This window comes from Vibrio sp. FE10, from assembly GCF_030297155.1.
GTDB classification, from domain to species: Bacteria; Pseudomonadota; Gammaproteobacteria; order Enterobacterales; family Vibrionaceae; genus Vibrio; species Vibrio apostichopi.
Map to the genome: position 1 here is coordinate 3,517,958 of NZ_AP028067.1, position 230,686 is coordinate 3,748,643.

A 230,686-nucleotide genomic window follows, 5' to 3' on the forward strand; every position below is an offset into this window, starting at 1 on the left:
TTAGAACAACTCTTCTGCAACGCGGAACAGCTCAGAACGGTCTGGGTTCTGCATATTCTCGATACAGTCGATGATGTCGTGGTGAACAAGCTCTTCTTTCTCGATACCAACACAACGACCACCGTGGCCTTCTTGAAGAAGGTGAACAGCGTAGTTACCCATGCGAGAAGCCAGTACACGGTCAAATGCAGTAGGACGACCACCACGTTGGATGTGACCAAGAACCGTTGCACGAGTTTCACGACCTGTTGAAGATTCGATCTCTTTAGCCAGTTCGTTCGCGTCCATCATTAGCTCAGTTAGAGCGATGATTGCGTGCTTCTTACCCTTCGCAATTCCATCTTGGATATTGCTGATTAACTGCTCTTTATCTAGACCAGTTTCAGGAGTAATGATGTACTCACAACCGCCTGCGATTGCTGACATAAGCGTAAGGTCACCACAGTGACGGCCCATGATTTCAACAATAGAAATACGTTGGTGAGAAGAAGACGTGTCACGTAGACGGTCGATTGAATCAATAACTGTGTTAAGCGCAGTTAGGTAACCGATTGTGTAGTCAGTACCTGCGATATCGTTATCGATAGTACCTGGAAGACCGATACATGGGTAACCCATTTCTGTCAGTTTCTTAGCGCCCATGTAAGAACCGTCGCCACCGATAACAACAAGTGCTTCGATACCGTGTTTCTTAAGGTTCTCAATGCCTTTCTCGCGAACTTTAACATCTTTGAATTCAGGGAAACGTGCAGAACCTAAAAAAGTACCGCCGCGGTTGATGACGTCAGATACGCTTGAACGGTCAAGCTTTTCAATACGGTCTTCAACAAGGCCTTGGTAGCCATCGTAAATGCCGTAAACTTCAATGCCAACTGATAGTGCGGTACGAACTACGCCGCGTACTGCTGCGTTCATGCCTGGAGCGTCACCACCACTGGTCAAAACACCGATCTTCTTAATCATGCTCACCCTCGATTTTTGGGAATCTATTATTCAATTCTTTTGCTTGCCGATTGTATATCAACAAGATTTTAAATCTATATATGTGCTTTATGTTACATTTCCTCAATAGGAATAGCACTTAAATCGCGTAAATTTATGTAACATTTCTACTTCTGTAAGAGTATTACAGTTTTACTCAGTAACTTTGTTGATTCACATCAGAATCAACATTAATTGTTATGCGGTGGTTTTTGTATCACCAAAGAATTAGCAATTTTTACTCACTTTAGTTCAAAAGCTACCCACTTACCATTTGCGGGCTGCTTTTCCTGCTCATTACCAAGAATGAAATTTCTGCTGCTTCTCGGGGCCGAATACCACCGAATACGGGTCTTGATGAATTAATACATCAGCATCAGGGAACACGGAGATAAGCTTGGCCTCTACTTCGTCAGAAATGCGATGCGCTTCAATAAGTGGGATATTATCTTCCAATTCTAAATGCAGTTGGATAAAGCGAATCGGCCCCGAACGACGCGTTCGTAACTGATGCACACCCAACACGCCTTCAATGCTTAATGATGTCTCTTTAATCTGTTTCAGCTCTTCATCTGGCAGCTTATGATCAAGTAGAGATTGCACCGCTTCCATCGCCATTTGGTAGGCGCTGTACAGAATGTAGATACCAATACCAACCGCAAACACTGAATCTGCCTGACCAATACCAAACCAACTCAACGCCAATGCCAGCATGATCGCGGCATTCATATAGAGATCGGTTTGGTAGTGCAGTGAATCAGCCGCAATGGCTTGGCTACCGGTTTTGTTTACGACATGCTTTTGGAAGCGAACTAGACCAAAGGTCATCACCATTGCGAATAAGCTGACGTAGATACCAATTTCTGGGGAGTTCAGTTCGTGGGGTCTAAAGAAGCGCTCAATACCGTTAAGAATGAGGAAACAAGCCGAGCCGGAGATAAACATCGCCTGCGCTAATGCGGCAAGGGATTCAGCCTTACCATGACCAAAGGTATGTTCTTTGTCGGCAGGCTGGAGAGAATAGCGAACCACGATAAGATTGACGACAGAGGCCGCGATATCCAACATTGAATCCACTACGGAAGCCAACAGACTCACAGAACCTGTCACCCACCACGCTGCGACTTTCACTATCAATAAGATAGTGGCGATGGTGGTGGCTGCCCAAGCGGCGAGCGTAACTAAACGTGCGTATTCTTGTTTCATAATTTGGCTATAAAGTGACTGATAGCACAAAGTATAACCTGCAAACAATCAATTGAATATGACAGCTAGGATGTAAAACATTCATTTCTAGGGGTCAAAAAAAGCGGCACGCGGCCGCTTATTTCTAAACACGTTCATTCAATCCGGCTTTCTCAAGCCATGAATTACTTGTCTTTGTTCATGCGTTTTTCCATTTTGTCAGCACACTTAGTCATGCGCTCTTGCTGGATTTCTTTCAGTTGAGTCTTTTGCTCAGCCGTTAGTACGCTCATCATTTGGTGTTGTTTCTTAAGCATTGCTACGCGACGCTCAGTTTGCTTCTCAACCATTTGGCTTGCTAGGTCATTTGCTGCTGCTTCATCGAAGTTGTCAGCCAATACCAATGCTTGAACTTTCTCTTGGTGCGCTTTCATTTTTGCCATTTTGTCGGCTTTGTTGCCAGCGTGTTTTTCTTTCATCTCTGCACGATTCGCTTCGCGCATCTCTTTCAATTCTGTTTTTTGTGCGTCAGTTAGGTCTAGTTGACGCATCACTTTCTTATCGAAGCCGCCACATTTACCGTGCATGCCTTTGTGGTCGCCTTTATCGCCGCCGCCATATGCGAACGCGCTTGCTGTACCAAACATTAGTGGAAGTGCCGCAGCTGCTAGTACAAGTTTCTTAGTCATTTTCATAATTGTTGCCTCAATTCGGTATAATAAGTCATGTGTTGCGTCTGTTTCTCAGCGCTTGAATATAGATTAGTCTTTCCCTCGTAAAGTGACGTTTAGAAAGCGTAAAGAATCGTAAAGAGTGAAAGCTGACGAATAATTAGCAGTATTATTAACGTGTAAATAACCAATTAAGGCTTCCCAATGGCGAACATTCTTCTTATTGATGACGACACCGAGTTAACCGGCTTACTTAAAGACATTCTGAGCTTTGAGGGGTTTACTGTTTCCGAAGCCAATGACGGCTATGCGGGGCTTGAGGCCATCAATGATGAGATAGATTTGATCCTATTGGATGTGATGATGCCACGCCTTAATGGCATGGAAACCCTTAAGAAGCTGAGAGAAAATTGGGAAACACCGGTATTAATGCTGACCGCTAAAGGTGAAGAGATCGACCGTGTGATTGGCCTTGAACTTGGCGCGGATGATTACTTACCAAAACCGTTTAGTGACCGAGAATTGCTTGCGCGTATCCGAGCGATTCTGCGTCGTACACAAACCGCTGATGCACCTAAAGCAGCCAGTGACACCATTCAATACCAAGACATCGAAGTCTTCCCTGGCAAGCAAGAAGCTTACTGCAATGGCCAACAAATCGACCTCACCACTACCGAGTTCGCACTGCTTAGCCATCTGATTCAGAATCCAGGTCAAGTGATCACCAAAGAAGCATTGAGCTTAGATGTGTTGGGTAAAAGGCTGGCGGCATTTGACCGTGCAATTGACATGCATATCTCTAATCTGCGTAAGAAGATTCCAGAACGTACTGACGGTAAGTCTCGCATCAAAACCTTACGTGGCCGTGGCTATTTACTGGTAGAGGAAGGTTAATGCGTATACCTAAAATCACTAGCTTATATGGACGTATCTTTGCCATCTTTTGGTTCACCATGTTACTGGTGCTTTTATCCGTATTATCTCTGCCGCACCTCGATCCTCGAGTGGCGCGAGATGTGCCCGCCGATCATCTTAATAAATTAGAGCGTATCGCTAAAATCACCGAAAAGCGCTACGCCAAAGAACCGAATCTAGGCAAAATTGTCTTCCAACTTGAGGCACCACGTAGCCGCAAGGATTCTCGTGCTCGTATCTATTTAACCGATCTTGAGGGTGCAGTCCTTACTTCGAAAAGACATTCAGACTATAAACTTAAGGCGATTCGTAACTTTGTTACCTCGATTGATAACCCTGAGATGCCGAAGCAAAAGCTCTACGGGCACTACATGGTCGCAGGGCCCGTGCCGATTACACTCGCTGGTGAAGAACTGTTGATGTATGCCGGAGTGAAGTGGAACCAACCACCGCCATTTTTGCTGCGACTGTTTGATAAACCTTTACAGCTATTACTTGCCGTCATGTTAGCGAGTACCCCGCTCTTGCTTTGGTTAGCTTGGGCATTGAGTCAACCGGCTCGCAGGCTTGAACGCGCAGCGCAGCGTGTAGCAAAAGGGCAGTTTGAGGTCGATCCTCAGCTCGAGAAAGGCACATCAGAATTCAGACAAGCGGGTGAAAGCTTTAACCAAATGGTCGAAGCGGTAAACCAGATGATCTCAGGGCAACAACGCCTACTCTCTGATATTTCACACGAACTGCGCTCACCACTGACTCGTCTGCGCATGGCCAATGCTCTTGCGATTCGTAAACAAGGTGAAAGCCAAGAGTTAGAACGTATCGACATGGAAGCACAGCGATTAGAGCAGATGATCAGTGAACTGCTGACACTCTCTCGCATGCAGGTCGACAGTCACATAACTCGTGAAGTTCAACCACTCTCAAGTCTATGGGAAGAGATACTAAAAGACGCACAGTTTGAAGCCGAGCAGATGGGCAAACAGCTAACGTTCTGCGATATCCCAGATCGTTCTATTTCTGGTAATCCAAAACTCTTAATGAGTGCATTCGACAATATTACGCGTAATGCTATCTATTACGGCAAAGACCAAGTCGATGTGCAATTCAGCGTTTTAAACGATCAACTGACTATTCGCGTGAATGACAATGGCGATGGTGTGCCTGATGACGAACTCGATTCGATCTTCAGACCCTTCTATCGTGTTTCGACTGCGCGAGATCGTAACTCAGGCGGCACTGGACTTGGGTTGACCATTACAGAGAGTGCGATTCGTCAACACAGCGGAACCATCACAGCCAGCCGCAGCACATTAGGCGGATTACAACTGGAAATTACCTTACCTATCCTACCGGTGTAATACCCCCACAAAGATCACAGTTGATAATGATTGTTATTATCATTATGGTAAATCCTCTAATTAAGGAGGATTTACCATGTCACACACTTTCCCTGCTCTACCCTACGCTTACGATGCTCTAGAGCCTTACATTGATGCGAAAACGATGGAAGTGCATTACAGCAAGCACCATAGAACCTACTACGATAAGTTTGTTGCAGCTGTCTCTGGCAGTGAACTTGAACAGCAATCTCTAACTGAGATCTTCGCAAACATCTCCCAGCACAGTCCTGCGGTTCGTAATAATGGTGGCGGTTACTACAACCACATTCTGTATTGGAATTGCATGTCTCAAGATGGCGGTGGTGAACCGACAGGCGAACTTGGCGAGGCTATCAAAAATACATTTGGGGATTTCAAAGCGTTCCAAGAGCTGTTCGCGCAAGCGGCGATCAATACCTTTGGTTCCGGCTTTGCTTGGCTAGTGGTAGAAGAAGAACAACTGAAAATCATCTCGACTTCAAACCAAGACAATCCGTGGATGGATACGGTTGCCAGTAATGGTGAGCCGATTCTTGCACTCGACGTTTGGGAGCACGCCTACTACATCAGCTACCAAAACCGTCGCCCTGATTACATCAATGCATGGTGGAATGTGGTGAATTGGGAAGCAGTTTCTGAGAACTACGCGCAAGCTCTCGCTAAATAAGTTCAGCGGCTACATAAGCCTAACGACAGTAGAGAATCTTGATACCGTGACTCGCATAACCAGAGGTGGTGAACTGTACTCACTCAGCTTGCCACCGTATACTCTGGCTATCTTTGATTATTCTTGTGAACCAACATGTTTGATATCGCTCTATACGAACCAGAAATTGCGCCCAATACGGGTAAAATACCCACCCGTTAAAATCGGCAACTTTTTTTACAGAAAATTTGGCTAACTCAAAATTCTTTTACTACGCTATTCATACTGCTAACAACTGTATGGATGATCATGAAAAGAATACTGAGTCGCGACGTTGAGTTTGAAGATCGCAAGATAGAAACTCTCCATTCATTCTATGATGATAATTTAGATCCAATATTGTTGCCTAATCTATGGCTATTGCATCTGTCCCTTAATCAAGCGGTATACGGGTGGCGTAAAACAGGTACCAAGAGAAGATCTCAACGGACGCCAAAGAACGTAGAAATAGCGTTTACGCAAAATGATATTTCAGAGAATACTGCCCACAACTACGTCGGACACGTATTCAAGCTACTAAACCACATTAACGATAAGCCACAGATTAACGTTCACTATACAGAGCAACTGACCTCCCGTTTCATCAACGACTATCTCAACAATGTTTTACCTGAGCGCTTAGACTCTATCGCCTCTGTCAAAGCGCACCAAGCGGGTATTGCTGCGTATTGTAACTTTCTTTGCGCGCTTGGCATTTGGCCGCTAGAGCAAAACCGTCCTACTACGATTTACCGCAAAACAAGACAATACATGGCGGACAAAGATACCAGGCCGCGGAAAATCAATTATATTACGAGTGATGAATACAGTGATCTCTTGCGCACATGCACCTCGAAGCGCGATAAACTCATCCTTGCAATGGGCTACGAAGTTGGCCTGAGAGCCTCTGAAAATATTGGCTTAGAGCTCAATGACAACGGAAAGCACAAAGGCTTACGCCCACTGTTCGAAGAGCTCGAATCGACGCCAAGCAAAATGCAGTTTGAATACATTCTTCGCGCAAAATACACCAAGGGGAGCAAAACGGGCGCTATCTATTTTGATCGTGAGTTACTTCAGCAAATGAAGGATTACCATGATGGCGAGCGCGCTGCTGTGGTGGAAAAGTCCGGCGTTGATGCACCAACGCTGTTCATTCGATACGATCACGATGGCAGGGGGCAAAGTATTAGCGTTGAACATGCCTCAAATATGTTCAAAAACATCAAGGAGAAATTGTCTTACCTCAATCAATCACTGAGTTACCACGACCTTCGCCACTCCTTTGCCACCATTCTATACCATGAAGAACTTCTCGATTCTAACGGTCAAGAGACTCGCTCTGAGAGCGCAGCGCTTGAGACAGTGCGTAAGCGACTTCGTCATGCCGAAGGCAGTAAAACCGTTCATCGCTATATTCGCCTGCGCACAGTTATGTTATCACGCGAAACCGGAGCGGCAGCATGAGTGAGAAAACGCCTAGTAACTTCGATATCGCATTACCCGAGCAGCCACAAAGTCTATTGTCTTCACCAACTCGCTTGGTCCTCGACGATAAAGTCTACCCCTTGGACAATCCACACCAAGATGCAAAATCGATTTACCATACGATTCATACCGCGCTGCTGTCAGATTGGTGGAGTGAGAGCCTTAGAGAGGCGACGCAAGCCAATCACAAATGCACCTTGGGCACCTTTCTTAACTGGTTGTCTGACCATCAATTAACTGAGGGGAACCGCTTTGACGTACTCAACGACTACCAAGCCTTTCGAGTGAACGAAGCGAATGTGAAACCACAAAGCACTGGCGCTGGGAATCTGCTCATTCTATTGCAAACTGGCTGCGACCATGGCGAATTAGAAGGACAATATCGTTACATCGAGACTTTGATTGACAGCACTAAGGTTCTAGAGCCTGAGGACCGGATACCAGATACACTCACTGGCTGGTTTTCACAGATGGACTGGTTACGCACAATCGTTGGCGATGATGACTGGCTCGCGATGGAAAGCCCCAAACGGCTGATGGAAAGCTTTAGTGTGACCATCGCCAGCACACTGTTGTGGGTGCAAAAAATCAGGTCGGCTATCAGAGCGTTAGTAAAGAAAAATCCTAACCTTGCCACCATCGGTGAGAATTTACACAACAAAAGTGGCCGTAATGCCCACTACTGCCGAGAATTGTTGATATTGGCCTCACGAGACCCAGCGCTACCCGCTGGAACCCTTGATTTGTTGCTCGCTGATTTTGCCCCGCCCACGGAGCACGAGTATTGTCGGAGCACTCTACAGGCAGGTAAGAGTGTTTCATTAAAACTTAGGATTGACGGTCTATACAAACCGGTCTTTTTTCAATCAACTCTCTTTGCACTTGAAAACATAGACAGTCCGAGCGAAATCGAGTCACATCTGGCAGCTTGGCTGTGTGCATGGCAGACCGTGCAGGCCGCAGATATCCAAAAACTCAAACCCCATCACTTTACTGTCCACACCAACAAGCAAGGCCGCCCTATCTCTCTGCAATGTAATTACTACAAAGGCAGAAGCGGTCGCTCCCAAGAGCCACCGGTACTGGATGCACAACAAATCGAATTTAAGGCGCTCATAAAGTTTCTCAACACATGGTCATGTGACAATAAACGTTTGTTATCTAATTTCCAAACGAGAACTCACTATTCTCCCAACAGTGAATACATCTCCTTGTCTCGCAGTTTAGTTCGCATCTGGACAATAACCACGATCTCTCGTGAGATTCAAACAGAGCTGAATACTCGAAAAGCAAGCGACCGTTTCCGGCGTTTGTTCATGGCAATTGCACGCCATGGTGGTAAGGCCTTTGATCCCTGGGGAAAGAGACAAAAAAAACTAAAACAACCCAATAGTGTGAAAGCCTATCACGCATCCGCCGCTCGACCTTTACCACCATTATTGTTTGGAGCCTCGGCCATTAAGACCAGTGCAGTCCAAGCGCGCAGCGACCAGTATCGTGATGGCGATTTTGTAAATGTTAACTCACACTCCGCTGCAACTGAAAAAATGCACTATATGACCGACCAGAATAAAGAGTGGGTGAATCAAAATGGCCGGATAACGCGCATCGTGCTCAATGATATTGAGAATCATGCCTACAAACCGAACCTCGACCTGGCGGTAATTTCGGCACGAGAACGTCGCCTGCAAACCAAGGTTATGCAGTTAGCACCGGGACAATCAGTACGCATTAACCCGCTGGGAGAGCCTCTCACACCAAGTCCGTCCGATGCAGGGATGGTGGGGGAAGCAGATGAATACATTGTCTGGGATACGCCTGAAACGGTGGTGTGTTTTCTGCATTACCTAGCAGAAGCCGAGCGTCAATCAAATCCGCTTATTGCTCACGCCTTGCCTTTCTTTGAACGTACGGTGTTGCCGACGGCAGAATGGATGTCCTCATTATTGAATAATGACCTGAGCCCGCAGACAGTCAGAGATGGGCGTCAGCAATATGACCAACTGCGTGGCGTGTTGCCAGCACTGTTTAATAATCAATTGCACGGAGGTGTTGGCACATGAAAATACCGCTACCCAAGCATGCCAGTCATGACCAGTTTTCGCCCGAGCTGCTGCAACAACAGCTCAAAAACCTCGGAAGCTCTAGTGACATAACCGCAAGCCAATGGGCCTTCGACGGTCTCACGGTCAATTTTTCAGCGCTAATGCACTTAGAGCAAGACAACCCGCACTGGTGTGCTCAGATAGGTATGAGCCCAGCTTGGCTGGCTCGGCTCCTCCTGCTTGAACAGTGCCGTGGTTTAAGAGGTTCAACTTCCATTCACTATGCTTTTTCTGCAATAACCAAGTGGTTGTTCTGGCTGTTTGAACGATACCATACCGGACAACACATTGGGCGTGAGCAAAGCTCGCTCGTCATTACTCAAAATGACCTCCAAGAGTTATTTGAATACCTTGTCATGCATGCGATGTCCGAGGAAGGGGTACCAGAGCGCCGCTTGACACCTTGCTCGTTTGGAATAATCGACAAGGGTATTGCAATTAGGGACTGGCGACGGACGCTTGCTCAGCTTGGCCTAAATTCTATAGGTTTTACCAGCGCTTTCTCTAAAAACGTACAAACCAAACATTGGAAGGAAGTCATTGAACGTGCCTCGAGGGGAGAACTATCGTATGCAGACTGGAAGTCAGGAGGCAGTTTTAACTACCTCACACTCGATTACGGCCGCCACTACATTGAGCACTGCACAACGTTTTTCTCACAGCACATTGCGATGGCAACGGCGCTCAAACTGACCTTAGAGAGCGTCGATACCATTATGAACCTTAGTGGAGCTCACCGCTTGGCCTGTACTCAGTCAATCCATCACTTTCTGCAAGGCAAAGAGGTTAACCAACTCCCACGAGGCATCACCCAAAATAACAATGGGTATCGCAAAGTGAGCGACAGCAACTTACTCAAGATTCAACAGGCCACACAAACGGTTTACGACCGTCATCTTCGCCCTCTGAGAGCCAGTGAAGCCATGCTGAGTGACTCGGAAATCGCAGCAATGGCAAAGGAGTTCAATCTTGACGACACATCGCTCAATGAGCAGGGCTGGCTACGCCAAATTGTGATGGTTTTCCTGTGCAAATTTGACCCGGTGCATAACGTTTGCTCGGATGTGACTATCGCTTTGCACGACAAATGGCTGGCAGGAATCGTTGGGCCTCGACTTGGAGGCTTGAAAAAATTAAGGGGCTGGCTGAGCTCTCGCTGGCAAACTCTGCACGACGAAGTTGATACTGCCTTGCCCACAGAAGAGTGGTTTAGAGACCTTGGCTTAGTGATACGCGAGGGGGGGGGGAGATCCACCTACTTGCATGAATTTATCGCAAGGGTTATCGACGCCGGGCTAGCCCAAGTGGTTGCTCTCAACGGCTGGCGTGAATCAGAATACGGTTGGTCACTTCAAGATATCCACATCACACGCAATCGTGATGCGTTAGACCAGCACACCATGCCTTTTCGTTATAGCGTAAAATGGGTGGTACCCAAGACGTCCGGTGAGGCTAAGCTCAACCGCGAAATCACTCAAAGTACCTATCTGGCTGCGCAGCAATTGGCCCAGTTGGTCATGGCTTCCCCCGGTTGTCCCGCCCTCTACCCAAGTCGCAACCTAAAAGCAGCTGAGAAATCTGCTGAACCGGTCAGTAACCGTTTTGCAAACCTGTGGCGCCATTTTGTTGATTACTACCCGCCCTTTGTTCAATTAGACAAAGCACAAGCTCTAGACAAACTGCGCGTGCAAGCGAAGGCTCAAGTATTAACGTGTGAGGAGCAACAGCAACTCTCCCAACTGTCTGAGGAAAGTAAAAGAGAAGATTGGACTCGCCTGCTGGATGACCGATTGCTTATCGAGGCGCATCGCAGAGCGCGTGACGAGCGCGAGCGAGTGATTTTCTTTTTAGAAACAGCTGCTCGGAGAAAACTGCTTGAGCGCTATTGCTGCAGCGAATTGCCAGACTCAATGCAAAAATTGCTCGATAAGCACCTTTGCGATGCCACAAAACAAGATATCCAATCTCGCGCAGCATCTTTAGATTTCCCTGTAAGCTACACAAAGGCAGTGGTACACGAGATGATGGAGGGGTGCCTCTATCCTACCCCACATGCATTTCGCCACATCTGGGCAGAGGCGGTATACCGACGCTTCGACGGCGATGTTGGCTGGATGATACGTTCACAATTTAAGCATATCAGTCAAAGCATGTGGCTTGCTTACATTCGAAATAAAGACAACCGCCGCCAGCATGATACCGTCAAGCGGCGCGCCATCAATAGTCTGCTGAGTAATTACATGAAGAAAAAAGGCAAGGGCTTCGCCGGCAAGCTCAACACCTTGCTTCGCAGGACCTTTGCTAAAACTCAAGTTGTTAATACCGAGAAGATTGATGGCCTAGTCGCTCAGTTTGCAGAGCAGGAAATCAAAGACATTAAATCCAATCCGTGGGGTTTCTGCATTCTACTCAAGCGTAACCAACACCGCGCCAAATGTGCCGTTGGAGGTACCCCTCAGAGACAAAATGCCTGCGCTGGACTGTGCCTTGGTTGTGTAAACAACCTCTCTCAAGAGGGCAATGTGCAAGGTATTTTACTTGCGATTGGCAATGACATCAAACTGTTAGAGACTCCCGGTGTTCCAACCGCATGGCGTGAGCCTGCACTCACAACAGTAAAAAACGCTCTCAAGCACCTAAAAAAACTATCCGTGAACGAGCAGATTATTAACGCCCTGCAGGCCTCCCTAAACACGAAGGAAAACGCAGCATGAGCCTAGACCTAATGCATTTGCAAGCTGAGCTCGAGCGACAGCCTGATGAGCACCCAAGTTGGGTATCAGCAAACAATAAATCACTCGAAGCCTGGCAGGCACTAAAGACGTTCGAAAAAGAGCGCCAAGCATACATCAAGAGCCACCGAAAACCGGAGGATTTCAAGAAAACCAGTTTTTGGCAAGTTAGGGTTAGTGAGGTTGCTAATGCAATTGGAGTGCGGCCTTCCTACTTGGATCCAAAGCGCGGCGTGAAGTGGTCGTCTGACTTTCGTGCGGCGCTGGATAAGTGCAACAAAGAACTAGCAAAAAAAAAAGTGAGCCGTCTCGAGACATACAGAAAAAATAAGGCCAATGGTCTCGCTGCAAAAAAAAGAGACGAGGTTGATGCACTTGTTCGCTTACTCAGAAAAGAGAATGAGGCACTGAACAACAAACTGAGCGAAGTAAATCTTGAGGGTATGCGCGTTATTCTATCGCTGCCCGTCAAAAAAGCGCTGAATTTGGATATCTAATCAAGAGTGACCTGCTCCAGCCAAACTGGACACTTCACTAAGTGACTTTTCCATATTGAATCTGTTTAGTTTGATTGAATACTCTAAGAAGGTTTTGCCCCAAAGTGAGCCAGAGATGGATTGAACTCAGTTTCAAACCCTGCAACTTGCCTTACTTTTCCTCATGTCTAGAGTTCCAACAATGTAGCTAAATTTTCTAATCCACAACAGACTGACCTTCAATCACAGTTACACACGAATATGTTGTTCTACTATTTCTAGGCTGTTGAATAGTTGAGAACTAAAGGGAAGTTTATGATTGATAACGAGCCTTGAATCGGAAGCAATGTGTGCTTACACTGTTTTCAACTAGAAATTATATTCGAAATAAAACATATATTTCAGTTAGTTATATGAGATGATTGAGATATGCTGAATACATCAATTCGTGCTGGCACGATATCAAAATGTTATGCAATCACTTGATTTTCAGTGATTGGTCTCCATATAAATTAAAAGGTTTTTTGGAGGATAGAATGTATGAAAGTAGACTGGGTAATTGTTGCAACAATAGTTGCGCCATTGCTAGCGGCTTTGTTAGGAGCATGGTTAAGTCGGTGGTTTGAAAGCAGGCCTAAAATTTTAGTTTGGTATAGTCATCGTTCCGAGTTTGACATTAAGAATGAACCGCAAGAAGGTGAGCCAATTCGAGTTCATACACATGCGGTCAATTTAAAAAACACTGGTAAAAAATCTGCAAAAGATATCGTAGTTACTCATAATTACCTTCCTACAAATTTTCGCATTATCCCTCCAACTCCACATCGAGTTGAGGAGCTACCAGGGGGCGGAAAGAATATTGTTATTCCTAATTTGGTTCCGGACAAAGAGATAAGTATCTCTTATTTGTATTACCCCCCAGTTACGTGGGCTCAGATAAATACAGCAGTAGAGTTTGATGAGGGGATGGCAAAAGTTATTGATGTTATCCCAACACCAAGTTTACCCAAAGCTTTTCAGCGTGTAGCTTTCACAATGATGTTTATTGGAACAGTTACAACTTTATATCTTATTGCAGAGCTGTTCCGTGTACTAATTGCATAACAAAGCAATCAAGGTGATGCGTTATACTCGGCGGTTTTGGTTCGGTGGGGCACACCTTATTGCGGGCGTTAGCTTGTTTATCAATATTGAGGAAAAAAATGACAAACAGTTTTATGCATCAGCTCGTAGACTGGAAAGGCTTCGAGCTGTTTGTTCGTGATTTATATAGCTCATTTGATGATTTAGTCGTAGAGCATGATGTTACAGAGCTAGGCAAGTCTGGTGCCACAAGGCAAATAGATGTAAAGGTAACTCAGCGTTCTGCGTTTCATGAGATTGTTACTCTCATTGAGTGTAAATACTGGAAGAAACCGATTGAGAGAACAACTATTGATATAGTTGCAGCATCATTGGATGATCTAAATGCTTCCAAAGCGGTTGTATTTACAACCGTGGGCTATCAGCAAGGTGCTGAAGCGTATGCTAAGTCGAAAAATATCGATATCTTTGTCGTGCGTGATTTACTTGAAGAGGAGTGGGGGAAGCCTGGGCGCAACATTGAAATGTACCTAAATATTGTTTCGGGAGAATTTGGTACATTAGGTTTCCCAGAGGCTAATGCTCTACTTATAGTAGAGGAGCAGCCTGAAGAAATGGATCTATCTCTTGAACTAAACAAAGATAATGTTGGTGATCCTAAGTTCCAACTTTTTTCGGTTAAAAATGGTGAAGCAGGACCTAACTTTATAGAAATTTTGTCAAGGTTACATCAGTACCTGAATATGAGTGCAAACGATGTTTTAGGGAAAAATAATGAATACCTTGATAAGTATGTGACGTTTGAAATGAGTGTTGTTCTAGACCTTCGTGCGTATGAGTTTAGACAGGTGAGAAATCAGTATGCTGCCGTTAACTTGAGTAAAATGGTATTTTCATTTTCATCTCAAATTAACAGAAGTTTATTAGAAATCGATCGAGCTAAAAACCTAGATTATGCGTTGGTTGTGCAGGATTACCTAACTTCGCAAAGTCATATAGTTACAAAAGATAAAAATGGCTTGGTTCGTTTGGTGCCTCAAACAAACTCAAACCCACAAGGCAATGAACATCTAGTAAATGGCTCTACATATCAAATCTACTGTCAGCCTTGGGTAGGTGTTGATGATAGTAAGACTAATGTAAAAGCTAAGCTAAACGTTCCCTTGAACTTACAACTGGTACAAGACGAAGAATCAAAATTTAATTTCATCCAAACGACAAATTAATAATTTAATAGTGATTCTCAACACTTGGTATTTTTGGTTTGGGTTAAGTTTAGTGTTGTATCCAATTTGAGTGTCATGGTAGCGTGGCTCACACGTTAATTGGGTTGTTTTTCCATACTTCAGCTAATCCGCTATATCCGAATTTAGCAATATAACTGACAAGCTTTTGTCCAAAAGTGAGTTATAGCTGAAGCTAGAGCAACTTTTAAATGATAGGGAGGTGAGGCCTCCCTACCTATCTAGTGACTTACTCAGATATATCTGAGAATTTAACCCTCTACATTGGTCATTTTGTGTATTTCTGGCTCTTGAGCTAATGCAGTTTTATAAAACTCAAATATCGGTGTGATATATGGCTGGGCATAGTGTTCTTCTAGGGCAGCTTGGTCCACCCAGTTTTCAACCAAGATCAGCTGATCTTTCGCTTGGTTTTCATATAGCTCAAAACGCAAGCAACCAGCTTCTTCTCGAGTAGCAGTTAAAATGCCTTCAGCTTTTTGTTTGCACTCTGCATAAAATTCACTTTTTGGGGTAATAAAAGCCACAACACTAAGCATTGTTTTTCTCCTTTTGGGGTGTAAATTGACGCATCAATTTTTGGGTCAATACCATGATTGGTTTATTCAACAAGTAGGCCGCTGCAAACGAAGCAGGCCAAGCATTAATAAAGGCAAAGCCCCATCGGTTGATGAAATCTTCTGGTAAACCGAGATTGATGTAAGTGACCCACGCGGACACCATACTTGACATCGCGCATGAGAACAGAGCAGTGAAAAAAAGTTTTGTCATAGCGCTTCCTCCTGTCTGTATACTGTATGGATATATCGTATCGTCGGCCATACGAGCTTTAGAACACTAAGATTGCGGAAAACCTTATGCTGGATGATTTTTTATTATTTGTTGAAGTAGCCCGTCGAGGCAGTTATTCAAAAGCGGCACGAGACTTAACAACTACCGCGCCTACCTTGTCCAAACGCATCTTATTGTTAGAAGAGAGATTAGGTGAGTCACTATTTATTCGCTCCTCTAGGGGAGTCAAACTCACTAGCTTTGGCAAAGGGTTATTTGAGCAGCTTGGCGAGACCACCCTAAATCTTCATCAGGCCGTGACTGAAAGCTCGAAAAGTGAAGCGGTTTCCTTCGTCTTACATTGCCCGCAAAACTTAATCATTGGCCAACTATACCCAGCGCTTGAAGCCTTTCTGCTAGAAAAAAGTCATGTGGATGTCGTTATTGAGCCTGCCAACACAAATGTGCTGCTTAGCCAAACTTCTTTTGATTTAGCCATACGTAGTGGAGAGCAAAGAGACTCGTCTTTTTATCAGAAAAAGTTAGCCAGCATTGCCGTCTGCCTTGTCTCAAGACGAGACTGCAAAAGCCGAGATCGACTCATTATGCCGTACTCTAAGACGCAAATTTCAGGGCAAGACTTGCTAAGTATCGAGCGGCAATACTCTAAGGTTTCTCGGGTTAACGACATTACCTTGGTACGCAAACTGGTCGCGTCAGGCATGGGTGTAGGCCTATTGCCTATGACAGAGATCGCCGATTTGTATAGTGAGATGTCCGGGCACGTTCAATACGACTCTGAGATACTTTTTACTCGGCCTATGTATGCCTTGTGGGCGAATAAACCCAAGCCTTCGTCACTGTCCCAAGATCTGATCACATGTATCGAGAGTTGTGTTCAAAACACTCCTGCTTTACAAGGGCGCATGGTTGATTTGACGTGATTGGGTTGGCTGCTACGGGAAGGTAATTTCTCCATATATCAACGATTGTTGGTGAGATGATAATAAACCGACCTAGCCAAGGTTATTTGTCTTTATAGACCGCATCATACTGTTTTCCCTACAAAACTTAATATCAAGTTCATGGATAATTTACTTACCATCTTTAATCGAAGTAGATGGTGTCAAGGTTGTTGCAATAGACGAATTTGGGGGCGATAGATATTAAGCTGGAGAAAATATCGATATCCGTTTATCAGTCGGCCTCCACTATGAAGACGAAGAATGGGAGTCAATGTTTTCAGGTAACCCCGAAGCCAAGAAAGAGCTAGAACATCATTGGGGCTGGCGCTATCGGGCATCGTGACAGGCATAAAACCTGAGGTAATAGTTGATGTGGGTATTGCACATCTATCAGCACCTATCAAGACTAGTGATCCAAGAGTGGTAGGAGAAAGCATTGCATTTACCATCGATAGACTTGATGCGCACAGCAGCTAGCAAGGCGCTGCTGTTGGACAACTTTTCCATACTCCAATTAATCCGTTACATTCTAATTTAGTAATGTAGCTAACAAACTTTTGTCCAAAGACGTGCTGGGACTGCCAAGGGTACCCTCAATCACACATTGATAAGCCCACGCATAGGCTAATATACAAAAATTCTATTTATGTAATGCTTCACACCTATCAACTACCGCCAGGAAAACCTAGTTGGCGCCAAGCTTCATAGGTAACAACTGCAACAGAATTAGAGAGGTTCATACTCCTTGCATCGGGTAGCATCGGGATACGTATGCGCTGCTCTTCTGGAATAGCATTACGTACATCATCTGGAAGGCCTGAGGTCTCAGCACCAAATAAAAGAACATCACCTTCTTGATAACGCGGCTCATCATGAGGTCGTGACCCCTTGGTCGTTAAAGCAAAAATCCTACGCTCCCCCATCGCAGAAATAAATGAATCGTAGTCTGGGTGAACAGTTACTCTTGCAAGATCTCGATAGTCTAATGCCGCACGTCGCAACTTTTTCTCCTCTAAATCAAAACCCAGCGGCTCTATGAGGTGTAAATGACAACCATTGTTAGATGCCAATCTAATGATGTTGCCGGCGTTTGCCGCAATCTTGGGTGTGAACAGTGCGATATGGAACATTATGCTAAGATCTTTTTTTGTAATGATGTGTCGGAAATATACCGAGATTTAGCGATTATTTCACAAATTTTTTTATATTAGTTTTTTTATACACTCGCCAGTAGGCTAGGCTCATTGAAACGTAATGAAATAGCACATTCACTCACTCACTTGTAAAAAAATCACTCACTTTTTGGTGCTTATAATAAAAGACATCATCCGCCTATGTGCTAACTGCGGCGCAAACCTGCACCTGATTGAGCCACTTGGCTTTGATTTTGAAGAGAAGAAAGTTCGTCGTGCTGGCTTGGATTACCACGACCTAGCGCGAGTAAAGCGTCACAAGAACCTAGAAGCCTTCCTTGAGTATCTAGAAAATGAACGTGAAGGTGATTTCCGTATCTTCGCTTGCACCACTAAAACTACGGGTCACCACGTTGATGCAAAATTCCAACAAGGTGATGTGTTGATGTTTGGCCCTGAAACACGCGGCCTACCTGCTGAGTTCATCGAAAGCATGCCAATGGAGCAACGCATTCGTATTCCAATGATGCCAGACGCACGTAGCCTAAACTTATCTAACGCGGTTGCTATTATCGCATTCGAAGCGTGGAGACAAATGGGCTTTGAAGGCGCGGTATAACCCAATCTCAGTAAATAACTGTTCACGCGGCCTGTTACCTGCTCCTGCGAGCAATCGTAAATAGCAGGCGACACGCAATAAAAAAGGCTCTTACCATTATCACTTTCTTGCGAAGGATAAAGGTAAGAGCCTTTTCTGTTTCTGTTCTTGTTGTCTTTATCTTTCTATAAAGACAAACAATAAAGCAGCAAATTAGTTTAAGCGATTACGATCATTGTCATCGTCTTTCTTCTCAAACTCACCTTCAAAGGTGTTGCCGTCTTTTGATTGGTCAGCTGGATCGCGATTGAATGGGTCTTGTCCAAATGGACTCTGGCCAAAACCAGCTTGTCCACCAGCATGGAAGCCGCCAGACATATTGCTAACCACCATTTTTTCCATCATTTTCTTAGCAATCATCGCTCTTGGTGCTGGTAGCAATACCAACATACCGAGTGCGTCCGTCATAAAGCCCGGAGTCAGCAGCAATACACCTGCAACCGCAAGCATCACGCCTTCAAGAATCTGTTGTGCTGGCATTTCACCTTGTTGTAGTCGCCCTTGGACAGACATAAGTGTCTGAATACCTTGGCTACGAACAAGAGATGCACCAACAAATGCAGTAATCAAAACTAACGCAATAGTTGGCCACAATCCTAAGAAGCCACCAACTTGAATAAATAGACCAATCTCAATGATAGGTACGAAGATAAATAGTAATAATAAGATAGGAAACACACGCCCTCCTTTGTTACGTCCAGTTTACGCTGAAAGCCCTACCAATCTCAAATTTATCCTGTAAATAAGCGTGTTTATTGACCGAGAATAACTTTGCAAAATATTGACGAAACAAAACCGAAAAAGGTGATCAACTTAATATTTTTATGCGCTAAGTACAGTATCATGTGCCACATAAGTCAGGACGGATTTATCAGCCCAATATTCTAGCGAACGGAGTATTTGCACACAGAATAGGCTAATAACTAACTATATAATCAGAATAATTCTCTAAGGATCCTGTTATGGCTAATCTATCAGAAGCTCAAGTTGAAGCTCCTCAAGCTACTCGTCTCGAAGAAGATCTACTAGGTCAACGTCATGTTCCGGCTGATGCTTACTACGGCATCCACACTCTACGCGCAGTTGAAAACTTCAACATCTCAAATGTAACGATCTCAGATGTACCTGAATTCGTTCGCGGCATGGTGATGACAAAGAAAGCAGCGGCTTTAGCAAACAAAGAGTTAGGTGTAATCCCAAGCGAAGTGGCTAAGTACATCATTGAAGCTTGTGACCTCATTCTAGACACTGGCAAGTGCATGGATCAGTTCCCATCGGATGTATTCCAAGGTGGTGCTGGTACTTCTGTAAACATGAATGCTAACGAAGTAGTGGCAAACGTGGCGCTTGAACTTATGGGCAAAGAAAAAGGCCAATATGAGTTCATCAACCCAAATGACCATGTAAACCGCAGCCAATCAACAAACTGTGCTTACCCAACTGGTTTCCGTATCTCTGTGTACAACAGCGTTCGTAAACTGATTGATGCTATCGAGTACCTAAAAGGTGCATTCGAGCTTAAGAGCCAAGAATTCAACACAATCCTGAAGATGGGTCGTACTCAACTTCAAGATGCAGTACCTATGACGGTTGGCCAAGAGTTCCACGCTTGGGCTGTAACCATCAATGAAGAAATCAAAAACCTAGAATACACTTCAAAGCTTCTGCTTGAAGTAAACCTAGGCGCAACGGCTATCGGTACCGGTCTGAACGCAGCACCGGGCTACCAAGGCCTAGCAGTGAAACACCTAGCTGAAGTAACTGGCCTAGAGTGTGTAGCCGCTGAAGATCTTATCGAAGCAACGTCTGACTGTGGCGCATACGTAATGACGCACGGTGCACTTAAACGTCTAGCGGTTAAACTGTCTAAGATCTGTAACGACTTACGTCTTCTTTCTTCAGGTCCACGTACTGGCTTCAACGAGCTAAACCTACCTGAACTGCAAGCGGGTTCTTCAATCATGCCTGCTAAAGTAAACCCTGTTGTACCAGAAGTAGTAAACCAAGTTTGCTTTAAAGTTCTAGGTAACGACAACACGGTTTCTTTCGCAGCAGAAGGCGGTCAGCTTCAATTGAACGTAATGGAACCTGTTATCGCACAAAGCATGTTTGAGTCTTTAGACATCCTAACAAACGCATGTGTGAACCTACGCGACAAGTGTGTAGACGGCATTACTGTGAACAAAGAAGTGTGTGAATCTCACGTATTTAACTCTATCGGTATCGTAACTTACCTAAACCCATACATTGGCCACCACGAAGGTGACATCGTTGGTAAGATTTGTGCAGAAACAGGTAAGAGTGTTCGTGATGTGGTTCTAGAGCGCGGTTTATTGAGCGAAGAAGAACTTGATGACATTTTCTCTGTTGAAAATCTGATGCATCCTCAGTATAAAGCTAAGCGCTACGAGTAAAGTTAGCGAGAAAGGGCTCCAAACGGAGCCCTTTTTTAGGCTCCAATACGGTTAACCCTGCTTATTTTGTGGATTTCCGTTGGTTGCGTTTTTACTTAATTGAACCTAAACCATAGAACTATTATGTGAACATTCCAGCGGCGAATGTTCACATAATAAAATCTAAATGAGGTGTTACTTATGATTGCAGTAGAACTATTTGTCGTCCTGCTCTTTATCTTTTTGGGGGCCAGAATTGGCGGTATTGGCATCGGTTTTGCCGGTGGTGCTGGTGTTATTGCCCTTTCACTTATTCTTGGTGTTCCAACAAGCCAATCTTTTATCCCGATCGATGTAATCTTGATCATCATGTCGGTTATCACCGCAATTGCAGCTATGCAGGTTGCTGGCGGTATGGACTGGTTGGTACAAATTGCAGAAAACTTTTTGCGTAAGCACCCTGAACGCATCACCTTTTACGCGCCAATCGTGACCTTTGTAATGACATTGATGGCGGGTACTGGCCACACAGCATTCTCAACGCTTCCTGTAATCGCAGAAGTAGCAAAAGGCCAAGGCGTGCGTCCTTCTCGTCCACTGTCTATCGCAGTTGTAGCCTCTCAGATTGCTATCACAGCTTCGCCAATCTCGGCAGCAGTTGTGGCTTTCGCAGCAATGCTGGCACCGTTTGGTGTTGATTACCTAACGCTACTGATGGTTTGTATCCCAACAACCTTCATCGCTTGTATGGTTGGTGCGGTTGTCGCGAACTACATGGGCAGCGAACTGAAAGACGATCCTGTTTACCAAGAGCGTCTAGAAAAAGGTCTAATCAAACTGGCAACAGAAGAGAAGCGCGAAATTCTACCAACAGCGAAGAGAGCAACGTACATCTTCCTAGCGGCGATTGGTTTCGTGGTTTGTTACGCAGCGGCTATCTCTAGCTCTGTAGGCCTAATTGAAAACCCTGCTCTGGGCCGTAACGAAGCAATCATGTCTGTGATGCTAGCAGCAGCGGCTGCAATCGTTATGTTCACTAAGATCGATGCAGCTAAGATTTCTTCAGCGCCAACATTCCGCTCTGGTATGACAGCGTGTGTATGTGTACTTGGTGTGGCTTGGTTAGGTTCAACGTTTGTAAACGCACACGTTGCTGAAATCAAAGACGTAGCAGGCGCTCTACTGGCTGACTACCCATGGATGCTGGCTCTTGTTCTGTTCTTCGCTTCTATGCTGCTTTACTCTCAAGGCGCAACAACGGTTGCACTGATGCCTGCTGCTCTAGCGATTGGCGTAGCACCACTTACAGCCGTGGCTTCTTTTGCTGCAGTAAGTGCGCTGTTCGTACTTCCAACTTACCCTACGCTACTGGCAGCGGTTGAGATGGATGACACAGGCTCAACGCGTATCGGTAACTATGTATTCAACCACCCATTCTTCATTCCAGGTGTGGTAACAATCAGTACTTCGGTTGCACTAGGCTTCGCATTCGGCGGTCTGTTCATCTAACATTCGCTGATGATTAAAACTATAAAAGGAAGCTTCGGCTTCCTTTTTTGTTTTCTACTCAATGTGTTATTTGATACACGTCAAATAACCATTATAAACTTTAAAAACCACTCAAAAATAAAGTTTGAATAAAATTCCAAGATTATCCACGCGATTAATTAGGAATGCCTACCCAATCAATCTCCTTTTGCTTTTCCCTCTTCCACACCGAATATTAATCCAAGCTAACTAACAAAAAAACCTTGCTGTTTTTATGCCATTTTTAAGCCCTCTCATTGGCCACTATTTTTGTGAACAGCAACAAACTTAAATAACTAAGTAAGGAATAAAATAACCGCAGCTAAATTAAATCTATTCATTCGGATTGGTAAATATAAAAATAACTTTAATTTAAAGTCAGCAACTTTATATCGTTGGGTACTTTATAAATGTAAGTGTATTTACAATCTATAAATCATTAGTCGCTAATTCACATCACTTTTATTTAAGATGATGTAAGGAGATAGCCATGACAACTCAAACGATACCAAGCGAGAAAAAAAAGGGCGGCTTCTTTGCCAATTTTAAATTCCCTTCTGCCTACACCATTTTATTTATTCTTATTGCGTTCGTAGCGCTCCTTACCTGGGTTGTTCCAGCAGGCCAATACGACCGAGCCATGAATGAAGAACTCGGTCGAGAAGTACCCGTAACCGGAACCTATCAAGCCGTAGAAGGTAACCCTCAAGGAGTGATTGATGTACTGCTCGCGCCTATTGACGGTTTCTACGACCACAATAGCTATGAAGCTGCGGCCATCGACGTTTCACTGTTCATCTTAATCATTGGTGGCTTCTTAGGGCTAGTAACCAAAACTGGCGCTATTGATGCTGGTATCGAACGTGTCACCGCGCGCCTAGAAGGGCGAGAAGAGTTGATGATACCGATACTGATGGCCTTGTTTGCTGCGGGCGGTACCGTCTACGGCATGGCGGAAGAATCACTGCCATTCTATACGCTGCTAGTACCTGTAATGATGGCTGCTCGCTTTGACCCTCTGGTTGCCGCTGCGACGGTACTGCTTGGCGCAGGGATTGGGGTGCTAGGTTCTACCATTAACCCATTCGCGACTGTTATCGCTGCCAACGCCTCCGGTATTCCATTTACCGATGGTATCGCGCTGCGTGTTGGTATGCTTATTATTGGCTGGGGTATTTGTGTCGCTTACGTTATGCGTTACGCAAGAATGGTTCAAGCCGACCCAACAACATCGATTGTCTACGACAAATACGAAGAAAACAAAGCGCACTTCCTTGGTAACGCGAGTGGTGAAAAACTTGAATTCACCGCGACACGTAAACTGATTCTGACCATTTTCGGTGGCTCTTTCGCGGTAATGATTTACGGCGTATCCGTTGCTGGATGGTGGATGGCTGAGATCTCCGCGATGTTCTTAGCGGCGACAATCATCGTCGGTATTGTGTCTCGCATGAGCGAAGAAGAATTTACCACTAGCTTCATTGATGGTGCTCGAGATCTACTGGGCGTTGCGCTTATCATAGGTATCGCACGTGGTATCGTTGTCGTAATGGACCGCGGTATGATCACCGACACCATTCTCTTCTCTGCAGAACAAATGGTGACTGGGCTATCTTCGGTTATCTTTATTAACGTGATGTTCTTCCTAGAGATTCTATTGTCATTCTTAGTACCTTCGACGTCTGGATTAGCGGTTCTGACTATGCCAATCATGGCACCATTGGCCGATTTTGCTGGCGTAGGTCGTGACCTTGTTATCACCGCTTACCAATCTGCATCAGGCTTGGTCAACTTAATTACTCCAACCTCTGCGGTAGTAATGGGTGGCTTGGCGATAGCTCGTGTCCCTTACGTACGCTGGGTTAAATGGGTAATGCCATTAATCGGTATCTTGATGGTGTTCTGCATCATTGTTCTGAGTATTGGTGCGCTTATCTAGACAGCCCTAACCAACAATCTTCAGCTAACAAGCTTCATCTTCTCGTTCAAAGCCGCTTTCTAGCGGCTTTTTTTATCGCTATTGAATCTAACTCCAACTCCGGTCACCGAAACAGCCTCACGAGCTGCGCACGCCTCATCTAAAGCTTCTCTATTACCTACTCAGTAGCAAAGCTTAAACGAGCAAAAACCACTTGCGACAAAGAGTAAGCCAACGTTTAAACATCAAGGTTAAGGCTAATAAAACGCCAACTATTCTTCGTTATTATATTTATAAAAATATTTAGTCATTTATTAGCGTTAATTATATTTCAAGTAATTCACTCCATAATCACCAAAGGAGAAATAGTAGTAATTTTTATAAGAAATCGGCTTAAAACACCCAATTATAAAGTGTGACCACAATAGCTTTATTCGCATTTAAATTGTTAAAGAATAATTAATTCCACGTACAAAATTAAATATCTAAATACTAACATTGCATACTTCCAATCTAAGCTCATTCTTATCAATAAAACTATTTTGCATATAATCCCTCACAAATTAGATTCTAGCTAGATGAATGAAAAAAGCATGCATAATATTCCCGAAGAGTTAACTATTTAGAAAGGACTGACAATATTTGAAAGTGCATAAAGTTTGTTAAAACCCTTGATTTTAAAGGGCTGCAGGATAAAAAACGATTTGTGATAGATCTCTAAGAATACCTGACTAGCAGGCGTAATATTAATTCCAGACAAGAGATATGAATAAAATAATTCATTCTTCTCAACTGAGAATAAATAATTACTCTTAGCGATAAAAGTAATTCAAATATATAAGAGAGAGACGATCATGAGTAAGTTCTATGTAGGTTCTGAAATAGGTCAATTACGCCGCGTTCTAGTTCACCGCCCAAGACGCGCACTGACTCACCTAACACCCTCTAACTGTCACGATTTGCTGTTTGATGACGTACTGGCTGTTGAGCGTGCAGGTAAAGAGCATGACGCATTTACTCAAACGCTACGTGATCAAGGTGTTGAAGTTCTTCTTCTTACTGACTTGCTAGCCGACACACTAGCCGTGCCAGAAGCGAAAGATTGGCTACTAAACTGCCAAGTATCTGATTACCGTTTGGGTAAAACATTTGCCAATGATGTGCGCTGCTACTTGGGCGACTTACCAAACTTAGAGCTAGCAAAAATCCTAACGGGCGGTTTGTCTTACGCTGAGATGCCAATGAAATCATCTTCAATGATGCAAGGCATGCACGCACCAACCGACTTCATTATCGAGCCTCTACCAAACCACCTATTTACTCGCGACACATCTTGCTGGGTTTACGGCGGTGTCTCTATCAACCCAATGGCAAAACCTGCTCGTCAACGTGAAACCAACCACGTTCGCGCTATTTACCGCTGGCACCCAACATTCGCAGGCCAAGACTTCATTAAATACTTCGGCGATGAAGAAAAAATCAACTACGACAACTCAACGATTGAAGGTGGTGACGTACTTGTACTCGGTCGTGGCGCGGTTCTTATCGGTATGTCTGAGCGTACAACAGCACAAGGTGTTGAGCACTTAGCATCGAGCCTATTCAAACACGGTCAAGCGAAGCAAGTTATCGCAATGCAGCTACCAAAACACCGCTCTTGCATGCACTTAGACACCGTTATGACACACATGAGCGAAGATACGTTCTCTGTTTATCCTGAAGTGGTGAGTAAAGATGTGCAGTGCTGGAACCTAACTGGCGATGAGTCAGGCGCTGTGAAAGTGAAAGAAGAAGGCTACTTCGTAACGGCTATCGAGAAAGCACTTGGCGTAGACAAGCTAAACCTAATCACAACTGGTGGTGACAACTTCCATGCAGAACGTGAACAGTGGAACGACGCGAACAACGTGCTGACCGTTAAACCAGGTGTTGTGGTTGGCTACGAAGGCAACACCTACACCAACGAAAAATACGACAAAGCAGGCATTACAGTTCTTCCGATTCCAGGAGACGAACTTGGCCGCGGTCGCGGTGGTGCACGCTGCATGAGCTGCCCAATTGAGCGTGATGGTATCTAATCACTAAGACGAAACGGCCAAGTTGGACAATCTTAAATAATCTCAGCTTGGCCAAAATGAGAGAACACAATTATGACTAAGCAAACTGTTGTTGTTGCACTCGGCGGTAATGCCCTACTTCGTCGCGGTGAGCCGTTAGAAGCCGATGTTCAACGCCGTAATATTGAAACCGCGGTGAAAACCATCTCTGAAATCGCGAAAGTATACAACGTGGTGTTAGTGCACGGTAATGGCCCACAAGTTGGCTTACTTGCTTTGCAAGGTTTGGAATACAAAAAAGTAAATCCGTATCCGCTGGATGTATTGGGCAGTGAAACTCAAGGCATGATCGGCTACATGCTGATGCAAGAGTTCAAGAACTACCTGCCTGATCGCAACATCTCATGCATGTTGACCCAAATGACGGTTGATCCAAACGATCCTGCCTTTGCGGATCCAACTAAGCCGATTGGCCCGATCTACGAAGAAGCAGAAGCGCGTGAGTTAGCAGAGAAATTCCACTGGATCGTAAAACCTGACGGCCAACATTTCCGTCGCGTAGTTCCAAGCCCACGCCCTACCGGCATTGTTGAACACGAAGCGATCACCCAGCTTATCGATGCGGGTCACCTTGTGATTTGTACTGGCGGTGGTGGCATCCCAGTGAAAAAAGAAAATGGCAAATTAATCGGTGTTGAAGCGGTTATCGACAAAGACATGTCAGCGGCTTTCTTAGCAAAACAATTGGATGCAGATGCACTGCTTATTCTGACTGATGCTGAGGCTGTGTACCTTGATTGGGGCAAACCAACTCAACACGCGCTGCGCAGCACAACACCAAGCGAATTGGCGAAGTTCACATTTGATGCAGGCTCAATGGGGCCAAAAATTGAAGCATCGTGCGAATTCATTAAGCAAGGCGGCAAAGTAGTGGGTATCGGCGCACTCGAAGATGGTTTGCAAATCCTGCAAGGCCAAGCGGGCACCAATATCACCAGAGGTTAACGCACTAGCGAGCTTTATCATCTTGAAAAACTTAAAGCTTGAGAAGCTTAAACCTTGAAAGCCTTAGACCTTGATAGCTTTTAAAGCTTGCGAAAACAGAATTAAACGAACAAACAGAACCGAACAAATTTAACTAAATATTGAATCGCGCTTTCTTGAATTTTCTTTCCCTGTAACAAGGAAGCGCCTAAATCTAAAAAGGAATACATCATGGCTTTTAACCTACGCAATCGTAACTTCCTAAAACTACTAGATTTCACTCCACGCGAAATTCAACACTTGTTAGATCTTTCTATGGAGCTAAAAAAAGCGAAGTACAACGGTTACGAACAGCCAACACTGACTGGCAAAAACATTGCGCTTATCTTTGAGAAAACCTCCACTCGTACTCGCTGCGCATTTGAAGTAGCGGCATTCGACCAAGGTGCTCGAGTTTCTTACTTAGGCCCATCTGGCTCTCAAATTGGCCACAAAGAATCAATGAAAGATACGGCTCGCGTTCTTGGCCGTATGTACGATGGCATCGAATACCGCGGCTTCGGTCAAGAAATCGTTGAAGAGCTAGGCGCTTACGCTGGCGTACCAGTATGGAATGGCCTGACTGACGAATTCCACCCAACACAAATTCTTGCTGACTTCCTAACTATGACGGAATACGGCCGTGGTAAACAACTGCATGAAATCAGCTTTGCTTACCTAGGTGATGCTCGCAACAACATGGGCAACTCTTTGATGGTTGGTGCTGCGAAAATGGGCATGGACATTCGCCTTGTTGCTCCAAAACAATTCTGGCCACAAGAAGAACTACTAGCTCAATGTCGTGAAATTGCAGAACACACGGGCGGCAAAATCACGCTAACAGAAGATGTTCAAGAAGGCGTGCAAGGTTGTGACTTCCTGTACACCGACGTTTGGGTATCCATGGGCGAAGCGAAAGAAGCATGGGCTGAGCGCATTAACCTAATGATGCCTTACCAAGTCAACATGGACATGATCAAAGCGACAGGCAACCCACATGTGAAATTCATGCACTGCCTACCGGCTTTCCACGGTGAAGACACCACTGTTGGCAAACAGCTTGCTGCTGAATACCCACAACTAAAAGACGGCGTGGAAGTAACAGATGAAGTGGTTGAATCTGAATACTCTATCGTGTTCGATGAAGCAGAAAACCGTATGCACACCATCAAAGCAGTAATGGTTGCGACATTAGGCAGTTAATAAGCTGAACAACTAAGAATCTAGGTAGCTAATAATCTAAATAGTTAAGCACTCACTTGTTCATAAGACATTAACAAGTTAAGTGCAGTAGCAGGGAAATGCGGGTGGCATACTTGGGGTTTAACCCTTGGATAAAGCCCGCATTTTTTTTCATTCGATTGAAGAGATTTTTGCCCAAAAAAACACAAGTTTTTCAGTTTCAACAAAGGCTTAAATGGAAGTTAAAAACGGACGTTATTTCGCATAAAAATCCATTAAATGAATACTTTACAGAAAGTATTGCATGGCGTTTTTATCTGAGTATAATCCTCCGCAATTTGTCTTAAGAGAGCAAGAAATGAACTGCAATTTTGTCGCACATGATTGTCAAACTACACGTCCGAGAGTGGCGTTGGTGTCATTTTTATTTTGCTCTATTGATCGTTTCGAAGCCTCCTATTTTTTAGGGGGCTTTTTTTTGTCCGCAATTTGACTGTATGCATAGAAGGAAGACCCGTTATGGCGCATTCGTTATTTAACAAGCACATCATCTCCATACCTGAGCTCACTCGTAATGAACTGGAGCTTATCGTCGACACCGCAGCAAGGCTCAAGGCAGAGCCAAACCCAGAGTTGCTGAAAAATAAAGTCGTTGCGAGCTGCTTCTTTGAGCCTTCAACTCGAACTCGCCTGTCATTTGAAACCGCAGTTCAGCGCCTTGGTGGCACGGTCATCGGCTTTGATAATGGCGGAAACACATCGTTAGCGAAGAAAGGCGAAACGCTTGCCGATTCAGTGCAGGTTATTTCATCTTACGTCGATGCCTTTGTGATGCGTCACCCACAAGAAGGCGCAGCACGTTTGGCCTCTGAATTTTCGAATGGGGTTCCAGTGGTAAATGGTGGCGATGGAGCGAACCAACACCCGACTCAAACCTTGTTGGATCTGTTCTCGATTTACGAAACGCAAGGCACGCTCGATAACCTCAATGTGGCGTTTGTCGGCGATCTAAAATATGGCCGTACCGTGCACTCATTGACGCAAGCGCTGTCGAAATTCAATAACGTACGATTCTTCTTTATCGCGCCAGAAGTATTAGAGATGCCAGATTATATCTGTGAAGAATTAGAAGAGATGGGTATCCAATACAGCACCCACACCAGCATTGAAGAAGTCGTGCCTGAACTGGATGTTCTGTACATGACTCGCGTACAGAAGGAGCGCTTCGATGCGTCGGAATACGCGCACATGAAGTCGGCTTACATCCTAACCGCCGATACATTGAAAGACGCACGCCAAAACATGAAAGTACTTCACCCACTACCACGTGTCGACGAAATCACCACCGACGTCGATAAAACGCCACACGCTTACTACTTCGAACAAGCTGAAAACGGTGTATACGCTCGCGAAGCCCTATTAGCCCTAGTTCTTAACGACACTTTATAAGCAGGAGAAACAGTCATGGTTAAACAAACTCAGCTACAAGTAGAAGCGATCCGTAACGGCAGCGTGATTGACCACATCCCTGCTCACCTTGGGATTAAAATCCTTAAACTGTTTAAGCTGCACAAAACAGAACAACGTATCACCATGGGGTTAAACCTGCCATCATCAGCGCTCGGCAACAAAGACCTGATCAAGATTGAGAACATCTTTCTGACCAAGGAACAAGCCAACCAATTGGCTCTGTATGCGCCGCAAGCCACAGTCAACCAAATTGAAGAGTACAAAGTGGTCAACAAGCTAACCCTTGTGCTGCCAGAGCAAATCAACAGTGTGTTCGCATGCCCAAATAGCAACTGTATTTCACACGGTGAACCGGTCGAAAGTAGCTTTAAAGTGCAGCTAAAACACGAAAACGTACAGCTAAAATGTCACTATTGTGAAAAAGTATTCTCTCGCGAGATCATGAGTGAAATTCGCTAACCCTTAGCGCCATTACCTCCGCAATAAAAACCTTTAATTATTTATGGATATTTATTCCCAACACGGAATAAATATCCATTTAACCAAAGAATAAAACTCCACAATAAAAGCAATTAACCAGAATTTTGTTTGGTGATCGCCTTCAAAAAGATAACTATCCTTTAGTGGTAGACTCAATGCATAGATGATCATACATCTCGCATACCCTTCCTTCTCTACTTCGAGATTCATCGGTAAGCCTAATTAATAATCGTACTCTACGGCTTTGGGAGTGCGCTCGGCGCTATGGACAAGCGATATCCACAGTTTGACCTTAAGGAGTTGTTCATGAACGAAATCACTGAGCACGGTTGCTTGTATTCAGCTGAAGATAAAACACTGACTGCCGCGTGCAAACGCTTACTACAACAACAAAGCTTCTCGACCCAGAATCAACTGCGAGAGAAACTCGTCGACATTGGCTATACGGGCATTAGCCAATCGACCGTATCTCGCATTTTGTCACAGCTTGGCGTTGTCAAAATCCAGAACGCCTGTGGCAAAAAGGTGTACTGCATCACCGTTGAAAGCGCGCCAGTTCGTGTCGATGCGTCCATCTCATCGCAGATCGAATTAATTACTCATAACCAAGCGATGGTGATAGTAAAAACTCACCCAGGTTGTGCACAGTTAGTTGCGAGATTGGTTGATATAGACCCACATACCGAGATTATCGGCACTGTTGGCGGCAACGACACCGTGTTAATTATTCCAAAAGACACAACCAATATTGATGCTTGTGAACAAGTGGTCAAAGCACGTTTGGGTGTTGCCTAAATGTCTCTTTGGCAAAGGCTGACAACTCATGTTGAGCTGCTGACACTCTCTCGACTGCCCCAGAAAATTGCTCACCCGCCCTAGCGGATATTTGTTTGCCAATGAAACTAATCACAAACTATTACGGTCTGATTGAGTTAAGATACCTTTAACTCCATTTTGATGACTAAATAGTATGCGACGACTTGCCACATTACTTTTTGTTTGTATTTCCCTATTCACCCAGCCTGCGTGGGCGCTTTTTGGAAATGACAACGCCGAGCCAAGCTTCGGAGGCAATAACAACGGTTTTGTCCCTGTAGACCAAGCTTTCCCTTTCAATTACTACCAGCAAGACGGCAAGGTGCTTCTCGACTGGCAAGTAAAAGAGGGCTACTACCTTTATCAACATAGCCTCTCTTTCAGCGGTCAAAACCTCGCGATCGGCAATGTTGAAATGGAAGACGGCCAACCACACCAAGATGAATTCTTTGGTGAGGTGAGCATTTATACTCAGCCGTTATTCGTGCAAGTTCCTCTCCAGAGTTACCAAGATGGCTCACAGCTAATCGTTAAGTATCAAGGCTGTGCAGATGCTGGTTTCTGCTACCCACCAGAAACTCGCGTAATCGACATTGAACCCTTTACAGGTTCAAGCGACTCTCTAGCTAATGCAGCATCACAAGGCTCATCGGCTGCAAACAATGAGACCGATGTTTCAACGCAACAAACCTCTCCGAAAGCTGACGTTGCAAGCAACGCAACGCCGCAACCAAACGCGCCAGTTTCAAAAGAAGCGAACCTAGCCGATAAGCTGGGTGACAGTTGGTGGACACCATTATTATTCTTAGCACTCGGTGTTGGCTTAGCCTTTACGCCGTGTGTTCTGCCTATGTACCCAATCCTAACGGGTATCGTATTAGGTGGCGGCAAGCTCAGCCAAGGTCGTGCGCTGATGCTGTCTTTCATCTACGTGCAAGGCATGGCGTTAACCTACACCTTATTGGGTTTAGTGGTTGCCTCAGCGGGTATGCAGTTCCAAGCAGCCATGCAACATCCTTATGTATTAATTGCGTTGAGCATTCTGTTCGTGGCGTTAGCCATGTCGATGTTTGGCGTTTATAACCTGCAACTTCCAAGCAGTATCCAAACTTGGCTTAACAATCAAAGTAACAAGCAACAAGGTGGCAATACCTTGGGCGTGTTCGCGATGGGTGCTATCTCTGGCTTGGTGTGTTCACCTTGTACCACGGCTCCATTGTCGGGTGCGTTGCTGTATGTGGCTCAAAGTGGCGACCTATTAACGGGTGCGATTGCTCTGTATGCCTTAGCGATGGGTATGGGTATCCCGCTGATCTTGGTTGCGGTGTTTGGTAATAAGCTGTTGCCGAAAGCGGGTAGCTGGATGGATAAAGTGAAGATCGTATTTGGCTTTATCTTACTGGCAGCCCCTATCTTCCTACTAGAGCGTATTATCCCTGAATTATGGGCAACCGTGCTTTGGTCTGGCCTTGGTTTCATCGCCTTTGGTTGGCTTTACCACAGCAAGAATGCACTGCCATTCGGTGGCTGGAAGCAAAGCGCAGTCGGCATCATCGCGATGCTTGGCTTGTTTGCTTCCGCACAGCCTGCGTTGAACTATTGGTTTGCGGAGAAGAGCATAACGCTAGAGCAACAGCATATCCAATTTGCACGCATCAACACCGTTGAAGAGCTAGAGATCCAGCTCATCGAAGCGAAGAAACTAGGCAAGCCAGTGATGCTCGATTTCTACGCCGATTGGTGTGTCGCATGTAAAGAGTTTGAGAAGTACACCTTCCATCAAGCTGATGTCGAGAACAAGCTTTCTGATTTTGTACTGCTTCAGGCAGACGTAACGAGAAACATGCCTCAAGACATTGAACTGCTTAAACAATTGCAGGTGCTTGGCTTACCAACCATTGAGTTCTGGGACGGCAAGGGTAACCATGTTCCAAATGCTCGTGTCACCGGTTTTATGCCTGCAGATGTATTCTTAAAACACATGCAAGACCACCAGCTATAACGACGACATTCGTCTAAATACAAGCACGAACGAAAGCCGCACCGCCCCTCCGTAACGAGATGGCAGTGCGGCTTTTTTGCTATTCCGAGTAACGCTTTCTTATTCAGGGGATAAAAGTCGATATGGTTCAGACTTTTAATGCATAGATATTGTCCACATACTCAATCAGGATGATAATAAATATTAACTAAATTGTTAAAAGTATGAACGTCATGGACTCGACCTATACCATCATCATTGCTGATGACCACCCTCTCTTTCGCAACGCCCTGTTTCAGTCAGTTCATATGGCGATCAGCGGTGCGAACCTGCTTGAGGCTGATTCTCTCGATGCCTTACTGACTCTACTAAAAAAAGAAGATGAACCTGACTTGTTGCTGCTCGACCTTAAAATGCCGGGAGCAAACGGGATGTCAGGCTTAATTCAACTACGTGCTGAATATCCAGATTTACCGATTGTGGTGATCTCAGCCAGCGAGGATGCCAGCGTTGTTACTCAAGTGAAGAGCCACGGTGCCTTTGGCTTTATTCCTAAGTCGAGTGATATGCGTGAATTGGTCAGTGCACTGAATCAAGTGCTGAATGGCGACCCGTTCTTCCCTGAAGGGCTTATCACCAACAATGCAGCCTGTAGCGACCTTGCGGAAAAGCTTTCCACACTGACGCCTCAGCAATACAAGGTGTTAGGGATGCTTTCAGACGGCCTGCTGAACAAGCAAATCGCGTATGAATTGAATGTTTCGGAAGCGACCATCAAGGCACATATGACAGCCATCTTCCGTAAACTGGATGTGAAAAACCGAACTCAGGCAGTTATCTTGTTACAAGAAGTCCACAACTAAGCTTCGTTTATATCTTCTTCTAAAGTCGTCTTAGGCAAACATAAACCCAGCTTGACGACTTTATGATCATCTATCTCAGCGACCACCCAATTAATGTCATGCCACTCGAAGCTATCGCCCAATACTGGATGCGCACCTAACTCTCGTTCAGCCAATTGTTTTAGGGTCATGTCGCGCTCTTCTTCCGAGCCAAGTTCAATACCATAGCAGTCACTAACAGCTGCAATTGATAACCCAACCTCAAGGAAGAAGTCACCAAAGAATCGAGCTGCGTCTTCTGCTAAAGGTGCTTCACTGAATAGCTCACTTAAGCTATCTAGGTCTTTATCTTGTCCAAGCACACAGAGAATATCGTTCGCCTCTAACACAGTGCTACCCGATGGGTGAAGCAAAGCATCTTTTCTAAACAGTGCCGTAATTCGCGTCCCTTCAGGCATAGACAAACGCTTAAGCGGTTCACCAACACACCACTTTTCCTCTTTCAGCTTGTAGACAAACATCTCCCACTCACTGGTCGGATAAATCTCCATGCCGTTACGAGAAATCGGTGTTGGTGTCGGTGGTAAGGTCACCTGAGCCAACCTCGCCACTTTCATCAAGCTACCGCCCTGAACAATCAGCGAAACCATAACCACGAAGAAGGCGATGTTGAAGTAAAGTTGGGCATTAGGCAGGCCAGCCATCATCGGGAACACCGCCAAAATGATCGGTACAGCGCCACGTAAACCTACCCAAGAAACAAACCAACGTTCTTTGGTGGTAAAGCTTCTGAACGGCAGTAAACCCAACCAAACAGACAACGGGCGAGCAAACAAGATCATACCGAAAGCCAATGCTAACGCAGGAAGTGCAATGTCCATCAATGTCGATGGCGTAACCAATAGCCCCAGCACCAAGAACATCACGATCTGGCTTAGCCACGTCATGCCATCAAGAACATTAAGGATAGAGTGTCGAGAGCGAGTTGGACGATTACCAATGAACAGACCGACTAGGTAAATCGATAAGATGCCACTACCACCAAGCATGTTAGAGAACGCAAACAGAGCCACGCCCCCGCTGAGCACCAGAATCGAGTAAAGGCCATCGGCCAGCTGCACTCGGTTAATTAGACTCCATAGAACCCAACCGCCACCAATACCAACAAGGGTGCCGATACCAAACTGCATCGCGAAGCTTTTGAGTAGGAAGTTCATTCCCATCTCGGCATCTGGGGTGCCCAGTAGCGCAATTAAAGTCACTGTCAGGAAGACCGCCATTGGGTCATTGGTACCGGATTCGATCTCTAGGGTTGAGCCAACACGTTCATTGAGGCTCTGCCCTTTCAACAAAGAAAATACCGCAGCCGCATCGGTCGAACCAACGATAGCGCCAACCAAAATGCCCTGCATCAATGACAGGTCAAACAGCCAAGCCGCCATTAAGCCCGTTAGGGTTGCAGTACATGCGACACCTATCGTCGCCAGCGAGAGCGACGGCCAAAAAGCGACCTTAAAGCTCGCGACCTTAGTTCGCATACCACCATCAAGCAAGATCACAGCAAGCGCAAGGTTACTCACCAAGTAGGTCAGCGAGTAATCATCGAAATTAATACCACCTGGGCCATCTTCGCCCGCCAGCATACCAACGAACAAAAAGATCAAAAGAATCGGAACGCCCAATCGCGAAGACACTTGCGAGAAAAGCACACTGATGGCGATCAGTACGGCACCAGTCAGAAATAAGTGATTTATGGTTATTGCGTCCAATTCGTTCCCCCAAAGAATAAAACCCGAGCTTTAAGCCTGTTGATCTTTTGCAACTAGCTTGTTGATCTTCTGCCGTTAAGCAAGGCACGGCCGAAGAAAGTACCTCAGTTACTATAACAAACTTATGTTTCGCATCGTGTCATAGACAGGACTAAATACAGTTTCTCGGTCATTTAGTTGTTAAATTTTATGACTCGCACTCTAATTCATCCCTTTTTGTTAGACCTTTGGCTAATTTAACATCATTGCAACATCACGTTTTTCTATGGTTCTGTCTCCTAGCTCCCATATTTCAGTACATTAGCGCGAATATCGTCCCGACTAAAGTTGCACAGATCCCTTGACTTATCCTTGCTACATTCTAAATCGTAACATTACATTAACACGCTATTTTACAAAAACGGTTTCACAAAACGGTTTCTACGAAAACGGAATAAAGGAGAAGGCAATGGCGTTCGAATCTACGGAACATGCTCAAGCCTACTGGAAGGAAAACTTGGGAATAATGGGAACACTACTCGCAATATGGTTTGTGGTGTCTTATGGCGCTGGCATCTTATTTGTGGATGTCCTAAATACCATTCAATTTGGCGGATTTAAGCTAGGTTTTTGGTTCGCTCAACAAGGTTCAATTTATACCTTCGTGGCGTTGATATTTATTTACGTTGTTCGCATGAATAAGCTGGACAAAAAATACAACGTACAGGAAGACTAGAGGCTAGAACATGGATATTCAAACTTGGACGTTTATTCTCGTCGGTATTACTTTTGCAGTATATATCGGCATCGCAATCTGGGCTCGCGCTGGAACAACCAGTGAATTCTACGTTGCTGGCGGCGGCGTACACCCAGTAGCAAACGGCATGGCAACAGCCGCTGACTGGATGTCGGCAGCATCATTCATCTCAATGGCAGGTATCATCTCATTCGTTGGTTACGACGGTGCGGTTTACCTTATGGGTTGGACAGGTGGTTATGTACTACTTGCGCTATGTTTAGCACCTTACCTACGTAAGTTCGGTCAGTTTACGGTTCCTGATTTCATCGGTGAACGTTACTACTCGAAAACAGCACGTATGGTAGCGGTATTCTGTGCAATCTTCGTATCATTTACGTACGTTGCAGGCCAGATGCGTGGTGTTGGCGTTGTATTCTCTCGTTTCCTAGAAGTTGATATTAACCTAGGCATCATCATTGGTATGGGTATTGTGTTCTTCTACGCAGTGCTTGGTGGCATGAAAGGCATCACTTATACGCAGGTAGCTCAATTCTGTGTCCTCATTTTCGCCTTCCTTGTTCCAGCAATCTTTACCTCAATCATGATGACAGGTAACCCACTTCCACAAGTTGGTATGGGCTCGACTCTATCAGGTACCGATGTATACCTACTTGATAAACTGGATGGACTAACAGAAGAACTCGGATTTACCGCCTATACCGAAGGTAACAAGAGCATGGTAGATGTATTCTTCATCTGTGCAGCTCTAATGGTAGGTACTGCTGGTCTTCCACACGTAATCATTCGTTTCTTCACGGTACCAAAAGTACGTGATGCTCGTATCTCAGCAGGTTGGGCACTACTGTTCATCTCATTGCTATACACAACAGCACCAGGCGTTGCAGCATTCGCTCGTGTAAACATGATCGAAACAATCAACGGCCCTGACATGCAAGGTGTCGCAGCAGTAGACGCACCAAGCTGGTACAAAAACTGGGAAAGCACTGGTCTAGTAGGTTGGGAAGATAAGAACGGCGATGGCAAAATGTTCTACTCGGGCGATGAACGCAACGAGATGAAGATTAACCGTGACATCATCGTACTGGCTTCTCCAGAGCTAGCAAAACTACCAAACTGGGTTGTAGCACTACTTGCAGCAGGTGGCCTAGCAGCCGCACTATCAACAGCCGCAGGTCTACTATTGGTAATCTCAACGTCGATTTCACATGACTTGTTGAAGAAAGGCTTCAGACCGAACATGACCGACAAGCAGGAGCTATTAGCCGCTCGTTTGGCCGCCATGGTCGCGATTGTAGGTGCAGGTTACTTAGGGATTAATCCACCAGGTTTCGTAGCTCAGGTAGTAGCGTTTGCCTTCGGCTTAGCCGCAGCATCCTTCTTCCCTGCCATCATCCTAGGTATCTTCTACAAGAAGATGAACAAGGAAGGCGCAATTGCAGGTATGTTGTCAGGTATTGCCTTCACAGCAAGCTACATCATCTACTTCAAGTTCATTAACCCAGCAGCAAGCACACCGGAAAACTGGTGGTTTGGTATCAGCCCAGAAGGTATCGGTACGCTAGGTATGTGTCTAAACTTCGTAGTATCAATTGCAGTGAATAAAGTGACAGCTGAAGTACCACAAGACGTACAAGAGATGGTTGAATCTATCCGTTACCCTAAAGGTGCAGGTGAAGCTCACGACCACTAAGCAACAAAAAAAGCCACTCATAAGAGTTGCGACACAATAAGATAAATCAGTACTTACATTGTAGGGATTAGGTACTGATTCTAAGAAAGCCGATACTTTTTGTATCGGCTTTTTCTTTTGTCCTCACATTTTATAAAAAGACAAAATAAGGGTTGTGTTTAAATCTTCATTTGATAATAATTATCATTAACATCCAATAAAGAGATGCAAATAATGATGAAAGAGCAGCAGGGTCTCTATTCGAGGTTTTACAAAGCACAAGATCGCTTTGCTTCATTAGAGCAAGTTCAAGGCCATGAGCCGTTTGTGATTCGAGACTACATCGAGTGCGCACTAACGCTTTCCGCTTACTATGAAAAGCATGCCGCCCAAGAAAATATCTTGTTGTGTGAGTTGTACCTGCGCCAAGTTTTCTTCCATTTAATTGAAGCTATTGAGTCTCCTGACCGCAGTTTCACCTTTCGTCATATCTGCCTAGACTCTATTCACTCTCCACTGTTTTATTTGAAACGCCACTATTGCCAGCAGCCTCAAGGCCAAGCGCGTTTTTTGAATCTCAGCCAAACATTACAACAAGTCCAAGCCCCACTTGGCTAACAAGGATAGAACATGACCCTACAATTTCGGATTGAAAAAGACAGCATGGGCGAAGTGAAAGTACCTGCCGATGCGCTATACCAAGCACAAACTCAACGTGCCGCAGATAACTTCGCGTTCAGTTCACACAAGATGCCAACCAGCTTCATTCAAGCACTGGCGTTAATTAAACTGGCCGCCGCCGATACTAATGCTCAGTTAGGCTTGTTAGAAGGTGATATTGCCAACGCGATAGCCGAAGCCAGCCAAGAGATCATCGATGGCAAACACCTCGAGCAATTCCCTATTGATGTTTTTCAGACGGGTTCTGGCACCAGCTCTAACATGAATGCCAACGAAGTGATTGCGACACTCGCCTCAAGAAGTTTGCAGGGTGACGTGAATCCGAATGATCACGTAAACATGGGGCAAAGCAGTAACGATGTAGTGCCAACAGCAATTCAAGTCAGTGTTGCTCTGATGGCAGAAAACAAGTTGTTGCCAGCGTTAACCCATCTTTCTGCAGCGCTCACTGTAAAACAACATGAGCTGGCTAAAGTAGTCAAAACTGGCCGTACTCATCTAATGGATGCGATGCCGATTACCTTTGCTCAAGAGCTTGGTGGTTGGAAATTTCAGATTGAACATGCCAAGCAAGCGATAGAAAGCAGCTTGCCAGCAATCAAGGCGCTTGCTCAAGGTGGCACAGCGGTTGGTACGGGGATCAATGCCGACCCACGCTTTGCCGATAAGTTTGCGAGTAACCTGTCTCAATCAACAAAGATCAGTTTTACCTCGAGTGAAAACTTCTTTTTTAACCTCAGCAGCCAAGACGCGATCGTCGCATTGTCTGGTCAGCTTAAAACTGCAGCAGTTGCGATCATGAAGATCTCAAACGATCTTCGCTGGATGAATTCAGGGCCATTAGCTGGCTTAGGGGAGATTGAGTTGCAGGCGCTACAACCGGGTTCATCGATCATGCCTGGCAAAGTGAACCCTGTAATTCCAGAAGCAGCTGCAATGGCGGCAGCTCAAGTGATTGGTAATGACACCACCATTACGGTGGCTGGGCAGTCTGGCAACTTCCAACTGAATGTGATGCTGCCTGTGATTGCTCATAACGTGTTAGAAAGCATAGAACTGTTAGCCAACAGTTCAGTCGCATTGGCTGATAAAGCGATTGCTACCTTCACCGTGCGCCAAGACAATCTTGATTTAGCACTTTCAAAAAATCCAATTCTGGTGACAGCACTCAACCCTGTGATTGGTTACCTAAAAGCGGCGGATATTGCTAAGAAGGCTTGCCGATTCTTGATGTTGCAGAAAGAGAAACTGATCTTAGCCGAGAAGAACTTAGCACGCTGCTTGATCCAACCACACTGACGCAGGGTGGTATTGCAGGTTAGTGAATCAGTGAACAAGAATTAACGCTCCTTACCGAAACAAAAAAGGCCTCATCCGAGGCCTTTTCACTATCCACTCACAAATCCGAACGTGCTAATCCGAACCTGTTAATTCAAGCTAGCTCACTCGATTCAAAACCGCTCTTAACTTGAGTGGCTTCACTGGCTTAGCAATAAAGCTGAAGCTGTTGGCCTTTATCGCAGCCAACATGTCATCGGTTCTATCAGCACTGATAATGACACCCTCAAAAGAGTCCCCAAGACGTAAACGGCATTGCTGCAACACTTCGAGTCCAGTTCGACCATTATCGAGGCGGTAATCCGAGAAAATCACATCTGGTTGCCAATCATCATCGAGACACTTCAAGCTTTCGACTAAGTCGACGGCGGTCTTAACCTCACAGCCCCAACGACCTATCAAGTTTTCCATACCAACTAAGATTTCTCGTTCATTATCGACACACAGTATTTTTAGATGTTCGATATCGCTGGTCGCCATTGGCGTAGAAGCTTGCACAACCGGAGCCACCTTTTCAGCTCTCGTTAAGGTGATGGAAAAGACGCTGCCTTCTCCCGGCCATGAACGCATCGATATTTGATGACCAAGCACATGGGCAATACCTTTGGAGATCGCTAACCCTAATCCCAAACCTTGATCGGCACGAACTTGGCTACCACGCGTAAACTCTTCGAAGATCTCTTGTTGCTTATCTTCGTCGATACCGGTTCCGTTATCCCACACATCAATTCGTACCTGACCATTCACTCGTCTCGCGCCGAGGACCACTTTTCCTTCAGGGTTATAACGGAACGCATTAGTCAAAAAGTTCTGAATCACGCGTCTTAATAACTTAGGATCCGAGTGAATAAACAGTGATGATGGGATCATCTGGAATTGGATCTTCTGCTGCGTTGCCAAAGCGCTAAATTCAGCATTCAAGTTGGTCAGCACATCATGCACGGCAATCGCGTGAATGTTGGTTTCTAATTTTCCTGACTCCAATCGAGAGATATCAAGCAAGTCGCCAATCAAGTCTTCAGCTGCACCCAACGCACTTTCGATATGAGACGAAAGCTGCTTCTCCTCTTGTTCTTTCGCCACCTCAGACAGCGACGAAGCAAATAGACGTGCGGCATTGAGCGGCTGCATCAAATCGTGACTCACCGCCGCAAGAAAACGACTCTTAGACTGTGATTCTTGGTCAGAGATTTGAGTGGCTTTAACTAAGCGTTGGTTGAGCTTTTCGAGCTCTTGAGTTCGCTCATGCACTCTCGATTCCAAACTTTCGTTGGCATCTTTTAGCGCTTGCTCTGCTTGTCTGAATACCGTGATGTCGGTAAAGCTCATAACAAACCCGCCACTCGGCATTGGGTTACCTTGCACCTCAATCACTCGGCCATCAGGACGAATACGAGATGAGGTATGTCGCGTGCCTTGTTCAAGGTGATAAACACGGCGGCGAACGTGATCTTCCGGGTCGCCAGGACCACACAAACCTTGCTGAGCATTGTGACGAATCACATCTGAAATGGGTCGGCCGACTTGAATCAAGCCAACAGGGAATTCAAACAGTTCTAAGTAACGTTGATTCCACGCCACCAGCCTCATCTGCTTATCAATTACTGCAATGCCTTGGCCTATGTGTTCAATCGCACCTTGCAACAAACCACGGCTGAAATCATACAGTTCAGAGGCTTCATCAACGATGGTCGCCACTTCCTCAAGCTGCATATTCCTGCCTTGCAAGGCGGAAGTGAGTACTAACTTAGCGGAAGAAGCACCGAAGACCCCAGCGAGCACGCGCTCTGCGTGTCGAATCAAACTCGCGGGTGCTTGTTGATTTGGAAGCAGAGGCTGACCGTGTTGCTGCCAATAACTGTGTAAGGCACTTTTCGCTCGCTTACGACCCACAAAACGTGAGGCGAGCATCTCTAATTCGGCGACCGTGACTCGATTCTGATAGAGGCTGATATTTTCATTTTCTGGCAGTGGCGTACCAACGAATGCTGCCGATTGTAAGCGCTCACTTAGGCTTGGTCGTGTCGTCATCGAGACCACGACATAACACAGGGTATTGAGTAAGATACTCATCACGATACCCCAGTTTGAACTGCTGACATCCCAACTACTCAGCAGCTCTGGCGGCGTAATAATCCAAAGCAATAAATTACTGTCGCTATCACCCGCCAACATACTAGTTTGACTCATCAGGGTGATCAGCCAAATCACTGAACCGACTAATAAGCCAACATAAACGCCCTTTCGATTGCCCAGACGCCAATACAAACCACCGATCAAGGCGGGGGCAAACTGCGCAATTGCCGCAAAGGAGAGAAAGCCGATCGCCGACAAAGAATGAATGGTATCGAGCGCCTGATAAAATGCCCAAGCACCCAGCAACAGTAATAAGATCAGCCCACGACGAATCACCAATAACAAGCCAGAAAAATGTTTATGCGTTCTTTGCGTCAAGCGCATACGGCGCAGCAACAGTGGCATCACTAAGTCATTCGATACCATGATCGCTAATGCAATTGTCGAGACAATCACCATGCCACTCGCCGCCGAGGTACCCCCAAGAAAAGCCAGCAAGGCAATATGATTAGCCCCTTCTGCCATCGGCACGCTGATCACATAGGTATCCGCCGGCATACCCGTAAGTAACCCCTGACCAGCCCACGCAATCGGTAGAACAAACAGCCCCATAAGAATGAGATAAAGAGGAAATAACCAACGAGCGGTGTGTAAATCCTGAGGTCGTTCGTTTTCAACCACCATGGTGTGGAACTGACGTGGTAGACAGACAATCGCCAACATCGTGAGAATGGTGTGAATCACTAACGTGGGAATATTGGGCGATTCATAAGTGGAAGCCGCAACATCAAGCAGGTCGATTTTATCGCTGCTCATTGCGAGGTAAATGATAAACAGACCAACAATCAAAAAGGCCGCTAACTTAACAATCGACTCAAACGCCACCGCCATCATCATGCCACGGTGATGTTCTGTGTTATCGATGTGCCGAGTACCAAACAGCATCGTAAAAATCGCTAATGCACCGACCACAAACCAAGAGACGTGATAATTCTGATATCCAAAATCTTCGGCGAGATCGGGGGCGACAATCTCCAAGCCCATCGTGATACCACGCAACTGTAGCGCAATATAAGGAAGAATACCGACCACGGCAATCACAGTGACGGCAACAGCCAAGCCCTGAGATTTTCCATAACGAGCCGCGATAAAGTCGGCAATAGAGGTGATATGTTCACGCTTCGCGATGAGGATCAGCCGAGCTAAGATCCGCCACCCCAACGTGAAAACTAAAATAGGGGCGAGGTAAATGGGTAAGAATGACCAAGGGTTATTACTGGCCTGCCCGACCGTTCCATAGAAGGTCCAAGAGGTACAATACACCGCAATAGAAAGGCTATAGATCCATGGACGCCAGCGTGATAACCAACGAACTTGCCTGTCTCCATACCACGCGATCAGAAATAACACGCCCAAGTAAGCTAAAGAGACTGGAATTACTACCCATCCTTGCATTGAAAACCCTTTCTTCATCCATAAAAAAACCTCTCCATAAGGGAGAGGTTTCATTTAACTAGGGAAGTGCGTTTAACTCAATCGCATCGCTTAAATTCTGTGCTTTGGGCTTTAATTCTGAGCATCAGATTGAGCTGAGGCTGTTTGATTGACCTCAACGACTGAACTTCTTTCATCCAGCTTAATGAACAAGGCCAATCCACCCATCGCAGCCATACCCCAGAAAATATTCGCACCCCAAAGCTCATAACCCCAACCACTTAAGGTCGTCATTAGCGCGATAAAGGCACCCAGTGGGATTGCGTTGTACAGAGCTTGCAGGGCAACCATCTTGTTCTGTTCTTCAGATTGGATGTATTGAATCGCAGCGATGTGCGCCATGACGAATGTCACGCCGTGAAGCAATTGCACAAGAATCAAAGCCGCGATCGCGGTGGTCGATGCGGTTATACCCCAGCGAGCCATCACACCTAATGCTGCTATCACGAACAGAGTACGTAACGTGATTCCAGAAAACAGTCGCTTGCTCAAAGCAAACACAGCCACTTCTGCGACAACACCTAGACTCCACAAGTAACCAATAATCGCTTCAGAGTGACCCGCCTCTTTCCAATAAATCGCACTAAAGCTGTAATAAGCTGCATGGCTACCTTGCAGCAGCGCCATCAAGGCTAAAAACTTAACCACTGACGACTCTCTTAGTAACTCACCTAATTTTGGTCGTACTGCCTGTTGCTCGGAGTGTGTCACCGGCATCACGTTAGGGTTTCTCATCGCCAACACTAATGACATCAGCACACCAGCAAACGCCGTATACAAAATCATGTCAGTCCCGAATTGCGCGACCAAATAACCAACCACAGTCGAACCGGCAATAAAGGCAATCGAACCCCATAAACGAGTACGTCCGTAGTCGAGCATATTAAGACGGCTGTAGTGGTTAGCCATTGCATCCGAAAGTGGAATGATTGGCCCATAACAGAGGTTAAACAAAACCGTTGCCAGCAACATCAATATGAAGCTGCCGCCAGTGAAGAAATGGAAGCCAACAAACAGCAGTGCCGCGAAACTCAAGCAACGCAAAGCCGGCATTAAATGCTCAACTTTATGGATACGTGGCGTAATCACGAGGTTAGCAACACAGCGCGTCGCAAAACCAATACCAATTAAGACACCAATGTCACCCGCAGAAACGCCTTGGTCTTCAAACCACAGCGCCCAGAATGGCAAATAAACGCCATAAGCAAAAAAGAAACCAAGAAAATACTGGGATATCCAGCCATAAGGGGAAGGACTAAACATAGGCGACCTATAAAAATGTGCAGAAAAAGGCAGAACCAATTATGCCTACGTCGCATACGATGAAAAAGGGAATTATTGAGGAGATAGCATTCCTGTATTCAATGAATATCGATATCCCATTTAACTGAGGTATCCGGCGCTCACCAACACCCACGATCGCATTTAGACTAAAGTCGTCTGGAGCTTCGCTAGTAATTTGTCAGACTGAAAAGAGACTCCTACTTCTTTCGATGCTTATGCCTGATAAATTTAATATGCAGCACCCGCCCTTCGATAGCCTGTCCGACACGGAGCAGTTAACACTGCGCTCTTCATTGGATGTGGTTTATTACCGAGCACACGAGGTGATATTGGAGGCAGACCGCCCAAGTCGCCATCTGCATATTCTGATTAAAGGCGCTGTTGAAGAGCGCGCGAGCAGCGATGGAGAGATCTACGCACACTATGCCAATGACGATATATTCGATGTACGCAGTCAGTTTGAGCCTCACACCAAACACCAATATATCGCGCTTGAAGATACGTTAAGTTATCTACTGCCAACCGATATCTTTCTCGATCTTTACCACGCCAATGGCCAGTTTGCCGCTTACTTTGATAGCAACCTTTCGACACGAAAAGCGCTGATAGAAGCCGCTCAACAGCAACAGAATCTTGCCGAGTTCATACTGACCAAAGTGGACGAGTCGATCTATCACCCGCCACTGATACTGGAACCCGGCCAACCTATCAACCAAGTTACTCAAACCCTTAAAGAACAAGGGTTGGACTCGGCCTTGGTTCATTTAGAACATGATGATCCAAAAGCTTTTGGATCATCATGTTCCTTTCCGTATGGAATCGTCACAAGAACCAATTTATTGCACGCGGTGATGCTCGATAATCATCCGCTCGATACCGCGGTTGGCGAGATAGCAACGTTCCCGGTACTGCACGTTAATCAAGGGGACTTCTTGTTTAACGCCATGATCACCATGACCCGAAATCGCGTAAAAAGGCTGATGGTTTGTGATGGTCCAAATGCTGTTGGTATGGTGGATATGACGCAGATTTTGAGTGCATTCTCTACTCATTCTCACGTTCTTACTTTGCGTATTGCGCGAGCCACCAGCATTGAAGAGCTGGCATTAGCCTCCAATAAACAACGTCAACTGGTCGAAAGCCTACTCAGCAACGGTATTCGTACACGATTCATCATGGAGCTAATTTCGGCCGTAAATGAACAGATTATAGAGAAAGCGTTTGAGTTGGTTATCCCACCTGCATTGCATAATCATTGCTGCCTGATCGTATTGGGATCTGAAGGCCGAGGAGAACAAATCCTTAAAACCGACCAAGATAATGCGCTGATTATTCAAGATGGTTTGGAGTGGCACCAATGCCAGAGCGCCATGAACGACCTAACTCATACATTGCAGCAATTGGGCTATCCACTCTGCCCGGGCAACGTGATGGTCAACAATCCGAAATGGGTGCATTCAGAGCAAGAGTGGAAACAAACGCTCACCCGTTGGGTAAAAAAAGCAACGCCCGATACCGTGATGGATATTGCCATCATGGCGGATGCACATGCCGTTGCGGGTAACAGAGAACTATTAAATCCGGTCAAACAACACCTGAGTGATTTGATGCTAGGACAAGAATTGATTCTGACTGAATTCTGCCGCCCTGCTCTTAACTTTTCAGTTCCCCTCACCCTGTTTGGTAATGTGAAAAAATCCAAGTCAGGGCTCGATATCAAACAAGGTGGTATTTTCCCGATTGTGCACGGTGTGAGAGCACTTTGTCTTGAGCATGGTGTGACGGTGAACAACACCTTTGAGCGTATTGAACAGCTGGTTAACAAGAAAGTGTTAGAGCAAAGTACCGCGGACAACCTCAATGGAGCACTCAAACAGTTCTTTAAGTGGCGCTTGGCACAAAGGCTCTCACAGCAACACAGCAGCAATAAAATCGACGTCAAACTGATGGAACGGGCTGACCGAGACTTACTTCGTCATAGCCTGCATGTGGTCAAGAAGTTCAAGCAATGGCTTGGCTACCATTATCAGATAAGGGATTAGACGACTGAACGATGAATAGATTGGTTCGTTATTACTGGCATCACAAACTCAAAGGCTCTCCTTATCAGCCTCTGTTTGCGGCGCCTGTTGATCACGAATACGTATCTCTTGATTGTGAAACCACCAGCCTCGACCCCAATCAGGCCGAACTGGTCACCATTGCCGCGACCAAGATCATCGGTAACCGAATCATTACCAGCCAACCTTTTGAAGTCCGGCTACGAGCCCCTCAATCGCTCGATTGCAATTCAATCAAAATTCATCGCATTCGCCATCAAGATCTAAAACACGGTATTGAAGAAAAACAGGCCTTAATCGAACTGCTCGACTTCATTGGTAATCGTCCTTTAGTCGGTTACCACATCCGCTATGACAAGAAAATTCTCGACCGCGCCTGTTTAAAACAACTCGGATTCCCACTGCCTAACCGATTAGTCGAAGTGAGCCTGCTCTATCAAGACAAACTCGAAAGACAGCTTCCCAATGCCTACTTCGATCTCAGTATGGACGCCATCTGCCGCCAGCTGGATTTACCGATCCCAGTCAATAAACATGATGCATTACAAGATGCTATCTCCGCTGCGCTGATCTTTGTTCGCCTTAAACACGGTGATTTACCTCGTTTCAACTCTTCTTATTCTTAATTCAACCATTGCCTCTCTACATAGAGAGCAATATCGCAAAAATGAACTTAACTCGCTATTTTGTAAGTGAAAAGCGGCGTCTCATCCTAAAGTCTAATTGTGGAAATCGCCGTCCTAGCCGAGAGTGATAGCACAACGACGGTCCTGTAATAGACTTAGAAACTGAACACAAAGGAAGTTGCCAGTTCATTAAGAATGTAGGCACAAGGAGAGATGCAATGAGTGAAGCCCACGTTTATCCGGTAAAAGAAAGTATTAAATCAACCACACACGCGGATAATGACACTTACCTAGCCATGTACCAACAATCTGTTTCTGACCCTGAAGGCTTTTGGGGTGAACACGGAAAAATCGTTGATTGGATTAAGCCTTTCACACAAGTAAAAAATACCTCTTTCGACCCTGGCCACATTGATATTCGCTGGTTTGAAGATGGCACGCTTAACGTTTCGGCTAACTGTATCGACCGTCACCTTGCTGAACGCGGTGGTGAAGTCGCAATCATCTGGGAAGGTGATGACCCTGCCGATGATAAAACTCTAACTTTTAATGAACTACACAAAGAAGTGTGCCTGTTTTCAAATGCTCTGAAAGAGCAAGGCGTACGTAAAGGTGATGTGGTTTGTTTATACATGCCAATGGTTCCAGAAGCTGCAGTTGCGATGCTGGCATGTACCCGTATCGGCGCGGTTCACACAGTGGTATTCGGTGGTTTCTCACCTGAAGCACTTTCTGGTCGTATTATCGATTCAAATTCTAAAGTCGTTATCACTGCCGATGAAGGCGTGCGTGGCGGCCGCGCTGTTCCACTGAAGAAGAATGTCGATGAAGCACTCACTAACCCTGAAGTGAAGAACATCGAGAAGGTTGTGGTATTCAAGCGTACTGGTGGTGATGTTGCTTGGCACGAACACCGTGATGTATGGTGGCATGATGCTATCGCAAACGTATCAGCTGATTGCCCACCTGAAGAGATGAATGCAGAAGATCCACTATTCATTCTTTATACATCAGGCTCAACAGGTAAACCTAAGGGTGTAATGCACACCACAGGTGGTTACCTTGTTTATGCAGCTATGACCTTCAAATACGTATTCGACTACCAAGAAGGCGAAACCTTCTGGTGTACTGCGGATGTGGGTTGGATTACTGGTCACACTTACCTTGTTTATGGACCGCTTGCTAATGGTGCGAAAACCATTCTGTTTGAAGGCGTGCCGAATTACCCGAACACCAGCCGCATGAGTGAAGTGGTCGATAAGCACAAAGTTAATATTCTTTATACTGCGCCAACGGCTATTCGTGCATTGATGGCGAAAGGCAATGAAGCGGTTGAAGGGACTTCTCGTGACAGCCTAAGAGTCATGGGCTCGGTAGGTGAACCTATCAACCCAGAAGCGTGGGAGTGGTACTACAAAACAATTGGTAACGAGCAGTCTCCAATTGTCGATACATGGTGGCAAACAGAAACGGGCGGCATCTTAATCGCTCCACTACCGGGCGCAACAGACCTAAAACCGGGTTCAGCGACTCGTCCATTCTTCGGTGTGCAACCCGCGCTTGTCGACAACATGGGCAACATCATTGAGGGTGCAACAGACGGCAACCTTGTGATTCTTGACTCTTGGCCGGGACAAATGCGTACCGTACATGGCGATCATGACCGTTTTGAGCAGACTTACTTCTCTACCTTTAAAGGCATGTACTTCACTAGTGATGGTGCTCGTCGTGATGAAGACGGTTACTACTGGATTACGGGTCGTGTCGATGACGTGCTTAACGTATCAGGTCACCGTATGGGTACCGCTGAGATTGAATCGGCGCTAGTGGCGTTCGATAAAATTGCAGAGGCAGCGATTGTGGGTATTCCTCATGATATTAAAGGCCAAGCAATTTACGCTTATATCACGCTTAATGATGGTGAGTTCCCAACCGCAGAGCTTCATAAAGAAGTGAAAGACTGGGTACGTAAAGAGATTGGCCCAATCGCAACACCAGACGTTTTGCATTGGACAGACTCTCTGCCGAAAACTCGTTCGGGTAAAATCATGCGTCGTATCTTACGTAAGATTGCCACAGGCGATACTGGCAACCTAGGCGATACGTCGACACTGGCAGACCCAAGCGTGGTCGATAAACTGATTGCAGAGAAAGCTGAACTGGCATAAGCAACCCGTCACACTAGCTAATCACTGTTTAAAACAGCCATTAATAAACCGTCACCTATGTGGCGGTTTTTTTATGGCTGATCTTGATCTCAAATATCTTCGATAAAATTAAGGCAATCGCGGTTTTTTGTTAAGTTGATAACAATTTCATGCCGTACTTATAGGAGATTAGACCAGTAAATTGCTGCGATTTGCGCTGAATTAGCTATAATCTGGTTCTAATTTTTAAATTTGGGTTTTTCTTACTGGAAATTAACCCCAAATTTTCAATAAAATGGCAACATTCACATTCGTAAACACGATAAAGGAAGATAGCCCCACAATGTCTACAAAGTTTCGCATTCTAGTTTTAAATGGCCCAAACCTTAACCTGTTAGGCCTTAGAGAGCCTGCACACTACGGTTCTCAAACACTTGACCAGATTATTAGCTCTTTGACCGAGCAAGCGAAAACACAAGATGTTGAGCTGTCTCACTTACAGTCAAATCGTGAGTATGAACTGATTGAAGCTATCCATAGTGCTTATCAAAATGTTGATTTCATTATTATCAACCCAGCGGCCTTTACACATACCAGTGTGGCGTTGCGTGATGCACTACTTGGTGTTGCTATCCCATTTATTGAGGTTCATCTATCGAATGTTCACGCACGTGAACCATTCCGTCACCACTCTTACCTATCTGATAAAGCAGAAGGTGTGATTTGTGGCTTAGGTGCCCAAGGTTATCAATTTGCTTTGACGGCTGCGCTCAACAAGCTCAACGCAAAGTAAATAAAAACAACGAACTATTACTAACCTACTCAGTCAAAGAGTAAGTTCAATCAACAGATAAAGAGAAAGAAACAATGGATATTCGCAAAATCAAAAAGCTAATCGAATTGGTTGAAGAGTCTGGTATTTCTGAGCTAGAGATCTCTGAAGGTGAAGAGTCAGTACGAATCAGTCGTAACAGCCCTGTATCTGCAGCGCCTATTCAATATGCAGCGGCTCCAGCTCCAGTAGCGGCAGCAACACCTGCGGCGGCACCTGTAGCAGCAGAAGCAGCAGCTCCTGCGGTTCCAGCTGGTCACCAAGTTCTTTCTCCAATGGTTGGTACTTTCTACGGCGCTCCAAGCCCAGATGCAAAACCATTCGTTAAAGTTGGTCAATCTGTAACTGCTGGCGAAACTCTATGTATCGTTGAAGCAATGAAAATGATGAACCAAATCGAAGCTGATAAGTCTGGTGTTGTAACAGCAATCCTAGTTGAAGACGGTCAACCAGTAGAATTCGACCAAGCTCTAGTAATTATCGAATAATAGAGAGCACTCATTATGTTAGATAAATTAGTAATCGCAAACCGTGGTGAAATTGCACTGCGTATTCTGCGAGCATGTAAAGAGCTTGGCATCAAAACGGTAGCGGTTCACTCAACTGCTGACCGTGATCTTAAGCACGTACTTCTTGCTGACGAAACCATTTGTATTGGTCCAGCTCGCGGTATCGATAGCTACCTGAACATCCCTCGTATCATCAGCGCAGCTGAAGTTACTGGTGCAGTCGCTATTCACCCAGGCTACGGCTTCCTATCTGAAAATGCAGACTTTGCAGAACAGGTAGAGCGCAGTGGTTTTATCTTCGTTGGCCCTAAAGCTGAAACCATTCGCATGATGGGTGACAAAGTGTCAGCTATCACGTCAATGAAAAAAGCTGGCGTACCTTGTGTACCAGGTTCTGACGGTCCTCTTGATGACGATGAAGTGAAAAACAAAGCGCACGCTAAGCGCATTGGCTTCCCTGTAATCATCAAGGCATCTGGCGGCGGCGGCGGTCGTGGTATGCGTGTTGTTCGTACTGAAAAAGAACTAACAGAAGCTATCGCGATGACTCGTGCTGAAGCAAAAGCATGTTTCAACAACGACATGGTTTACATGGAGAAATTCCTAGAAAACCCACGTCACATTGAAGTACAAGTGCTTGCAGATGGCCAAGGTAATGCTATCCACCTAGGTGAGCGTGACTGTTCAATGCAGCGTCGTCACCAGAAAGTTGTGGAAGAAGCTCCAGCACCAGGTATCACTGAAGAAATGCGTAAATACATCGGCGACCGTTGTACTCGTGCATGTCTTGAGATTGGTTACCGCGGCGCAGGTACATTTGAATTCCTATACGAGAACGGTGAGTTCTACTTCATCGAAATGAACACTCGTATCCAGGTTGAGCACACGATTACTGAAATGGTAACGGGCATCGACCTAGTGAAAGAGCAACTTCGCATTGCTGCTGGTCAGCCTCTATCATTCACACAGGATGATATTAAACTGCGTGGCCACTCAATCGAATGTCGTATCAATGCTGAAGATCCAGTTCGCTTCCTACCTTCACCAGGTAAGATTGAACGTTTCCACGCACCAGGCGGCATGGGTGTTCGTTGGGAATCTCATATCTACACGGGCTACACAGTGCCACCGCATTACGATTCAATGATCGGCAAGCTGATCACTTACGGTGAGAACCGTGACGTAGCGATTGCACGTATGAAGAACGCACTAGCAGAAATGATTGTTGAAGGTATCAACGTCAATACTGAGCTGCAATTAGCGATTATGAACGACGAAAACTTCCAACACGGTGGTGCAAACATCCACTACCTTGAGAAGAAGCTTGGTCTGCAATAGAAGCTTGGCCTGCAACAGAAGCTAGTCTTCCGTAATACGTTCTCTGTAGAACAGTAATAAATGCTCACTTCGGTGGGCATTTTTGTTTTTAAACACTCGCAAAAATCAATCGATAATCCCTCTTATAATCCGCGGTGTTTTGGTGAATTTGCTCATATTTTCTGCTAGACTCCCCATCCAATTTTTCTCATATAGAAGATGCAGCCATGCCTTGGATTCAAATCAAGCTTAATGCGACCAATGAAAATGCCGAACAAATCGGCGACATGTTAATGGAAGAGACTGGTGCTCTTTCTGTAACTTTCCTGGATGCACAAGATACCCCTGTATTTGAGCCTCTGCCGGGTGAAACTCGCCTTTGGGGTGATACTGACATTCTCGCGCTATACGACGCTGAGATTGATACTGGTGTCGTTCTAGCGCAGATTAAAGCAAGCAACATGTTCCCTGCAGACTTTGCTCATAAAATCGAACAGATTGAAGACAAGGATTGGGAACGTGAATGGATGGATAACTTCCACCCAATGAAGTTTGGTGAGCGTCTTTGGATCTGCCCGAGCTGGCGTGATATCCCAGAACCTGACGCTGTGAACGTCATGTTAGACCCTGGTCTTGCATTTGGTACTGGTACTCACCCAACAACGGCGTTGTGTCTTGAATGGCTTGAAGGCTTAGACCTTACAGGCAAAACCGTGATCGACTTCGGTTGTGGTTCAGGCATTCTTGCGATCGCTGCGATCAAACTGGGTGCTGCAAAAGTTATCGGGATCGACATTGATCCTCAAGCTCTGCTTGCTTCAAAAGACAACGCACAACGCAATGGTGTTGCTGAGCAGTTAGAGGTGTTCCTACCTCAAGACCAACCTGAAGGTCTGATTGCTGACGTTGTTGTTGCTAACATCCTTGCAGGTCCTTTACGCGACCTTTCAGGCATCATCAAAGGCCTAATTAAGCCAACTGGCGTGCTTGCGATGTCGGGTGTTTTGGATACACAAGCAGAAGATGTTGCGACTTATTATCGTGATGAGCTTCACATTGATCCAATCATTGAACAACAAGAATGGTGTCGAATCTCTGGTCGCAAGCAAGGCTAGACAAGACTTTGGGCGCTAATTGACTGAATTTTAAGCAAATTACAAAAACAAATTGTAAATGCTCAAATATTAGTCTTTTCACGCAGCGAAAAAATGCGTAAAATGCGCGCCCTTGCTGGTACAGAACTGTGATGACATTTTTTGAAAATCGGAAATTATCAACTTAAGAACAATCTAATCGTCGCTCCTATGGCTGGCGTAACGGATAGACCATTCCGTGAGTTGTGTCTTCGTTACGGTGCGGGGATGGCAGTCAGTGAAATGATGTCCTCCAATCCGAAAGTTTGGAAAACGTCAAAGTCTCAGCAGCGTATGGTACATGAAGGCGAATCGGGCATTCGTTCAGTACAAATCGCTGGTGCAGATCCACAGCTTATGGCCGAGGCTGCTCAATTCAATGTTGCTAACGGTGCGCAAATCATCGATATCAATATGGGTTGTCCAGCCAAAAAAGTGAATAAAAAGCTTGCGGGCTCAGCCCTACTTCAGCATCCAGAACTCATTGAAGATATTCTGAAGGCTGTGGTAAATGCTGTCGACGTTCCAGTAACGTTGAAAACGCGCACAGGCTGGGATACAGACAATAGAAACTGTGTCCAAATCGCTAAAATAGCCGAAGACTGCGGCATACAAGCTCTTGCCCTTCACGGGAGAACTCGCGCTTGTATGTACAAAGGTGAGGCAGAATACAAACACATTAAAGCAGCAAAACAAGCAGTATCTATTCCGGTTATCGCTAACGGTGATATCGATAGCCCGGAAAAAGCTAAGTTTGTGCTGGAGTACACTGGCGCTGATGCTTTAATGATAGGTCGACCTGCCCAAGGACGCCCTTGGATTTTTAACGAAATCCTACACTATTTGGAAAACGGCACCACGATGGACCCGCTCCCGACTTCGGAAGTGAAAGACATCATGCTTGGCCATGTGAACGCTCTACATGAATTTTATGGCGAGTTTTTAGGCCCCCGCATTGCTCGTAAGCATGTGGGTTGGTATCTAAAAGAACATGAACAAGCGAGTGAGTTTCGCCGTACCTTCAACGCATTCGAAGCAGGTGATCTGCAGCTTGAAGCGCTAGAAGGTTTTTTTGATAACGTTGCACCATAATTACGAGAAGAGCTAGACCGAATATGTTCGAACAAAATCTGACTTCAGAAGCATTGACAGTAACTACAGTTACATCACAAGACCAAATCACGCAGAAGCCTCTACGTGACTCAGTTAAAGCATCATTGAAAAATTACCTTGCTCAATTAAACGGTCAAGAAGTCAGCGAGTTATACGAATTAGTATTAGCTGAAGTTGAACAGCCACTACTAGACACTATCATGCAGTACACTCGCGGTAACCAAACTCGCGCAGCAACCATGATGGGTATTAACCGCGGTACTCTTCGCAAGAAACTTAAAAAATACGGCATGAACTAATCGTTCTTTCGTAATTAATTGAATTGAAAGCCAAGCTCATTTATTGAGTTTGGCTTTTTTTTGCTTTTTTGGGGCCTATTTATTATGTCGCTGAACAAGCCTGTCTGGTTGAATAACAAGGTTGTAAGGCAATAAATAATAAGGCTGTAAGACAGCAAAGCAACATACCCAACGAATGCAAATCAGCTGCTATCGACTTGCTTAGCTACAACAACGTCCCTTCTCAAGGTTTGCTGAGTCCAAGGCAGCCAGAATCGAACAATGGCTCGCATCGTCATCTATGTGACCACAGCAGGCATCATTAATCTTCTTGAGTGCCGTTCGAATCTTAGTAAGCTCCGTTATCTTTTCATCAATCATTTCTAACTTAGAAGAAGTAATCGACTTCACTTCAGCACAACTGTGTTGAGTCGCTTCAAGGCGAATCTCTAACAATTCTTTGATTTCATCTAAACTCAGCCCTAACTCTTTAGATTTGAGAATAAACGTCACCTGCTTTTGGTTATTTTCATCATACAGACGATAACCTGACTCACTGCGACTAGCTGGTGCAATCAGGTTATTCTTCTCATAAAAACGCAAGGTATCGGCTGTCACACCGCATCTTTTCGCCAATTCGCCAATCTGAAACATGCTTTTTCCTATTCTTTCATCCATTCCACTATTAACCTTGTTGTTACTTTTCAGGCTGAAATGGCACTTTTCATAATTAATTTTGAGATGCCAAACGATTGCGCGAGCTTTTTTGTAATAAATTAGTTAGAATCTGCGCCATCAAATTTGGAGTTGGTTATCTTATAGCTTGATTATAAGAACACCCAAAAGGTCTTTACCAAAACTGGCCAATATTTTATCTCTTACTGGTATCTAAGATACTCCACGCTGAGAAGATAGAAACAAGTTCTTTTTTGGCAAATATCTTTATTTTAACCCCATGAATTTGAGGAAGATGGAAGCATGAATAACGCTCGTCCAATTCGCCGCGCTCTCATCAGCGTATCAGACAAAACTGGTATCGTTGAATTTGCACAAGCTCTTGCTAACCGTGGTGTAGATATCCTATCTACCGGTGGCACTGCTCGCCTGCTTGCTGAAAAAGGCATCTCTGTAACAGAAGTATCTGACTACACTGGCTTCCCAGAAATGATGGATGGCCGTGTTAAGACTCTGCACCCGAAAGTTCATGGTGGTGTTCTAGGCCGTCGTGGCCAAGATGATGACGTGATGGAAACTCACGGTATCAACCCTATCGATATGGTTGTTGTAAACCTATACCCATTCGCAGAAACCGTTGCTAAAGAAGGTTGTACCCTTGCTGACGCTGTTGAGAACATCGACATCGGTGGTCCTACAATGGTTCGCTCTGCTGCGAAAAATCACAAAGACGTGACTATCGTTGTAAACGCACACGACTACGAGCGTGTTGTGGCTGAAATGGACGCGAACGAGAAATCTCTAACACTAGAGACTCGCTTCGACCTCGCTATCGCCGCATTCGAGCACACGGCTTCTTACGACGGCATGATCGCAAACTACTTCGGCACTATGGTTCCATCTTACGGTGAGAACAAAGAAGGTGATGAAGAGAGCAAATTCCCTCGCACGTTCAACCAACAGTTCGAGAAGAAGCAAGACATGCGCTACGGTGAAAACAGCCACCAAGCAGCAGCATTTTACGTTGAAGCAAACCCTGAAGAAGCGTCTGTATCTACAGCTCGTCAAATCCAAGGTAAAGCACTTTCTTACAACAACATCGCTGATACTGACGCAGCACTCGAGTGTGTGAAAGAGTTCGACCAGCCAGCATGTGTGATCGTTAAGCACGCTAACCCATGTGGTGTAGCACTAGGTGAAGACATCCTAGAAGCTTACGACCGTGCATTCAAAACAGACCCAACGTCTGCATTTGGCGGCATCATCGCATTCAACCGTGAACTAGACGCTGCAACAGCAACGGCTATCACTGAGCGTCAATTCGTTGAAGTTATCATTGCACCTTCTGTTTCTGCTGAAGCAGTAGCAATCGTCGCAGCTAAGAAAAACCTTCGCCTACTTGAGTGTGGCGAATGGACGACTAAGACAACAGGCTTTGACGTGAAACGCGTTAACGGCGGCCTGCTAGTTCAAGACCGCGACCAAGGCATGGTTTCTGAAGATGACCTTAAAGTCGTTTCTAAGCGCCAACCTACTGCTGAAGAGCTGAAAGATGCATTGTTCTGCTGGAAAGTAGCGAAGTACGTTAAGTCTAACGCGATCGTTTACTCGAAAGGTGACATGACGGTTGGTGTGGGCGCAGGCCAAATGAGCCGCGTTTACTCTGCAAAAATCGCAGGCATCAAAGCGGCAGACGAAGGTCTACAGGTTGAAGGTTGTGTGATGGCATCAGATGCATTCTTCCCATTCCGTGACGGTATCGACGCGGCAGCAGAAGCGGGCATCAAGTGTGTTATCCAACCGGGCGGCTCTATGCGTGATGACGAAGTTATCGCAGCAGCAGACGAACACGGCATGGCGATGATCTTTACGGGCATGCGTCACTTCCGCCACTAATATTTAGTTCACCTAAACAATTAGTAGCTATCGAGCCTCTCAATTTTGAGGGGCTTTTAAGAATTAAAGACTTAAGGATTGAAACATGAACGTATTAATCATCGGTGCTGGCGGTAGAGAACACGCTTTGGGTTGGAAAGCTGCACAAAACCCAAATGTTGAAACGGTATTCATCGCTCCAGGTAACGCAGGTACTGCACTTGAGCCAAAACTTGAGAACGTAAACATCGGTGTTGAAGACATCGCAGGTTTAGTGGCGTTTGCTCAAGAGAAAAAAATCGAACTGACTATCGTTGGTCCTGAAGCACCATTGGTTATTGGTGTAGTTGATGCATTCCGCGAAGTTGGCCTACCAATCTTTGGCCCAACTCAAGCGGCGGCACAACTGGAAGGCTCTAAAGCCTTCACCAAAGACTTCCTAGCTCGTCATGAGATCCCAACAGGTTACTACTCAAACTTCACTGAGATTGAGCCAGCTATCGCTTACGTTCGCGAGCAAGGCGCTCCAATCGTAGTAAAAGCTGACGGCCTTGCAGCAGGTAAAGGCGTTATCGTTGCGATGACCCTTGAAGAAGCTGAAGATGCAATCAAAGACATGCTAGCAGGCAACGCATTTGGCGAAGCAGGCAGCCGCGTAGTGATCGAAGAATTCCTTGAAGGCGAAGAAGCAAGCTTCATCGTAATGGTTGACGGTTCTAGCGTGCTTCCTATGGCCACCAGCCAAGATCACAAACGTGTTGGCGACAAAGATACAGGCCCTAATACAGGCGGCATGGGTGCTTACTCTCCTGCACCAGTGGTAACTCCAGAAATCCACAACCGTATCCTTGAAGAAGTTATCTACCCAACGGTACGTGGTATGGATGCAGAAGGCGCACCTTACACAGGTTTCCTTTACGCTGGTCTAATGATCGATGCGGACGGCACACCTAAAGTTATCGAATACAACTGCCGCTTCGGCGACCCAGAAACGCAACCTATTATGATGCGTATGGAGTCGGATCTTGTTGAGCTTTGCCTAATGGCTATCGACGAGAAACTCGACGAAGCAGAATCTAAGTGGGATCCACGCGCTTCTATCGGTGTTGTTCTTGCGGCTGGCGGTTACCCTGCTGACTACGCAAAAGGTGATGTGATTTCACTGCCGACAAACGAAGTTGAAGGCCAAAAGGTTTTCCACGCGGGTACCACAAATAACGAAGCTGGCGACGTTGTGACAAACGGCGGCCGCGTGCTATGTGCAACCGCACTGGGTAACACGGTTTCTGAAGCTCAGGAGCGCGCTTACGCGTTAACTAAGCAAGTTAGCTGGAATGGTATGTTCCACCGCAATGACATTGGTTACCGTGCGATTGCGCGCGAGCAAGAGCAGTAACCTCTCTCGAGCAACCTATCTCTAACTCATTACAGTTAGCTGAATCAAAAAAGGCGCCTAGGGCGCCTTTTTAATATTTAAAATTCATTATGTTCGCTTATAAAGCATTTGGCCTATCGTAGGTCAAATGCTCTTTACTCACTGAGGAGTGATGGCCTTTGAATGCATTGATGGTTTTCATCGGCTAATACCAACAACTCCGCGACCGACACCTTACGTAGCGATACCTTGCCAACAAGAGCACCATAACTCTCTACTGAAGCAAGACGATTGACAACGATTCTTGGTAAGGTCTTGTTAAACTCAAAGTACTCGAATTGATCGCCTGAACACGTCTCAAATATCTCACCGTTCCAATAACCCTGAAGAAGTTCCAATCCTTCATCATTTTGCTTCTCTGTGATATCGAGAACCGAAAGCGCCTGCTTTTGATAGTTTTCCAGCTGCTCTGATTGAAGTGGCAAGATTTTGCTACCGATACGGTATTGTTGATACACGGCCTCGCCAGACTGATTAAAGCGTACATGAACACGATAAGGTGCTAACGCTTGTGAATCGTCACGTAGCTCGCCTTCACGAATAAATTCACGCAGTACACCATCAGACCAAGCATAGTCGGTTTTGTACCAGCCATAGTCGCCCATTGTGACGTAGTCAGCAGAAGTGTGTGGTTGTGTTAGCTTGTTGGTGACCCAGAAGAAACTTGTCGCGTCGCCCATGACTTGGCCGCCGGTATAGGTTTCAAATTGCTCTAGGTTTTTGCCGGGGCTTGTTGAAGAACAGCCGATAAGAAATGTAGATAACAGTGAAACGAGAAGAAATGCTTTTTTCATAAAACCTGTACCGAGGTGAGAGTAAAACTACCTCGGTACAGTTTAGATTATTTCACTGAATCTTTCAGCGCTTTACCTGCAACAAATGCTGGAACATTTGCAGCAGCGATTTGGATCTCATCACCAGTTTTTGGGTTACGACCAGTGCGAGCTGCACGGTGGTTTACTTTAAAAGTACCAAAACCAATTAGCTGAACTTGATCGCCATCTTTAAGAGTCTCAGTCACGCCGCCAAGAGTTGCTTCTAGAGCCGCTTTAGCTTGTGCTTTCGAAAGGTCCGCTTTTTCAGCAATAAAGTCGATTAATTGAGTCTTGTTCATTTTAGGTTTCCCTTCTTAGTATTTTCGAATTCAATTAACTCTAAAACATAAATGCCCTATCTGGCAAAGGTTTGTCGTCGATCTTTAGCTCTAATGCCGTAGTTTTAGCCATAATATGAGTAATAACTCACAATTTGTTACTGATTTTATTGAGTAAGCCCTTGTTTAAAAGGGGCTGAGAGTGAAATTAATGATGACCTAGTCACTACTTATTCTCTATAATCCACCTTGAATCGCTGACAAAGCGTACAATTTAATTTAAGGGCAAACATGCTGCTGCTAACTATTTACGTCTCCATTGCTATTGGAGTTTCTTTCATTTGTTCTGTTTTGGAAGCTGTACTTTTGAGTATTAGTCCGAGCTACATTGCTCAACTAAAACAAAATGGGCACCCTGCAGCCGCGTCTTTAGACAAACTGAAAACAGATATTGATCGCCCGCTCGCGTCAATTTTAACGCTCAACACCATCGCACATACTATTGGTGCGGCAACCGCAGGTGCACAAGCTGCTGTTGTTTTTGGTAGCCAATGGCTAGGTGTATTCTCTGCCGTGCTCACACTGGGCATTCTGGTGTTGTCTGAGATTGTTCCAAAAACGATTGGTGCGACCTACTGGCGTCAACTTGCTCCAGCATCGTCAACGGTACTGCGTTGGATGGTGTTCTTCCTAACTCCATTTGTTTGGTTCTCAGAGCAAATTACTAAACGTCTAGCTCGTGGTCACCAAGCACCTAAGATGCGTGACGAACTATCAGCGATGGCTATTTTGGCCAAAGAGAGTGGCGAGTTCGCGGAAGGCGAATCAAAAATCCTAAGCAACTTATTAGGCATTCAAGACGTGCCGGTTACCCAAGTCATGACACCGCGCCCGGTTGTATTCCGTGTAGATGCAGAGATGAGCGTCAATGTGTTCCTTGAGAAACACAAAGACACGCCGTTCTCACGTCCATTGGTCTACAGCGAGCAAAGTGACAATATCATTGGTTTTGTTCACCGTCTGGAGCTGTTTAGATTGCAACAAGCGGGTTGCGGCGAAAAAGCGTTAGGCGAAGTCATGCGCCCTATCCACGTATTATTAAACAACATGGGCCTAGCTAAAGCCTTTGACCAAATGATGGCCAATCGCCTGCAATTATCTTTGGTTGTTGATGAATACGGCACAATTCAGGGCATCATCACCCTAGAAGATATTTTTGAGCATTTAGTTGGCGAAGAGATCGTTGATGAAGCGGACAAGACCACAGACATGCAAGAACTGGCGTTTCAGCGTTGGGAAAAATGGAAAGAGACACACGGTGTTATCGAAAACCGCGATGAAGAGGACGAGCTAGAGAAAGAAACTCCAGCAGGCAACGAAGCCTCAGATTCAAAATCAACGGATGACGACGCATCAAAAGATAATGCATCCAAAGACAAAGCTCAGAACTAAAAGCTAAAAGCTAAGAAACAAAAAAAGACGCTTAATCAAAATTTGAGAGCGTCAGATACAACAAAGGCTCCCTAGGGAGCCTTTATTTTTAATTCTATTCGCTACAACTCAACATCCGTTATAACGCAACACCAATGTTGCTCACTGGGTCTTCACGCAGTTCATGACGTAGATCTTTAATCAGTTCAAGGTCGCGCTCTGTCGTTTCACGAAGTGGTCGGAAGATCGCCCATTGAACGTCCCACTCTTCACACACCGCTTCATTTTCTTTCTGGTTTTCATTCGTGACTTCTTCAGCACCTTGAGCAAATTCAAGCTCTGCAACCGTCTTAACCGACTGTTGGCTCACTTTAATTACCGATTCAAGCATGTGCTCACGATCAAGCAGGCCGTGTATTAACGTTGCTAAGCCTTGGCATGCGTCCATTGCTGGATAAACACCATAAAAATCAAAATCATCACCGCTAGGGAATAGCTCTTCTACTTTCTCAAGTTGACGCTCAAAGTTCACCTTTGCCGTTTTAACCGTTAGGATTTCCCAAATGCTATCCAAAACATCACGATAGATTCGAGCTTCCGCAAATTCTGTATTCTCACAAAACATGGCATAGTTAGGATACATACGCTCACATAGACACGCCATAAAGGTAATTTGTTGCCAAGGTTCTAACTTTTCAAGACGAACCTGCAATGGATTCTGAAGCATAGTCACTCAATAATTGCAGAAAAAGACAGCGAAAGTGTACTTGATAAACCCTGGGGGGAAAAGATAAGCCGATGAACAATTTTACGAATAAGCTCTATATTCTTACCGAGCATGACGATACTTACACGCAACTGATTGTAAACCGAGATTTACCTGACCTAGAAATCACCACAAACCCCGAGTTAGCGGAGATCGTCTTGGCCTCTCCTCCCCTCATAGCAGAGCGTCTTGATGAGTTTAAGCATCTAGATTGGGTGCAAAGTATCTATGCAGGGATCAACAAATTAACCCAGCCGACTTTGCGTCAGGACTACACACTGACCAACGTCAAAGGCATCTTCGGCCCTGCCATTGCCGAATACGTATTGGGTTACACAATCAGCCACTTTAGACACTTCACTCATTACCACCAGCAGCAACAACAGCGAAACTGGCAGCCGCAGCTTTATACCAGCCTAACCGACAAAACCATGGTAATTTTGGGAACAGGGTCAATTGGCAGCCATTTAGCGAAAACCGCTTCTGCGTTTGGTATCCATACCATTGGAGTCAACCGAACAGGTATCCCATCAAAACAAGAAACCTTTAAAGACACCTTCCACATTAATGAATTAGAAGCGGCGCTCAAACAAGCGGATATTGTAGTGAACACACTGCCATCAACGGATGAGACCTACCAACTGCTGAATCAAACCACCTTAAGCTACTGCTCTAACGCATTGCTGTTTAATGTGGGCCGTGGGGAAAGCATAGACAATAAAGCGTTACTGCTTGCGATTAAGAATAAATGGGTTGAACACGCTTTCTTGGATGTCTTTGAATGCGAGCCTCTTACGCAAGAACACCCGTTTTGGAAATTACCGCAAGTCACCATCACCCCTCACATTGCGGCTCTAAGTGAGCCGAGACAGGTCGTGGAGATCTTCGCCAGTAATTACCAACAATGGCGAGATGGCTTTACACTTAATCACATCATTGATTTTGATAAAGGCTACTGATGTTCTCATCCCTGCTCACCGAGATACGACAATGCACCGCTTGTGAACCCCATTTATCACACGGTGCAAACCCAGTGATTCAGGCACACCCAAACGCGCGCTTGTTAATCATAGGGCAAGCACCCGGTATCAAGGTTCATGAATCATCTATCCCTTGGAATGATGCCAGTGGCGAGCGATTAAGAGAATGGTTAGGGATGGATAGCGATACGTTTTATGACGAGCAAAAAGTCGCGATTGTCCCAATGGGTTTTTGCTATCCAGGAAAGGGCAAAAGTGGCGATCTACCGCCACGAAAAGAGTGCGCCGCGCTATGGCACCAAAAAGTGCTGCAATCATTGCCCAACATTCAAATGACCTTGCTGATTGGTCAGTATGCGCAAAACTATTATCTAAAAGATAAAGCCACCAGCACACTCACTGAAACAGTGCGTAACTGGCAGGCTTGGGCTCCAGAAATTTTGCCACTTCCCCACCCTTCACCACGTAATAACATCTGGCTCAAAAAGAACCCATGGTTCGAAAGTGAAGTCATTCCCTATATCAGGAAGCACGTATCAAAGCATTTGGCCTACCATGATCCAAATACCTAATTAGCTGCACATCAATGATGATTAAGCCGATATTGGATGCGGATAAAAGGTAATAAAAAAGCGCTGCCGATTTCTCGACAGCGCTTTTTCTAAAAACACATACTGAATTACTTATGGTATGGCTTAGATAGGTCGTGAACTGCGTCCACAAATACACCAGCATTTTCTGGTGGCACATCTAGGTGAATACCATGGCCAAGGTTAAATACGTGGCCAGTACCGCCGTCACCGAAACCTTCAAGGATAGTGCCGACTTCTTCACGAATACGCTCAGGTTGTGCGTAAAGTACTGATGGATCCATGTTGCCTTGTAGAGCCACTTTATCGCCAATACGTGCTTTTGCATCAGCAATATTGATTGTCCAGTCTAGGCCAACTGCATCACAGCCAGTCGCTGCGATAGATTCTAGCCACATGCCACCGTTCTTAGTGAACAGAGTAACCGGCACACGGCGACCTTCGTTTTCACGGATTAGGCCATCGACAATTTTGTGCATGTACTGCAGTGAGAACAGGTTGTAGTCACGCGGAGTAAGTACACCACCCCATGTGTCGAATACCATTACAGATTGTGCACCCGCTTTAATTTGCGCGTTCAGATATTCAATAACAGTGTCAGCAAGCTTATCTAGAAGTAAGTGCAGTGTTTGTGGTTCTGCATACATCATCTTCTTGATCTTAGTAAACGCCTTCGAGCTGCTGCCTTCAACCATGTAAGTTGCCAGTGTCCAAGGGCTACCAGAGAAACCAATCAGTGGCACTTCGCCTTTCAGATCTTTACGGATCTGACGAACGGCATTCATTACGTATTGAAGCTCGCCTTCTGGATCAGGTAGGCCAATCTTCTCTACGTCAGCTTTACAAGTAATCGGACGCTCAAATTTAGGGCCTTCACCTGTTTCGAAGTACAAACCTAAACCCATCGCATCTGGGATAGTTAGGATGTCAGAGAACAAGATTGCCGCATCAAGAGGGAAACGACGCAAAGGTTGAAGTGTTACTTCTGATGCTAGTTCCGCGTTCTTGCACAAAGACATGAAATCGCCTGCTTCTGCACGCGTTGCTTTGTATTCAGGAAGATAGCGACCCGCTTGGCGCATCATCCATACTGGAGTGCAATCAACAGGCTGCTTTAAAAGTGCGCGTAAATAGCGATCATTTTTTAATTCGGTCATTCCGTTCAATTCCAATTCAATCTTGTCTAGTTTTGATGGCAAGTATTCTAACACTGATTGAGGGGTAAAAGCTGTGTGCTTTGCAACCTAGATCAAGTTATTAACTTTTAAATCAATGCTTAATTTGCACCCAATTGCAGGCGCATGTTAAAAATTTGTTCGCTAGCGAAAATTACAATTATAACATCTGAGTAGTCACTACTCAGCATCTCATAACGACATCTTACTTACCCCCTCCACTTGTGGAGGGTTTTTTTTAGCTTTTGACCACCTATAGGCCAAATACCATCACAGGCCAATTAGTGCTCGAGCGCCTGCTCCGTCATTTCATCTTTCATCACATCATCGACTGTTTTATCAATCAATTGTCTCGCAATGGTGCCAACTGGAGCGACATCCGGCAGGCTTGTTACATCAAACCATTGGGCATCCGACAGTTCACTGTAATCTGGTTTGAGCATTCCACCAGCATAGTCAGCGAGAAAGGCCATCATCATACTCGATGGAAACGCCCATGGCTGACTACCAAAGTAACGAATATTACTCACATCGATACCCGTTTCTTCTTTGACTTCTCGCGCCACACACTGCTCTAAGGTTTCTCCAACCTCTAGGAAGCCCGCTATCACGGTATACATGCCTGTTTTATGTCTTGGGTGCTGCGCAAGCAATATCGTGTTGTCGTTTCGCACAGCGACAATGATGCATGGGAAGATACGAGGGTAATGAAGAGTTCGACAGTCGCCACACTGCATCGCAACCTGATTATGATTCAGGTGATTGCGACCGCCGCACTGTGGACAAAAACGCATACTTTGAGTCATGTGGCCGTACTGGATAGCCTTACTTGCCATAAGAAAATTCGATTCAGACCAGTGCAATAACTCACGTAAGTTGACCATGGTCAGTTCACTCTCGACATCGCAGTCGTTGAGCCAATAGACCTGACGACCTTGATGCTGACCAATACAGATAGCGTGTTCAACACTCAGCCCTAGCTCTTCAGCCGAGCCATAAGGAAACTGATCATTATTAACCCAAATATCACTACCAGAAACGACGCACCAGTAAGCTTGCTCTGTCATTTTTGTATCACTTTTTTTTATCATCCCTATGCCTCATTGCTTGCAGTTCGTTCATTTTACTGGCAATCTAATTTCATACTAGAGTTGTAGCAGAGAATATTTCAAGCTATTACTTTTAGTAGTTACCAATAAACGGACCTTGCTTAGGCAATTACCATGATCACAAGGTTGTGATCAGATCATGAGGACATGGTCATGCTAAATAAATTCAAACAAATACAAGAACAATGGGGTGGCTCTAATGAGGTCATCGATCATTGGCTCGAAACTCGACAGTCTCTAATCGTTGAGTATTGTAAGCTTGCCGCTCTACAGCCTTCATCGTCGAAAGCAACGGCAATCACCGAACTACCTTCTCCAGAAGCGCTCCAAAAATTCAGCCAACATCTTGTTGATTACATCTCCGAAGGTCATTTCAAAATCTATGACATGGTGATGGACAAGTGGCAGTCTACTGGCTTCAAAGCAACAGACGAAATTAACCAATCTTATGGTCATATCGTCCTTACCACAGAACCACTGCTTAACTTTACCGATAAGTACGCCGCCATCGAAGCCAACGACGCATTAGAAAGCTTTGACAGTGATTTATCTTTGATTGGTGAGATTATTGAGGCGAGGTTTGAGGTTGAAGATCAACTGATACAGCAAATTGCCGATAGCCTAGCGGTTCCGCCAGGAGCATAGTTGGCTAACTATCTTGTAAGCTTGCCTCTGTGCAAGCTTTTTGTTTTGTCTAAAAATCACAAGCATCATCTACCTCCAGAAGCCTAGGGCTTGATAGCATTCAACACATTGATACTCTCTTATCGCTATCTATCCGCACACATTACTGCACCTCAGCAACCTACACACCCAGCTTTCGTTTCTCTATATAAATCCGTAGAGGCAGCAACGTCCTTAGCTCTATTACCCCTGAAATGAAACACATAACTCACTTGAAACTTGTACCAAAGACACAAGTCTGCCCCTGCAAGATTAATCCGACTTAAGCCAAACGACAGATACAAAAAAGGCACCCGAAGGTGCCTTTTTTCTTATCTCTTAGAGACTACTCGTAGAGCTTACTCTTCTGAAGAGAAACCAGCGTTTAGAAGTGCTGCTAGATTGTCAGTAGCTTGTTCAGCTGAAGGACCTTCTTGCTCTTCTTCACGTTGCTTTTGACGCTCTTGGTGGTATGCGAAACCAGTACCAGCTGGGATCAGACGACCAACAATTACGTTCTCTTTCAGACCGCGAAGATCATCACGCTTACCAGAAACCGCAGCTTCTGTTAGTACGCGAGTCGTTTCTTGGAACGATGCAGCTGAGATGAATGACTCAGTTGCAAGAGATGCTTTAGTAATACCTAGTAGATCACGTTCGAAACGTACTAGTTCTTTACCTTCAGCTTCTAGCTTACGGTTAGCAATCTTAACATTGTGGTACTCAACTTGTTCGCCAGGTAGGAACGGAGAGTCACCAGAATGAGTGATTGTACACTTACGTAGCATTTGACGAACGATAGTCTCGATGTGCTTATCGTTAATCTTTACGCCTTGTAAGCGGTAAACTTCTTGAACTTCGTTCGCGATGTACTGAGTTACTGCGTGGATACCACGTAGACGCAGGATATCGTGTGGAGTTTCAGGACCGTCGGCGATTACATCACCACGTTCAATCTTCTCACCTTCGAACACGTTCAATTGACGGTGCTTAGGAATCATCTCTTCGTAAGCGTCACCGCCTTCACGAGTGATTACTAGACGACGCTTACCTTTCGTTTCTTTACCAAACGACACAGTACCTGTGTGCTCAGCAAGGATCGCAGGCTCTTTAGGCTTACGAGCTTCGAATAGGTCAGCTACGCGTGGTAGACCACCGGTGATATCTTTGTTTCCGCTCGATTTTTGAGGGATACGAGATAGTGTGTCACCAATGCCAACTTCAGCGCCATCTTCGATGTTTACAATCGCTTTGCCAGGTAGGAAGTAGTGAGCTGGCATATCAGTACCAGGGATCATTACATCGTTACCTTGCTCATCAACAAGTTTGATAGCTGGACGCATATCTTTACCTGCTGCTGGGCGAGCTGCTGCGTCTGTTACTTCACTTGAAGAAAGACCAGTTAGATCGTCAGTTTGACGAGAAACTGTAATACCATCGATCATATCTACGAATTGGATACGACCTGCCACTTCAGTGATGATTGGCATGGTATGCGCTTCCCAGTTAGCTACAACTTCACCAGCAGTCACTGCTGCGTTGTCGCCTTTGGTTAGCATCGAACCGTAAGGAAGTTTGTGCTTCTCTTTCGTACGGCCGAATTCATCAATAATCGTCATCTCAGATGCACGAGAAGTGATAACCAGTTTCTTATCTTTGTTGATTACAAACTTAGCATTGTGAAGTTTCACAGTACCAGTTGTCTTAGCTTGGATGCTGTTCTCTGCTGCTGCAGTAGATGCCGCACCACCGATGTGGAACGTACGCATTGTAAGCTGTGTACCCGGTTCACCGATAGATTGTGCAGCGATAACACCAACTGCTTCACCTTGGTTTACTAGGTGGCCACGTGCTAGGTCACGACCGTAACACTGTGCACAACAACCGAAGTCTGCATCACAGGTAACAACTGAGCGCACTTTCATGCTATCTACAGAGTTGTCTTCCATGATTTGACACCACTTCTCATCAATCAGAGTATTACGTGGAATCAGTACATCTTCAGTACCAGGCTTAAGAACATCTTCAGCAACTACACGACCAAGAGCAAGCTCAGAAAGTGCAACTTTAACGTCACCACCTTCGATGTGAGGCATCATGTCGATACCTTCATGCGTGCCACAGTCATGTTCGTGTACTACAACGTCTTGTGCTACGTCTACTAGACGACGAGTTAGGTAACCCGAGTTAGCTGTTTTCAGTGCTGTATCCGCAAGACCCTTACGAGCACCGTGCGTTGAGATAAAGTACTGAAGGACGTTTAGACCTTCTTTAAAGTTCGCAGTGATCGGCGTTTCGATGATAGAACCATCTGGACGCGCCATCAGACCACGCATACCTGCTAGCTGACGAATCTGAGCTGCAGAACCACGTGCGCCGGAATCGGCCATCATGTAGATGCTGTTGAACGATTCTTGCTGTTCTTCTTCGCCGTCACGGTTAATAACTGTTTCAGAAGAAAGGTTATCCATCATTGCTTTCGCAACGCGGTCGTTCGTAGACGCCCAGATATCGATAACTTTGTTGTAACGCTCGCCCGCAGTAACAAGACCAGATTGGAATTGCTCTTGGATTTCGCGAACTTCTTCTTCTGCATCAGAAATTTCAGTGTACTTAGCCGCTGGAACAACCATATCGTCGATACCAACAGAAACACCTGAAAGTGCTGCGTATGCAAAACCTGCGTACATGATTTGGTCAGCAAAGACTACTGTGTCTTTTAGACCAAGCTTACGGTAACACTCGTTAAGAAGAGTAGAGATCTGCTTCTTACCTAACTTTTGGTTAACGATGCTGTACGGAAGGCCTCTAGGAACGATCTGCCAAAGCATTGCACGACCTACAGTCGTATCAACTAGGCCAGTGTTCGTTGTGCTGTTGCCGTCTTCGTCTACTACAGTTTCAGTGATACGTACTTTAACGCGAGCGTGTAGCTCAGCAGTCTTAGTACGGTATGCCTTTTCAGCCTCTTCAGGGCCAGCAAGGTACATACCTTCACCTTTCACGTTGATCTTGTCACGTGTCATGTAGTAAAGACCCAATACAACATCCTGCGAAGGAACGATGATCGGATCACCTGATGCTGGCGACAGAATGTTATTCGTCGACATCATTAGGGTACGAGCTTCTAGCTGTGCTTCTAAAGTTAGAGGCACGTGTACAGCCATTTGGTCACCATCGAAGTCGGCGTTGTATGCCGCACACACTAGTGGGTGAAGCTGAATCGCTTTACCTTCGATTAGTACTGGTTCAAACGCTTGGATACCTAGACGGTGAAGTGTAGGTGCACGGTTAAGCAGTACTGGGTGTTCGCGGATAACTTCGTCTAGGATATCCCAAACGATCGCTTCTTCGCGCTCTACCATTTTCTTAGCAGCTTTGATTGTCGTAGCCATGCCACGAGTTTCTAACTTGCTGTAGATGAATGGTTTAAATAGCTCAAGTGCCATCTTCTTAGGAAGACCACACTGGTGTAGACGAAGGTATGGACCAACTGTGATTACAGAACGGCCAGAGTAGTCTACACGTTTACCTAGAAGGTTCTGACGGAAACGACCTTGTTTACCCTTGATCATATCAGCAAGAGATTTCAGAGGACGCTTGTTAGAGCCAGTGATCGCACGACCGCGACGACCGTTATCTAAAAGTGCATCAACAGACTCTTGCAGCATACGCTTTTCGTTACGTACGATGATGTCCGGAGCAGCTAGCTCTAGAAGACGCTTCAAACGGTTGTTACGGTTGATCACACGACGGTAAAGGTCGTTCAGATCTGAAGTCGCAAAACGACCGCCATCTAGTGGAACTAGAGGACGTAGATCTGGCGGTAGCACTGGAAGTACAGTTAAGATCATCCACTCAGGCTTGTTGCCTGAAGAGATGAATGCTTCAACTAGCTTCAAACGCTTAGTAACTTTCTTACGCTTAGTTTCTGAGTTAGTTGTTTCTAACTCTTCGCGCATTTCTTCCACTTCTTGATGAAGGTCCATTGTTGAAAGCAGATCTTTGATCGCTTCAGCACCCATCTTAGCAGTGAATTCGTCACCCCACTCTTCTAGACGATCCAGATACTCTTCTTCAGTAAGCATCTGAGATTTTTCTAGATCAGTCATACCCGGTTCAGTTACTACGTACATTTCGAAGTAAAGAACACGTTCGATATCACGTAGAGGGATATCCATTAGTAGACCGATACGAGACGGTAGTGATTTTAGGAACCAGATGTGAGCAACTGGTGAAGCTAGCTCGATGTGGCCCATACGGTCACGACGAACTTTAGTCTGTGTAACTTCAACGCCACACTTCTCACAGATAACACCACGGTGCTTCAGGCGCTTGTATTTGCCACAAAGACATTCGTAGTCTTTAACTGGACCAAAAATACGTGCACAGAACAGACCATCACGTTCAGGTTTGAACGTACGATAGTTAATTGTTTCTGGCTTTTTAACTTCACCAAAAGACCACGAACGGATCGTGTCTGGTGAAGATAGACCGATTTTGATTGCATCAAATTCTTCGGTCTTATGCTGTGCTTTTAGAAAGTTTAATAAGTCTTTCACGTTCAGCTCCTGTAAGGAGTTAAAGGAGCTCACCGACTAAAGTGAGCCCCCTTTACCAAGTAATCCAATCTTCTTTTAAAAAAGAGGGATTACTCTTCGTCTTCTAGCTCGATGTTGATACCTAGCGAGCGAATCTCTTTCAACAGTACGTTGAACGACTCTGGCATGCCAGGTTCCATGCTATGGTTACCATCTACGATGTTCTTATACATCTTAGTACGGCCGTTAACGTCATCTGACTTAACTGTTAGCATTTCTTGTAGAGTATATGCAGCACCGTATGCTTCTAGTGCCCATACTTCCATCTCACCGAAACGCTGACCACCGAACTGAGCTTTACCACCAAGTGGTTGCTGAGTTACTAGGCTGTAAGAACCAGTTGAACGAGCATGCATCTTGTCATCAACCAAGTGGTTCAGTTTCAGCATGTACATGTAACCAACAGTTACAGGACGCTCAAACGAATCACCAGTACGACCATCAAACAGTTTAAGCTGACCAGATTCTGGCAGATCACCCAGTTTAAGTAGTTCTTTGATTAACGCTTCTGACGCACCGTCGAACACAGGAGTAGCAATCGGTAGACCGCCACGTAGGTTCTTGATCAGTGTACGAACTTGATCATCAGACAGTTCAGCAATATCAACTTTCTGACGAGTATCACCAAGATCATAAACCTTCTGTAGGAACTCACGGAACTTATGCAGTTCTTGTTGTTCCTTAACCATTTGGTTGATCTTGTCACCGATACCTTTAGCAGCCAAACCTAAGTGTACTTCTAGGATTTGACCGATGTTCATACGCGATGGTACACCCAGTGGGTTAAGTACGATGTCTACAGGCTGACCTTTTTCATCGTATGGCATGTCTTCAACAGGGTTAATCTTAGAGATTACACCTTTGTTACCGTGACGACCCGCCATCTTATCGCCAGGCTGGATACGACGTTTAACCGCTAGGTAAACTTTAACAATCTTAAGAACGCCAGGCGCTAGATCATCACCTTGAGTGATTTTACGACGCTTAGTTTCAAACTTCTTATCGAAATCTGCTTTTAGCTCATCCCACTGCTCAGCAAGTTGCTCAAGCTGTGTTTGTAGCGCATCGTCTTCTAGAACTTGCTCTAGCCATTGCTTACGACCGATCGTATCAAGCTTAGCTTCAGAGTAACCACCAGACAGAAGTACAGCTTTAACGCGGTTAAGAAGGCCACCCTCAAGAATTTGGAACTCTTCAGTAAGGTCTTTCTTAGCTTCTTTAAGCTGCATCTGTTCGATTTCAAGTGCACGTTTGTCTTTCTCTACGCCATCGCGAGTGAAGACTTGTACATCGATGATAGTACCCGAAACAGAGTTTGGTACACGTAGAGAAGTATCTTTAACATCCGATGCTTTCTCACCGAAGATAGCACGTAGTAGCTTCTCTTCAGGAGTCAGTTGAGTTTCACCTTTAGGTGTCACTTTACCAACTAGGATGTCGCCACCCTTAACTTCAGCACCAATGTAAACGATACCTGACTCGTCTAGTTTAGACAGAGCAGACTCACCTACGTTTGGAATATCAGCTGTGATCTCTTCAGAGCCCAGCTTAGTATCACGAGCCACACAAGATAGTTCTTGGATGTGGATTGTCGTGAAACGGTCTTCTTGAACTACGCGCTCAGATACTAAGATCGAGTCTTCGAAGTTGTAACCATTCCAAGGCATGAACGCGATACGCATGTTTTGGCCAAGAGCAAGTTCACCAAGGTCAGTTGAAGGACCATCAGCAAGAACATCGCCGCGTGCAACTGGTTCACCAGGAAGTACAGTTGGACGTTGGTTAATACATGTGTTTTGGTTCGAACGCGTGTACTTAGTTAGGTTGTAGATATCGATACCAGCTTCGCCAGGTACCAATTCATCTTCGTTAACCTTAACTACGATACGAGAAGCGTCAACAGACTGAACTTGACCACCACGTTTAGCAACCGCTGTAACACCAGAGTCAACTGCGATGTTACGTTCAATACCTGTACCTACTAGAGGCTTATCAGCTCTCAGTGTTGGTACAGCTTGACGTTGCATGTTCGCACCCATCAATGCACGGTTCGCATCATCGTGTTCTAGGAACGGGATAAGCGAAGCAGCGATAGATACTACTTGGTTTGTCGCAACGTCCATGTAGTCAACGTGATCGCGTGGGTGAAGACCAGATTCACCTTTTTGACGAGCAGTGATTAGCTCATCAGCAAACGTCGCTTCTTCAGTAAGAACCGTGTTTGCCTGTGCGATAACGAATTGACCTTCCTGGATTGCAGACAGGTAATCAACTTCTTCTGTTACTACACCATCTACAACGCGACGGTACGGAGTTTCTAGGAAACCGTAATCGTTACAACGCGCAAACGCAGATAGCGAGTTAATCAGACCGATGTTTGGACCTTCAGGCGTTTCGATCGGACATAGACGACCGTAGTGAGTTACGTGAACGTCACGTACTTCAAAGCCTGCGCGTTCACGAGTTAGACCGCCTGGACCTAAAGCAGAGATACGACGTTTGTGCGTAACTTCTGACAATGGGTTGTTTTGGTCCATAAACTGTGAAAGCTGTGAAGAGCCAAAGAATTCTTTAACTGCAGCAGAGATCGGCTTAGCGTTGATAAGATCTTGAGGCATGATTGCATCAAGGTCACCAAGGCTTAGACGTTCTTTAACGGCACGTTCTACACGAACTAGACCAACACGGAATTGGTTTTCTGCCATTTCACCTACAGAACGGATACGACGGTTGCCAAGGTGGTCGATATCGTCCACTTCGCCTTTACCGTTACGGATGCCAATCAGTTTCTTCATCACTTCAATGATGTCTGATTCGTCCAGAGTACCGCGCTCTTCTTCTTCTTCACGCTCGATAGAGCTGTTGAATTTCATACGGCCTACAGTTGATAGGTCGTAACGATCTTCAGAGAAGAATAGGCTTTCGAATAACGATTCTGCAGCTTCTTTTGTTGGTGGCTCGCCAGGACGCATCATGCGGTAGATTTCTACCAATGCAGAGATGCGATCTACTGTGCTATCTGCACGTAGAGTGTCTGACATGAATGGACCATGGTCTAGGTCATTCGTGAACAGAGTTTCTAGAGATTTGTGACCTGCTTGAGATAAGTTAGCAAGTGCCTCTAGGCTGATCTCTTGGTTCGCGCCAACGATGATCTCGCCAGTTGCTTCGTTGATGTAATCTTTCGCAGCAATCTTTTCAACGATGTACTCTACAGGTACTTCGATGTGCTCAACGCCATCTTTTTCAAGTTGACGGATATGGCGAGCAGTTACACGACGACCAGTCTCAACGTAAGTCTTACCATTTGATTCGATGTCGAATGACGCAGTTTCACCACGTAGACGATCAGGAACCAACTCCATAAGTAGAGTTTGGTCTTTCACTTCGAAGTTCACTTTGTCGAAGAACAGATCTAGGATCTCTTCTGTCGATTTACCAAGTGCACGAAGGATAATCGATGCTGGTAGCTTACGACGACGGTCGATACGTACGAATAAGTTATCCTTAGGATCGAACTCAAAGTCTAACCATGAGCCACGGTAAGGAATTACACGTGCGTTATAAAGAACTTTACCAGATGAGTGGGTCTTACCCTTATCACTGTCGAAGAACACGCCTGGGCTTCGGTGCAGCTGGGATACGATAACCCTCTCGGTACCATTAATTACGAAAGTACCATTGTCTGTCATAAGCGGAATTTCGCCCATGTAGACTTCTTGTTCTTTAATGTCTTTTACAGTACCTGCAGGCGCATCTCTATCAAAGATAACTAGACGCAGTTTAACGCGTAGTGGCTTTGAGTAAGTTACACCACGAATTTGACATTCTTTAACATCAAATACTGGCTCACCAAGACGGTAGCTAACGTATTGCAGCTCTGAATTGCCGTTGTAGCTCTGAATTGGAAATACAGAACGAAAAGCAGCCTCAAGACCGTATTGACCTTCTGGATCCTGTTCGATGAATTTATCGAAAGAATCAAGCTGGATCGATAACAGGTATGGAATGTCCAAAACTTGTGGACGAGTACCAAAATCCTTACGGATGCGCTTTTTCTCGGTATAAGAGTAAACCATGGGGTTCCTCAGCTCGCTGATAAGTGACCCAAACTGTCCAAACGCTCATTAGAGTGGGACAGTGACTAACAGCTGTTTATTGTGGTTAACAATTATTTCGAAGAAATAACTGTTTTTTTGCTCAGACGATGACGCTTAAACAGCGGGAAATTCATCATAGCCCTACAGCGCAAAAAGGCCGGTGGTTAATAAACCACCAGCCAATAGCCTTGCGGCTAGGAAATTAAGTAATAATTACTTGATTTCAACAGAAGCGCCAACTTCTTCTAGCTGTGCTTTAAGAGCTTCAGCTTCAGCTTTGTCAACGCCTTCTTTAAGCGCTGCAGGAGCTGAGTCTACAAGACCTTTAGCTTCTTTAAGACCTAGGCCAGTTGCGCCACGTACAGCTTTGATAACTTGTACTTTGTTTGCGCCAGCGCCAGTAAGGATAACGTCGAATTCAGTTTGCTCAGCAGCAGCTTCAGCAGAAGCACCACCAGCTACAACTGCAGCTGCAGCAGTAACACCGAATTTTTCTTCCATAGCTTCGATAAGCTCAACAACTTGCATTACAGACATTTCTGCAACTGCGTCTAGGATTTGCTCGTTAGTAATAGACATAACAATTCTCTTTTAAGTCAACAATAAGTTTAAATAGCAACCAGTGAAAAGCAAGGCTTATGCCGCAGCTTCTTCTTTTTGGTCGCGAACAGCAGCGATAGTACGAACCAGCTTGCCAGCAGAAGCTTCTTTCATGCACATCATTAGGCGTGCGATAGCTTCGTCGTAAGTTGGTAGTGTCGCTAGTACTTCAGCATCAGTAACTGCGCCTTCAAATGCAGCAGCTTTGATCTCGAAATCTTTATTCTCTTTAGCGAAGTCTTTGAAAAGACGCGCAGCAGCACCAGGGTGCTCATTAGAGAATGCGATCAGAGTTGGACCAGTGAAAGTGTCTACTAGACACTCGTAGTCTGTACCCTGAACCGCACGGCGTGCTAGTGTGTTACGAACAACTTTCATGTAAACACCCGCTTCGCGAGCTTGTTTACGTAGAGAAGTCATTGCGCCAACTTCAACGCCACGAGAATCAGCTACAACTGCAGAAAGTGCACCACTGGCAGCTTCGTTGACTTCAGCAACAATTGCTTTTTTGTCTTGAAGATTTAAAGCCATTTGGATTAACCTCTGGTTGTGATTACAGCACTCAATACAAAATGTATTGAGCGTTTACGATGTTATTTAAAAATGAATAAATTCACTTCAAACCACAACATCGCCTACGTAGGTTTTATTAAGCTATCAATAATCTAAAGAAAATCGACAGCGCCTACGGTCTTGGGATAGACGATTATGAATTGCTTCAAAAATCACCCAACCACAAATATTAGGCGCAGAAGTATACACTAAATCTGCGCCCAAGCAAATTAGTTTGCTTGTGTGTCAAGACTAGCTTGATCAACAGCAACACCAGCACCCATCGTAGTAGAGATGCTTACTTTCTTCAGGAAAGTACCTTTCGCTGAAGAAGGCTTAGCTTTCTTAAGAGCAACTAGAAGTGCTTCTAGGTTCTCTTGAAGCTGGTTAGCTTCGAAAGTTGCTTTACCGATAGTAGTGTGGATGATGCCGTTCTTGTCGTTACGGTAACGAACCTGACCAGCTTTAGCATTTTTAACTGCTTCAGCAACGTTAGGAGTTACAGTACCAACTTTAGGGTTTGGCATTAGACCGCGTGGACCTAGGATTGTACCTAGTTGACCAACAACGCGCATTGCATCTGGAGAAGCAACAACAACGTCAAAGTCCATTACGCCTTTTTTCACTTGCTCAGCAAGATCTTCCATACCAACGATATCTGCGCCAGCTTCTTTAGCTGCTTCTGCGTTTGCACCTTGAGTGAACACAGCAACGCGGATTTCACGGCCAGTACCGTGAGGTAGCACAGTTGCGCCACGTACGTTTTGGTCAGATTTACGAGCATCGATGCCTAGGTTAACAGCAACATCTACAGACTCAACGAATTTAGCAGTTGCTAGTTCTTTAAGAAGAGCAATAGCTTCGTTGATTTCGTATTCTTTAGTTACTTCAACTTTGTCGCGGATTACGCGCATACGCTTAGTAAGTTTTGCCATGATCTTATCCCTCTACCACTAGGCCCATTGAACGAGCAGTACCAGCAATAGAACGCTTCATTGCTTCGATGTCAGCACCAGTCATATCAGCAGCTTTAGTTTCTGCGATTTCCTGTACTTGAGCGTCAGTTACTGTGCCCACTTTTTCAGTGTTTGGACGACCAGAACCAGACTTAACGCCAGCAGCTTTCTTAAGAAGAACAGCAGCAGGTGGAGTCTTAGTTACGAACGTGAAAGAACGGTCGTTGTATACAGTAATAACTACTGGAGTAGGTAGACCTTTCTCAACAGATTCTGTTTTTGCGTTGAACGCTTTACAGAATTCCATGATGTTCACGCCGTGTTGACCTAGAGCAGGACCAACCGGTGGACTTGGGTTTGCCATACCAGCTGCAACTTGCAGTTTGATATAAGCTTCAACTTTCTTAGCCATGATATTTCCTAAATATTTGGGTACGTGCGCTAGCCTTTAGGCGAGCTCCCCTTAATTTCATTAATTACTTTTCACTTCCTAAGAAGTAAAAAGGCGCGAAATTATAATCATAATTCGCGCCTTTAACAACCCTAAAAAGGTGATTTTTTATACTCTTTCATTTTGAACAGCTTGTTAAATAGTTATCAACAGCTTACTCAAACTAACCGAGTCTTAGTCTAGTTTTTCAACCTGACCGAATTCAAGCTCAACAGGCGTTGCACGACCAAAGATCGATACAGATACCTTAATGCGGCTCTTCTCGTAATCCACTTCTTCAACGGTACCGTTAAAGTCAGCAAATGGACCATCGTTCACACGAACCACTTCACCCGCTTCGAACATTGTCTTAGGACGTGGAGACTCGCTCGCTTTCTCTAGACGGTTCAAGATAGCATCAGCTTCTTTGTCAGTGATTGGTGCAGGACGATCAGAGGTACCACCAATGAAGCCCATAACACGAGGAATGCTGCGTACTAAGTGCCATGATTCATCATTCATGATCATTTGCACTAATACGTAGCCAGGGAAGAACTTACGTTCGCTTTTACGGCGTTGACCTGCACGCATTTCCACTACTTCTTCAGTAGGTACTAAAACGTCACCAAAGAATTCTTCCATGTCGTGCATTTTAATATGTTCGCGTAACGATTGAGATACACGACCTTCATAGCCTGAAAAGGCTTGAACTACATACCAACGTTTTTTTGGAGCTTCACTCATGAATCAGAACCCTCTACACCCCAGTCGCTAGAGAAACTAAACGGACCATAATGCCGTCAATTCCCCAAAGCACTAGAGACATAACAATACATACAGCTAAAACGATCAATGTAGTTTGCATAGTTTCTTGGCGAGTAGGCCAAACAACTTTACGAATCTCCATACGAGATTCTTTTGCAAAATCGATCGCAGCTTTACCTTTAGTTGTTGTTGCTGCAACGCCTAGTGCGGCAGCAATCAGCACAACTACACCTGCAGCGCGAATTACAACAGACAATTCACCATACAGGTAATTACCCACAACAGCAGCAGCCAACAGTACAAAAGCGACTACCCACTTCATTGTATCTGCTGCACCTGAGCTATCAGGAGTTTCAGCGTTTGCTTTCATAAAACCAACCTGTGATAAGTCTTAAATATAGACGACAATAACCCCGCTGTTGCAGGGCACATTCCTTTGCGTTGCAAAACAACACATCTAACAGTCATTTTAGTCAAAAAGACCGTTTAATTCTTTGCTAAGAGCTAAAATTGATGCCAAAACACCCAACTCTTTTTTCAGCGCAGAAAAAGGGCATCAAATGATGCCCTTTTTACTAGTGGTTCGTCAAATCTTATGCAAAGATTTTAGCTACAACACCAGCACCAACAGTACGGCCACCTTCGCGGATTGCGAAACGTAGACCTTCGTCCATTGCGATTGGAGCGATTAGCTCAACAGTCATTTGAACGTTGTCACCTGGCATTACCATTTCTACGCCTTCAGGTAGAGTGATATCGCCTGTTACGTCAGTTGTACGGAAGTAGAACTGTGGACGGTAACCCTTGAAGAAAGGAGTGTGACGGCCGCCTTCGTCTTTAGAAAGTACGTATACTTCAGACTCAAACTTAGTGTGTGGGTTGATTGAACCTTTAGCAGAAAGTACTTGGCCACGTTCAACGTCATCACGCTTAGTACCACGTAGAAGTGCACCAACGTTCTCACCAGCACGACCTTCGTCAAGCAGCTTACGGAACATTTCAACACCAGTACAAGTAGTAAGAGTAGTTTCTTTGATACCAACGATTTCTACTTCGTCACCTACGCGTAGGATACCGCGCTCGATACGACCAGTAACTACAGTACCACGACCTTGGATTGAGAATACATCTTCAATAGGAAGTAGGAACGGTAGATCAACAGCACGCTCTGGAAGTGGAATGTAAGAATCTAGTGCTTCTGCAAGCTCAACGATCTTGTCTTCCCACTGTTTTTCGCCGTTTAGAGCGCCAAGTGCAGAACCTTGAATTACTGGAAGGTCGTCTCCTGGGTACTCGTACTCAGAAAGAAGTTCACGAACTTCCATTTCTACTAGCTCAAGTAGCTCTTCGTCATCAACCATGTCACATTTGTTCATGAATACGATGATGTAAGGGATACCAACTTGACGACCAAGTAGGATGTGCTCACGAGTTTGTGGCATAGGGCCATCTGTAGCAGCAACAACTAGGATACCGCCGTCCATTTGAGCAGCACCAGTGATCATGTTTTTAACATAATCGGCGTGTCCAGGACAGTCTACGTGTGCGTAGTGACGTTCAGGAGTATCGTACTCAACGTGAGAAGTTGCGATTGTGATGCCGCGCTCGCGCTCTTCTGGAGCGTTATCGATAGATGCGAAATCTTTAGCAACACCGCCGTACACTTTTGCAAGTGTAGTACAGATAGCAGCAGTTAGAGTTGTTTTACCGTGGTCAACGTGGCCGATAGTACCAACGTTTACGTGCGGTTTCGTACGTTCAAATTTTTCTTTAGACATGGGGTGTCCCTCTAGGTACGGATTAGGTGGCTTAAAATAAGACCACGCAACCAAAAAAATGGTTTTTTTATTAAAAGGAGAAGAAGCTTTAGACTGGTGCTAATACCCAGAGTCGAACTGGGGACCTCACCCTTACCAAGGGTGCGCTCTACCGACTGAGCTATATCAGCACACAAAAATTGGAGCGTGCAGCGGGAATCGAACCCGCATCATCAGCTTGGAAGGCTGAGGTAATAGCCATTATACGATGCACGCAACACGTAACTCTTTTGAGCTATTTAACCTTTAGAATATGGTGGAGGGAGACGGATTCGAACCATCGAAGGCAGTGCCGGCAGATTTACAGTCTGCTCCCTTTGGCCACTCGGGAACCCCTCCAAATTTTGATCTTTCTCTCGCTCTCTATAAATAGAGGGGGGAAAGTGGTGCCGACTACCGGAGTCGAACTGGTGACCTACTGATTACAAGTCAGTTGCTCTACCTACTGAGCTAAGTCGGCACAAGTGGGGCGCATTTTATTGAATGATTTTCCACCTTGCAATAGTAAATTGCAAAAAAGTGAAAAATTCTCTTATCAAATTCATATATACGGTTATTTAGCTCAAGGTTTCTGCCTTTAATCCGCATCTAGTAAAGGAAGATATTTAATTTATCTATCGCTTGATGTATTTTCCATGCACTTGTTTTGTTATCCACTATAGAGTTTTGTATGAGCCCATTTATGTCATTTGACCGCGCGCAGTGGTCTGAACTAAGGAATTTAGTTCCAATGACACTTTCTGAGAGCGATTTGAAAGAGCTTCAAGGCATCAATGAAAAGCTGACAATGGAAGAAGCCGTAGAGATTTATCTACCGTTATCGCGCCTGTTAAACCTCTATGTGGCCGCTCGACAAAATAGAAACTCAGTACTTCATCAATTTCTGGATAAGAAAGAAACTGCGCCACCATTCATTATTGGTATCGCGGGTAGTGTAGCGGTAGGGAAAAGTACAACCGCTCGTCTACTGAAAGCGTTGCTATCTCGTTGGGAAAACCATCCTAAAGTTGAACTGGTTACGACAGATGGATTCTTATACCCCAATGAAATACTGGAAGAAAAAGGCTTAATGAGTAAGAAAGGGTTCCCTGAGTCTTATGATATTAAAGCGCTAGTCAATTTCGTATCAGACGTGAAGGCATGCAAGCGTAATGTGACAGCACCAGTGTATTCTCACCTCACCTACAACATTACCAAGGAAGTAAAAGAGGTCGACTTACCTGATGTGCTCATTATTGAAGGACTCAACGTTCTACAAAGCGGTATGAATTACCCACACGAGCCTCATAGAGTCTTTATTTCAGACTTCCTCGACTTCTCGTTGTATGTCGATGCCGAAAGCGCTCAAATTCAACAATGGTATGTAAATCGTTTTATGAAGTTTCGTGAAGGTGCCTTCGCTAAACCAGGGTCATACTTCGGGCACTACACTAAATTATCAGATCTAGCCGCTAAGGAAAAAGCAGAAGGTATTTGGCAATCAATCAATGGTTTAAACCTAGAGCAAAATATCCTTCCGACCAGAGAAAGAGCTCACCTGATTTTACGTAAAGGCGCAGATCATATGGTTGAGGAAGTGTTACTAAGAAAGTAGTAACCTCTTAATCCCCTTTTCTTAGGGATATCTCTCCACCGATATAGCTCTCAACACCGTTCTCAGTTTTGAGTAACACGGCACCTTGTTCATCGATACCCTGTACAACACCTTCAATTTCTCTAGGTCCAATGATCAGTCTAACGTTGCGACCTAAGAAGTTATCTAAACGATTCCAGCGTTCGACAAAATTCGACATCCCTTTCAATTCATAATCGACGAGTGATTTGTCCCAAGCATTAATCAAAGCCTGAGCTAAGTCATTACGATCTGGCACTTTCCCATCACACACTTCTTTGAGAGAGGTCCATGGCTGGCCAATACCTGATGTTGTTGGATCCATAGATAGATTAAGCCCCAAACCAATCACAATATGAGCAGCTCCACCAGATTGCCCTGACAGCTCTACCAAGATGCCTGCGAGCTTCTTATCATTATGATAAAGGTCGTTCGGCCACTTTAGTTTAACGCCTTCAACTCCCATATCCTCCAACGCCTCTACAACGGCGACACCAACCACAAGACTCAGCCCCATAGCCGCAGCCATACCGGCATCGAGTCGCCAGTACATTGAAAGGTAAAGATTGGCACCGAATGGTGATACCCATTCACGTCCACGACGTCCACGACCCGCAGCTTGATATTCAGCAACGCAGACCGAACCTGACTCAAGGGTGCTAGTACGCTCTAACAGGTGTTGGTTTGTTGAGCCTATGATTGGAATCAACTCCAGAGAAGCTTCACTGCTGACAGCAGACAACCTCTCCTGATCAAGCATATCCAAACGACTGGCTAACTTATATCCCTTACCCTGCACTCGATAGATATCCAAACCCCACTCTTGAATACCTTTAATATGCTTGCTGATAGCGGCTCTCGACACACCCATCATGTCACCCAGATCTTCACCAGAGTGAAACTCACCATCAGCAAGACATTTTAGTAATGTGAGCTTGGTACTGTGTTCTCTCATACCATGACCTCCAAAGCCTTGTCTAAGTTTGTCTCACTGTCTTGCCCCATAAAGCGAACTTCGTGCTCCAATGGAATGTCGAACTTGTCTAGGACAGCTTGACGTACTCGTGATGCAAGTCTGAGGATATCCGCAGCAGACGCTTCATCGTAATTGATGATAACTAAAGCTTGATTTGGATGAACTTGAGCACCACCTTCAATCACACCTTTAAACTGGCATTGATCAATGAGCCACCCAGCGGCGACTTTGATCATGTCGTTACTCTCATAACCGACAATGTTTGGGTATAAGGCAAACAGCCGATCAAAATGATCTTTGCTGATTACAGGGTTTTTGAAGAAACTTCCCGCATTACCCTGCACAGAAGGGTCTGGTAGCTTGCTTGAGCGTATAGCACACACTTCATTAAATATAGAACGAGGAGAAAGTGTCTCTAAAGGTAAGCTTTTAAGCGGGCCGTAGTGGTTACATGGCTTCCACTCTTTAGCTAATGTTAAGCCAATCGCGACAACAATCGCTTTGCCGTAGAGAGCGTGCTTAAAAATAGAATCTCGATAACCAAAAAGACATTCATCTTTGCTCAATCGCTTAACTGTATAAGTATCCAGGCAAAGGATATCAACGTATTCACATACATCTTGTAGTTCCACGCCATAGGCGCCGATATTCTGAATAGGTGCAGAGCCTGAGCAACCAGGAATCATGGCTAAGTTCTCTAAACCACCTAGTCCATGCTCCACACTCCACTCAACAAGGCTAGGCCAGTCTTCCCCACCAGATACATGTAGAGAGTAGCTTTCTGAGCTTTCTGTTAACTCAATACCACTTAATCGATTAATAATGACCAAGCCCGAAAAGTGCTGAGTAAAGAGCATATTACTCCCTTTCCCGAGCATTAACTTAGGTAAGGCAGACCATTGAGGGTCTTGATATACAGAGATGAGTTCATCAACAGAGGTGACTTCGACAAGTACATCGCAAGTCTGCTCGATCGAAAAAGTATGAACATTTTTTAAGCTAGCATTGAGATAAGATTGCATGGCGATATTTAATTAAATTACACTGCCGATATTCTAACGCAGATAAACAAATGGCGCAGTGACTGAATGAACAATGTCATCATTACTCAATTAGACCCGGTAAAGGTTCCCCTCGTTAAGCGTTTTTACAAAGAGCATTACCCAACAGGTAAAGCCAACAAAAGCGAGCAAATCTACTCATTAGAATTAGACGGCCAGTTATGTGGTGTGGTTCGCTTTCGAACGATAGAAGATTCACGCTTATTGACAGGAATGGCTATCTCTAAGGAATACCGCGGCAAGCGATTAGGTTCACAGCTAATGGATTATTGTGTTCTTCACACGTTAACGGAAAAAGATTATTGCTTCGCCTATTCTCATCTGACTAATTTCTACAATCGTCATCAATTCATACAAATCGATCCTAATGAACTACCAAATGGTTTAAGAGTCTTATATGAGCGCTATTCGAATAGCGGAAAAGATCTCATTCCTATGCATTATCAGCAAAATTGTTAGAGAATGACTCGATTATCTAGTATTTGATGCTATCCCTTTGGTAAAATTGAAGGTTCGCAATTTTGCATATTTTTAAGGTAAAACAGTCAATATGATTGCTAGTAGGAATCCATTCATACAGTTGCCAACCATAGCGCAGAATCCTGACAAGTTTGAAGTACTGCTATCAGCGCAAGAGTTCCGAACTCGCTTACTTGATGAGATATCTCGTGCAACTACTCGTATTAGTTTAGTTGCTCTGTATCTTGAAGATGATGACGCTGGCCGTGAGATCCTAACTGCCTTATACGAAGCAAAGCAACAGAACCCAGAATTAGACGTGAGCGTTTGTGTCGATTGGCATAGAGCTCAGCGTGGATTGATTGGTGCGGAGTCCTCTGAGGGCAATGCAGCAATGTACAAAGAGTTTGCTGATAAATACCAGCATACAGTACCAGTTTACGGCATTCCTGTTCGTGGCAAGGAAGTGTTTGGTGTATTGCATCTAAAAGGCTTTATTGTCGATGACAGCGTGATATACAGCGGTGCTAGCCTTAACAATATCTATTTAAGTTATCATGATCGTTACCGTTTCGATCGCTACCATGTTTTAAACAACGCAACACTTGCGGACTCAATGTTCTCCTATGTCCAAGAACAAATGATCTCAGACATCGCTGTTTACGATCTTGCTGATAAGAACAAACCGCTTACTAAAGAGTTAAAGCCAGCAATCCGTCAATTCAGAGCATCGTTAGCACGCTCTCAATACAAGTTCGATTCTCAAGAAGTCTCTGCAGATCAAGTGGCTGTAACACCTTTAGTTGGTATAGGTAAGAGACGTAATCGCCTAAATCAGGGAATTAACCAACTGGTAGCTCAGGCTAAAGATGAAATTTTCATTTGTACGCCATATTTCAATTTTCCACCAAGCCTAGCGAAGGAAGTGAAGAAAGCACTTAAGCGTGGCGTAAAGGTCACGATTGTTGTCGGCGACAAAACAGCGAATGATTTCTTTATCTCACCGGAGGAAGAGTTTAAAACGATTGGTGGCTTGCCTTACTTATACGAATTGAACCTGCGTCGATTTGCGAAGGCTAATGAAGCGAATATAGCAAGCCGTAACCTGTCTATCCGACTTTGGCAACACGATTCCAACAGCTTCCATTTGAAGGGTATTTGGGTTGATAAACGCTACATGCTGCTAACGGGTAATAACCTAAACCCGCGCGCATGGAAATTAGATCTAGAGAATGGCATATTCATCCAAGATAACTATCATCATCTAACGGATAAATTCCAAGCTGAGGTTGATAATATTGTTCAACACACACAGCTTATTTGCACCTATAAACAGTTAGATAAAGTAGATAGCTACCCAATGGAAGTACAGAAACTGATTCGAAAGATCACTCGAGTTAAAGCAGACAGAGTTCTTAAACAAATACTCTAATCGTATTTTCCGTAGTCTAAATGCCTAGCAATTGCTGGGCATTTTTATATCTGCGTTAGAACCTCAAACTTAACCCCGAATGCCTATATCTCTTCGGAAGCTACCCATCCAGAATCTACTAACACCTACTCACAAGATAACTCTTGGCAATTCTCTGATGAGATATTCAAAAAGCATACATAAGAGGGGAATAACGAGATATGAGCCGTATGTGAGAGCCACAGAAGCTTGATACATCAGATTAGTTACGGTTGCCGAATTATAGAGCTAGACAACAACTACCTCTATTTAACCGGGGGGCAATTTAAGTTCCCTCACAGAGAATATGAGTAACCGGGATTACAACTTCCAATCTAAGTGCATATTTCGGAGCTAGCCGACCGCCTATTTCGGTTTTAATCGACCACCAAATCCGTTTTTAACCAACCACTCATTTCGGTTTTAATCATCCACTTTTCGGTGTGTTTCCGAAATCGATGGTCGATTTACCGAAATAAACCTCTTTTCTCTTTTAAATCAATAGGTTTAACCTGAGTCTTTCATGTTGAGAGCACTAAGGATAAATCATGCCGAAAAAGAGAATGCCAATGAATAAAATTAAGGAAATCTTACGCCTCCGATACGAGTGCAATCTTTCTAATCGACAGATCGCCGCTTGCCTCAATATTGCTCATTCCACTGTATCCCAGCATCTATCCCGATTTAAATCCAGTGGCCTCACGTGGCCACTGGAAGAGACTCATCATGAAAATCAAGTCACCCAAGCTTTGTTTGATGGTCGCTCATCTTCTCAGCATAAAGTGATGCCTGATTTCACTCTCTGCTACTTAGAATTGAAGCGTAAAGGGATGACTAAAGCTTTGCTTTGGGAAGAGTATTGTCATCAGCATCAAGACAAAGCCTATGGCTATACACAGTTCTGCGAACTGTATAGACGTTGGCTAAAGACACAAAAACGCAGTATGCGCCAACTTCACCATGCTGGTGACAAGCTCTTCATTGACTACTGTGGCCCAACGATCCCTGTTGTGAATCCAGATACAGGAGAATGCCGACATGCTCAGGTATTTGTCGCCACTTTAGGAGCGTCAAATTACACCTATGTCGAGGCGAGTGAGAGCCAAGGGCTTGAACACTTCCTCATGGCTCATGTGAATACCTTTAATCACTTTGGTGGTGCTCCGAATCTACTTGTACCTGATAATCTGAAATCTGCTGTAACGAAAGCAGACTGTCATAGCCCTATCCTCAATGAGAGCTACCGAAAACTGGCACAACATTACGGCGTTGCTGTGATGCCAGCCAGGCCCTACAAGCCTAAAGATAAAGCCAAAGCTGAGAACGCAGTTCTCATCGTAGAGCGCTGGATAATGATGCGCCTTCGCCACCAAGTGTTCTATACAATGGCTGAGCTGAACCTGGCTATCCGAAAGCTGATGCATGACTTAAACCAACGAGAGATGAAACAGCTTGGTGTCAATCGACATGACTTGTTCAACAAAGTTGACCGTCCAGCGTTAAAACCACTGCCATCGCAACCATATGTGTATATCGAAACTAAACGAGCAACCGTCTCCCCTGATTATCACATTCAATATAAAAAGCACTTCTACTCTGTGCCGCACCAACTTGTTGGGCAACAAGTTGAGCTTGAAGCAACGCATCAAATAATACGTATCTACCACAAAGGGAGCATTGTTGCTCACCACTGCACAAGCCAAAAAGAATATGGTCTCTCTACCGTTTACGAGCATATGCCAAGCAACCATCAATACCAATCATGGACACCCGAGCGTTTTATCCGTTGGGGAAAATCTATTGGGCCAGCCACAGGTGAACTGACTCAGATGTTGCTCAAACGCCCAGAGCATGAAGCATTGGCCTTTAGAAGTTGCTTTGGGTTACTAAGTCTTGCCAAAAAGCACTCAGACGCACGGTTAGAACAAGCTTGCCGAGATGCCTTAGTGACAGAGAAGCCATACCTTGGCTTCGTCAAAAACTTATTGAAGAACCATCGAGAAGGCACTCTCTCTCAGCCTTCCACTGATACCCCAAACCTTAAACACACTAATGTTCGTGGTTCCAACTACTACCACTAGGAGAAACAATATGGACGCAATAATCCAACAGTTAAAATCACTACGCCTAAGTCATGCTTCTGATGCACTGGAACAGCAAAGGATACACCCCGCGACCTATGCTGAACTTGGCTTTGAAGAAAGGTTAGGACTCATCCTTGATCATGAGATAGTGAACCGAGATCAAACCAAAATCCAACGACTTAAACGGCAAGCCAAGCTGCGCCTAAGCGCTAGCGGTAATCAACTGGACTACCGCCCAGAACGAGGCTTAAAAAGAGCAATGATGGGAGAGTTATTATCAGGCACTTATTTACAAAAGCGACAGAATGTCCTGATTACAGGTGCAACAGGTGCAGGTAAAACCTATGTTGCTTGTGCGCTCGCCGAGCAGGCGTGTGAGCAACACTGCCCAAGTCGTTATTATCGCCTAAATCGTTTACTTGATGACCTGAGTAGTAGCCGCCTTGATGGCAGCTATCAAAAGCTGCTACTGAGCTTGTCTAAGAAAAAACTGTTGGTTATCGATGACTGGGGAATGGAAAAACTCAGCCAAGAGCATGCAAGTAATCTTCTCGAAGTGCTAGAAGATAGATACCAAGAGTGCAGTACAATCATTATCAGCCAACTACCTGTAAAAGAATGGCACGAGATGATCGACAACTCGACGATCGCTGATGCGATCTTAGATAGGTTGGTTCATCAAAGTCATAGAATCGAGTTACGAGGGGAATCAATGAGAAAACTGGCTTAAATCGACCACTTGGAGTAAAACTAAGGAAGAGAAAAGAGAGGCTTAAAAAGGTGGTCGATTAAAAACGAAACTAGGGGTCACATCAGCCGAAATACGCACTAAGTTCAAGTAATATATCTAACTGCCAGATAGCAAACCTATCTCCCTAACGATATTCACTGATAGGCCAAGAGACAACTAGGAAGCTAGTTTGATCTCGAATCGCAAACTGCTTTCAGAAACAACAAGCCTTACTATTACTAACTCGGCTTCTTGCCAAGTGTATCCCTAATGCTCCGCAGAAGCTTATTTACCAAGATTTACCCAACCGGCATAGCAAAACCTACAAATGTGAAAAAGCTCTGCTATTTCTAGGAAAGCTTTCTAGTTAATGGTCGATTCAATGATTACTGACCGTGAACAACCTCTGTACGAAAGTCATAGCCAAGAGTTAAAACTCAGCCCCAGAAACGACGAAAGCCTAGTCGTAAGACTAGGCTTTCTGATAAATGATGAAATAGCCGGGATTGCGAACTTTGGGCAAACCCTTTGTGGGACTCGTTCGACTGCAGGGTAAAGCACTATTATTTAGATGTAAAAAAGCCCCGCTATTTCTAGCGAGGCTTCTTAATAAGTGGCGGAGTGGACGGGACTCGAACCCGCGACCCCCGGCGTGACAGGCCGGTATTCTAACCAACTGAACTACCACTCCGCAGTGGTCAACTCACTAAGTGAGTGTCCATATCTCCAGGTCGGTCAACCTAAAGATTTAATTTAAAGCCTGGCGATGTCCTACTCTCACATGGGGAAGCCCCACACTACCATCGGCGCTATTGTGTTTCACTTCTGAGTTCGGCATGGAATCAGGTGGGTCCACAATGCTATGGTCGCCAAGCAAATTTTAAAATTCGGAAAGCTTATCTAAAAGTATTTCTCTTCAAACGCATTCAAGGTCTGGTACATCTGAGTCCACAAAACCCCTTGGGTGTTGTATGGTTAAGCCTCACGGGCAATTAGTACAGGTTAGCTCAATGCCTCGCAGCACTTACACACCCTGCCTATCAACGTCGTAGTCTACGACAACCCTTTAGGACACTTATAGTGCCAGGGAAAACTCATCTCAAGGCTCGCTTCCCGCTTAGATGCTTTCAGCGGTTATCGATTCCGAACTTAGCTACCGGGCAATGCCATTGGCATGACAACCCGAACACCAGAGGTTCGTCCACTCCGGTCCTCTCGTACTAGGAGCAGCCCCTTTCAATTTTCCAACGCCCACGGCAGATAGGGACCGAACTGTCTCACGACGTTCTAAACCCAGCTCGCGTACCACTTTAAATGGCGAACAGCCATACCCTTGGGACCGACTTCAGCCCCAGGATGTGATGAGCCGACATCGAGGTGCCAAACACCGCCGTCGATATGAACTCTTGGGCGGTATCAGCCTGTTATCCCCGGAGTACCTTTTATCCGTTGAGCGATGGCCCTTCCATTCAGAACCACCGGATCACTATGACCTGCTTTCGCACCTGCTCGAATTGTCATTCTCGCAGTCAAGCGGGCTTATGCCATTGCACTAACCACACGATGTCCAACCGTGTTTAGCCCACCTTCGTGCTCCTCCGTTACTCTTTGGGAGGAGACCGCCCCAGTCAAACTACCCACCAGGCACTGTCCGTAATCCCGATTCAGGGACCAACGTTAGAACATCAAAACTACAAGGGTGGTATTTCAAGGACGACTCCACCACATCTAGCGACGCGGTTTCATAGTCTCCCACCTATCCTACACATGTAGGTTCAATGTTCAGTGCCAAGCTGTAGTAAAGGTTCACGGGGTCTTTCCGTCTAGCCGCGGGTACACTGCATCTTCACAGCGATTTCAATTTCACTGAGTCTCGGGTGGAGACAGCGTGGCCATCATTACGCCATTCGTGCAGGTCGGAACTTACCCGACAAGGAATTTCGCTACCTTAGGACCGTTATAGTTACGGCCGCCGTTTACCGGGGCTTCGATCAAGAGCTTCGACCGAAGTCTAACCCCATCAATTAACCTTCCGGCACCGGGCAGGCGTCACACCGTATACGTCATCTTACGATTTTGCACAGTGCTGTGTTTTTAATAAACAGTTGCAGCCACCTGGTATCTGCGACTCTCGTCTGCTCCATCCGCAAGGGACTTCACTGATAAGAGCGTACCTTCTCCCGAAGTTACGGTACCATTTTGCCTAGTTCCTTCACCCGAGTTCTCTCAAGCGCCTTGGTATTCTCTACCCGACCACCTGTGTCGGTTTGGGGTACGATTCCTTACAATCTGAAGCTTAGAGGCTTTTCCTGGAAGCATGGCATCAATGACTTCACTACCGTAGTAGCTCGACATCGTATCTCAGCGTTAAGAAAGTCCGGATTTACCTAAACTTTCCGCCTACGTACTTGAACCTGGACAACCGTCGCCAGGCCCACCTAGCCTTCTCCGTCCCCCCATCGCAATTGTAAGAAGTACGGGAATATTAACCCGTTTCCCATCGACTACGCCTTTCGGCCTCGCCTTAGGAGTCGACTTACCCTGCCCCGATTAACGTTGGACAGGAACCCTTGGTCTTCCGGCGAGGGAGTTTTTCACTCCCTTTATCGTTACTCATGTCAGCATTCGCACTTCTGATACCTCCAGCAGCCCTTACAGACCACCTTCAACGGCTTACAGAACGCTCCCCTACCCCACATACCCTAAGGTACGTAGCCGCAGCTTCGGTGTATAGCTTAGCCCCGTTACATCTTCCGCGCAGGCCGACTCGACCAGTGAGCTATTACGCTTTCTTTAAATGATGGCTGCTTCTAAGCCAACATCCTGGCTGTCTGAGCCTTCCCACATCGTTTCCCACTTAGCTATACTTTGGGACCTTAGCTGGCGGTCTGGGTTGTTTCCCTCTCCACGACGGACGTTAGCACCCGCCGTGTGTCTCCCGGATAGTACTTACTGGTATTCGGAGTTTGCAAAGGGTTGGTAAGTCGGGATGACCCCCTAGCCTTAACAGTGCTCTACCCCCAGTAGTATTCGTCCGAGGCGCTACCTAAATAGCTTTCGGGGAGAACCAGCTATCTCCAGGTTTGATTGGCCTTTCACCCCTAGCCACAAGTCATCCGCTAATTTTTCAACATTAGTCGGTTCGGTCCTCCAGTTGATGTTACTCAACCTTCAACCTGCCCATGGCTAGATCACCTGGTTTCGGGTCTAATCCTAGCAACTGTACGCCCAGTTAAGACTCGGTTTCCCTACGGCTCCCCTAAACGGTTAACCTTGCTACTAAAATTAAGTCGCTGACCCATTATACAAAAGGTACGCAGTCACACCACGAAGGTGCTCCTACTGCTTGTACGTACACGGTTTCAGGTTCTATTTCACTCCCCTCACAGGGGTTCTTTTCGCCTTTCCCTCACGGTACTGGTTCACTATCGGTCAGTCAGTAGTATTTAGCCTTGGAGGATGGTCCCCCCATATTCAGACAGGATATCACGTGTCCCGCCCTACTCGATTTCACTGATTATGATGTGTCGGTTACGGGGCTATCACCCTTTGTTGCGCCACTTTCCAGAGGCTTCACCTGCATCATTAAAAGCTTAAGGGCTAATCCAATTTCGCTCGCCGCTACTTTCGGAATCTCGGTTGATTTCTCTTCCTCGGGGTACTTAGATGTTTCAGTTCCCCCGGTTTGCCTCCTGTTGCTATGTATTCACAACAGGATACGTGCTTATGCACGTGGGTTTCCCCATTCAGAAATCCCAGACTCAAAAGGTTATTACTACCTAATCTGGGCTTATCGCAAGTTATTACGTCTTTCATCGCCTCTGACTGCCAAGGCATCCACCGTGTACGCTTAGTCACTTAACCATACAACCCGAAAGGGTCTTAGTGTATGGCAACTAACCAAGGTTTTTGGTTGTCATTAAGAAGGGTTAATTCTCAATGACTGTTTGCCGGACTCAATTGTGAATCAAACTAAGTTTGATTCGAATACAAGACACTTGAATGTGTTTGTTGTGTTTATCTAATAAAAGATAAACATTGAGAACTTTTAAATTTGATTTGAATTACTCGTAAGTAATCAAATCAGTCAGCTTTCCAAATTGTTAAAGAGCTAGATTTCTTTCGAAACCATTTTAAAATATTTTCAGATAAAAACACTTAAAGATGGTGGAGCTATGCGGGATCGAACCGCAGACCTCCTGCGTGCAAGGCAGGCGCTCTCCCAGCTGAGCTATAGCCCCATCTTTGTTTCTAATCGATATTGGTGGGTCTGAGTGGACTCGAACCACCGACCTCCCGCTTATCAGGCGAGCGCTCTAACCAGCTGAGCTACAGACCCAATATCGTCTCTTTTACTTTTCTAAACCTAATCAATCTGTGTGGACACTCATCGTGGTATCTTCGTATAAGGAGGTGATCCAGCCCCAGGTTCCCCTAGGGCTACCTTGTTACGACTTCACCCCAGTCATGAACCACAAAGTGGTGAGCGTCCTCCCCGAAAGGTTAAACTACCCACTTCTTTTGCAGCCCACTCCCATGGTGTGACGGGCGGTGTGTACAAGGCCCGGGAACGTATTCACCGTGACATTCTGATTCACGATTACTAGCGATTCCGACTTCATGGAGTCGAGTTGCAGACTCCAATCCGGACTACGACGCACTTTTTGGGATTCGCTCACTATCGCTAGCTTGCTGCCCTCTGTATGCGCCATTGTAGCACGTGTGTAGCCCTACTCGTAAGGGCCATGATGACTTGACGTCGTCCCCACCTTCCTCCGGTTTATCACCGGCAGTCTCCCTGGAGTTCCCGACATTACTCGCTGGCAAACAAGGATAAGGGTTGCGCTCGTTGCGGGACTTAACCCAACATTTCACAACACGAGCTGACGACAGCCATGCAGCACCTGTCTCAGAGCTCCCGAAGGCACACCTGCGTCTCCGCTGGCTTCTCTGGATGTCAAGAGTAGGTAAGGTTCTTCGCGTTGCATCGAATTAAACCACATGCTCCACCGCTTGTGCGGGCCCCCGTCAATTCATTTGAGTTTTAATCTTGCGACCGTACTCCCCAGGCGGTCTACTTAACGCGTTAGCTCCGAAAGCCACGGCTCAAGGCCACAACCTCCAAGTAGACATCGTTTACGGCGTGGACTACCAGGGTATCTAATCCTGTTTGCTCCCCACGCTTTCGCATCTGAGTGTCAGTGTCTGTCCAGGGGGCCGCCTTCGCCACTGGTATTCCTTCAGATCTCTACGCATTTCACCGCTACACCTGAAATTCTACCCCCCTCTACAGCACTCTAGTTCACCAGTTTCAAATGCAGTTCCGAGGTTGAGCCCCGGGCTTTCACATCTGACTTAATGAACCACCTGCATGCGCTTTACGCCCAGTAATTCCGATTAACGCTCGCACCCTCCGTATTACCGCGGCTGCTGGCACGGAGTTAGCCGGTGCTTCTTCTGTTGCTAACGTCAAGATGCGCAGCTATTAACTACACACCCTTCCTCACAACTGAAAGTACTTTACAACCCGAAGGCCTTCTTCATACACGCGGCATGGCTGCATCAGGCTTTCGCCCATTGTGCAATATTCCCCACTGCTGCCTCCCGTAGGAGTCTGGACCGTGTCTCAGTTCCAGTGTGGCTGATCATCCTCTCAGACCAGCTAGGGATCGTCGCCTTGGTGAGCCATTACCTCACCAACTAGCTAATCCCACCTAGGCATATCTTGACGCGAGAGGTCCGAAGATCCCCCTCTTTGGCCCGTAGGCATTATGCGGTATTAGCCATCGTTTCCAATGGTTATCCCCCACATCAAGGCAATTTCCTAGGCATTACTCACCCGTCCGCCGCTCGACGCCCAACAAATCCTCCGAAGATTCAATGTTGTCGTTTCCGCTCGACTTGCATGTGTTAGGCCTGCCGCCAGCGTTCAATCTGAGCCATGATCAAACTCTTCAATTTAAGATTTTGTGACTCAACGAATACTGACTTCAAAACTAATATTCATTCGAAAATGAACATGTAATTCTAAAGCTATTACCATTCCAACAGAATGGTAATGAATTGACTGTGCCGAATAATTTCTTTCTACAAGAGAAAGTCGTTAAACGTATTGGTCACTCAGTTCATTGAAATCAATTTTGATTCCGAAGAATCTGTTTTATCTAACGATAAAACGTTTTGATATTCATCAACGAGTGCCCACACAGATTGATAGGTTTAAATTGTTAAAGAGCTTTGCTTTCAGTGCCTTAGCACGTAAGCAGGACGCGTATAATACGCTTTCCACTTTGAAAGTCAACATAAAACTCTAAGAAACTTAGAACCCTATGGTGACTTGTCTAGAAACTAGACAAAGTCGAAATTAAAGCCTGGCGATGTCCTACTCTCACATGGGGAAACCCCACACTACCATCGGCGCTATTGTGTTTCACTTCTGAGTTCGGCATGGAATCAGGTGGGTCCACAATGCTATGGTCGCCAAGCAAATTTTAAAATTCGGAAAGCTTATCTAAAAGTTGTTTCTCTTCAAACGCATTCAAGGTCTGGTACATCTGAGTCCACAAAACCCCTTGGGTGTTGTATGGTTAAGCCTCACGGGCAATTAGTACAGGTTAGCTCAATGCCTCGCAGCACTTACACACCCTGCCTATCAACGTCGTAGTCTACGACAACCCTTTAGGACACTTATAGTGCCAGGGAAAACTCATCTCAAGGCTCGCTTCCCGCTTAGATGCTTTCAGCGGTTATCGATTCCGAACTTAGCTACCGGGCAATGCCATTGGCATGACAACCCGAACACCAGAGGTTCGTCCACTCCGGTCCTCTCGTACTAGGAGCAGCCCCTTTCAATTTTCCAACGCCCACGGCAGATAGGGACCGAACTGTCTCACGACGTTCTAAACCCAGCTCGCGTACCACTTTAAATGGCGAACAGCCATACCCTTGGGACCGACTTCAGCCCCAGGATGTGATGAGCCGACATCGAGGTGCCAAACACCGCCGTCGATATGAACTCTTGGGCGGTATCAGCCTGTTATCCCCGGAGTACCTTTTATCCGTTGAGCGATGGCCCTTCCATTCAGAACCACCGGATCACTATGACCTGCTTTCGCACCTGCTCGAATTGTCATTCTCGCAGTCAAGCGGGCTTATGCCATTGCACTAACCACACGATGTCCAACCGTGTTTAGCCCACCTTCGTGCTCCTCCGTTACTCTTTGGGAGGAGACCGCCCCAGTCAAACTACCCACCAGGCACTGTCCGTAATCCCGATTCAGGGACCAACGTTAGAACATCAAAACTACAAGGGTGGTATTTCAAGGACGACTCCACCACATCTAGCGACGCGGTTTCATAGTCTCCCACCTATCCTACACATGTAGGTTCAATGTTCAGTGCCAAGCTGTAGTAAAGGTTCACGGGGTCTTTCCGTCTAGCCGCGGGTACACTGCATCTTCACAGCGATTTCAATTTCACTGAGTCTCGGGTGGAGACAGCGTGGCCATCATTACGCCATTCGTGCAGGTCGGAACTTACCCGACAAGGAATTTCGCTACCTTAGGACCGTTATAGTTACGGCCGCCGTTTACCGGGGCTTCGATCAAGAGCTTCGACCGAAGTCTAACCCCATCAATTAACCTTCCGGCACCGGGCAGGCGTCACACCGTATACGTCATCTTACGATTTTGCACAGTGCTGTGTTTTTAATAAACAGTTGCAGCCACCTGGTATCTGCGACTCTCGTCTGCTCCATCCGCAAGGGACTTCACTGATAAGAGCGTACCTTCTCCCGAAGTTACGGTACCATTTTGCCTAGTTCCTTCACCCGAGTTCTCTCAAGCGCCTTGGTATTCTCTACCCGACCACCTGTGTCGGTTTGGGGTACGATTCCTTACAATCTGAAGCTTAGAGGCTTTTCCTGGAAGCATGGCATCAATGACTTCACTACCGTAGTAGCTCGACATCGTATCTCAGCGTTAAGAAAGTCCGGATTTACCTAAACTTTCCGCCTACGTACTTGAACCTGGACAACCGTCGCCAGGCCCACCTAGCCTTCTCCGTCCCCCCATCGCAATTGTAAGAAGTACGGGAATATTAACCCGTTTCCCATCGACTACGCCTTTCGGCCTCGCCTTAGGAGTCGACTTACCCTGCCCCGATTAACGTTGGACAGGAACCCTTGGTCTTCCGGCGAGGGAGTTTTTCACTCCCTTTATCGTTACTCATGTCAGCATTCGCACTTCTGATACCTCCAGCAGCCCTTACAGACCACCTTCAACGGCTTACAGAACGCTCCCCTACCCCACATACCCTAAGGTACGTAGCCGCAGCTTCGGTGTATAGCTTAGCCCCGTTACATCTTCCGCGCAGGCCGACTCGACCAGTGAGCTATTACGCTTTCTTTAAATGATGGCTGCTTCTAAGCCAACATCCTGGCTGTCTGAGCCTTCCCACATCGTTTCCCACTTAGCTATACTTTGGGACCTTAGCTGGCGGTCTGGGTTGTTTCCCTCTCCACGACGGACGTTAGCACCCGCCGTGTGTCTCCCGGATAGTACTTACTGGTATTCGGAGTTTGCAAAGGGTTGGTAAGTCGGGATGACCCCCTAGCCTTAACAGTGCTCTACCCCCAGTAGTATTCGTCCGAGGCGCTACCTAAATAGCTTTCGGGGAGAACCAGCTATCTCCAGGTTTGATTGGCCTTTCACCCCTAGCCACAAGTCATCCGCTAATTTTTCAACATTAGTCGGTTCGGTCCTCCAGTTGATGTTACTCAACCTTCAACCTGCCCATGGCTAGATCACCTGGTTTCGGGTCTAATCCTAGCAACTGTACGCCCAGTTAAGACTCGGTTTCCCTACGGCTCCCCTAAACGGTTAACCTTGCTACTAAAATTAAGTCGCTGACCCATTATACAAAAGGTACGCAGTCACACCACGAAGGTGCTCCTACTGCTTGTACGTACACGGTTTCAGGTTCTATTTCACTCCCCTCACAGGGGTTCTTTTCGCCTTTCCCTCACGGTACTGGTTCACTATCGGTCAGTCAGTAGTATTTAGCCTTGGAGGATGGTCCCCCCATATTCAGACAGGATATCACGTGTCCCGCCCTACTCGATTTCACTGATTATGATGTGTCGGTTACGGGGCTATCACCCTTTGTTGCGCCACTTTCCAGAGGCTTCACCTGCATCATTAAAAGCTTAAGGGCTAATCCAATTTCGCTCGCCGCTACTTTCGGAATCTCGGTTGATTTCTCTTCCTCGGGGTACTTAGATGTTTCAGTTCCCCCGGTTTGCCTCCTGTTGCTATGTATTCACAACAGGATACGTGCTTATGCACGTGGGTTTCCCCATTCAGAAATCCCAGACTCAAAAGGTTATTACTACCTAATCTGGGCTTATCGCAAGTTATTACGTCTTTCATCGCCTCTGACTGCCAAGGCATCCACCGTGTACGCTTAGTCACTTAACCATACAACCCGAAAGGGTCTTAGTGTATGGCAACTAACCAAGGTTTTTGGTTGTCATTAAGAAGGGTTAATTCTCAATGACTGTTTGCCGGACTCAATTGTGAATCAAACTAAGTTTGATTCGAATACAAGACACTTGAATGTGTTTGTTGTGTTTATCTAATGAAAGATAAACATTGAGAACTTTTAAATTTGATTGAATTACTCGTAAGTAATCAAATCAGTCAGCTTTCCAAATTGTTAAAGAGCTTGATTCAAACTAATGAACCATTTTTAAATACTCTGATAGAAGAGAATACTTAAAGATGGTATCCCGTAGGGGAGTCGAACCCCTGTTACCGCCGTGAAAGGGCGGTGTCCTAGGCCTCTAGACGAACGGGACACTAGTATCTCTTTTACTTTCTAAACCTAATCAATCTGTGTGGACACTCATCGTAAGTATCTTCGTATAAGGAGGTGATCCAGCCCCAGGTTCCCCTAGGGCTACCTTGTTACGACTTCACCCCAGTCATGAACCACAAAGTGGTGAGCGTCCTCCCCGAAAGGTTAAACTACCCACTTCTTTTGCAGCCCACTCCCATGGTGTGACGGGCGGTGTGTACAAGGCCCGGGAACGTATTCACCGTGACATTCTGATTCACGATTACTAGCGATTCCGACTTCATGGAGTCGAGTTGCAGACTCCAATCCGGACTACGACGCACTTTTTGGGATTCGCTCACTATCGCTAGCTTGCTGCCCTCTGTATGCGCCATTGTAGCACGTGTGTAGCCCTACTCGTAAGGGCCATGATGACTTGACGTCGTCCCCACCTTCCTCCGGTTTATCACCGGCAGTCTCCCTGGAGTTCCCGACATTACTCGCTGGCAAACAAGGATAAGGGTTGCGCTCGTTGCGGGACTTAACCCAACATTTCACAACACGAGCTGACGACAGCCATGCAGCACCTGTCTCAGAGCTCCCGAAGGCACACCTGCGTCTCCGCTGGCTTCTCTGGATGTCAAGAGTAGGTAAGGTTCTTCGCGTTGCATCGAATTAAACCACATGCTCCACCGCTTGTGCGGGCCCCCGTCAATTCATTTGAGTTTTAATCTTGCGACCGTACTCCCCAGGCGGTCTACTTAACGCGTTAGCTCCGAAAGCCACGGCTCAAGGCCACAACCTCCAAGTAGACATCGTTTACGGCGTGGACTACCAGGGTATCTAATCCTGTTTGCTCCCCACGCTTTCGCATCTGAGTGTCAGTGTCTGTCCAGGGGGCCGCCTTCGCCACTGGTATTCCTTCAGATCTCTACGCATTTCACCGCTACACCTGAAATTCTACCCCCCTCTACAGCACTCTAGTTCACCAGTTTCAAATGCAGTTCCGAGGTTGAGCCCCGGGCTTTCACATCTGACTTAATGAACCACCTGCATGCGCTTTACGCCCAGTAATTCCGATTAACGCTCGCACCCTCCGTATTACCGCGGCTGCTGGCACGGAGTTAGCCGGTGCTTCTTCTGTTGCTAACGTCAAGATATGCAGCTATTAACTACACACCCTTCCTCACAACTGAAAGTACTTTACAACCCGAAGGCCTTCTTCATACACGCGGCATGGCTGCATCAGGCTTTCGCCCATTGTGCAATATTCCCCACTGCTGCCTCCCGTAGGAGTCTGGACCGTGTCTCAGTTCCAGTGTGGCTGATCATCCTCTCAGACCAGCTAGGGATCGTCGCCTTGGTGAGCCATTACCTCACCAACTAGCTAATCCCACCTAGGCATATCTTGACGCGAGAGGCCCGAAGGTCCCCCTCTTTGGCCCGTAGGCATTATGCGGTATTAGCCATCGTTTCCAATGGTTATCCCCCACATCAAGGCAATTTCCTAGGCATTACTCACCCGTCCGCCGCTCGACGCCCAACAAATCCTCCGAAGAATCAATGTTGTCGTTTCCGCTCGACTTGCATGTGTTAGGCCTGCCGCCAGCGTTCAATCTGAGCCATGATCAAACTCTTCAATTTAAGATTTTGTGACTCAACGAATACTGACTTCAAAACTACTATGTAATTTTAAAGCTATTACCATTCCAACAGAATGGTAATGAATTGACTGTGCCAAAATTAAGTAAACTTAATTTTGTATTGGTCACTCAGTTCATTGAAATCATTGTGTTACCGAAGTAACTGTTATTACGCTCTTTCGAAAAAGAACCAATAACGTTTTGATATTCATCAACGAGTGCCCACACAGATTGATAGGTTTAAATTGTTAAAGAGCTTTGCTTTCAGTACCTTAGCACGTAAGCAGGACGCGTATAATACGCTTTCCACTTTGAAAGTCAACATAAAACTCTAAGAAACTTAGAACCCTATGGTGACTTGTCTAGAAACTAGACAAAGTCGAAATTAAAGCCTGGCGATGTCCTACTCTCACATGGGGAAACCCCACACTACCATCGGCGCTATTGTGTTTCACTTCTGAGTTCGGCATGGAATCAGGTGGGTCCACAATGCTATGGTCGCCAAGCAAATTTTAAAATTCGGAAAGCTTATCTAAAAGTTGTTTCTCTTCAAACGCATTCAAGGTCTGGTACATCTGAGTCCACAAAACCCCTTGGGTGTTGTATGGTTAAGCCTCACGGGCAATTAGTACAGGTTAGCTCAATGCCTCGCAGCACTTACACACCCTGCCTATCAACGTCGTAGTCTACGACAACCCTTTAGGACACTTATAGTGCCAGGGAAAACTCATCTCAAGGCTCGCTTCCCGCTTAGATGCTTTCAGCGGTTATCGATTCCGAACTTAGCTACCGGGCAATGCCATTGGCATGACAACCCGAACACCAGAGGTTCGTCCACTCCGGTCCTCTCGTACTAGGAGCAGCCCCTTTCAATTTTCCAACGCCCACGGCAGATAGGGACCGAACTGTCTCACGACGTTCTAAACCCAGCTCGCGTACCACTTTAAATGGCGAACAGCCATACCCTTGGGACCGACTTCAGCCCCAGGATGTGATGAGCCGACATCGAGGTGCCAAACACCGCCGTCGATATGAACTCTTGGGCGGTATCAGCCTGTTATCCCCGGAGTACCTTTTATCCGTTGAGCGATGGCCCTTCCATTCAGAACCACCGGATCACTATGACCTGCTTTCGCACCTGCTCGAATTGTCATTCTCGCAGTCAAGCGGGCTTATGCCATTGCACTAACCACACGATGTCCAACCGTGTTTAGCCCACCTTCGTGCTCCTCCGTTACTCTTTGGGAGGAGACCGCCCCAGTCAAACTACCCACCAGGCACTGTCCGTAATCCCGATTCAGGGACCAACGTTAGAACATCAAAACTACAAGGGTGGTATTTCAAGGACGACTCCACCACATCTAGCGACGCGGTTTCATAGTCTCCCACCTATCCTACACATGTAGGTTCAATGTTCAGTGCCAAGCTGTAGTAAAGGTTCACGGGGTCTTTCCGTCTAGCCGCGGGTACACTGCATCTTCACAGCGATTTCAATTTCACTGAGTCTCGGGTGGAGACAGCGTGGCCATCATTACGCCATTCGTGCAGGTCGGAACTTACCCGACAAGGAATTTCGCTACCTTAGGACCGTTATAGTTACGGCCGCCGTTTACCGGGGCTTCGATCAAGAGCTTCGACCGAAGTCTAACCCCATCAATTAACCTTCCGGCACCGGGCAGGCGTCACACCGTATACGTCATCTTACGATTTTGCACAGTGCTGTGTTTTTAATAAACAGTTGCAGCCACCTGGTATCTGCGACTCTCGTCTGCTCCATCCGCAAGGGACTTCACTGATAAGAGCGTACCTTCTCCCGAAGTTACGGTACCATTTTGCCTAGTTCCTTCACCCGAGTTCTCTCAAGCGCCTTGGTATTCTCTACCCGACCACCTGTGTCGGTTTGGGGTACGATTCCTTACAATCTGAAGCTTAGAGGCTTTTCCTGGAAGCATGGCATCAATGACTTCACTACCGTAGTAGCTCGACATCGTATCTCAGCGTTAAGAAAGTCCGGATTTACCTAAACTTTCCGCCTACATACTTGAACCTGGACAACCGTCGCCAGGCCCACCTAGCCTTCTCCGTCCCCCCATCGCAATTGTAAGAAGTACGGGAATATTAACCCGTTTCCCATCGACTACGCCTTTCGGCCTCGCCTTAGGAGTCGACTTACCCTGCCCCGATTAACGTTGGACAGGAACCCTTGGTCTTCCGGCGAGGGAGTTTTTCACTCCCTTTATCGTTACTCATGTCAGCATTCGCACTTCTGATACCTCCAGCAGCCCTTACAGACCACCTTCAACGGCTTACAGAACGCTCCCCTACCCCACATACCCTAAGGTACGTAGCCGCAGCTTCGGTGTATAGCTTAGCCCCGTTACATCTTCCGCGCAGGCCGACTCGACCAGTGAGCTATTACGCTTTCTTTAAATGATGGCTGCTTCTAAGCCAACATCCTGGCTGTCTGAGCCTTCCCACATCGTTTCCCACTTAGCTATACTTTGGGACCTTAGCTGGCGGTCTGGGTTGTTTCCCTCTCCACGACGGACGTTAGCACCCGCCGTGTGTCTCCCGGATAGTACTTACTGGTATTCGGAGTTTGCAAAGGGTTGGTAAGTCGGGATGACCCCCTAGCCTTAACAGTGCTCTACCCCCAGTAGTATTCGTCCGAGGCGCTACCTAAATAGCTTTCGGGGAGAACCAGCTATCTCCAGGTTTGATTGGCCTTTCACCCCTAGCCACAAGTCATCCGCTAATTTTTCAACATTAGTCGGTTCGGTCCTCCAGTTGATGTTACTCAACCTTCAACCTGCCCATGGCTAGATCACCTGGTTTCGGGTCTAATCCTAGCAACTGTACGCCCAGTTAAGACTCGGTTTCCCTACGGCTCCCCTAAACGGTTAACCTTGCTACTAAAATTAAGTCGCTGACCCATTATACAAAAGGTACGCAGTCACACCACGAAGGTGCTCCTACTGCTTGTACGTACACGGTTTCAGGTTCTATTTCACTCCCCTCACAGGGGTTCTTTTCGCCTTTCCCTCACGGTACTGGTTCACTATCGGTCAGTCAGTAGTATTTAGCCTTGGAGGATGGTCCCCCCATATTCAGACAGGATATCACGTGTCCCGCCCTACTCGATTTCACTGATTATGATGTGTCGGTTACGGGGCTATCACCCTTTGTTGCGCCACTTTCCAGAGGCTTCACCTGCATCATTAAAAGCTTAAGGGCTAATCCAATTTCGCTCGCCGCTACTTTCGGAATCTCGGTTGATTTCTCTTCCTCGGGGTACTTAGATGTTTCAGTTCCCCCGGTTTGCCTCCTGTTGCTATGTATTCACAACAGGATACGTGCTTATGCACGTGGGTTTCCCCATTCAGAAATCCCAGACTCAAAAGGTTATTACTACCTAATCTGGGCTTATCGCAAGTTATTACGTCTTTCATCGCCTCTGACTGCCAAGGCATCCACCGTGTACGCTTAGTCACTTAACCATACAACCCGAAAGGGTCTTAGTGTATGGCAACTAACCAAGGTTTTTGGTTGTCATCAAGAAGGGTTAATTCTCAATGACTGTTTGCCGGACTCAATTGTGAATCAAACTAAGTTTGATTCGAATACAAGACACTTGAATGTGTTTGTTGTGTTTATCTAATGAAAGATAAACATTGAGAACTTTTAAATTTGATTAACATGACTCGTAAGTCAGTTAATCAGTCAGCTTTCCAAATTGTTAAAGAGCATAAAGCAAAAAGCTTTAATCAATAACTTACGTTATTAATTAAAGCTCTGGCTTTAACTAAATCTAAACCATCAATCTGTGTGGACACTCATCGTGGTATCTTCGTATAAGGAGGTGATCCAGCCCCAGGTTCCCCTAGGGCTACCTTGTTACGACTTCACCCCAGTCATGAACCACAAAGTGGTGAGCGTCCTCCCCGAAAGGTTAAACTACCCACTTCTTTTGCAGCCCACTCCCATGGTGTGACGGGCGGTGTGTACAAGGCCCGGGAACGTATTCACCGTGACATTCTGATTCACGATTACTAGCGATTCCGACTTCATGGAGTCGAGTTGCAGACTCCAATCCGGACTACGACGCACTTTTTGGGATTCGCTCACTATCGCTAGCTTGCTGCCCTCTGTATGCGCCATTGTAGCACGTGTGTAGCCCTACTCGTAAGGGCCATGATGACTTGACGTCGTCCCCACCTTCCTCCGGTTTATCACCGGCAGTCTCCCTGGAGTTCCCGACATTACTCGCTGGCAAACAAGGATAAGGGTTGCGCTCGTTGCGGGACTTAACCCAACATTTCACAACACGAGCTGACGACAGCCATGCAGCACCTGTCTCAGAGCTCCCGAAGGCACACCTGCGTCTCCGCTGGCTTCTCTGGATGTCAAGAGTAGGTAAGGTTCTTCGCGTTGCATCGAATTAAACCACATGCTCCACCGCTTGTGCGGGCCCCCGTCAATTCATTTGAGTTTTAATCTTGCGACCGTACTCCCCAGGCGGTCTACTTAACGCGTTAGCTCCGAAAGCCACGGCTCAAGGCCACAACCTCCAAGTAGACATCGTTTACGGCGTGGACTACCAGGGTATCTAATCCTGTTTGCTCCCCACGCTTTCGCATCTGAGTGTCAGTGTCTGTCCAGGGGGCCGCCTTCGCCACTGGTATTCCTTCAGATCTCTACGCATTTCACCGCTACACCTGAAATTCTACCCCCCTCTACAGCACTCTAGTTCACCAGTTTCAAATGCAGTTCCGAGGTTGAGCCCCGGGCTTTCACATCTGACTTAATGAACCACCTGCATGCGCTTTACGCCCAGTAATTCCGATTAACGCTCGCACCCTCCGTATTACCGCGGCTGCTGGCACGGAGTTAGCCGGTGCTTCTTCTGTTGCTAACGTCAAGATATGCAGCTATTAACTACACACCCTTCCTCACAACTGAAAGTACTTTACAACCCGAAGGCCTTCTTCATACACGCGGCATGGCTGCATCAGGCTTTCGCCCATTGTGCAATATTCCCCACTGCTGCCTCCCGTAGGAGTCTGGACCGTGTCTCAGTTCCAGTGTGGCTGATCATCCTCTCAGACCAGCTAGGGATCGTCGCCTTGGTGAGCCATTACCTCACCAACTAGCTAATCCCACCTAGGCATATCTTGACGCGAGAGGCCCGAAGGTCCCCCTCTTTGGCCCGTAGGCATTATGCGGTATTAGCCATCGTTTCCAATGGTTATCCCCCACATCAAGGCAATTTCCTAGGCATTACTCACCCGTCCGCCGCTCGACGCCCAACAAATCCTCCGAAGAATCAATGTTGTCGTTTCCGCTCGACTTGCATGTGTTAGGCCTGCCGCCAGCGTTCAATCTGAGCCATGATCAAACTCTTCAATTTAAGATTTTGTGACTCAACGAATACTGACTTCAAAACTACTATGTAATTTTAAAGCTATTACCATTCCAACAGAATGGTAATGAATTGACTGTGCCGAATAACTACAAGTAGTTAAACGTATTGGTCACTCAGTTCATTGAAATCAAGTTTGTTACCGAAGTAACTGTTACTACCTAAGTAATAACGTTTTGATATTCATCAACGAGTGCCCACACAGATTGATAGGTTTAAATTGTTAAAGAGCGCTAGCGTTTTGTGATTTACATCTCAGTCGCTAGGGGTGCGTACTATACCTGCACCACTTAGAGAGTCAAGGGTTATTTTCAACTCCTTTTTCTCTACCGATTTCGCTGTGTGACTTTCGTCTCACTCCGTGTCGGTGAGGCGGCATTATAGAGAGATCGACATAGAGCACAAGGGCTTTTTTGAATAAAAGTTTTGTTCGCCTAAAAAGCCACCAGATCCGCATTTTTCGAATAAAAACTAAACATTTGAGACGTATCACAGCAATACATTGGCAAAATGGAAACCATGAACGTAAGATTCATGTATCTATTTTGTTAAGAGTAGATGCGTCTATTTCGTTTATTAATATGTAGTACTCCGATATGAACTCAAAAAAATCGATGTTGTTAATTGTCGCACTAGCTGTTCTAGGTGGCATTGTTTTCTCTCAGGTAGATATATCGCCTGCAATTACCTTTATCCTTGGTGTCTTGGCTTCCGCTTTTGTTGTTAACTTTTCAAGCACCGACTCAAAATCAGATTCAGAACCTAAGGCATCAACAAAAACACTTTATGTAGGTAACCTTCCATACAAAGCGAATGAGTCACACGTACGTGAATTATTCTCAGAGTATGGTGAAGTATTTGCAGTACGCTTAATGAAAGACAAACGTACTGGTAAAAGAAGAGGCTTTGGATTTGTTGTAATGGCTAGCAATGATGTGAATCATGCTATTTCAGAACTTAACGATAAAGATTACATGCAACGAACTTTAAAAGTGCGAGTTGCAAATGATCCTAAACATCCAGAAACGGACGAAGCTGAACTGAGCTAAATCCTAACTGCTTTAACATGCTATTTAGTGCACTTTCTTTCTTAGGAAGTGCACTACAAAAAACCTCACGCACTCCCCCTTCTTTATCACTACTTTCCAAATCCAATAAATCTTGAACTCGCTTCGCAATCGCTTTACCAGAATCAACCAATAAAACACTCTTACCTAGGACTTGTTGAATCTCTGATTTTATCAGCGGGAAATGTGTGCATCCTAAAACGGCTACATCAATTGTATTGATCATCGGTTGAAGGATGAGTTGCAGCTCTTCAAGGTCAATCGTCTCCCCCCTGAGTTTATCTTCGGCCATATCCACCAGCCGAGTAGAACCTAAAAGTTCAACTCTTTTATTACTCGAGAAGTTTTTGATTAGCTCGTGTGTGTATTCACGAGTAATCGTTGCGGGAGTAGCAATAAGACCCACCGCTTTATTGGCAAGCAGGGATGCAGGTTTAATTGCCGGAACAACGCCAACAATTGGGATTTGATTATTAGCACGCAGTGTAGGTAAGACAATCGTACTTGCGGTATTACAGGCTATCACTACGATATCTATTGCGTGGGTAGCCACAAAACTGGCGACGATGCTTTGGACTCTACGAACAAGGACTTGCTGATCGAGCTCACCGTATGGGTAAGCCTCGTTATCGAATACATAAGTATAGTTATGATTCGGTAGTAACTGGCTTATCTCCTTATATACAGATAGGCCACCCACTCCAGAATCAAAGACCAATATATTTTTTTGCAGACTATCCGACACAACGATTACCTATAATAAATTTCGCTGCAATGATACTCCTTCGCTTAGTTTTCGCCAATCCTCACTCTATATAATGCAAGCTTGATAACGTTGATGAACAAAGCGCTTACCTTGCTCCACATTTTCTAGATCTATCTTGAGCTTACCTTTAAAGCATGGCGCTGATGTCACTAAGGTATGGAACTCGCCATCTTCGCCACATGGATCAACATGGCTCGGTAAGCTGTCTATTAGTTCAAGCGTGTATTTTTTCCCGCAATAGCTCATGTCTAATGCATCGCTATCGACCGTGACGAGAAAGGTTTCGATGCCTCTGTCTATTATTTCACTCGCAAGTGCCTGACTGCTCTCTCCCATTAGGGGAAACACACACTCCCAACCCGCTGGTTCTATATAGCTTCTTCGATAATCGGCAATGCCATTACAAAACATGTCTCCAAACGCAACCGCATCGATTGATAAGCCAGAACCTTTAAGTGCAGAGACAATGGTACTTTGATAAATCTCATTACTAGGAAACACTTCCGGGAGCTCAATCGTGATTAATGGTAAACCGACTAATTGCGCCTGCATGGCAACAACATCAATCGGAGTCACTTGGAAAGGAACCTCATCTCCAACATATGTCGTATAGAGAGCAACAACTTCATATTCGGAGCTTTCAAGTAGACGCTCTAGCGTTAATGTCGAGTCTTTACCTGACGACCAACTTATGACGACTTTCTTTTTCATTGATATACCCAATAAGAAAAACCGCCCGGAGGCGGTTTAGGTGGAAATTAGAATTGGTAAGAAGCTGATACAAAGTATTCACGACCAGGCGTCGCGTAACCGCTATACATTTCATAGTCTTTATCGAATGCGTTACTCAGTTTTCCTTTCACCTTTAGATCTGCCGAAACTGCGTACTCAGCAGTAAAGTTCCAAAGGCTGTAACTTGCCAATCGTGTCGTCCCGTTAAAGCGCTCGCCTTGATAAAGGTACTGAGAGCCTAAGATCCAATCACCAAATTCAGCAAAAGCATTCCACTTAGCACCTTGTTTGGAACGGTATGCTAACTGTTGTTCTTTACCATTAGATTTGTCTACTGGATCTTTCCAGTCTAAGTAGAACTGATGTGTAACAATTGAGGTGTCAAAACCTAAGCCCAGTTCAACACCTTTGATTTCAGCCTCTCCAATATTAGTCATGCCTGAGCCTTGCCACATCAACATATTATCAATCTTATTGATGAAACCAGTAATCGACCAATCTAAATAAGAATGTGAACCTTCTAGCGTTAGCTCTGTATTTTGAGAATCTTCTGCTTTTAGATTAGGAGCTTCGTAACCCGGGTAATATAAGTCTAGAAAAGTAGGAGATCTGAAGGCTGTACCATGGCTTGCTTTAATCTCATAGTTATCAAGGAACGCCCAACCCGCCGCAGCTTGCCACGTGGTGTTGTTTCCATATTGGCTGTTCTCATCATTTCGAGCACTTGCTTCAAGTGTCCAGCTATCTATGATGTATTGACTAATAATACTTACACCATAGTTTTCACGAGGATTCTCTTCTGGCTTATAGTAACTAAAGCCTGTGTAGCCTTCATCTAACTCTTCACGTCGGTAATCTAAACCACCACCTAAAGCCAACTGCTCATTTACTCGGTAAGAGTTTAGCCAAGCAGCATTGATCTGGTTAATAGATGTGATGCCACCACTTTTCTTATTCTTACCTACGACATAATCGTAGTTATCTTGTTCTGCATAAGTAAGATCTAAAGTTGAAGTGAGGTTGTCTTCGTTGTAAGCCAAGTTTGTATTAATTGAACGAAACTCAGTTCGGCCAACTTTTTCTTCATGATTTGTTCCATACGTATTGTCGTATTCACCTTCATTGTCGTAAGCCACAACATTAACAAAAGCATTAACTGTCTTGGTTAGCTGATTTTGGTAGCCGATATTTACATTGTATGACTCAAAACCGTGCTCATCGCCATCGTTAACACCAGCTACAGGTTTAACATTAAATCCGTCATCTTTTTCATAACCAACAACAGCTTTAATATGTTGGCTTTCATCAATCTTATGCAGAGCAGCTAAAGAAGTTACATAATGATTGTTTGTACCATACCCGCCATACACTTTAACGGCATTTTCATTCACATCGGCTCTGGTAATAATATTGATCACACCAGAAATCGCTTCTGAACCATAGATCGAGGCGCGAGCACCACGAATGAATTCAATTCTTTCAATTGAGTTAACTGGCAAAGAGTTAAAATCAACACCACCCATCATAGCTCTTGGTAAGCGGGTACCATCCATTAGAACTAGTACTTGAGAAGAACTACCTCCTCGCACATAGAACGAGGCTGTTTGCCCACGACCACCATATTGAGCAACTTCAACGCTTGGCAACGTTCGAAAAACTTCAATAAGACTATTTGCTTGAAGTTTTGAAATATCTTCTTTGGTAACGACAACAGTTTGAGCTAATACAGCACCGTCAACTTGCTCAAAACGGTTAGCCGTAACCACCATGGTTTCGTCAGTAGATGCTTCTTGGGCGTGTAAATTGGAGATAGGTGAAAGCAGCGATGCTACAGCAACCGCTAAAAGGGATTTGTTCATGTTGTGATCCTAAATCGCGTAAATTCCTACCAAACCACATTGTATGGCTTAGCTACTGGCAGGTATTCGGACTTAAGAGCACAACCTTATGGTTTACCTCATATTCGACTTCCCACAAAAAGCTATTTGCAGTGTCTTATGAATATTCGTTCTCTTTTACCGCTGCGCGTCAGTTCTGGATTCACACCAGATTCCCTCTTCAGCCATCTATACATCCAAATGGCACCAGCTTGCGGGAGATAGTATTAACCTATGAATCATTTGTCTAGTCTAAGATAGCTATAAGCTATAGTTTTCATGCTCGATTTACATTGAATGGCTCTCAACACTGGACAAGCGCCTGTGATTGAATAAAATCTGCGCTCTTGATTTAAAAGCACGACAGCAAAAAGGCATAACAATGGCGAATTTAGATGTAAACCCGCAACGCTACCAAGAACAACTAGCAGAAAAGACAGAGCGTCTTACTGAAATGTTCTCACAATACGATGTGCCTGAGTTGGAAGTGTATGAATCTCCAGAACAACACTACCGCATGCGTGCTGAATTTCGCGTGTGGCATGAAGGTGACGATATGTATTACGTCATGTTCAATCAAGAGACCAAAGAAAAATACCGTGTAGACCAGTTCCCAGCGGCTAGCCGTCTTATCAACGACTTGATGCCTCTATTAACAGATGCAATGAAAGAGAACCACTCTCTACGCCACAAGCTATTCCAAGTAGATTTTCTTTCTACGTTGAGCGGTGAGATTTTGGTATCACTGCTTTACCACCGTCAATTGGGTGAGCAATGGATTCAAGATGCTAAAGCACTTAAGCAGCAATTGAATGATGAAGGCTTTAACCTAAACCTGATTGGCCGTGCGCGTAAGATGAAAATCGTCCTTGACCGTGACTACGTCATTGAAAAGCTAGACGTGAATGGTGACAGCTACATCTACCAACAAGTAGAGAACAGCTTTACTCAACCAAACGGTAAAGTAGCAGAGAAAATGCTTGAGTGGGCTGTCGACTGTACTCAAGACAGCAAAGGTGACTTGCTAGAACTTTACTGTGGTAACGGTAACTTCTCATTAGCACTAGCACAAAACTTTGAGCGTGTACTAGCAACTGAGTTAGCGAAGCCATCTGTAGAATCGGCTCAATACAACATTGCGGCGAACAAGATTGATAATGTTCAGATTATCCGTATGTCTGCGGAAGACTTTACCGTAGCAATGGAAGGTAAGCGTGAATTCCGCCGCCTACTACAAGCAAACATCGATCTAAAGAGTTACAACTGCAACACTATCTTTGTTGATCCACCGCGTTCAGGTATGGATGTTGATACTTGTAAGATGGTTCAAGGCTACGAGCGCATCATGTACATCTCTTGTAACCCTGAGACATTGAAAGAGAACCTAGACATTCTAAGCGAAACACACGACATCACTCGTTTTGCTCTATTTGACCAGTTCCCTTACACGCATCACATGGAAGCCGGTGTATTCCTAGAGCGTAAAGCGTAAGTCTCGCTTTCTAGGTCTGAGCCAAACATCAGATACAAAAAAACGAGCCCATTGGCTCGTTTTTTTATTTATACGTTGGTTTAAGCGGTTTTACCGATAAAGCCTAGCTTCTTACCTACCCAAGCGAGTAGCAGCATCGCGACAATAATCGCAAAGAAGTTTGAACCTGCATCAGGGTGTTGTGCTTTCACAAAAGCCGAGTGGCCAAATGCACCTACAAAGAAACAAGCTAAACCCACTAATGGAATATCTTCAGATACTGGATTCGTTAGGTATTCTTGGTAAAGCGCTTGTACAGCCAAAACTAAAGCAATCAGCGGGAAAATAGAGAAGCCCACTTCGCTCATTGTTACCCAAGATAACAGTGCATCACCACACACACCTGCAACAACAGCAAGTACGAGTGTCTTTCTTTCAGAACCACGGTTTACAGTATTATTTTCATTCGACATTATTCAATCCCGCCTTTTAATCGGTTACGTTCACGTTCTTTACGATACCAAAAAGCCCCTTTGGCCATCATTCGCAATTGCATGATCAAGCGATCAGCCAATTCATCTCGCTGACGTCGATCTAAATCTAATGCTTCTGCCCCTGAGTTGAAGACCAAAATGACAGAGGCTTCAGCTTGAGTAAAAGCTTCATCTCGTGTCATGCCAGTCGTTATTAAATATTCGGTTAACTCAGCAGAGAAGTGCTGTATCTCACGAGCTACCGCAGCACGAAACTCAAATGAAGTTCCTGAGCGCTCTCGTAATAACAGTCTGAATACGTTTGGACTGCTTTCAATGAATTCCATAAAGGTTTCAACCGATGTGCGAATCACACTGCCTTCTTTTACTATGCGTTGCCTAGCTTGTCGCATTAACTGGCGCAATAGTAAGCCACCTTCATCAACCATGGTTAAGCCAAGCTCATCCATGTCTTTGAAGTGACGATAAAAGGAAGTCGGTGCTATTCCAGCCTCACGAGCGACTTCTCTCAAGCTTAGATTGGAAAAACTACGATCAGCACTGAGTTGGCTAAATGCCGCATCGATTAAGCTACGACGAGTTTTTTCTTTTTGCTGTGCGCGAATGCCCATTGGTTTCATACTTTATCAACATCTTCTTTTACAGCCTAAACAGGCATGTCTAATACTCTCTTCAATATAACGCGAATCACTTATTTATATAAGGCACTCTGGTTATATAAGACACTCAACATACCTCTTTGTTCACGTACCGAAGTAAATACGTTCGAAGAAAAAATTTCAATCTCCACACTGTCATTTGGAGACATACGACATACCAAATATTATTTTTTCGATAACACTGCGTGATCCCACCGACTCTCTGATGCCCTTTTCATGTACCCAAGAACAGAATCAGTTAAAATCTCGCTAAAGCAATGTTAATCAAATATAACAAGGAAGATATCTATGCCACACTCCAACCACTTTGATGTAATCGTAATTGGTAGTGGCCCCGGAGGCGAAGGGGCAGCGATGGGATTAACCAAAGCCGGGTTGAACGTTGCAATCATTGAGAAAGAGAGCAGCGTTGGTGGTGGTTGTACTCACTGGGGAACCATTCCTTCAAAAGCACTGCGTCATGCCGTGAGTCGTATTATTGAATTCAACAGCAACCCGCTGTTTTGTCAGAACAACAAAAGCATTCACTCAACCTTCTCCAACATACTGGGTCATGCTAAATCAGTCATCGATAAGCAAACTCGACTGCGCCAAGGTTTCTACGATCGCAACCAATGTACACTGGTATTTGGTACCGCTCGTTTTATTGATACCAACACTATTTCTGTTTTACAAAGCGATGGTACTGAAGAGCATTACAGTGCAGACAAGTTTGTTATCGCGACAGGCTCTCGCCCTTACCAGCCAGACAACGTCGACTTCCTACACGAACGTATCTACGACAGCGATTCTATTCTTTCTCTTAAACACGACCCTCAGCACATCATCATTTATGGTGCTGGCGTTATCGGTTGTGAGTACGCGTCGATCTTCCGTGGTTTAGGCGTGAAAACCGATCTCATCAATACTCGAGACCGCTTACTGTCATTCCTAGACAATGAAACCTCAGATGCGCTTTCTTACCACTTCTGGAACAGTGGCGTCGTAATTCGTAACGATGAAACCTTTGAGAAAATTGAAGGCACTGATGACGGTGTCATCATTCACCTAGAGTCAGGTAAGAAAATGCGTGCTGATTGCCTACTGTATGCCAATGGCCGAACAGGTAACACAGACAAGCTGAATCTTGGTGCTGTAGGGCTAGAATCGGATTCACGTGGTCAAGTGTCGGTTAACAGCAATTACCAAACCAGTATCAGCCACGTTTATGCCGTGGGTGATGTGATTGGCTACCCTAGCTTGGCAAGTGCTGCCTATGACCAAGGTCGTTTCGTGGCTCAAGCAATAGTGAAAGGCGAAGCGGAAGGCCATCTGATTGAAGACATTCCAACGGGCATCTACACAATTCCGGAGATCAGCTCTGTGGGTAAAACAGAGCAAGAGCTTACTGCTGCGAAGGTTCCTTACGAAGTTGGACGCTCTTCATTCAAACACCTCGCTCGTGCACAAATCGCGGGTAAAGATATTGGTAGTTTGAAAATCCTATTCCACCGTGAAACCAAAGAGATTTTAGGTATCCACGTGTTTGGAGAGCGTGCTGCTGAGATCATCCACATCGGTCAGGCAATCATGGAACAGAAAGGCGAAGCAAATACCATCGAGTACTTTGTGAATACGACCTTCAACTATCCAACAATGGCTGAAGCTTATCGCGTCGCAGCGCTTAACGGACTTAACCGTTTATTCTAAACAAAGAACCAACAGGACTATTTGACCACCTGTAGGCCAAATACATAAACAGCAAGCCATGAGCTTGCTGTTTTTATTTAAGCCACTGAATTATATAGCTATGATAGTATTTAGATCATGATGTCCTAAGTACCCTGTTACCTGCACAGCTTCTCTTTTCCGCTCACTGAACTAATCTACCTAAGCTATCTAAGTAAGCTAAGCGAGAAACTCTCCTTTCTTCCATTGAGAAACAAATAAAACACCAAGACCAATCCCACGCATCGCCATAAAGCTCAACATTGCTAGCCACAACGCATGGTTTTCTAAACCTGATGCTAAGTAGAAAATTGCAAAGAAACTGCAGGTGGCCACAAACATACTGTTACGCATATCTTTGCCTTTGGTCGCACCCACGAAGATACCGTCCAGCAAGAAGCACCACATAGAAACGAGTGGCATCGCAATCAACCACGGTAAATAAACTTCAGCTTGAGTCTTAACTTCTGGGATTGTGGTGATCATATTAATCAAACTAGACCCAGCAATCGCGAACACTATGGTCAGTACCAAACAAATATTGAAACTCCAAAAGAAAGTACCTATCAACGACTGATTGAGCTCAACTTTATCTTTCGCACCGATCGCTTTACCGACCATGGCTTCCATTGCGTAGGCAAAACCATCCATCCCATAAGAGATGATCATCAAGAAACTCATCAGTACCGCATTGGCTGCCACCACATCATCACCAAAGCTTGCGCCCTGGAAAGTCATAAAAGTAAAAGTGGCCTGCAGACATAAGGAACGCAGAAAGATATCGCGATTCAATTTCACAAAACGGCTCAAGCCTTGGCTGGTTTTCTTAAGCAGATCCCAAGGTGATGGCAGTTGCCTCTTCATCCAGATTCGATACACACAAATTAAGCCAAACGTTAGACCCGCATAATCCGCAATCACCGATGCCAACGCAGCGCCTTCAACTTGCCAACCGAAGCCAATCACAAATACGATATCTAAAACAATGTTGGTGATATTAGTAATGATCACCATCCACATAGGTGCTTTGGCATTTTGGGTTCCGAGTAACCAACCTAACAGCACAAAGTTAGTCAACGCAGCAGGCGCACTCCATGCTCGGATGGAGAAATATTGCTGACCATAGTGTTTCACTTGGTCACTGGCACTGCTCAGAGAGAAAACCGCATCCGCAACGAAGCTGTGCAATAGCAAAAAGACACCAGCAAACCCTAAGGCCATGGTCACGCCTTGCACAAAGACTAAGCCAAGTTGCTTGCCATCGTTCGCCCCGTAAGATTGCGCGGCCAGCCCGGTCGTCGACATTCGTAGGAAACCAAGTAACCAAAAAGTCACGCTGATCATAGTGCCACCCAAGGCCACACCACCTAAATACCAAGAATGCTCTAAGTGACCGATAACCGCAGCGTCGACTAAACCCAGTAGAGGAACCGTAATATTGGAAAGAACCATCGGGATCGCGAGCAAAAGCACTTTTTTGTGCATCGCTTGATTGAATAGAATTTGAAAAATAGTTTGGGGATTAAATAGCTTCACGATCACCTCTTTGATTAGAGGCGATAGTTTAACCTAGTGAGTGTGCTTTCACTATGTTGTGTACTTTATGTCTTGGTTAGCTTTTCCCAAGCTATCTGTTGATAGAAGAAGCTAGCATTACCATTTAACCAGTACTAATTGAGGAGTTAAACGCTTTTTAAACTGAGAAATCTTACACAACAATCGCTGCCACAACTTCCAACGATTACATTGCTGTTCTAAAGGTGAAAACGATTTAACCCATTGCGCCCACGGCAACCAGTTAAGGACGCTGTCTATTGGTGAAGACAACCCGTGAGCATACTCACCAGATCCTAGCTTCTGCCCCAACGTACTTGAACTTTTATCTCCGGCCAATACTAAGCAGGCGTGGGCGTGAGTAAAATAACGACTGAGAGATTGAATAAAATGTGCCGTCTGCTGTTCATTGCAATCAAGCAGAGCGTGTTCACACACCACCATTACTGAGGCCTGCTCTGGGATGTTCAGTTCATCGAGCCACGTCAGATCATCAACCGAGCCACATTCCAAACGATAGCGTTCATTTTTGTGGAACAAGCGTTGGCGCCAAACTAAGTTCTCTGTGACATCCAATTCAACCCAATGACAACGACCATTATCTAAACGATAGAAACGCGTATCAAGCCCGGCTCCAACATTAATGATCCAAGCATCTGGGTTATGAGATAAAAACTGCTGTACCTGAGAATCGCAAAGCTGAGTCAATGTTGCGTAGAGAAGCTGTTGTTGGTCGAGTTCACCAGTAAGACATTCAGGCGCTAGCTGGCAACGCTTACAGGCTTGAGCTGCAATAGGATCATAAACTAGGCCATCATCGGCAAGACTTTCGCGGCTGCGAAACCAAAGATGTTGGACGAGGTTGGTCGGAACTTGGAATTCTTGATGTGCAGACCTTTGATCAGAAGAAGTCTTTTGATCAGAGGAGCGCAGCTTACGAACAAGCGGCTTCATTTGAGGTTTGGTTGGGTTTGGCATCATCATCTTCCTTGTATCTCGACAAAGAAGATGATAATGAATATCAATTACAATAACAAGTTATTGAGAATAAATATCAATAAGCTGCTTGTAATGACTACATCCAGTCCGTGTTACGAATAATACCAACCGCAAGCCCTTCAATAGACAAGTGTTGGGATTCTAGGTCCACGTGAATTGGAGAAAACTCTTCATTTTCAGCATGCAACAGAACGGTAGAACCTTTGCGTTCTAGGCGTTTTACCGTTACATCATCATCGACACGAGCAACGACAACTTGTCCATCACGCACGTCTTGTGTTTTATGCACGGCCAGTAAATCGCCATCCATAATACCGATGTCTTTCATACTTTCGCCATTTACGCGAAGTAAGAAGTCAGCTTGTGGCTTAAACATACCTGGGTCAACTTGGTAATGCATTTCTACATGCTCTTGAGCCAAAATAGGCTCGCCAGCGGCAACCTGACCGATTAATGGTAAACCTTGCTCTTCGTTCGCTGCATCTTCAAGCAAAATACGAATACCGCGAGACGCACCCGGGATAATCTCAATCGCTTCTTTACGAGCAAGAGCTTTCAAATGTTCTTCTGCAGCATTAGCAGAACGGAAGCCTAGTTCGCGTGCAATTTCTGCGCGTGTCGGTGGCATACCGAAATCGTCAATCTTACTTTTGATAAGATCGAAAACTTGTTGTTGGCGGGGCGTTAACGGCTTCATGATTCACCTGTCTTTTTATACAGTTGACTGTGAGTATATCCAGTAACCGAACAAAAGCAAAGCAATTGGTTGTTTTTAGTTCATTTTTCAAAAATCACAAAAATAAAATGTCTAGCCAAACATAACCCGCTAAGCCTAAACAGACAAAAACCGCAGCAGAACCGGCATCTTTAGCCATGCCCGCGAGTTCATGATGTTCACTGCCAATCCGATCTACGACCGCTTCAATCGCTGTATTAATCAACTCGACCACGACCACTAATACAACGGCAGCAATCATTAAGATGCGCTCTACCTGGCTCACATCTAAGTAGAACGCCAGTGGGATTAACACCGCTGCCATAAATACTTCTTGGCGAAAAGCCGCCTCGTTTTTAAATGAGCTAGTGATGCCTTGCCATGAAAAGCCCGCTGCTTTCACTATGCGTTTGAATCCGGTGTTTGATTTTTTGCTCATTTTTAACCCTATACTCAATCAGTCGATGAATGATTTTAAACAAACTTAACGGCAATATGACTATTTCCATTAAAAGGTTAGACCAGTTTCTGGTATTCTTGCATCGATTAAATTTACGCCTAGGCTTATCCCTATTTCACTCACAGGATTTATCCTTTCATCATAGAAATAGAGATACGCTTAAGCACATTGAAATAACTATTGAGGCAGTGAACCTATATGTCTTCTGGACAATCTTTTTCACGTTCATTAATGAAGCTACCTTTATCCGTTTTGGTAAAGGGCACATCAATACCTTCGAATCCGGTTGAGGATTTGAACATTGATTTAGGCAAACCGATTGTATACGCCTTACCATTTCGCTCAAGTGTCGACCTGCTTACGCTGCAAAAGCACGCGCTGGAATTGGGCTTACCCGATCCTTTTAGCAAGCTTGAAATAAACGGCAAATCACTGCAACGCTTCGTGTTCATATCTTCACGCAAAACATTGCTGCAAGATGATGACTATGTTCCAAGCTCTTCAATTGAAGTTTTCTCTGAGCTGCTTTCACTGCATGCTGAAGACTCAGAGCTTGATGTTCAAGTTATCCCAGCAACCGTCTTGTGGGGACGTAAACCAGGTAAAGAGAATAACCAGAAACCTTACCTACAAGCAATGAACGGCTTAGAAAAGTCAAAAGCCGTATTACTGGCTGGTCGTGACTGTTTGGTTCGCTTTAGCCCGGTTGTCTCTCTACGCTACATGGCCAACTCACACGGCACCGATAGCACTATCGCGCACAAGCTTGCTCGCGTGGCACGCATTCACTTCTCTCGTCAAAAGCTTGCAGCATCAGGTCCTAACCTGCCAAGCCGCCAAGCACTGTTCGACCGCCTGTTAAAATCAGAAGCAATCAAGAAGGCGATAGAAGACGAAGCTGAAGCAAAAAATATTTCCATAGAGAAAGCGAGCAAAGAAGCTCAGGACATCATGGATGAGATCGCAGCTAACTTCTCTTACTCGTTAATTAAACGTGGTGAGAAAATTCTTGGTTGGTTGTGGAATAAGTTGTACCAAGGTCTGCATATTAGCAACGCTTCAACGGTTCGTAAGCTAGCTCAAGACGGCCACGAAATTGTTTACGTGCCTTGTCACCGCAGCCACATGGATTACTTACTGCTTTCTTATGTTCTTTATCATGAAGGCATGGTGCCTCCGCACATCGCTGCGGGTATCAACCTCAACTTCTTCCCTGCCGGTCCTATTTTCCGTCACGGTGGTGCGTTCTTTATTCGTCGTAGCTTCAAAGGCAACAAACTGTACTCTACGATTTTCCGTGAATACCTAGCCGAACTGTTCGCTAAAGGTTACTCAGTTGAGTACTTCAGTGAAGGTGGTCGCTCTCGTACGGGTCGTCTACTGCAAGCGAAAACGGGCATGCTAGCGATGACCATTCAAGCAATGCTGCGTGGTATGAACCGTCCTGTAACTTTGGTTCCTGTGTACATCGGTTATGAACACGTAATGGAAGTAGCTACTTATGCCAAAGAGCTGCGTGGTAAGCGCAAAGAGAAAGAGAATGCGAGCCTTGTGATTCGAACTCTGCGTAAGCTGCGCAACTTTGGTAAAGGTTATGTGAACTTCGGTGAGCCGATCCAACTTAACCAATACCTGAACGAGCACGCACCGGAGTGGACTAAAGACATCGATCCAATGGGCACCAGCAAACCACAATGGATGAACCCTGTGGTTAACGATCTGGCGACTAAGATGATGACGCACATTAACGATGCAGCAGCAACCAATGCACTGACACTCTGTGCGACCGCGCTACTTGCATCTCGACAGCGCGCATTGTCTCGTGATTCTCTGGTTTCTCAAATCAACTGCTACCTATCTCTGCTTAAGAACGTTCCTTACTCGGATACATTCACAGTGCCTAAAGACAGCGCTGAAGATCTGGTAAAACACGCAGAGTCATTGAACAAGTTCTTGATTGAATCAGACACGATGGGCGACATCATTTCACTTGATCGTCACCAATCCATTCTGATGACTTACTACCGTAATAACATCATCCACTTGTTTGCGCTGCCATCATTGATTGCTCAGATGACAATTCGCCAACGTGGGATCTCAATCGCGAATATTCAGAAGAATGTCGCTGCGATCTACCCGTTCTTGAAGAAAGAGCTGTTCTTAAGCTATGACGAAGATCAGCTTGAAGATGTGGTTGCGAACATCATTAATGAACTAGTCAGCCAAGGCATGATTGTCGTTTCTGACGGTGAAGTAACGATCAACCAATCAAATAGCCAAGCACTGATGCTGTTAGGTCGTACGATTTCAGAGACTTTACAACGTTACTCAATTGCGCTGAATCTATTGGCAGAGAACCCTGATCTTGATAAATCTGATCTTGAGCAAAAGAGCCAAGACATCGCGCAACGACTGGGGCGTTTGCATGGTATCAATGCTCCAGAGTTCTTCGACAAAGGTGTATTCGCATCGATGTTTGCGACACTGAAACAGCAGCAATATCTTGATAACGATGGTAACTGTGATTTAGAAAAGACTCAGCAGTTCGCTAAGCTTCTTTACTCGATGCTTTACCCAGAAGTCCGTCTGACTATTCAAGAGAGTATTCACCAAGCAGAGTAATCTCTTAGTATACAGTGAACCTCTGTTCAAGGCTTGATTGAACACGATCGAAAAAGGCACCCATTGGGTGCCTTTTTATTGGGAGCGGATTCAATGACCAAACTTACCAGAAGGTAATGAATAAGCCTGCTGTCACTGCCATCCCAACGTAGTTGTTGTTTAGGAAAGCTTGGAAACATAAGTCTCGGTCACGATGACGCATCAAATGTTGTTGATACACAAACAAGCTACCTGCCACCAACAATGCCCAATAGAAGGTATCACCCAACTGGTAATGCATGCCTAGCGCAATCAGCATCGCCAGTGTCACTAATTGTAAGAAGCCAACGATAAGCTTGTCGAAGCGGCCAAATAAAATAGCGGTCGATTTGATACCAATTTTAAGGTCGTCATCTCGATCCACCATCGCATATTGCGTGTCGTAGGCTATCGTCCAAAGCGCATTAATCACGAAAATAAACCACACTACATTTGGCAGTTCATTGGTTTGAGCAGCCCACGCCATTGGAATCGCCCAACTAAAAGCTAACCCAAGAAACAGTTGTGGAAGATGTGTAAAACGCTTCATGAAAGGATAGATAAAGGCTAAGCCAACACCGATAACAGAAAGCTTAATCGTCAGCAGGTTCATGGTTAACACCAATAAGAATGAAACCACCGCCAATACTAAGAAGAGCAATATCGCTTCTTTACTGGAAACTAAACCAGAAGGTAATGGGCGCTGCTTGGTGCGTTTTACATGACCATCGACTTTGCGATCGGCAAAGTCATTGATCACACAGCCCGCCGAACGCATCAACACGACGCCAAGTACGAAAACAACCAAGACATCAAAATCTGGCATGCCTTGCGCAGCAATAATCAGAGACCATAAGGTCGGCCAAAGGAGTAATAAGGTACCAATTGGGCGATTCATTCGCGTTAACTGCCAATACGCTTTCGCTTTGGTGGCCAGCATTTACACATTCTCCTTAGAGTAAATTGGGGCTGTGGGTAAAAACAACTCTGCCACAAGCATTGGCTTATGGTTCATCCATAATCGAGAGCGGCGTGCGAGCAATCGCTCATCGCCTGCAATAACCCAACCAACTTGCAGCGCATCTCGCTTCACGTTCTCAGCGCTGAAAACCGTTAAACCAAGCGGGACATTACCTTGTTGAGAAAGGTCAGAATGCTGATCGTCTAACGTGACTCTGGGAATTAAGGTACGACCTAGCACCCACGGGGTATCATCACCCTTTAAAATTACTTTACGCAGCAAGCAATCAAACGATGATAAAAGATGTTCCTCGTCAGGTTGGAGCATTGAGCGCTCGACAACTTGGTTATGAAGCAACTCAACAGATAAATGCTGACAGCACTCCCCTAACTTTCGGGAAAGAGAACCTTGCTCCATCAGCCACTCTTTGGTGGTTTCATTAGGAAAATCAAATGTTTCTGTACTTTGCCAATCTACATTCATTAACGAATTAAGATACAGCGATATTGGCTGATTCATACTAGTATTCAATAGGTGACTTTACACGTACAATAAAGCTTCAACTTTCGAACAAAATTAAAGCGTTCTTCGAATTGTAAACGTATTTAGATTTAGACCGCTTATTGTAACAAGACAAACGCGTTTCGAATATCGCGAATAAACTAAAGAAAAGTCACAAATATGCACAAACGTTATGTAGCCCAAATATTTCTTGCGATTACCCTACTCTTTTCAGCATCAAGTTTTGCAGAAGAAGAGTCTGGGCCTAAACTCGCCTACTTCACACTAGAGCCCGACCTCACAACCAATTTTTACACTAAAGGTAAAAATCTTGGCTATATTCAGGTACGCCTCGACATCATGGTAGCAAACAGTGATGACCTTGCGGCCATTGAGTATCACCAACCTTTGATTCGTGATGCGGTGATTGAATTACTTGGCAAGCAGAACGAAGAAACCATTAAATCGTTGTCTGGTCGTGAAGATTTAAGAAAAAGTCTAGTTGAGCACCTCAACAAGATTCTGCTTCCAGAAACAGGCAAAACCATCATTGCTGACTTACTGTTTACTAAATACCTCTACCAGTAACAGTCATTACCCATAGATTCCCAATAAAAAAGCGGCCAGTGGCCGCTTTTTGTTTTTATCGTTTCTCTACCAGTGAGAGAGCATCATTTAGCTTGTTGCTGAGTTCGGCGCTTTCATCGCATCAATCAAACCAATTATCACACCAGCTACTAAGCCAGCGAGATGCGCAGTATTGGCGATGGCCATGAACGGCTGCATATAACCCAAGACTAACCACACCAACATAAAGCCGACGATTTGTCTTGGGATGCCTAAGCCAAGCTGAGGTGCTTTTGCACCTACCACCCACAAGTAACCGACCAACGCATACACCACGCCAGAAAGACCACCAAAGTTCGCTCCCTCAACCCAGTATTGCCCAGCACCAGAAAGTGCAGAAGAGACAGCAAAGATCTGAAGCAACTTGAGGCCGCCTAACTTTTTCTCGATATCTCCGCCCAGTTGCCACCACCACAAGATATTGAATGCGATGTGCATAACAGAGAAATGCAAAACAGCGTGACTTAACCAGCGCCAAAGCTGCCATTGTTGTCCATCAACCGCAGGAAAATGTAAGGCGTTAAAGATTGCCTGACCAAAACCTATCTGCTGCAGAGCAAAAATCACCACACACACCAGCATGATACTCAGTGTCACAGGGCCAGCTTTGGCTTTTATCATGCCCATGAAGCTTGGTGTGTGGTAATGAAAGTTACTCTTTCTGGTCTCTGCCATGTCCCAAGACGCCGCTTGATAGCGCTTATGATTAGGTTCCGACAAGAAGCGATTGAGCTCAGCTTCGGTTTCAACCTGAAATTGGCTATCAAGAAGCCAAAGAGCAAAACGCCCTTCCCCCTCAGGAGACATCTGAATAGGGATCTGACGAGACGCCATATAATCAATAAATGCTTGAGCAAGACGTGGGTTGTCTAACACCATCAATCTAATCATTGTTACTTCCTATTCATGCTATGAGAGATGCTTGAAGCGAAAAGGTAATTAACCAGCAATCACAGGAAGTTCAGCACGGTGCCAAGCTTCGAAACCGCCATCTACACTATATACCTCTTCGAAACCTTGGTTCACTAAATATTGTGCTGCGCCTTGGCTACTGATGCCGTGATAGCACATCACCAAAATAGGCTGTTCAAACTCAACTTCATCCATGAACGACACCATCGTATCGTTCGTTAGGTGATAAGCGGTTTTAGAGTGAGCGACCGCAAAAGACTGCGGATCGCGGATATCGACAAGTCGAGCTTCACCTTGCTCTATAAGGGCTTGAGCACCTTTAACATCGATATGTTTAAACTGGTCCATGACTTTCTCTTTTATGCTGATTTACTTTGCTGCCATTGTAACCTATCCCAAGGCTAACAATCACATCCACTTAATAAGGTTATCCACCAGCGATCACTTTTACACCAATTGTGGATAAATCTGTGAATTGCGTGAATAAAGTGGTTTTTGGAAAATGGATCCACAACATATAGTAATGATCCTGATCTAGCTGTGGGTTACTTAAAACATATCCCCACACCAAAAACCCTTCCAAAGCCTTACTACACCCTGCTTTTAGACAGCTGACGAATAAACTTATCACAGAGTTATCCACAAAGTCACAATGCAAATATCGATCGCAAAAGTTGAGAATTCGATCCAAAACAAAAAGGCCGAGATCTCTCGATCTCGGCCTTTTCAAATTCTAATTTTTTATGGTGCTGTTAGTTTAGTGCTTAGAAGTCGCCAACGGCTTGTTTCAACTTCTTCATGGCATTCTTCTCTAACTGACGTACACGCTCAGCAGAGATGCTGTAGGTATCCGCTAAGTCTTGCAGGGTCGACTTGTTATCATCCAACCAACGTGAGCGCACAATGTGCTGACTGCGTTCGTCTAAGCTCTTCAGTGCGAGTCCTAGACGATTATTGGTATGAGATTCCCAGTTAGCCGCTTCAACCGTTTCTGCAACGTCTGACGCTTTGTCTTCTAAGTAGTAAACCGGAGCCGTGTAAGCAGAACCGCCTTCGTCGTCATCCATCGGAGCTTCAAAGGTTGCATCTTGTGCCGCTAAGCGAGATTCCATTTCACGAACTTCTGAAGGCTCTACGCCCAGTTCACGAGCAACAGTCTCAACTTCACCGTTATTGAACCAGCCTAGACGCTTCTTAGATTTACGCAGGTTAAAGAACAGTTTGCGCTGTGCTTTGGTTGTCGCAATCTTAACGATACGCCAGTTACGCAATACATATTCGTGAATCTCAGCTTTGATCCAGTGAACAGCAAAAGAAACCAGTCGAACACCCACTTCAGGGTTGAAGCGCTTCACCGCCTTCATTAGGCCGATGTTACCTTCTTGGACGAGATCAGCCATTGGCAGCCCGTAGCCAGAGTAGCCTCTTGCAACGTGCACCACGAATCTTAGGTGTGAAAGGATCAAACCTTTCGCAGCATCGATCTCACCTTTGTAATGTAATCGCTCTGCAAGTCCACGTTCCTCTTCAGGCGTCAGCATTGGGTAGCTGTTCGCTGATCGGATATAGCTATCTAAACTATCTTGTGTGACTAAAGCCATTTGATACGATTGGTTTGCCATTCGGTTCCTCATCAATCTCTGATCTGGAGTAATATATCTATTAAAACCCGACAATCTTGAACCTAAAATGAACAGGATTCAAGAAGGGGGAAGTAATTATGCATAATCAATTCGTCTATACAAGGTAAAAACTGATTAAAAAGTGCCTATTTATCGTCTAAATATGACTCTATTCAACTAAACAGGTTCAATTTCTTTTAGGTGGCGCTGTGCGGAAAGCTTCGCAGCCACACTGCCTAATAGGGTTCCAACGATCAAAAGCAGTAACGATTCATCCCAACTTAAGCCAATCAGTCTAAAGTGACTATCGTAAAGCTGAGCTAAATCATCAACCGCACTGTTAAGTAAAACAGTAATCAATGCCGTCATTACCCAAGCGCAAATCGCGCCCAACACGCCAAACCACATTCCAGAATATAGGTATGGGCGTAAGATGAAGCTATCGGTGGCACCAATCAGCTTCATGGTTTGAATCTCTTCTTTATGCGCCAACACATTAAATCGTAATGTATTGCCAATAATCAAAAACACAGCACCCAGCATAAGCACGGTTAATGTAATCACGATGACAGCCGCCAGTGCTTTGATCGCATCCAGCCTTGCAAGCCAATCTTCGTCTAAACGAACATCGGTCACGAGCTCTTGTTTCTTAACCTTGCTCGCCAATTCTTTGATTTGCGTGTCGTTGTGTACACTTGGCGTAATCACCAACACACCAGGCAACGAGTAATCATCTAAAATCGTCAGTGCGTCATCAAAACCAGAATACTTGCTCAAATCAGCAAGGCCTTGCTGTGGTGAAATGTATTCAACCAACTCAACTTGATCCCAGCCTTCTATTTCATCTTTCAGTACTATCACTCGAGGCTCAGGAATTCCATCCTCTACATAAGCACTGATTTGTGATGGGCTGGTGACGTCTTTCGCCACTTCTCCAACGTTTTTACCAAGTAGGTACAAACAGGCAGGCATCGCCAAGGCCATTGAGATAACAGCCAACGTCAGTAGATTACCGATTGGGCGTTGCCACATTTGCGAGAAAGACGACTTGGCTTGTTTCCAGTGAACAACAAAAAAGCCGTCACTGGCAGCGCGGCTCGCGGCTCGGTTGGATTGAGGTTTCTTGATGCGCTTATTAGCGGCCATAATCTTCAACCTCACTCAAAAAGCCTTGGTTTAATTCAAGATGACGGTATTGGGGGCGAGTGTTCACTAACCCGATATCGTGCGTCGCTAGGATGATCGTTACACCCGCGCGGTTAAACTCTTCAAACAAGCGCAGGACACGGTTCGACAATTCAGGATCTAGGTTACCGGTCGGCTCATCCGCTAAAAGCAGAGTTGGACGGTTAACCACAGCGCGAGCGATACCCACGCGTTGCTGTTCACCACCAGAAAGCTGGCTTGGCAAACAACGGGCTTTGTCTAGTAAGCCGGTTTTATCCAACGCAGCACTGACTCGGCGCTTTATTTCATTTTCAGAAATAGATTCAATACGCATAGGCAGTGCGACGTTATCAAAGATAGAGCGATCCATCAGCAGACGATGGTCTTGAAAGACAATCCCAATATTACGGCGTAAAAAGGGAATGTCTTTGGCTGGTATACGAGTGATATCGTGGTCGTTAAACCAAACGCGGCCATCCGTTGGGCGCTCAATGGCGCAAATCAACTTCAGCAAGGTACTTTTACCAGCACCGGAGTGCCCGCCTAAAAATGCCATCTCTCCACGTTTGAGATGAAAGTCCACTTTTTGGAGCGCCTGGCGTCCGCCTCGGTAGGCTTTACTCACTTGCTGAAATTTGATCACCGAAAATTCCTCTTACGATCACTCATATCAAACTTAAAACGGTAGCAGGTTAAGGATAAACCACTTTGCTACACGAGTTACTCTTCACGACTAAATAGTGCTTCAATAAAGTCTTTCGACTCAAATGGACGTAGGTCATCAATGCCTTCACCCACACCAATGTAACGAATTGGAATCTGGAACTGGTCAGCAATTGAGAAAATAACACCACCTTTCGCCGTACCATCTAGTTTAGTTAGCGTAATACCCGTTACCGGCGCTACTTCACTGAACAGTTTCGCTTGGCTAATCGCATTCTGACCAGTGCCTGCATCTAACGTAAGCATGATTTCGTGCGGTGCAGAGTCATCAATCTTCTTCATTACACGAACAATCTTGCGTAGCTCTTCCATCAAGTTGCTCTTGTTCTGCAAACGACCGGCAGTATCAGCAATCACGACATCAACACCACGCGCTTTAGCGGCTTCGATAGCATCGTAGATAACAGAAGCACTGTCTGCGCCAGTATGTTGAGCAATCACAGGAACGTCATTACGTTGTCCCCAAACTTGAAGTTGCTCTACAGCTGCTGCACGGAAGGTATCACCTGCTGCCAGCATCACTTTTTTGCCTTCGCCTTGGAATTGCTTCGCCAGCTTACCGATAGTGGTCGTCTTACCCACACCGTTCACACCAACCATCAAAATAACGTAAGGCGTTTTCGTTGTATCAACCACAAGAGGCTGTTCAACTTGGCTTAGGATTTCTGCCATCTCTTCTTTGAGCAGACCATATAGAGCTTCACCATCTTTTAGGTCATTGCGAGATGCTTTTTCTGTCAGGTTTTCAATGATCTTAACGGTAGTATTCATACCCACGTCAGCGATCAGAAGTTGCTCTTCTAGTTCTTCAAACAGATCTTCATCGATTTGTTTACCCTTGAACAAGCCAAAGAAGCCAGCACCGATATTCGCTTTAGTGCGACTTAGGCTGCGCTTAAGACGCGCAAAAAAGCTTTCTGTTGGCTTTTCTTGAACTTCTTCAATCTTAGCTTGAGGAACAACAACCTCTTCCTGTTCTGCTTCTGCTTCTGCTTCTGCTTCTGCTTCTGCTAGGACAGGCTGATGCTCTTCTTGAGTCTCTTCAAGCGCTTGATCTGATTCAGCAAGCTCAGATTCAACTGACTGAATTTCAGTTGGCTTAGCTACTTCAGCTTCAGCCTCGACTTGTGATTCAACTTCAGTTTGCTCTTCAACGTTTTCTACGTCCGCTTCATTCTGAGTTTTTGGGCTTTGTTCTTCTTCACCAAAACCAAGCCACGATAATAATCCGCGCTTCTTTTTTTCCGTCATCAGAGGAGTTTCCTAGATCTACTAATTAACTGCATTGACTTAATGCACGTCGACTCTTTGCTATTGTTATACAATACAAGCTTGTACAAACGAATAGTAAAGAAAAATGACAAAGCAGTGATAAGTTTGCTTTTAGCTTGATACACTTTGTCATTGCAAATTTATTTAATACCCGAACCCAACTAAATTGGGCTCGGTATAGTATCACTTTATTAGCGGTCAAAAAATCTATGGTAAGACGTCGCCAGCAAAACACATCACAAAAAAAGCCATCCGGAGGCTTTGTTCGAATTATTAGTGGCTCATGGAGAGGTAGAAAACTGCCTGTTCATGATTTAGAAGGCTTACGCCCGACCATTGATCGAGTAAAAGAGACTCTTTTTAACTGGGTAGCACAAGATATCCCACACTCGACCTGCTTGGATGTATTTGCTGGTTCTGGTGGTCTAGGTTTTGAAGCGGCTTCTCGCCAAGCAAAATTAGTGACGCTACTAGAAATGAATCAGAAGGCCGCTAAACAGCTTGCTGATAATGCAAAAGAGCTCAAAGCAGACAACATCAACGTGGTAAACACCGATGCGATCTCTTTCCTCAAAAAGCCGGGTACTCCTTACGATATGGTCTTTCTTGATCCTCCATTTCGTAAAGGCTTATTAACTGAAACTGTGGAGCTTCTTGAGAGCAATGGCTGGCTTGCCGACAATGCCATCATTTACGTTGAGACAGAAAAAGAATTACAACTCGAAGCAATGCCAGAGAACTGGGAATTGCACCGCGATAAGACTACGGGGCAGTCGAGCTACCGTCTGTTTAATCGAACCACTGAAGAATAGGAGTTATTGAATGAAGTTCTTGCTTCCATTAGCCAAAACGGCCATCGCCTTTGTTTGGTTTATCTTAATCGCAAATATTTTCTACCCATTCCCAGGCAATGCTGCGATTGCGCTTTATATCATGACAGCATTCTTGTTCTTCATGCACGGCTTGCAGATGCTGATCTTTATCGGTGCTTTCGGCGATAAGATCGAAATGTCACGTTGGGAAAAGTGGTCAATATTGATTTTCGGAGTCTTTGCCCTTCTCGATATCCGACGCAAACACATGATGTAATCGAGCTAGAGCCCAGATATACAAGCTTCAGTACACAGTACTCGATGCAGAAAGCCTAGTTACGAGAAAGATAAATACAAAAACGCCGCTCATTTGAGCGGCGTTTTTTATTGTTCGAGAAGAAATTGAACGATAAGAAAATGCTAAGACATGTAGCTTTTCACACCATCTAAGAACATTTGAGTCGACAGCATAACCAACAGTAAGCCCATTAGACGCTCTATCGCCTTCAAGCCTCTCTCACCAAGAATACGCAAGAAGAAACCATTAAACATAAGAATGAAGAAGGTTACGCCCCATGCCAGTAAAACCGACAGAGACAACTCAAACATCTGGTCTGGGTTTTGAGTCGCCAAAAGAATCAGCGCAGCGATAACCGATGGGCCCGCAATCATAGGAATGGCCATCGGCACGATAAACGGCTCTTCACCCGCGGCTAGGCCTGTGATGCTGCCTGCACTTGGGAAGATCATCTTAATAGCAATAATAAACAGAATGATACCGCCAGAAATACTCAGAGTTTCAGGTTGAACGTGCAAGAAGTTCATGATGCTTTGGCCAGCAAACAAGAACAGCAACAAGATAACGAGTGCAAACATCAGTTCACGAACGAGAACAATACGACGACGCTTAGGATCGATATGCTTAAGGATTGAGAGCACGATTGGCAGGTTGCCAAGCGGGTCCATAATAAGAAACAGCATGGTTGCTGCAGATAAAATTTCCATAAGTTTGTCTCGAAAAGCGTAAGTGCGCGGAGTATAGCAGCCTCAACATTGATTTTCGAACGCAGCAATAAACGAGTTAACTTATGCTATTTAGAAGGGAATTTAACGAGAGCAAATAGGAAGGTAATTTAAAGAGTGGAACCGAAAAGATAGCATCCACTCTTCTTATCTATAAAAGCCAAAAGGCTCTAAAAACCAAATCATTGGTAATTAGTGGTTACACACACGTTCGCGATTGGTGCAAAGCTTATCATCGACAACCACAACCTTTTCCATCTTCAGGAAAAACTTAAGCAGGCCATCCAAATCTAAACCATTTAGCTTACAAGTATGGAAACGAGCTTCTGCGCCATACGTTTGAGCGAGTTCTTGTGTTAGCTCTTCGCGAGTCAGTGGCTTCTCACTAAGCAGGTTTAAAACGTTGTGTGCGTGAATTTCAGTCGTCATAACTCTATCTCAATATTTAATCAATCAAACGTAGAGTACCGATTTTCAGCAACCCTGCCTTGATGTAGCTCAGAGTTGAGAGTGCTCTATCCTAAATGGTTAGAGATGCCACGATAAGAGCGTGAGCTAGGAAGTAACTGCCCGTTACCCAAAGATAAGCGCCCTTGATTGGACTACGATAGCAATTGAGAGCATACGCCAGTGCAGAAAGCAGCAGCACGCTACAGCCAGCAAAACCAACCGCGTGTGATAGCTGAGGCTCAAGCAACCAAACCTCACCAGAGGCCCAAGCCAGCTGGATAAGCACAATGCCCATAATGACCACGGGAAAAACCAATCTATCTAAGCGCGGAAGAAGTAAGAAGAAAGCGACAACGCAGGCAGCCAACAATAATGCAAACAACCACCAAACCATCTCACCTGAGAGTTGTAGCCAAAATGCCTTGCTATAACAGAGTTGAGCCAATAAAAAACAGACAAAATGAAGCGGTCGTTTTTGAGTCACCGTATGCAGAACGTCAGCCACAGCCGAGATAGCTAAGCCAGCGACAATCCAATAAGTATATTCAGCAACGATCGATTGAGTTAACGCCACTACCGCCAACAAAACAAAGGTAAACACCTTGTACACTAAGGCCTGACCGATATGTCCATGTTTCGTCCCTGATATCGCTCCGATACCAGATAAAGAAACCGCTAACCAACTCCACATACCCATTGCCCTATTGCTTTAAAACGTCGCCAGTCTAGGCACACGAGTGTTGATGTAAAGCCTAAGCCCCTCAAAATTGGATCTTGATTACGCTTCCACTAAAAAGAGTCCCTTTCAGTTAAAGCCATGACAATTACGCGGAGATAGCAGTGATTCGTTTAAAACTAAAGCGATTCGCCGTAAAACACCTTTAAAATGGCGTTACACGACTCAGCTTTCAATTTTAGACACTTCTCGATCATTGAAATCCCAATAAACCACTAAATACCGCCAAAAACCACGACTAAAAGTTAAAAACAAGCTCACCAAAAAACATTAAAAACAAACACTTAAATACAAAAAACCAGAGTTAACTAGCGAATAAAAACGCCAGACGACTCTAGGTTTGTAAAGTGAGAAACTTGTTTTCCTCATACCTAGAATTGTCAGAATTTCCCAAGCCTCGTGTCAAAACAACCACCAAAACTGAGCTAAAAATCCAGAAACAAAACCAAATCAAACCTCACCACCGCCAACCCCTATTAATACAGTTTAACAACCTTTAACAATATAAATTACAAATAACAACCATTATAAAACAGCAACTTAAAACAAATAAGAACAAACATAAATCACAACGAACAAAATAAGAACACACCAAAATACACAGTTAAACAGAGCTAAACAAGCCAAAAACCAATAGTTTTCTACTACTTTTGGAGCTTTCGAAAGTAATTCTTGATCTAAACCTATAAGTGGGCTATTCTTTAAAACATAGCGAGAGACAACCAAATTTAGGAGTAGTGTTATGATTTCATCTTCGCAAAGACAAGGACTTGTAATGATCGCGGTAGTTGTAGGTCTTATGACACTACCGATGATGTACTAAGCAAGTTACAGATAAAAAAAGGGACGCCATGAGCGTCCCTTTTTTTTGTTCAATTTTTTCACTTCGAAAACAGATGCAGTGTTAACACATCCCAGTTCGCATAATAGAAACCCGCTGCGGCTAAAGTCATTGCCATCATCAATAAGATCGCAACTCGCCAGATAAAACGACCGCTTCGTGGAGTCAGCTCCTTCTCACAGTCGTTACACATCATGATGAATTTATGCTGGTCTTCCAGTTGAGCGTCATGCTCATTCACTACCTTGTTACGACACGTTGCGATATAACGCAGCTTGATTACCATATCGTGCGGTAGCCTTTCTTCACAGCTTGTCACAAGCTCGTGCAATCCTTCGCCTTCAGCGTGGTATTGAAGTCTCAATAATTTTTCAATATTGCGAGTTCTTGTCACCACTTTTTCAATATCGGTCATCTTAGCCCTCCCACTCCACACTATAATTCTAGTCGAGCATTTCCCTATTTTTATACAAATTCATTGCTAGTTACTTAAGAAAGAGACAATAAATAACAATGCTTTATCCCAAGATTGCCATTAAATGTGATATCAGCCGAAAAATAATCAGCTTAGCTTACAGCAGTTCACGAATAGCGGCTTTAAACACATATCCCTATTGCCCGAAAGACTAGAATAACCATCACGACTACATGGAGGTTCTATGCCTAATTCACTCTTTCTTGCCATCTTTGCACTTGCTGGCCTTGCTGCTTGGGTATTTCTTGGTTTCTATCGAAAACACATGCAAGGTGATAACGCGCCAGAAAAGAAAGTGAATGTCACTGTACTAGACAAGCAGTCGATCGACCTTCCTGACGCAGAGCCTGGCCAAGAAGATCAAGAGTATTGGATTTACGTTCAACGTGGTGTTGTTGGACCGAAGCGAGAATTCCAAGTCGGTATCCATTACTTTCATGCTCTTAACCCTGGCGATAAAGGAACTTTAACCTACCAGGGCGATAAGTTCTTACACTTTGCATTGAAACGTTAATCACTTCAATACAACCATCCTCAGCAGCATTAAGGCAATAGCCAACTCGTTTTCTCTGATTTAGAAACCAGCCAACTCATCCATAAAGCCCCTGCACCACTGATCACTATCCATAATGGAATCACCCATGCCGGGTGTCCTTGGTACCAACCGAACTCTTTCATTGGCCACAAGAAGATAGGGTGCAGCAGATAGATACCTAAGCTGTGTTTACTGATAAAGCCAACCACTTGGTTACTTTTCTCAGATAACCCTTCTCCGTAGTAACGACACAGCATAAACACCATGCTCGCGGCTAATACAGTATTCAGCGTTTTGTAAGATAACCAACGACCAACGGTGTACTCCTCGGCAATTAAGCTCGCATCCACCACCATGTAGACTGTGGTTAACAATGCCAATGCGCCAAGCCCCACACTCACACCAACAGTTAACTTGTTAAGCGGAACCTTCTTGTACAACAGGTAACCCAATGGCAAGTAGCCAGTGTAAAGCCACAACTCGTGACTCCATGGGCCATCTATCCTGAGTAAGAACAACAAAGTCGTAAATAACCAAACCGCAGTGAAACCATAAACGGCCTTATCCCCATACTTTCTGACCATGATCTGTAAGAAAGGAATCACGAAGTAGAGCGGGATAAAGTAATAGAAGAAACCAAGGTGGTAATAGGTGTAGTGATGGTAGCTATTGAGCAACACCTCCCAACTCACGTCGGCATCAAAGCCCATCGCAGACCAACCAGACAGGTAGGTATAGAAAAGCGACCAGACAATGAAAGGTATCAGTACCTTACCTAGGCGGCGCTTGAGGTAATATTTGGCGTCAAACGGGCGCTGATCGCTCAGCATCAACGCGCCACTAATCAAAATAAACACTGGCACAGCCCAACGACTGAAGCCATTGACGGTGATCGCCGTTAACCACTCACCGAAAGGAATCGTTCCTAGCTCGTTGCGATAAGGAGCCAAAACATGAATCGCGATAACCGCTACGGCCGCGACACATCGTGCTAAATCAAAAAAGAGAATTCGCTGCTTCATGTAAATGCCTGATTAATATTCAATCATTCTACTATAGCAATAAAAAAGCTGACCGGAATAAATACCAAGTCAGCTTATTGTTAAAGGAGAAGCATATCGCGAATTAAGAACGCTCGACTTTAGATTATGCGACTTTAGCTCTTGTTAATGAAGCTCTTGCGAATAAGGATCATGCGGCTGACGCTTGCGGCACCTTAGGCAAACGCAAAGAGATCACCGTAGTTATAGCTAAGAACGCGAACGATACCCACAGGCACGCAGACAAACCGGCCATTTGAAATACCAAGCCCGACAGAATAGTGCCAATCAGACGGCCCATCGCATTCGCCATGTAGTAAAAACCGACGTCAAGCGACACACCATCGCCCTTCGCATAACTGACAATCAAGTATGAGTGAAGTGATGAGTTCACCGCAAAGATGGCACCAAATACCATCAAACCACCGATGATAACCAGCTCGGGTTGCCACCCAATCTGTACCGCATAAGCAATGCCAGCGGTCACGATAGCCAATGCACCCGCCCACAATAACGCAGCATGACCATCAGGTACCTTACCTTGGGCTTTACCGGTAATCTTAGGTGCAATGCCCTGTACAAAGCCGTAAGCGATGGTCCAAGCCGCTAAGAAGCCACCAACCCATGAGTGGTCCCAACCAAACACACTGCCTAGATAAATCGGCAGAGCAATCACAAACCACACGTCACGAGCACCAAATAGGAACATACGCGCTGCCGATAAGATGTTGATGGATTCAGACTTAGAGAAAATCTGTTTGAACTTGGGTTTGGTTTTCGCTTTACCCATGTCCGCTTCTAAGCTCACTAAGCTGCCAATGAAGACCAATGTCAGAACAGCAGCCATCGCTAGCACTGCGTATTGGAAGCCAATCGTCGAAAGCAGCAAGCCACCAATAAAGAACCCGGCACCTTTAAGCGCATTCTTAGATCCGGTCAGAATCGCAATCCACTTATAAAGCGCGCCTTGCTGTTCATCCGGAACCAAGGTTTTGATTGAGCTCTTGGCACTCATCTTATTGAGGTCTTTAGCGATACCAGACAACGCCTGCGCAGCCATCACCCAAGGGATGGTCAACATTGCGCTTGGTACCGCGAGCATGCCCAAGGCGACAACTTGCATCCCCAAACCGATGTTCATGGTCTTATTGAGTCCAAGACGAGCCCCTAACCAACCACCGATGAGGTTAGTCACCACACCAAAGAATTCATAAAAAAGGAACAGTGAGGCGATCTCTAACGAACTGTAGCCAAGGTCATAGAAATACAAAACCACCAGCATACGAAGTGCACCATCAGTAATGGTGAAGTTCCAGTAGTTAAAAGTCACCAACATGTATTGGCGAACGCTCTTACTTAGATTTGAAAACATAACGCTATCTCTGCAATCTAAACAAAAAGAGCTTTTAGATCATAGGTGTCCAAAAGCTCTAATTCTTACTTTCCACTTAACTTATACTCAAAATAATTGGAGTTGCAGCTAGGCAACAAGCAAGTTCAGCCCTATGAGCATAGGTGTTCTATGTGATTAGGGTGAACTTGCGCAGTTAACAACTCTGCAGGTTCAAGTATGAAGAGCTACGCAGAAGCTACGCCGTTGATATACTCAACCTGAATCGGTTTAGTAAAAGCACCTGGACGAAGCGCCTGAACTTCTTGAACAATCTTGCTCAGATCCCAACTCTTCTCTAACAGTAGGTGTGCAGCCAATAAACCAGTGCGACCAGAGCCGCCCATGCAGTGCATTGCTACCTTACCACCGTTATCCACGACTTGGTGTAGTGCAGGGCTCGCTGCTTGCCATTTCGCAGCAAAATCAGCACCCGGTGCACAATCGTCTTCGATTTCGATCTGGAACCATTGCATGCCTAGTGCTTGCGCTCTCTCGCCTAACTCAGAAACGTTCTTGCTTGCCAGTTCTTCACTGTCTAAAGCCGTCACAATCGCTTCAACGCCTTGCTCTTTTAGCTGAGCCAGTGATGCATCAAGCGTTGCTTCTTTTGTACCTGGGCATGGAGTCAGGATTAGCGCACCTTGCTCTAGGTCTAGTTGCCATGTTGGATGTGTCATTATGTATTCTCCAGATTCTACTATTTCTTTAATACGCAGGCTTATGCCAAACCAACTGTACGTACTAGCTCTGCTGTACGTGTCGCGTAGCCCATCTCGTTGTCGTACCAAGCGTAGATCTTAACCATGCGCTTACCTACCAACATGGTTGATAGTGCATCTACGATAGTTGAACGTTGGTCGCCTTTGTAATCGATAGAAACCAGTGGACGCTCTTCAAAGCCAAGAATGCCTTTTAGTTCATTCTGAGAAGCTTCTTTCAGCATCGCGTTAACTTCTTCTACCGTGGTGTCTTGCTTCACTTCGAAGATGATGTCAGTCAGAGAAGCGTTCGCTAGAGGTACACGAACTGCGTGGCCATTGATGCGGTTTTCAAGCTCTGGGAAGATCTCAACAATCGCTTTAGCGCTGCCCGTTGTTGTCGGGATAAGGCTCATGCCACATGCACGTGCACGGCGTAAGTCTTTATGGGGCGCATCAAGAATAGTTTGCGTGTTAGTTAGATCGTGAATAGTGGTGAAGGCTGCATTTTCGATACCCAGCTTCTCGTTGATCACTTTGACCACTGGCGCGAGACAGTTGGTTGTACAAGACGCTGCCGTTACGATTTTGTGTACAGCTGGGTCGAAGATATTGTCGTTCACACCGACAACGATGTTTGCAATGCCTTCTTCTTTCACTGGCGCCGATACCACAACTCGCTTCACGCCTTGCTCAAGGTATTTGTTCAGGAAAGATGTCTTACGGTGAACACCCGTAGCTTCGATAACCACATCACAACCAGACCAATCGATCGCGTCGATGTCGCGCTCTTTGGTGGTTTTGATGCGTTGACCGTTGATTATCATCTCATCGCCTTCAACAGACACTTCGTGATTCCAACGACCTTGAACTGAATCGAACTCGAGAAGGTGAGCCAATGTCGCTGTATCGCCAGCCACATCGTTAATTTGAACAAATTCTAGCTCAGCCCAATCGAATGCGGCGCGAAGTGCTAGACGGCCGATACGGCCAAAACCATTAATACCTACTTTCACTGTCATCGTATTTTCTCTCAGTTAATTGCCTCATATTTGAAGCCGCTGCGTTGTTGACTACGTTCACTTACCCTAATCACATAGAACCACTATGCTCATAGGGATAAGTTCACTTGTCGCCTAGCTGCAACTCCAACTATTTCGGCAATAAGTTTTAATGTATTTAAACGCAACATTGAGGGCGTGAAGTTATTGCTTCTAAACGCTCAATATCTTGTTGGTATTCAGTTTTCAAACAGTTCGATGCGATAAGGTCATCAATTAACTTTAGCATCCAACCCGGTAAATCTTGTGACAGGCGGTAGAACACCCACTGTCCTTGGCGAACATCCGTCAAAATGCCATTTGAGCGCAACTGCGCTAGGTGACGGGAAACCTTTGGCTGACTTTCTTGCAATGCCTGAGTAAGTTCACCAACAGACAAGCACTCATTGCGCACTATCAACATTAAGCAACGCACTCGCGTTTCATCAGACAGTAATTTAAAAAATTGGTGAGGAAGCATAACTACATACTCATATATGGATATGCGTATATATTAACTATAAAAAAACGCACGTCAAGGCGTGCGTTTTAATTGTCATAAAAGTTTAACGAAGAAAAATCAGAGCTGGTTGGTTACGTTATGACTCCAACGTTGAGCTTCAGTGAGCTCGGTTTTAACCTGTTCAACATTCAGTCCCAAATGAGCACAGTGCTTATCAATCTGTTGCCAATCCGCATGTTCAAAGCTCTCTTCAAGTGCTAAAAGCGTTCCATATGGCCCTTCTCTGCGTAACAAAGCGACCTTGATGGTTTTAGATAATGGGAGTTGTTCAACAAGATTTTCTAGCGATAAATCTAACAAAGCATCGAGTGACGAAAACAAGCCAATCATAAAGGCTTGTTCAGCATGCCCTGAAAACGGCTGATAGCGAGACATACGCTGACAGAACTGAGCTCGCTGAAGCGATAAGCTGTATAACTCTTTCGGTTTCTTATCTGACACATAAGAAGCCACCGCCAGCGAAACAAACATTTTGAGTTTTTCTTGCCCTAGATAAACCAAGGCCTGACGGAAAGAAGAAATTGTCACCTCAAGACGTGGCGACATGGAATTTACGAAGCGTAGAAGCTTGTATGACAACGCCACATCTTTGGCCACAATATTTTCAACTCGTTGAAAATCGACATTGGCTTTACACACTTCTTGAAATAGCTCCATAGCAATCACCTGCTCTGGGCTAATGTACTTGGTTTTGACTATCTCTGGCTTACTGAAAAAGTAACCCTGAAAAAATCGAAAACCCGCTTCTTTGGCTTGTTGGAATTCTTGTTCGGTTTCGACTCGCTCAGCAAGGAAGCTAAACTTCTGACCTTGGTGAGCCCTAACTAACTCACACGCTTCATCCAAGCCCATTTGCATAATATCGAGCTTCACAATATGCGTGTATTTTAGGAAACGTTCCCATTCTGGCGTCGAAGTAAAATCATCTAGGGCAATCATGTAGCCCGCTTGGTAAAGTTCTTTAACGGCTTCTAATAACTGGTCGGTCGGTTGGCAGGTTTCAAGGATTTCAACCACGACCTTGTCTTTAGGCAAGCTCAAAGGCAACCGACGGATCAGGCTTTGATACGGGAAGTTAATAAAACAACGTGAAGATGGGATCGAAGGGTTAAGCCCAACCGATAAGAAGTTCTCAACAATCAGACGATACGTTGCTCGATTAGACTCAATATGCGCAGGATAGGCATTCCTTTCTCCGTCGCGAAACAACAGCTCATAACCAAGCGTGTTCTTCTTGCGATTTAAGATAGGTTGTCTAGCAACGTAGGTAGCGGTCATTTATTGATAACTCTATTGGTTTAACGATAACTCTATTGCCTAAACTAAGCTTTCGCGGCAGCCAGCAAAGCCCCGCAGCCCATGAACATACCACCAAATATTTTATTTATCTTACCCATTACGCGATCAGAACGAATAAAACGTCCCATTTGTGAAGCTAATGAGGTGTAACCCAACATAACCACGCTATCAATGAATACCGTCGTTACACCAAGCACTAATAGCTGTGGAGCCTGAGGCTGTGTCGGATCGATAAATTGAGGAAAAAGAGCCACCAAAAACACGATAGATTTCGGGTTAGTGAGATTAATCAGCACCGCATTTCTCAACAATCTTCCGCTCGATAATATTGTGCTCTCTTCTGAAGCCACCAAGCTAGAGTTATCACGCCACTTTTGAATACCCAACCACAAAAGATAAGCCACACCGACCCATTTGATGATAGTGAACGCCAACGCGGATTGAGCGACTAGTGCACCAATGCCCGCTCCCACCAGAATGATGTGGAATGCTAGACCAAGCTGTAAGCCTGCGATCGACGCGAGTGATTTCTTGGTGCCATAACTTAGCCCATTGCTGATTGAATTAACGGTACCAGAGCCCGGAGCCAAACTAAACAAAATCGCCGTGACGACATAAGCAAGCCAAACATGAGTATCCATTTGCATTTCCTTACTAGTTCTTTAATCTAACAACATTAGTAGCGATAACGCTCTCACATGCATCAGTTCAGGTAATTTCCCATGGAAAACCACAGTGCCGCCCCGTTTTCGTACACGCAAGAACCTGAGTTCGAGCAAGCGATTAAACACCCGATCCCTGCCCTTTGGCAACAACGAAAAGATGGGTATGTCACATCATCTGGTAAAAAGAAGCTGTACTGGTGTAGCCTAACCTCACCGACGCACACCAAAGCCATTGTAATTTCAAATGGTCGCATCGAGTGTTGCTTGAAATACCAAGAACTCTTTTATGATTTCTATCAACAAGGCTATGACGTTTATTCATTTGACCACCAAGGTCAAGGCCAGTCGGAACGTATGGTAACAGACTCTGACATCGGTCACATTCATGAGTTTGATGATTATGCGTCAGATATGTCCGACATCATTGCCAGCTTTGACCTCAACCGATATTCCAATCGTTATCTGCTCGCTCACTCAATGGGCAGCACGATAGCCACTCGCTACCTGCAAACTCACCCAGACCACCCGTTTGACAAGGTCACGCTGTGCGCACCCATGTTTGGGATCAATACTGAATGGTACTTCAAGCCCATCGCGATGGTTGTTGGACAGGTACTCACGGCTTGTTATGCCAAGCCGACTTATGCCCCAGGGCAACAAGCGTATTACTCGAAGCCCTTCGAAAATAATTTATTAAGCCAAAGCAAGGTACGTTACCAATGGTTCCGCCGACTGTATGACGAGTCACCCTCTTTACAAGTGGGTGGACCAAGCACTCGCTGGGTTTGGCAAGGATTAATGGCAGCTAAGCAGGCAATTCAGCAGACTCGTCAAATCAAAATCCCTCTGCTATTGATTCAGGCTGGGGAAGAGAAGATTGTGAGTAACGATGCTCAAATGAAGTTCATCAATAAGCTGAAGAAAACCAACTCAGCCAGCCAGTTTATGGCCATTGAAGGCTCTAGACATGAGGTGTTGTTTGAAAAAGATGAATATCGCAATCAAACACTGGATGCCATTAATCAGTTTTTTGTTTAACGCTCGCACACCAATAGAAAGTAACGACTAATAAGATAAGCGCTAAAGAGGAAGAGAAGTAAGTGAGCTTTGCCCTCTTTTCTTGCATGAATTTGGCATACAATTTCTAGATAGAGATATTGTATTTCAAAGGGCACTGGCATTGGCTGGTGTCGATATTGGTTAAGCATTTTGCAATGAGGGTTAAATGACTATTCCTGCACTAAAAGATTCCGTGAAAATTGTTGCCTCTGATCTAGATGGTACGCTTTTGGCTCCCAACCATCAGTTAAGCGATTTTACCAAGCAAACACTCACGAAGTTACACGGACAAGGTTATACCTTTATCTTCGCAACAGGTCGTCACCATGTTGATGTTGCTGGTATTCGCAAGCAAACGGGTATTCCGGCTTACATGATCACCTCGAATGGTGCTCGCGTGCATGACCAAGACGACAATCTAATGTATGCCAAGAATATCCCTGCTGAATTAGTGCAAAGTGTTGTGGATGTGTTTAAGAAAGACCCAGAGATCTTCATCCATATCTATATGAACGATGAGTGGTTACTGAATCGTGATGACGAAACAATGAAGAAGTTTCACGATCAAACAGGCTTCACATACCGATTGTACGATGCAGATAACGCACCGAGTGAAGGCATTGCTAAAATCTTCTGTACTCACCCAAATAAATCACATGAACACCTTGTTCCATTTGAAGATGAGCTCAATGCTCTGTTTGGTGAAAAATTGAATGTCGCTTTCTCAACACCTTGGTGCTTGGAAGTGATGGCTGCAGAAGTGTCTAAAGGCGATGCGCTACAAGCCGTAGCTCAATCTATCGACCTTGAGCTAGAAAACTGCATTGCTTTTGGTGATGGCATGAACGATGTCGAACTACTATCAATGGCAGGTAAAGGCTTAGTGATGGGTACATCCCATGAAAAAGTACTTAAAGCGCTGCCTGATAATGAAGTGATTGGCAGCAACGCCGACGATGCAGTTGCGCACTACTTAGAAAAGCACCTGCTTTAATCTAGTCAAAAAAAATCTGAATAAATAAAAAGGCAGCCAGTGGCTGCCTTTTTTGAACCTTACGCTAAAAGCTTCCTCTAACGCTAACGAGAGCCGAGTACTTCTTTTCCTAAGATCGCCTGCCACTCCTGTTCGGTAACAGGCATGATGGATAAGCGATTGCCTCGTTTAACCAGCGGCATTTCGGTGAGCTCAGGCATAGCTTTAAGCGTTGCCAGAGGGATCAAGCGCTCAGTCACTCGCACAAACTCGACATCAACCATTATCCAGCGAGGGTTATCTGGCGAAGACTTGGCATCATAGTAATCACTCTCGGGATCGAATTGAAAATGGTCTGGGTAGGCTTCTCTGGTTACCTTTGCGATCCCTGCTACGCCAACTTTTTTGCATGATGAATGGTATATCATCACCAGATCGCCAAGCTTGACGTCATCACGCATCATGTTTCGAGCCTGATAGTTGCGTACACCCTCCCAACAAGAGGTTTTTTGCACTCTAAGAGTCTGAATAGAGAAGGTGTCGGGTTCTGTTTTAAATAACCAATATGCCATAATAAATCCAATTAACGGTTGCTCCGAGGAAGATATAACATGAAGGTAATGAAAAACCCAGTGACATGGCTAGTCGCATTCGCTTTACAAGGCTGTGTAACGGCACCAGATACGCCGCAACAACCTGAATTACCACCAGCAACCTTAGATGAACCACTGAGCATTCAACCGCAAACCTTCATCATGCGTGGTCAGGTTGTGGTTGGTCATGAAAGCCGAACTTTCACGCCTTGCGGCAGCCAACAACAATACTGGTTAGATTTATCACCCGAGTTAGCGCTAGAAGCACAAGGGTTGGCCACTAGACCTTATCAAGCCTTATACGGCGAGCTTATCGGCCATCTCACTGTGCCGAGCCAAACGGGATACAATGCCGATTTCACCGCACGCTTCGTAGTTGACCAAGTCAATGTGCTAACGGCAGAGAACCCTGATCGTTGTGACCAACCACTTCGCGCAACACGCGCTTTTGGTAATGAACCATACTGGTCAGCAACCTTCGATAAAGACCAACTCAAATACACTAAGATGGGCGAAGAACCTCAGCGCCTCAATATCGAATCTAGCCGCACCACACCAAGCACCCGCGACTACCAGCTTAAAGGTAACCAGGCTCAAGGTGAGTTAAATCTTAAGAAAGAGAGCTGCAGTGATGGCATGAGTGACTCTATCTATGGCTGGCACACCAAACTTAATCTCAATGACAGCAGCTACAATGGCTGTGCAATGGTGGCTAACCAAGACCCAACCCTCGACTGGAGTGGACTCTACTTCGCAAGCTCAACGCAGAACACTGGCTTCTCTATCAACCTAGAACTCAACGATGACCACAGCGCTATTACGACTTACTCGTACAGCAATGGCGATCCTTCTATTATTGAACAGGGCTTCTGGCAGCAACTTAACCAAAATCAGGTACAGGTTGTGATGACTCGCCACCAGCAACAGTACTTAATCTCTGAGCGCATCTTCACACTCGATAACGGCAAACTGGTCGCTGAGAAGGAAAAAGTGGGCAATGTTGTCTACCCTATTGCCAATGGCGGTCTAGTGCTATTTGAAGCCAAGAGTGAACAGGCACAAGTGAATACGACCACCAACGTTGATCTAACCGCAAAGCAGGTAAACTCCAGTGATCAACTTGATCAAAAAGTCGACCAAGCGATCCGCGAGTATTTTAAGATCAACAACACCGCACCAGACAATACTAAGTACCGCTGGCTAACCTACGATCTGAACGGCGATGGCAAAGAAGAGCTATTTGCTCAACTCGATTGGTGTGGTTCGGGTGGCTGTACGTTGCTTATCTTTGAAAACCACCAAAACAACTGGCGCTTCAATAGCCGAGTGACACTGGTTAAGGGCGATATACGCTTAGGTAAATCGCAAAATCATGGCTGGCAAGATCTGATCTTCAATGTCAGCGGCGGTGGAGCAACACCAGCGAAGCACACACTGTCTTACACCGGTGTTAGCTACCCACTAAACCCAAGCGTTGCTCCAGTTGCGGACGATGCTGATATCAGCGATGTGGTTCTGTTTGCTGATGGCATATCACCAGCACAAAGCGGAGTTAAGCTATAACCATGAGTAATCAACAAGCTTGCGGTGGTTGTGGCTTCACTCATCAATGTATTTGTCATCGTATACCAAGTGTTGAAAGCCAAACTGATCTTGTACTGCTGACTCATGAGAATGAACTGTCGCGAGACACCAATACCGGAAAGCTGCTTGAGCAATCTATTCAGCAGTGTCAGTCCTTCATGTGGCAACGAAAAACACCGCCAGAAGAGCTAATTGCCTTACTCGAAGACGACGCATTACAGCCTTTTTTGCTGTTTCCAAGTGACAAGAGTATTGAGTGCCAGCAGGCCGTGTCATCTGTAGCTGGAGATCGTAAGCCGTTATTCATCATCTTGGATGGCACATGGCAGGAAGCGAAGAAAATGCTCAACAAGAGCGCGTGGTTAAAAACCATTCCTCAAATCCATCTCGATATCACGACGGAATCGTCATACACCTTGCGCCGCAATCAAGACAGTGGGCACCTATGTACCTGCGAAGTTGGCGTTGAGTTACTAAAAACGTTGGGAGAAGCCGAACCTGCTAGGCTGATTAACGATTACTACCAGCACTACCTAAAGGTGTTTCAAGCGGATAAATGTGGTCATTCACTCAAATAGAGGAAGCCACGTACAAGCTTGCGGTAAATAACGTAAAACAGAAACAAAAACAAAAAGGGTGAGCCATAAGCTCACCCTTTTCACATCTAACGTTAATCTATTGAATCTATTGAACCGATCGGTGTTTCACGTGAAACCCATACTCTGGCTGTTCTCCGAAAAGACATTTCGTCACATAGAAAGCACTTCTCCACGTAACTCGCTCGATTAAAATAAACGCTGAGGTTGACCGAAGTAGTAACCCTGCAGGTAATCGACCCCCATATCTTCTGCGATTCGACACACCTGTTCATTATGTACGAACTCCGCCACTGTCTTGGCATTGAGTATCTGGCACAAACTAACAAGTTGCTGGGCAATCTTACGCTGTTTCTTGTCTTGGTCGATATTGCGAATCAGGCTGCCATCGAGCTTTATCACCTGTGGCTCAAGCTTCAATATCTCATCAATGTTCGAATAGCCTGAGCCAAAATCATCAACGATGATATTCACGCCCATATCGCGGAAATGGTTACATATCTCAATCAATCGACCGTAATCCTGAATCTGTTCGGTTTCCAGTACCTCTAACCCAATGCGCTGCGGGTGACTGATCTTTTTGATGGCTTGCTCAAGATGAAGAATAGTTTTCTCGTTGTTGAAATCTTGTGGCGCCAAATTAATAGAAAACGAATCGGTTCTTTGACTCATAAAATCAAAGGTACGCGTTATCATCTGGCGACTAAGGCGCGTATAAAGATGCGTTCCCTCGATAATCGGTAAAAACTTACCTGGAGCTATCAGCTGACCATCTTCTTCTATTCGAACCAAGCATTCATAGCTTTCAACTTGATGGCTGTGCGCTGACACTATGGGTTGAGAACACGCAACAACGTTTTGATTCAACACCGCGCGGCTAACACAAGACAACCAACCTAATTGCTCTTGCCGCTGCTTCTCTAGTTGGATTAATGTTTTAGCGCTCACTAGATGCTTATTCTGACTTACCGCACTACGACGAGCCTCAATAGCTTTCAGTAACAAGTCATCTATCGATGTGGTTGGAAAATCACGACGACTAGCAATGCCTGCGCAAATTGACACCGAGAGGTAATCGATATTCGGTAAGCCCATCGGCTCAAAATTTACGTGTTCGGTTTTATCAGCAAACTCAGAAAAGCGCTGATGAATGTGCTCATGGCTGGCCCAACTTTCAAAAACTACCGCCCACTCGCCAATACCGATGCTGTAAAGCTGACACCTTTCATCAAAAAACTGCCACAACGCCTTTTGAAAATACTCACTCAAATCACGAAGCAGCTTATCACCCACTCGATAACCGTACTTTTCATTGATCTGTCCAAACGTCGTGACCTTCAACGCTAACAAGTGACTATCAGCATTCATTTTTGACAACTTTTCACGCAACACACTTCGATTAGGTAAACCCGTTCGACGATCAATCCGGTAACTGGCAGTCAGTGCAGTGGCTTGCTGCCGGATCTTGCTCGCCATGCTGTTGTTCATGTCATCAACATCGAGCAAAGCATTACGAATCAATGAAAATAAGGGGGATATGTTCGTGGCAGGTTGTGTCTCAAGCGGAATGGCACCTTCAGCTTCGACCTCTCCCTCTCTTAGAGTGAGATACGTTAGGCTGTGATGCAGAATACGTTGTTGATCATCATCTTGATAAAGCTCGCCCATACAATACACACCATAGGTGTCTGCTAGGTTTTGAAAAGTCTCCACCTCTTGGTTGCCGTCAATAAAGTCGATACGCGAAGTGCAGTTATAAATAAAGAACTGTTGCGGGGCATGAACACCAATTTGTTGAACGCCAAGTCGTATCTGCTCCAAGGTAAGGGAAGGATGGTCATAACAAAACCTCACCTCTTCACCTAACTGAAACGAGCCACTGAATTCAACCTCCCCCAATTCAGTGACCTTAAGTGGCAGATGGATATTCTGCTCTTTCGGATCACCGACCATCAAAGGGAAGTTATGGAGTTGCTCGAAAGGTACTTCGAGGCCGTCCGCAAGGTAGCGATTATAAAGATCACGAACAGGCATGCCGTCCAATTCTGCCAAGCGTTGACCTTCAGCGCCAGTGACTCGAAAGGTGCGCCCTATCGGGTTCCACTCGGTGTAGTAGCCTTTGGTTACGACTAACTCAGAGCTGTGTAAGGCCAGCATTACGTAGGCATTTTCGTAGCAATGGCCGTTCAACATAACCCACCGTCCACTGTCGGTAATAGTCGATGCGCCGCCACAAATAGGCAATGAGTATCGGGATTGTTCAAACGCAGCAAACAAGGCTCGGTTATTTATCTGCAAGCGATCGGCAAAGCAGATAATACTTTGAGTCTGAGCGGTACATCCCAACTGTTCCCACATCGATTGGCTATCAAGCTGTGGCTGATCGCTATACTCCACAACACCACAAGAAAATGAGGTGCTGTCGAAGCGAGTAACAATAAGGAATAAGCCCTGATGCAAAATGACACCTTCGCTGATGTAATGATTGGCACTACAACCAATGAGCTTTGCGTTGGGGAAAGTCGATTGAATTACTTGGCAGGCAGCCAAAACCGAACCTTTCTCGAAAGACGAAAACACCTGAATCAGTAGGCTTTCATGTGTATGAAAATCTATCTTTTCCAATTCACGTTGGGTTTGTTCTATGTCTTGTATCAGGAGAGAGGTCGACTGCATATTCACATTAATCGTTGCGTTAATGATTTGTTATTGTGCTTATTATAGATAAGGCTTGCACGGAATACTTACAATCGTCTTGTAAATAATGTGACGTTAGTTAGACATCACTCATTCCACCAAAAAACAGTCATTAATGGTGGCTGAGCGCATTCAAAGTAAGGGCTTGTGGAATTTTACGAGCTTTAACAACTAAAACAGTCGCTTAGGCTCGCCAAAGTAATAACCTTGCAGGTAATCGACACCCATTTGCTCTGCTATCTCACAAACCTGTTGGTTATGAACAAATTCAGCGACCGTTTGGGCATTAAACACTTGGCACAAACGCACCAATTGAGAAGCGATGTTCCTTTGCTTTTGGTCTTTGTCGATGTTGCGAATCAAGCTGCCATCGAGCTTGATGATCTGCGGCTCGAGTTTGATGATTTCATCAATGTTGGAATAACCTGAACCAAAATCATCAACAATGATTCTCGCCCCGAGTGCACGGAAGTGATCACACACCTCAATCATTCGACCGTAATCTTTGATCTGCTCAGACTCGAGAACTTCTAGGCCAAGCCGAGTGGGATCGTTGATACCACTAATCGCAGTCTCGAGAATCTCAAGTGTCTTATCGCTCAGCAAGTCTTGTGGAGAAAGGTTGATCGAGAACGGGCTCTGCTTATCCGCCATATAACCAATGGTGTTCTTAATCATATGTCGGCTTAGACGAGTATAAAGGTGCGTGTCAGCAATCATAGGTAAGAACTTACCCGGTGGCACAATCGTCCCGTCGGCTTCCATGATTCTGACCAAACATTCTTGGCCAATCATTTCGTGGGTACCCGCCGCAACAATCGGCTGTGAGTAAGTGATGATGTTCTGATCTAAGATTGCTCGGCTTACACAGCTCAACCAACCAAGCTGTTCCTTGCGATCTTCCTCACTCACCTGAATGTCTTTCGCGTTAGTAATATGGGTGTTATTACGCACTCCATAACGTCGAGCTTCAATCGCCTTCAATAGGATCTCATCACCGCTGTCGGTTAAGAAATCACATCGGCTAGCAAAGCCACCACACAGCGAAACCGACAGGTAATCAATATCGGTTAATCCATATGGCTCAAAATTAATGTGTTCAATGTCATCAGCAAACTCAATGAAGCGTTGCTCTATCTTCCCGCTATCGATACTCGCGTTAAAAATGATTGCCCACTCACCAACACCAATACTGAACAGCTCGACCTGAACCTTGGATTCCTTCACGACACGAAGATGCAATCGCTCAACAAAATGATTCGAAAGGTCGAGTAACAGCTGATCACCCACTTGATAACCATACTTCTCGTTAACCTGATGAAAATTAGTCAGCTTTAAAGTCAGAAGATGTTCACTGAACAGAATCGAATTAAGGCGCTCTTTTAATACAATGCGATTGGGCAGCCCAGTACGCGAGTCAATTCGGTAACTCTCAGTTAGACGGCGTGCCTGCTGATGAAGTTTTTTCTCCATCTGGGTATTAATGCTGTCTAAGTCCGCAACCGCATTTCTCACTAAATTGAGTAGCGGTGATACCGTAGAATCACAATGAAAATCATCACAACGAAATTCGTCTATCTCATCCGACTCTCTCATCGCAATGTAGGTGAGGCTGTGATGAAGTATGTCTTGGCGATCTTCATTGCGGTAGAGCTCACCCATGCAGTAAGCGCCGCTGGCCTTCACAATGCCTTCAAATGGCTTTAGTTCGAGCTTACTGTCGATGAATTCAAGTCGAGAGACACAGTTATAAATGATCACCGATTCCGGTTGATGCATCGCAAGCACCTCAGCACCATGACGCACTTTTTCAGCGGTTAAAGACGGGTGGTTATAACAGAACTGTGCTTCTTCTCCGACATGCCAAGGGCTATCAAACTCAATACTGCCATCGTCGTTGATACGAAGAGGCGTTGAGATGCCCTTCTTTCTTCCGAGTTCACGATAAAGCGGAAAACTCATCAACTGACTAAATGGGAGGTCTTTGCCATCAGCGAGGTAATGTTTGAACACCTCAATGGCTGGCTTGTCATTCAATGCATATAAGCGGTTGCCCTCAGCTTGAGTGACTCTCAACTTCATTCCAATAGGGTTCCACTCAGAATACGCGTCCGACCAAACCTTCAACCTTGGGTTGGTCAAAGCGACCGCAACACAGGCGTGTTGATAGGTCTCTTCGTTATGCATAACCCAACGGCCAAAGTCATTCTCATGGCAGAGTCCACCAGCCACCGGCAAGGTATAAGGCAGATTTTCAAAAGCGCCATAAATGGGATAATCGCGCCCTTCAACCTGATCACACAGGCTAATAACCGTTTTGGTGTCTTTGGAAAGAGATAATTGAGCCACCAGAGCTTGGCTATCTTGGTTAGGATTGCCAGTAAAAGGCTGCACAGCAGAGGTTAAATGTGTTTCATCAAACTCGCTGATAATCACTAAGGTACAAGCGCTTTCAAGGCAGTTATCACAAATAACATGACGCGCACTTTGGCCTATCAATATGGAATGATTTAGATGCTTGAGAGCAACACTCGCAATGCGTCGAGCAACGTCTGGAGATTGGGCTGAAAAGAGTTGAATTAGATATTGCTTGCGGTCACACCATTCTCGCTGTTCAAATTGAGATTTAAATAACTCCTCAGTATTTGCGAGAAATGTAAATGTTTGCATGCCAACCCTTGTTCAAAATCGAATGAAATGAGAACCCGCAACCACTGCTATGATTGAAATGAATCGATAAAAAGTAGTCGCCAATTATCCTAGCCTAAACAGGCAGTTAATTACGACTAATGTAACAATTCAATATCATAAATGCGACCCAATAGCTTACCGTAGCTATTAAATTAGTCGCATGAGATCGCTAAGTTGCTCTATTTCAACATCAGGGAGCACACTCGCCTTCGAGCAGAGGTATAAATTGGAACCAGTGTCATTAAACCAGCACGCTTGGAAGCCATTTTTCTTAGCTCCGTAGACATCCGTTCTCAGATGGTCACCCACATGAAGAATATTGTTCGCATCAAAACCTAAGTATTGCTGCGCTTTTTCAAACATATCCGGGTAGGGCTTTGCTCTGCCATCAGGGCCAGCTTTGAGGATTAATTGAAAGTATTGCCCTAAGCCAATTTTATGCGGATCGACATTACCATTGGTAATCGCCACCAAAGGAATACGCTGGCTAAGCTCAGCCATCACGCGATGTGTCTCTTGAGGAACATCCACCTGATTACGTAGCCATAAGGCATGCTCTATACCTTCACGAGCTGCCTGTTCTGCTTGCTGCTGAGAGTAACCCAGTAGTAGCAAACCACTCTTAATCTGTGTTTCACGCCACACGGTGACATCATGTTTTAACGCTGGGTTTTCAGAGGCGACTTGTTGTTTGATACCTTGCCACTCCTCTAGCGATAGAGAAGCGGACACAGGATGCTTTTGATACAACCACTGCGCCATCTCTTTCTCAACCTTCATGATCACAGGCCAGTTGTCGTATAAGGTATCATCCAAATCAAAGGTCATGGCTTTGATGGGCTTTAACCCTCGATAAATTCGCATAGTTAAACCCTTAATCTAATCTTTATTCTTCTTACGAGCTCTTGGATGAGCTTGGTCATAAGCTTGTGCTAAATGTTGGAAATCTAAATGGGTGTACACTTGCGTGGTCGAGATGTTTTCATGTCCGAGCAACTCTTGGACCGCACGAAGGTTTTGGCTTGATTCAAGCACATGCGTTGCAAACGAGTGACGCAATTTGTGCGGGCTAATATGACTGGCAACAGCCTGCTTCTTGCCCCACTCTTCCATACGCTTCTGAACACTGCGATGAGAAATACGAGTACCGAGTTTAGAGACAAACAGTGCAGGCTCACCCGGCGAAGCGAGTTCACCGCGTACTTTTAACCATTTATCGACCCACTCTTTGGCTAAACCGGAAAACGGTGCTTTGCGTTCTTTGTCACCCTTACCAATCACTCGGATTTCGCCCTGTCGAGCTAACACATCTCTCAGGTTGATCCCGACCAGTTCGGCCAATCGTAATCCCGCGCCATACATCACTTCCATCATCGCTCGGTCACGAATCGATAATGGATCATCCTCATTCACATCAAGCAGTTGACCCACTTCATCGGCATCAAGGTTTTTAGGTAAAGGGCGTTGTTTACGAGGTGCTGAAACACCTTTAGCTGGATTAGCTGACATCTCGCCACGCAATACAAGGAAATCAAAGAAGCTGCGTAATGAAGATAAGCGAGTCGCGATGCTACTGGCTTTCATACCCTCACGCATGCCTTTACTGGCAAGTTGCCTTACCCATGCAGCATCCACTTGAGTCCAATCTTTCAGCCCTAATGTGACTAAATGAGCGGCCATGGTTTCGAGCTGTTGTCGGTAATTGCGTTGGGTGTGTAGGCTGAGTCCCTTCTCGCTTCTGAGATATTCATAGAAGCGAGAAAGTGGCTTTTGAAGGCTGTTAGGAAGAGGTATTTTGGGCTCTAGGCTCATTATTTATCTGCCAAGGTAAGGTGTCCGCCAAATGAGCAACAACAAGCGCTAAATGGCGTAAAAAGAGCGTATCCATATGGGGTTGGAAATGGCCGCCATCTTCGCTAGAAAAGGCGAGCAAGCCCAATGGAGACTGCTTAGCAAGCGGGAGTACTACATAAGAGCCTAGCTCTGGAACTGGAAAATCACCAAACAAATCTTGTCTGTCCGTTTTTCTCAAGCGCCCTAAATAAGCATCTTTACCGTTGAAATGGTTCAATGAAAACTTCGAGTAACGTTCTCCGTTAAGCTGGTAAAAGCCCAACTGAGACAGCACGCGAATATGAGCTTTCAAACCTAATTCAATCGCCTTTTGTTCAACCGCCTTAATGACTTGCATGAAATCACTGCATTTCAATACCTGAGCTTGCAGATCCATAAACTCATAAAAAGTTTTGTCGTTATTCGCAGCCAGCGACATCAAGCCAGTGATCTCTTCTTCTAACTCTTCGATTCTCTGGCGTTGACGCTTAAGCTGAACCTCAACCAAAGAAACCGCGCCCTGCTCAACATTGTTAACAGCAAGGCGATCAACCAGATTTTTTCTGTCTTGAAAAAAATCTGGGTTATCACGTAAATATTCCGCGACCACTTCTGCGGTGAGTGCGTCGGCTTCAACGTAAGACAAAACCTATCCTTTATTTTTTATGAATCTATTTGTTATCAGTCATTGTTAGCAAGAAAGCTGACCATCAAACACATGCGTTGCAGGGCCAGTCATAAACAGAGGTTTACCCGGACCTTGCCAGCTAATGTGTAAGTCACCGCCAGGTAGACGAACTTTCACATTCTCAGCCAGTAAGCCTTGAGTAATACCAACCGCAACTGCGCCACATGCGCCGCTACCACATGCCTGAGTTTCACCCGCGCCGCGTTCGTAAACACGTAAGCGAACCTCTTCACGGTTAACCACCTGCATAAAGCCAGCATTAACACGCTCAGGGAAGCGTTCATGTGATTCAAGAAGCGGACCTAAGGTCTCCACATCGGCAGTGTCGACGTCATCAACAACAGTAACTACATGCGGGTTACCCATGCTTACGGCACCGCAGAACAAGGTGTGTACATCCGTTCTCAGGATATACGTCTTCTCTGGCTGCTTTGCCTTGAATGGAATCTTGCCTGGTTCGAACTCAGGAATGCCCATGTTCACCGTGATCTGGTCATTGTCTTCAATCTTGAGAACCATTTTTCCTTTCTTGGTGCTCACGTTGATGCTGTACTTATTCGTCAAGCCTTTCATGCGAACGAATCGTGCAAAACAACGAGCGCCATTGCCACACTGCTCCACTTCACTGCCATCCGCATTGAATATGCGGTAATGGAAGTCAGTTTCTGGATCATAGGGAGCCTCAACCACAAGTAGCTGATCAAAGCCCACACCAGTGTGACGATCCGCCAAACGACGGATCAAATCTGGAGAAAAGAAAATATTTTGAGTAATGCAGTCCACGACCATGAAATCATTGCCCAAACCATGCATTTTAGAAAAGTGGAAGTGCATAACGCTTAAAATTACTCCGGAAGAATGTTTTCAAGTTCCCACAGACTCGTAAGCTCTTCACGCTGACGAACCAAGTGAGTTTTATCGCCATCAACCATAACTTCAGCCGCACGCGAACGAGTGTTGTAGTTAGATGACATAGCGAAGCCATAAGCACCAGCAGAACGAACGGCCAGTAGATCGCCTTCTTCAAGAACAAGGTCGCGATCCTTACCTAGGAAGTCACCCGTCTCACAGATAGGGCCAACCAAGTCGTAAGTCACGGCTTCGCCCTGACGTGGGCTCACAGGAACAATATCCTGCCAAGCTTGGTAAAGTGCCGGGCGCATCAGGTCGTTCATTGCTGCATCTATGATGGCAAAGTTCTTATGCTCAGTAGGCTTGAGGAACTCGACTTTCGTTAATAATACACCAGCGTTAGCAGCAATCGCTCTTCCAGGCTCGAAAATCAGCTCTAGATCAGAATGATTGTCTAGGCGAGCCAACAAAGCTTTCGCGTAGTCTGAAGGTTGTGGTGGTAATTCATCACGGTAAACCACGCCCAAACCGCCACCGACATCAAGGTGTTTGATGTTGATGTCATTAGCACGTAGTTGGTCGATCAGTGCAAGCAGGCGGTCAGTGGCATCGATGAAGGGTTCGATATCCGTTAGCTGAGAACCGATGTGGCAATCAATACCATGGATAGACAAGTTATCGAGTGTTTTTGCAAACGCATAAACAGCAGGAGCACGGTCGAAGGCAATGCCGAACTTGTTATCACGCAGACCCGTAGAAATGTAAGGGTGAGTGTTCGCATCAACATCTGGGTTAATACGCAGTGAAATCGGCGCCTTAACGCCCAGCTCACCAGCCACTTTATTCAGTCGCTCTAGTTCTGGCTCAGACTCTACGTTGAAACATTTAATGTTCAACTCAAGCGCACGCTTCATTTCAGCGGCTGTTTTGCCGACACCAGAGAACACAACTTTCGCCGGATCGCCACCTGCAGCAACCACACGCTCTAGCTCACCGCCAGATACAATGTCGAAACCAGAGCCCAAGCGAGCCAAAGTGTTCAACACGCCAAGGTTCGAGTTAGCTTTAACGGCGTAACACACCAAGTGTGGATGCTCGCCAACCGACGAATCAAACGCATTCCAGTGGCGTTCTAATGTTGCACGAGAATATACATACAGCGGTGTACCATATTGCTCTGCTAGTTGTGAAAGTGCGACGTCCTCAGCCCAAAGCTGGCCATCTTCCTGATAGTTGAAGTAATCCAAAGTTCTTATCCCTTATAAATAACGATTTCTGCGTGTTTCACTTATTGTGATTGTTCAGTCTGCTGAACTTCATCAGGATCGTACAACGGACCCGTTTGACCACAACCAGAAAGTCCAATAACGGACACCATAAACAGAGCGGTAATTAATTTTTTCATTTTGCATATCGTGATTATTAACTCAATGCCCCCTATAATCGCACCACACTCAAGAAAAGCAATAGGATAGAAAGGATGAACGATACTGAATTTCATCAGCTGGTCGATATACAGATGCAAAACATCGAAGAAGCTATCGATGAATCAGAGGCAGATGTTGATTACGAAGTGACTGGTAACGTGATGACGCTGGAGTTTGAAAACCGCAGCCAAATTATCATTAACCGCCAAGAACCAATGCGTGAGATCTGGCTAGCGTCTAAATCTGGTGGCTTTCACTTCAAGCTAATTGATGACAAGTGGACATGCTCAAAGACGGGCATGGAATTGTTTGAGATGGTAAAAGAAGAATGCGTAAAGCACGCAGGTGAAGAGATCAATTGGGTCTAATCATTTGTAAGCAAAACTAAAAAGGAGTGAATCAATCACTCCTTTTTTAATATCAATCAGTCTCAATAAGCCTAGATGTTGACTATCTTTGAACTCCGAGAAGCCAAGGTCGCATCGTTACGGTAAGGCACAACATAAGAGTTTCCCTCTTCCGGATGAACGATCTGATAGTACTGAGGGAGATTAAAGTTAATCAATTTAGAAGACATCTTCGACTCATCTTTTACCGACGTGTAGAAAGAGTTCACGCTCGCGATCATCTCATCTTTTTCGCCGCTGTACTGGTGATACACCTCGACCTGATTCGACTCGTCCAATACATAGATATTGAAACCTTTGTCGGTGTCTTCGAAGAAAAATTGAATTAACCCTTCACTGGCAAAGCCATCAACCACATCTGGCAGTTGATACTCTTGCTCTTTATCAAGCATCAGTAACGGTGAGCCCTTCAACTTATTGGTTGAGATACTACGGTAGAAATCGACAGAGTTTTCCAACATCTGTACCGACACACCACGACGTTCAAAGAACAGACCAAACATCTTGTTGGCTAAACGAATAGCTTTAAAGCGGCGACGTTTCTCTGGTTCAATCGGTTTCAAGCGTAAATCGATACACTCGGCAAGCAGTTGATAGACCATGTTACGCATCACACCGCGTAGGTTTTTGCTGTAACAGAATACATCGACCGATTCTGGCGGTAAGGCATCTTGGTGCATCTTACCCAGTACCGTCTTAAGCGCGTCCAGCATCGCAGTATCCCCTTGGAAATGAAGCGTACGTACTTCATGCCAAGAGTTACGATAAACCAAGTCGACACTGCCGACTAAGCTCTTACCTTCTTCACCAAAGCTGAAGATATCGGCGTTCTTAAGATCCACTTTTAATGCACGACCACTTAATTCAGACGTCGGGTCATTTTCAAAGTTGATGAACATCGCCAGTTGGCTTATCTCACATGGGCTCGCCAGTGCTTGCATGCTCGGACGACGTTTACGTAAAGAGAAGGTGTTACGTAGGTCACTCACCATTTGATAGAACTTATCGATATCAATGTGAGCATCACGAACCACAGAGTGCAAACGTGTCGACTCGGTAATTAAGCCATTAAAGAATGACCAAGCAACCAACTTACTCAAATACTCATGATGCTCTAGTGAAGGCTGACCAAGAATACGATGCGCTACCAAGGGCTGTTTATACAGATACCAACCAGCTTTGTTGGACTGACCCTGACGAACTTCGATGAAGCTCAAGTCTGGTTCATGCAGATCCGGGGAAATTTGCGGGTTCAGTAGCGTCACTTTGCCCGGCAATACCTCAAACGCAGCGTAAAGCTTACGAGCCAAGATACTGATATCTTGTGGGCTGATTGCCGATGTGATGTCGTTACGACGCGCAAATTGAATCAGGTTACGGTAGCTCAGCATCAAGGCATCAAGCAGCGCATGGTGCACCACTTTAACCTGCTCAACCTTCCAGTTACGGCGGTTGTCGAGCTCAGCAATGGTTTCTTGTCCCCAGTTCCAAGATTTAGTCATCTCGGTTAAGGCTTCACGACGCCATGCCACAGAACCAATACCCGCTTCACGCGACAACTTCTCGTGGGTCTTAAGGTAGAAACAGCGTCTCACCAGATCCAAACGAGTATGGTCGTTAATGCGTTCTAGATAGCGAGTTACCTTTTCTAGCATCAGATAATAACTATCCATGCCATACAGATCAGGTTCATCCGCGAAGAAGCGGCGCTTGGTATCGATACTCAGCAGTTGGGTGTTTGGGTATTCCCATGAATACGCTTCTAACAGGATCGCCTTCAACACCGATTTATACGGGGAGTCGATACTCTTATAGAGCTGCCATAGGTTTGAACCAAAGTATTCTTCAGCAGGAATGCGATTCAGCTTGCCGAAGTCTATCCACTGCGAACAATCAAGATAACCATCCTGACATAAGCCTTGAACGTATTGGTCATAACACTCTTCCATCTCAGGAGGAATGATTTGCCATAACAAACGTTGGCCAGCCAAGCGAACCGCAGAACGATAGAATTCATCAAGCAACAACAAGTGCTGTGAAGAACCGCAGTTATCACCGGTCATCTCTTCAGAATGGTTCGAGCGAAAACGCTGTTCATCCATCAAGAAGAAATTTGCCTCAACCCCTAAGGTTTCCGCCCAATCAGTAATAAGCAGACATTTATTAGTCAGGCTATCGCGCGCTGCGCCATCCATATCCGGAGACACACACACCCAGATATCAAGATCACTTGAGGTGCTTTGACCAATAGAGGAAGTACTACCCATGGTGTACAGACCAAGGATTGCCGGTTCAGCAGCCTCAGTGAGTTTGCCACCAAGCGTTAATTCGGTATCAGACACAAATTGCTTTTGGAATTCGTTAAGCGTGAAGCTACGAATTCCAAAAGGAACTTGTTGGTCATAGTAACCAGGCATCATTGGATGATTGAAGTGAAGCAGTGCGGGGATAAGGTTGAAAACTCGCTGGCCTTGGACATTCATCAACGCCAACGCACGATCAATGCGCTGCTGATTTAGATTGTCTAATCGTTGAATCAAAGTCTGAGTGTAAGCCTGCAAGGTAAGTCCTTGGTTTGAGATTAAATGCACTTCTGTTTAGTTACTGAACGAAAGCAGCAACAAAACGTGATCAATTTAACACTTTTACCCTTAATGGTAAAGCAAAGGAAGCCGTCATACTGGCCAATTCCTCAATGACAAAAAGTTAAACTCACGGCGCCGTAGTGTCCTCTTTATTGACTATTTCTAATAATAGCCCATGTTTCAAATGAGATACCAATCACACTATTTTGGTGAACTCATGAAAATCTCTCAGCTATCAAAGCATGGAATGATCAAACAGTAAGAATTTCCGTCTCACAATGGTAGGATTAGGCTATTACAGAACCTATATCGGAAACACCATGACAAATTCAGCACCAATCCGTATCGCTACCAGAAAAAGCCCTCTTGCCCTTTGGCAGGCATACTTTGTAAGGGATGCACTGCAAGCTGCTCACCCTGGTTTAGAGGTTGAGTTGGTAACTATGGTGACCAAAGGTGACATCATCTTAGACACTCCGCTTGCTAAAGTGGGTGGTAAAGGACTGTTCGTTAAAGAACTCGAAGTGGCGATGCTAGAAGGTCGTGCTGACCTTGCCGTTCACTCAATGAAAGATGTACCTGTCGACTTCCCTGAAGGTTTAGGTCTGGTGACGATTTGTGAACGCGAAGATCCTCGTGATGCTTTCGTATCAAACACTTACAACAACATCGATGAGCTACCACAAGGTGCTGTCGTAGGTACATGTAGCCTACGCCGTCAGTGTCAGTTACTGGAATACCGCCCTGATTTAATCATCAAAGAACTACGCGGCAATGTAGGTACTCGTTTAGGTAAACTCGATGACGGTCAATACGATGCGATCGTGCTGGCTGCTGCTGGTCTTAAGCGTCTAGAATTGGAAGAACGCATCCGCAGCTTTATCGAGCCAGAACAGTCTCTTCCAGCGGTAGGCCAAGGCGCTGTTGGTATTGAATGTCGTCTTGATGATGAGCGTCTGATTAAGCTTCTTGAACCATTGAATCATAAAGATACAGCTGATCGCGTGCTGTGCGAACGTGCTATGAACCTAACTCTGGAAGGTGGCTGCCAGGTTCCTATTGGTAGCTACTCACTATTAGACGGTGACAGCATCTGGTTGCGTGCTCTTGTCGGTGAACCGGACGGTTCTAAAATGGTTCGCGGCGAGATCTCTGGCTCTCGTAAAGATGCTGAAGCGCTTGGCGTTACTCTGGCAAATCAACTGCTGGATGACGGTGCGAGAGAAATCTTAACCAAGCTATACGCAGACCAAGAATAATTATGACCGTGTTGGTGACTCGTCCCGGTTCAGAGGGACAATCGCTTTGCCAACAACTAGCGGATGAAGGGATTCAAGCAATCCATCATCCGCTTATTCGTATCGTTGATAATCCAGACTCAGTGGATTTAAGCTCCCAGCTTAATAACAGCGATATTATTATTGCAGTCAGTCACCATGCTGTGACCGCTGCCCAAAGTCTCCTTTCAAAAACCTCATCTATTTGGCCTACTTCGCCGCTTTATCTTGGCGTTGGTCAAAAAACTGCGCACGTTTTAAGCAAAGTCTGTAAACAAAAAGTAAACTATCCTCAAGTCAGTGATAGTGAACATCTTCTTAAACTTACTGAACTTAATGGCGTAGATAATAAATCCATTTTGATACTGCGTGGCAATGGTGGGCGTGAGCTCATTCGAGATTCTTTACTCAATCGAGGTGCACAAGTCTCTTATTGTGAGACCTATCGTAGAGAATATATTCCCATTAGCGACCACAATACCTATCAAACATGGATAAACAAAAACACGTCCAAAGTTGTCATCACTAGTCAGGAGCAATTGGAGTATCTCTGCTCAATTATCCCTGATGAGTATTTGGCTTGGCTTTCAACAAGACAACTATTTGTCCCAAGCCAACGCATAGCAGAGCGAGCACAACAGCTCGGTTTCTCAAACGTGACCAATACTCAAAGTGCTACGAACCAAATATTACTGGCTGCTCTCCGGCCTTAGCTAGAAACAGGAAATAAGCATGACAAGCAAAAAAAATAATGAGCATATTGAACCTGAACAGAAACAAGACACTCAGCCAGTAGTTGTTGAAAACGAAAAAGCTGAATCTACAGAGACAAAACAGCCTGAACAAAAATTTGATGCTTCTGCGTCAAATACCGCTAAAAATGAACAACCTCAAGCTGAACATAAAGAGCAAATAGAGAAAGCGGAAAAGCAAGGTAAGCGCGGTGTCAAACTAGGCGCTATTGCGATCGCTATTTCTATTATTTTCAGCGGCGGCATCGCGTTTCAAATGCAGCAAAAGAGCGCTGAGTACTCAGCTCAAATCGCAGATCTTCAAGCACAACTGCAAAATACCCAATCTGCAGTAAATAAAGACCTACAAACCATCAAACAAGAGACTATCCAAGAAGCGTCGCACGCAGTGGAGAAAACTCAGGTTGTACAATCTCAACAACAGAAGAGCATTCAAAGCCTACAGTTAGCGGTTGCTGACGTTAAAGGCCGTCGACCGAATGACTGGTTGCTTGCTGAAGCCGATTACCTTGTGAAACTTGCTGGTCGTAAACTGTTCCTCGAGCATGATGCCGTTAGTGCAACCAAACTAATGGAAAGCGCCGATCAACGTATCGCCGCACTGAATGACCCAAGCTTAGTATCTCTGCGTCAATCCATGACCAATGACATTACTAAGCTTCGCACTATCCCTCTGATCGACCGTGATGGCTTAGTTCTTCGTATCACAAGCCTACAACAACAAGTCGATACTCTACCGCTTGCCAATGCGATTCTCCCAGAAGCTGCAGTTGTAGAGAAAAAAGCCGTATCGCAAGACATCAATGATTGGCAGAACAACCTGATGACGTCGATGAAAGACTTCTCCGAAAACTTCATCACCTTCCGCAGTCGTGATGGAGAAGTCATTCCTTTATTATCACCAGAGCAGCACTTCTACCTGCGTGAAAATATCAAAGGCAAACTAGAGACAGCCATTCGCGCCGTCTACAAAGAGCAAGGCGATATCTACAGTGCCGCACTGCAAACAGCTAACGAGTGGTCGAAGTCGTACCTAAACCAAGATAACAACTCAGTGATTGAGTTTGAGAAGGCAATTAAGCAGCTGAGCGAGCAGAATATTTCTGTGAAATATCCTGTAAAACTTGAGTCTCAAAATGAGTTGTCTGACGTGATTCGTGAACGCCTACGTCGTGAAGTAACCGTTATGACCACGGAGGAAAAATAATGATTCGTTGGATTTTTCTTTTTCTCGTTCTAGGTGCTGGACTCGTTGTTGGTACCCAGTTCTCAGGCCAGCAGGGTTATGTCCTAATCTCAATTGCTAATAAAACGATTGAGATGAGTGTGACAACTCTAGTTATTTTTGTGATTGCAGTTCTAGCGGCTTTGTTCGGCTTAGAATACCTATTTAAAAAGCTTATTTACGCAAGTTCAACCACTTGGAACTGGTTCAGTGTTCGTAAACTGAAACGCTCTCGTCGCTATACCAATGAAGGAATCATCAAACTTCTTGAAGGTGACTGGAAAGGCGCAGAGAAGAAGGTAACTCGTTGGGCTAACCACCACGACATGCCGCTGCTTTGTTATTTAGTCGCTTCTCAAGCGGCACACGAACAAGGTAATACTGGTGAGCGTGACAAATACATCGAGCTCGCTAGCCAGCAAGACAACTCATTACTTGCCGTTGAGTTAACCAAGGCTAAACAACAGATCAGTGAATCGAACTACGAAGCGGCTTTCGATACACTTTCAACATTGAAAGGTTCGTACCCGAATAACACCGCTGTACTTGGCCTGCTAAAAGCTACTTACATGCAACTTAAGCTGTGGCAGCCATTGTTAGAGCTAACTCCTAAATTGGCTAAGAACAAGCTTCTTACAGCTGAAGAGCAAGTTGAGTTAGAACAAAAAGCACAATGTGGCTTGCTTCACGATGTGGCACAACAGCAAGGTAGCGAAGGTTTAATCAGCCATTGGAACAAGCTTTCCAGGAAGCAGAAACAAAGCTCTCACCTTGTTTCCTGTTTTGTGAAGCAACTGATCGCTCGTAAAGCTGATTCAGAAGCCTTCACAGTGATTAAAGAGAACATCGCGAAGAGTGGTTCAAATGAACTCTACATGTTGCTTCCTGAGTTAAATCTTGCCGATCACCACCCTGTAGTAGTAATGCTAGAACGTGCTATCAGTAAAGACGGTGGCAATGCCGAGGCACACAGCGCATTAGCTCAGTTCTACCTAAAAGAACAGAAGTGGGCAGAAGCGCAAAGTCACTTTGAAAAAGCACTAGCACTTCGCTCAAACGTTTCAGACTACGGATACTTGTCTGATGCACTAGAGAAACAGAACTTAACCAAAGCAGCCCATGAAGTTTCTCGTAAGGCACTCGCTCTAGTTCAGCCAGCTTAATCTAATACATCTAAAATGAAGCCGGTGCCAAGCATCGGCTTTTTTATGTCTGCAGTTTGCCCTAGATAACTTCCGAAGTACCGATAGTCAAAACACTTAGGAGAAAGAACAATAGTCACCCTTCTAATAGCCTTCAAATCCTCCAACCTAGGTTGATCGAAGCTTCATCAACATAACAGTCCATTCCTAATCAAACCTACCTAGCTCTTAACTACCTACAACGAATACATATTGCTCATTGCCTTTCAAATATCATTAACGCTCTATAAGTACTGATTTTAAGTCGCAAAGTTAAATCACCATGAAATCACTCACAAGGTCTCCCCAAAAACACAGAGAGACACTTTAGATCAATGCGAAGACTAGCTTAGTCAATTCTGAAAAAAGCACTGTAGAAGCCATTAGAGTTGGCTGAAACCTATGTATAAGTTATTGAAGGAATGAGGAACAGGTAGCTAGAGGGTTGTAGCGAAGAAAAAGAAAACGTTTCGCGGTAGTTGTCACCTAATCGAAGTGGGATCGATATTAGAGTGGGCTTAGCTATTGTAGTTACTAGGTGAAAAACCCACATCCCAGCAATACGCCTCAAAGCTATGGATTTTGTAAGCCCGAACTATCTTTGTAACTAATTTACTGCTTCAAGACTAAAGAAGGGGGATGTATCACTGCGGACTTCAAACTCTAGATGAAACCAATGCTGAGATACAACAAAGCCTCCCAGTTTAAAGCGAGGATTAGTCATGACGCAGAGTACGCTTAACGTATAGTTTATTTGGAATGCTCACAAAGGGGTTCAATCTGTAAACACATTTCAGGACGGGACAGCCTAGAAACGTAAAAAGCCCTGCTATTCCTAGCAGAGCTTTCAAATCAATGGTTGATTCGGGGGTTATTTGGGATGAACAACTTTACGAAAGTTGTAGCCAAGACTTAAAACCTATACCCCAGAAACGACGAAAGCCTAGTCGTAAGACTAGGCTTTCTGATAAGTGGCGGAGTGGACGGGACTCGAACCCGCGACCCCCGGCGTGACAGGCCGGTATTCTAACCAACTGAACTACCACTCCGCAGTGGTCAACTCACTAAGTGAGTGTCCATATCTCCAGGTCGGTCAACCTAAAGATTTAATTTAAAGCCTGGCGATGTCCTACTCTCACATGGGGAAGCCCCACACTACCATCGGCGCTATTGTGTTTCACTTCTGAGTTCGGCATGGAATCAGGTGGGTCCACAATGCTATGGTCGCCAAGCAAATTTTAAAATTCGGAAAGCTAATCTAAAAGTATTTCTCTTCAAACGCATTCAAGGTCTGGTACATCTGAGTCCACAAAACCCCTTGGGTGTTGTATGGTTAAGCCTCACGGGCAATTAGTACAGGTTAGCTCAATGCCTCGCAGCACTTACACACCCTGCCTATCAACGTCGTAGTCTACGACAACCCTTTAGGACACTTATAGTGCCAGGGAAAACTCATCTCAAGGCTCGCTTCCCGCTTAGATGCTTTCAGCGGTTATCGATTCCGAACTTAGCTACCGGGCAATGCCATTGGCATGACAACCCGAACACCAGAGGTTCGTCCACTCCGGTCCTCTCGTACTAGGAGCAGCCCCTTTCAATTTTCCAACGCCCACGGCAGATAGGGACCGAACTGTCTCACGACGTTCTAAACCCAGCTCGCGTACCACTTTAAATGGCGAACAGCCATACCCTTGGGACCGACTTCAGCCCCAGGATGTGATGAGCCGACATCGAGGTGCCAAACACCGCCGTCGATATGAACTCTTGGGCGGTATCAGCCTGTTATCCCCGGAGTACCTTTTATCCGTTGAGCGATGGCCCTTCCATTCAGAACCACCGGATCACTATGACCTGCTTTCGCACCTGCTCGAATTGTCATTCTCGCAGTCAAGCGGGCTTATGCCATTGCACTAACCACACGATGTCCAACCGTGTTTAGCCCACCTTCGTGCTCCTCCGTTACTCTTTGGGAGGAGACCGCCCCAGTCAAACTACCCACCAGGCACTGTCCGTAATCCCGATTCAGGGACCAACGTTAGAACATCAAAACTACAAGGGTGGTATTTCAAGGACGACTCCACCACATCTAGCGACGCGGTTTCATAGTCTCCCACCTATCCTACACATGTAGGTTCAATGTTCAGTGCCAAGCTGTAGTAAAGGTTCACGGGGTCTTTCCGTCTAGCCGCGGGTACACTGCATCTTCACAGCGATTTCAATTTCACTGAGTCTCGGGTGGAGACAGCGTGGCCATCATTACGCCATTCGTGCAGGTCGGAACTTACCCGACAAGGAATTTCGCTACCTTAGGACCGTTATAGTTACGGCCGCCGTTTACCGGGGCTTCGATCAAGAGCTTCGACCGAAGTCTAACCCCATCAATTAACCTTCCGGCACCGGGCAGGCGTCACACCGTATACGTCATCTTACGATTTTGCACAGTGCTGTGTTTTTAATAAACAGTTGCAGCCACCTGGTATCTGCGACTCTCGTCTGCTCCATCCGCAAGGGACTTCACTGATAAGAGCGTACCTTCTCCCGAAGTTACGGTACCATTTTGCCTAGTTCCTTCACCCGAGTTCTCTCAAGCGCCTTGGTATTCTCTACCCGACCACCTGTGTCGGTTTGGGGTACGATTCCTTACAATCTGAAGCTTAGAGGCTTTTCCTGGAAGCATGGCATCAATGACTTCACTACCGTAGTAGCTCGACATCGTATCTCAGCGTTAAAGAAAGTCCGGATTTACCTAAACTTTCCGCCTACATACTTGAACCTGGACAACCGTCGCCAGGCCCACCTAGCCTTCTCCGTCCCCCCATCGCAATTGTAAGAAGTACGGGAATATTAACCCGTTTCCCATCGACTACGCCTTTCGGCCTCGCCTTAGGAGTCGACTTACCCTGCCCCGATTAACGTTGGACAGGAACCCTTGGTCTTCCGGCGAGGGAGTTTTTCACTCCCTTTATCGTTACTCATGTCAGCATTCGCACTTCTGATACCTCCAGCAGCCCTTACAGACCACCTTCAACGGCTTACAGAACGCTCCCCTACCCCACATACCCTAAGGTACGTAGCCGCAGCTTCGGTGTATAGCTTAGCCCCGTTACATCTTCCGCGCAGGCCGACTCGACCAGTGAGCTATTACGCTTTCTTTAAATGATGGCTGCTTCTAAGCCAACATCCTGGCTGTCTGAGCCTTCCCACATCGTTTCCCACTTAGCTATACTTTGGGACCTTAGCTGGCGGTCTGGGTTGTTTCCCTCTCCACGACGGACGTTAGCACCCGCCGTGTGTCTCCCGGATAGTACTTACTGGTATTCGGAGTTTGCAAAGGGTTGGTAAGTCGGGATGACCCCCTAGCCTTAACAGTGCTCTACCCCCAGTAGTATTCGTCCGAGGCGCTACCTAAATAGCTTTCGGGGAGAACCAGCTATCTCCAGGTTTGATTGGCCTTTCACCCCTAGCCACAAGTCATCCGCTAATTTTTCAACATTAGTCGGTTCGGTCCTCCAGTTGATGTTACTCAACCTTCAACCTGCCCATGGCTAGATCACCTGGTTTCGGGTCTAATCCTAGCAACTGTACGCCCAGTTAAGACTCGGTTTCCCTACGGCTCCCCTAAACGGTTAACCTTGCTACTAAAATTAAGTCGCTGACCCATTATACAAAAGGTACGCAGTCACACCACGAAGGTGCTCCTACTGCTTGTACGTACACGGTTTCAGGTTCTATTTCACTCCCCTCACAGGGGTTCTTTTCGCCTTTCCCTCACGGTACTGGTTCACTATCGGTCAGTCAGTAGTATTTAGCCTTGGAGGATGGTCCCCCCATATTCAGACAGGATATCACGTGTCCCGCCCTACTCGATTTCACTGATTATGATGTGTCGGTTACGGGGCTATCACCCTTTGTTGCGCCACTTTCCAGAGGCTTCACCTGCATCATTAAAAGCTTAAGGGCTAATCCAATTTCGCTCGCCGCTACTTTCGGAATCTCGGTTGATTTCTCTTCCTCGGGGTACTTAGATGTTTCAGTTCCCCCGGTTTGCCTCCTGTTGCTATGTATTCACAACAGGATACGTGCTTATGCACGTGGGTTTCCCCATTCAGAAATCCCAGACTCAAAAGGTTATTACTACCTAATCTGGGCTTATCGCAAGTTATTACGTCTTTCATCGCCTCTGACTGCCAAGGCATCCACCGTGTACGCTTAGTCACTTAACCATACAACCCGAAAGGGTCTTAGTGTATGGCAACTAACCAAGGTTTTTGGTTGTCATTAAGAAGGGTTAATTCTCAATGACTGTTTGCCGGACTCAATTGTGAATCAAATAAATTTGATTCGAATACAAGACACTTGAATGTGTTTGTTGTGTTTATCTAATAAAAGATAAACATTGAGAACTTTTAAATTTGATTTGAATTACTCGTAAGTAATCAAATCAGTCAGCTTTCCAAATTGTTAAAGAGCTAGATTTCTTTCGAAACCATTTTTAAATATTTTCAGATAAAAACACTTAAAGATGGTGGAGCTATGCGGGATCGAACCGCAGACCTCCTGCGTGCAAGGCAGGCGCTCTCCCAGCTGAGCTATAGCCCCATCTTTGTTTCTAGTCGATATTGGTGGGTCTGAGTGGACTCGAACCACCGACCTCCCGCTTATCAGGCGAGCGCTCTAACCAGCTGAGCTACAGACCCAATATCGTCTCTTTTACTTTTCTAAACCTAATCAATCTGTGTGGACACTCATCGTAAGTATCTTCGTATAAGGAGGTGATCCAGCCCCAGGTTCCCCTAGGGCTACCTTGTTACGACTTCACCCCAGTCATGAACCACAAAGTGGTGAGCGTCCTCCCCGAAAGGTTAAACTACCCACTTCTTTTGCAGCCCACTCCCATGGTGTGACGGGCGGTGTGTACAAGGCCCGGGAACGTATTCACCGTGACATTCTGATTCACGATTACTAGCGATTCCGACTTCATGGAGTCGAGTTGCAGACTCCAATCCGGACTACGACGCACTTTTTGGGATTCGCTCACTATCGCTAGCTTGCTGCCCTCTGTATGCGCCATTGTAGCACGTGTGTAGCCCTACTCGTAAGGGCCATGATGACTTGACGTCGTCCCCACCTTCCTCCGGTTTATCACCGGCAGTCTCCCTGGAGTTCCCGACATTACTCGCTGGCAAACAAGGATAAGGGTTGCGCTCGTTGCGGGACTTAACCCAACATTTCACAACACGAGCTGACGACAGCCATGCAGCACCTGTCTCAGAGCTCCCGAAGGCACACCTGCGTCTCCGCTGGCTTCTCTGGATGTCAAGAGTAGGTAAGGTTCTTCGCGTTGCATCGAATTAAACCACATGCTCCACCGCTTGTGCGGGCCCCCGTCAATTCATTTGAGTTTTAATCTTGCGACCGTACTCCCCAGGCGGTCTACTTAACGCGTTAGCTCCGAAAGCCACGGCTCAAGGCCACAACCTCCAAGTAGACATCGTTTACGGCGTGGACTACCAGGGTATCTAATCCTGTTTGCTCCCCACGCTTTCGCATCTGAGTGTCAGTGTCTGTCCAGGGGGCCGCCTTCGCCACTGGTATTCCTTCAGATCTCTACGCATTTCACCGCTACACCTGAAATTCTACCCCCCTCTACAGCACTCTAGTTCACCAGTTTCAAATGCAGTTCCGAGGTTGAGCCCCGGGCTTTCACATCTGACTTAATGAACCACCTGCATGCGCTTTACGCCCAGTAATTCCGATTAACGCTCGCACCCTCCGTATTACCGCGGCTGCTGGCACGGAGTTAGCCGGTGCTTCTTCTGTTGCTAACGTCAAGATATGCAGCTATTAACTACACACCCTTCCTCACAACTGAAAGTACTTTACAACCCGAAGGCCTTCTTCATACACGCGGCATGGCTGCATCAGGCTTTCGCCCATTGTGCAATATTCCCCACTGCTGCCTCCCGTAGGAGTCTGGACCGTGTCTCAGTTCCAGTGTGGCTGATCATCCTCTCAGACCAGCTAGGGATCGTCGCCTTGGTGAGCCATTACCTCACCAACTAGCTAATCCCACCTAGGCATATCTTGACGCGAGAGGCCCGAAGGTCCCCCTCTTTGGCCCGTAGGCATTATGCGGTATTAGCCATCGTTTCCAATGGTTATCCCCCACATCAAGGCAATTTCCTAGGCATTACTCACCCGTCCGCCGCTCGACGCCCATTAAATCCTCCGAAGATTCAATAATGTCGTTTCCGCTCGACTTGCATGTGTTAGGCCTGCCGCCAGCGTTCAATCTGAGCCATGATCAAACTCTTCAATTTAAGATTTTGTGACTCAACGAATACTGACTTCAAAACTATTCTTTATAAATAAAGAGTGTAATTTTAAAGCTATTACCATTCCAACAGAATGGTAATGAATTGACTGTGCCAAATAACCGAAGTTATTCGTATTGGTCACTCAGTTCATTGAAATCAATTTTGTTACCGAAGTAACTGTTTTATCCAAAGGATAAAACGTTTTGATATTCATCAACGAGTGCCCACACAGATTGATAGGTTTAAATTGTTAAAGAGCTTTGCTTTCAGTGTCTTAGCACGTAAGCAGGACGCGTATAATACGCTTTCCACTTTGAAAGTCAACATAAAATACTAAGAAAACTTAGAACTCTATGGTGACTTGTCTATTTAATAGACAAAGTCGAACTTTTGTCTTCACTTTTAAAAAAGTGAAAATAAATTTGGAGCCTGGCGATGTCCTACTCTCACATGGGGAAGCCCCACACTACCATCGGCGCTATTGTGTTTCACTTCTGAGTTCGGCATGGAATCAGGTGGGTCCACAATGCTATGGTCGCCAAGCAAATTTTAAAATTCGGAAAGCTAATCTAAAAGTATTTCTCTTCAAACGCATTCAAGGTCTGGTACATCTGAGTCCACAAAACCCCTTGGGTGTTGTATGGTTAAGCCTCACGGGCAATTAGTACAGGTTAGCTCAATGCCTCGCAGCACTTACACACCCTGCCTATCAACGTCGTAGTCTACGACAACCCTTTAGGACACTTATAGTGCCAGGGAAAACTCATCTCAAGGCTCGCTTCCCGCTTAGATGCTTTCAGCGGTTATCGATTCCGAACTTAGCTACCGGGCAATGCCATTGGCATGACAACCCGAACACCAGAGGTTCGTCCACTCCGGTCCTCTCGTACTAGGAGCAGCCCCTTTCAATTTTCCAACGCCCACGGCAGATAGGGACCGAACTGTCTCACGACGTTCTAAACCCAGCTCGCGTACCACTTTAAATGGCGAACAGCCATACCCTTGGGACCGACTTCAGCCCCAGGATGTGATGAGCCGACATCGAGGTGCCAAACACCGCCGTCGATATGAACTCTTGGGCGGTATCAGCCTGTTATCCCCGGAGTACCTTTTATCCGTTGAGCGATGGCCCTTCCATTCAGAACCACCGGATCACTATGACCTGCTTTCGCACCTGCTCGAATTGTCATTCTCGCAGTCAAGCGGGCTTATGCCATTGCACTAACCACACGATGTCCAACCGTGTTTAGCCCACCTTCGTGCTCCTCCGTTACTCTTTGGGAGGAGACCGCCCCAGTCAAACTACCCACCAGGCACTGTCCGTAATCCCGATTCAGGGACCAACGTTAGAACATCAAAACTACAAGGGTGGTATTTCAAGGACGACTCCACCACATCTAGCGACGCGGTTTCATAGTCTCCCACCTATCCTACACATGTAGGTTCAATGTTCAGTGCCAAGCTGTAGTAAAGGTTCACGGGGTCTTTCCGTCTAGCCGCGGGTACACTGCATCTTCACAGCGATTTCAATTTCACTGAGTCTCGGGTGGAGACAGCGTGGCCATCATTACGCCATTCGTGCAGGTCGGAACTTACCCGACAAGGAATTTCGCTACCTTAGGACCGTTATAGTTACGGCCGCCGTTTACCGGGGCTTCGATCAAGAGCTTCGACCGAAGTCTAACCCCATCAATTAACCTTCCGGCACCGGGCAGGCGTCACACCGTATACGTCATCTTACGATTTTGCACAGTGCTGTGTTTTTAATAAACAGTTGCAGCCACCTGGTATCTGCGACTCTCGTCTGCTCCATCCGCAAGGGACTTCACTGATAAGAGCGTACCTTCTCCCGAAGTTACGGTACCATTTTGCCTAGTTCCTTCACCCGAGTTCTCTCAAGCGCCTTGGTATTCTCTACCCGACCACCTGTGTCGGTTTGGGGTACGATTCCTTACAATCTGAAGCTTAGAGGCTTTTCCTGGAAGCATGGCATCAATGACTTCACTACCGTAGTAGCTCGACATCGTATCTCAGCGTTAAGAAAGTCCGGATTTACCTAAACTTTCCGCCTACGTACTTGAACCTGGACAACCGTCGCCAGGCCCACCTAGCCTTCTCCGTCCCCCCATCGCAATTGTAAGAAGTACGGGAATATTAACCCGTTTCCCATCGACTACGCCTTTCGGCCTCGCCTTAGGAGTCGACTTACCCTGCCCCGATTAACGTTGGACAGGAACCCTTGGTCTTCCGGCGAGGGAGTTTTTCACTCCCTTTATCGTTACTCATGTCAGCATTCGCACTTCTGATACCTCCAGCAGCCCTTACAGACCACCTTCAACGGCTTACAGAACGCTCCCCTACCCCACATACCCTAAGGTACGTAGCCGCAGCTTCGGTGTATAGCTTAGCCCCGTTACATCTTCCGCGCAGGCCGACTCGACCAGTGAGCTATTACGCTTTCTTTAAATGATGGCTGCTTCTAAGCCAACATCCTGGCTGTCTGAGCCTTCCCACATCGTTTCCCACTTAGCTATACTTTGGGACCTTAGCTGGCGGTCTGGGTTGTTTCCCTCTCCACGACGGACGTTAGCACCCGCCGTGTGTCTCCCGGATAGTACTTACTGGTATTCGGAGTTTGCAAAGGGTTGGTAAGTCGGGATGACCCCCTAGCCTTAACAGTGCTCTACCCCCAGTAGTATTCGTCCGAGGCGCTACCTAAATAGCTTTCGGGGAGAACCAGCTATCTCCAGGTTTGATTGGCCTTTCACCCCTAGCCACAAGTCATCCGCTAATTTTTCAACATTAGTCGGTTCGGTCCTCCAGTTGATGTTACTCAACCTTCAACCTGCCCATGGCTAGATCACCTGGTTTCGGGTCTAATCCTAGCAACTGTACGCCCAGTTAAGACTCGGTTTCCCTACGGCTCCCCTAAACGGTTAACCTTGCTACTAAAATTAAGTCGCTGACCCATTATACAAAAGGTACGCAGTCACACCACGAAGGTGCTCCTACTGCTTGTACGTACACGGTTTCAGGTTCTATTTCACTCCCCTCACAGGGGTTCTTTTCGCCTTTCCCTCACGGTACTGGTTCACTATCGGTCAGTCAGTAGTATTTAGCCTTGGAGGATGGTCCCCCCATATTCAGACAGGATATCACGTGTCCCGCCCTACTCGATTTCACTGATTATGATGTGTCGGTTACGGGGCTATCACCCTTTGTTGCGCCACTTTCCAGAGGCTTCACCTGCATCATTAAAAGCTTAAGGGCTAATCCAATTTCGCTCGCCGCTACTTTCGGAATCTCGGTTGATTTCTCTTCCTCGGGGTACTTAGATGTTTCAGTTCCCCCGGTTTGCCTCCTGTTGCTATGTATTCACAACAGGATACGTGCTTATGCACGTGGGTTTCCCCATTCAGAAATCCCAGACTCAAAAGGTTATTACTACCTAATCTGGGCTTATCGCAAGTTATTACGTCTTTCATCGCCTCTGACTGCCAAGGCATCCACCGTGTACGCTTAGTCACTTAACCATACAACCCGAAAGGGTCTCTGTTTTACTTTCGCTTTTGAAAAGCGAAAACAAACTAGTATGGCAACTAACCAAGGTTTTTGGTTGTCATCAAGAAGGGTTAATTCTTGATGACTGTTTGCCGGACTCAATTGTGAATCAAATAAATTTGATTCGAATACAAGACACTTGAATGTGTTTGTTGTGTTTATACCGTTCTTATTAACTAAGAGCAGATAAACATTGAGAACTTTTAAATTTGATTTGAATTACTCGTAAGTAATCAAATCAGTCAGCTTTCCAAATTGTTAAAGAGCATAAAGCAAAAAGCTTTAATCAATAACTTACGTTATTAATTAAAGCTCTGGCTTTAACTAAATCTAAACCATCAATCTGTGTGGACACTCATCGTAAGTATCTTCGTATAAGGAGGTGATCCAGCCCCAGGTTCCCCTAGGGCTACCTTGTTACGACTTCACCCCAGTCATGAACCACAAAGTGGTGAGCGTCCTCCTCGAAAGGTTAAACTACCCACTTCTTTTGCAGCCCACTCCCATGGTGTGACGGGCGGTGTGTACAAGGCCCGGGAACGTATTCACCGTGACATTCTGATTCACGATTACTAGCGATTCCGACTTCATGGAGTCGAGTTGCAGACTCCAATCCGGACTACGACGCACTTTTTGGGATTCGCTCACTATCGCTAGCTTGCTGCCCTCTGTATGCGCCATTGTAGCACGTGTGTAGCCCTACTCGTAAGGGCCATGATGACTTGACGTCGTCCCCACCTTCCTCCGGTTTATCACCGGCAGTCTCCCTGGAGTTCCCGACATTACTCGCTGGCAAACAAGGATAAGGGTTGCGCTCGTTGCGGGACTTAACCCAACATTTCACAACACGAGCTGACGACAGCCATGCAGCACCTGTCTCAGAGCTCCCGAAGGCACACCTGCGTCTCCGCTGGCTTCTCTGGATGTCAAGAGTAGGTAAGGTTCTTCGCGTTGCATCGAATTAAACCACATGCTCCACCGCTTGTGCGGGCCCCCGTCAATTCATTTGAGTTTTAATCTTGCGACCGTACTCCCCAGGCGGTCTACTTAACGCGTTAGCTCCGAAAGCCACGGCTCAAGGCCACAACCTCCAAGTAGACATCGTTTACGGCGTGGACTACCAGGGTATCTAATCCTGTTTGCTCCCCACGCTTTCGCATCTGAGTGTCAGTGTCTGTCCAGGGGGCCGCCTTCGCCACTGGTATTCCTTCAGATCTCTACGCATTTCACCGCTACACCTGAAATTCTACCCCCCTCTACAGCACTCTAGTTCACCAGTTTCAAATGCAGTTCCGAGGTTGAGCCCCGGGCTTTCACATCTGACTTAATGAACCACCTGCATGCGCTTTACGCCCAGTAATTCCGATTAACGCTCGCACCCTCCGTATTACCGCGGCTGCTGGCACGGAGTTAGCCGGTGCTTCTTCTGTTGCTAACGTCAAGATGTGCAGCTATTAACTACACACCCTTCCTCACAACTGAAAGTACTTTACAACCCGAAGGCCTTCTTCATACACGCGGCATGGCTGCATCAGGCTTTCGCCCATTGTGCAATATTCCCCACTGCTGCCTCCCGTAGGAGTCTGGACCGTGTCTCAGTTCCAGTGTGGCTGATCATCCTCTCAGACCAGCTAGGGATCGTCGCCTTGGTGAGCCATTACCTCACCAACTAGCTAATCCCACCTAGGCATATCTTGACGCGAGAGGCCCGAAGGTCCCCCTCTTTGGCCCGTAGGCATTATGCGGTATTAGCCATCGTTTCCAATGGTTATCCCCCACATCAAGGCAATTTCCTAGGCATTACTCACCCGTCCGCCGCTCGACGCCCATTAACGCACCCGAAGGATTGTTAGTGTCGTTTCCGCTCGACTTGCATGTGTTAGGCCTGCCGCCAGCGTTCAATCTGAGCCATGATCAAACTCTTCAATTTAAGATTTTGTGACTCAACGAATACTGACTTCAAAACTAATATTCATGTAAACATGAACATGTAATTCTAAAGCTATTACCATTCCAACAGAATGGTAATGAATTGACTGTGCCGAATAACTACAAGTAGTTAAACGTATTGGTCACTCAGTTCATTGAAATCAATTTTGATTCCGAAGAATCTGTTTTATCTAACGATAAAACGTTTTGATATTCATCAACGAGTGCCCACACAGATTGATAGGTTTAAATTGTTAAAGAGCTTCACTTGTTGAGCATTCCTTTTAAGTAAGGAGCCTCTCGAAGTGGACGGCCATTCTAGCGAATTAACATTCAGTGTCAAACACTTTTTGAAAATTAATTTTTGTCGCTTTCCGTCTGACTGATTCTTGCTGAAGCCTTGTGGCGTCTGCCGTCTCAGTGGTGTCGCATTATAGGGAACCCACTCAGCTTAGCAACTACTTTTTCATGAAAAATGAATAAATAGAGGTTAAGTGCCTAATAGTTCACCTAAACGGAAAAAAGAGAGCATTTCTGCTCTCTTTTTACTCTAAATCTAAAAGTATTCTTAGATAAATGCGTAAGCATCTGCGTACATATGGTCACGCTTTGCTTCTTTATTCTGAGTAAACAAGTCTCTTGCAGCACCTGCCATTTCGAAACGACCCGCAATGTAGATATCGAAATCAGCTAATGATTCGAAACTTTGCGTGATTGCTTCAAGTACATTACCCGTTTGACCGTGCCAAACTTCAGGCGCTTCTTCTACTACTGGTACAAAATGTACATTGCTGTGTTTTTCTGCAATGTCGACAAGCTCTTCTTTCGCGTATAGCTGGCACTCATCTTTTGCGCCCCAGTATAGATGAATCTCTTTTTTACTGTTCTGCGCGATGCAGTGATCGAGAATAGAACGCACGTAGCTAAAGCCAGTACCACCAGCAATGAGTAATAGAGGACGATCGCTTTCTTCTTTAACCCACGCATCACCGTGCGGAGCATCAATAGCTATGTCGCCATCTTCTGCTTGCGCTTTCTTCATTGCCTCAACAACTTCTGAAGCGTAAGCATTGTGCTCCGCTGCACCAATGTGTAACTCAAGCTCGCCTTCATGGCGACAAGGGCTGCTTGCAATCGAAAATGGACGCTTATCTTTTTCACCCATTTCAACCATCAAGTATTGGCCCGCTTTAAAAGCTACTGGTGTTTCTGGGTGAAGTAGGATTTGGTAAGTGTTACAAGCTAATGGCTCGATAGACTTCACTTTACATTTAATAGTCATGTTCTTCCTCTCACTAACCCTTAATCGGCAAAGGTTAGAACTAAATTACTTTCTGCAAATGCTTGGCAAGCAAAAATCCAACCTTGTAGCTGCTCTTTCTCTGTGAGCATGGGTTCAAGGTGGTAACTCACTTGGCCTTCTAATTTTTTGCACATACACATAGCGCATGCACCAACTTGGCAGCGGTTTGGAAAATTGACATTGCTGTTGAGCGCAGCATCCAAAACCGTTTGCCCTTTTTCTACGGTAAAACTGATATTTTCTGGGTATAAGACTACTTGGAAGCTCATGAGATTCCTAGTTGTTCCCAGATGCTATCAATTTTTTTAACGACGTCTGGGTTCTTAGTGATTGGAACACCCCACTCACGCAGGCACTCACCTTCAAACTTGTTCGTCGCATCTAGGCCCATTTTTGAGTGTCCAGTTTGGTTTTTCAGGAAGAACGTATCTCTGGCCGGATCCATTCTTGTAGTCACCGCCCAGATGATGTCATTCCAGTCACTGACATTAACGTCACTATCACACACGATGACAAACTTGTTCTCATCGAACTTAGACCAAACCGCTTCAATGATTTTCTTACCATTGCCTGCTGCTTGTTTATCGATAGACACAACGACCATGCAAGCATTGTCATTCTGTAAGTGAATATCAATAATTTCAGGGAAGGTTTCGGTTAGCTCAGCTAGGCAACCTTCAATATGCTGACTATCTATAGGTAAAGATTTAGCATCAGGTGATAGTGCTAGCTCCGCATCCCACTTCTTAGTAATGTCTAAACCCATTTTTGAGCCTAAACCTACCACTGGCGATGCAAAATCTAGTGAATCGATAGGTGTGTTCTCTATCATCAAGCTATCACGAGACGGATCCATATGTTCACACATGGCAGCGGTCACTTCAGACCAATCACGTGCGTTAACATCCTCATCGCATACCAAGACAAATTTTGTGTACATGAATTGGCGTAGGAAAGACCATACACCCATCATCACGCGCTTAGCGTGACCTGGGTATTGCTTCTTCATGGTCACTACCGCCATTCGGTACGAACAACCTTCAGGTGGCAAGTAGAAGTCTTCTATCTCCGGGAATTGCTTTTGAAGAATAGGAACAAACACTTCATTTAGCGCAACACCCAATACCGCAGGCTCATCAGGTGGACGGCCAGTATAAGTACTGTGATAGATAGGGTTCTCTCGCATGGTTACATGAGTAATAGTAAACACATGGTGCTTTTCTTTCTCGTTGTAGTAACCAGTATGATCTCCGTAAGGCCCTTCATCCGCGAATTCATTCGGGTCGATATAACCTTCCATCACGATTTCTGCACTTGCAGGAACTTCTAAGTCGTTGCTGATTGATTTAACGACCTCAGTTTTACTGCCACGCAATAAGCCGGCAAACGCGTATTCCGATAAAGTATCTGGAACGGGTGTAACGGCACCAAGAATCGTGGCAGGATCTGCACCAAACGCTACCGATACAGGGAATGGCTTGCCAGGGTTGGTTTCCATCCAATCACGTAGATCGAGCGCGCCACCACGGTGGGCTAACCAACGCATGATGATTTTATTCTTACCAATCTTTTGTTGGCGATAGATACCTAAGTTTTGGCGTTTCTTGTTCGGACCACGCGTAACGGTCAAACCCCATGTTAACAATGGTGCGACATCATCAGCCCAGCAACTCATCACCGGGATTTTATCAAGATCGACGTCATCGCCTTGCCATACAATTTGCTGACAGGCCGCCTTACGAAGGCGCTTAGCTGGCATGTTTAAGACTTGCTTAAACACAGGCAGCTTATCGATAGCGTCTTTAAAACCTTTCGGTGGCTCAGGTTCTTTTAAGTAAGCAAGCAACTTACCTACTTCGCGTAACTCTTTGACCTCTTGACGCCCCATACCAATGGCTACGCGATCAGGAGTACCGAATAGATTGGTCAAAACAGGCATGTCATAGCCTACGGGGTTTTCAAATAAAAGAGCCGGGCCACCAGCACGTAGAGTACGGTCGCTAATCTCGGTCATTTCATAGTCTGGGTCGACAGGGTGAGAAATGCGTTTCAACTGACCAATGCTTTCAAGATGGTCGACAAAATCACGTAAATCTTTAAAACTCATAGGGCTTCTACATGCTGATTATTCTGCGCTCAGTATATCAAAAAGGGCGACACTGAGATCCCCCTTTTTAGTAAGGTTATTGAGAGCTAAAATCCACTTTAAGGTAATGCTTGCTCGATCAAAGAACTCTTAACCTGAGGGTTATCATTCACAAGATCTTGCAACCAGCGAGTGTGACCTTGTTTTGCCAGTTCACGAGCAACTAATGAGGCTTCATCGGCTATCGCCATCCTAGAGACAAGAAACTGTTTCACCTCTTCTGAGAGCGGGTTCACCTTGGTCAACAACATGATGGCTTCATCTTTCAAACGCGGGTTCTTGGTCGCAGCCATAACCTGTTCAAGCGCGAACGCTTGCTTAGTATCGGCAAGACGTACCAACTCTGCTTGGCTATGGTAGTCAGCCTTCATGCGCCATAAAATCTTGTAGACTTCAGGGTCTTCACTGACCTGTGCCAGTCGAACCACCACCTCTGTTGAGGGTAACCAGCTTACAATAGAAGAATTGGTCAGTTGCTTAGTCAGATAATCAACGGCTTCAGGGGACAAACTATCAAGCTCTCTGATTAACAGCGCTTCTCGAGTCTGGGCTTGATGCTCAGGACCAGATAACCACTCTTTTAGATCGAGTTGTTGCTTCTCAGCATCTAACACAAAAACCAGTGTCTTTTGGTCTTGGCGCCATTGTTTGATTAATCGGTTAGCAATCGAAGGGTAATTAAAGGCAGGTACCGTAAACTCATAGCCATCGCCACGTTCCAATACTTGGTAAGTTGGCGTAATAGCAAGTTGCTGCTCAATGAAGATAGACATCTTAGGCGTGAGTACGACTTTTTGCTGTTCGAGCTTTTTCAAGAGTTGGTAACGAGCCACCTCTTGCTGAGGAAATGTCAGACGCTCGAGTGCGAAGCGCAGCGAATTGACTTCGTCACGTACGACAAATTCGAGTAATTCAGCAGTTTTCAGTTTTACTTGATCATTCTCAAGCCAAGACTCTACTGTAGTTGGAGACATCTCGGTGGCATAGCTCATACCGACCGGGGAAAGTAACAGTGAAGTAGACAGGAGTAATGATGACAACAGTCCATGTTGCATTTTAACTTCCTTGTAACACTTTTGGTCATTCTGCAAGCTGTCGCCACAAAATGCAAATAAAAAGCGCCACCCGAAGGCAGCGCTTTTTAATAACTATCAGCTAATCAAGACTACTGACGACGCATCGCGTCAAAGAACTCATCGTTCGTTTTAGTCATTGCTAGCTTATCGATAAGGAATTCCATTGCATCGATTTCGCCCATTGGGTGAACAATCTTACGCAGGATCCACATCTTCTGTAGTTCATCGTTCTTCGTAAGAAGCTCTTCACGACGAGTACCAGAGCGGTTGAAGTCAATCGCAGGGAATACACGCTTTTCAGCAATCTTACGGTTAAGGTGCAGTTCCATGTTACCTGTACCTTTGAATTCTTCGTAGATAACTTCATCCATCTTAGAACCAGTATCAACCAGTGCTGTTGCGATGATAGTTAAGCTACCGCCTTCTTCTACGTTACGTGCCGCACCGAAGAAACGCTTTGGACGATGTAGAGCATTCGCATCAACACCACCAGTAAGAACTTTACCTGATGAAGGAATCACAGTGTTGTAAGCACGAGCTAGACGAGTGATTGAGTCCAGTAGGATAACCACGTCTTTTTTGTGTTCAACAAGGCGCTTCGCCTTCTCGATTACCATTTCTGCTACTTGTACGTGGCGAGATGCTGGCTCATCAAAAGTCGATGCGATTACTTCGCCTTTAACTAGGCGCTGCATTTCTGTTACTTCTTCTGGACGCTCATCGATAAGTAGAACCATTAGTTCACACTCAGGATGGTTGCGTGCAATGCTTTGTGCAATATTTTGCAGAAGCATTGTTTTACCGGCTTTAGGCGGAGCAACAATCAGACCACGCTGACCTTTACCAATTGGTGAAGCAAGGTCAAGAATTCGAGCTGTGATATCTTCAGTCGCGCCGTTACCCGCTTCCATCACCATACGTTCGTTGGCGTGAAGAGGAGTCAGGTTTTCAAAAAGAATTTTGTTACGAGCGTTGTCTGGCTTGTCGTAGTTAACCGTGTTTACTTTAAGCAGTGCAAAGTAACGTTCGCCATCTTTAGGTGGACGGATTTTACCGCCAATCGAGTCACCTGTGCGAAGGTTAAAACGACGAATCTGGCTTGGTGATACGTAAATATCATCTGGTCCAGCAAGGTACGAGCTGTCGCCGCTACGCAGGAAACCAAAACCGTCTTGAAGAATTTCTAGAACACCATCACCAAAGATGTCTTCACCACTTTTTGCATGCGCTTTAAGGATGGAGAAGATAATGTCTTGTTTTCTTAGACGAGCTTGATTTTCAAGACCTAGGCTTTCGCTAAGTTTAACAAGTTCAGACACAGGTCTGTTCTTCAGTTCAGTAAGATTCATAGTGGTGGAAGTTTGTTTAGTCAAAATAGGATCTGTTTTCTTAAGTTAAGAAGGAGTTGGTCACAGGATCGACCAAGAAGAGAAATTCGTTCAATTAACGTGCGATAAATTAGCACTAAAACTAAGACTAGTCCATAGCTTAGAAAAAACAAAACCGCGCATTTGTTAACTGCGCGGTTTCTTTTCAAAGGCTCACCTAATTAAAGGTTAGCGTCTAGGAACTCTTTAAGTTGAGTTTTAGACAATGCACCAACTTTAGTTGCTGCTACGCCGCCATCTTTGAAAAGAAGTAGCGTTGGAATACCACGAATACCAAACTTTGGTGGAGTTCCAGCATTCTGGTCGATATTTAATTTACCGATAGTGAGTTTGCCTTGGTACTCGTCTGCGATTTCATCAAGAATCGGAGCAATCATTTTACATGGACCACACCATTCTGCCCAAAAATCAACAAGAACCGGGCCTGCAGCGTTGATCACATCGTTATCAAAACCGTCATCAGTTAGCTGCAAAATCTTATCACTCATCTTCCACTCCAATGTATTTTTTAGAACTGGTTGGATGATAACCAGTAAATAGATGCCCTATTGGAATGTATTTACTTTCGTATTGCAAGCTTAAGCTGATATTCTATACCAATGAAAAAGACGCATATCACAGAGCAAAAGTTCGCCGACTTGGATTTACTCCCGCAAGTCATTGAAGGATTGGAGAAAAAAGGGTTCGATTACTGTACCCCTATCCAAGCCTTGGCGCTCCCGGTACTGCTCACCGGCCAAGACATCGCAGGCCAGGCCCAAACGGGTACTGGTAAAACGCTAGCGTTTCTTACTGCTACATTCAACCACCTGCTAAAAACACCTGAGCATGAAGGCCGCAAGCCTAATCAGCCACGTGCGATTATTATGGCACCAACGCGTGAACTCGCGATTCAGATCTACAACGATGCTGACTCTCTGGTTGAAAGCACGGGTATCAAAGCAGCATTAGCTTACGGTGGCGAGAGCTACGACAAGCAGCTAGGTAAGATCGAAGAAGGCGCAGATATCTTAATTGGTACTACTGGTCGCATCATCGATTTCTACAAACAAAAGGTATTTAACCTTAACCACATTCAAGCTGTTGTTCTTGACGAAGCTGATCGCATGTTCGATCTTGGTTTCATCAAAGACATCCGCTTCTTGTTCCGTCGTATGCCAGAACCTAAAGATCGCTTGAACATGCTGTTCTCTGCGACGCTGTCTTACCGCGTACAAGAACTTGCATTCGAACACATGCACAACCCAGAGCATGTTGTTGTTGAACCTGAGCGTAAGACTGGTCACCGTATTCAAGAAGAGCTTTTCTACCCTTCTAACGAACACAAAATGGCTCTTCTACAAACGTTAATCGAAGAAGAGTGGCCAGATCGCGCAATCATCTTCGCTAACACTAAGCACAAATGTGAATCAGTTTGGGGCCACTTGGCTGCCGATGGTCACCGTGTTGGTTTGCTAACGGGTGATGTTCCTCAGAAGAAACGTGAAAAGATTCTTGAGCAATTCACTAAAGGTGATGTTGACCTGCTTGTCGCAACTGATGTTGCAGCACGTGGCCTACACATCCCTCAAGTAACACACGTATTCAACTTTGACCTACCAGACGATTGTGAAGATTACGTTCACCGTATCGGCCGTACAGGTCGAGCTGGTGAAAGCGGTCACTCGATCAGCTTTGCTTGTGAAGATTACGCAATCAACTTGCCACCAATCGAAGAATACATTGAGCACGCTATTCCAATGTCTGACTACGATGCTTCTGCACTACTGGAAGATCTGCCAGCACCAATGCGCTTACGTACACGTAACCCGCAACAACGTCGCTCAAACAACAATGGTCCACGCAACGGTAACCGTAAACCAAACCAGAACCGTCGCCCACGCCAACCGCGTCATAACAAGGAAGCTTAGTCGCTTATGAGTCAAACAGTGTCACCCCCGCTTTACGCTGCAATCGACCTCGGGTCGAACAGTTTTCATATGCTCGTTGTGCGTCATATCGATGGCAGCGTTCAAACCATGGCTAAGATTAAGCGCAAAGTGCGTTTAGCTGCAGGCTTAAATGAAAATAATGCGCTTAGTACAGAAGCTATGCAGCGCGGCTGGGACTGTTTGAGTCTCTTTGCAGAGCGATTGCAAGATATTCCAAAAGAAAATATCCGCATTGTCGGTACCGCTACCCTGCGTACAGCGACTAATGTGGATATCTTTCTAGAGAAAGCGAACCAGATACTCGGTTACGACATCAATGTTATCTCTGGTGAAGAAGAAGCTGCGACTATCTATAAAGGCGTAGCACACACTTCTGGTGGCAGCGGCCGCCGACTAGTGGTTGATATTGGTGGCGCAAGTACCGAGATGATCATCGGTGAAGGTTTCTCTGCCAAAGCCTTAACCAGCCTAAAGATGGGTTGCGTTACTTGGCTTGAACGCCACTTTAAAGATCGCCAATTAACCGCAACCAACTTTGACAACGCCATTGAAGCGGCTAAGTCTACGTTGGCTCCTATTCTTGATAGCTACACTGATATCGGATGGGATGTGTGTGTGGGTGCAAGTGGTACTGTTCAAGCACTGCAAGAAATCATGTTGGCGCAAGGCATGGATGAAGTGATTACTCATGCCAAACTTAAGCGTCTACAAAAACAAGCGATGATTACAGAGCGCTTAGAAGAGCTAGAAATAGAAGGCTTAACCCTTGAACGTGCATTAGTGTTCCCAAGTGGTCTTTCTATTCTTATCGCGATTTTTGAGCTGCTTGAAATTGATTCAATGACACTCGCTGGCGGCGCACTACGTGAAGGCCTAGCCTACGAGATGGTTGACGAACTACGCCAAGAAGATATCCGTGCACGTACCGTGACAAGCGTTCAATCTCGCTACCAAATGGACGTGAACTACGGTGAACAAGTGGCTGTACTAGCACAAACGTTGTTTGAACAAGCAGGAGCCGAAACTTGGGTTTCAGAGCCTCAAGCTAGCGTATTGTTGCAAACTGCCGCGAAGCTTCATGAAATCGGTTTAACCATTGATTTCAAAAAAGGCGGTGAGCACAGCGCTTACTTGCTACAGAACTTAGACTTGCCAGGCTTTACCCGAGCTCAAAAGCACTATTTGGGTGAGTTAGCTCGTCGCTACCGTGAGCAATTAACCTCACTACCAGAGCAACACGCCGTTTCTGGTACGAGCAGCAAACGTATTTTACGTATTCTGCGTTTAGCTATTTTGCTTACCCATCGTCGTACTCCTGAACTTGAACCTAAAGTTCAACTGACGACAGAAGGCGACAACCTGACACTTACGATCTCCAAGCAATGGCTGCAAGACAACCCTCTCACAGCCGCAGAGCTAGAAATCGAATCCAATAGACAAACTGATATTGGTTGGCCACTCGTTATCGCTGAGCAATAACGCTTCGCTGCATAATTGGCCCATAAGTAAGTAGCCCACAAGCATTCAAATCTAAAAAGCTCTCAACCTTGAGAGCTTTTTTTCGTCAATAACAAACCAGTGCGACTTCATTTACCGTTTCAAATACTAAACCTGTCACGTACATCTCAAAATCCACTAGATAATTACAACAAATTCATTACATTATGTAATAGAGTTAATAGGTGGCGATAAACACAGGGAGTGTTGTTGGTATGCAGGAGAAGGATATGCTGGAGAAGAACTCGTGCTTTAGTGTTGATGAGTGGCTATTCATACCCAATGAAGGTCAGATTCTGTTTGCCAACAAAACGGTCACGATCGATAAGCGATTAACCAAGCTACTGGAGTTCCTTTGCCTTAATCCTGGGCAAACCCATACCCGAGACGAACTCATCGATAACGTCTGGAGCGGTATGATTCTCACCGATCAAGCCGTGTTTGAACTCCGCAAAGTTCTCAAGCAGAACTCGGAACAACACAATAGCTACATAATTACCGTACCGAAACGTGGCTATAAGTTCGAAGCCGATGTTATCCAAAGCAAAATCGAAACCGAACAAGCCGCCGAGCCAATCAGTATCGACAATAGCGCACAATCCTCACCATCAGCCGCTGTGCCTACTCCTGAAATACCAACAAAAGAAACCAAACCGAACAAACGAAACCTGATGATTGGTTTATTGCTTGGCACCATTGTTGTTTTAGAATCTGGCTATATTCTCTACTCCGCCTCGAACAAGGCTGGCAGTATAGACAGCCCCCCAACAACACAACTCCGACATTATGAGTTTCGTTATGTCGTTTTGGAGATCAGCGATGATGTTAGAAACGATCCGGTACTTTACGGCACCGTCACTAAGTTCATTGAATATGTAAGCGCGTACAGTGGTATTCGCATTGTACACAGTGAACCCTTACAGAAGATTGCTGCGATCAAGCTGACCTTCGGCACAAGCCCGAGTCGAGACGGTAAACATACTCGACTCACGATGCGTTATCACAACAACATATCGGATAGATCGCACCTCAACCGTCGTTACCCAACAGAACTGCCAGAGCTTCATCACACGCTTTATCGCATGGTAGATGACGTCTTAGATTCGCTGTACATCAAAGTACCCAAGGAAGAGATTACAGAAAGTATTAGCCAACTGCCGACAGAACCCGAAGCTCTCAAGTACACACTCAGCGGCTTAGGTGTTTTGTATAACCGAGCAGAACTGCCAATGGTGATGGATTACTTCGAAAAAGCACAGGAACTAGACCCTAGTAATGACTTTGTGTTCGTGGCGAACTACATCGGTAAGATAATGAATACCTTTTACGCTTCATCAGGCAGTAAAAAGCAGGCCATCGCCCAACTGAACCAAGATGCGAAGCCTAGGCTAGAGCGCTTATTGGCTGAAGGTAAGTTGGCGCGCGCCTATGATGCCAACGCCATCATCGCCCTTTCTGAAGACGACCCAGAAAAAGCGATGAAGATATTATTGTCGATGCCACCACAAAACCAATCAATACTGACCTATTTGTTGCTCGCGAAGGCTGAAGAGTCTCGTGGTAATGCCAGTGCTGCGAAAGAGCTCTACATCAAAGCGACTCAAGGCAACTCTTCGCTTAAAGCAATACAACTGGCCTCGCCTCTCTTCTTCGACAGTAACCTCGAGCCCCTTCTAAAAGAGCTCGAATAAAACACTCACCGTTATCGATCATTTCTTGGTTGATAACACACGGTTTTGGAGGAAATCAAGCTCTGTATCAGATAGAAACTGTGCCTCAACCAATCGCTCACTAGGTTCAGTGCTCAATAGGCGTTGTTCTTTGTTTAGCTGTCGATCCAACAAGATGTGGCAAACCTCTAAAGTTAAACCAAAGGCCAATGCAACGTACAAATAGCTTTTGTCCACATGTAACCCATACCCTTCAACCAGTAGCAACCCACCCAACAAAATCAGAAACAGCAACGCCAATAGCTTTAAGCCAGGGTAAGTCGTAATTGTTATTTGAATTTTCTCGGCAACCACTAACATGATGATGGCCGATATCACGATCGCCGCAATAATAATCTCTACGTCATGCACCAATGCAACGGCAGTAATTACAGAGTCGAACGAAAACACCGCATCAATTGCGATAATCTGCAACACGATCATCGTGACACTGGTTTCGATTGCGCCTTTTTGTTTTTTCTCTTGAGCCACCAACCAACTCAAGAGCTCTTTAAAGCTCTTAATCAGTAAGAAGCCACCACCAAAAATTAAGATTAAATCTTTGCCCGACAGCCCTTTATCAAAAACCGAGACCAAAGGCTCAGTTAACGACATAAGCCAGGTAACAGAGAACACCAGCCCAATACGAGAGAGCACAGCTAAGCCGATGCCAAGGTTACGAATACGACTTCTGAGCCTGACAGGTAGCTTCTCGACCAAAATGGAAATGAAGATAATATTGTCGACACCGAGAATAACTTCGAGGAGCAATAGAGTGCTGAATGAAGCAAGATAATCAACGTACATGACAACCTCTTCTTCTGGTGATGTTCAACCAAGCCATCGAAGCCAAGGGCTCAACCATCAACCAAAAAAGTATGAGTTGAGCAATAAATAGAGTCAGCATTTCTATGAAGGCTCCACATTGTTGCGAGCACCTAAAATGCCATCTAAATAGCCTTGCTTTCTTAGCTTCATAAAGCAGAACACAGCCAGTTTTAAAGTAATCAGTATCATCAGTAATCGAACTAAATAGTTAATGGCCAGCCATTCTACAAATTGGCCAAGCCACTTCATCACCAAAGCGTCACCTATAGATAAAAATGATATAACAAAAATATAAGGTTATTAAAATTAGCCAGTTACATGGACAACACGACCAATCAGGCTCTATTTTCACCATTAGGAATTGCAGAAAGAGTAAGGAGAATAAAAAGGTAATGGTTTAATGATGTATTGAAAGGCTAAGCCCTGAATAATGGCGCTTCAATTATTCAGAGGTCCTTATGCCAAGTTATATCGATATTATTTTTACGACGTTGAAGCAGTATGATTTGTTGCTCGCCCTGCTGTTCATTTTCATCTACTGGTTACTCAAACACTCGACTGAAAAGGCCATCATCACCTTAGCTCAAAAGAAGACTGTCGACGCAACGCGTACCGCGTTTATCAATCGCTGTTTTAGCATTATTTACTTTGGGTTCTTATTTGCGACGTATTTGATTGTCAGTGGCATCGGTTACGGCAACTTTTCGATTTTTATCTCTTCGGTGTTTACCGTCATAGGCGTAGGTTTTATTGCTCAGTGGTCAATTTTAAGCAACATCACCGCCAGCTTTCTGATCTTCTTTGTGTTTCCTTATCGCATTGGAGACTCGATCATTGTGTCGGATGGCGACGGCATTGAAGGAACGATATTGGACATAAAGATGTTTCACACACTTATCCGACATCCTGAAGGAAACCTCATTACTTACCCGAACTCGCTATTGCTGCAAAAAAGCGTCACTAAAGTCTCTAGCAAGAATTTGAAATATGCGGCATCAACGCCCAAGAGAACGGTGAAAGATGAAGGTGTTGATATCGAGAGTATTGTTGAAGTTAAAGCGTGAGGTGATCAGGGATAAGGATAAGGATAAGGATAAGGATAAGGATAAGGATTTTACCGCGGTTACTCTCAAGCAGAGAAGAGTAACCGCGTGTTTCATTAGTACTGCCTTACTAGAAGCCCTTTTTATAAGGACTAGGTCTTAGCAGATTAGGCGTTAACGCCCGTTGCTTTGAAGTCCGGGTTCACAGCGGTTAGCTTCTTCACCACGTAATTTAGAAGTACACCGTACATTGGCACAAACAGACCTAAGCTGATGATAAGCTTGAATCCGTAATCAACTAACGCAATTTCAGTCCAGTGCTCAGCCATGAATGGATCTGGGCTTTGGTAGAAAGCAATCGCAAAGAACGCAATGGTATCGATAGCATTACCGAATAGCGTTGAACACGTTGGGGCTACCCACCACTGTTTAAGCTGACGCAGACGGTTGAAAACATGCACATCTAAGATCTGACCAAGCAGATAAGCCATAAAACTTGCTGCAGCGATACGTGCAACAAACAAGTTGAACTCACCGAGTTGGCTAAAGCCTTGGAATGAACCTTCAAAGAACACCACAGACAATAAATAAGAAACGGCCAGTGCAGGCAACATCACTAAGAAAATGATTTTACGAGCAAGCTGCGCGCCAAAGATGCGTACGGTCAGATCGGTCGCTAAGAAGATAAATGGGAATGTGAAAGCACCCCAAGTGGTGTGCATACCGAAGACGGTAAAAGGGAGCTGAACCAAATAATTGCTTGATGCAATAATGATCAAATGGAACAAAACTAATAGTGCTAGGGCTTTGCGCTGTTGCGCAGGGGTAAAGTTACTCATGCTGTACCTTTTTAGTTTGGTTTGGGGGTGAGGGAACCCAAATCGAGTCATTTCTTCGAATAATCCAAGAAAGCTCTTACCAATAATGTGAATTAAAAATGTTTCTATAATTTGCTCTATTGAGCGGCGGGCGATTATACATTAATCAATATTAGCTGCAACGGTGAGAACAGACGCAATCGTTTATCCTCACTTTTATTGGTGAATGGCGTTAGAAATCAAGTTTTAAAAGCCGGTTTAAAAGCTACGTTTTAGAAGCGATGCTTAAAATCAAAAACCACGCTTGAAGTTAAAAACCGCGCTTAAAAAGGGTCGCGAGATAATCAAACTCTTCTCGGCTTTCTTCAGCGTTCAACGACTCAAACCAGATTGACTCACTGTAATGTTCAGACTTTAAGAACATTCGACAGTCTTCAAAATCAATCAACCAAGAGTGCATGTCAGCGTCCCATTGTTTTTCAACCACAGAAGCGGACAGCAATACCACCAGCTTTTCACCTAACACTTCGTAAGAATCAAAATCAAAACTTGGAGACGTAATCAATAAACGTCCTTCTTCAGCCAAATACTCTCTTAAGCCAAATTCTGTTGGTGTTGTCATGTCCCTATCAACCTTATTCTTTTTCTATGAGCTAATTGTTTTTATAAGCTAAACACTTCTGAAAACTAGCAATCAGCCAATTAGCCGTGTGTGGTGATGTGTTCTTGAATCAAATCTAAAAATGGATCAGCGTACTTATCGAGTTTACGCTGACCAACACCGTTTACTGCCAGCATCTCGCCATAAGATGTGGGTAGGATTTCGGCCATATCAATCAGAGTCGCATCACTGAAGACCACATAAGGTGGCAAACCATCTTCATCAGCGATCGATTTACGCAGCTTACGCAGTTTGGCAAACAGCTTCTTATCGTAGTTCTTGCTGCTTAGCTTATCGGACTTAGCATTACGAACTGCGGTATCTAAACGAGGTACAGCCAGCTCCAAAGACATCTCACCACGCAGTAACGGGCGGGCTTCTTCGGTTAACTGTAATGTCGAATTACGGGTGATGTTCTGGAACAACAAACCCTTGTGAATCAACTGACGGAAGATACTGATCCAGTAATCATGGCTGTGGTCGCGGCCGATACCGTAAGTAGACAACTTATCGTGACCATTATCGCGCACACGGATGTTCTGCATGCCACGCATTACTTCGACCACGTAGCCCATACCAAATGACTGATTAACGCGGTACACGCAAGACAACGCCTTCTGCGCCTCTTGGGTCGCATCAAAGTGTTTCGGTGGATCTAAGCAGATATCGCAGTTACCACATTGCTTCTCGCGATATTCACCAAAGTAGTTCAACAGAACCTGACGACGACAGGTTTGCGCTTCAGCAAAGGCACTCATCGCGTTCAGTTTGTGCATCTCAACTTGTTTTTGCGGGCCTTCTTCTTTCTCATCCAGCATACGACGCAGCCAACCCATATCAGCAGGGTCAAACAACATCATTGCTTCCGCTGGTAAGCCATCACGACCCGCACGGCCTGTCTCTTGATAGTAAGATTCGATATTACGTGGAATATCAAAGTGCACCACAAAGCGTACATTGGGTTTATTGATGCCCATACCAAATGCCACGGTCGCCACAACGATCTGAATATCATCACGTTGGAAAGCTTCTTGAACGTAAGCACGTTCGTCGGTGTCCATGCCGGCATGGTAACCCGCTGCGCGAATACCGTTATTGCACAGCTTCTCGGTCACCATTTCCACTTTCTTACGGCTACCACAATAGATGATGCCACAATTGCCTTTCTGTGTTTCTAGGTAGCGAACCACCTGAGACACGGGCTTATGCTTCTCAACTAGGTTGTAGCGAATATTAGGGCGATCGAAGCTGCCTAAGTAAGTGTGCGGTTCCACCAGCTGCAAACGCGAGATTATATCTTTGCGCGTCGCATCATCGGCAGTAGCGGTTAGCGCCATATAAGGCACATGTGGGAAATATTGTTTAAGCTGGCCTAGCAAAGCATATTCAGGACGGAAATCGTGTCCCCACTGAGAGATACAGTGCGCCTCATCCACCGCAATCATCGAAAGCGGCAAGCCTTGCAAGCGCTCGATGAAGTCACGCATCAACACACGCTCTGGCGAAGCATAAACCATCTTCAATTGGCCTGAGTTCATGCGGTTGAACACGCTCAACAATTGATCGCGTGGCATCGATGAGTTGATGCACTCAGCCGCCACACCATTGGCTTTCAACTGGTCAACTTGGTCTTTCATTAAAGAAATGAGCGGTGAGATAACCAAAGTCAGCCCATCACGCACTAAAGCCGGGATCTGGTAACACAGAGATTTACCACCACCGGTTGGCATAATCACCAAGCTGTCTTTGCCTTCAACGGCTAGGTCTATGACCTCTTGCTGACCATCACGAAAGCTTTGATAACCAAAGACATCTTGTAAGATATCTTGCGCATCATTCGCGGGAGTTGGTGTTTGCTCAGCAATCAGAGTGGCGGTCATTGTGGTTCCTAATCAAGGTATAAAGTCAGCGTGCAGCATTGGCAAGCAAGGCGCACATTGTAGAGGGGAACGCTGGCGAATTAAACCGCAAATTGTTAGGTGAAAAGGGTTAACGCTCCTATACTGACCAACTCTCTTTATAAATCTTATTAATAAGCACTCAGTGCTAGAGAAAGTTACATGACACAAGACGAACAACAACGTACGCGACAGGGAATTTTGCTTGCCGTTGCCGCTTACACCATGTGGGGAATCGCTCCCATATATTTCAAATCTTTAAGTGAAGTATCCCCATTTGAGATTCTTAGCCACCGTGTAGTATGGTCTTTTTTCCTACTCGCTTTTCTACTGCACATGAGTCGTGGCTGGCGTAAGGTTCGAGACACCCTCACCTCCAAGCCAAAAATGCTTTATTTAGTCGCCACTTCGATTTTAGTGGGCGCCAACTGGCTTATTTTCATTTGGGCGGTGAACTCCAATCACATGCTCGATGCCAGCTTAGGCTATTACATCAACCCGTTGATCAACGTCTTACTCGGGATGTTCTTCCTTGGCGAACGCTTACGCAAGCTTCAATGGTTTGCCGTTAGTCTTGCTGCAATTGGCGTGATCATTCAATTGATCGCGTTTGGCTCTGTGCCGATCGTTGCTATTGCCCTAGCCTTCAGCTTTGGTTTCTATGGCTTGTTACGTAAAAAGGTTAGCTTGGAAGCTCAAACTGGCTTATTCATTGAAACGCTGGTGATGCTGCCTATCGCCGCAACGTACTTGTTGTTTATCGCAGACAGCGCAACGTCAGACTTCTCGATGAACCCAATGCAGCTCAATCTATTACTGGTTGCAGCCGGTGTGATCACCACGGTTCCATTGCTTTGTTTTACTGGCGCAGCAACTCGCTTGAAGCTATCTACACTCGGCTTCTTCCAGTACATAGGTCCAAGCTTGATGTTCTTGCTCGCGGTTCTTATTTACGGCGAAGCGTTTACCAGCGACAAAGCGATTACCTTCGCCTTTATCTGGGGTGCCTTGGTGGTATTTAGCTTTGACGGCCTGCGTAACAACAAAAAGAACAAACGAGCGAAACAGTAGCACTGATCGTTTTTTACAAGACAATTTCTAGATACGAATATAAGCTTGGTTGAATTGATGATAATTTGACCAAGCTTTTTTATGCCATGGATAAAGTCCACTACTACTCGACACCTAGCCAAGATATCAGCCTGATCCAAGCTCAATACCAAGAGTTTGCCTTTCAGCGCCACTATCATTTGGACTTCCACATCGGCCTAATCACTCAGGGTCAGCAAAAGTTTGTCTATAAAGGGACAAGCTACCACGCTGGCGCAGGACAAGTAGTGATGATGCCACCTGATGAACTGCATGACGGCCACTCAAAGCTAGAATCTGGCTATCAAGTCAGTGTCTTTGCTGTCTCCCCACAATGGCTGGGCGATCTTGCCGATCACGGTAAAAATGGTCGCGCTTTGAGCTTTTCCGAGTTGATCCTCTCCGATCAAGCGACTTTTTTACAATTGCGTAACCTACACGGACTGCTTATCAACCCAAACATCAGTCAACTTGCTCAAGATTGCCTGCCATTCGAAGGTTTTTCGACGATTGTTGATCGTTACGCGCAATTTGGATCGAAAACAGAGGTGCAGCTTGGTACCCAATCGATGTATACGCTCAAAGACTATTTGATGGCAAACCTCGACCAACCGGTACGACTCGAACAGCTCTCTGAACTGTGCGATCTCACCACCACTCAGTTTCAACGCCACTTTAAGAACAAGATGGGCATCACGCCTTATGCTTGGTTGAGTCGTTTACGAATGGAGCAAGGTATGCGACTGATTAAGTCAGGCATTGGCGGGACAGAGGTGGCTCATCAAGTTGGGTTTTACGATCAAGCCCATTTCTCGAAGGCATTTAAGACCGCATTTGGCGTTTCTCCCTCGAAAATTAACTAGATGTTGATAATTTACAATTGGCTGGTTTGAAATCGCGGTAAGCTGCGCTCAACAACACAATCAAACAGAACAATCGAGTTACTGGAACAGATATGAATGAAGTCACCATCTTAGTCACCCTTGCCTCTATCCACTTTATCGCCTTGATGAGCCCAGGCCCTGACTTTGCGCTCGTCGTACAAAATGCAACACGTCACGGACGCCAGACCGGCTTGTACATTGCGCTTGGTTTATCTTGCGGGATCTTGCTGCACTCACTGCTCAGCCTGACGGGCATCAGTTACCTCGTCCACCAGCAACCGACTCTATTTGCGATCATGCAGTTGGCAGGCGGCAGCTACTTGTTGTACCTCGGTTTTGGTGCATTAAAAGCCACGTGGCAGATCATCCAACATCATGACGATGACTCAGAGGTCGTTAACTCAAAGGATCTGATTCTCACCAACAAACGTGATGCATTTTCTAAAGGGTTTATGACTAATATTCTCAACCCTAAGGCTTTGGTATTCTTTGTTAGTTTAATGTCGAGCTTAGTCCCTGCTGATATGTCACTGTCAGGCAAAGGCTTTGCCCTAATCATTCTATTTGGCCTATCACTCTTTTGGTTCTCACTGTTGGCGTGGATGCTTTCAACCAAAGCACTGCAGAAAAAACTGCATGAAGCGACCGTTTACATCGATGCTTTGTGTGGCGCGGTATTCACCATTATCGGCTTAAGTATTCTTTGGCAGTCGCTGTCTGGTTTAATCGCTTAAATTCGAATCAATATTACAATTCGTTAACAACGCACTGGCTATCTTATCTTTCCACTGCCAATCTAGCTCTGCATATTAAAAGGAGAAGATCATGCAGTGGAAAACAAAACTAACAACCCTCGCCACTTCTACCCTACTTTTTGCCTCTCACGTCAGTTGGGCAAATCAAGCTGCCGATTCCGTCGCACCCGAACAAAGTAGTGGTTTAGAAACCAAACAACTCGTTAAAGCCAATGATTGGATGGTCACCGCAGCCAACCCATTAGCAACACAAGCTGGTGCTGATGTGCTTGCTCGTGGTGGTAACGCTATTGATGCCATGGTTGCCGTGCAGCTTATGCTTGGCTTAGTTGAGCCTCAGTCATCAGGTATTGGTGGTGGCGCGTTCCTTGTTTATTTTGATGGCAAGGACAAGCAACTCAAAACCTACGATGGTCGTGAAACGGCGCCACTAGATGCCACACCACGTCTGTTCCAAGACGAAAACGGCCAACCGCTTAAGTTTTATGATGCCGTTGTTGGCGGTCGCTCCGTTGCGACACCAGGTACGGTGCAATTGCTATGGGATACTCATCAGAAATACGGCAAGTTAGAGTGGGCATCACTGATCAAGCCCATTGCTCAACTCGCTGAAAGCGGTTTTACCATCAGCCCACGCTTAGCGACCTTGATCGAAAACGACCAAGAACGTCTAAGCCGCTTTGCCACGACCAAAGCCTACTTCTTTAATGCCGATGGCAGCCCGAAAACCGCAGGTACTCAACTTAAGAACCCAGAATACGCGGCCACGTTAAACGCTATCTCAAAGGATGGCGCTAAAGCTTTCTATCAAAGCGAAATTTCTGCCGACATCATTAATACTGTGCAGACTGCCAAAGGTAATCCTGGCGTATTGGCACAGAAAGATTTCGACGCGTATTCAATTAAGCAACGTGAGCCAGTTTGTTCTGCTTATGAGAGTTACGATGTATGTGGAATGGGACCACCAAGTTCAGGTGCATTAACCGTTGGGCAAATCTTAGCGATGACCGAGCAGTTTGATCTTAAATCATGGGGGCCAAACGACGCAAAATCTTGGCAAGTGTTAGCAGACGCTTCTCGTTTAGCCTTTGCTGACCGTGGTATGTACATGGCAGACCAAGATTACGTGCCAATGCCAACCCAAGGGTTAGTGAATACTGACTATTTGCAGGAACGTGCTCAGTTAATTACCGCAGGTAAGGCATTAGACAGTGCATCATCAGGTACCCCACCGTGGGATCACGCCATGCTGCGCAGTCAAGATGTTTCTATTGAATTGCCGTCCACCAGCCACTTCAATATTGTTGATAGCGATGGCAATGTCGTGTCGATGACCACCACCATTGAGAATGCCTTTGGCTCACGCTTGATGGTTAGAGGTTTCCTACTCAACAACGAACTAACGGACTTCTCATTCAAGACCCACAACGATGGTAAACCTATCGCCAACCGACTTGAACCGGGCAAGCGCCCACGTTCTTCAATGGCACCCACCATCATCATGCAAGACGATAAACCTTACATGGCGATTGGCTCTCCCGGTGGCAGCCGTATCATCGGTTATGTAGCACAAGCAATCATTGCGCACACCCAATGGGACATGGATATTCAGCAAGCCATCAACCAACCGCACTTCCTAAACCGTTTCGGTACCTTAGATTTGGAAAAAGGAACATCGGCGGAAAACTTCAAACCTGAGCTAGAAAAGATGGGATTTGAGGTTAACGTTCGCGATCTTAACTCAGGTTTACACGCGATTCGCATCACAAAAGATGGTCTAGAAGGTGCAGCAGACCCTCGCCGTGAAGGTGCTGCGATTGGCCAATAGGGAATAATCCTCCCTTTTTACTCGCGGCCTTGTGCGAGATCTCTCACAAGGCAGTGAGTAAATATCGATATTTGATGACGAAATTAGTCACCTACACATCGTAACTAATTGAAATAAAAAGATACGTACATTTATCATTCAAATAATTATATAGAAATTCGCTTATGCACCATTGCTGATAAATAAGGAATCGGTAATATGAATGGTGTCGGAAGGATGCTGACACGGAACAGGAAACGCCAAGGATTTGGTTATCTTCAGGATGAAGATTCGATTACTCAGGATGAATAATCGGCATGGATAGCGAAATGGACATTGAATGGACGCAATAGTAACTAGGATGGTTGCTACTAAGGAAAGACAATGGACACCTCTGGACGAGGAAAGGACTGAACATCAGGATGATGTAAAGGACACCGCTAGGAAGGCGACGAAAGGAATACGCTGAGGGATAACAGCACACTATCATGGATTTGATGCATGGAGCACACTTAGTAGCCGGATTGCTGCGAGTAAGACTATAGACCCCGATGAGCGCAAGCTCTCGGGGTTTTTCTTTATCTGTCGTCCCACCTTTTCTTCCCCTAAAACAAATAAATCAAAGACCTTTGATTACAATTCTGACATTTAAACCATTCACTTCTTAACCACTTCCGAGTAACGTAAGTCGAACTAGGCTCAACTAGCTTCATAACCATAATAAAACTAAGGACAAATTCATGTCACACGTTACCTTCAAAGGCGCTGCTGTACCGCTAACAGGCACATTCCCACAAACTGGCGAACAAGCACCAAGCTTTGCACTGACTGCAGGCGATCTTTCTGAACTGACTCTTGCTTCTCTTGAAGGCAAGAAAGTAGTTCTAAACATCTTCCCAAGCATCGACACAGCAACTTGTGCGACAAGCGTACGCACGTTCAACGCAAAAGCGGCAGAGCTTGAGAACACGGTTGTTGTTTGTATTTCTGCTGATCTACCGTTTGCTGCGGGTCGCTTCTGCGAACTAGAAGGCATTGAGGGCGTTCAACACGCTTCAACTTTCCGTTCTCCTGCTTTCGCATCAGACTACGGTGTGGCGATTGCTGAAGGCCCACTAGCAAGTCTAACAACACGTGCAGTTGTCGTTGTTGATGAAAAAGGTGTGGTAACACACAGCGAGTTAGTTGCAGAGATCACTGAAGAGCCAAACTACGAAGCGGCACTTGCATCACTGTAAGTCTCACTTTGAGACAGCAATGTCTTCAGCTTGTATTAACCTAATTTAGGTCGGTACAGAGCAATAAAAAGAGCAGCCATTGGCTGCTCTTTTGGTTTTTAATAATAAACGATGTTTAGATGCCGAAGTAGCAGATTAAAGCTGCTCAAGTCGAGCGTAAGCCGTTACTAACCACTTGATGCCTTCACCGTTAAACGCGACTTGAACTCGACTCTGTGGGCCACTGCCCTCGAAGTTGATGATGGTACCTTCACCAAACTTAGGGTGCTTAACGCGAGAACCCAAGCTAAAGCCTGTTTCGTTAAAGTTCTCTTTCACGGCGGTTTGGCTAAAGCGGCCACTGCTTGCAGGGCGGCTCACTTGTGCTTTCATACGAACTTCATCCAGACAGGTTTCTGGAAGTTCACGAATAAAGCGTGATGGTTTGTGGTACTTGTCCTGACCGTACAAACGACGCATCTCAGCGTAAGTGATGTAAAGCTTCTCCATCGCACGAGTCATGCCTACGTAACACAGACGACGTTCTTCTTCTAAACGTCCCGCTTCTTCTGCAGACATCTGGCTTGGGAACATGCCTTCTTCAACGCCAACCATGAATACCATTGGGAACTCTAGGCCTTTGGCACTGTGCAGAGTCATGAGCTGAACCGCATCATCAAACTCATCAGCCTGACCTTCACCCGCTTCCAAAGCCGCATGAGTTAAGAATGCTGTTAGCATGCTCATTTCATCTGCTTCTTCTGGTTTTTCAAACTGACGCGTTGCCGTTACCAATTCTTCCAAGTTCTCAATTCGAGCCTTCGATTTCTCGCCTTTCTCTTGCTCGTACATCGCAAACAAGCCCGACGATTTGATCACGTGGTCGGTTTGCTCATGAAGTCTCAGTTCTATGGTGTCATCTTCAAGTGCATTGATAAGCTCAATAAAGCGGCTCAAAGCACCTGCAGCACGGCCTGGTAACACTTGCTCTTCTATCAGAGCAACACTGGCTTCCCACATAGTTGCACCACGATCACGCGCTGCAAGACGAATCGTTTCTAGGGTTTTATCGCCCAAGCCACGCGTTGGCGTATTGACGACACGTTCAAACGCCGCATCATTGCTGCGGTTACTCATTAAACGCAGGTAGCTCAAGGCATCTCTGATTTCCTGACGCTCGAAGAATCGCATGCCGCCGTAGATTCGGTAAGGTAGACCACCTTGAATCAAAGCTTCTTCAAGAACACGAGACTGGGCGTTATTACGATAAAGCATCGCGGTATCTTCTAGCGCACCGCCTTTCTCTTGCCACTCTTTGATTTTGCTGACTGTGAAACGCGCTTCATCTAACTCGTTATAAGCCGAGTAAACAGAGATTGGCTCACCATCGTTGCCATCGGTCCACAGCTCTTTACCCATACGCTCGGTGTTGTTCGAGATAAGCTCGTTCGACGCCTGCAGAATGGTTTTGGTTGAACGGTAGTTTTGTTCGAGTCGAACCGTTGAAGCACCTGGGAATTCATCCAAGAACTTCTGAATATTTTCAATTTTCGCACCACGCCAACCATAGATAGATTGGTCATCATCACCCACGATCATCACACGACAATCCGGGCCTGCCATCATACGTAGCCAAGCGTATTGGATGTTGTTGGTATCTTGAAATTCGTCGACAAGAATGTGCTTAAAGCGAGCTTGGTAGTGCTCGCGGATGTGTTTCTTATCGCGCAATAGTTCATGTGATCTCAACAAGATCTCAGCAAAGTCGACCAAGCCAGCACGATCACATGCCTCTTGGTAAGCAGAGTAAATCTTTAACCACGTTTGAGTTATTGGATCATGGTAGGCGTCAATGTGACTTGGGCGTAACCCTTCGTCTTTCTTACCATTGATCCACCAAGAAGCTTGCTTGGCTGGCCACTGCTTTTCATCAAGGTTTTGCGCCTTGATTAAGCGACGTAGTAAGCGAATCTGATCATCTGAATCAATGATCTGGAAGTCTTCTGGCAGTTTTGCATCTAGGTAGTGAGCACGAAGAATGCGGTGACAAATACCGTGGAAGGTGCCGTTCCACATGCCTGACGAGCTGCCCATCATCAACTCTTCAATACGACCACGCATCTCTGCTGCCGCTTTGTTGGTGAAGGTAACCGACATGATAGAGAACGGTGATGCTTGCTCTACGCTTTGTAACCAAGCGATACGATGCACCAACACTCGCGTTTTACCACTGCCAGCACCTGCCAGAATAAGTAGGTTTTCTAAAGGTGCTGCGACCGCCTCACGTTGTTTGTCGTTTAGGCCATCGAGTAAAAGCGAAGGATCTATCATTGGATATGCTCACTACTGGGTATTTATACATAAAAGTCGATTATAACCTAAACACTAGGCTGCGTTTAGGATAATAAGAAGAAAAAATAATCAAAAATTAACATCATAAAATCAGTTACTTAAAAGATAACTCATCATTAATATTGATATTTCTTATAATGCCGTGAAATTATTTCCTGGTTCTTCCTATCCTTTTTAGTAAGCAAGTTAACAATTCATTAACCTGCGATATAAAAATACTATTAAGTCCTAGAGGGAATGACTATGAAAAATTCTAATCTTGCTGTTACAGCTGCAATCACAAGTGTACTAGCGTTCGGCGGTGCAGTTCTTACATCAGCACCTGCGGAAGCAGCAGCAAAAGAAAAATGCTACGGCGTGGCAAAAGCTGGCCAAAATGATTGTGCAACTAAAACAAGTTCATGTGCGGGTACAGCAAAAGAAGACAACCAATCCGATGCATTCGTGGTCGTTCCTAAAGGACTGTGTGGCAAATTATCAGGTGGTGACACTCAATCATCATAATTGAGCTGCTTAGTATGGTGAGCTGATATTCAGCTCACCTCCACTTCCGATTAGGAGAATCGTTGTGACTCAAACTCTTCACCCCAACGCAGGGGTTGGCCTTAGAACACCGCACTTAGACTTCTTTAGCCAAAATCCAGCTCTCGTGAGTTGGTTAGAGGTTCACAGCGAGAACTACTTTTTAACTCAATCACCGCAACGTCAACAACTCCGAGAAATTCGTAACGCCCACAACATCAGTTGCCACGGTGTGGGTTTGTCTCTCGGTTCGGTTGAGCGCATCAACCCAAATCACTTACTGCAGTTGAAAGAACTCATCGATGACATCGAGCCGTTCTTGGTTTCTGACCATCTCAGCTGGAGTCAGACCGGAGGTCATTACTTCAATGACTTGTTACCACTGCCTTACACAGAAGAAGCGTTAGAAGTCTTCTGTCGCAATGTCATCGAGGTTCAAGACAGCCTGCAACGCCCTATGTTGATTGAGAACCCATCGAGTTACCTAGCATTCAAGCATTCAACCATCCCAGAATGGGAATTTTTGGCCGAGGTACAAAAGCGCACTGAGTGCCGACTATTACTCGATTTCAATAATATTTTCGTCTCATCTTTTAATCATGGCTTTAGCTGTGAAGAGTACTTAAGCGGAATACCTGCAAACAAAGTGGAAGAGATTCACTTGGCAGGTTTTACCAAAAAGAAACTCGAACAAGGTGAGATCTGGATAGACACCCACAGTAAACCTGTCTGTGACGAAGTATGGAAACTATATACTGACTGGATTGCACAACATGGTTTGCGCCATACCTTGATTGAGTGGGATCTAGATATCCCAGAACCACAGGTCTTATTGGCTGAAGCAACCAAAGCCAGTGATATCTTGTATCAACACGACAAGTTCAACCAAAGGAGTCGCGCATCATGAGCCACTCCCTAGCAGATGTTCAATCAGAGTTTGCTAACGCCCTACGCTACCAAAATAATGGTCAGCATTGCGACATAGTGAGCGACCATTTTACTGATGAGCAACGAATCCAGATTTACCGTAATAACTTTGTGATCAGCTTGAGCGAAGTACTGGCAGCAACCTACCCACTTACTGAAATGCTGGTTGGTGAAGAGTGCTTCCAACAAATGGCTCGCCAACATGTCTTAAGTTATCCATCAACCTCTGGTGATGTCAGCGGTTATGGGGAACACTTTGAACAGACTATCCAAACCTTTCCTGCCGTTATTGAGGCTGCTCCTTATCTCGCTGAAGTGGCTTTGTATGAATGGAAAAAAGATAGCTTGGTGAGATGTATTTCAGAATCACATGTCGACCAACGCCCTCTCTCTTGTTTAGCGGATGTGCCACAAGAACAGCAAGGCGCTTTGGTCTTCCATCTCAAAGATTCAATAACGCTAGTCAATTCTAGCTATACGATGATCGCGCTTGAGCAAGCTATCTATCAGCAACAACTCGACGGGTTAGACATCAACCAACCTGAATTTGGGGTGTTAATCCGAGCCGAGAATTCACAGATTGAGAGCCATCGTTTGACAGAAGAATGCCACCAACTATTAACTGAATTGCAATCGGGTCAAGCGCTCGCTGAGATTGACCCTTCACTATTACAACATCTGAATGCTGTCATGGCGCTTAACGTCATCTCAGGTTTTTCAATCGATGCCGAATTGGAGACATAATATGGATAACAACACAGTCACGAACATGATGGCTCAATACGACAATTTGATTGAGAAATCACAGGCACTTTTTGTTCCTGTCTTACTTCTGTTTTGCCGCCTATGGGTGGCGTGGGTCTTCTTTAACTCTGGGCTCACCAAGATAGCAACTTGGGATAGCACTCTTTACTTGTTTGAATTGGAATACCAAGTGCCACTGTTACCTTGGGAGTTAGCAGCCTACATGGGGACTGCCGCTGAATTGATTCTACCGGTGTTCTTAGCGCTTGGTTTATTAACACGACCTATGGCCGCAGTTCTATTCGTTTTCAATATCATGGCCGTCGTGTCATACCCTGTATTGTGGGCGCAAGGCTTTTACGATCATCAGCTTTGGGGATTAATGATTCTTATCGTCGTTGTATGGGGCGCTGGACCATTTTCACTGGATAGAATCTTGAAGAAGCAATTTAGCAACTAGTCCTCATCGCAAATCCAAAACGCAAAAAACCACTCAATTGAGTGGTTTCTTTTTATCTAGAATAAACTACTTGTTTAAAAAAGCTTGTAGCTCTTCAGCAGAGATACCTTGCTCAGCTAGCTCTTTTGCTAGTAGCTGAACTTGTTCACCTTTACGAGATTCAACCACGCGTTGAAATTGGTAAATGATATCTCGCAAAGTGTCGATTGGAACTTGTTTTGCCGCACTGCGAATACGCTCTTCACTTTGGTTTCCTAGCTCTTTAAGCAATTTACCAAACATGACCTTTTCAGGTGCATCTTCCATTTGTTCTAAGATGCGCGCCATTTCGTAGGTTGTTAATGACATTACAGTATTTTCCGTTGGGGACTAACGTTTCAATGAGTGACAAATATAGCATGTTTTAAGGTTTCGAAAACCGCCATTTGTATATTTTGTCACCCTTGAGATTTACGCCTTGGCAAACGTCGTGTGCCACGACTTACCTGCTTTACTCGCAAGCACTAACAATGCTGGAACAATCAGGAACATTTGCAGAGCTATCATCACTTGAGACGTTAAATCAAGACGTTGCATGGTACCAACCAGTAACCCTGAGCCACTCATTTGGAACAAGCCAAGTAGTGCAGCAGCGGTACCCGCACGGTCACCGAAAGGTTCTAGAGCTTTACCTGCAGCAGCACCTAGAATCCAAGCGAAACCAACTGAAGATAAGAAGATCGGTAACATAAACGCAATCGCGCTTGCATGCTCAGCAAGCACCAGCATAACCACGCCCGCTAAGCCAAGCGTTGAAATACCAACAACCAATGCTTTGTAAGTACCAAAACGGTCCATGAACTTCGGTGCAGTGAATGCAGCCGTGATGTTGATAACCGCGTTAATACCAAACCAGAAGGTAAACTCGTTCATCGTCAAACCTAGGTTTTCCATCAACACAACAGGTGCTGAGGTAACGTAAGCAAGGATTACTGCCATCGCCATCAAGCACAATGTCGCATGGAAGATGAATGATGGTGTTTTCAGTACCGACCAGTAACGCTCAAGTTTGAACACCGCGACCTTTTCTGTCGCTGGATTGGACTCTTTCATTTGGAAAAACAAAATGGTTCCAACCACGACAGCGAACACAGCCATAAAGCTGAAGTTCGAGCGCCAGCCAAACTGTTGAGTCAACCAAGCACCAAGAATCGGTGCTAGTGCAGGAATAAAGCAAATTGCACCATTGAGGTAACTGATCATACGGCCACTTTTCTCAGGGCCAAATAGATCGCGAACCGTCGCAAAGGCTGCCACAGAAGTCGCACAAGCTCCTAAGCCTTGTAGCAGCCGAGCTATTAGCATCATATCAATCGATTGAGCTGCCCACGCCAAGCAAGCACTCAATGCATAGATACTAACACCTCCCAATGCAACGGTTCGACGTCCTAACTTATCAGCCAAAGGGCCTGCAAATAATTGCCCGACACCCATGGCGAATAAAAACCAAGTAATCGTATCTTGTGCTAATGCGTGTTCCACGTGAAACGCTGTTGAAATTTGTGGCAGAGCTGGAAGATAAATATCTATAGCCAGAGGGCTAAATAGAACCAGCATTGCCAATAAAGCAACCTGCAGTTTACTAGGGGTTGGAAGCGCGTTAGAAGGCACAAGATTCTCCGAATGAGTTAATTTCGGTGCATAATAACCAACTAAAGATATGAACAAAAATGGCATATACTCATTAGCATTATTCCAAATAGGAAACTCACATGAATATCGAGAAACTATCACGCCTCGACCTCAATCTATTGGTTTGCTTGCAGGTGCTGATGGAAGAGCTGAGTGTCACTCGCACCGCACACCGATTATGCTTGAGCCAATCGGCTGTGAGTAAGTCGCTAGCCAAGCTTCGTGAGCAATTTAATGATCCCCTTTTTACGCGAAGTGCTCATGGCCTACGACCAACACCTAAGGCTGTATTTCTCAAGCCTCGATTAGAAACGCTGATCAATCAACTTGATGTGCTTACCCAACCAGAGACATTCATTCCCAACAACAGCGACCATAGTTTTCACATTGCTGCAGTTGAAAGTGTTTACCCGCTGATTCTTCCCCACTTCTTACCAGCAATATTTCGACAAGCGCCTAAGGTCAATATCAACACCCATGCGTGGACCGAACAAACCTTTAAGAAGCTGCAGCTTGGTGAGTTAGATATCGGACTCACCGGTAAAGACATCGACATCAACGATGCGCGCTTAACCATGCTACCGCCAGATGACATCTGCGAACAAGAGATCTACCGCGATGCACAGATGTGTGTACTAAGACGCAACCACCCTGCTCTGAGCGGTAAATGGGATCTGGAAACCTACCTTGCGCAGCGTCATGTACAAGTAAGGTGTGATGGTAACGACCGCTGGCTGCTCGACTACAAACTGGCTGATCTTGGTCATCAGCGAGATATCGCTATTTCTGTTCCAGACTTCAATAGCGCCGCAAGCCTATGTACCTACACCGACTTTGTGTTTACCGCACCAAGTCATTTTACTTACCTCGTCGCCAAGCAACTCGACTTAGTGGTTGTGCCTTTACCGATGGAATTCCCACCGATGGCATACACTCTGTTTTGGCACCGTGACAGAGAAAATGACCCAGCGTTAACTTGGCTGCGAGATATCATCAAAGAAAAAACTCTGCACCTTAGATAAAAATGGCGTACAGCGTTTGCAGCAAACGAACAAAAGCGCTAGCTTATTGACCTAATAAGTCCCCTCGCATATATATCGACTGTGAGTGTTAACAAGGACCCTAACAATAAGGATAAACACAGATGCACAATATCACTGCTGAACGCGTCGCTGCGGTTCGAGCTTGGCTTGAAACAAACAACCTAGATGCCGTTATCATTCCACATGAAGACGAATATCTAGGTGAATACGTTCCAGCTCATAACGAGCGACTTCACTGGTTAACAGGTTTCACTGGCTCTGCAGGTGCCGCTGTTATCACTCGTGAAACTGCTGCTATTTTTGTTGATGGTCGCTACACCGTTCAGGTTCGTAAGCAAGTACCAGCAGAGTTATTTGAGTATCGCCACCTTATTGAAGAACCGGCTTTAGATTGGATCATCAATTCATTGCCACAAGGCAGTAAGGTTGCATTCGACCCACGCATGCACACCGCAGCTTGGTTGAAAGGCGCACAAGCAAAACTAGCAGAGAAAGTTGAGCTAACGACACTCTCTTCTAATCCAATTGATGAGCTTTGGTCTGATCGCCCTGAGCCTGTCGTGTCTGATGTTCGCCTAATGGCAACAGACGCCGTTGGTCAATCAAGCGAGAGCAAACGCGCTGAGATTGCTGGCTTACTAAAAGCAAAAGGTGCGGACGCCGCTATCCTTACCGAGCTAGACTCAATCTGTTGGTTGCTTAACATTCGTGGCTTGGACGTATCTCGCCTACCTGTTGTGTTATCCAACGCGATCATCCACGCCGATGAAAGCGTCGACTTCTTCCTAGACCCGGCTCGTATCCCTGCTGGCTTTGAAGCGCACGTTGGTAATGGTATTCGTGTTTCTCACCCATCAGAGCTTGAAGCGCGCCTTCAGTCTCTAGAGGGTAACAATGTGTCTGTCGATTCAGGTACAAGCAATGCTTGGTACACGCTTGTTCTACAAAACGCTGGCGCTCACATCATTGAAGCAGCAGACCCATGTCTCATGCCAAAAGCTGCTAAAAACGCAACTGAGATTGCAGGTATGAAAGCGTGTCACATTCGTGATGGCGTTGCTATGGCGAAGTTTTTGTCTTGGATTGATGCCGAAGTCGCGCAAGGTAACCTGCACAACGAAGCGGTCTTGGCTGACAAAGTACAGTCATTCCGCGAGCAAGACCCAACGCTGATGGACCTAAGTTTTGACACGATTTCAGCAGCAGGCGGAAACGCAGCTATGTGTCACTACAACCATGAGAATCAACCTGAACCCGGTCAACTAGAACTGAATACTCTGTACCTAGTCGATTCAGGTGGCCAGTATCTAGATGGTACAACCGACATCACTCGTACTATCGCGATTGGCCAACCAAGCGACGAAATGATTCAGCAGTTCACGTTAGCGCTTAAAGGTCACATCGGCATCGCACGAGCTCGTTTCCCACAAGGCACTCGTGGTTTCCAACTGGATATCCTAGCGCGTCAGCACCTTTGGGCAGAAGGCTTCGATTACGACCACGGTACTGGCCACGGTGTTGGTCATTTCCTAAGTGTTCATGAAGGACCGCAAAGCATCTCTAAGAAGCTAATCGACGTACCTCTTGTTGAAGGTATGGTGTTATCAAACGAGCCGGGTTACTACCGTGCTGATGAATTTGGTATCCGTATCGAGAACCTAGAACTGGTTGTTGAACTTCCAACTCAAGGTGATTTCTCAGTACTAACGTTCGAATCGCTAACACGTTGTCCTATCGATAAGCGCAACATCAATGTTGATTTACTAACACGACCTGAACTGGCGTGGCTGAACGACTACCATCAGAAAGTATGGAACGATGTTAGCCCATTAGTTGAAGGTGATACGCTGGAATGGCTACGCCAATCAACGGCGCCATTAGCTCACGCATAATGCTTCGTTAAGCTATTAACTGAACCAAAACGAGCCTGCTAGGTTAATAAGTTAAATAGCAAATAGCAAAACGGCTACCCAAAGGTAGCCGTTTTTATTTGCCTGTATCATTAAGATGTTTCACGTGGAACATAAACCAAACATTGATTAACCAGAATAGGCACTGTGCCAATCACGCCATACTGGGTCGAACCCTCGCTGTCGGATCATCGACTCAACATCGGCTGCACTTCTCTCATCGCTAATCTCAAACTGCTCGAGTTCTTCTTCACCGGAAGCATAACCACCAGGCTGGGTTTTAGAAGCGGCAGACATACTCGTGATCCCTAATGGCAGCACGTTGTCACGGAAGGTTGCCGACTCACGAGTAGATAGAGACAACTCGACCTCAGGATTCAAGAGTCGATATGCGCAGATAAGCTGAACCAACTGTTTATCGTTCATAACCGACTTAGGCTGTAAGCCTCCACTAGACTCCCCACCTTCACACGGGCGAAGACGTGGGAATGAAATCGAGTAACGTGTCTGCCAATAAGTACGCTCTAGGTAATCTAAATGAGCAGCAACAAAGAAGCAGTCGGTTCGCCAATCTTCCAAGCCAATCAAAGCACCTATACCTATCTTATCGATCCCCGCCTTTGCTAGGCGATCGGGGGTTTCAAGACGATACTCAAAATCCATTTTATTGCCACGTAGATGATGCTCAGCGTAGGTCCTTGGTTGATAGGTCTCTTGATAAACCATCACCGCATCTAAACCGAGAGTTTTAAGTTCGGCGTAATCTTGTTGATCAAGTGGCTGCACTTCCATCGCAAGGTAGTTGAATTGCTTTTTGATATTCGGCAGCACCTGTCGAAAGTAATTCATCCCGACCTTAGTTTCATGTTCACCGGTGACCAACAAAACGCTATCAAACTTCATCTTTTTGATCGCCGCACTTTCGGCATCGATTTCATCCAAAGTAAGCGTGCGGCGCTTGATACGGTTTTCCATTGAAAAACCACAATACGTGCACGCGTTAGCGCACAGGTTAGATAGATACAAAGGAATATAAAGCGACATCGTATTGCCAAACCGCTTGCGAGTTAGTGCCAACGATTGTTGTGCCATCTGCTCTAAGTAAGGTTCTGCCGCTGGAGAGATCAGCGCCTTAAAGTCTTCTAAGTCGCGTTTGGGTTTACTCAGAGCGCGCTCAACATCCGCTGCCGTTTTACTGAAGATAGACATACCAATGTCATCCCAGTTGAGCTGTTTAAATCGATCAACAAACGTCATAACAATACTACTCGTCTAGGAATGAAGTTAGCGGGCTCGAAGCAACCGCGTGAGATACTTTTCCTGCAAGTCCAGCAAGGTAAGCCATTCGACCCGCTTCAACTGCCAGCTTAAAGGCAATCGCCATATCAACGGGTTGTTGGGAAGCCGCAATCGCCGTATTCACTAACACAGCGTCTGCGCCCATTTCCATTGCACGAGCAGCATGAGATGGCGCACCAATGCCCGCATCAACAATCACAGGGACATTCGCTTGGTCGATAATGATCTCTAAGAAGTCTGCAGACGCAATACCCTTATTTGAACCAATCGGCGCACCCAACGGCATAACTGCAGCACAACCCACCTCTTCCAAGCGCTTACACAAAACCGGGTCGGCGTGGCAATAAGGCAACACAACAAAGCCATCTTTGACCAGTTGCTCAGCAGCTTTAAGCGTTTCAATTGGGTCCGGCATCAAGTACTTTGGATCTGGGTGGATTTCTAGTTTAAGCCAGTTTGTACCCAGTGCTTCACGAGCCAAATGCGCAGCAAAGATGGCGTCTTTTGCGTTCTTCGCACCAGAGGTATTCGGCAGTAAGTTCACGCCAGCATCCATGATCGGTTGTAGGATATCGTCTTGCTCAGAGCGAATATCGACTCTCTTCAGCGCCATGGTTGCCAATTGCGAACCTGAAGCCTCGATAGCACTCGCCATCAAATGCTTGTTAGCGAACTTGCCAGTTCCAGTAAAGAGTCGAGATTGAAACGTTTTATCAGCGATAGTTAACATGGTTAGCCTCCTGCAATGGCTTGGAAAAGAGATATAGCGTCGCCTTCATTAACGACCGTTTGTTGCCACTGGCTACGCGGGACAACCGCATTGTTGATTGCAAATACACAACCTAGATCAGGTAGTGATAGAGCTTGGATAATGTCCGCTAGAGACGAAGAGTGCGCTACCTGTTCTGGTTGTTCGTTTATCGAGATGGTTATATGGCTCATTGGATTTCTTCTTCTAAATGCTTAACTACCGACGCAGTGCACACGGGACATTCACTATCTTGAGTAACCATAAGGTTTTGCCAATTCATCGTTTGGCCATCAAACAGTTTGAGTTGATGTGTTGCGACCTGAAACTCACCACGAGTTAGACGTTGAATAGCAGCAAGAGCTTGGAGGTTACCTATGGTGCCAACAACTGGGCCTATGATGCCGCTATCGCTACAACGAGTCGTTTGTGGATGATGACTGAACGGGAACAAACAGTGATAGCACCCTTTCTGATTCTGATAATCAAATACAATAAACTGGCCTTTCCAGCCGATTGCAGAACCCGAAATCAAAGGGGTCTTCGTGCTGAAACATGCTTGGTTAACCTGCTGGCGTGACTCGAAGTTGTCAGTACAATCCAACACTAAGTCAGCTAGCATCACTTCAAGTTCAAGCTGACTTTCACTCATTCGTTGATTGATAGTTCTTACTTGGCTGCGACCATTGAGTTCACTCAATTGTTGCTTGAGAGCTTCAACCTTAGGAAAACCTAACTGACTTTCCCTGAACGCGACCTGTCGTTGCAGGTTCGATGAATCTACACAATCATCATCGACCAGCACGATCTTTCCAACACCAGAAGCTGCGAGGTAAAGAGCCGCAGCATTACCTAAGCCACCACAACCAATCAGCAGCACATGACTATTTAGTAGGTTACGTTGCCCTTGTTCACCCACTTCAGGTAACGCAATTTGTCGTTGATAACGAATAAATTCAAAGTCACTCAGCATAGCTAGGCTCCTGCATAACCTCTTCTTTGATAATTGGAGATTTAGGGGTCATCAGTTTTTCGAAAAATTCGATCACTTTCTGTGGGTCTTCCGCCAATGTAATCGCGCGTACCACCGCTAAGCTCGATACACCACAATCCCAAACCTGCGCAGCTGTCGATTGGTCAATACCGCCAATAGCAACCGTCGGATAACCGGTGAGTTGTTCTGTGTATGGGATAGTATCAATCAGCTGTTGATACAGAGATAAGCGAACTAAACCCTGAGGCTTCGATGGCATCTGTTTAGTTGTTGTTGGGAAGATGTGCCCCAGCGCAATATAGCTTGGGTTGATTTGAACAATGCGCAGCAACTCGTAATAGCCATGAGTCGAGAGACCGATCTTTATACCCGCTTGGCTCAACTGTGAGAGGTTTGATTCTTCAATATCCTCTTGCCCTAAATGAACACCAAAAGCACCATACTTGAGTGCAAGTTGCCAATAATCATTGATAAAAACCTGAGCGTTATGCTCTCGACCAAGCTCGATTGATCGTTCGATTTGTTGTTCTAAGTCCGCTTGCTGCGGGTTTTTAATACGTAGCTGAACAGTGTTGATGCCAAGCTTGAGCAACCTTTCGATCCACTCAACATCATCAACCACTGGGTATAGCCCTAGGCTATTCTTACTCAACTCAGGGAACGAAAGTGATGTTCCTTGATGCGCCCAACCAACACTAATATCCAGTCGCTCATCTTCCAGAACTGGAATTGGAAAGTTTTGGTAATGTGCTGGCCATGTTCCACGTGAAACATTCGATGCTGCGCGAGCTAAAACCAGTGCGTCTTCTAATGGGAATTCCAGCGCCAACAAAGTAAGTAACCAAGCAAAGTGGCCGCGATTATCCAACTCCCGATGAGCTGTAGTTTCACTCTTGATAGCACGATTAGCATCTAGGTGTGACCAGATATCCAGTACAACTGAATCATCTGAGACACCGATATAGATGATATTCGGAGTTTGTATAAAGGCGTCACAAACGTCAGTTAGCGCGACTGAATTACTGTAATCAACAACATGGTTCAATTCCGCTAGCTGACTCTCCGCCAATGAATCAACATCATGGGCAAAGCCAATAGATAACGCCTGCTGAGCATCAACGATAGAGAAGTATTGAGTTGAACTTACGCCCAACTCAACTGCATCGGTTGCTAAGCCTTGTCGCTTAGCAACCAATAGACAGTTCTGCACCTCTCCCGTTAACTCAATATTTTGAGATGGGATGAGTATCTTCACTGTCATTATTCCTCTAGTTGAGCTTCTTTTGCACCTACTGCTGGGTGGTAAAGTTCAGAGCCAGTATCACGAAACTCTTGTGATTTCTGACGCATCCCTTCCAACGGGTTATCCAACATCTTAATCTCGATAGCCTGATCAGCCGCCACTTGTTCAGTGTCTTTCGCATACTCTCGAACTTCTTGAGAAATCTTCATCGAGCAAAACTTAGGACCACACATAGAGCAGAAGTGAGCAACCTTGCCCGACTCTTGTGGTAAAGTTTCATCATGGAAAGAACGCGCGGTTTCCGGATCTAAAGCTAGATTAAATTGGTCTTCCCAACGGAATTCAAAACGTGCTTTAGACAATGCATTATCTCGGATTTGTGCGCCCGGGTGCCCTTTCGCAAGGTCAGCAGCGTGTGCAGCGAGCTTGTAAGTAATCAGTCCAGTCTTCACATCTTCTTTGTTTGGTAAGCCTAGGTGCTCTTTAGGGGTGACATAACAGAGCATCGCACAACCGTACCAACCAATCATGGCTGCACCAATACCTGAGGTAATATGATCGTAACCAGGGGCAATATCTGTCGTCAGTGGGCCTAAAGTATAGAAAGGAGCTTCATGGCAGTGTTCTAACTGCTCGTCCATGTTCTCTTTGATTAAGTGCATTGGCACATGTCCAGGGCCTTCAATGATCACCTGAACGTCGTATTCCCAAGCGACTTTAGTCAACTCACCTAGAGTACGTAACTCTGAGAACTGAGCCTCATCATTGGCATCTGCAATAGAACCCGGACGCAGGCCGTCACCCAATGATAGAGCAACATCGTACTTCGCACAGATCTCACAGATCTCGCGGAAGTGGGTATAAAGGAAGCTCTCTTGGTGATGAGCAAGGCACCATTTCGCTATAATAGAACCGCCACGGGAAACAATGCCGGTCACACGTTTAGCCGTCATCGGAACATAGCGAAGCAACAAACCAGCATGGATAGTGAAGTAGTCAACACCCTGCTCTGCTTGTTCAATCAAGGTATCGCGCATCACTTCCCAGTTAAGGTCTTCGGCTACACCATTCACTTTTTCAAGCGCTTGATACATAGGAACCGTGCCAATTGGTACTGGGCTGTTACGCAGGATCCATTCACGAGTCTCGTGGATATTACGGCCAGTAGAAAGGTCCATTACGGTATCGCCGCCCCAGCGGGTTGACCATACTAGCTTCTCAACTTCCTCTTCAATCGAAGAGCTTACTGAAGAGTTACCGATATTAGCGTTGACCTTCACTAAGAAGTTTCGGCCAATAATCATCGGTTCTGATTCTGGGTGATTGATGTTTGAAGGGATAATAGCTCGACCTTCAGCAACCTCTTTACGTACGAACTCAGGGGTAATTTCTTTCGGTAGGTTCGCGCCAAAGTTATGGCCAGGGTGTTGATGGTTAAGCTGCTCATCAGCGAACTTCTGACGTCCCATATTCTCACGTATGGCAATGTACTCCATCTCAGGCGTGATAATGCCCTGACGAGCATAATGCAATTGGGTAACACATTGGTTATCTGTAGCACGGCGAATTCTAGGTAGGTTGCCGTAGCGAAGGTCGTCTAGGGTTTCATCTTCTAAACGTTCTTTGGTGTAAACAGAGCTTACATCGTCTAACAGTTCCGTATCACCACGCTCTTCAATCCATTGCTCTCGCAACTTAGGAAGACCGCTATACAGGTCTATTTCGTGTGTAGGATCTGTGTAAACACCGGAGGTATCGTAAACTTGAATGGGTGCATTAGGTTCGAATACAGGCTCTTTTTTGCTGCCACCAACTAGGCTATCAGCGAGTGATATTTCTCGTACAGGGACTTGAATGTCCTCTCGAGATCCTTGGATGTAAGCCTTTTTCGAATTTGGGTAAGGTTGTACGGATAAAGAATCAATAAAATTCTTCGCTTCCAGTCTTGCTTGTTTACGACTCGACATAGCATTTTTCCTTGGCTTTTAGCCATTATCTATAGGGATAAAAATGCTTGACGGATTAGATGCTACAAGAGGGATCACGGTAAGAAATACAGTTGTGATCTGGAGATAGATCTCTAGAAGGATTCTAGTTAGATATCTACTCTTGTTCCCTTCGCAGGTATTAGCCTGATCAGGTTCAACGGATCCCGAGTTAACGGTCTCAGCCATATGGCACTCCGACAAGTTCGATCGAGTATATAAAAACGGCTTGGATAAACCAAGCCGAGTTGTTAACAAATCGTAAGAAAGTTTTAAGACTTTATCAAAAATTGGAAGCCGATCCATGCTGCTGAGATGCTGAGAACCACGTTGAGTAACACATTGAGTCCCATCTTAAAGAAAGCGCCCTGCTGCATAAGAAGCACATTATCCATCGAAAATGTAGAAAATGTAGTCAGTGCTCCAAGGAAACCAAGACCGATAATCTGTCTCCATGGTTCTGTCGCCACCATCTCATTCTCAAATGCAGCGATGAGCAAACCCATAATTAAAGAGCCAATTACGTTAACGGTTAGCGTACCGTAAGGAAAACCACGTCCTAGCATCACTACACATAACTCTGAAATCAAATAGCGCGAACAAGCACCAAATGCACCACCAATGGCAATAAAACCTAAAATAGATAACTGACCCATGAATCCTCCCAAACAATAATCCCTATATTCTAGCTTTAACGCCGATAAAAGCGAGGGTAGAAACTAAGAATGCATGCGTAAATATTAAACGTTACAGGTGTCACTTAACTTCAATATATCCCATCAATCCTGTTTTCATGTGCTCAATTACATGACAGTGGTACATCCAGCGTCCTGGGTTATCTGCAACAAATGCAGCTTTAGCTCGGCCATTTTTTCCAAGTAACACTGTATCGGTATGGAAAGGCTCTTCAATTTTTTTACCATCAAGTTCCAATACCGTAAATGTATGACCATGAATATGAATCGGGTGATGATATTGAGTGACGTTCTTAAGATCGAATATGTAAGTCTTACCCAACTCTAAAGTCGCCAACGGTTCAGGAATATTGTCTTTGCTCATCCCCTCCCATGCTCTTTTATTAGTAAGCCAAAACTTAGGCATCGATTTTCCATCTTTGGATACTGGAGAAACAGCGCCTTCCCACTCGAACACAAAATCGATCTCTTCAGCGTTAGCAAGATCTAGGTTAGGTACTGGATTCAATGGTAATACTGGTAATGCTCGATCTTGAGTAAATTCTGAACCTACGACTTCAAATTCACACAAAGAAAATGGGAAACGCCCCTTCATTTGGAGAACGTTAACTCGCTCACCAGCTTTAGGAGCGATCAGTCCGATATCTACACGCATCCCTGGACCAATTTTATGTTGAGTAAGTATATATGGCGTCTTTACAGGATTACCATCAATGGCAATGACCCATGCCTCAGCCCCTTCGATAGCAATAGGGTAAGTGATCGTATTATCGACATTCGCGATACGCAATCTAGTCGTTGCATACTGTTTCAAGTGGTATACAGGTTCATGAACTCCATTCACACTACTCCACTCACCAGGAGTGCCCATACGCGCACTGAGTCGGGGAATCATTAAGTCTTTCCATTGACCCTTTTGATCGATATGCCAATGCTTCAGCATCAATGCATGTTCTTCGTCAAACTGCACTGGAGTACTTTCTTCTACGATAATTAGCCCAACCAAACCCATACCAAGTTGTTTAACGCTATTCATATGTGGGTGATACCAAAATGTGCCAGCATCTGGCGGCGTAAACTCATAAATGAATGTTTCACCTGGCATGATCGGTGGCTGACTTAAGAAGGGAACTCCATCCATTTCGATAGGAATTCTTAAACCATGCCAATGGATAGTCGTCGGTTCTGATAACTTATTCGTAAAACGAATTGTGACCTTTTCATCCTGTCGACATCGAATCGTCGGAGCCGGAATCTGACCATTAAAGGCTAAAACATTGGTGTCAAATCCCGCGACTAACTCAGCCATTGAAGGTTCAGCAGTTAAGTCATAAACATACTTTCCTTGTTCATCAACAGACCGCTTCATTGAACAAGCAGGTAGGACTGTTAGTGCAGATATAGCGAGGGATGATTGAATAAACTTACGACGGGAAATATCCATATTTGTTGCCTTTTAGTAATAACGACCAAAATGTAACAAAATATTGAGAATAATTCTCATAAAGAAGTGGGGATTGTGCTGTTGATTGTTTATAAAAGAGGCTGGGATAAGTGAGTACTTACCTTTTTAAGGTCAAATATCATCCAAAGTAACAAATAATCGTTGAAATATCCCAAATATAGAAAGCCCAAAGACCTCCCTCTTCGACTAGCTATTCAGATATTAAGGAAGCGTTATAGTTCTAATATCAGCATATCCAAATTAGAAGAATTAAGTGAAACCATTAATAAGTAGAAGCGAGTAAAAAGGCTCCAACATTTCTACCAGGATGCGTAGTCTGGAGCCTTAAATTTGGCAAGGTGGGATGAGACGGCACTCAGAATACTCGATCGGACTGGTGTAAAAAGTAACAGGTATAAAAAAAGCCCCAGCATTTCTGCTAAGGCTTCAAATATGGCAGGAGTAGAGGTTTAGACTCCCAACACGCGCTGTTTTGGTAAGTCGGGAAATCCGCAGCTCTGCTAATAGCTATATTAGATTCAGAAAGTAAAAAGGCTCTAGCATTTCTGCTAGAGCCTTAAATATGGTAGGAGTAGAGGTTTAGACTCCCAACATGCGCTGTTTTGGTAAGTCGGGGAATCCGCGGCTCTGCTAATGGTGTATATATAAGATTCATAAAGCAAAAAGGCTCTAGCATTTCTGCTAGAGCCTTAAATATGGCAGGGGTGGAGAGATTCGAACTCCCAACACGCGCTGTTTTGGTAAGTCGGGGAATCCGCTGCTCTGCTAATGTTGTATTATAAGATTCATAAAGCAAAAAGGCTCTAGCATTTCTGCTAGAGCCTTAAATATGGCAGGGGTGGAGAGATTCGAACTCCCAACACGCGGATTTGGAATCCGCTGCTCTGCCAATTGGAGCTACACCCCTAAAACTTTATCTTACTTCAGATTCGAAAAAACCTCGCACTAGGCGAGGTTATCGAATAAGTGGCGGAGTGGACGGGACTCGAACCCGCGACCCCCGGCGTGACAGGCCGGTATTCTAACCAACTGAACTACCACTCCGCAGTGGTCAACTCACTAAGTGAGCGTCCATATCTCCAGGTCGGTCAACCTAAAGATTTAATTTAAAGCCTGGCGATGTCCTACTCTCACATGGGGAAGCCCCACACTACCATCGGCGCTATTGTGTTTCACTTCTGAGTTCGGCATGGAATCAGGTGGGTCCACAATGCTATGGTCGCCAAGCAAATTTTAAAATTCGGAAAGCTAATCTAAAAGTATTTCTCTTCAAACGCATTCAAGGTCTGGTACATCTGAGTCCACAAAACCCCTTGGGTGTTGTATGGTTAAGCCTCACGGGCAATTAGTACAGGTTAGCTCAATGCCTCGCAGCACTTACACACCCTGCCTATCAACGTCGTAGTCTACGACAACCCTTTAGGACACTTATAGTGCCAGGGAAAACTCATCTCAAGGCTCGCTTCCCGCTTAGATGCTTTCAGCGGTTATCGATTCCGAACTTAGCTACCGGGCAATGCCATTGGCATGACAACCCGAACACCAGAGGTTCGTCCACTCCGGTCCTCTCGTACTAGGAGCAGCCCCTTTCAATTTTCCAACGCCCACGGCAGATAGGGACCGAACTGTCTCACGACGTTCTAAACCCAGCTCGCGTACCACTTTAAATGGCGAACAGCCATACCCTTGGGACCGACTTCAGCCCCAGGATGTGATGAGCCGACATCGAGGTGCCAAACACCGCCGTCGATATGAACTCTTGGGCGGTATCAGCCTGTTATCCCCGGAGTACCTTTTATCCGTTGAGCGATGGCCCTTCCATTCAGAACCACCGGATCACTATGACCTGCTTTCGCACCTGCTCGAATTGTCATTCTCGCAGTCAAGCGGGCTTATGCCATTGCACTAACCACACGATGTCCAACCGTGTTTAGCCCACCTTCGTGCTCCTCCGTTACTCTTTGGGAGGAGACCGCCCCAGTCAAACTACCCACCAGGCACTGTCCGTAATCCCGATTCAGGGACCAACGTTAGAACATCAAAACTACAAGGGTGGTATTTCAAGGACGACTCCACCACATCTAGCGACGCGGTTTCATAGTCTCCCACCTATCCTACACATGTAGGTTCAATGTTCAGTGCCAAGCTGTAGTAAAGGTTCACGGGGTCTTTCCGTCTAGCCGCGGGTACACTGCATCTTCACAGCGATTTCAATTTCACTGAGTCTCGGGTGGAGACAGCGTGGCCATCATTACGCCATTCGTGCAGGTCGGAACTTACCCGACAAGGAATTTCGCTACCTTAGGACCGTTATAGTTACGGCCGCCGTTTACCGGGGCTTCGATCAAGAGCTTCGACCGAAGTCTAACCCCATCAATTAACCTTCCGGCACCGGGCAGGCGTCACACCGTATACGTCATCTTACGATTTTGCACAGTGCTGTGTTTTTAATAAACAGTTGCAGCCACCTGGTATCTGCGACTCTCGTCTGCTCCATCCGCAAGGGACTTCACTGATAAGAGCGTACCTTCTCCCGAAGTTACGGTACCATTTTGCCTAGTTCCTTCACCCGAGTTCTCTCAAGCGCCTTGGTATTCTCTACCCGACCACCTGTGTCGGTTTGGGGTACGATTCCTTACAATCTGAAGCTTAGAGGCTTTTCCTGGAAGCATGGCATCAATGACTTCACTACCGTAGTAGCTCGACATCGTATCTCAGCGTTAAGAAAGTCCGGATTTACCTAAACTTTCCGCCTACGTACTTGAACCTGGACAACCGTCGCCAGGCCCACCTAGCCTTCTCCGTCCCCCCATCGCAATTGTAAGAAGTACGGGAATATTAACCCGTTTCCCATCGACTACGCCTTTCGGCCTCGCCTTAGGAGTCGACTTACCCTGCCCCGATTAACGTTGGACAGGAACCCTTGGTCTTCCGGCGAGGGAGTTTTTCACTCCCTTTATCGTTACTCATGTCAGCATTCGCACTTCTGATACCTCCAGCAGCCCTTACAGACCACCTTCAACGGCTTACAGAACGCTCCCCTACCCCACATACCCTAAGGTACGTAGCCGCAGCTTCGGTGTATAGCTTAGCCCCGTTACATCTTCCGCGCAGGCCGACTCGACCAGTGAGCTATTACGCTTTCTTTAAATGATGGCTGCTTCTAAGCCAACATCCTGGCTGTCTGAGCCTTCCCACATCGTTTCCCACTTAGCTATACTTTGGGACCTTAGCTGGCGGTCTGGGTTGTTTCCCTCTCCACGACGGACGTTAGCACCCGCCGTGTGTCTCCCGGATAGTACTTACTGGTATTCGGAGTTTGCAAAGGGTTGGTAAGTCGGGATGACCCCCTAGCCTTAACAGTGCTCTACCCCCAGTAGTATTCGTCCGAGGCGCTACCTAAATAGCTTTCGGGGAGAACCAGCTATCTCCAGGTTTGATTGGCCTTTCACCCCTAGCCACAAGTCATCCGCTAATTTTTCAACATTAGTCGGTTCGGTCCTCCAGTTGATGTTACTCAACCTTCAACCTGCCCATGGCTAGATCACCTGGTTTCGGGTCTAATCCTAGCAACTGTACGCCCAGTTAAGACTCGGTTTCCCTACGGCTCCCCTAAACGGTTAACCTTGCTACTAAAATTAAGTCGCTGACCCATTATACAAAAGGTACGCAGTCACACCACGAAGGTGCTCCTACTGCTTGTACGTACACGGTTTCAGGTTCTATTTCACTCCCCTCACAGGGGTTCTTTTCGCCTTTCCCTCACGGTACTGGTTCACTATCGGTCAGTCAGTAGTATTTAGCCTTGGAGGATGGTCCCCCCATATTCAGACAGGATATCACGTGTCCCGCCCTACTCGATTTCACTGATTATGATGTGTCGGTTACGGGGCTATCACCCTTTGTTGCGCCACTTTCCAGAGGCTTCACCTGCATCATTAAAAGCTTAAGGGCTAATCCAATTTCGCTCGCCGCTACTTTCGGAATCTCGGTTGATTTCTCTTCCTCGGGGTACTTAGATGTTTCAGTTCCCCCGGTTTGCCTCCTGTTGCTATGTATTCACAACAGGATACGTGCTTATGCACGTGGGTTTCCCCATTCAGAAATCCCAGACTCAAAAGGTTATTACTACCTAATCTGGGCTTATCGCAAGTTATTACGTCTTTCATCGCCTCTGACTGCCAAGGCATCCACCGTGTACGCTTAGTCACTTAACCATACAACCCGAAAGGGTCTTAGTGTATGGCAACTAACCAAGGTTTTTGGTTGTCATTAAGAAGGGTTAATTCTCAATGACTGTTTGCCGGACTCAATTGTGAATCAAACTAAGTTTGATTCGAATACAAGACACTTGAATGTGTTTGTTGTGTTTATCTAATGAAAGATAAACATTGAGAACTTTTAAATTTGATTTTAATTACTCGTAAGTAATCAAATCAGTCAGCTTTCCAAATTGTTAAAGAGCATGAGACTTTAAGAACCAATGTTCTAAAATTCACATTTTCTAAAGACTCTCAGGGTCAAACACACCAACCAACGACAAAAGAAGTGGTTTGGATATGATAATAACCAAGAATATTTAGAGAATGGTGGGCGATACCGGGCTCGAACCAGTGACCCCCTGCTTGTAAGGCAGGTGCTCTCCCAACTGAGCTAATCGCCCACGATAGTTTCTTTTGTCTTCACTTTTAATAAAAGTGAAAATAAAAGCCATCCTTTACGCGGAGAAAGAATGGTGGGTCGTGCAGGATTCGAACCTGCGACCAATTGATTAAAAGTCAACTGCTCTACCAACTGAGCTAACGACCCAATGGTATCCCGTAGGGGAGTCGAACCCCTGTTACCGCCGTGAAAGGGCGGTGTCCTAGGCCTCTAGACGAACGGGACACTGGATATTGAAGAACTTGGGAGTTCTTCGTCTCTTTACTTTTCTAAACCTAATCAATCTGTGTGGACACTCATCGTGGTATCTTCGTATAAGGAGGTGATCCAGCCCCAGGTTCCCCTAGGGCTACCTTGTTACGACTTCACCCCAGTCATGAACCACAAAGTGGTGAGCGTCCTCCCCGAAAGGTTAAACTACCCACTTCTTTTGCAGCCCACTCCCATGGTGTGACGGGCGGTGTGTACAAGGCCCGGGAACGTATTCACCGTGACATTCTGATTCACGATTACTAGCGATTCCGACTTCATGGAGTCGAGTTGCAGACTCCAATCCGGACTACGACGCACTTTTTGGGATTCGCTCACTATCGCTAGCTTGCTGCCCTCTGTATGCGCCATTGTAGCACGTGTGTAGCCCTACTCGTAAGGGCCATGATGACTTGACGTCGTCCCCACCTTCCTCCGGTTTATCACCGGCAGTCTCCCTGGAGTTCCCGACATTACTCGCTGGCAAACAAGGATAAGGGTTGCGCTCGTTGCGGGACTTAACCCAACATTTCACAACACGAGCTGACGACAGCCATGCAGCACCTGTCTCAGAGCTCCCGAAGGCACACCTGCGTCTCCGCTGGCTTCTCTGGATGTCAAGAGTAGGTAAGGTTCTTCGCGTTGCATCGAATTAAACCACATGCTCCACCGCTTGTGCGGGCCCCCGTCAATTCATTTGAGTTTTAATCTTGCGACCGTACTCCCCAGGCGGTCTACTTAACGCGTTAGCTCCGAAAGCCACGGCTCAAGGCCACAACCTCCAAGTAGACATCGTTTACGGCGTGGACTACCAGGGTATCTAATCCTGTTTGCTCCCCACGCTTTCGCATCTGAGTGTCAGTGTCTGTCCAGGGGGCCGCCTTCGCCACTGGTATTCCTTCAGATCTCTACGCATTTCACCGCTACACCTGAAATTCTACCCCCCTCTACAGCACTCTAGTTCACCAGTTTCAAATGCAGTTCCGAGGTTGAGCCCCGGGCTTTCACATCTGACTTAATGAACCACCTGCATGCGCTTTACGCCCAGTAATTCCGATTAACGCTCGCACCCTCCGTATTACCGCGGCTGCTGGCACGGAGTTAGCCGGTGCTTCTTCTGTTGCTAACGTCAAGATGCGCAGCTATTAACTACACACCCTTCCTCACAACTGAAAGTACTTTACAACCCGAAGGCCTTCTTCATACACGCGGCATGGCTGCATCAGGCTTTCGCCCATTGTGCAATATTCCCCACTGCTGCCTCCCGTAGGAGTCTGGACCGTGTCTCAGTTCCAGTGTGGCTGATCATCCTCTCAGACCAGCTAGGGATCGTCGCCTTGGTGAGCCATTACCTCACCAACTAGCTAATCCCACCTAGGCATATCTTGACGCGAGAGGTCCGAAGATCCCCCTCTTTGGCCCGTAGGCATTATGCGGTATTAGCCATCGTTTCCAATGGTTATCCCCCACATCAAGGCAATTTCCTAGGCATTACTCACCCGTCCGCCGCTCGACGCCCAACAAATCCTCCGAAGATTCAATGTTGTCGTTTCCGCTCGACTTGCATGTGTTAGGCCTGCCGCCAGCGTTCAATCTGAGCCATGATCAAACTCTTCAATTTAAGATTTTGTGACTCAACGAATACTGACTTCAAAACTAATATTCATTCGAAAATGAACATGTAATTCTAAAGCTATTACCATTCCAACAGAATGGTAATGAATTGACTGTGCCGATTAACTACAAGTAGTTAAACGTATTGGTCACTCAGTTCATTGAAATCAATTTTGATTCCGAAGAATCTGTTTTATCTAACGATAAAACGTTTTGATATTCATCAACGAGTGCCCACACAGATTGATAGGTTTAAATTGTTAAAGAGCTTTTCCTTTTTGAGCTTCGCTCAAATCGGACGGCCATTTTAGCGATTTAAGTTTTAGTGTCAACCACTATTTTCAAAACTTTTTTCAAGCGCTTAGCTTGGCTAATTTGACCTGCTGATTCGTTTTGGTTTCTTACGAAGCCTTCCCGTTTCAACGAGGTCGCATTATAGAGATTTCGATCACACTGGCAAGCCCTTTTTGAAGTTTTTCTTACTTTTTTGATTGTTCGAGCGTTTTTTGTTCAAAACACCCCATTTCCACTAGTATTCCCCTTAATTAAGGGCTTAAGGTGCCTATATAAAGGAGGATTTATGAGTTCAATACGCAGTTATAAAGGAATATCCCCTCAGATTGGGCAAGGTGTCTATATAGATACAAGTTCTGTACTGGTTGGGGATATCAAAATCGGTGACGACTCTAGTGTGTGGCCTTTGGTTGCAGCTCGAGGAGATGTGAATCACATTCATATTGGAGAGAGAACGAATATCCAAGACGGCAGCGTTTTACACGTCACCCATAAGAATGCTGAAAACCCTGACGGTTATGCTCTACTAATAGGTAATGATGTCACTATCGGTCATAAAGTAATGCTGCATGGCTGCACCATTGAAGATCGTGTACTTGTTGGCATGGGAGCTATCGTGCTCGATGGCGTGGTTATTAAAGAAGATGTGATGATTGGTGCTGGTAGCTTGGTGCCACCGAATAAGGTACTCGAAAGCGGTTATCTCTATGTAGGAAGCCCAGTAAAACAAGCACGCCTATTAAATGATAAAGAGCGTGCCTTTTTACAGAAGTCAGCTGACAACTATGTTCAGAATAAAAACGACTATCTAGACTCTGTGTTGCCAGTCTAAAGCGCTTTGATCTGGATCCGATTAGAGGAGTCATACTCCTCTTCTTCTATTAACTCTTCCGCTAGCTCTTCAATATCGAAACGTAACTCTGAAAAGATAACTAAAGCTTGATCGCCTTCTTCTATATCTTTGCCTGCCAATCGAGACAACTCTTCAATAGACATAACACACTCAATCAGTGCGCCCGACTGCTGTGCTGGGAAGGTGATTGATTGATTCTCTTCATCCCAATCTTGGATATCAGGAAATAGAATTGATTGATTCATTTTTATAAATACCTTGTTACATCTCTAGATTTTTGCGTAATTCTCTTAAAATCTGTTTTGTTCCTGGGCGAAGACCACGCCACAGCATAAAGCTCTCAGCAGCCTGCCCTACCAACATACCCAAACCATCATAAGCAGCGTAAACACCGTAATCTAATGCCCATTGATTAAATACTGTGGTTCCAGATCCGTAAACCATGTCATAAACGGAACTATTCGAATTGAAGATAACCTCAGAAATTTCAGGGAGCTGACCACTTAAACCAGACGAGGTCGAATTAATGATGACATCAAACCCTTCATTAACATCGCTTAACCCCATTCCTTTTATGTTTCCATGTGAAGAAAACATCTCAGCCAAAAGTTGAGCCTTTGAACTGGTTCGATTAGCGACTACCAACTGCTGTGGCTTTTGGTCGAGTAGAGGTTGAATCACTCCTCGAGCAGCACCACCAGCACCAAGCAGAAGAACGCGAGCCCCTTCTAGGACTACTTGATGTTGAAGAAGATCTTGAACTAAACCTTCACCATCGGTGTTATCACCAATAATATCTCCATCATCGAGCTTCTTCAGTGTGTTTACAGCACCTGCTAGTTCAGCTCTTTCAGTCAGGCGATTAGCGAACTGATAAGCATCTTCTTTAAATGGCGCTGTGACATTACACCCTCTACCACCTTCACTAAAAAACGCTTGGGCAGCAGTGATGAATTCACCTTGTTCTGGCTGAAGTGCTGTATAGGTAAGTTGTTGGCTGGTTTGGCGAGCAAATAATGTATGAATGAATGGCGATTTGCTTTGCCCAATAGGATTACCGAAAACGGCATAACGATCTACTTGCTGTGTCATATCCTTACCTAACAGAAATAATAAAAAGGGTCATCTATGTAGATGACCCTATCACTATCCCTATAAGGAAGGAAGAACTACCAAACTCGAGGTTTGAGGTAGTCACTATAAAGCAGAGCTTCTGGTGAGCCCGCTTGCGGTTCATAGCGATATTCCCAACGAGCCAACGGCGGCATCGACATCAATATAGACTCTGTGCGCCCACCGCTTTGCAGACCAAATAAGGTACCACGGTCGTAAACTAGGTTGAATTCAACATAGCGGCCACGACGATAAAGTTGGAAGTCACGCTCGCGCTCACCGTAAGACGTATCTTTTCGTCGTTCTACAATTGGTAGATAGGCGGCTGCAAAGCCTTCACCGACAGCCTGCATATAAGCAAAGCTCTTATAGAAACCCCACTCATTCAGATCATCAAAGAACAGACCACCAACACCACGTGTTTCGTCTCGGTGAGGCAAATAGAAGTACTTGTCACACCATTCCTTGTGTTCTTGATAAACGTCATCACCAAATGGTGCACACAGGTCTTTAGCGGTTTGATGCCAAGATTGGCAATCTTCATCGAAAGGATAGAATGGAGTTAAATCAAAACCACCACCGAACCACCAGATAGGGTCTTCCCCTTCCTTTTCAGCAATAAAGAAGCGTACGTTGGCGTGTGAGGTTGGGATATAAGGGTTTTTAGGGTGGATAACTAACGACACACCCATCGCTTCAAACTTTCGTCCGGCTAACTCAGGACGGTGAGCGGTTGCAGAGGCAGGCATCGCTTTACCAGCGACGTGAGAGAAGTTAACTCCACCCTGTTCAAATAAAGCACCATTGGTCATCACGCGAGTACGACCACCGCCACCTAGACGATCGCCAGGTTCTCGCTCCCATGCATCTTCTTCAAACAACGCTACACCATCAGCCTGCTCAAGCTGCTGGCAAATCGAATCTTGTAGGCTCAGTAAAAACTGCTTTACTGCTTCTTTATCAATTGCTGACATCTTACTTCCTTTGCAGGGTTTAACCCTGTCTTAATATTTTCGACGTTTTTGCATCTCTAATTTCGCTTGGCTTCTCACGGCCACCCGTTTGACCTTCTAGAATCGCGACTAAGTGTTGACCCAGTTGCTGTTGAACTTCTTCAGTCGTCATACAAGGCGGCTCGCCAGTCAGGTTGGCACTGGTAGAGGTTAACGGCTTGCCGAACTCATTACACATTCTTTGAACCAAAGGGTGATCCGTCACTCGTACCGCGATGGAATCAAACTGGCCGCTGACCCAATCAGTTACTTTGCTACTGGTTGGCATGATCCAAGTGACCGGACCCGGCCATGTTGCTTTCACTGTCGCTAACTGTGCTTCAGTCAGTTGGCTTTCGTCAATATAAGGCAACAATTGCTCGTAACTTGCTGCTATTAAGATCAACCCTTTCTCCATCGGTCGCTGTTTTAAGTCGAGCAATTTCTTAATGGCTTGTGGATTATCGGGATCACAACCGACCCCAAAAACGCCTTCAGTCGGGTAAGCAATGACTTCACCTTGCTGTAATGCCTGCAATGTATGTTGAAAGTTATCCACGGGTTGCCTCATTAATTCTGTTATCGAATTCGCTAAGTGTACAAATTATCATTCACTGTGACTAAAGCTATTTGTTTATAAAATGTATCAATTAACAACTTAGACTGACGCAAACGTTTTCCTTAAGCAATTTTACCCGTATAATGCGCGCAAAATATCTAATCACTAATTAAATCGTACCTGAAGGAGTTTGAGATGACTGTCGGTATTATCATGGGTTCTAAATCTGATTGGCCAACAATGAAGCTAGCTGCAGAAATGTTGGATCAGTTTGGCGTGGCGTACGAAACAAAAGTGGTTTCTGCTCACCGTACACCTCAGTTGCTAGCAGACTACGCAACCAGTGCGAAAGAGCGCGGTATTAAAGTGATTATTGCTGGTGCTGGCGGTGCAGCTCACCTCCCGGGCATGGCGGCTGCTTTCACAAGCGTCCCAGTTCTTGGTGTTCCTGTTCAGTCTAAAGCACTGAAAGGCATGGACTCGCTACTTTCTATCGTACAGATGCCAAAAGGTATCGCGGTAGGTACTCTTGCTATAGGTGAAGCTGGCGCTGCTAACGCTGGTATCCTAGCCGCTCAAATCATTGGTACACACAATGAAGAAGTAATGGCGAAAGTAGAAGCGTTCCGCTCTGAGCAAACAGAAACGGTTCTTGCTAATCCAAACCCTGCAGAGGACTAATTCCCATGCATGTTCTTGTGTTAGGCGCGGGCCAACTTGCTCGCATGATGTCCCTAGCTGGGGCACCGCTGAATATTGAAATTTCTGCTTTTGATGTTGGCAGCAAAAATATTGTTCACCCATTAACGCAAGCAATTCTAGGCAACGGCTTAGACAATGCGATTGAGCGTGCGGACGTCATTACTGCAGAGTTCGAACACATCCCTTACGATGTACTTGAAGTGTGTGAGCGCAGCGGTAAGTTCTTACCGACAACAGAAGCAATCAAAGCTGGCGGTGACCGTCGTCTTGAAAAAGCCCTGTTAGACGAAGCGAACGTGAAGAATGCTAAGTACTACGTGATTAACTCTCGCGAAGACTTTGACGCTGCAATTGCTCACGTTGGCTTACCAATGGTGTTGAAGAGCACACTTGGCGGCTACGATGGCAAAGGTCAATGGCGCTTAAAGACATTAGACAATGTTGACGCGACTTGGGCAGAAATGGCTGAGTGCATTGCCGCGACCGACAACCAAGCGATTGTGGCTGAAGAGTTCGTTCCGTTTGACCGTGAAGTATCACTGGTTGGTGCTCGTGGCGCCAATGGTGAGATTCAGGTGTACCCACTGGCTGAAAATGTTCACACCGACGGCGTGTTGAGCTTATCGACAGCGATTGATGACATTGAACTGCAAGAGCAAGCGAAAGCCATGTTCACTGCCATTGCTGAACGTTTAGATTACGTTGGCGTGCTAGCACTTGAGTTCTTTGACGTTCAAGGTTCACTGCTTGTTAATGAGATTGCACCACGTGTTCATAACTCGGGCCACTGGACGCAGCAAGGCGCAGAGACTTGTCAGTTTGAAAACCACCTGCGTGCAGTGTGTGGTATGCCACTAGGTAGCACTAAACTGATTCGTCCAACCGCAATGATCAACATTCTTGGTGAAGATACTCTTCCTGAAGCAATTCTTGCTCAAGGTGGTTGTCATGTTCATTGGTATGGTAAAGAGAAGCGTGCAGATCGTAAGATGGGCCACATTAACGTGAGCGCTGATTACAACGCAGAACTGCAAAGAACATTATGTTCACTAGCAGATATTCTCGATAAAAAAGCCTACCCTGCTGTCCATGAGTTTGCTGAGCAGATGAAGTAAGCCCTACATTGGCTTATTGATATAAAAGGTTCATTGGATACAAAAACGGCGCTCAGTGAGCGCTGTTTTTTTGTAGCTATAATATCGAGTTATTGAGATTGAATGTGATGACACTTGCGATCAGCACATTGTTTCTTGGTACCACTGGCTGTTTTCTTCTCAAGTAACAACGGGAACTGGCACTCTTCACAACGACCTATAACTGGTGGTTGGTTAACTGCGAACTTACACTTAGGGTAGTTATCACACGCATAGAAGGTTTTGCCATAGCGAGATTTACGCTCAACCAAATGACCTCTGCCACACTCCGGGCAAGCAACCAGTGGCTGCTCTTCAGGTTGTTCTTTTGGTTGGTCCAAAGATTCGATGTGATTACACTCTGGATAGCTGCTACAGCCAATAAACATCCCAAAGCGACCTTGTCTTAGTACCAATTCATTTTGGCATTTAGGACACGGTACACCCAACTCTTTCACCACGTGACCATCGTTTTGATGCAAAGGCTTGATGTAATCACAGCTCGGATACTGCTTACAGCCTAAAAATGGGCCGTGCTTACCATGGCGAAGCTGAAGCTCTCCACCACACTGTGGACATGGTTCATGCTCTAATGCATGTTCATGTGCTGAAAAAAGCTGATTATCAATCTTACTACTCATGACAAGCCTGTATTAATGCAAGATACCTTGCTCTTTGGTGTACAACAGCTCTTCCATTTGCGTGTAAGCACTTTCATTACCCGGCACATTAAATAGCACCATTAAGATAATCCATTTCAGATCATCCAATTCAAATTCGTTTGTCTCAAGCCCCATCACACGATCAATCACCATTTCACGAATCTCTGTCGTGAGTACGTTGATCTGTTCGAGGAACAGCAAGAAACCTCGACACTCCATATTAATACGTGAAATCTCTCGACTGGTATAAATACGCATCGAAGTATTAGAACACACACTAATCGCCGCTTGGTTCTCGGTATCTTGCAATGCCGCAAGATCTTCTAACCAATGGAGGGCCTTATAAATATCATCTTGGTGAAACCCTGCTCGAAGAAGCTCATCTTCCAGCTCATCTTGATCCACCTGCAATTCAGAATCGCTATGGATGTAGGTTTCAAACAAGTACATCAGTATGTCCATCATCATAGCTTAGCCTCTCCCCTTTCGAATATAGCCACCGGAAACTGCAACAACATGCCCTGAGAGCTCAAGCTCTAAAAGCTGCATCATGACCTCATGCACAGGTATATGGGTTCTCTGTGCCAAAATATCAACGGGTGTCGCCTCTAATCCTACGTTAGCTAACAGCTGTGGAAATGGCAATTGCTCATTTTCACCCTCATTCGGCGTAGGCTCGAACAAACTGGGCTGCTGATCTATAGACCAGTCTAACAGACTCCTTATTTCAATCAGAACATCTTGAGCATTTTGTACTAAACATGCTCCAGCTTTAATTAAGCTGTTACCTCCGCGACTGGTTGGGCTATGAATTGAACCGGGCAGCGCAAACACCTCTCGACCTTGCTCCATGGCATAGCGAGCCGTAATCAAAGAGCCACTTTTCTCAGCAGCTTCAACCACCAAGGTTCCGAGCGACAATCCACTTATAATACGGTTACGTCTAGGGAAATGTTCAGGTCTTGGTTTTGCGCTTGGACGAAACTCTGAAATCAGTGCCCCATTCTCACAGATCCTCTCCGCTAGGTTTCTGTGCCGCGCAGGATAAATGGAATCTAAACCAGAGCCCAGCACCGCGAAAGTCTCCCCTCCTTTATCCAAAGCACCATCATGAGCATAGCCGTCAATGCCCAACGCTAATCCACTCGTGACGATCAAGCCATTTTGCACAAACTCTTTGGCAAAGGACTTCGCTGTCTGTAGCCCTTCAATACTGGCATTGCGACTGCCGACCATCGCGATTTGAGGCTCGATCAGCTTTTCAACGTGACCTTTAACGAAAAGAACACTTGGTGCAGAGGCGATCTCATTCAGCAGTTTGGGATAATGCGAGCAATTCGGGGTAATGATGTGATGGTTGGGTTGTCTTGCTTGCCACTCTAGGCAAGCCTCCACTTCTCTTGGGGCTTGCTCTCTTAGATAGGCAATTTGCTTGGCAGACAAGCCAATCGCTTGCAGCTGATGACTTGAGTAGCCAACAATATTAGAAGGAGAATCAATACTCAGCAAACGAGCAAGGCGCTTGCCACCCAGTTGCGGAACAAAACTTAGAGTTAACCAAGCACTCAGTTGTTGCTCATTCACTCGGTGTCCTTAACCTCTTCCGTCAAAGCAAGGTCCAAAGGCGATACCGCCAGAATATCATTGCTAACCGGCTTAGAGCTCTGAGTGATCAACGCGAGGCTAAAATACTCATAAGGACGAATGACCATCAAACTACCGAGTGAGGTACTTGGCAACTGCACCTTATCGCTCGCTGCCGACTCTTTATAGCTATATTCACCCTGCTTACCAAACACCACCGCGCCGCTTTCACTAAGCGTAAACATAGATCCTTGGCGAAGATTGTCCTGTGAACCTTTATTAATAACGACCACCTGATTCTTTGCGCTGTATTGGCTGCCGTCTAATGAACCCAAGATATTAGCAAACTGCCCCGCAGCACTAGGCGCTGGATAAAATGTGGTTGAGAGCTTCACCTGATCAACGCCAAGTTCGGGTAACACGAGGTCATTAAGTAACACCTCTTGCAGCTGAGTCTCGATCTGCAAACTACTGAACTCAGCATCCACCTCTTTCAAGCGCGCCGTGGCGACCAAACGCAAAGAAGTCATACTCGCTTGAGGTTGCTGTCGTTGGTAAGTTTCGACAGAACGGTAGATGCCCCATTTTTGATGTTGCTGATTGCCCGAGATAAATAGTCGGTCTTCACCTGATAAGAAACGTTTACCATCACTGGTCCCCAACACTCGTTGAGCAGATTGGATATCTTGCTGCTCCACCAAGCGATCAGACTGTAGATACGGCAAAACCAGCCCCTCATTCACGGTAGGGACTGCTTTCTTCTCAGAGACACGAATCTTAGGGCTTAGTTTGATGACGGGTTTGAGGCTCAATACAGGCTCGCCATTAATCCAAACCAGAGACAACTTGTCTCCAGGGTAAATAAGATGAGGGTTTTCTATTTCAGGATTTACCTGCCATAACCTTGGCCACAACCAAGGGCTATCGAGATACATCGCGGAGATATCCCATAAGGTATCCCCCTTAACCACCACATACGCCTCGGGTGCGCCTTGTTTTATGGTTAAAGGTTGCTCACTATTTTCAGCCATAACGGCGAACGAAAGCGAGGCACAAATAAGAGATAAAGCGGGGAAAAAATGACGCATGACCTAGGTTCCTTGGTCTGAATATATGACATCTGATTAGAGAATTACCTTCAGGATGCTGTCATTTGGCCTCTAAAATGTCTAGAATTGAGCCAACAAGGTTTAAGCTGTTTCGGCACAGTTCAATATTTCGAGTGTATATGTCTGTATTACAAGTATTAACATTACCAGATGATCGTCTACGTACCGTGGCGAAACCGGTAAAAGAAGTTACCCCAGAGATTCAAAAGTTCGTTGATGACATGATTGAAACCATGTACGACGAAGAAGGTATCGGCCTTGCG

Annotated in this window: 176 protein-coding genes, 16 tRNA genes, 18 rRNA genes, 1 pseudogene and 2 riboswitches (1 of these 213 only partly in view); of the genes and pseudogenes, 82 read left to right on the forward strand and 129 right to left on the reverse strand. The window is 45.6% G+C overall.

Features of this window, described 5'->3' with window-relative positions:
• The 3 genes from pfkA to QUF19_RS15835 form a co-directional block, all read right to left on the reverse strand.
• Positions 1-963 (reverse strand): 6-phosphofructokinase, encoded by a 963-nt coding sequence (pfkA, locus tag QUF19_RS15825; protein WP_029223212.1) that lies wholly within the window; start codon positions 961-963, stop codon positions 1-3.
• A gap of 315 nt (positions 964-1,278) precedes the next feature.
• On the reverse strand, positions 1,279-2,187 hold the full coding sequence (gene fieF / locus QUF19_RS15830) for a CDF family cation-efflux transporter FieF (RefSeq protein ID WP_065113634.1): 909 nt from the start codon (positions 2,185-2,187) through the stop codon (positions 1,279-1,281).
• Positions 2,188-2,351: 164 nt separating this feature from the next.
• Complete coding sequence (locus tag QUF19_RS15835) at positions 2,352-2,861, reverse strand: CpxP family protein (RefSeq protein WP_065113633.1); 510 nt, start codon at positions 2,859-2,861, stop codon at positions 2,352-2,354.
• Between the two features lie 180 nt (positions 2,862-3,041).
• Here QUF19_RS15835 and QUF19_RS15840 point away from each other — a divergent pair, with 180 nt between their 5' ends.
• The 9 genes from QUF19_RS15840 (at position 3,042) to QUF19_RS15880 (ending at position 14,926) form a co-directional block, all read left to right on the forward strand.
• Entirely contained in the window at positions 3,042-3,731 is a 690-nt protein-coding gene (locus tag QUF19_RS15840) for a response regulator (protein ID WP_286294907.1), read from the forward strand.
• Positions 3,731-5,110 carry an envelope stress sensor histidine kinase CpxA gene (cpxA, locus tag QUF19_RS15845; protein ID WP_286294908.1) on the forward strand — a complete coding sequence of 460 codons (1,380 nt, stop codon included), beginning with the start codon at positions 3,731-3,733 and terminating at the stop codon, positions 5,108-5,110. Before QUF19_RS15840 ends, cpxA begins: the two co-directional genes overlap by 1 nt.
• Before the next feature lie 76 nt (positions 5,111-5,186).
• On the forward strand, positions 5,187-5,798 hold the full coding sequence (locus tag QUF19_RS15850; protein WP_286294909.1) for a superoxide dismutase: 612 nt from the start codon (positions 5,187-5,189) through the stop codon (positions 5,796-5,798).
• A 288-nt stretch (positions 5,799-6,086) separates the two neighbouring features.
• On the forward strand, positions 6,087-7,283 hold the full coding sequence (locus tag QUF19_RS15855; RefSeq protein WP_286294911.1) for a tyrosine-type recombinase/integrase: 1,197 nt from the start codon (positions 6,087-6,089) through the stop codon (positions 7,281-7,283).
• A complete protein-coding gene (locus QUF19_RS15860) occupies positions 7,280-9,367 on the forward strand; it encodes a hypothetical protein (RefSeq protein ID WP_286294913.1) in 2,088 nt (695 codons plus the stop codon). The genes QUF19_RS15855 and QUF19_RS15860 overlap by 4 nt, the downstream gene beginning before the upstream one ends.
• A complete protein-coding gene (locus QUF19_RS15865) occupies positions 9,364-12,123 on the forward strand; it encodes a hypothetical protein (protein WP_286294915.1) in 2,760 nt (919 codons plus the stop codon). The genes QUF19_RS15860 and QUF19_RS15865 overlap by 4 nt, the downstream gene beginning before the upstream one ends.
• Positions 12,120-12,638 (forward strand): hypothetical protein, encoded by a 519-nt coding sequence (locus QUF19_RS15870; RefSeq protein WP_286294916.1) that lies wholly within the window; start codon positions 12,120-12,122, stop codon positions 12,636-12,638. Before QUF19_RS15865 ends, QUF19_RS15870 begins: the two co-directional genes overlap by 4 nt.
• Before the next feature lie 519 nt (positions 12,639-13,157).
• A complete protein-coding gene (locus QUF19_RS15875; RefSeq protein WP_286294917.1) occupies positions 13,158-13,721 on the forward strand; it encodes a hypothetical protein in 564 nt (187 codons plus the stop codon).
• Positions 13,722-13,819: 98 nt separating this feature from the next.
• Positions 13,820-14,926, forward strand: a complete 1,107-nt coding sequence (locus QUF19_RS15880) for a restriction endonuclease (RefSeq protein WP_286294918.1) — start codon at positions 13,820-13,822, stop codon at positions 14,924-14,926.
• A gap of 269 nt (positions 14,927-15,195) precedes the next feature.
• Here the strand turns inward: QUF19_RS15880 and QUF19_RS15885 are convergent, their stop codons facing one another.
• Both QUF19_RS15885 and QUF19_RS15890 read right to left on the reverse strand, forming a co-directional pair.
• Positions 15,196-15,483, reverse strand: a complete 288-nt coding sequence (locus QUF19_RS15885; protein ID WP_017092321.1) for a putative quinol monooxygenase — start codon at positions 15,481-15,483, stop codon at positions 15,196-15,198.
• Positions 15,476-15,715, reverse strand: a complete 240-nt coding sequence (locus tag QUF19_RS15890; protein WP_017092320.1) for a DUF2798 domain-containing protein — start codon at positions 15,713-15,715, stop codon at positions 15,476-15,478. The genes QUF19_RS15885 and QUF19_RS15890 overlap by 8 nt, the downstream gene beginning before the upstream one ends.
• Before the next feature lie 86 nt (positions 15,716-15,801).
• On the opposite strand from QUF19_RS15890, the gene QUF19_RS15895 reads away from it, so the two are divergent.
• Positions 15,802-16,659 carry a LysR family transcriptional regulator gene (locus QUF19_RS15895; protein ID WP_286294926.1) on the forward strand — a complete coding sequence of 286 codons (858 nt, stop codon included), beginning with the start codon at positions 15,802-15,804 and terminating at the stop codon, positions 16,657-16,659.
• A gap of 686 nt (positions 16,660-17,345) precedes the next feature.
• Here the strand turns inward: QUF19_RS15895 and QUF19_RS15900 are convergent.
• Positions 17,346-17,810: a tRNA (cytidine(34)-2'-O)-methyltransferase gene (locus QUF19_RS15900; RefSeq protein WP_286294928.1), complete on the reverse strand. Its 465-nt coding sequence runs from the start codon at positions 17,808-17,810 to the stop codon at positions 17,346-17,348.
• Positions 17,811-17,985: 175 nt separating this feature from the next.
• On the opposite strand from QUF19_RS15900, the gene QUF19_RS15905 reads away from it, so the two are divergent.
• Positions 17,986-18,432 (forward strand): tRNA (cytidine(34)-2'-O)-methyltransferase, encoded by a 447-nt coding sequence (locus QUF19_RS15905; RefSeq protein ID WP_286294930.1) that lies wholly within the window; start codon positions 17,986-17,988, stop codon positions 18,430-18,432.
• Positions 18,433-18,624: 192 nt separating this feature from the next.
• Here the strand turns inward: QUF19_RS15905 and QUF19_RS15910 are convergent, their stop codons facing one another.
• Positions 18,625-19,149, reverse strand: a complete 525-nt coding sequence (locus tag QUF19_RS15910; RefSeq protein WP_286294931.1) for an FxsA family protein — start codon at positions 19,147-19,149, stop codon at positions 18,625-18,627.
• A gap of 284 nt (positions 19,150-19,433) precedes the next feature.
• On the opposite strand from QUF19_RS15910, the gene aspA reads away from it, so the two are divergent.
• From aspA to QUF19_RS15965, 11 genes are all read left to right on the forward strand, one after another.
• A complete protein-coding gene (gene aspA / locus QUF19_RS15915; RefSeq protein ID WP_017083812.1) occupies positions 19,434-20,885 on the forward strand; it encodes an aspartate ammonia-lyase in 1,452 nt (483 codons plus the stop codon).
• 180 nt (positions 20,886-21,065) lie between these two features.
• Entirely contained in the window at positions 21,066-22,373 is a 1,308-nt protein-coding gene (locus tag QUF19_RS15920) for an anaerobic C4-dicarboxylate transporter (RefSeq protein ID WP_286294936.1), read from the forward strand.
• Between the two features lie 508 nt (positions 22,374-22,881).
• Positions 22,882-24,330 carry a YfcC family protein gene (locus QUF19_RS15925; protein WP_286294937.1) on the forward strand — a complete coding sequence of 483 codons (1,449 nt, stop codon included), beginning with the start codon at positions 22,882-22,884 and terminating at the stop codon, positions 24,328-24,330.
• 833 nt (positions 24,331-25,163) lie between these two features.
• Positions 25,164-26,387, forward strand: a complete 1,224-nt coding sequence (gene arcA / locus QUF19_RS15930; protein WP_286294938.1) for an arginine deiminase — start codon at positions 25,164-25,166, stop codon at positions 26,385-26,387.
• A gap of 72 nt (positions 26,388-26,459) precedes the next feature.
• Complete coding sequence (gene arcC, locus QUF19_RS15935) at positions 26,460-27,371, forward strand: carbamate kinase (RefSeq protein ID WP_286294939.1); 912 nt, start codon at positions 26,460-26,462, stop codon at positions 27,369-27,371.
• 210 nt (positions 27,372-27,581) lie between these two features.
• Entirely contained in the window at positions 27,582-28,592 is a 1,011-nt protein-coding gene (locus tag QUF19_RS15940; protein ID WP_004729719.1) for an ornithine carbamoyltransferase, read from the forward strand.
• Positions 28,593-29,090: 498 nt separating this feature from the next.
• Positions 29,091-30,020: an aspartate carbamoyltransferase gene (gene pyrB, locus QUF19_RS15945; protein WP_017073751.1), complete on the forward strand. Its 930-nt coding sequence runs from the start codon at positions 29,091-29,093 to the stop codon at positions 30,018-30,020.
• Positions 30,021-30,035: 15 nt separating this feature from the next.
• The gene (pyrI, locus tag QUF19_RS15950; RefSeq protein WP_004729721.1) at positions 30,036-30,500 is read left to right on the forward strand and encodes an aspartate carbamoyltransferase regulatory subunit; all 465 of its coding nucleotides are present in this window, start codon (positions 30,036-30,038) and stop codon (positions 30,498-30,500) included.
• Positions 30,501-30,827: 327 nt separating this feature from the next.
• Positions 30,828-31,316 carry an arginine repressor gene (locus QUF19_RS15955; RefSeq protein WP_102438442.1) on the forward strand — a complete coding sequence of 163 codons (489 nt, stop codon included), beginning with the start codon at positions 30,828-30,830 and terminating at the stop codon, positions 31,314-31,316.
• 175 nt (positions 31,317-31,491) lie between these two features.
• On the forward strand, positions 31,492-33,339 hold the full coding sequence (locus tag QUF19_RS15960; RefSeq protein WP_286294947.1) for a protein-disulfide reductase DsbD: 1,848 nt from the start codon (positions 31,492-31,494) through the stop codon (positions 33,337-33,339).
• A 212-nt stretch (positions 33,340-33,551) separates the two neighbouring features.
• Positions 33,552-34,181: a response regulator transcription factor gene (locus tag QUF19_RS15965; RefSeq protein WP_012604978.1), complete on the forward strand. Its 630-nt coding sequence runs from the start codon at positions 33,552-33,554 to the stop codon at positions 34,179-34,181.
• Here the strand turns inward: QUF19_RS15965 and QUF19_RS15970 are convergent.
• Positions 34,178-35,929 carry a potassium/proton antiporter gene (locus tag QUF19_RS15970; RefSeq protein ID WP_286294950.1) on the reverse strand — a complete coding sequence of 584 codons (1,752 nt, stop codon included), beginning with the start codon at positions 35,927-35,929 and terminating at the stop codon, positions 34,178-34,180. The genes QUF19_RS15965 and QUF19_RS15970 overlap by 4 nt on opposite strands.
• Positions 35,930-36,377: 448 nt before the next feature.
• Between QUF19_RS15970 and QUF19_RS15975 the strand changes: the two genes are divergently transcribed.
• The 4 genes and pseudogenes from QUF19_RS15975 to QUF19_RS15990 all read left to right on the forward strand — a co-directional run bounded on the left by QUF19_RS15975 (position 36,378) and on the right by QUF19_RS15990 (position 40,340).
• Positions 36,378-36,644, forward strand: coding sequence for a DUF4212 domain-containing protein (locus QUF19_RS15975; protein WP_004729726.1), 267 nt, complete (start codon positions 36,378-36,380; stop codon positions 36,642-36,644).
• Between the two features lie 10 nt (positions 36,645-36,654).
• Entirely contained in the window at positions 36,655-38,358 is a 1,704-nt protein-coding gene (locus QUF19_RS15980; protein ID WP_286294953.1) for a sodium:solute symporter family protein, read from the forward strand.
• A 213-nt stretch (positions 38,359-38,571) separates the two neighbouring features.
• Positions 38,572-38,955: a hypothetical protein gene (locus tag QUF19_RS15985; RefSeq protein ID WP_286294955.1), complete on the forward strand. Its 384-nt coding sequence runs from the start codon at positions 38,572-38,574 to the stop codon at positions 38,953-38,955.
• 12 nt (positions 38,956-38,967) lie between these two features.
• Positions 38,968-40,340: pseudogene (locus tag QUF19_RS15990) on the forward strand (class II fumarate hydratase).
• A gap of 115 nt (positions 40,341-40,455) precedes the next feature.
• Here the strand turns inward: QUF19_RS15990 and QUF19_RS15995 are convergent.
• Together QUF19_RS15995 and QUF19_RS16000 are read right to left on the reverse strand one after the other, a co-directional pair.
• On the reverse strand, positions 40,456-43,887 hold the full coding sequence (locus QUF19_RS15995; RefSeq protein ID WP_286294956.1) for a hybrid sensor histidine kinase/response regulator: 3,432 nt from the start codon (positions 43,885-43,887) through the stop codon (positions 40,456-40,458).
• A 111-nt stretch (positions 43,888-43,998) separates the two neighbouring features.
• Positions 43,999-45,189: a 3-phenylpropionate MFS transporter gene (locus QUF19_RS16000; RefSeq protein ID WP_286294957.1), complete on the reverse strand. Its 1,191-nt coding sequence runs from the start codon at positions 45,187-45,189 to the stop codon at positions 43,999-44,001.
• A gap of 230 nt (positions 45,190-45,419) precedes the next feature.
• Between QUF19_RS16000 and QUF19_RS16005 the strand changes: the two genes are divergently transcribed.
• The 9 genes from QUF19_RS16005 (at position 45,420) to fis (ending at position 55,246) form a co-directional block, all read left to right on the forward strand.
• Positions 45,420-47,252: a DUF294 nucleotidyltransferase-like domain-containing protein gene (locus QUF19_RS16005; protein WP_286294959.1), complete on the forward strand. Its 1,833-nt coding sequence runs from the start codon at positions 45,420-45,422 to the stop codon at positions 47,250-47,252.
• Positions 47,253-47,263: 11 nt separating this feature from the next.
• Positions 47,264-47,896 carry a 3'-5' exonuclease gene (locus tag QUF19_RS16010; RefSeq protein ID WP_286294960.1) on the forward strand — a complete coding sequence of 211 codons (633 nt, stop codon included), beginning with the start codon at positions 47,264-47,266 and terminating at the stop codon, positions 47,894-47,896.
• 218 nt (positions 47,897-48,114) lie between these two features.
• The gene (gene acs, locus QUF19_RS16015) at positions 48,115-50,064 is read left to right on the forward strand and encodes an acetate--CoA ligase (RefSeq protein ID WP_286294961.1); all 1,950 of its coding nucleotides are present in this window, start codon (positions 48,115-48,117) and stop codon (positions 50,062-50,064) included.
• 322 nt (positions 50,065-50,386) lie between these two features.
• Positions 50,387-50,836 carry a type II 3-dehydroquinate dehydratase gene (gene aroQ / locus QUF19_RS16020; protein WP_004729735.1) on the forward strand — a complete coding sequence of 150 codons (450 nt, stop codon included), beginning with the start codon at positions 50,387-50,389 and terminating at the stop codon, positions 50,834-50,836.
• 74 nt (positions 50,837-50,910) lie between these two features.
• Positions 50,911-51,363, forward strand: a complete 453-nt coding sequence (gene accB / locus QUF19_RS16025) for an acetyl-CoA carboxylase biotin carboxyl carrier protein (RefSeq protein ID WP_286294963.1) — start codon at positions 50,911-50,913, stop codon at positions 51,361-51,363.
• Between the two features lie 15 nt (positions 51,364-51,378).
• Complete coding sequence (accC, locus tag QUF19_RS16030; RefSeq protein ID WP_065104157.1) at positions 51,379-52,722, forward strand: acetyl-CoA carboxylase biotin carboxylase subunit; 1,344 nt, start codon at positions 51,379-51,381, stop codon at positions 52,720-52,722.
• Positions 52,723-52,928: 206 nt separating this feature from the next.
• Entirely contained in the window at positions 52,929-53,816 is an 888-nt protein-coding gene (gene prmA / locus QUF19_RS16035) for a 50S ribosomal protein L11 methyltransferase (protein WP_102340142.1), read from the forward strand.
• A 141-nt stretch (positions 53,817-53,957) separates the two neighbouring features.
• A complete protein-coding gene (gene dusB / locus QUF19_RS16040; RefSeq protein WP_017104592.1) occupies positions 53,958-54,926 on the forward strand; it encodes a tRNA dihydrouridine synthase DusB in 969 nt (322 codons plus the stop codon).
• Positions 54,927-54,949: 23 nt separating this feature from the next.
• Positions 54,950-55,246, forward strand: coding sequence for a DNA-binding transcriptional regulator Fis (gene fis / locus QUF19_RS16045; RefSeq protein WP_004729744.1), 297 nt, complete (start codon positions 54,950-54,952; stop codon positions 55,244-55,246).
• Positions 55,247-55,447: 201 nt separating this feature from the next.
• Here the strand turns inward: fis and zntR are convergent, their stop codons facing one another.
• Complete coding sequence (gene zntR / locus QUF19_RS16050; RefSeq protein ID WP_029223214.1) at positions 55,448-55,879, reverse strand: Zn(2+)-responsive transcriptional regulator; 432 nt, start codon at positions 55,877-55,879, stop codon at positions 55,448-55,450.
• A 324-nt stretch (positions 55,880-56,203) separates the two neighbouring features.
• On the opposite strand from zntR, the gene purH reads away from it, so the two are divergent.
• Together purH and purD are read left to right on the forward strand one after the other, a co-directional pair.
• A complete protein-coding gene (purH, locus tag QUF19_RS16055; protein WP_065104159.1) occupies positions 56,204-57,796 on the forward strand; it encodes a bifunctional phosphoribosylaminoimidazolecarboxamide formyltransferase/IMP cyclohydrolase in 1,593 nt (530 codons plus the stop codon).
• 85 nt (positions 57,797-57,881) lie between these two features.
• Positions 57,882-59,171, forward strand: a complete 1,290-nt coding sequence (gene purD / locus QUF19_RS16060; protein ID WP_065113617.1) for a phosphoribosylamine--glycine ligase — start codon at positions 57,882-57,884, stop codon at positions 59,169-59,171.
• A 134-nt stretch (positions 59,172-59,305) separates the two neighbouring features.
• Here the strand turns inward: purD and QUF19_RS16065 are convergent, their stop codons facing one another.
• Together QUF19_RS16065 and hupA are read right to left on the reverse strand one after the other, a co-directional pair.
• On the reverse strand, positions 59,306-60,004 hold the full coding sequence (locus QUF19_RS16065; RefSeq protein ID WP_286294977.1) for a DUF1481 domain-containing protein: 699 nt from the start codon (positions 60,002-60,004) through the stop codon (positions 59,306-59,308).
• A gap of 47 nt (positions 60,005-60,051) precedes the next feature.
• Positions 60,052-60,324 (reverse strand): nucleoid-associated protein HU-alpha, encoded by a 273-nt coding sequence (hupA, locus tag QUF19_RS16070; protein WP_017108607.1) that lies wholly within the window; start codon positions 60,322-60,324, stop codon positions 60,052-60,054.
• A 270-nt stretch (positions 60,325-60,594) separates the two neighbouring features.
• Between hupA and QUF19_RS16075 the strand changes: the two genes are divergently transcribed.
• Positions 60,595-61,755 (forward strand): CNNM domain-containing protein, encoded by a 1,161-nt coding sequence (locus QUF19_RS16075; RefSeq protein ID WP_286294979.1) that lies wholly within the window; start codon positions 60,595-60,597, stop codon positions 61,753-61,755.
• A gap of 118 nt (positions 61,756-61,873) precedes the next feature.
• Here the strand turns inward: QUF19_RS16075 and QUF19_RS16080 are convergent, their stop codons facing one another.
• Positions 61,874-62,461, reverse strand: a complete 588-nt coding sequence (locus QUF19_RS16080; protein WP_029223215.1) for a YjaG family protein — start codon at positions 62,459-62,461, stop codon at positions 61,874-61,876.
• A 71-nt stretch (positions 62,462-62,532) separates the two neighbouring features.
• Between QUF19_RS16080 and QUF19_RS16085 the strand changes: the two genes are divergently transcribed.
• Positions 62,533-63,459, forward strand: a complete 927-nt coding sequence (locus tag QUF19_RS16085; protein WP_286294983.1) for a D-2-hydroxyacid dehydrogenase — start codon at positions 62,533-62,535, stop codon at positions 63,457-63,459.
• Positions 63,459-64,052, forward strand: coding sequence for a uracil-DNA glycosylase family protein (locus QUF19_RS16090; RefSeq protein ID WP_286294985.1), 594 nt, complete (start codon positions 63,459-63,461; stop codon positions 64,050-64,052). The genes QUF19_RS16085 and QUF19_RS16090 overlap by 1 nt, the downstream gene beginning before the upstream one ends.
• A 107-nt stretch (positions 64,053-64,159) precedes the next feature.
• On the opposite strand, the gene hemE is transcribed toward QUF19_RS16090, so the two are convergent.
• On the reverse strand, positions 64,160-65,227 hold the full coding sequence (gene hemE, locus QUF19_RS16095) for a uroporphyrinogen decarboxylase (RefSeq protein ID WP_029223216.1): 1,068 nt from the start codon (positions 65,225-65,227) through the stop codon (positions 64,160-64,162).
• A gap of 299 nt (positions 65,228-65,526) precedes the next feature.
• Positions 65,527-66,336: an NAD(+) diphosphatase gene (nudC, locus tag QUF19_RS16100; protein ID WP_286294989.1), complete on the reverse strand. Its 810-nt coding sequence runs from the start codon at positions 66,334-66,336 to the stop codon at positions 65,527-65,529.
• A 165-nt stretch (positions 66,337-66,501) separates the two neighbouring features.
• Here nudC and rsd point away from each other — a divergent pair, with 165 nt between their 5' ends.
• Positions 66,502-66,999 (forward strand): sigma D regulator, encoded by a 498-nt coding sequence (rsd, locus tag QUF19_RS16105; RefSeq protein ID WP_286294990.1) that lies wholly within the window; start codon positions 66,502-66,504, stop codon positions 66,997-66,999.
• A gap of 377 nt (positions 67,000-67,376) precedes the next feature.
• Here rsd and rpoC read toward each other — a convergent pair whose 3' ends face one another.
• The 13 genes from rpoC to QUF19_RS16170 form a co-directional block, all read right to left on the reverse strand.
• Complete coding sequence (rpoC, locus tag QUF19_RS16110) at positions 67,377-71,579, reverse strand: DNA-directed RNA polymerase subunit beta' (protein ID WP_102438409.1); 4,203 nt, start codon at positions 71,577-71,579, stop codon at positions 67,377-67,379.
• A gap of 89 nt (positions 71,580-71,668) precedes the next feature.
• Complete coding sequence (gene rpoB / locus QUF19_RS16115) at positions 71,669-75,697, reverse strand: DNA-directed RNA polymerase subunit beta (RefSeq protein ID WP_017104578.1); 4,029 nt, start codon at positions 75,695-75,697, stop codon at positions 71,669-71,671.
• Positions 75,698-75,931: 234 nt separating this feature from the next.
• Positions 75,932-76,297, reverse strand: coding sequence for a 50S ribosomal protein L7/L12 (gene rplL / locus QUF19_RS16120; protein WP_004729770.1), 366 nt, complete (start codon positions 76,295-76,297; stop codon positions 75,932-75,934).
• Between the two features lie 57 nt (positions 76,298-76,354).
• On the reverse strand, positions 76,355-76,849 hold the full coding sequence (rplJ, locus tag QUF19_RS16125) for a 50S ribosomal protein L10 (RefSeq protein ID WP_010435550.1): 495 nt from the start codon (positions 76,847-76,849) through the stop codon (positions 76,355-76,357).
• A gap of 251 nt (positions 76,850-77,100) precedes the next feature.
• Positions 77,101-77,805 (reverse strand): 50S ribosomal protein L1, encoded by a 705-nt coding sequence (gene rplA / locus QUF19_RS16130; RefSeq protein ID WP_017104577.1) that lies wholly within the window; start codon positions 77,803-77,805, stop codon positions 77,101-77,103.
• A gap of 4 nt (positions 77,806-77,809) precedes the next feature.
• Positions 77,810-78,238 (reverse strand): 50S ribosomal protein L11, encoded by a 429-nt coding sequence (gene rplK / locus QUF19_RS16135; protein ID WP_010435555.1) that lies wholly within the window; start codon positions 78,236-78,238, stop codon positions 77,810-77,812.
• 213 nt (positions 78,239-78,451) lie between these two features.
• Positions 78,452-79,000, reverse strand: a complete 549-nt coding sequence (nusG, locus tag QUF19_RS16140; protein ID WP_012605006.1) for a transcription termination/antitermination protein NusG — start codon at positions 78,998-79,000, stop codon at positions 78,452-78,454.
• Between the two features lie 13 nt (positions 79,001-79,013).
• Positions 79,014-79,391: a preprotein translocase subunit SecE gene (gene secE / locus QUF19_RS16145; protein WP_017096511.1), complete on the reverse strand. Its 378-nt coding sequence runs from the start codon at positions 79,389-79,391 to the stop codon at positions 79,014-79,016.
• A 223-nt stretch (positions 79,392-79,614) separates the two neighbouring features.
• Complete coding sequence (gene tuf / locus QUF19_RS16150) at positions 79,615-80,799, reverse strand: elongation factor Tu (RefSeq protein WP_012604914.1); 1,185 nt, start codon at positions 80,797-80,799, stop codon at positions 79,615-79,617.
• Positions 80,800-80,893: 94 nt separating this feature from the next.
• A tRNA-Thr gene (locus QUF19_RS16155) sits at positions 80,894-80,969 on the reverse strand.
• A gap of 10 nt (positions 80,970-80,979) precedes the next feature.
• Positions 80,980-81,054: transfer RNA gene (locus QUF19_RS16160), tRNA-Gly, on the reverse strand.
• A 38-nt stretch (positions 81,055-81,092) separates the two neighbouring features.
• Positions 81,093-81,177: transfer RNA gene (locus QUF19_RS16165), tRNA-Tyr, on the reverse strand.
• 45 nt (positions 81,178-81,222) lie between these two features.
• Positions 81,223-81,298 (reverse strand) — tRNA-Thr (locus QUF19_RS16170).
• A 210-nt stretch (positions 81,299-81,508) separates the two neighbouring features.
• Between QUF19_RS16170 and coaA the strand changes: the two genes are divergently transcribed.
• Positions 81,509-82,432, forward strand: coding sequence for a type I pantothenate kinase (gene coaA / locus QUF19_RS16175; RefSeq protein ID WP_017078366.1), 924 nt, complete (start codon positions 81,509-81,511; stop codon positions 82,430-82,432).
• A 7-nt stretch (positions 82,433-82,439) separates the two neighbouring features.
• Here the strand turns inward: coaA and birA are convergent, their stop codons facing one another.
• Together birA and murB are read right to left on the reverse strand one after the other, a co-directional pair.
• Positions 82,440-83,405: a bifunctional biotin--[acetyl-CoA-carboxylase] ligase/biotin operon repressor BirA gene (gene birA, locus QUF19_RS16180; RefSeq protein WP_286295007.1), complete on the reverse strand. Its 966-nt coding sequence runs from the start codon at positions 83,403-83,405 to the stop codon at positions 82,440-82,442.
• The gene (gene murB / locus QUF19_RS16185; protein WP_286295009.1) at positions 83,402-84,448 is read right to left on the reverse strand and encodes a UDP-N-acetylmuramate dehydrogenase; all 1,047 of its coding nucleotides are present in this window, start codon (positions 84,446-84,448) and stop codon (positions 83,402-83,404) included. Before murB ends, birA begins: the two co-directional genes overlap by 4 nt.
• Positions 84,449-84,514: 66 nt before the next feature.
• Here murB and QUF19_RS16190 point away from each other — a divergent pair, with 66 nt between their 5' ends.
• The 4 genes from QUF19_RS16190 to istB all read left to right on the forward strand — a co-directional run bounded on the left by QUF19_RS16190 (position 84,515) and on the right by istB (position 89,210).
• The gene (locus QUF19_RS16190; RefSeq protein ID WP_286295011.1) at positions 84,515-84,946 is read left to right on the forward strand and encodes a GNAT family N-acetyltransferase; all 432 of its coding nucleotides are present in this window, start codon (positions 84,515-84,517) and stop codon (positions 84,944-84,946) included.
• Between the two features lie 91 nt (positions 84,947-85,037).
• Entirely contained in the window at positions 85,038-86,378 is a 1,341-nt protein-coding gene (gene pssA, locus QUF19_RS16195) for a CDP-diacylglycerol--serine O-phosphatidyltransferase (protein WP_286295012.1), read from the forward strand.
• Between the two features lie 566 nt (positions 86,379-86,944).
• Positions 86,945-88,477: an IS21 family transposase gene (gene istA / locus QUF19_RS16200; protein ID WP_286291968.1), complete on the forward strand. Its 1,533-nt coding sequence runs from the start codon at positions 86,945-86,947 to the stop codon at positions 88,475-88,477.
• 10 nt (positions 88,478-88,487) lie between these two features.
• Positions 88,488-89,210, forward strand: coding sequence for an IS21-like element helper ATPase IstB (gene istB / locus QUF19_RS16205; protein ID WP_286291966.1), 723 nt, complete (start codon positions 88,488-88,490; stop codon positions 89,208-89,210).
• 614 nt (positions 89,211-89,824) lie between these two features.
• On the opposite strand, the gene QUF19_RS16210 is transcribed toward istB, so the two are convergent.
• The 13 genes from QUF19_RS16210 to QUF19_RS16270 all read right to left on the reverse strand — a co-directional run bounded on the left by QUF19_RS16210 (position 89,825) and on the right by QUF19_RS16270 (position 106,094).
• Positions 89,825-89,901, reverse strand: a tRNA-Asp gene (locus tag QUF19_RS16210).
• Positions 89,902-89,968: 67 nt separating this feature from the next.
• A 5S ribosomal RNA gene (rrf, locus tag QUF19_RS16215) occupies positions 89,969-90,084 on the reverse strand.
• 97 nt (positions 90,085-90,181) lie between these two features.
• Positions 90,182-93,074: ribosomal RNA gene (locus QUF19_RS16220) — 23S ribosomal RNA — on the reverse strand.
• A gap of 301 nt (positions 93,075-93,375) precedes the next feature.
• Positions 93,376-93,451, reverse strand: a tRNA-Ala gene (locus tag QUF19_RS16225).
• Positions 93,452-93,472: 21 nt separating this feature from the next.
• Positions 93,473-93,549 (reverse strand) — tRNA-Ile (locus tag QUF19_RS16230).
• Positions 93,550-93,616: 67 nt separating this feature from the next.
• Positions 93,617-95,171 (reverse strand): 16S ribosomal RNA (locus QUF19_RS16235).
• Between the two features lie 408 nt (positions 95,172-95,579).
• A 5S ribosomal RNA gene (gene rrf / locus QUF19_RS16240) occupies positions 95,580-95,695 on the reverse strand.
• A 98-nt stretch (positions 95,696-95,793) separates the two neighbouring features.
• Positions 95,794-98,686 (reverse strand): 23S ribosomal RNA (locus tag QUF19_RS16245).
• 304 nt (positions 98,687-98,990) lie between these two features.
• Positions 98,991-99,066, reverse strand: a tRNA-Glu gene (locus QUF19_RS16250).
• 67 nt (positions 99,067-99,133) lie between these two features.
• Positions 99,134-100,688: ribosomal RNA gene (locus QUF19_RS16255) — 16S ribosomal RNA — on the reverse strand.
• A 389-nt stretch (positions 100,689-101,077) separates the two neighbouring features.
• A 5S ribosomal RNA gene (gene rrf / locus QUF19_RS16260) occupies positions 101,078-101,193 on the reverse strand.
• 98 nt (positions 101,194-101,291) lie between these two features.
• Positions 101,292-104,184: ribosomal RNA gene (locus QUF19_RS16265) — 23S ribosomal RNA — on the reverse strand.
• Positions 104,185-104,539: 355 nt separating this feature from the next.
• Positions 104,540-106,094 (reverse strand): 16S ribosomal RNA (locus QUF19_RS16270).
• Together the 16S, 23S and 5S rRNA genes with 4 tRNA genes alongside form the textbook arrangement of a ribosomal RNA operon.
• 608 nt (positions 106,095-106,702) lie before the next feature.
• On the opposite strand from QUF19_RS16270, the gene QUF19_RS16275 reads away from it, so the two are divergent.
• Complete coding sequence (locus tag QUF19_RS16275) at positions 106,703-107,155, forward strand: RNA recognition motif domain-containing protein (protein ID WP_004736687.1); 453 nt, start codon at positions 106,703-106,705, stop codon at positions 107,153-107,155.
• Here QUF19_RS16275 and murI read toward each other — a convergent pair.
• The 3 genes from murI to QUF19_RS16290 are packed head-to-tail and all read right to left on the reverse strand — an operon-like array spanning position 107,118 to position 110,530.
• Complete coding sequence (gene murI, locus QUF19_RS16280) at positions 107,118-107,924, reverse strand: glutamate racemase (protein ID WP_286298912.1); 807 nt, start codon at positions 107,922-107,924, stop codon at positions 107,118-107,120. The genes QUF19_RS16275 and murI overlap by 38 nt on opposite strands.
• Positions 107,925-107,984: 60 nt before the next feature.
• Positions 107,985-108,650, reverse strand: coding sequence for an adenine nucleotide alpha hydrolase (locus QUF19_RS16285; protein ID WP_286295025.1), 666 nt, complete (start codon positions 108,648-108,650; stop codon positions 107,985-107,987).
• Positions 108,651-108,697: 47 nt separating this feature from the next.
• On the reverse strand, positions 108,698-110,530 hold the full coding sequence (locus QUF19_RS16290) for a TonB-dependent receptor domain-containing protein (protein WP_286295027.1): 1,833 nt from the start codon (positions 110,528-110,530) through the stop codon (positions 108,698-108,700).
• Positions 110,531-110,570: 40 nt separating this feature from the next.
• Positions 110,571-110,775, reverse strand: a riboswitch (cobalamin riboswitch).
• Positions 110,776-110,930: 155 nt separating this feature from the next.
• Between QUF19_RS16290 and trmA the strand changes: the two genes are divergently transcribed.
• On the forward strand, positions 110,931-112,040 hold the full coding sequence (gene trmA, locus QUF19_RS16295; RefSeq protein WP_286295028.1) for a tRNA (uridine(54)-C5)-methyltransferase TrmA: 1,110 nt from the start codon (positions 110,931-110,933) through the stop codon (positions 112,038-112,040).
• 80 nt (positions 112,041-112,120) lie between these two features.
• Here trmA and QUF19_RS16300 read toward each other — a convergent pair whose 3' ends face one another.
• Positions 112,121-112,492 carry a YijD family membrane protein gene (locus QUF19_RS16300; protein WP_004736696.1) on the reverse strand — a complete coding sequence of 124 codons (372 nt, stop codon included), beginning with the start codon at positions 112,490-112,492 and terminating at the stop codon, positions 112,121-112,123.
• The gene (gene fabR, locus QUF19_RS16305) at positions 112,492-113,133 is read right to left on the reverse strand and encodes an HTH-type transcriptional repressor FabR (RefSeq protein WP_004736697.1); all 642 of its coding nucleotides are present in this window, start codon (positions 113,131-113,133) and stop codon (positions 112,492-112,494) included. The genes QUF19_RS16300 and fabR overlap by 1 nt, the downstream gene beginning before the upstream one ends.
• A 327-nt stretch (positions 113,134-113,460) precedes the next feature.
• On the opposite strand from fabR, the gene sthA reads away from it, so the two are divergent.
• The gene (gene sthA / locus QUF19_RS16310) at positions 113,461-114,861 is read left to right on the forward strand and encodes a Si-specific NAD(P)(+) transhydrogenase (protein WP_132970084.1); all 1,401 of its coding nucleotides are present in this window, start codon (positions 113,461-113,463) and stop codon (positions 114,859-114,861) included.
• A gap of 198 nt (positions 114,862-115,059) precedes the next feature.
• Here the strand turns inward: sthA and dinF are convergent, their stop codons facing one another.
• The 4 genes from dinF to QUF19_RS16330 form a co-directional block, all read right to left on the reverse strand.
• The gene (gene dinF / locus QUF19_RS16315) at positions 115,060-116,415 is read right to left on the reverse strand and encodes an MATE family efflux transporter DinF (RefSeq protein ID WP_286295040.1); all 1,356 of its coding nucleotides are present in this window, start codon (positions 116,413-116,415) and stop codon (positions 115,060-115,062) included.
• Between the two features lie 117 nt (positions 116,416-116,532).
• Positions 116,533-117,411 (reverse strand): class I SAM-dependent methyltransferase, encoded by an 879-nt coding sequence (locus QUF19_RS16320; protein WP_286295042.1) that lies wholly within the window; start codon positions 117,409-117,411, stop codon positions 116,533-116,535.
• 97 nt (positions 117,412-117,508) lie between these two features.
• Positions 117,509-118,129: a transcriptional repressor LexA gene (lexA, locus tag QUF19_RS16325; protein WP_017104719.1), complete on the reverse strand. Its 621-nt coding sequence runs from the start codon at positions 118,127-118,129 to the stop codon at positions 117,509-117,511.
• Between the two features lie 94 nt (positions 118,130-118,223).
• Positions 118,224-118,586, reverse strand: coding sequence for a diacylglycerol kinase (locus QUF19_RS16330; RefSeq protein WP_029223652.1), 363 nt, complete (start codon positions 118,584-118,586; stop codon positions 118,224-118,226).
• A 219-nt stretch (positions 118,587-118,805) separates the two neighbouring features.
• On the opposite strand from QUF19_RS16330, the gene plsB reads away from it, so the two are divergent.
• On the forward strand, positions 118,806-121,229 hold the full coding sequence (gene plsB, locus QUF19_RS16335) for a glycerol-3-phosphate 1-O-acyltransferase PlsB (protein WP_286295046.1): 2,424 nt from the start codon (positions 118,806-118,808) through the stop codon (positions 121,227-121,229).
• Between the two features lie 103 nt (positions 121,230-121,332).
• Here plsB and ubiA read toward each other — a convergent pair whose 3' ends face one another.
• Complete coding sequence (ubiA, locus tag QUF19_RS16340; protein WP_286295047.1) at positions 121,333-122,187, reverse strand: 4-hydroxybenzoate octaprenyltransferase; 855 nt, start codon at positions 122,185-122,187, stop codon at positions 121,333-121,335.
• Positions 122,188-122,727: a chorismate lyase gene (locus QUF19_RS16345; protein ID WP_192889574.1), complete on the reverse strand. Its 540-nt coding sequence runs from the start codon at positions 122,725-122,727 to the stop codon at positions 122,188-122,190.
• Positions 122,728-122,889: 162 nt separating this feature from the next.
• Between QUF19_RS16345 and QUF19_RS16350 the strand changes: the two genes are divergently transcribed.
• Positions 122,890-123,297 (forward strand): flagellar basal body-associated protein FliL, encoded by a 408-nt coding sequence (locus QUF19_RS16350; protein ID WP_286295049.1) that lies wholly within the window; start codon positions 122,890-122,892, stop codon positions 123,295-123,297.
• An 87-nt stretch (positions 123,298-123,384) separates the two neighbouring features.
• Here QUF19_RS16350 and glpG read toward each other — a convergent pair whose 3' ends face one another.
• From glpG to ftsY, 6 genes are all read right to left on the reverse strand, one after another.
• Complete coding sequence (glpG, locus tag QUF19_RS16355; protein WP_286295050.1) at positions 123,385-124,227, reverse strand: rhomboid family intramembrane serine protease GlpG; 843 nt, start codon at positions 124,225-124,227, stop codon at positions 123,385-123,387.
• A gap of 48 nt (positions 124,228-124,275) precedes the next feature.
• Positions 124,276-124,596, reverse strand: a complete 321-nt coding sequence (glpE, locus tag QUF19_RS16360) for a thiosulfate sulfurtransferase GlpE (protein WP_004736711.1) — start codon at positions 124,594-124,596, stop codon at positions 124,276-124,278.
• A 416-nt stretch (positions 124,597-125,012) separates the two neighbouring features.
• Positions 125,013-125,870: an RNA polymerase sigma factor RpoH gene (rpoH, locus tag QUF19_RS16365; protein WP_029223651.1), complete on the reverse strand. Its 858-nt coding sequence runs from the start codon at positions 125,868-125,870 to the stop codon at positions 125,013-125,015.
• Positions 125,871-126,047: 177 nt separating this feature from the next.
• On the reverse strand, positions 126,048-127,016 hold the full coding sequence (gene ftsX / locus QUF19_RS16370) for a permease-like cell division protein FtsX (protein ID WP_286295055.1): 969 nt from the start codon (positions 127,014-127,016) through the stop codon (positions 126,048-126,050).
• Entirely contained in the window at positions 127,006-127,680 is a 675-nt protein-coding gene (gene ftsE / locus QUF19_RS16375; protein WP_004740528.1) for a cell division ATP-binding protein FtsE, read from the reverse strand. The genes ftsX and ftsE overlap by 11 nt, the downstream gene beginning before the upstream one ends.
• A gap of 77 nt (positions 127,681-127,757) precedes the next feature.
• On the reverse strand, positions 127,758-129,011 hold the full coding sequence (gene ftsY / locus QUF19_RS16380) for a signal recognition particle-docking protein FtsY (RefSeq protein WP_286295062.1): 1,254 nt from the start codon (positions 129,009-129,011) through the stop codon (positions 127,758-127,760).
• Between the two features lie 230 nt (positions 129,012-129,241).
• Between ftsY and rsmD the strand changes: the two genes are divergently transcribed.
• On the forward strand, positions 129,242-129,844 hold the full coding sequence (gene rsmD, locus QUF19_RS16385; protein ID WP_286295063.1) for a 16S rRNA (guanine(966)-N(2))-methyltransferase RsmD: 603 nt from the start codon (positions 129,242-129,244) through the stop codon (positions 129,842-129,844).
• Between the two features lie 10 nt (positions 129,845-129,854).
• On the forward strand, positions 129,855-130,121 hold the full coding sequence (locus QUF19_RS16390; RefSeq protein ID WP_176680587.1) for a DUF1145 domain-containing protein: 267 nt from the start codon (positions 129,855-129,857) through the stop codon (positions 130,119-130,121).
• A 143-nt stretch (positions 130,122-130,264) separates the two neighbouring features.
• On the opposite strand, the gene QUF19_RS16395 is transcribed toward QUF19_RS16390, so the two are convergent.
• From QUF19_RS16395 to QUF19_RS16410, 4 genes are all read right to left on the reverse strand, one after another.
• On the reverse strand, positions 130,265-130,849 hold the full coding sequence (locus QUF19_RS16395; RefSeq protein ID WP_029223649.1) for a YhgN family NAAT transporter: 585 nt from the start codon (positions 130,847-130,849) through the stop codon (positions 130,265-130,267).
• Positions 130,850-131,059: 210 nt separating this feature from the next.
• Positions 131,060-131,296 (reverse strand): YecH family metal-binding protein, encoded by a 237-nt coding sequence (locus QUF19_RS16400; RefSeq protein WP_017079825.1) that lies wholly within the window; start codon positions 131,294-131,296, stop codon positions 131,060-131,062.
• Positions 131,297-131,387: 91 nt separating this feature from the next.
• Positions 131,388-132,008, reverse strand: coding sequence for a lysoplasmalogenase (locus QUF19_RS16405; protein ID WP_286298913.1), 621 nt, complete (start codon positions 132,006-132,008; stop codon positions 131,388-131,390).
• Between the two features lie 926 nt (positions 132,009-132,934).
• Positions 132,935-133,309 carry a DUF4145 domain-containing protein gene (locus QUF19_RS16410; protein WP_102433886.1) on the reverse strand — a complete coding sequence of 125 codons (375 nt, stop codon included), beginning with the start codon at positions 133,307-133,309 and terminating at the stop codon, positions 132,935-132,937.
• Between the two features lie 244 nt (positions 133,310-133,553).
• On the opposite strand from QUF19_RS16410, the gene QUF19_RS16415 reads away from it, so the two are divergent.
• Positions 133,554-133,883 carry a DUF2500 domain-containing protein gene (locus tag QUF19_RS16415; protein WP_286295065.1) on the forward strand — a complete coding sequence of 110 codons (330 nt, stop codon included), beginning with the start codon at positions 133,554-133,556 and terminating at the stop codon, positions 133,881-133,883.
• 29 nt (positions 133,884-133,912) lie between these two features.
• On the opposite strand, the gene QUF19_RS16420 is transcribed toward QUF19_RS16415, so the two are convergent.
• From QUF19_RS16420 to rhtB, 7 genes are all read right to left on the reverse strand, one after another.
• Positions 133,913-134,926 (reverse strand): acyltransferase, encoded by a 1,014-nt coding sequence (locus QUF19_RS16420; protein WP_102433888.1) that lies wholly within the window; start codon positions 134,924-134,926, stop codon positions 133,913-133,915.
• Between the two features lie 169 nt (positions 134,927-135,095).
• Positions 135,096-136,316 (reverse strand): organoarsenical effux MFS transporter ArsJ, encoded by a 1,221-nt coding sequence (arsJ, locus tag QUF19_RS16425; RefSeq protein WP_102433889.1) that lies wholly within the window; start codon positions 136,314-136,316, stop codon positions 135,096-135,098.
• Positions 136,317-136,522: 206 nt separating this feature from the next.
• Positions 136,523-137,014: a cyclin-dependent kinase inhibitor 3 family protein gene (locus QUF19_RS16430; RefSeq protein WP_286295067.1), complete on the reverse strand. Its 492-nt coding sequence runs from the start codon at positions 137,012-137,014 to the stop codon at positions 136,523-136,525.
• 41 nt (positions 137,015-137,055) lie between these two features.
• Positions 137,056-138,057, reverse strand: coding sequence for an ArsJ-associated glyceraldehyde-3-phosphate dehydrogenase (locus QUF19_RS16435; protein WP_286295068.1), 1,002 nt, complete (start codon positions 138,055-138,057; stop codon positions 137,056-137,058).
• A gap of 157 nt (positions 138,058-138,214) precedes the next feature.
• Positions 138,215-138,556 carry a metalloregulator ArsR/SmtB family transcription factor gene (locus QUF19_RS16440; protein WP_102433891.1) on the reverse strand — a complete coding sequence of 114 codons (342 nt, stop codon included), beginning with the start codon at positions 138,554-138,556 and terminating at the stop codon, positions 138,215-138,217.
• A 99-nt stretch (positions 138,557-138,655) separates the two neighbouring features.
• The gene (locus QUF19_RS16445) at positions 138,656-139,876 is read right to left on the reverse strand and encodes an EAL and HDOD domain-containing protein (protein ID WP_102433892.1); all 1,221 of its coding nucleotides are present in this window, start codon (positions 139,874-139,876) and stop codon (positions 138,656-138,658) included.
• A 44-nt stretch (positions 139,877-139,920) separates the two neighbouring features.
• Complete coding sequence (rhtB, locus tag QUF19_RS16450; protein WP_286295072.1) at positions 139,921-140,538, reverse strand: homoserine/homoserine lactone efflux protein; 618 nt, start codon at positions 140,536-140,538, stop codon at positions 139,921-139,923.
• 81 nt (positions 140,539-140,619) lie between these two features.
• Here rhtB and QUF19_RS16455 point away from each other — a divergent pair, with 81 nt between their 5' ends.
• Together QUF19_RS16455 and QUF19_RS16460 are read left to right on the forward strand one after the other, a co-directional pair.
• On the forward strand, positions 140,620-141,600 hold the full coding sequence (locus QUF19_RS16455; RefSeq protein ID WP_286295073.1) for an alpha/beta fold hydrolase: 981 nt from the start codon (positions 140,620-140,622) through the stop codon (positions 141,598-141,600).
• A 187-nt stretch (positions 141,601-141,787) separates the two neighbouring features.
• On the forward strand, positions 141,788-142,615 hold the full coding sequence (locus QUF19_RS16460; RefSeq protein WP_102433894.1) for a Cof-type HAD-IIB family hydrolase: 828 nt from the start codon (positions 141,788-141,790) through the stop codon (positions 142,613-142,615).
• A gap of 83 nt (positions 142,616-142,698) precedes the next feature.
• Here QUF19_RS16460 and QUF19_RS16465 read toward each other — a convergent pair whose 3' ends face one another.
• Complete coding sequence (locus tag QUF19_RS16465; protein WP_286295074.1) at positions 142,699-143,166, reverse strand: EVE domain-containing protein; 468 nt, start codon at positions 143,164-143,166, stop codon at positions 142,699-142,701.
• Positions 143,167-143,205: 39 nt separating this feature from the next.
• Between QUF19_RS16465 and QUF19_RS16470 the strand changes: the two genes are divergently transcribed.
• Together QUF19_RS16470 and QUF19_RS16475 are read left to right on the forward strand one after the other, a co-directional pair.
• Entirely contained in the window at positions 143,206-144,750 is a 1,545-nt protein-coding gene (locus QUF19_RS16470) for a COG3650 family protein (protein WP_286295075.1), read from the forward strand.
• 2 nt (positions 144,751-144,752) lie between these two features.
• On the forward strand, positions 144,753-145,349 hold the full coding sequence (locus tag QUF19_RS16475; RefSeq protein WP_286295076.1) for a tRNA-uridine aminocarboxypropyltransferase: 597 nt from the start codon (positions 144,753-144,755) through the stop codon (positions 145,347-145,349).
• Between the two features lie 207 nt (positions 145,350-145,556).
• On the opposite strand, the gene QUF19_RS16480 is transcribed toward QUF19_RS16475, so the two are convergent.
• The 8 genes from QUF19_RS16480 to lptM all read right to left on the reverse strand — a co-directional run bounded on the left by QUF19_RS16480 (position 145,557) and on the right by lptM (position 155,533).
• The gene (locus tag QUF19_RS16480; RefSeq protein WP_286295077.1) at positions 145,557-148,043 is read right to left on the reverse strand and encodes a bifunctional diguanylate cyclase/phosphodiesterase; all 2,487 of its coding nucleotides are present in this window, start codon (positions 148,041-148,043) and stop codon (positions 145,557-145,559) included.
• Positions 148,044-148,235: 192 nt separating this feature from the next.
• Positions 148,236-150,734: a bifunctional diguanylate cyclase/phosphodiesterase gene (locus QUF19_RS16485; RefSeq protein WP_286295079.1), complete on the reverse strand. Its 2,499-nt coding sequence runs from the start codon at positions 150,732-150,734 to the stop codon at positions 148,236-148,238.
• Positions 150,735-150,902: 168 nt separating this feature from the next.
• Positions 150,903-151,619, reverse strand: a complete 717-nt coding sequence (gene yigB, locus QUF19_RS16490) for a 5-amino-6-(5-phospho-D-ribitylamino)uracil phosphatase YigB (RefSeq protein WP_286295081.1) — start codon at positions 151,617-151,619, stop codon at positions 150,903-150,905.
• A 15-nt stretch (positions 151,620-151,634) separates the two neighbouring features.
• Positions 151,635-152,567, reverse strand: coding sequence for a tyrosine recombinase XerC (gene xerC / locus QUF19_RS16495; protein WP_286295083.1), 933 nt, complete (start codon positions 152,565-152,567; stop codon positions 151,635-151,637).
• A complete protein-coding gene (locus tag QUF19_RS16500) occupies positions 152,536-153,234 on the reverse strand; it encodes a DUF484 family protein (protein ID WP_286295084.1) in 699 nt (232 codons plus the stop codon). Before QUF19_RS16500 ends, xerC begins: the two co-directional genes overlap by 32 nt.
• Before the next feature lie 45 nt (positions 153,235-153,279).
• Positions 153,280-154,110, reverse strand: a complete 831-nt coding sequence (dapF, locus tag QUF19_RS16505) for a diaminopimelate epimerase (protein WP_017104749.1) — start codon at positions 154,108-154,110, stop codon at positions 153,280-153,282.
• A gap of 11 nt (positions 154,111-154,121) precedes the next feature.
• The gene (gene lysA, locus QUF19_RS16510; RefSeq protein ID WP_009848209.1) at positions 154,122-155,375 is read right to left on the reverse strand and encodes a diaminopimelate decarboxylase; all 1,254 of its coding nucleotides are present in this window, start codon (positions 155,373-155,375) and stop codon (positions 154,122-154,124) included.
• A gap of 41 nt (positions 155,376-155,416) precedes the next feature.
• Positions 155,417-155,533, reverse strand: a complete 117-nt coding sequence (lptM, locus tag QUF19_RS26495) for an LPS translocon maturation chaperone LptM (protein WP_407829960.1) — start codon at positions 155,531-155,533, stop codon at positions 155,417-155,419.
• A gap of 75 nt (positions 155,534-155,608) precedes the next feature.
• Here lptM and cyaY point away from each other — a divergent pair, with 75 nt between their 5' ends.
• The gene (gene cyaY / locus QUF19_RS16520) at positions 155,609-155,923 is read left to right on the forward strand and encodes an iron donor protein CyaY (protein ID WP_010438796.1); all 315 of its coding nucleotides are present in this window, start codon (positions 155,609-155,611) and stop codon (positions 155,921-155,923) included.
• Between the two features lie 71 nt (positions 155,924-155,994).
• Here cyaY and QUF19_RS16525 read toward each other — a convergent pair whose 3' ends face one another.
• Positions 155,995-158,523 carry a class I adenylate cyclase gene (locus QUF19_RS16525; RefSeq protein WP_286295087.1) on the reverse strand — a complete coding sequence of 843 codons (2,529 nt, stop codon included), beginning with the start codon at positions 158,521-158,523 and terminating at the stop codon, positions 155,995-155,997.
• A gap of 344 nt (positions 158,524-158,867) precedes the next feature.
• Here QUF19_RS16525 and hemC point away from each other — a divergent pair, with 344 nt between their 5' ends.
• From hemC to QUF19_RS16545, 4 genes are read left to right on the forward strand one after another with little or no spacing between them, the layout of a single operon-like run.
• Positions 158,868-159,806, forward strand: a complete 939-nt coding sequence (hemC, locus tag QUF19_RS16530) for a hydroxymethylbilane synthase (RefSeq protein ID WP_286295088.1) — start codon at positions 158,868-158,870, stop codon at positions 159,804-159,806.
• A 2-nt stretch (positions 159,807-159,808) separates the two neighbouring features.
• Complete coding sequence (locus QUF19_RS16535; protein ID WP_286295090.1) at positions 159,809-160,537, forward strand: uroporphyrinogen-III synthase; 729 nt, start codon at positions 159,809-159,811, stop codon at positions 160,535-160,537.
• Between the two features lie 19 nt (positions 160,538-160,556).
• On the forward strand, positions 160,557-161,783 hold the full coding sequence (locus QUF19_RS16540) for a uroporphyrinogen-III C-methyltransferase (protein WP_286295092.1): 1,227 nt from the start codon (positions 160,557-160,559) through the stop codon (positions 161,781-161,783).
• A complete protein-coding gene (locus tag QUF19_RS16545; RefSeq protein ID WP_286295094.1) occupies positions 161,783-162,964 on the forward strand; it encodes a heme biosynthesis protein HemY in 1,182 nt (393 codons plus the stop codon). The genes QUF19_RS16540 and QUF19_RS16545 overlap by 1 nt, the downstream gene beginning before the upstream one ends.
• Before the next feature lie 990 nt (positions 162,965-163,954).
• On the opposite strand, the gene QUF19_RS16550 is transcribed toward QUF19_RS16545, so the two are convergent.
• The 15 genes from QUF19_RS16550 to trxA all read right to left on the reverse strand — a co-directional run bounded on the left by QUF19_RS16550 (position 163,955) and on the right by trxA (position 181,190).
• Positions 163,955-164,031, reverse strand: a tRNA-Asp gene (locus QUF19_RS16550).
• Between the two features lie 67 nt (positions 164,032-164,098).
• Positions 164,099-164,214 (reverse strand): 5S ribosomal RNA (rrf, locus tag QUF19_RS16555).
• A 97-nt stretch (positions 164,215-164,311) separates the two neighbouring features.
• Positions 164,312-167,205: ribosomal RNA gene (locus tag QUF19_RS16560) — 23S ribosomal RNA — on the reverse strand.
• Positions 167,206-167,505: 300 nt separating this feature from the next.
• Positions 167,506-167,581 (reverse strand) — tRNA-Ala (locus tag QUF19_RS16565).
• A 21-nt stretch (positions 167,582-167,602) separates the two neighbouring features.
• Positions 167,603-167,679 (reverse strand) — tRNA-Ile (locus QUF19_RS16570).
• 68 nt (positions 167,680-167,747) lie between these two features.
• Positions 167,748-169,302 (reverse strand): 16S ribosomal RNA (locus tag QUF19_RS16575).
• A 424-nt stretch (positions 169,303-169,726) separates the two neighbouring features.
• Positions 169,727-169,842 (reverse strand): 5S ribosomal RNA (gene rrf / locus QUF19_RS16580).
• 97 nt (positions 169,843-169,939) lie between these two features.
• Positions 169,940-172,832: ribosomal RNA gene (locus tag QUF19_RS16585) — 23S ribosomal RNA — on the reverse strand.
• 403 nt (positions 172,833-173,235) lie between these two features.
• Positions 173,236-174,790: ribosomal RNA gene (locus QUF19_RS16590) — 16S ribosomal RNA — on the reverse strand.
• A 567-nt stretch (positions 174,791-175,357) separates the two neighbouring features.
• Positions 175,358-176,071, reverse strand: a complete 714-nt coding sequence (gene fre / locus QUF19_RS16595) for an NAD(P)H-flavin reductase (RefSeq protein WP_286295095.1) — start codon at positions 176,069-176,071, stop codon at positions 175,358-175,360.
• Between the two features lie 20 nt (positions 176,072-176,091).
• Positions 176,092-176,361 (reverse strand): 2Fe-2S iron-sulfur cluster-binding protein, encoded by a 270-nt coding sequence (locus tag QUF19_RS16600; protein ID WP_102434044.1) that lies wholly within the window; start codon positions 176,359-176,361, stop codon positions 176,092-176,094.
• Positions 176,358-178,199: a 4-hydroxy-3-polyprenylbenzoate decarboxylase gene (ubiD, locus tag QUF19_RS16605; RefSeq protein ID WP_286295097.1), complete on the reverse strand. Its 1,842-nt coding sequence runs from the start codon at positions 178,197-178,199 to the stop codon at positions 176,358-176,360. The genes QUF19_RS16600 and ubiD overlap by 4 nt, the downstream gene beginning before the upstream one ends.
• A 98-nt stretch (positions 178,200-178,297) precedes the next feature.
• Positions 178,298-179,293: a hypothetical protein gene (locus QUF19_RS16610; protein ID WP_286295098.1), complete on the reverse strand. Its 996-nt coding sequence runs from the start codon at positions 179,291-179,293 to the stop codon at positions 178,298-178,300.
• Positions 179,294-179,403: 110 nt separating this feature from the next.
• On the reverse strand, positions 179,404-180,663 hold the full coding sequence (gene rho, locus QUF19_RS16615; protein WP_010440702.1) for a transcription termination factor Rho: 1,260 nt from the start codon (positions 180,661-180,663) through the stop codon (positions 179,404-179,406).
• Positions 180,664-180,863: 200 nt separating this feature from the next.
• On the reverse strand, positions 180,864-181,190 hold the full coding sequence (gene trxA, locus QUF19_RS16620; RefSeq protein WP_286295100.1) for a thioredoxin TrxA: 327 nt from the start codon (positions 181,188-181,190) through the stop codon (positions 180,864-180,866).
• 111 nt (positions 181,191-181,301) lie between these two features.
• Between trxA and rhlB the strand changes: the two genes are divergently transcribed.
• The 3 genes from rhlB (at position 181,302) to QUF19_RS16635 (ending at position 185,821) form a co-directional block, all read left to right on the forward strand.
• A complete protein-coding gene (rhlB, locus tag QUF19_RS16625) occupies positions 181,302-182,612 on the forward strand; it encodes an ATP-dependent RNA helicase RhlB (RefSeq protein WP_004736636.1) in 1,311 nt (436 codons plus the stop codon).
• A 6-nt stretch (positions 182,613-182,618) separates the two neighbouring features.
• Complete coding sequence (gene gppA, locus QUF19_RS16630) at positions 182,619-184,112, forward strand: guanosine-5'-triphosphate,3'-diphosphate diphosphatase (RefSeq protein ID WP_286295103.1); 1,494 nt, start codon at positions 182,619-182,621, stop codon at positions 184,110-184,112.
• 248 nt (positions 184,113-184,360) lie between these two features.
• Positions 184,361-185,821, forward strand: coding sequence for a winged helix-turn-helix domain-containing protein (locus QUF19_RS16635; RefSeq protein ID WP_286295104.1), 1,461 nt, complete (start codon positions 184,361-184,363; stop codon positions 185,819-185,821).
• Between the two features lie 18 nt (positions 185,822-185,839).
• Here the strand turns inward: QUF19_RS16635 and QUF19_RS16640 are convergent, their stop codons facing one another.
• Both QUF19_RS16640 and QUF19_RS16645 read right to left on the reverse strand, forming a co-directional pair.
• Entirely contained in the window at positions 185,840-186,646 is an 807-nt protein-coding gene (locus QUF19_RS16640; RefSeq protein WP_286295106.1) for a TerC family protein, read from the reverse strand.
• Positions 186,647-186,748: 102 nt separating this feature from the next.
• Positions 186,749-186,919 carry a hypothetical protein gene (locus QUF19_RS16645; RefSeq protein ID WP_286295108.1) on the reverse strand — a complete coding sequence of 57 codons (171 nt, stop codon included), beginning with the start codon at positions 186,917-186,919 and terminating at the stop codon, positions 186,749-186,751.
• A gap of 206 nt (positions 186,920-187,125) precedes the next feature.
• On the opposite strand from QUF19_RS16645, the gene QUF19_RS16650 reads away from it, so the two are divergent.
• Positions 187,126-187,731 (forward strand): mechanosensitive ion channel domain-containing protein, encoded by a 606-nt coding sequence (locus QUF19_RS16650; protein WP_286295109.1) that lies wholly within the window; start codon positions 187,126-187,128, stop codon positions 187,729-187,731.
• A gap of 146 nt (positions 187,732-187,877) precedes the next feature.
• Here QUF19_RS16650 and QUF19_RS16655 read toward each other — a convergent pair whose 3' ends face one another.
• The 3 genes from QUF19_RS16655 to recQ form a co-directional block, all read right to left on the reverse strand.
• Positions 187,878-188,549 (reverse strand): 7-cyano-7-deazaguanine/7-aminomethyl-7-deazaguanine transporter, encoded by a 672-nt coding sequence (locus QUF19_RS16655; protein ID WP_102435288.1) that lies wholly within the window; start codon positions 188,547-188,549, stop codon positions 187,878-187,880.
• Positions 188,550-188,838: 289 nt separating this feature from the next.
• Positions 188,839-189,150 carry a DUF3630 family protein gene (locus QUF19_RS16660; RefSeq protein WP_286295110.1) on the reverse strand — a complete coding sequence of 104 codons (312 nt, stop codon included), beginning with the start codon at positions 189,148-189,150 and terminating at the stop codon, positions 188,839-188,841.
• An 80-nt stretch (positions 189,151-189,230) separates the two neighbouring features.
• On the reverse strand, positions 189,231-191,069 hold the full coding sequence (recQ, locus tag QUF19_RS16665; RefSeq protein ID WP_009848191.1) for an ATP-dependent DNA helicase RecQ: 1,839 nt from the start codon (positions 191,067-191,069) through the stop codon (positions 189,231-189,233).
• A gap of 180 nt (positions 191,070-191,249) precedes the next feature.
• Here recQ and rarD point away from each other — a divergent pair, with 180 nt between their 5' ends.
• The 5 genes from rarD (at position 191,250) to tpx (ending at position 196,860) form a co-directional block, all read left to right on the forward strand.
• Entirely contained in the window at positions 191,250-192,158 is a 909-nt protein-coding gene (gene rarD, locus QUF19_RS16670) for an EamA family transporter RarD (RefSeq protein ID WP_065205770.1), read from the forward strand.
• Positions 192,159-192,244: 86 nt separating this feature from the next.
• On the forward strand, positions 192,245-193,039 hold the full coding sequence (locus tag QUF19_RS16675; RefSeq protein WP_286295115.1) for a helix-turn-helix transcriptional regulator: 795 nt from the start codon (positions 192,245-192,247) through the stop codon (positions 193,037-193,039).
• 92 nt (positions 193,040-193,131) lie between these two features.
• A complete protein-coding gene (locus tag QUF19_RS16680; RefSeq protein ID WP_017107389.1) occupies positions 193,132-193,794 on the forward strand; it encodes a LysE family translocator in 663 nt (220 codons plus the stop codon).
• Positions 193,795-193,885: 91 nt separating this feature from the next.
• Positions 193,886-195,643, forward strand: coding sequence for a gamma-glutamyltransferase (gene ggt, locus QUF19_RS16685; protein ID WP_286295117.1), 1,758 nt, complete (start codon positions 193,886-193,888; stop codon positions 195,641-195,643).
• A 719-nt stretch (positions 195,644-196,362) separates the two neighbouring features.
• A complete protein-coding gene (gene tpx, locus QUF19_RS16690; protein ID WP_286295118.1) occupies positions 196,363-196,860 on the forward strand; it encodes a thiol peroxidase in 498 nt (165 codons plus the stop codon).
• Positions 196,861-196,995: 135 nt separating this feature from the next.
• Here tpx and uvrD read toward each other — a convergent pair whose 3' ends face one another.
• Positions 196,996-199,170: a DNA helicase II gene (gene uvrD / locus QUF19_RS16695; protein WP_009848185.1), complete on the reverse strand. Its 2,175-nt coding sequence runs from the start codon at positions 199,168-199,170 to the stop codon at positions 196,996-196,998.
• Between the two features lie 264 nt (positions 199,171-199,434).
• Here uvrD and QUF19_RS16700 point away from each other — a divergent pair, with 264 nt between their 5' ends.
• The 4 genes from QUF19_RS16700 (at position 199,435) to QUF19_RS16715 (ending at position 201,844) form a co-directional block, all read left to right on the forward strand.
• Positions 199,435-199,695: a BufA1 family periplasmic bufferin-type metallophore gene (locus QUF19_RS16700; RefSeq protein ID WP_016783738.1), complete on the forward strand. Its 261-nt coding sequence runs from the start codon at positions 199,435-199,437 to the stop codon at positions 199,693-199,695.
• A gap of 64 nt (positions 199,696-199,759) precedes the next feature.
• Positions 199,760-200,620, forward strand: coding sequence for an MNIO family bufferin maturase (gene bufB / locus QUF19_RS16705; RefSeq protein WP_286295121.1), 861 nt, complete (start codon positions 199,760-199,762; stop codon positions 200,618-200,620).
• A complete protein-coding gene (locus QUF19_RS16710; RefSeq protein WP_102435282.1) occupies positions 200,617-201,384 on the forward strand; it encodes an HvfC/BufC N-terminal domain-containing protein in 768 nt (255 codons plus the stop codon). Before bufB ends, QUF19_RS16710 begins: the two co-directional genes overlap by 4 nt.
• 1 nt (position 201,385) lies before the next feature.
• On the forward strand, positions 201,386-201,844 hold the full coding sequence (locus QUF19_RS16715) for a DoxX family protein (protein ID WP_123961438.1): 459 nt from the start codon (positions 201,386-201,388) through the stop codon (positions 201,842-201,844).
• 66 nt (positions 201,845-201,910) lie between these two features.
• Here the strand turns inward: QUF19_RS16715 and tsrA are convergent, their stop codons facing one another.
• Together tsrA and QUF19_RS16725 are read right to left on the reverse strand one after the other, a co-directional pair.
• On the reverse strand, positions 201,911-202,192 hold the full coding sequence (gene tsrA / locus QUF19_RS16720) for an H-NS-like global regulator TsrA (RefSeq protein ID WP_004736654.1): 282 nt from the start codon (positions 202,190-202,192) through the stop codon (positions 201,911-201,913).
• A gap of 102 nt (positions 202,193-202,294) precedes the next feature.
• Positions 202,295-203,494, reverse strand: a complete 1,200-nt coding sequence (locus QUF19_RS16725) for a multidrug effflux MFS transporter (RefSeq protein WP_029222012.1) — start codon at positions 203,492-203,494, stop codon at positions 202,295-202,297.
• A 101-nt stretch (positions 203,495-203,595) separates the two neighbouring features.
• On the opposite strand from QUF19_RS16725, the gene QUF19_RS16730 reads away from it, so the two are divergent.
• Positions 203,596-204,537, forward strand: a complete 942-nt coding sequence (locus QUF19_RS16730; protein ID WP_012605070.1) for a LysR family transcriptional regulator — start codon at positions 203,596-203,598, stop codon at positions 204,535-204,537.
• Between the two features lie 122 nt (positions 204,538-204,659).
• Complete coding sequence (locus QUF19_RS16735; protein ID WP_286295142.1) at positions 204,660-206,450, forward strand: aminopeptidase P family protein; 1,791 nt, start codon at positions 204,660-204,662, stop codon at positions 206,448-206,450.
• Positions 206,451-206,597: 147 nt separating this feature from the next.
• Here QUF19_RS16735 and thiH read toward each other — a convergent pair whose 3' ends face one another.
• The 16 genes from thiH to QUF19_RS16815 form a co-directional block, all read right to left on the reverse strand.
• Entirely contained in the window at positions 206,598-207,725 is a 1,128-nt protein-coding gene (gene thiH, locus QUF19_RS16740) for a 2-iminoacetate synthase ThiH (protein WP_016789614.1), read from the reverse strand.
• Positions 207,726-207,732: 7 nt separating this feature from the next.
• The gene (locus QUF19_RS16745; protein WP_151408544.1) at positions 207,733-208,497 is read right to left on the reverse strand and encodes a thiazole synthase; all 765 of its coding nucleotides are present in this window, start codon (positions 208,495-208,497) and stop codon (positions 207,733-207,735) included.
• Between the two features lie 2 nt (positions 208,498-208,499).
• A complete protein-coding gene (gene thiS / locus QUF19_RS16750; protein ID WP_286295143.1) occupies positions 208,500-208,709 on the reverse strand; it encodes a sulfur carrier protein ThiS in 210 nt (69 codons plus the stop codon).
• Positions 208,706-209,488, reverse strand: coding sequence for a HesA/MoeB/ThiF family protein (locus QUF19_RS16755; RefSeq protein ID WP_286295144.1), 783 nt, complete (start codon positions 209,486-209,488; stop codon positions 208,706-208,708). The genes thiS and QUF19_RS16755 overlap by 4 nt, the downstream gene beginning before the upstream one ends.
• The gene (locus tag QUF19_RS16760; RefSeq protein ID WP_286295145.1) at positions 209,478-210,770 is read right to left on the reverse strand and encodes a thiamine phosphate synthase; all 1,293 of its coding nucleotides are present in this window, start codon (positions 210,768-210,770) and stop codon (positions 209,478-209,480) included. Before QUF19_RS16760 ends, QUF19_RS16755 begins: the two co-directional genes overlap by 11 nt.
• Positions 210,770-212,719, reverse strand: coding sequence for a phosphomethylpyrimidine synthase ThiC (thiC, locus tag QUF19_RS16765; RefSeq protein ID WP_102435275.1), 1,950 nt, complete (start codon positions 212,717-212,719; stop codon positions 210,770-210,772). Before thiC ends, QUF19_RS16760 begins: the two co-directional genes overlap by 1 nt.
• Before the next feature lie 129 nt (positions 212,720-212,848).
• Positions 212,849-212,947, reverse strand: a riboswitch (TPP riboswitch).
• A gap of 62 nt (positions 212,948-213,009) precedes the next feature.
• On the reverse strand, positions 213,010-213,393 hold the full coding sequence (gene crcB / locus QUF19_RS16770; RefSeq protein WP_286295146.1) for a fluoride efflux transporter CrcB: 384 nt from the start codon (positions 213,391-213,393) through the stop codon (positions 213,010-213,012).
• A 100-nt stretch (positions 213,394-213,493) separates the two neighbouring features.
• A complete protein-coding gene (locus QUF19_RS16775; protein ID WP_286295147.1) occupies positions 213,494-214,876 on the reverse strand; it encodes a multicopper oxidase family protein in 1,383 nt (460 codons plus the stop codon).
• 851 nt (positions 214,877-215,727) lie between these two features.
• Positions 215,728-215,804 (reverse strand) — tRNA-Trp (locus tag QUF19_RS16780).
• 60 nt (positions 215,805-215,864) lie between these two features.
• A tRNA-Asp gene (locus tag QUF19_RS16785) sits at positions 215,865-215,941 on the reverse strand.
• A 67-nt stretch (positions 215,942-216,008) separates the two neighbouring features.
• Positions 216,009-216,124, reverse strand: a 5S ribosomal RNA gene (gene rrf, locus QUF19_RS16790).
• A gap of 97 nt (positions 216,125-216,221) precedes the next feature.
• A 23S ribosomal RNA gene (locus QUF19_RS16795) occupies positions 216,222-219,114 on the reverse strand.
• Between the two features lie 370 nt (positions 219,115-219,484).
• Positions 219,485-219,560: transfer RNA gene (locus QUF19_RS16800), tRNA-Val, on the reverse strand.
• 70 nt (positions 219,561-219,630) lie between these two features.
• A tRNA-Lys gene (locus QUF19_RS16805) sits at positions 219,631-219,706 on the reverse strand.
• A 2-nt stretch (positions 219,707-219,708) separates the two neighbouring features.
• Positions 219,709-219,784, reverse strand: a tRNA-Glu gene (locus QUF19_RS16810).
• A 90-nt stretch (positions 219,785-219,874) separates the two neighbouring features.
• Positions 219,875-221,429 (reverse strand): 16S ribosomal RNA (locus QUF19_RS16815).
• A 573-nt stretch (positions 221,430-222,002) separates the two neighbouring features.
• Here QUF19_RS16815 and QUF19_RS16820 point away from each other — a divergent pair.
• The gene (locus tag QUF19_RS16820; protein WP_286295148.1) at positions 222,003-222,548 is read left to right on the forward strand and encodes a gamma carbonic anhydrase family protein; all 546 of its coding nucleotides are present in this window, start codon (positions 222,003-222,005) and stop codon (positions 222,546-222,548) included.
• Here QUF19_RS16820 and QUF19_RS16825 read toward each other — a convergent pair.
• The 4 genes from QUF19_RS16825 to tsaC all read right to left on the reverse strand — a co-directional run bounded on the left by QUF19_RS16825 (position 222,545) and on the right by tsaC (position 225,233).
• Entirely contained in the window at positions 222,545-222,814 is a 270-nt protein-coding gene (locus tag QUF19_RS16825; RefSeq protein WP_086050333.1) for a DUF1488 family protein, read from the reverse strand. The genes QUF19_RS16820 and QUF19_RS16825 overlap by 4 nt on opposite strands.
• A 16-nt stretch (positions 222,815-222,830) precedes the next feature.
• Complete coding sequence (aroE, locus tag QUF19_RS16830) at positions 222,831-223,661, reverse strand: shikimate dehydrogenase (protein ID WP_286295150.1); 831 nt, start codon at positions 223,659-223,661, stop codon at positions 222,831-222,833.
• Positions 223,662-223,738: 77 nt separating this feature from the next.
• Entirely contained in the window at positions 223,739-224,656 is a 918-nt protein-coding gene (gene hemF / locus QUF19_RS16835; protein ID WP_286295151.1) for an oxygen-dependent coproporphyrinogen oxidase, read from the reverse strand.
• Positions 224,657-224,675: 19 nt separating this feature from the next.
• A complete protein-coding gene (gene tsaC, locus QUF19_RS16840) occupies positions 224,676-225,233 on the reverse strand; it encodes an L-threonylcarbamoyladenylate synthase type 1 TsaC (protein ID WP_029223376.1) in 558 nt (185 codons plus the stop codon).
• A 195-nt stretch (positions 225,234-225,428) separates the two neighbouring features.
• On the opposite strand from tsaC, the gene purE reads away from it, so the two are divergent.
• Together purE and QUF19_RS16850 are read left to right on the forward strand one after the other, a co-directional pair.
• Positions 225,429-225,914 carry a 5-(carboxyamino)imidazole ribonucleotide mutase gene (gene purE, locus QUF19_RS16845; protein ID WP_004735777.1) on the forward strand — a complete coding sequence of 162 codons (486 nt, stop codon included), beginning with the start codon at positions 225,429-225,431 and terminating at the stop codon, positions 225,912-225,914.
• A gap of 5 nt (positions 225,915-225,919) precedes the next feature.
• The gene (locus QUF19_RS16850) at positions 225,920-227,050 is read left to right on the forward strand and encodes a 5-(carboxyamino)imidazole ribonucleotide synthase (protein WP_286295168.1); all 1,131 of its coding nucleotides are present in this window, start codon (positions 225,920-225,922) and stop codon (positions 227,048-227,050) included.
• A gap of 89 nt (positions 227,051-227,139) precedes the next feature.
• On the opposite strand, the gene QUF19_RS16855 is transcribed toward QUF19_RS16850, so the two are convergent.
• The 4 genes from QUF19_RS16855 to QUF19_RS16870 are packed head-to-tail and all read right to left on the reverse strand — an operon-like array spanning position 227,140 to position 230,402.
• Complete coding sequence (locus QUF19_RS16855; RefSeq protein WP_017069578.1) at positions 227,140-227,709, reverse strand: DNA topoisomerase family protein; 570 nt, start codon at positions 227,707-227,709, stop codon at positions 227,140-227,142.
• Positions 227,710-227,721: 12 nt separating this feature from the next.
• Positions 227,722-228,198: a DUF494 family protein gene (locus QUF19_RS16860; RefSeq protein ID WP_009848094.1), complete on the reverse strand. Its 477-nt coding sequence runs from the start codon at positions 228,196-228,198 to the stop codon at positions 227,722-227,724.
• 3 nt (positions 228,199-228,201) lie between these two features.
• The gene (gene dprA, locus QUF19_RS16865) at positions 228,202-229,314 is read right to left on the reverse strand and encodes a DNA-processing protein DprA (RefSeq protein ID WP_286295179.1); all 1,113 of its coding nucleotides are present in this window, start codon (positions 229,312-229,314) and stop codon (positions 228,202-228,204) included.
• Positions 229,311-230,402, reverse strand: coding sequence for a LysM peptidoglycan-binding domain-containing protein (locus QUF19_RS16870; RefSeq protein WP_286295181.1), 1,092 nt, complete (start codon positions 230,400-230,402; stop codon positions 229,311-229,313). Before QUF19_RS16870 ends, dprA begins: the two co-directional genes overlap by 4 nt.
• A 140-nt stretch (positions 230,403-230,542) precedes the next feature.
• On the opposite strand from QUF19_RS16870, the gene def reads away from it, so the two are divergent.
• Positions 230,543-230,686, forward strand: the 5' end (the start) of a protein-coding gene (gene def / locus QUF19_RS16875) for a peptide deformylase (protein ID WP_004735769.1). Its footprint extends 369 nt past the window's final position; only the first 144 of its 513 coding nucleotides appear in the window; its start codon is at positions 230,543-230,545; its stop codon lies off the right edge, out of view.

Bases quoted from the DNA above. Each gene is read 5' to 3' on its own strand.
- pfkA (WP_029223212.1), bottom strand. From the start codon at position 963: ATGATTAAGAAGATCGGTGTTTTGACCAGTGGTGGTGACGCTCCAGGC.
- fieF (WP_065113634.1), bottom strand. From the start codon at position 2,187: ATGAAACAAGAATACGCACGTTTAGTTACGCTCGCCGCTTGGGCAGCC.
- QUF19_RS15835 (WP_065113633.1), bottom strand. From the start codon at position 2,861: ATGAAAATGACTAAGAAACTTGTACTAGCAGCTGCGGCACTTCCACTA.
- QUF19_RS15840 (WP_286294907.1), top strand. From the start codon at position 3,042: ATGGCGAACATTCTTCTTATTGATGACGACACCGAGTTAACCGGCTTA.
- cpxA (WP_286294908.1), top strand. From the start codon at position 3,731: ATGCGTATACCTAAAATCACTAGCTTATATGGACGTATCTTTGCCATC.
- QUF19_RS15850 (WP_286294909.1), top strand. From the start codon at position 5,187: ATGTCACACACTTTCCCTGCTCTACCCTACGCTTACGATGCTCTAGAG.
- QUF19_RS15855 (WP_286294911.1), top strand. From the start codon at position 6,087: ATGAAAAGAATACTGAGTCGCGACGTTGAGTTTGAAGATCGCAAGATA.
- QUF19_RS15860 (WP_286294913.1), top strand. From the start codon at position 7,280: ATGAGTGAGAAAACGCCTAGTAACTTCGATATCGCATTACCCGAGCAG.
- QUF19_RS15865 (WP_286294915.1), top strand. From the start codon at position 9,364: ATGAAAATACCGCTACCCAAGCATGCCAGTCATGACCAGTTTTCGCCC.
- QUF19_RS15870 (WP_286294916.1), top strand. From the start codon at position 12,120: ATGAGCCTAGACCTAATGCATTTGCAAGCTGAGCTCGAGCGACAGCCT.
- QUF19_RS15875 (WP_286294917.1), top strand. From the start codon at position 13,158: ATGAAAGTAGACTGGGTAATTGTTGCAACAATAGTTGCGCCATTGCTA.
- QUF19_RS15880 (WP_286294918.1), top strand. From the start codon at position 13,820: ATGACAAACAGTTTTATGCATCAGCTCGTAGACTGGAAAGGCTTCGAG.
- QUF19_RS15885 (WP_017092321.1), bottom strand. From the start codon at position 15,483: ATGCTTAGTGTTGTGGCTTTTATTACCCCAAAAAGTGAATTTTATGCA.
- QUF19_RS15890 (WP_017092320.1), bottom strand. From the start codon at position 15,715: ATGACAAAACTTTTTTTCACTGCTCTGTTCTCATGCGCGATGTCAAGT.
- QUF19_RS15895 (WP_286294926.1), top strand. From the start codon at position 15,802: ATGCTGGATGATTTTTTATTATTTGTTGAAGTAGCCCGTCGAGGCAGT.
- QUF19_RS15900 (WP_286294928.1), bottom strand. From the start codon at position 17,810: ATGTTCCATATCGCACTGTTCACACCCAAGATTGCGGCAAACGCCGGC.
- aspA (WP_017083812.1), top strand. From the start codon at position 19,434: ATGGCTAATCTATCAGAAGCTCAAGTTGAAGCTCCTCAAGCTACTCGT.
- QUF19_RS15920 (WP_286294936.1), top strand. From the start codon at position 21,066: ATGATTGCAGTAGAACTATTTGTCGTCCTGCTCTTTATCTTTTTGGGG.
- QUF19_RS15925 (WP_286294937.1), top strand. From the start codon at position 22,882: ATGACAACTCAAACGATACCAAGCGAGAAAAAAAAGGGCGGCTTCTTT.
- arcA (WP_286294938.1), top strand. From the start codon at position 25,164: ATGAGTAAGTTCTATGTAGGTTCTGAAATAGGTCAATTACGCCGCGTT.
- arcC (WP_286294939.1), top strand. From the start codon at position 26,460: ATGACTAAGCAAACTGTTGTTGTTGCACTCGGCGGTAATGCCCTACTT.
- QUF19_RS15940 (WP_004729719.1), top strand. From the start codon at position 27,582: ATGGCTTTTAACCTACGCAATCGTAACTTCCTAAAACTACTAGATTTC.
- pyrB (WP_017073751.1), top strand. From the start codon at position 29,091: ATGGCGCATTCGTTATTTAACAAGCACATCATCTCCATACCTGAGCTC.
- pyrI (WP_004729721.1), top strand. From the start codon at position 30,036: ATGGTTAAACAAACTCAGCTACAAGTAGAAGCGATCCGTAACGGCAGC.
- QUF19_RS15955 (WP_102438442.1), top strand. From the start codon at position 30,828: ATGAACGAAATCACTGAGCACGGTTGCTTGTATTCAGCTGAAGATAAA.
- QUF19_RS15960 (WP_286294947.1), top strand. From the start codon at position 31,492: ATGCGACGACTTGCCACATTACTTTTTGTTTGTATTTCCCTATTCACC.
- QUF19_RS15965 (WP_012604978.1), top strand. From the start codon at position 33,552: ATGGACTCGACCTATACCATCATCATTGCTGATGACCACCCTCTCTTT.
- QUF19_RS15975 (WP_004729726.1), top strand. From the start codon at position 36,378: ATGGCGTTCGAATCTACGGAACATGCTCAAGCCTACTGGAAGGAAAAC.
- QUF19_RS15980 (WP_286294953.1), top strand. From the start codon at position 36,655: ATGGATATTCAAACTTGGACGTTTATTCTCGTCGGTATTACTTTTGCA.
- QUF19_RS15985 (WP_286294955.1), top strand. From the start codon at position 38,572: ATGATGAAAGAGCAGCAGGGTCTCTATTCGAGGTTTTACAAAGCACAA.
- QUF19_RS15995 (WP_286294956.1), bottom strand. From the start codon at position 43,887: ATGCAAGGATGGGTAGTAATTCCAGTCTCTTTAGCTTACTTGGGCGTG.
- QUF19_RS16000 (WP_286294957.1), bottom strand. From the start codon at position 45,189: ATGTTTAGTCCTTCCCCTTATGGCTGGATATCCCAGTATTTTCTTGGT.
- QUF19_RS16005 (WP_286294959.1), top strand. From the start codon at position 45,420: ATGCTTATGCCTGATAAATTTAATATGCAGCACCCGCCCTTCGATAGC.
- QUF19_RS16010 (WP_286294960.1), top strand. From the start codon at position 47,264: ATGAATAGATTGGTTCGTTATTACTGGCATCACAAACTCAAAGGCTCT.
- acs (WP_286294961.1), top strand. From the start codon at position 48,115: ATGAGTGAAGCCCACGTTTATCCGGTAAAAGAAAGTATTAAATCAACC.
- aroQ (WP_004729735.1), top strand. From the start codon at position 50,387: ATGTCTACAAAGTTTCGCATTCTAGTTTTAAATGGCCCAAACCTTAAC.
- accB (WP_286294963.1), top strand. From the start codon at position 50,911: ATGGATATTCGCAAAATCAAAAAGCTAATCGAATTGGTTGAAGAGTCT.
- accC (WP_065104157.1), top strand. From the start codon at position 51,379: ATGTTAGATAAATTAGTAATCGCAAACCGTGGTGAAATTGCACTGCGT.
- prmA (WP_102340142.1), top strand. From the start codon at position 52,929: ATGCCTTGGATTCAAATCAAGCTTAATGCGACCAATGAAAATGCCGAA.
- fis (WP_004729744.1), top strand. From the start codon at position 54,950: ATGTTCGAACAAAATCTGACTTCAGAAGCATTGACAGTAACTACAGTT.
- zntR (WP_029223214.1), bottom strand. From the start codon at position 55,879: ATGTTTCAGATTGGCGAATTGGCGAAAAGATGCGGTGTGACAGCCGAT.
- purH (WP_065104159.1), top strand. From the start codon at position 56,204: ATGAATAACGCTCGTCCAATTCGCCGCGCTCTCATCAGCGTATCAGAC.
- purD (WP_065113617.1), top strand. From the start codon at position 57,882: ATGAACGTATTAATCATCGGTGCTGGCGGTAGAGAACACGCTTTGGGT.
- QUF19_RS16065 (WP_286294977.1), bottom strand. From the start codon at position 60,004: ATGAAAAAAGCATTTCTTCTCGTTTCACTGTTATCTACATTTCTTATC.
- hupA (WP_017108607.1), bottom strand. From the start codon at position 60,324: ATGAACAAGACTCAATTAATCGACTTTATTGCTGAAAAAGCGGACCTT.
- QUF19_RS16075 (WP_286294979.1), top strand. From the start codon at position 60,595: ATGCTGCTGCTAACTATTTACGTCTCCATTGCTATTGGAGTTTCTTTC.
- QUF19_RS16080 (WP_029223215.1), bottom strand. From the start codon at position 62,461: ATGCTTCAGAATCCATTGCAGGTTCGTCTTGAAAAGTTAGAACCTTGG.
- QUF19_RS16085 (WP_286294983.1), top strand. From the start codon at position 62,533: ATGAACAATTTTACGAATAAGCTCTATATTCTTACCGAGCATGACGAT.
- QUF19_RS16090 (WP_286294985.1), top strand. From the start codon at position 63,459: ATGTTCTCATCCCTGCTCACCGAGATACGACAATGCACCGCTTGTGAA.
- hemE (WP_029223216.1), bottom strand. From the start codon at position 65,227: ATGACCGAATTAAAAAATGATCGCTATTTACGCGCACTTTTAAAGCAG.
- nudC (WP_286294989.1), bottom strand. From the start codon at position 66,336: ATGATAAAAAAAAGTGATACAAAAATGACAGAGCAAGCTTACTGGTGC.
- rsd (WP_286294990.1), top strand. From the start codon at position 66,502: ATGGTCATGCTAAATAAATTCAAACAAATACAAGAACAATGGGGTGGC.
- rpoB (WP_017104578.1), bottom strand. From the start codon at position 75,697: ATGGTTTACTCTTATACCGAGAAAAAGCGCATCCGTAAGGATTTTGGT.
- rplL (WP_004729770.1), bottom strand. From the start codon at position 76,297: ATGTCTATTACTAACGAGCAAATCCTAGACGCAGTTGCAGAAATGTCT.
- rplJ (WP_010435550.1), bottom strand. From the start codon at position 76,849: ATGGCTTTAAATCTTCAAGACAAAAAAGCAATTGTTGCTGAAGTCAAC.
- rplA (WP_017104577.1), bottom strand. From the start codon at position 77,805: ATGGCAAAACTTACTAAGCGTATGCGCGTAATCCGCGACAAAGTTGAA.
- rplK (WP_010435555.1), bottom strand. From the start codon at position 78,238: ATGGCTAAGAAAGTTGAAGCTTATATCAAACTGCAAGTTGCAGCTGGT.
- nusG (WP_012605006.1), bottom strand. From the start codon at position 79,000: ATGAGTGAAGCTCCAAAAAAACGTTGGTATGTAGTTCAAGCCTTTTCA.
- secE (WP_017096511.1), bottom strand. From the start codon at position 79,391: ATGAAAGCAAACGCTGAAACTCCTGATAGCTCAGGTGCAGCAGATACA.
- tuf (WP_012604914.1), bottom strand. From the start codon at position 80,799: ATGTCTAAAGAAAAATTTGAACGTACGAAACCGCACGTAAACGTTGGT.
- coaA (WP_017078366.1), top strand. From the start codon at position 81,509: ATGAGCCCATTTATGTCATTTGACCGCGCGCAGTGGTCTGAACTAAGG.
- birA (WP_286295007.1), bottom strand. From the start codon at position 83,405: ATGAGAGAACACAGTACCAAGCTCACATTACTAAAATGTCTTGCTGAT.
- murB (WP_286295009.1), bottom strand. From the start codon at position 84,448: ATGCAATCTTATCTCAATGCTAGCTTAAAAAATGTTCATACTTTTTCG.
- QUF19_RS16190 (WP_286295011.1), top strand. From the start codon at position 84,515: ATGAACAATGTCATCATTACTCAATTAGACCCGGTAAAGGTTCCCCTC.
- pssA (WP_286295012.1), top strand. From the start codon at position 85,038: ATGATTGCTAGTAGGAATCCATTCATACAGTTGCCAACCATAGCGCAG.
- istA (WP_286291968.1), top strand. From the start codon at position 86,945: ATGCCGAAAAAGAGAATGCCAATGAATAAAATTAAGGAAATCTTACGC.
- istB (WP_286291966.1), top strand. From the start codon at position 88,488: ATGGACGCAATAATCCAACAGTTAAAATCACTACGCCTAAGTCATGCT.
- QUF19_RS16275 (WP_004736687.1), top strand. From the start codon at position 106,703: ATGAACTCAAAAAAATCGATGTTGTTAATTGTCGCACTAGCTGTTCTA.
- QUF19_RS16285 (WP_286295025.1), bottom strand. From the start codon at position 108,650: ATGAAAAAGAAAGTCGTCATAAGTTGGTCGTCAGGTAAAGACTCGACA.
- QUF19_RS16290 (WP_286295027.1), bottom strand. From the start codon at position 110,530: ATGAACAAATCCCTTTTAGCGGTTGCTGTAGCATCGCTGCTTTCACCT.
- trmA (WP_286295028.1), top strand. From the start codon at position 110,931: ATGGCGAATTTAGATGTAAACCCGCAACGCTACCAAGAACAACTAGCA.
- QUF19_RS16300 (WP_004736696.1), bottom strand. From the start codon at position 112,492: ATGTCGAATGAAAATAATACTGTAAACCGTGGTTCTGAAAGAAAGACA.
- fabR (WP_004736697.1), bottom strand. From the start codon at position 113,133: ATGAAACCAATGGGCATTCGCGCACAGCAAAAAGAAAAAACTCGTCGT.
- sthA (WP_132970084.1), top strand. From the start codon at position 113,461: ATGCCACACTCCAACCACTTTGATGTAATCGTAATTGGTAGTGGCCCC.
- QUF19_RS16320 (WP_286295042.1), bottom strand. From the start codon at position 117,411: ATGCCAAACCCAACCAAACCTCAAATGAAGCCGCTTGTTCGTAAGCTG.
- lexA (WP_017104719.1), bottom strand. From the start codon at position 118,129: ATGAAGCCGTTAACGCCCCGCCAACAACAAGTTTTCGATCTTATCAAA.
- QUF19_RS16330 (WP_029223652.1), bottom strand. From the start codon at position 118,586: ATGAGCAAAAAATCAAACACCGGATTCAAACGCATAGTGAAAGCAGCG.
- plsB (WP_286295046.1), top strand. From the start codon at position 118,806: ATGTCTTCTGGACAATCTTTTTCACGTTCATTAATGAAGCTACCTTTA.
- ubiA (WP_286295047.1), bottom strand. From the start codon at position 122,187: ATGCTGGCCACCAAAGCGAAAGCGTATTGGCAGTTAACGCGAATGAAT.
- QUF19_RS16345 (WP_192889574.1), bottom strand. From the start codon at position 122,727: ATGAATCAGCCAATATCGCTGTATCTTAATTCGTTAATGAATGTAGAT.
- QUF19_RS16350 (WP_286295049.1), top strand. From the start codon at position 122,890: ATGCACAAACGTTATGTAGCCCAAATATTTCTTGCGATTACCCTACTC.
- glpG (WP_286295050.1), bottom strand. From the start codon at position 124,227: ATGATTAGATTGATGGTGTTAGACAACCCACGTCTTGCTCAAGCATTT.
- glpE (WP_004736711.1), bottom strand. From the start codon at position 124,596: ATGGACCAGTTTAAACATATCGATGTTAAAGGTGCTCAAGCCCTTATA.
- rpoH (WP_029223651.1), bottom strand. From the start codon at position 125,870: ATGGCAAACCAATCGTATCAAATGGCTTTAGTCACACAAGATAGTTTA.
- ftsX (WP_286295055.1), bottom strand. From the start codon at position 127,016: ATGGCCGCTAATAAGCGCATCAAGAAACCTCAATCCAACCGAGCCGCG.
- ftsY (WP_286295062.1), bottom strand. From the start codon at position 129,011: ATGACGGAAAAAAAGAAGCGCGGATTATTATCGTGGCTTGGTTTTGGT.
- rsmD (WP_286295063.1), top strand. From the start codon at position 129,242: ATGGTAAGACGTCGCCAGCAAAACACATCACAAAAAAAGCCATCCGGA.
- QUF19_RS16390 (WP_176680587.1), top strand. From the start codon at position 129,855: ATGAAGTTCTTGCTTCCATTAGCCAAAACGGCCATCGCCTTTGTTTGG.
- QUF19_RS16395 (WP_029223649.1), bottom strand. From the start codon at position 130,849: ATGGAAATTTTATCTGCAGCAACCATGCTGTTTCTTATTATGGACCCG.
- QUF19_RS16400 (WP_017079825.1), bottom strand. From the start codon at position 131,296: ATGACGACTGAAATTCACGCACACAACGTTTTAAACCTGCTTAGTGAG.
- QUF19_RS16405 (WP_286298913.1), bottom strand. From the start codon at position 132,008: ATGTGGAGTTGGTTAGCGGTTTCTTTATCTGGTATCGGAGCGATATCA.
- QUF19_RS16410 (WP_102433886.1), bottom strand. From the start codon at position 133,309: ATGACCGATATTGAAAAAGTGGTGACAAGAACTCGCAATATTGAAAAA.
- QUF19_RS16415 (WP_286295065.1), top strand. From the start codon at position 133,554: ATGCCTAATTCACTCTTTCTTGCCATCTTTGCACTTGCTGGCCTTGCT.
- QUF19_RS16420 (WP_102433888.1), bottom strand. From the start codon at position 134,926: ATGAAGCAGCGAATTCTCTTTTTTGATTTAGCACGATGTGTCGCGGCC.
- arsJ (WP_102433889.1), bottom strand. From the start codon at position 136,316: ATGTTTTCAAATCTAAGTAAGAGCGTTCGCCAATACATGTTGGTGACT.
- QUF19_RS16430 (WP_286295067.1), bottom strand. From the start codon at position 137,014: ATGACACATCCAACATGGCAACTAGACCTAGAGCAAGGTGCGCTAATC.
- QUF19_RS16435 (WP_286295068.1), bottom strand. From the start codon at position 138,057: ATGACAGTGAAAGTAGGTATTAATGGTTTTGGCCGTATCGGCCGTCTA.
- QUF19_RS16440 (WP_102433891.1), bottom strand. From the start codon at position 138,556: ATGCTTCCTCACCAATTTTTTAAATTACTGTCTGATGAAACGCGAGTG.
- QUF19_RS16445 (WP_102433892.1), bottom strand. From the start codon at position 139,876: ATGACCGCTACCTACGTTGCTAGACAACCTATCTTAAATCGCAAGAAG.
- rhtB (WP_286295072.1), bottom strand. From the start codon at position 140,538: ATGGATACTCATGTTTGGCTTGCTTATGTCGTCACGGCGATTTTGTTT.
- QUF19_RS16455 (WP_286295073.1), top strand. From the start codon at position 140,620: ATGGAAAACCACAGTGCCGCCCCGTTTTCGTACACGCAAGAACCTGAG.
- QUF19_RS16460 (WP_102433894.1), top strand. From the start codon at position 141,788: ATGACTATTCCTGCACTAAAAGATTCCGTGAAAATTGTTGCCTCTGAT.
- QUF19_RS16465 (WP_286295074.1), bottom strand. From the start codon at position 143,166: ATGGCATATTGGTTATTTAAAACAGAACCCGACACCTTCTCTATTCAG.
- QUF19_RS16470 (WP_286295075.1), top strand. From the start codon at position 143,206: ATGAAGGTAATGAAAAACCCAGTGACATGGCTAGTCGCATTCGCTTTA.
- QUF19_RS16475 (WP_286295076.1), top strand. From the start codon at position 144,753: ATGAGTAATCAACAAGCTTGCGGTGGTTGTGGCTTCACTCATCAATGT.
- QUF19_RS16480 (WP_286295077.1), bottom strand. From the start codon at position 148,043: ATGCAGTCGACCTCTCTCCTGATACAAGACATAGAACAAACCCAACGT.
- QUF19_RS16485 (WP_286295079.1), bottom strand. From the start codon at position 150,734: ATGCAAACATTTACATTTCTCGCAAATACTGAGGAGTTATTTAAATCT.
- yigB (WP_286295081.1), bottom strand. From the start codon at position 151,619: ATGCGAATTTATCGAGGGTTAAAGCCCATCAAAGCCATGACCTTTGAT.
- xerC (WP_286295083.1), bottom strand. From the start codon at position 152,567: ATGAGCCTAGAGCCCAAAATACCTCTTCCTAACAGCCTTCAAAAGCCA.
- dapF (WP_017104749.1), bottom strand. From the start codon at position 154,110: ATGCACTTCCACTTTTCTAAAATGCATGGTTTGGGCAATGATTTCATG.
- lptM (WP_407829960.1), bottom strand. From the start codon at position 155,533: ATGAAAAAATTAATTACCGCTCTGTTTATGGTGTCCGTTATTGGACTT.
- cyaY (WP_010438796.1), top strand. From the start codon at position 155,609: ATGAACGATACTGAATTTCATCAGCTGGTCGATATACAGATGCAAAAC.
- hemC (WP_286295088.1), top strand. From the start codon at position 158,868: ATGACAAATTCAGCACCAATCCGTATCGCTACCAGAAAAAGCCCTCTT.
- QUF19_RS16535 (WP_286295090.1), top strand. From the start codon at position 159,809: ATGACCGTGTTGGTGACTCGTCCCGGTTCAGAGGGACAATCGCTTTGC.
- QUF19_RS16540 (WP_286295092.1), top strand. From the start codon at position 160,557: ATGACAAGCAAAAAAAATAATGAGCATATTGAACCTGAACAGAAACAA.
- QUF19_RS16545 (WP_286295094.1), top strand. From the start codon at position 161,783: ATGATTCGTTGGATTTTTCTTTTTCTCGTTCTAGGTGCTGGACTCGTT.
- fre (WP_286295095.1), bottom strand. From the start codon at position 176,071: ATGACTATTAAATGTAAAGTGAAGTCTATCGAGCCATTAGCTTGTAAC.
- QUF19_RS16600 (WP_102434044.1), bottom strand. From the start codon at position 176,361: ATGAGCTTCCAAGTAGTCTTATACCCAGAAAATATCAGTTTTACCGTA.
- ubiD (WP_286295097.1), bottom strand. From the start codon at position 178,199: ATGAGTTTTAAAGATTTACGTGATTTTGTCGACCATCTTGAAAGCATT.
- QUF19_RS16610 (WP_286295098.1), bottom strand. From the start codon at position 179,293: ATGCAACATGGACTGTTGTCATCATTACTCCTGTCTACTTCACTGTTA.
- rho (WP_010440702.1), bottom strand. From the start codon at position 180,663: ATGAATCTTACTGAACTGAAGAACAGACCTGTGTCTGAACTTGTTAAA.
- trxA (WP_286295100.1), bottom strand. From the start codon at position 181,190: ATGAGTGATAAGATTTTGCAGCTAACTGATGACGGTTTTGATAACGAT.
- rhlB (WP_004736636.1), top strand. From the start codon at position 181,302: ATGAAAAAGACGCATATCACAGAGCAAAAGTTCGCCGACTTGGATTTA.
- gppA (WP_286295103.1), top strand. From the start codon at position 182,619: ATGAGTCAAACAGTGTCACCCCCGCTTTACGCTGCAATCGACCTCGGG.
- QUF19_RS16635 (WP_286295104.1), top strand. From the start codon at position 184,361: ATGCTGGAGAAGAACTCGTGCTTTAGTGTTGATGAGTGGCTATTCATA.
- QUF19_RS16640 (WP_286295106.1), bottom strand. From the start codon at position 186,646: ATGTACGTTGATTATCTTGCTTCATTCAGCACTCTATTGCTCCTCGAA.
- QUF19_RS16650 (WP_286295109.1), top strand. From the start codon at position 187,126: ATGCCAAGTTATATCGATATTATTTTTACGACGTTGAAGCAGTATGAT.
- QUF19_RS16655 (WP_102435288.1), bottom strand. From the start codon at position 188,549: ATGAGTAACTTTACCCCTGCGCAACAGCGCAAAGCCCTAGCACTATTA.
- QUF19_RS16660 (WP_286295110.1), bottom strand. From the start codon at position 189,150: ATGACAACACCAACAGAATTTGGCTTAAGAGAGTATTTGGCTGAAGAA.
- recQ (WP_009848191.1), bottom strand. From the start codon at position 191,069: ATGACCGCCACTCTGATTGCTGAGCAAACACCAACTCCCGCGAATGAT.
- rarD (WP_065205770.1), top strand. From the start codon at position 191,250: ATGACACAAGACGAACAACAACGTACGCGACAGGGAATTTTGCTTGCC.
- QUF19_RS16675 (WP_286295115.1), top strand. From the start codon at position 192,245: ATGGATAAAGTCCACTACTACTCGACACCTAGCCAAGATATCAGCCTG.
- QUF19_RS16680 (WP_017107389.1), top strand. From the start codon at position 193,132: ATGAATGAAGTCACCATCTTAGTCACCCTTGCCTCTATCCACTTTATC.
- ggt (WP_286295117.1), top strand. From the start codon at position 193,886: ATGCAGTGGAAAACAAAACTAACAACCCTCGCCACTTCTACCCTACTT.
- tpx (WP_286295118.1), top strand. From the start codon at position 196,363: ATGTCACACGTTACCTTCAAAGGCGCTGCTGTACCGCTAACAGGCACA.
- uvrD (WP_009848185.1), bottom strand. From the start codon at position 199,170: ATGATAGATCCTTCGCTTTTACTCGATGGCCTAAACGACAAACAACGT.
- QUF19_RS16700 (WP_016783738.1), top strand. From the start codon at position 199,435: ATGAAAAATTCTAATCTTGCTGTTACAGCTGCAATCACAAGTGTACTA.
- QUF19_RS16710 (WP_102435282.1), top strand. From the start codon at position 200,617: ATGAGCCACTCCCTAGCAGATGTTCAATCAGAGTTTGCTAACGCCCTA.
- QUF19_RS16715 (WP_123961438.1), top strand. From the start codon at position 201,386: ATGGATAACAACACAGTCACGAACATGATGGCTCAATACGACAATTTG.
- tsrA (WP_004736654.1), bottom strand. From the start codon at position 202,192: ATGTCATTAACAACCTACGAAATGGCGCGCATCTTAGAACAAATGGAA.
- QUF19_RS16730 (WP_012605070.1), top strand. From the start codon at position 203,596: ATGAATATCGAGAAACTATCACGCCTCGACCTCAATCTATTGGTTTGC.
- QUF19_RS16735 (WP_286295142.1), top strand. From the start codon at position 204,660: ATGCACAATATCACTGCTGAACGCGTCGCTGCGGTTCGAGCTTGGCTT.
- thiH (WP_016789614.1), bottom strand. From the start codon at position 207,725: ATGACGTTTGTTGATCGATTTAAACAGCTCAACTGGGATGACATTGGT.
- QUF19_RS16745 (WP_151408544.1), bottom strand. From the start codon at position 208,497: ATGTTAACTATCGCTGATAAAACGTTTCAATCTCGACTCTTTACTGGA.
- thiS (WP_286295143.1), bottom strand. From the start codon at position 208,709: ATGAGCCATATAACCATCTCGATAAACGAACAACCAGAACAGGTAGCG.
- QUF19_RS16755 (WP_286295144.1), bottom strand. From the start codon at position 209,488: ATGCTGAGTGACTTTGAATTTATTCGTTATCAACGACAAATTGCGTTA.
- QUF19_RS16760 (WP_286295145.1), bottom strand. From the start codon at position 210,770: ATGACAGTGAAGATACTCATCCCATCTCAAAATATTGAGTTAACGGGA.
- thiC (WP_102435275.1), bottom strand. From the start codon at position 212,719: ATGTCGAGTCGTAAACAAGCAAGACTGGAAGCGAAGAATTTTATTGAT.
- crcB (WP_286295146.1), bottom strand. From the start codon at position 213,393: ATGGGTCAGTTATCTATTTTAGGTTTTATTGCCATTGGTGGTGCATTT.
- QUF19_RS16775 (WP_286295147.1), bottom strand. From the start codon at position 214,876: ATGGATATTTCCCGTCGTAAGTTTATTCAATCATCCCTCGCTATATCT.
- QUF19_RS16820 (WP_286295148.1), top strand. From the start codon at position 222,003: ATGAGTTCAATACGCAGTTATAAAGGAATATCCCCTCAGATTGGGCAA.
- QUF19_RS16825 (WP_086050333.1), bottom strand. From the start codon at position 222,814: ATGAATCAATCAATTCTATTTCCTGATATCCAAGATTGGGATGAAGAG.
- aroE (WP_286295150.1), bottom strand. From the start codon at position 223,661: ATGACACAGCAAGTAGATCGTTATGCCGTTTTCGGTAATCCTATTGGG.
- hemF (WP_286295151.1), bottom strand. From the start codon at position 224,656: ATGTCAGCAATTGATAAAGAAGCAGTAAAGCAGTTTTTACTGAGCCTA.
- purE (WP_004735777.1), top strand. From the start codon at position 225,429: ATGACTGTCGGTATTATCATGGGTTCTAAATCTGATTGGCCAACAATG.
- QUF19_RS16850 (WP_286295168.1), top strand. From the start codon at position 225,920: ATGCATGTTCTTGTGTTAGGCGCGGGCCAACTTGCTCGCATGATGTCC.
- QUF19_RS16855 (WP_017069578.1), bottom strand. From the start codon at position 227,709: ATGAGTAGTAAGATTGATAATCAGCTTTTTTCAGCACATGAACATGCA.
- QUF19_RS16860 (WP_009848094.1), bottom strand. From the start codon at position 228,198: ATGATGATGGACATACTGATGTACTTGTTTGAAACCTACATCCATAGC.
- QUF19_RS16870 (WP_286295181.1), bottom strand. From the start codon at position 230,402: ATGCGTCATTTTTTCCCCGCTTTATCTCTTATTTGTGCCTCGCTTTCG.